Source organism: Streptomyces sp. NPDC048353 (assembly GCF_055587165.1).
This window is the reverse complement of the sequence record NZ_JBVJGU010000001.1, coordinates 168,344-398,292: the sequence shown is the minus strand read 5'-3', so window position 1 is coordinate 398,292 and position 229,949 is coordinate 168,344. Positions and strand designations below refer to the sequence as shown.

Genomic DNA, 229,949 nt, shown 5'->3' with positions numbered 1-229,949 from the left:
AGGGGAACCTGTCCATGAGCTACAACCAGCCGGGCCCGTACGGCGGCCAGCCGCAGCAGCCCGGGCCCTACGGCGGCCAGCAGCCCGGCCCCTACGGCCAGCAGCCGCAGGCGCCCCAGCCCGGTTACGGCTACCCGCAGCAGGCCCCGCAGGGCGTCCCGCCGCAGCAGCCGCCGTACGGATACCCGCAGGGCGGCCAGCAGCCGGGTCCCTACGGACAGCCTCCCCAGCAGCCGCCGTACGGCCAGGCCCCCGGCGCCTACCCGCCGCCCCCGCCCGGCGCGCCGAAGAAGAAGACCGGCCTGATCATCGGCGCCGCGGTCGTGGCCCTCGCCCTGGTGGCCGGCGGTGCCTGGTACTTCACCGCGGGCGGCGGCGCCGGCAACAGTGCTGTGGGGGACGACACCAAGGGCTACAAGATCACCCCGGCCGCCACGGTCGGCGAGTACAAGAAGGAAGGCGCCGAGAAGTCCGGCAACCTGACCGACAAGCAGAAGGCCAGCGCCAGCGCGATGGGGATCAGCGATCCCCACGCGGTACAGGTCTCCTACAAGGCGGGCGACTCCACAGACCCGCTCAAGGGCAAGAGCATGAGCCTCAACGGGATGTGGGGCGAGATCGCCGACCCCGCGAAGGCGCTCGACACCGCGTTCTCGAACTACGAGAAGGACCAGACCAGCGAGGCCGACGACGTCAAGGTGACGCAGGTCGGCAGCCCGGAGAGCAAGACCCCGGCGGGCTTCGAGGGGGCGCTGATGAAGTGCCAGTACCTGAAGCTCGAGAGCACCGGCGCCGAGACCACGCCGGGGCCGAAGTCGTTCCAGGTGCCCACGTGCATCTGGTCCGACTACAGCACGCTGGGTGTCGTCAATATCATCGACCTGTCGACCATGATGACCGGTGGCCAGGGTCTCTCGCTGGACCAGGTCGCCGAGGTGACCGCCCAGCACTACAAGGCCTCCCGCACCAAGTCCTAGCGGGCGGCACAGGGGTGCGGACAGAAGTCCGTCTCCCGGTGTGGACGTCGCCTCGACAGGGCCGAGATCAGCCATAGGACATCGGCGACTGGCCTCAGGCCTCAGGCCTCAGGCCTCAACGAGGAGCCTGCACGGAGAGATTGTCTGCCGCCTGGATCGACAGAACCAGAACGTTTGGCCTGTCGATCCAGACCGGCAAGGAACTTTTGCTCTTCCGCCTCACCGGCCATGCCGAAATCCCATGGTCGGCTCATCTTCGCGAAAGCTCGTTCAGTGAGCGCGTTTGCAGGCCTCGGCTGCAACCCCCAGCTCTACCCTGATATTGACGAGGTCGCGCAGACACGTCGGGTTGTACGTCCATCCGATCCCGATGTTCCACGCCTCGTGCGCACAGGCGGCGTAGACCTTCGGTCCCACGACGTAGCCGTGACTCTTGACGTAGTTCAAGCATCCCGTATACATGGAAGCCGAGGCCGACGCCGGCGTGGCCAGGGCGATCGGCGCGAGGGTTGCAGCCGCCGCGACGCCCAGTGTCGCCATGACCCGGCTAATCTTCGTAGATCTCATCGAGAGCCTTTCGCGTCTTGTCTGGATATTCATCACGCAAAAGGCAACCACAAGTTGATCAACGTGCGAAGCCGTGTAACAGGCTTTGGCTTGAACCGCTCGCCCGCTTAACGGAAAGGGGCGCCCCCAGCCGGGGGCGCCCCTTCTCGTACCGCTGTCTACGCGTTACGCGCTCTTCTCGTGCCGCCCGTCGTTCTTCACGATCCTCGGCACCAGCGTCGGGTTCACGTTGTTGCGCACCACGTCCGCCGTGATGACCACGCGCGCCACGTCCTTGCGGGACGGGACCTCGTACATCACCGACATCAGGACCTCTTCCATGATGGCCCGCAGGCCACGCGCGCCCGTGCCGCGCAGGATCGCCTGGTCGGCGATGGCCTCCAGGGCCGGGCGGTCGAAGTCCAGCTCGACGCCGTCGAGTTCGAAGAGGCGCTGGTACTGCTTCACCAGCGCGTTGCGCGGCTCGACGAGGATCTTGAGCAGGGCCTCGCGGTCGAGGTTGTGGACCGAGGTGATGACCGGGAGGCGGCCGATGAACTCCGGGATCATCCCGAACTTCACCAGGTCCTCGGGCATGACCTCCTGGAACTGGTCGCTCGCCTCGATCTCGCGCTTGGAGCGGATCGTCGCCCCGAAGCCGATGCCCTTGGCGCCCGCCCGCGACTCGATGATCTTCTCCAGGCCGGCGAAGGCGCCGCCCACGATGAAGAGCACGTTCGTCGTGTCGATCTGGATGAACTCCTGGTGCGGGTGCTTCCGGCCGCCCTGGGGCGGCACGGAGGCGGTGGTGCCCTCCAGGATCTTGAGCAGCGCCTGCTGCACGCCCTCGCCCGAGACATCGCGCGTGATCGACGGGTTTTCGCTCTTCCGGGCGACCTTGTCGATCTCGTCGATGTAGATGATCCCGGTCTCGGCCTTCTTGACGTCGTAGTCGGCCGCCTGGATCAGCTTCAGGAGGATGTTCTCGACGTCCTCGCCGACATAGCCGGCCTCCGTCAGCGCCGTCGCGTCGGCGATGGCGAACGGAACGTTCAGCATCCGGGCCAGCGTCTGCGCAAGGAGCGTCTTGCCGGAGCCCGTGGGCCCCAGCAGCAGGATGTTGGACTTCGCCAGCTCGATGGCGTCGTCACGGCCCGCCCCGCCGCCGTTCTCGCCGGCCTGGACGCGCTTGTAGTGGTTGTACACCGCGACCGAGAGGGCCTTCTTCGCGGGCTCCTGCCCGACGACGTACCCCTCGAGGAACTCGTAGATCTCGCGGGGCTTGGGGAGTTCCTCCCACCGCACCTCGCTCGTCTCCGCGAGTTCTTCCTCGATGATCTCGTTGCAGAGGTCGATGCACTCATCGCAGATGTACACACCGGGTCCTGCGATGAGCTTCTTCACCTGCTTCTGGCTCTTTCCGCAGAACGAGCACTTGAGCAGGTCGCCGCCATCACCGATGCGTGCCACGAGGTGCTTCCCCTTCGCCTGGGAGCGCCTGGTTCAGCGACTCCTGGTGCCTCATATTCGACGGTACCTTGCCGGGCCCCCCGTTCGGGCCCCCCTTGGCACGGTTCACATGGACGGGAATGCGCCATGATCACCGCCATGCTCCCCGTGCCGCGGGAAGGTCGAGCGTCAGGCTGCCGCGGCGGCCGTGCTCTTGCGGGTCGAGACGATCTGGTCGACGAGGCCGTACGCCAGGGCGTCCTCGGCGGTCAGGATCTTGTCGCGCTCGATGTCGTCGCGGATCTTCTCGATCGGCGTCGACGAGTGCTTGGCCAGCATGTCCTCCAGCTGCGTACGCATCCGGAGGATCTCCCTGGCCGCGATCTCCAGGTCGGAGAGCTGCTCACGGCCGGTGCCGCCGGACGGCTGGTGGATCAGCACGCGGGCGTTCGGCAGCGCCATCCGCTTGCCGGGGGTACCGGCGGCGAGCAGCACGGCCGCTGCGGAGGCCGCCTGGCCCATGCAGACCGTCTGGATGTCCGGCTTCACGAACTGCATGGTGTCGTAGATCGCGGTCAGCGCGGTGAAGGAGCCACCGGGGCTGTTGATGTAGATCGAGATGTCACGGTCGGGGTCCATCGACTCCAGGCACAGCAGCTGCGCCATGACGTCGTTGGCCGACGCGTCGTCGATCTGCACGCCGAGGAAGATCACGCGCTCCTCGAAGAGCTTCGCGTACGGGTCGTACTCGCGCACGCCCTGCGAGGTGCGCTCGACGAAGCGCGGGACGACGTACCGGTTGTCCACCTGGGGGCCGGAGTAGAGGCCGCTCGCGGAGAAGTTCGGGGTCATTGGGGTGTTCACCATCCTGGTGGCGTTCAGCGGGCTGGGATCGGTGCGGAAGGGCCGCGGGCTCAGGCGCCCGTGCCGCCGCCGCCCGGAACGCCCGAGGCGGCAGAGATGATCTCGTCGATGAGGCCGTAGTCCTTGGCCTCCTCCGCGGTGAACCAGCGGTCGCGGTCGCCGTCGCGGATGATCGCCTCGACGGTCTGGCCGGAATGCAGCGCGGTGATCTCGGCCATGCGCTTCTTCGTACGAAGGAGGTACTCGGCCTGGATCTTGATGTCCGAGGCGGTGCCGCCGATGCCGGCGGAGCCCTGGTGCATCAGGATGTCGGTGTTCGGCAGCGCGAAGCGCTTGCCGGTGGCGCCGCCGGTGAGCAGGAACTGGCCCATCGAGGCCGCCATGCCCATACCGATGGTCACGACGTCGTTGGGGATGTACTGCATGGTGTCGTAGATGGCCATGCCGGCCGTCACCGAGCCACCGGGGCTGTTGATGTAGAGGTAGATGTCCTTGTCCGGGTCGGCGGCAAGGAGCAGCATCTGCGCGGTGATCTTGTTGGCGATCTCGTCGTCGACCTGCTGGCCGAGGAAGATGATGCGCTCGCCGAGCAGCCGGTTGTAGACATGGTCGCCGAGGCCGCCACCGATGGACGGCTCACCCGCGGCGTAAGGCATCAGATTCGTCACGTATCCACCTGCTCGTCTCTGACGGCTCCGGCCGTCTCAGCGTCTCTCGTACTGGGGACGGGGTACGACCCTGCCCTCGTATTCATGGACCCTAACGCGCAGGTCGGACAACGCCATCCCGCTTCCCGAACTGTTCGCTGGGAGCGCAAGGTAGTTGGGGCGTCCGCGCGTTCGGACCGCATACGGTCACGGGCCCGGGCGCACCGCAGTGCGTCCGGGCCCGTGGACCGGTCCAGCGCGAGGCTCGGGCCTCGTTACTTCTCGTCGACCTCGGTGTCGCCGGTGGCGGCCTCGGCCGCGTCGGTGGCGGCCTCGGTCTCGTCCTCGTCGTCCTCGAGGTCGACGGTCTCACCGTTGGTGTCGACGACCTTGGCGGCCTCGACGACGACCGCGAGGGCCTTGCCGCGGGCGACCTCGCCGACGAGCATCGGCACCTGGCCGCCCTCGACGACGGCCTGGGCGAACTGGTCGGGGCTCATGCCGGAGGAGGCGGCGCGGCGCATGAGGTGCTCGGTGAGCTCCTCCTGGCTGACGTTCAGCTTCTCCTTGTTGACGAGCTCATCGAGGATGAACTGCGTCTTGATGCCCTTCTCGGCCTGCTCCTTGGTCTCGGCCAGGAACTCCTCCTCGGTCTTGCCCTGGATCTCCAGGTACTTCGCGAGGTCGAGGCCCATCTGGCCGAGCTGGTGGTGCTCCAGGTTGTGCTTGCGGGTGTTGATCTCGTCCTCGAGGAGCTTCTCGGGGATCGGGACCTCCGCCAGCTTCAGCAGCTCGTCGAGGACGCGCTCCTGGGCCTGGGTGGCCTGGTCGAACTGCTTCATGTTCTCGAGGCGCTTGCGGCTGTCGGCCTTCAGCTCGTCGAGGGTGTCGAACTCCGACGCCATCTGCGCGAAGTCGTCGTCCAGCTCGGGGAGCTCGCGGGCGGCGACGGCGGTGACCTTGACGGAGACCTCGGCGTCCTTGCCCTCGGCGGAGCCGCCCTTCAGCTGCGAGCTGAAGGTGGCCTCGCCGCCGGCCTCCAGGCCGGTGACGGCCTCGTCGATGCCGTCGAGGAGCTCGCCGGAACCGATGGTGTACGAGACGCCCTCGGCGACACCGTCGGGCAGGACCTCGCCGTCGACCTTGGCCTCGAGGTCGATGGTGACGACGTCACCGTCGGCGGCGGCGCGCTCGACCGGGTTGGTGGAGGCGAAGCGCTCGCGCAGCTGCTGCACGGACTTCTCGACGTCCTCGTCGGTGACCTCGACCGCGTCGACGGTGATCTCGATGCCGGAGTAGTCCGGGATCTCGATCGCCGGACGGATGTCGACCTCGGCGGTGAAGGCCAGCAGCTCGCCGTCCTTCAGCTCGGTGATGTCGACCTCGGGCTGACCCAGCGGGTTGACCTCGGCTTCGTTGACGGCCTCGGTGTAGAACTTCGGGAGGGCGTCGTTGACGGCCTCCTCCAGCACAGCACCACGGCCGAACCGCTGGTCGATCACGCGCGCCGGGATCTTGCCCTTACGGAAGCCCTTGACCGTGACCTGCTGGTTGATCTTCTTGTACGCCGCGTCGAGGCTGTCCTTGAGCTCCTCGAAGGGCACCTCGACAGTGAGCCGAACCCGGGTCGGGTTCAGGGTCTCCACGGCGCTCTTCACGGTTCGGTCTCCTTGGTGGCTGATTCTTGGATTCTGCCGGTGCCGCGCGGGGGCGGTTCCGGCCGATCGGCCCGGTCAGAGAGACACACGGGCACGCAGCTTGCATAGTAACCGCAAGCGGGAGGCGGCCCACAACGCGATCTTGTGTTCCGTGATCTTGGTGGTCGGGGTGGCGGGATTTGAACCCACGGCCTTCCGCTCCCAAAGCGGACGCGCTACCAAGCTGCGCCACACCCCGTCGGTGCGACACGTAGGGTACATGGACGGGGACAGCGCGACGCCCCCTGTGGAAGGAGCGTGCGGGGACCGCCCGGGACCCGCTACGATGCTGTCCGTGCCGCGGCCCTCGTGACCTGCGGCGCGCTCTGTGCGGGCGTAGCTCAATGGTAGAGCCCTAGTCTTCCAAACTAGCTACGCGGGTTCGATTCCCGTCGCCCGCTCCATACGCCGCCGGCCCGGCCCCTTCTGAGGGGCCGGGCCGGCGGCGTTCTCGCGTCACCCCGGAGCCTGTCGGCCCGGAGCGTGTCGCCTGGGAGCGTGTCGGCTCAGAACTTGATGGAGGCGACTGTCTGCGTTATCGAGTCGAGGAAGCGCTGGATGTCGTCGGCCATGCCCGTGGAGGCAAGGAAGAAGCCGAAGAGCACCGCGACGACGGCCGGGCCGGCCTTCAGGCTTCCGCCGCGGATCAGCACCACCATGATGATCGCCAACAGCAGCACCACGGACAGTGAAATGGCCACAACTGATCACACCCTCGGTCGGTCCCGCCTTGCCGCCCGGGAGCGTGCGTCACAGAACACCCCCGCAGCACCCATGGTGCCACCAACTTCCTGCCCCGGAACGCCCGGTGGGCAATCGTCCGCGTTCGAATCGAGCCAACCGTCGGGATTTCGTCTTGATCGTTACGGGGTGGGCAGGCCGAGGAGTTCCCGCACGTGGGCGTATTTGGCGGTCAGGCGGGTCCGGGTCGGGGTGTCGAGGACGGCGAGACGGGCGGGGTCGGCGTTGTGGGCGAGGTCGGACTCCTTGACCAGGAGGGCACCGGGGGTGGCCAGAATCCGCCGGGTGTAGCTCTCGGGTTCCTCGCCGGGGCGGCGGGTGAGGGCGAGGACCATGTCCTTCACCGCGCGCGGGAGTTCGGCGTCCTCCAGCCAGGCGGCGGAGAGGGCGTCGTCCTCCACCGCGTCGTGGAGCCAGGCCGCGGCGATCTGGTCGTCGGTGCCGCCGCGGGCGCGGACGCCGTCGGCGACCGCCCGCAGGTGTTCGGCGTACGGGCGTCCCGCCTTGTCGGTCTGGTCGTCGTGGGCCGCGACGGCGAGGGCTTCGACCTGGGCGAGGGTGAGGTGCGCCATGCGGTGACTCTACGGGTCGGGCGCCCCGCGCCCGTAGCCCCCGGGCGCCGCGGGCTCAGGTCCGGCGGCTGATGAGGAGGAGCGCGCGGTCGTCGTTGACGTCCTTGGCGCAGGCCTCGATCAGGTGCCAGGCGGCTCCCTCGAAACCGGTGGCGACATAGCGGTCGGCCTCGCCGGTGAGCCGGTCGATGCCCTCGGCGATGTCGCGGTCGGCGGCCTCGACGAGACCGTCGGTGAAGAGCATCAGGACGTCGCCGGGCCGCAGCGAGCCCTTGACCGGGTGGAACTCGGCGCCGTCGTACACGCCGAGGAGCGGGCCCTCGCCGGTCTTCTCCTCCCAGCGGCCGGTTCCCGCGTGGAGCTGGAGAGCGGGGAGGTGCCCGGCGGAGAGGAGTTCGTAGTCCCCGGACTCCAGGTCCAGGACGAGGTGGATGGAGGTGGCGAAGCCCTCGTCCCAGTCCTGACGGAGCAGATAGCCGTTGGCGGCGGGCAGGAAGCCGTGCGGGGGGAGGGAGCCGAGGAGGCCGCCGAAGGCGCCGGAGAGCAGCAGGGCGCGGGAGCCCGCGTCCATGCCCTTGCCGGAGACGTCGGTGAGCAGCACTTCGAGGGTGCGGCCGCCGTTGGTGCGGGCGGCGACGACGAAGTCGCCGGAGAAGGACTGGCCGCCGGCCGGGCGGAGCGCCATCTCGCGGTGCCAGCCCTGGGGGAGGCGGGGCAGGGCGCTCTGGATCCGGATGCGTTCGCGGAGGTCGAAGAGCATGGTGCCGCCGCGCCGCCAGGGCACGCCGACGCGGGCCCGGAACTGGGCGATGAGCAGTCCGAAGAGGCCGCAGGCCGCGACGACGAGGACCGTGCCCGGGGTGACGCGGGCGGGGCCCTCGGTGTACGGGCCGAGGACGACGGACTCGACGATCAGGGCGCCCGCGGCGGCCGCGTACAGGCCGAGCAGGCTGGCGGGGCGCAGCAGCAGGCCGCCCGCCACGATCGGCAGGACGAGGGCGGCGGGCGCGCACCACACCGGGTTGGCGAGGGTGCCGAGGGTGATCGCCGGGATGGTGAGCAGCAGTCCCGCCAGGGCGACCCAGTCGGAGCCGTCGCCGCGGAAGTAGTCGACGCCGGATTTGCGCAGGGCGACGCGGAGCCGGTGGGCGCTCTTGCGCAGCCGGGCTCCGTACGCGTCCACTCCGCTGCGTCGTCCCATTGGCCTGGACCCTATCCATCCGTCCGGGCCGCGTGCAGGGGGACCCCGAAGACGTCGCGCGCGAAATCGGGTCGCCCCGGGCTCGTGGGCGCTGGTATCGATGGCCTATGACGACGGAACTGCGGGTGCTTGACCCGGCCGAGTGGGACGACTGGTTCGGGACGCTGGAACTGGCGTTCGGTGGTGTCGCCGAGGCGCCGGAGGAGCGTGTGCTCTGGCGGGAGCTGACCGAGTGCGACCGCTCGATCGGGGTCTGGGACGGCGGGCGGTGCGTGGGGACGGCGGGGGCGTTCAGCTTCCGGTTGTCCGTTCCGGGCGGGGCGGTCGTGCCGGCGGCGGGCGTGACGATGGTGGGCGTGGACGCGACGCACCGGCGGCGGGGGATCCTGACGGCGATGATGCGGCGTCAGCTTGACGACGTACGGGCGGGCGGCGAGCCGCTGGCCGTGCTGACGGCCTCGGAGCCGGAGATCTACGGCCGGTTCGGCTACGGCATCGCCGCGTTCACGACGCGGGCGATCGTCGACACGGGCCGGGTGCGGCTCTCGGTGCCGGAGGGTGTGGACGCGGTGCGCCTGCGGCGGGCCGACCCGGCGACGGCGGCCCCGGCGTGCGAGGCGGTGTACGCCCGGCGGGTGCCGGCGCGGCCGGGGATGCTGGCCCGGCAGCCGGGCTGGGAGCGGCTGCCGCTGCTGGATCCGCCGGGTGAGCGGGGCGGGGCGTCGCCGCGGCAGTGCGTGCTGGCGGAGCGGGACGGGGAGGTCGTGGGGTACGCGCTGTACGCGGTCAAGCCGGAGTGGACGTACGCCGGGTCCGAGGGCGAGGTCGTGCTGAAGGACCTGGAGGCGCTGGACCCGGTGGCGGAGGCGGCGCTGTGGCGGTTCCTGTGGTCGATCGACCTGACCTCGTCGCTGCGGATCAACAGCCGGCCGGTGGACAGCGCGTGGGAGCACCTGGTGAGCGATGTCCGGCGCTGCGCGCCGACGCGCCGGGACGGCTTGCACCTGCGCCTGGTGGAGGTGGGGGCGGCGCTGGAGGCGCGGACGTATCAGGCGCCGGTGGATGTGGTGTTCGAGGTGGCGGACGCGTTCTGTCCGTGGAACGAGGGGCGCTGGCGGCTGACCGGGGACGCCAAGGGGGCGGTGTGCGTGCGTACCGCCGAGCCCGCGGATCTCGCCTTGTCCGTACGGGAGTTGGGGTCGGCGTATCTGGGCGGGACGTCGCTGGTGTCGCTGGCGGCGGCCGGCCGGGTGCGGGAGCTGCGCGGGGGCGCGCTGGTGGAGGCGTCGGTGGCGTTCGGGTCGCCCGTGGCGCCGTGGCTGCCGCACGGGTTCTGACGGAGGCGGCCGGCGGGGGGTGTCAGGTCTGCTGGCAGGTGGGGCACCAGAAGAGGTTGCGGGCCGCGAGGCCGGCGGTGCGGATGTCGGTGGCGCAGATGTGGCAGGGCATGAGGGCGCGGCGGTAGACGTAGACCTCGCCGCCGTGGTCGTCGATGCGCGGGGGGCGGCCCATCGCCTCGGGGGTGTGCTCGGGGCGGACGGTGTCGATGCGGTTGTGCCGGACGCCTTCGCGCATGAGCGCCACGAGGTCCGTCCACATCGCGTCCCACTCGCGGCGCTCGATGTCCTTGCCCGCGCGGTAGGGGTCGATGCCGTGGCGGAAGAGGACCTCGGCGCGGTAGACGTTGCCGACGCCCGCGATGACCTTCTGGTCCATGAGCAGGGCGGCGATCGTGGTGCGGGACCGTGAGATCCGGCGCCAGGCCTTGTCGGGGTCGTCGCCGGTCCGGAGCGGGTCGGGGCCGAGGCGGTCGTGTATCGCGTGCTTCTCGCCGTCGGTGATCAGCGCGCAGGTGGTGGGGCCGCGCAGGTCGACGTACGAAGCGGTGTTCGCGAGCCGCAGCCGCACGGTGTCCGTGGGCGGCGGTGCCGGGGTGTCTCCGAAGGTCACCTTGCCGAAGAGGCCGAGGTGGATGTGGATCCACTCCTCGCCGGGGAAGCCCAGGAAGAGGTGCTTGCCGTGCGCCTCGGTGGATTCGAGGACCGCTCCGTCGAGCAGGGCGGCGGAGTCGGCGAACTTGCCCTGCGGGCTGGAGACGCGCACGGACCGGCCGCCGAACCGTTCCCGGTGGTCGGCGGCCAGTCGGTGGATCGTGTGCCCCTCGGGCATCAGGCGGTGGGCTCCTGCGGGTGGTGGGCCGGGATCGGGGGGAGCTCGCCGGTGGTCTCGTACGCCGTGAGCATCTCGATGCGGCGGGTGTGACGCTCCTCACCCGAGTACGGCGTGTTCAGGAAGATCTCGACGAACTTCGTCGCCTCTTCCCGGGTGTGCATCCGGCCGCCGATGGAGACGACGTTGGCGTTGTTGTGCTCGCGGCCGAGGGCGGCGGTCTGCTCGCTCCAGGCGAGGGCGGCGCGGACCCCCTTCACCTTGTTCGCGGCGATCTGCTCGCCGTTGCCGGAGCCGCCGATGACGATGCCCAGGCCGTCCGGGTCCGCGGCCGTCCGCTCGGCGGCACGCAGGCAGAACGGCGGGTAGTCGTCGATGGCGTCGTAGATGTGGGGACCGCAGTCGACGGGCTCGTGGCCATGGGCCTTCAGCCACTCGACGAGGTGGTTCTTGAGTTCAAAGCCGGCATGGTCGGAACCGAGGTACACGCGCATGGGTCCGAGTGTGGCACGGCGCGAGCGGGGTAGCGGTCAGCGGGGTCGGGACCTCGTCCCGTGCCGGTACGGACCTTCGACCCTCGCGCAACGATCCGGAATCGGCTCTTCCGATCACCCGGGTCCACGGGTTTCAATGCTCGTTGCTCGCGACCCGAGCGCACCCCAGACGTAAGGAAGCGTTCATGACCACGCAGCCGACCCTTGCGAAGGAAGGCCACAGCACCGGTAACCCCGGTGATTCCCAGCCCTCCGACGGACTCAAGGCCGGTCTCAAGAACCGTCACCTCTCGATGATCGCCATCGGTGGCGTCATCGGCGCCGGACTGTTCGTCGGCTCCGGCTCCGGCATCGCCGCGGCCGGTCCCGCCATCCTTCTGTCGTACGCCCTCGTCGGCACCATGGTCGTCTTCGTGATGCGGATGCTCGGCGAGATGGCGGCGGCGCGGCCGACGTCCGGCTCCTTCTCGACCTACGCCGACCAGGCGCTGGGCCGCTGGGCCGGATTCACCATCGGCTGGCTCTACTGGTTCTTCTGGGTCGTCGTCCTCGCCGTCGAGGCGACCGCGGGCGCGGTGATCCTGGAGTCCTGGATACCGGCCGTGCCGCAGTGGGCCTGGGCGCTCATCGTGATGGTGGTCCTGACCGCGACCAACCTCGCCTCCGTCTCCTCGTACGGAGAGTTCGAGTTCTGGTTCGCCGGCATCAAGGTCGTCGCGATCGCCGCCTTCGTGGTGGTCGGTCTCCTCGCGGTCTTCGGCGTGCTGCCGGGCTCGGACAACCCGGGCGCGGGCTTCGCGCACCTCAGCGACGCCGGGGGCTTCCTCCCGATGGGCGCGGGCGCGATCCTCACCGGTGTGCTGATGGTCGTCTTCTCCTTCATGGGCAGCGAGATCGTCACCCTGGCCGCCGGCGAGTCCGAGGACCCGCAGCGGGCCGTCACCAAGGCCACCAACAGCGTGATCTGGCGGATCGGCGTCTTCTACCTGGGCTCGATCTTCGTCGTCCTGACGCTGCTGCCGTGGAACGACAAGTCGATCGTCGAGAAGGGCTCGTACGTCGCCGCCCTGGACTCCATCGGCATCCCGCACGCCGGCCAGGTCATGAACGTGATCGTGCTGACGGCCGTGCTGTCCTGCCTGAACTCGGGCCTCTACACCGCCTCCCGCATGGCCTTCTCGCTCGGCCGGCGCGGGGACGCGCCGAAGTCCTTCGCCAAGGTCAACAAGCGGGGCGTGCCGACGGCCGCCATCCTCTCGTCCGTGGTCTTCGGCTTCGTCGCGGTCTTCTTCAACTACCAGTGGCCCGACACCGTCTTCGCGTTCCTGCTGAACTCCTCCGGTGCGGTCGCGCTCTTCGTCTGGCTGGTCATCTGCGTGACCCAGCTGCGGATGCGCGGGATCATCCTGCGCGAGACGCCCGAGAAGCTGATCGTGCGGATGTGGCTCTTCCCGTACCTGACCTGGGCGACCATCGCGATGATCGTCTTCGTCCTCGGCTACATGCTCTACGACGGCGGCAGCGCCCGGGAGCAGGTCGTGCTCTCGCTGCTTGTGGCGGCCCTGGTGCTGGTGATCGGTCTGGTCAAGGAGCGGTTCGCGAAGGCCACGCGGGACGAGATCAGCCACTGATCCACTCCGGTCCCGGGGCTCGCCCCGGCCCGGCGCATCACCGGTCCCCGCCCGACGTACCGCGTCGGGCGGGGACGGAAAAGCTCTCCGTACGCCGATCACCTCGGCGGCGGAGAGCTTTTCCATGTCGGGACGGAGGAGGGGGCTCAGCCCTTGCGGCCGGCGAGCTTCCACGCGGTCGGCAGCAGACCCATCGCGAGGACGGCCTTGAGGGCGTCGCCGATGAGGAACGGGGTCAGGCCGGCGGCGACCGCCTGCGACAGCGTCATGCCGGTGGCGAGGGCGAGGTAGGGCACGCCGACGGCGTAGATGATCAGGGAGCCGAGCGCCATCGCGCCCGCCGTACGGAGCACGGAGCGGTCGGCGCCGCGGCGGGCGAGGCCGCCGACGACGGTGGCGGCGAGCACCATGCCGAGGAGGTAGCCGAAGGACGGCATGCCGTATCCGGAGGTGGCCTGGGCGAACCAGGGCACGCCCGCCATGCCGGCGAGGGTGTACACCGCGAGGGCGAGGAAGCCGCGACGGGCGCCGAGCGCGGTGCCGACGAGCAGGGCGGCGAAGGTCTGGCCGGAGACCGGGACCGGGGAGCCGGGCACCGGGACGGCGATTTGGGCAGCTATGCCGGTGAGGACGGCGCCGCCGGCGACCAGCGCGAGGTCGCGCACGCGGCTGGGGGCGCCTCCCCGCTCGAAGAGCCGGGGGGAGGGCAGCAGGTCGGCCAGCACCGTCCCGGCGCGCAGGGGACGGAGAGGGGCGGCGGCGGTGCTCATCGGTGCTCCGGGGGGTGAGAGGGGTCCCCCGGGCCCGCGGGGCGGGGGGAGGACGAGGACGGACGGATCGACCGTAGTGGAGGAGTGAACGCTCGATCACCATCAGCCATGGACAAAGCGGAGGTTGAGGGTTTCGTGGAGTTCACACAAAGGTCCGGGATCTCTCCGTGCGCTACGTGACGCTTGTCACGGGGAAGGCTCTCCAAGAGGTCCCTTTTGCGCCGAGGGCGGCTCACCAGGGAGACTGTGCGGTCTCCATAAAACGTTCCGAGAGCACGAGCACCCATGCGCGACGCACCACCCGCCTCCCCGGCGTCCCTCGCACCCGAACCGGAGCCGTTGTCCCACGGGCTGAAGCAGCGTCATCTGACGATGCTCGGCCTGGGCGGGGTGATCGGCGCCGGGCTCTTCGTCGGCTCGGGCGCGGGCATCGCCGTCGCCGGACCCGGCATCGTGCTCTCGTATCTGATCGCCGGCGTCCTCGCCCTGCTGGTCATGCGGATGCTCGGGGAGATGTCGGCGGCGATGCCGGCCTCCGGCGCCTTCTCCGTCCACGCCGAGCGGGCGCTCGGCCGCTGGGCGGGCTTCTCCGTGGGGTGGCTGTACTGGTTCCTGCTGGTGGTGGTGCTCGCCGTGGAGGCGACGGGCGCGGCCCGGATCGCCAACGGCTGGGTGCCGGGGATCCCCCAGTGGGGCTGGGTGCTGCTGTTCATGGTCGTGTTCACCCTCGCCAACCTCGCGGCGGTGAAGAACTTCGGCGAGTTCGAGTTCTGGTTCGCCGCGCTCAAGGTCGGCGCGATCGTCCTCTTCCTCGCCCTGGGCGCCCTCGCCGTCGTCGGGTGGCTCCCGGACACGGACCCGGTGGGGATGGCCAATCTGACGGGGCAGGGCGGTTTCCTGCCGGCCGGCTGGGAGGGTGTGGTCTCCGGCGTCCTCGCCGTCGTCTTCGCCTTCGGCGGCCTGGAGGTCGTCACGATCGCCGCCGCCGAGTCGGACGACCCGGCCCGCAACGTGGCGCGCGCGGTGCGCAGCGCGGTCTGGCGGATCCTCTTCTTCTACGTCGGCTCGATGCTGGTGATCGTGACCCTGCTGCCGTGGACCGCGATCGTGCCGGGGCAGTCGCCGTACGTCGCCGTCCTGGACGCGGTCGGCGTCCCGGGGGCGGGTCAGATCATGAACATCGTGGTGTTCGTGGCGCTGCTCTCGGCGCTGAACGCGAACCTCTACGGCTCCTCGCGGATGGTCTTCTCCCTCGCCGAGCGGGGCGAGGCTCCGCAGGGGCTGCTGAAGGTCTCCGGCGGCGGGGTGCCACGGCGCGCCGTGCTCGCCTCGGTCGCCTTCGGCTTCGTCTCCGTGCTGCTCAATCTGAAATGGCCGGATTCCGTCTTCCTGTACATGCTCAACGCGGTCGGCGCCGTCCTCCTCTTCGTCTGGGGCCTGATCGCCGTCTCGCAGCTGAGGCTGCGGCCCCGGCTGGAGCGGGAGGCCCCGGAGCGGCTGACCCTGCGGATGTGGGGGTTCCCGTGGCTGACGTGGACGGCGCTGGCCGCCATGGTGGCCGTGTTGGTGCTGATGCTGGCGGACGACGGATCGCGGCCGCAGGTGCTGTGGTCGGCGGCGGCCACCGGGGCGGTGCTGCTCGTGGCGTGGGTGCGGGAACTGCGTACGAAGCGGAGGTGAATCTTCACCTTGTGTGAAGCTGGTGCCCGTATAGCGGACATACGTTCCCTGTAAGCGGTGTGCCCACTCAGACTTGGCGCGTTCCCCCGCTTCCGGCCAATGAACAGGGCGATCCATGTCCCGGACCAGCGCGCCCGCGCCCGTCGACCGCAAGGACGACGGCGCGACCCCCTCCTCCGGCCTCACCCACGGCCTCAAGCAGCGCCATCTGTCGATGATCGCCCTCGGCGGCGTCATCGGCGCGGGCCTCTTCGTCGGCTCCGGCGCGGGTATCGCCGCCGCCGGCCCCTCGATCGTCATCGCGTACGCGATCTCCGGGCTGCTCGTCATGCTCGTGATGAGGATGCTCGGCGAGATGTCGGCCGCCAACCCGGCGTCGGGCTCCTTCTCCGTCCACGCCGAGCGGGCCATCGGACCGTGGGCCGGCTTCACCGCCGGGTGGGCCTTCTGGTTCCTCCTCTGCGTGGCCGTCGGCCTGGAGGGCATCGGTGCCGCCAAGATCATGACCGGCTGGTTCCCCGGGACACCGGAGTGGGCCTGGGTGGCCCTCTTCATGCTGGTGTTCTGCGGCACCAACCTGGCGGCGGTGAAGAACTTCGGCGAGTTCGAGTTCTGGTTCGCCGCGCTCAAGGTCGGCGCGATCGTCCTCTTCCTCGGCATCGGCGTGCTCGCCATCGTCGGGGTGCTGCCCGGCGCGGAGGCCCCCGGCGCGGCGAACCTCACCGGGGACGGCGGATTCTTCCCCCACGGCTCCGAGGGGCTGATCGTCGGCCTGCTCGCCTCCGTCTTCGCGTACGGCGGTCTGGAGACCGTCACCATCGCCGCGGCCGAGTCCGAGCACCCCGTCCAGGGCGTCGCCAAGGCGGTCCGTACGGCGATGTGGCGCATCGCGCTCTTCTACATCGGCTCGATGGCGGTCATCGTCACCCTCGTCCCCTGGGACGACAAGGCGGTCGTCGAGAAGGGCCCGTACGTCGCCACGCTCGACCACCTGGGCATCCCGGCGGCCGGCCAGATCATGAACGTGGTCGTCCTGATCGCCCTGCTGTCCGCGATGAACGCCAACATCTACGGCGCGTCCCGCATGGCCACCTCGCTGGTCGCCCGCGGCCAGGGCCCGAAGGCGCTGGGCCGTACCTTCGGCGGCGTGCCGCGCCCCGCCGTGCTGGTCTCCTCGGTCTTCGGCTTCGCCTGTGTGCTGCTCTCCTACTGGCGGCCGAACGACATCTTCATCTGGCTCCTGAACACCATCGGCGCGATCATCCTCGTCGTCTGGTTCTTCATCGCCGTGTCGCAGCTGCTGCTGCGCCGCAGGACCGAGCGCGAGGCGCCGGAGAAGCTGGTCGTGAAGATGTGGGCGTACCCGGTGCTGACCTGGGTGGCGCTGGGCGGCATGGCGGCGATCTTCTTCCTGATGGCGCGGGACGAGGGCACCCGCGTGCAGCTGTACTGGACGGGCGCCCTGACCCTGCTGCTCGCCGTCATCGGCTTCGCCCTGCAGAAGGCGCGCGGACGGGCCGCTCAGGACGCCTGACCCTCCCCGCCCGTACGGCTGAGAGCCCCCGGATCCGTCGATCCGGGGGCTCTCTCCTTTTCCGGGCGTTTCGGACACGGCCTAGGTCGAAGGGCTGATCAAACTCGGGGACCAACTGCTGTTAGCCTGCACTTGCATATAGGTTGCAATAAGCACCAGCAGCGAGAGGCTCGGCACATGGCGATCTACACCCTTCCCGAACTGCCGTACGACTACGCGGCGCTGGAGCCGGTGATCAACCCGCAGATCATCGAGCTGCACCACGACAAGCACCACGCCGCCTACGTCAAGGGGGCGAACGACACCCTCGAACAGCTGGCAGAGGCGCGCGAGAAGGACCAGTGGGGCGCGATCAACGGCCTGGAGAAGAACCTCGCGTTCCACCTCTCCGGCCACATCCTGCACTCCATCTACTGGAACAACATGAACAGCCCGAAGGAGGGCGGCGGCGGCGAGCCGCTCGCCGCCGACGGCGTCGGTGAGCTCGCGGACGCGATCACCGAGTCCTTCGGCTCCTTCGCGAAGTTCAAGGCCCAGCTGACCAAGGCCTCCGCGACCACCCAGGGCTCCGGCTGGGGCGTCCTCGCCTACGAGCCGATCAGCGGCCGGCTCATCGTCGAGCAGGTCTACGACCACCAGGGCAACGTCGGCCAGGGCTCCGTCCCGGTCCTCGTCTTCGACGCCTGGGAGCACGCCTTCTACCTGCAGTACAAGAACCAGAAGGTGGACTTCATCGAGGCCATGTGGCAGGTCGTCAACTGGCAGGACGTGAACAAGCGCTACCAGGCGGCCCGGAACTCCGTGCCGCTGATCTCCTTCTGATCCCTCCGGATCGGAACCCTCCGCGTCCTGCTCGTGATCGTCTTCTCAACCTTCGCGTGCGGACGGATGAAAGAAGAACCCCCGTGATGACGTGAATCACGGGGGTTCTTCCCTGTCCGGGCCCGGGCACCGGCGCCGGGGCGGGGGCCGCCGAGGGGCGGCTACTCGAAGCTCGGGGCCGCCGTCCGCGTGCGCTTGATCTCGTAGAAGCCGGGCGTCGCCGCCACCAGCAGCGTGCCGTCCCACAGCCGGGCCGCCGCCTCGCCGCGCGGCGTGGGCGTGACGACCGGCCCGAAGAAGGCGACCTCGTCGCCGTCCGCGCCCGGGACGGAGATGACCGGCGTGCCGACGTCCTGGCCGACCTTCTCGATGCCCTCCTTGTGGGAGGCGCGCAGCTCGCTGTCGTAGGTGTCCTTGTCGGCGTACTCGACCAGGTCGGCCGGCAGGCCCACGTCGGCGAGGGCGGCGGCGATGGCCTCGCGGGTGGGGCCCTCGCCGTCGTTGTGGAAGCGGGTGCCGAGCGCGGTGTAGAGCTTGCCGACGACCTCGTCGCCGTGCAGCTGCTGGGCCGCGATCACCACGCGGACCGGGCCCCAGGCCTTAGTCTCCAGCATGTCGCGGTACTCCGCGGGCAGCTCGTCCAGCCGGTTCTCGTTGAGGACGGCCAGGCTCATGACCTTCCACCGCACGTCGACCGGGCGCACCTTCTCCACCTCCAGCATCCAGCGGGAGGTCATCCAGGCCCAGGGGCACAGCGGGTCGAACCAGAAGTCGGCGGTGGTCCTGCTCTCGGACATGTCACTCCTCGTGAATCGCTCGCGCAAGGCTGTCTGACGGATATCGGTACGCCGAAGGGAGCAACACCACCGCGTGGCGGACGCATTCCCCGAGTGCCCGGCGTCAGTGGCACATGGGAGGATCGGTGCTGTTTCGAACGTGCCACGAAGGAGTGACCGTGCCCGGAGAGAATCTGTCCCGCGACGAGGCCCGCGAGCGGGCCGAGCTGCTGACCGTCGACGGGTACGAGGTCGCCCTCGACCTGCGCTCGGCGGTCGGCGAGTCCGGGGACGGGGTCGCCCCCGCCGAAGGCAGGGGGAGGGCGCGGACCTTCCGCTCGGTGACGACCATCCGCTTCCGCCGTACGGGCACGGGCTCGGCGACGTTCGTCGACCTGATCGCCCCGGCCGTGACGTCGGTGGAGCTGAACGGCCGGGCCCTGGACCCCGCCGTCGTCTTCGACGGCGCGCGGATCGCGCTGGACGGTCTCGCCGACGAGAACGTCCTGGTGGTGGACGCCCAGTGCGCCTACAGCCGCACCGGAGAGGGCATGCACCGCTTCGTCGACCCGGAGGACGGCGAGGTCTACCTCTACACGCAGTACGAACCGGCCGACGCCCGCCGGGTGTACGCCAACTTCGAGCAGCCCGACCTGAAGGCGCCGTACCGCTTCGAGGTGACCGCGCCCGACGACTGGACGGTCTGGTCCAACGGCGCGGGCGAGAAGGGCGCGGACGGCGTGTGGCGCTTCGCGGAGACCGCGCCGATCTCGACGTACATCACCTGCGTCGTCGCGGGGCCGTACCACTACGTCACCGACACCTACCGCCGCGGGGACGTCGAGATCCCGCTCGGCGCGATGTGCCGCAAGGGGCTCGCGAAGCACTTCGACGCGGACGACGTCTTCCTGGTCACCAAGCAGGGCTTCGACTTCTTCCACGACAACTTCGACTTCCCCTACCCCTTCGGGAAGTACGACCAGGCCTTCGTCCCCGAGTACAACCTCGGCGCGATGGAGAACCCCGGCATGGTGACCTTCCGCGAGGAGTACATCTACCGCGGCAAGGTGACGCAGGCGGCGTACGAGCGCCGGGCGAACGTCATCCTGCACGAGATGGCGCACATGTGGTTCGGCGACCTGGTCACCATGGTGTGGTGGGACGACCTGTGGCTGAAGGAGTCCTTCGCCGACTTCATGGGCTCGTTCTCGCTGGCGGAGGCGACCCGTTTCACCAACAGCTGGGTGACCTTCGCCAACAACCGCAAGGCGTGGGCGTACCGCGCCGACCAGCTGCCGTCCACCCACCCGATCACGGCCGACATCCGTGACCTGGAGGACGCCAAGCTCAACTTCGACGGGATCACGTACGCCAAGGGCGCCTCGGTCCTCAAGCAGCTGGTGGCGTACGCCGGGCGGGACGCGTTCCTGGAGGGCGCGCGGCGCTACTTCAAGCGCCACGCCTACGGGAACACGCGTCTGACGGACCTGCTGTCGGTGCTGGAGGAGACCTCCGGCCGCGACATGAAGGCGTGGTCGCGGTCCTGGCTCCAGACCTCCGGGGTCAACACGCTGACGCCGGTGGTGACGTACGACGCCGAGGGCCGGATCACCGAGCTGGCCGTCTTCCAGGACGGCGAGGAACTCCGCCCGCACCGGGTGAAGGTGGGGCTGTACCACCTGTCGCCGGAGGGCGCTCTCGTCCGGTACGCCCAGGCCGAGGCGGACGTCACCGGGGCGCGGACGGTCGTGCCCGGTCTGGCCGGATCGGCCCGGGCCGAGCTGGTGCTCGTCAACGACGACGACCTCACGTACTGCAAGGTCCGCTTCGACGAGCGTTCGCTCGCCACGCTGCGGGCCCACCTCGGCGACATCACCGATCCGCTGGCCCGCGCGCTGTGCTGGTCGGCGCTGTGGAACCTGACGCGGGACGGTCTGATGCCGGCCAGGGACTTCCTGGCGATCGTGCTGGAGTTCGCGGGCCGCGAGACGGACATCGGCGTGCTGCAGATGGTGCACGCCTGGGCCCAGTCGGCCGTCACCCACTATGCCGCGCCCGCCTGGCGGGCGGAGGGCGGCCGGCTGCTCGCCGAGGGCGGCCTGCGCGAGCTGCGGCTGGCCGAGCCGGGCAGTGAACACCAGCTGACCTGGGCGCGGTTCTTCGCGGCGGCCTCCTCGTCCGACGCGGACTTCCAGCTCCTCGAAGGGCTGCTCGACGGCTCCGCGAAGATCGACGGCCTGGACGTCGACCAGGAGCTGCGCTGGTCGTTCCTCACCCCGCTCGCCGCCCACGGCCGGGCCGACGAGGCGCGGATCGACGCGGAGCTGACCCGGGACGACACGGCGACCGGCAAGCGGCACCAGGTCCGATGTCTGGCGGCCCGGCCGTCGGCCGCGGTCAAGGCGCAGGCGTGGGCGCAGGTCGTCGAGTCCGACGCGCTGTCGAACGCGCTCGTCGAGGCGACGATCGCCGGGTTCGTCCAGCCCTCCCAGCGCGAGCTGATCGCGCCGTACGCGGAGAAGTACTTCGCGGCGATCGAGCGGCTGTGGGCGGACCGTTCGATCCAGATCGGGATGGACGTGGTGCGGGGTCTCTTCCCCGGTCTGCGGGACAGCGAGGAGACCCTGGCGGCGACGGACGCGTGGCTCGACGCCCACGCCTCGGCCGCCCCGGCGCTGCGCCGGCTGGTCCTGGAGTCCCGGGACGACCTGGCGCGGGCGCTGCGCGCGCAGGCCTGCGACGGCCTGGCGGGCTAGCCGCGGATCAGGGGGCGGCGGCCCCGGTGGCGAGCGGTGCTCGCGGCCGGGGCCGTCCGCTGTTCCGGCCCCGGCGGGGGCGGGGTCTGATCGGCAGTCGAACGCGCGTACTTTAGGGCGAGCTTGTCCCTAAATGTCGACGGCCTTGTAACAGCGGTTAGCGGACGGCCGGGCGGCGGAAGACCCCCGGCATGAACCACAACGCCCCCATCACCCCCCGCCCCGCCTCCCTCCCCCTCACCGGCGACGACCGACTGCGGGAGGCGCTCGGCTACGCCCGGCACCGCGGCGGCTGCCTGCCGGCCCAGACGCCCGAGGCGATGATCACCGGTCTCGCCGCGCTGGCCCTGCACCGCTTCGAGGCCGCTCCCCCGCCGCTCGCCCTCGACCGGATCGACGTCCTGGTGCCCCGCACCCGCCGGCTGCGCTCCACCGCCTCGGTGCGGGTCGTGCGCGCCCAGGAGCCGCCGGTGCCGGTGGAGATCGCCGGGGTGCCGGTCGCGCCGGTCGCCCGGGCGCTCGCCGACGCGGTCGCCGTCGTGGCCGACCCGGCGGTGGTGCGCCGGCTGCTCACCGAGGCGGTGCGCGGTGGGCACTGCGAACCGAGCACGGTGGTACGGGAGTTGAACCGGGCCCGGCTGCTGAGCCGGCCCCATGTGGTGGACGCGGTGGACGCGCTGCTCGCGGAGGGCCGCTCCCTGGCGGAGGAGCGGCTCTACGAGATGGTGCGGGCGTTCGCCCTGCCGGACCCGCTGTGGAACGTGGATCTGCGGCTGCCCGGCGGCCCCCACCTGGGCGGCCTCGACGCCTACTGGCCGGACCAGGCGGTGGCGGTGGAGCTGGACACCCGGGCGCCGCGGCAGGACGACGACGCGCTGTGGTCGGAGTACACCCGCAAGCGCGAGCACCTGGAGCGACTCGGCATCACGGTGGTCCACCTCACCCCCCGCAAGCTGCGGGAGGCGATGGACCAGCAGGCCACCATCGTCCGCACGGCCCTGATGGCCGCGTCGGACCGGCAGCCCGCCGCCTATGTCGTCGTCCTGCCGCGGTAGCGGCCCCCCGGCGGCGCGGTGCCCGCCCCGCCCGGGCGGACGGTCCGGCCGCCGGAGGTCACTTCTTCGGCGCCGTGCCGCAGAACTCGGCCTCGACGACCGCGCTGGTGTCCCCGGTCCAGTCGGCGTTGAGGTTCAGGGCGAGCGAGTGCCCGCCGTTCCGGGTGACGTGGGCCTCGGACGTGGAACCGTGGATGCCGCCGCCGTGGCCCCAGACCTCCTTGCCGCAGCTCAGCTTCGTCCGCATCAGCCCGAGGCCGTAGCGCAGCTGCGGGAAGTCCGGATGGGTGGCCACGGTGTCGGTCAGCTCCCGCTGCTCGGCCTTGGGCAGCAGCCCGCCCTTGAGCAGGGCGCGGTAGAAGGTCTGCAGATCACCGGAGTTGGAGATCATCTCCCCCGCCGCGTAGGCCAGGCTCGGGTTCAGTTCGGTGACGTCGTGGATCCGTGCCTCCGCCGGGTCCTGGCCGAGCGTGGAGTAGGCGCGTGAGCTGGGCCGGGGCATCGTCGCCTTCGTCCCGGGGACCGAGGTGCCCCGCAGCTTCAGCGGCTTGATGATGCGGCGCTCGACCTCCTTGCCGTACGGGCGGCCGGTCACCTTCTCGATCACCATGCCGGCCAGGACGTAGTTGGTGTTGGAGTAGTTCCAGCCGGTGCCGGGGGCGAAGTCGGGGCGGTGGGTCATCGCGAGGGCGACGAGCTCGCGCGGGGTCCAGGTGTCGTAGCGGTGCTCCAGGAAGTCGGGGCCGAAGACCTTCTTCTGGAATTCCGGGTCCTCGGTCACGCTGTAGACGCCGCTGGTGTGGTTGAGGAGCTGCCGGACCGTCATCGCGCGGCCGTCGTGGCCGTTGCCGCGGACCACGCCGGGCAGCCACTCCTCGACGTGGTCGTCGAGGTCGAGGCGGCCTTCGGCCTGGAGCTGGAGGAGGACGGTGGCGACGAAGGTCTTGGTGATGGAGCCGACCCGGTAGTGGTCCCGGCCCCCGCGCTCGCCGGCCGTGCCCGTCCAGGCGGTGCCTCCGACGCGGGCCTGGGCGACGGCTCCGGGAACGCCCGCCTCGACCGCCGCGTCGAGGGCCTGCCGGGTGGCGGCGTGCCGGTCCCGGTCCTGGGAGGCGGGCCCCGTCGCCGCTGCCGCGGGCGCCGCGAGCGCGGTGGCGGTGAGCGCGGCGACGGCGGTGGCCGCGAGGACGGTGCGGGCGGTGGTGCGTACGGCGGACATGTGCGGCTCCCCTGTGTCGGTACTGCGGTCGGGGGAGGTGACCTTGGGGAGGCGCGGGGGGTTGAGCGGGTCCGGGGGGTTGAGCGTGTTTCAGCCGTTCGCGGGGTCGGTGAGCCGGGAGCGTCCGACCGGGGGGCGTTCGCGCCACAGGTCGAGCCCGATGTCGACCAGTCCGACGCGGGCGAGTCCGGGGACGTCGGCGAGGGGGTGCCAGGCGGCGAGGTCGGTGGAGCCGCCGGTCTCGGGGCGCAGGGAGCCGCCGGTGAGGCGGACTTCGTAGAGGATCCGCAGCCCCTGGAAGTCGCCGGGCGCGTAGAGCCGGCGCAGCCAGGAGCGGCGGATCGAGTCGATGCCGAGGAGGGCGGTGGGCTCGGTGAGGTATCCGGTCTCCTCCTCGACCTCCCGGACGACGGTGTGGGCCGGGTCCTCTCCGTGGTCCATGCCGCCGCCGGGCAGGGTCCATCTCCTGGTGCCGTCGGCGGCCACCCAGCGGGCGAGCAGGATCTCCTCGTCACGGACGCACACGGCGTAGGCCGCCACCCTCAACTCCTTCTTCATGAGCCGAGGTTAGGGGGTGCTCCGGTTCGACCCGGGCGGGATCGGCAGGGCGCCCCCTCCGGGCCGGTGTCAGAACCAGTACGTGGGATACGCGCGTCCGGTGGCGCGGGCTCCGGCGAGGCCGACCGCGACGAGGAGGAGGGCGGCGAGGGCGAGCAGGGCGAGGAAGAGGAGGAACGGCGGGCTCTGCAGGGCGACGATCACGGCGGTCGCGGCGGCGGGCGAGTGCGGGGTGCGGGCCAGCATCATGACGCCGAGTGCGAGGCCTCCGGCGACGGCGGCGCTCCACATTCCGGGTCCGGCGACGGCGAGGACCGCGAAGCCGGTGAGGGCGGAGAGGAGCTGTCCGCCGACGACCGAGCGGGGCTGGGAGAGCGGCAGGTCGGGCGCGCCGGCCACCAGGGCCATGCTCGCAGCGAGCGGCGGGATGAGCAGGGGCTCGTGGAGCACGGCGCCGGCGGCGACGACCACGAGGAGCGCGGTGACGCTGACGGCGGTGGCCAGGGCGACCACCCGGACCCGGGGCCTGGCCGGCGGCCGGGGGCGGGTGGGGGCGGGCGCGGGGGCCGGGGCGGGAGCCGGGGCGGCGCCGGGAGTCGGGGCCGGACCGGAGGGCGGGGCAGTCGTCATGAAGGGTCCTGGGTCAGGGGCGGAGGGGCCGGGGAGGGGTCGGGGGCGGACCATCGCAACGGGGTAGAAGCCGCGGGTCAGGCCGGTCTGAGGCGGGGGTCGGAGTCGGGGCCGGGCCTGGGGTCGGGGACGAGGCCCGTGCGGTGCCACGGTCGGGGCCGTGCCGGTCGGCGTGTCGGGGCGGGCCGGGTGTCGGGGCGGGCCGGGGGCGGGTTACCCGCGACGCCGGGGGTAACCTCTCACGGCGACTTTAAGGGTTAGCCATGGAGAGCGTCAACCGGTCACGTACCCTTGAGGGGTTAGCTCGACGAGGAGGGCGCCCGCCATGACCGATTCGGATCCCCGGCCGCTCGTCGGCGAGCCGGTCTCCCTCGACCTGCTCAACACCCGGTGGAACGAGGACGGCGTCCGCCAGGATCTGCTCACGGGCACCGACGGCCTCGCGGTCTGGCTCGCCGCCAACGGGCTCGACGACCGCTTCACCGCGGACGCGGCCACCCTGCGGCACACCCTCGCCGCCCGGGACGCCCTCGCCGGCCTCGTGGACCGGCCCGGAGACCCGGTCGCGACCGCCCGCGTCGACGCCGTGCTCGGGCACGGCCGGATCCGCGCCACCCTCACCCCGGAGGGCCCCGGCGAGGAGGCGGAGTTCGCGGACGCGGCCTGGGGCCCCGGCTGGACGGCCGCCCGCGACTACCTCGACCTGCTGCGCGCGGCACCCGACCGCATCCGGGCCTGCGCCCACGACGCGTGCATCCTGCACTTCTACGACACCTCGCGGAACGGCACCCGGCGCTGGTGTTCGATGGCGATCTGCGGAAACCGGGCCAAGGCCTCGCGCCACTATGCTCGTACAAAAGACAACTAGGGCCTTTCGTTTGGATCAGGCCGGGCTCGCGGGCCCTGGCACCGCACCTCGCCGCGTTGTCGTCAGTCGCCAACGCTCCGCGTTGACTCCCTCCTCCGCCTTGCGATGCACGGCACCAGACCCCGCTCCCTGATCCGGCCTGATCCAAACGAAAGGCCCTGGTCCCCCTGACCGGAACCTGCAACTCACCCCGGTTCAGGGCGATTCATCCTTCGTGGCGCATGTCCCGCAGTGGCGGATGTGCGCCACGAGCACATCCCGCCGCCGGTTAACTCTCCCCAAACCCCTGTGTCGTACGAAAGGCTGAGCGGTCATCCGGTACCGAAATCCGGACCCTCTTCTTTCACACCAGGGATGTAAATGACCACCCCCGAAACTCAGAGCTCCATACCCGGGCGCTCGACCTCCGGGCACAGACGTGCGGCACGCATCGCCGCCGCCGCCGGACTGGTGACCGCTCTCATCGCGGCCGGTGCTGCTCCGGTCCTGGCCGCCGAGGACCCGGCGACCACTCCCCCGGTCAAGGCGTCCGACGCCGCCGACAAGCTCGGCGCGACCGACGCCCAGCGGCTCTCCGAGGCCGAGGCCACCGGCGAGAAGAACGTCACCGTTCTCGTCGCCACCGCCCCCGGCTCCACCGAGCAGGTCGCGGGCCAGCTCGACGCCGTCCCGGGCGCCTCGGTCGGCAAGCGGGAGGACAAGCTCGGCTACGTCCGCGCCACCCTGCCGACCGCCAAGGCCGCCGCCGCCATCCAGGCGGCCACGAAGCTCTCCTCCGTCCAGTCGATCGACCTCCAGGCCGAGATCAAGCTGGACGACCCGACCCCGGACGCGGGCACCACCGGCGCCGTCGAGGGCACGACCGTCTCCCGGACGTACCCGGCCCCCGGCAAGAACACGCCGGCGAAGAACCCGTACAACCCGTCCCACGAGACGGGCGCGGTCGACTTCGTCAAGAAGAACCCCAAGGCCGACGGCCGCGGGGTGACCATCGGCATCCTCGACTCCGGTGTCGACCTCGGCCACCCGGCCCTGCAGAAGACCACCACCGGCGAGCGCAAGATCGTCGACTGGGTCACCGCCACCGACCCGCTGACCGAGGGCGACGCCACCTGGCGCGCGCAGAACGCCCCCGTCGCGGGCCCGGTCTTCACCGCCTCCGCGCAGTCCTGGAAGGCGCCCGAGGGCTCCTACCAGTTCAGCCGCTTCCAGGAGTCGATCACCGCGGGCGGCGACCCGGCCGGTGACATCAACCGCGACGGCGACACGACCGACTTCTTCGGCATGCTGTACGACCCGGCCGCCGGAACCGTCCGCGTGGACTCCGACCAGAACAACGACTTCACGGACAACGCTCCGATGAAGCCGTACAAGGCCGATCAGCAGGTCGGCTACTTCGGCACCGACGACCCGGCCACCCCGGTCGTCGAGAAGACCCCGTTCGTCGTCGAGATCCGCAAGGACGTCGCGATGGACCCGCTCGGCGGCACCTGGGTCGGCAAGAAGCTCGACTTCGTCAACATCGGCGTCGTCGAGTCCTCGCACGGCACGCACGTCGCCGGCATCACCGCCGCGCACAGCCTCTTCGGCGGCAAGATGAACGGCGCCGCCCCCGGCGCGAAGATCGTCTCCTCGCGCGCCTGCACGTGGACCGGCGGCTGCACCAACACCGCGCTGACCGAGGGCATGACCGACCTCGTCGTCAACCGCGGCGTCGACATCGTCAACATGTCGATCGGCGGCCTGCCCGCGCAGAACGACGGCGACAACGTCCGCGCCCGCCTCTACACCCGTCTGATCGACGAGTACGGCGTCCAGCTGGTCATCTCGGCCGGCAACTCCGGCCCGGGCATCAACACGATCGGCGACCCCGGCCTGGCCGACAAGGTCGTCTCGGTCGGCGCGGCCATCTCCAAGGAGACCTGGGCCGCCAACTACGGCTCGGCCGTCTCCAAGCCGTACGCGATGTTCCCCTTCTCCTCGCGCGGCCCGCGTGAGGACGGCGGCTTCACCCCGACCATCACCGGTCCCGGCTCGGCCGTGAACACCATCCCGACCTGGCAGGACGGGGCGGGCGTTCCCGAGTCCGGCTACGCGCTGCCCGCCGGTTACGGCATGCTCAACGGCACGTCGATGTCCTCCCCGCAGGTCGCCGGCGCGAGCGCGCTGCTGATCTCCGCGGCGAAGCAGCAGCGCGTCGAGCTCGACCCGCTCACCCTGCGCACGGCGCTCACCTCGACCGCCGAGCGCATCCCCGGTGTCGCCGCGCACGAGCAGGGCTCGGGCCGCATCGACATCGCGGACGCCTGGGACTCGATCCAGGACGGCGCCACGGCCCACGACTACAAGGTCGAGGCCCCGGTCGACACCGCGATCTTCCCGGCCCCGCACACCGGCACCGGTGTGTACGACCGTGAGGGCGGCCTCAAGGCCGGCCAGAAGAAGACGTACAACGTCACCGTCACCCGCACCTCGGGTCCGGCGTACGGCGTGCGCCACGACCTGAACTGGAAGTACAACGACGGCACCTTCCGCGCCGCCACCGCCTACGACTACATCACGCTGCCGCTGAACAAGCCGGTGACCGTGAAGGTCGAGGCGCTGCCGCGCACGGCCGGCGTCCACAGCGCCATCCTGGAGCTGGACGACGAGCGCACCGAGGGCGTGGACAAGCAGATCCTGTCCACCGTCGTCGTCGCGAGCAAGCTGGCCGCGCCCGGCTTCGGCCTCTCCGCCACCGGGTCGGTCCAGCGCAACAGCCACCGCTCGTACTTCGTGAACGTGCCGGAGGGCGCCAAGACCCTGGAGGTCGCGCTCGGCGGTCTCAAGGAGAAGAGCCAGACCCGGTTCATCGCGATCCACCCGTACGGCGTGGCCATCGAGTCCACCGCCTCCAACGTGTGCTACCCGCACTACAACCCGGGCAACGGCTGCCGCGCCGACCTCCGGTCGTACACCGACCCGACGCCGGGCGTCTGGGAGATCGAGGTCGAGTCGCGCCGTACGTCGCCCGACCTGGACAACCCGTACAAGCTGGACGTCGCGGTGCTGGGCGCCGACTTCGACCCGGCCGTGCAGACCGTCCCCGAGGCGAAGGTCGGCACCCCGGCCGCCGTCGAGTGGAAGGTGACCAACAAGTTCGCCGCGATCGACGGCAAGCTCAAGGGCGGCTCGCTCGGCTCGGCCAAGGTCGAGACGCCGACGATCAAGCACCACGAGCAGCAGACCAAGACCGTCACCGTCGGTGAGGGTGTGGACCGGCTGGACGTGGCCATCGGCAACACCTCCGACAAGGCCGCCGACCTCGACCTGACCGTCCTCCTGAACGGCCAGCAGGTCGGCCAGGCGGCGGACGGCGACTCGGAGGAGGCCGTCTCGCTGGTCAAGCCGGCGCCGGGCACCTACACGATCGTGATCGACGGGTACTCGGTCCAGGCGGAGGGTGGCACGACCTTCGACTACAAGGACGTCTACTACTCCGCCGCGCTCGGCAGCGTCCAGGTCGACGCGGCCCAGCAGGTGAAGCTGGCGAACGGCGCGAGCGCCCAGGTCGGCGCCTCGGTGCTGGTCGCCGGCGCCGCGCCCGAGGGCCGGCAGTTCTTCGGTGAGGTCCAGCTGGTGAACGCGCGCGGCACGGTCGCGGGCTCCGGCAGCGTCGTGATCGGCAAGGTCACGCCGTAACCACCGGTGAATCCCCGCTGAGCGGGTAGGAGGGCGGGCGCCGGAACCGGCGCCCGCCCTTCGCATGTCCCGACCCTTGGACAATGGATTGGACAAGGCGCCGGGTGCCATACGCATCATGGACCGGCAGCACCCCTGCACAAACGTACGGAGGAACCCCCGTGAAGGTCGGAATCGTCGGAGCCACCGGTCAGGTCGGCACAGTCATGCGCAGGATCCTGGCCGAGCGCGACTTCCCGCTCGACGAGCTGCGGCTCTTCGCCTCCGCCCGTTCCGCCGGCACGGTCCTCGACGGGGTCACGGTCGAGGACGCCTCCACCGCCGACTACACCGGCCTGGACATCGTGCTCTTCTCCGCCGGTGGCGCCACCTCCAAGGCCCTCGCCGAGAAGGTCGCCTCCCAGGGCGCCGTGGTGATCGACAACTCCTCCGCCTGGCGCCGTGACCCCGAGGTCCCGCTGGTGGTCTCCGAGGTCAACCCGCACGCGATCAAGGACCGCCCCAAGGGAATCATCGCCAACCCGAACTGCACCACGATGGCCGCGATGCCGGTCCTCAAGCCCCTCCACCAGGAGGCCGGCCTGACCGCGCTGGTCGCCACGACCTACCAGGCCGTCTCCGGCTCGGGCGTCGCGGGCGTCGCGGAGCTGGACGGCCAGGTCAAGGCCGTCGCCGACCGCGCCACCGAGCTGACCCACGACGGCGACGCCGTCGCGTACCCCGAGCCCGGCGTCTACAAGCGCCCCATCGCCTTCAACGTCCTCCCGCTCGCCGGCAACCTCGTCGACGACGGCTCGCACGAGACGGACGAGGAGCAGAAGCTCCGCAACGAGTCCCGCAAGATCCTGGAGATCCCGGAGCTCAAGGTCTCCGGCACCTGCGTGCGCGTCCCGGTCTTCTCCGGCCACTCCCTCCAGGTGAACGCCCGCTTCGACCGCCCGATCAGTGTCGAGCGCGCCTACGAGCTGCTGAAGGACGCCGAGGGCGTCGAGCTCTCCGAGATCCCGACCCCGCTGCAGGCGGCGGGCAAGGACGCGTCCTACGTCGGCCGGATCCGGGCGGACGAGACCGTGGAGAACGGCCTCGCGCTCTTCGTCTCCAACGACAACCTGCGCAAGGGTGCCGCGCTGAACGCGGTGCAGATCGCGGAGCTGGTCGCGGCGGAGCTGAAGGGCTGACGCCGCTCCCGTACGGGACGAAGGGGCGGCCGCCCGGGTGGGACGGCCGCCCCTTCGGCGTGCCCGTCGTCGTCCCGTGGTCATGGTCCCGACGGAATTCGGACAACGCGTTCGAACCCCGGGCGGCCGGTGACAGGATCCGAGCATGACCCAGATACCGAAGGGCGGCGCCGTTCCGGTCCCCGGCCGGGCCCTCCAGGTCGCGGTGGCCTGGCGGACCGGTCTCGGCGTGCCCGACGTGGACGTGTCGGCGCTGCTGATCGGCGCCGGCGGGCGGGTGCGCGACGACGCCGATCTGGTCTTCTACAACCACGGCGAGCACCCCTCGCGGGCGGTGCGGCATCTGGGCAGGTCGGCGCCGGGCGAGCCGGGTTCCCCGGCGGCGGACTGGCTGTGGCTGGACCTCGCGCGCGTGGAGCCGGCCGTGGAGCGCGTGGTGATCGCCGCCTCGGCGGACGGCGGCGCCTTCGGACAGGTGCCGTCCCTGGACATCCGGGTCACGGACACGACGGGCGCCCCGGCGGCGTACTTCGCGATCGGGGACGCGTCGACGGAGACGGCGTTCGTGTGCGGCGAGTTCCGGCGGAGCGGCGGGGGCTGGAGCTTCCGGGCGGTCGGCCAGGGGTACGTCTCGGGTCTGGCCGGCCTGGCGACGGACTTCGGCATCGTGGTGGAGGCCCCGCCGGCCCCCATCCCGGGCCCCGGCTATGTCCCGCCCCCCGCGCCGGGCCGGGGGCGCCTGGTGTCGTCCTGGTACGCCTCGTCCGACTCGTACGCTCCGAACGCCTCGCACGCACTCTCCGACTCGTACGCCCCGTCGGACTCGTACACCTCCTACGCCTCCGACACCTCCACGCTCTCCCTCGTCTCCCCCGCCCCCGCCGACCTGTTCGCCGCCGACCCGTTCGCCGCCGACTTCCGGCCCTCCGTCCACCAGGGCCGCGGCAAGGAGACCGTCGTCTGCGACCCCGCGCTGCCGCCCGGCTGGGCGCTCCTGGAGATCGAGTCGTACCACTCGATCTCCACCACCATCGAGTCCTGCGACGCCCACGGCCGCACCGAGGACTTCCTGCTCGCGGCCTACGAGGACGACGTCCGGGCCCGGACCGTCGCCCTCGTCCCGCCGGACCGGCCCCTGACCCTGCGGGTCGAGGCGGACGCCCCCTGGACCCTGCGCGTCCTCCCCCTCGCCCACGCCCGCCGCTTCGACAGCCACATCGAAGGGCACGCCCACGACCTCGTCGTCTACGAGGGGCCGCCCGGCGTCCTCGACTTCGTCCACCACGGCGAGTCCCCGGTCACCGTCCACCGGCACACCCCGCCGCGGGAGCCCCAGTACGACGCGGAGGACCAGGAGCTGCTGGTCGACGAGCGCGGCGGGGTCCTGGCCAGCGTGCCCCTGGCCGGGCCCGGCCTGCTGCGCATCAGCGGCGACGGGCCGTGGAAATGCTCGGTGCGCCGCTGAGGTACGCCGTGGAAGGATGAGCCAAACGTCACGAAACCGAGGAGTTGACCGGGTGCCTGGCACAAACCTGACCCGTGAAGAGGCGCAGCAGCGGGCGAAGCTGCTGACCGTGGACGCGTACGAGGTCGACCTCGACCTCTCCGGTGCGCAGGAGGGCGGCACCTACCGGTCCGTCACCACCGTCCGCTTCGATTCCGCCGAGGCGCACGCCTCGACCTTCATCGACCTCGTCGCCCCCGCCGTGCACGAGGTCGTCCTGAACGGTCACGCGCTCGACGTCGCCGCCGTCTTCCGGGACTCGCGCATCGCGCTGGCCCATCTGCACCAGGGCCCCAACGAGCTGAAGGTCGTCGCGGACTGCGCGTACACCAACACCGGTGAGGGCCTGCACCGGTTCGTCGACCCGGTCGACGACCAGGCGTACCTGTACACGCAGTTCGAGGTGCCGGACGCCCGCCGCGTCTTCGCCTCCTTCGAGCAGCCGGACCTGAAGGCGACTTTCCAGTTCACCGTGAAGGCGCCGAGCGGCTGGACGGTGATCTCGAACTCGCCGACGCCGGAGCCCAAGGACGACGTGTGGGTCTTCGAGCCGACCCCGCGGATCTCGACGTACATCACCGCCCTGATCGTCGGCCCGTACCACTCGGTGCACTCCTCCTACGAGAAGGACGGGCAGACGGTCCCGCTGGGCATCTACTGCCGTCCGTCGCTGGCCGAGTACCTCGACGCGGAGCACATCTTCGACGTCACCCGGCAGGGCTTCGGCTGGTTCCAGGAGAAGTTCGCGTACGACTACCCCTTCGCGAAGTACGACCAGCTCTTCGTGCCGGAGTTCAACGCGGGCGCGATGGAGAACGCGGGCGCGGTCACCATCCGCGACCAGTACGTCTTCCGCTCGAAGGTGACGGACGCGGCGTACGAGCGCCGGGCCGAGACGATCCTGCACGAGCTGGCCCACATGTGGTTCGGCGACCTGGTCACCATGGAGTGGTGGAACGACCTGTGGCTGAACGAGTCGTTCGCCACCTTCACCTCGGTCGCCTGCCAGGCCTCCGTGGAGGGCACCCGCTGGCCGCACGCCTGGACCACCTTCGCCAACGCGGAGAAGACCTGGGCGTACCGCCAGGACCAGCTGCCGTCCACGCACCCGATCATGGCCGAGATCAACGATCTCGAGGACGTGCTGGTCAACTTCGACGGCATCACCTACGCCAAGGGCGCCAGCGTGCTGAAGCAGCTGGTCGCGTACGTCGGCGAGGAGGAGTTCTTCAAGGGCGTGCAGGCGTACTTCAAGGCGCACGCCTTCGGCAACACGCGCCTGTCGGACCTGCTCGGCGCCCTGGAGGAGACCTCCGGCCGTGACCTCAAGGCGTGGTCGAAGGCGTGGCTGGAGACGGCCGGCATCAACATCCTCCGCCCGGTGATCGAGACCGGCGAGGACGGCGCGATCACCTCGTTCGCCGTCCGGCAGGAGGCCCCGGCGCTGCCCGCGGGCGCCAAGGGCGAGTCGATCCTGCGCCCGCACCGGATCGCGATCGGCTTCTACGACCTGGACGAGGCCGGCAAGCTGGTGCGGACCGAGCGGGTCGAGCTGGACGTCACGGCCACCGAGCTGACGGCCGTGCCGCAGCTGGCGGGCAAGGCCCGCCCGGCGGTCGTGCTGCTCAACGACGACGACCTGTCGTACGCCAAGATCCGGCTCGACGAGGTGTCGCTGAAGAACGTCACGGAGCACCTCGGGGACTTCACCGAGTCGCTGCCGCGGGCGCTGTGCTGGTCCTCCGCCTGGGACATGACCCGGGACGGCGAGCTGGCCACGCGCGACTACCTGGAGCTGGTGCTCTCCGGCATCGGCAAGGAGTCCGACATCGGCGTCGTCCAGTCGCTGCAGGGCCAGGCGAAGGCGGCCCTGGAGCTGTACGCGGCTCCGGAGTGGCGCGAGACGGGCCTGAACCGTTGGACCGAGGCGACGCTGGCGCACCTGCGGGCGGCCGAGCCGGGCAGCGACCACCAGCTGGCCTGGGCGCGGGCGTTCGCCGCGACCGCGCGCACGCCGCAGCAGCTCGATCTGCTCGCCGCGCTCCTGGAGGGCAACGAGTCGATCGAGGGCCTGGCCGTCGACACCGAGCTGCGCTGGGCGTTCGTGCAGCGGCTCGCGGCGACCGGGGTCTACGACGAGCCGGAGATCGCCGGCGAGCTGGACCGAGACCGGACGGCGGCCGGTGAGCGGCACGCGGCCACCGCGCGCGCGGCCCGCCCGTCGGAGGCGGCGAAGGCGGAGGCGTGGGCGTCGGTCGTGGAGTCCGACAAGCTGGCCAACGCCGTGCAGGAGGCGGTGATCGGCGGTTTCGTCCAGACCGACCAGCGCGAGCTGCTCGCCCCGTACACGGAGAAGTACTTCGCCTCCATCAAGGGCGTGTCGGAGACCCGTAGCCACGAGATGATCCAGCAGATCGTGGTGGGGCTCTACCCGACGCTCCAGGTCTCGCAGGAGACGCTGGACGCCACCGACGCGTGGATCGCGGCGAACGACCCGGCTCCGGCGCTGCGCCGTCTGGTGACGGAGTCCCGCGCGGGTGTGGAGCGTGCGCTGAAGGCGCAGGCGGCGGACGCGGCCGCCGCGCGCTGACGCCTCGACAGGGAAGGGCCCCCGGACGGATACCGTCCGGGGGCCCTTCGGCGTGTCTCGCCGGTCTTGCCGGCTGGTCAGCCCAGGGACCTCATCCACTGCCAGCCGCCGGTGCCGATGGTGGCCGGCGTCCCGAGGCCGGTGGTCGCGGGACCCGTGCCGGTCGTTCCGGTCGTTCCGGTCGTTCCGGGCAGGAACTCCAGGTTCTCGGCCGTGCCGGAGGTGCGGGTCGTCCACAGGTCGGGCGTGCCGTCGCCGTTCACGTCGCCCGCCGAGACCGCGAGCCGCCGGTCCGCGACCGTCCACGGGCCGCCGTCGAGGGCCCGGGCCGTGGCGAGGGGCTGCGCGCCCCGGCCCGCGAAGTGCGCGATCGTTCCCGTGGCGCGGTCACGGCCCCAGACGTCGGCGCGGCCGTCGTGGTCGGCGTCGCCGGGCAGGAGCACGTCGTACCCGGCCCACTCCGGCTCGCCGATCCGCACGGCGGCGCGGGCCGCGAAGCCCGGCGTGCCGTCGACGGCGGGCGCGCCGCGGTGCAGCCACAGGCCGGTGGTGCTGCGGGCGAGGACGTCGGGGTGTCCGTCGCCGTCGATGTCCCCGGCGCTGACCGGGGTGGCGTGGGACCAGCCGGTAGGCCGGCCGCCCATGGGCAGACGGGCGCCGAGCTCGCCGCTTCCGGTGTTGGGGTAGACCCAGAGGGCGTCGCCGATGCGGGCGACCACGTCCTCGCGGCCGTCGCCGGTCCAGTCGCCGCGGTGGCTGACGACGGCGTCGGTCCAGCCGCCGGTGCCGATCTGGCGCGCGGTGCCGAGGCGGCCGCCGCCGGTGCCGGGGTAGAGGCGCAGGTCGCCCTCGTCCTGGACCGCCAGGACGTCGGGGCGGCGGTCGCCGGTCAGGTCTCCCGGCACGCCGGAGCCCGCCCGGGGTTCGGGATGGGCGGCCGCCCGCAGCAGCAGGTGGTCGGAGAGCGGGGCCGTGCCGGCGGGCTGGGGCTCGAAGGCGTCGGCCCGTACGGTGTGGAAGTCGCCGGCGGAGAAGAAGACGTGGTCGAACTTCGGGCCGGCGGGGACCGTCGCCTCGCCCGACTCGCACTCGCCGGCCCCGGCGTCGAGGCACTCCCGGGTGAAGTGGTCGCGGTCGTTCTCGTCCGCCTCGGCGAACCGGCCGGTGCCGGGCAGCCCGGCGCGCACCGGGTCGAGGGCGGCGTAGGCCGGTCCGGCGTTGAAGTCGCCGCCGAGGATCACGGGGACGCCGGCGGCCCAGGTGTCGATGTGGGCCAGAGCCTCGGCGGAGCCGTTGTCCGGCTGGATGTACTGCGCGAGGTGGGTGGTGCAGGCCAGGGTGGTGCGTCCGTCGACGGGGCCGCGCGCGCAGAGCACGGCGCGGGGCTCCTTGCCCGCCGGGACGGTCAGTGCGGCGGTGTACCGCTCGACCGCGGGCGCCTTGACGAAGACGCCGAGGCCGAAGCGCTCGTCGCCGGTGGCGGACCACTTGGCGCAGCCGTTCGAGGTGGTGGTGCTCGTCCACACGGCGGTGTAGTCGGGCTTCAGGGCGTCGCGGAGCGAGGCCCACTGGCCGATGCACAGCTCCTGGAGCATGACGGCGTCGGCGTCCCAGGAGGTGGTCTGCTCCCGGAGTTCGGCCGTCCAGGTCGGCAGGTCGAGCGCGCTCTGGCAGGTGTGTCCGCCGCAGACGTTGTACGTGAGGGTGCGGACCGGCGGCGCGGTGGCCGGGTCGACGGTGTCGGCCGCCGCCCCGGTCACCGTGCCGGTGAGCAGTACCAGGACGGCGGTGAGCCCGACTGTCCAGCGCCGCAGCGTTCTTCGTGGGTCGTTCATGTGTCGTGTCCCCCCAGGGATCGCAGGTCCGGCCAGCCTAATGATCAGCGGACCGGGCCCCGCGGGCCGGGGCACGGGACCCGGGCCCCCTGCGCCGCGCGGGTTCAGCCGCCGAGTTCCCGGTGGCGGCGGCGCAGGGCGGCGGCGCCGACCTCCGTGAGCGTGCCGTGCAGGCGCATCCGGGCCACGCCGCCGTCCGGGAAGGCGTCGAGGCGGACGTGGGTGACGACCGCGGGGGCGGGGAGCGCGAAGCGGTGCGGGGTGTCGGGCTGCAGCCGGGTGCGGGGGATGATCTCGAACCATTCGCCGGTCTCGCCGTCGCGGCCCTGGAGGGCGATCCAGCCCGCCGAGTTGCCCTTGAGGTAGGCGGTGTCGATCTCCACGGCCCGTACGACGCCCTGGGCGGCGAGCCGGAAGCGGACCCAGTCGTTCGTGCCGCGGACTCGGCGGCGCCGGTTCTCCCAGCCGTCGTCCATCTTGCGGGAGGTGCCGGGCAGGATGATCTGCGTGGGCGAGGAGTAGAACCTGTCCGACGCGTCCTCGTACACGCCTCCGTGGAGTACGGAGAGGAGGTCGAGGGTGCCGAGCAGTTCCAGCCACTCGGGGTCGGGCACGACCTCGCCGTGGACGCGGAGGCGGGCGATGCCGCCGTCGGGGTGCTGGCAGAGCCGGACGTGGGTGAAGCGGCGCTCGAGGTCGATCGCGAAGCCGTTGGCGGCGTGGCCGCGGACGGGGGTGGGCGGGACGATCTCCTCCCACTTCACGTCGTCGGCGAGGAGCTGTTCCGGGCTCGGCGAGCCGTCGACGGCGGCGGCCTGGACGGAGACCCGCTGGGGGTAGTTGCCCCGGAAGTGGGCGGTGTCGACGATGATCCCGCGGATGACGCCGGGGGCGCCGAGGCGGACGATCGCCCAGTCGTGGTCCTCCGGGGCGGGGAAGACGTTCTCGGCGTCGGCGCCCCGGCGGCGGCGGGTCTCCCAGCCGTCCATGATCTTGCCCTTGTGGCCGAAGTGCTCGGGGTCGAAGACGGCGCGCTCGCGGACGAGGAGGTTCTCGCGTTCGGCGAAGAACTCGTCGTTGGCGGCGACGACGCCGGCGCCGAGGCGGCGGTCGGCCAGATCGACCAGCTCGGTGAAGGGGAAGTCACCGGTGCGGTAGTCGGCGTACGGGTCGCCGCCGCCGTAGGGCGCTGCGTCGTTGGCGTGCGGGTCCTGGTCCGGGTGCGTCTCGAAGGTCATGCGTCGACTGTGCCGCGACTCGAGCATCCCGGTCCATCGAATGTTTTCGACGGGCCTTTTCAGTTCTACTGAACGGTTTCGCGGGCGGCGGCGGCCTGCCGCAGCGCGGCGAGGACCCGTGCGACCGCCGGTCCCTCCTCCGCGCCGCGCCGTACGGCCGCGACGACGTGGCGGCGCGGCTGGTCGGCGGAGAGGACCCGCATGACGACGCCGGAGCGGCGTTCGGCGGAGGCCATCCGGGGCACCAGGGCGACCCCCATGCCCGCCTCGACCATGGCGAGGATCGCGGTCCAGCCCGAGGCGCTGTGGGCCTGTTCGGGGACGAAGCCGGCGGCCTCGCAGGCGGCGGTGGTGATCTCCGACCAGGGACCGGACCCGCCGAAGATCCAGGGTTCGGCGGAGAGGTCGGCGAGCCGCAGCCCGGGGGCCCCGGCGAGCGGGTGCCCGCTGGGCAGGGCGACGTCGAGGGGGTCGGCGAGGAGCGTGACGCGGCTGAACTTGGGGTCGCGTACGGACGGCGCGTGGGCGGCGAGGGAGAGCGCCAGGCCGACCTCGCCGGCGGTGAGGAGTTCGTACGCCTCCCCGGCCTCGGCCTCCCGGACACGGACGGCGAGACCGGGGTGGGCGGCCCGCAGGTGCTGCACGGCGGGGACGACCAGCGCGGGGACGGCCGTGGAGAAGGCGGCCACCCTGACCTCTCCGGCGTCGCCCCGCAGATAGCCGGCCAGTTCGGCGTCGGCGCGCTCCAGTTGGGCGAAGACGGCCTCCGCGTGGCGCAGGACCAGGTGCGCGGCGTCGGTGAGCCTGACCCGCCGCCCGTGCGCCTCCAGGAGGGTGACGCCGAGCTGGCGGGCGAGGTTGGTGAGCTGCTGGGAGACGGCCGAGGGGGTCATGAGCAGCGCCTCCGCGGTCGCGGTGACGGTGCCGCGGTCGCGGAGGGTGCGGAGGATCTGGAGCTTCTTGATGTCCCACTCGGTCATGGGGCGCAACCTACCGGGCGGCCCGCCCGCCCCCGGCCGAGGCCAGACACACGCCGCCCAGGATGAGGGCCGTGCAGAGGGCCCCGAGCAGGCCGAGCTCCTCGCCGAGGAGGACGGCGGAGAGGAGGGCCACGCAGACGGGCTGGAGGTAGTAGACGACCCCGGCGCGGGCGGCGCCGATCAGCGCGATCGCCTTGTTCCAGGCGAAGAAGGCGAGGGCGGAGGAGAGGACGCCGACGTAGACCAGCGGCCCGACGGTGGCGACGGAGGGGTCGAAGCCGCCCTGGACGGCGAGGCTGATGCCGTACGCGGGCAGGAGCATCAGCGCGCCGAGGGCGAAGGTGGCGAAGAGGAAGGCCGGTCCGCCGAGTTCGGCGGGCCGGCGCTTGAGCAGGGCGCTGTACGAGGCGAAGCTGACGGCGGCCGCGAGCATCCACAGCTCGCCGGCGGCGAGCGTCGTGGGCAGCGAGCCCCCGCCGATGAGGAGCAGGACACCGGCGCAGGCGATCAGCATGCCGGTGACGCGCCGGGCGCCGAGGCGGGCGCCGCCGAACCTCTCGTACAGCGCCATGAGGACCGGCGAGGCGGCCATGATCATGCCCATGTTGCCGGCGGAGGTGGTGAGTCCGGCCTGGTTGACCAGGGTGTTGTAGACGCTCACGCCGAGCAAGGCGGCGAGGGTGACGAAGCCGAGGTGGCGGCGGATCAGCCGGCGGCGGCGCCAGGCCTCGCGGGCCGCGAAGGGGGCGACGGCGAGGAGGGCGACGATCCAGCGCCAGAACGCGGCCTGGACCGGCGGGACGGAGTCGTGCAGGGCGCGGGAGGCGACGAAGCTGCCGGACCAGACGACCGTGGCGGTGAGCGCCAGGAGAACGCCGAGGCCGGCTCCGCGCGCGAGGTTCTTCGCGGGGGCCGGCTCGTCGGTCGTGCTCGGTGCGGTGCGGACGCGGTCCAGGATTGCCACGGGGTTCCTTTCGGTGGGATGCCACCTACCGTCGCACCACCGAACCCTCCAGGTCCATCGAAAGTTCCTGACTACTCCTTTCAGTTGAACTGAAAGGTCCGGCCGTGAGCGAAGAGGCGGATGCAGGGGCGGCGGAGGCGCGGGCAGCGGGGGTACGTCCGCCCAGCTGGCCGGCCAGGGTGGCGGCGAAGGCGATCGCCATGCCGAGGAGCTGCACCGGCCCGAGCGCCTGGCCGAGCGCGGCCCAGCCGATGACGGCGGCGGTGGGCGGTGACAGCGGGCCGAGGAGGGTGACCGAGCAGGCGCTCATCCGCTCGACGCCGCGGAACCAGAGGAAGTAGGAGACGGCGGTGTTGCCGAGGGCGAGGTAGGCGTAGCCGAGCAGGTTGCGGGAGTCGAGGGCCGGCGGGGCGCCTTCGAGCAGGAACGCCACCGGCAGGATGATCAGGCCGCCCGCGGTGAGCTGCCAGCCGGTCAGGGCGAGCGCGCCCACCCCCTCGGGCCGCCCCCAGCGCTTGGTGAGGACCGTCCCTGCGGACATGGACAGGGCGGAGAGGAGGCCGGCGAGGACGCCGATCAGGTCCAGCGCCGCCCCCGCCTTGAGGACGACCAGGCTGACGCCGAAGGCGGCCGCGACGGCGGTCAGCAGGGAGCGCACCGTGGGCCGGTCGCCCAGGAAGAGCGCGGCCAGGCCGACGACGAAGAGCGGGCCGACCGAGGCGACGACGGCGGCGACGCCTCCGGGCAGCCGGTAGGCGGCGAGGAAGAGCAGCGGGAAGAAGGCGCCGATGTTGAGGCCGCCGAGGACCGCGGACTTCCCCCACCAGGCGCCCCGCGGGAGCTTCCGGGTCAGCGCGAGGAGCATCAGCCCGGCGGGCAGGGCCCGCATCAGGCCGGTGAAGAGCGGCCGGTCGGGGGGCAGGAACTCGGTGGTGACGAGGTAGGTGGAGCCCCAGGAGATCGGGGCGAGCGCGGTCAGGGCGACGACGGCGGCCTTGCGGGACATGACGGGTCCCCCCGGTTCGGAACGGTGCGGCCGGATTGGCTTGGCGATAAGTAGCTTACCGCTAAGCTACTTACTTGCAAGTGACTTTCTTGCCATCGAGTCCTCGGGGAAGGGACACTGCGGACATGGAGACCTCCGGCCCCGGCGCCCACGACGCCGTCGACGCCATCACCGATCAGTGGGCGGCCGTCCGCCCCGACCTCGACACGCTCCCCATGGCCGTGTTCGGGCGGATCTACCGCCTCGCCGCCGCCATGCGGGGCCGGGTGGACAAGGCGTACGCGCCCTACGGCATGGCGCTCGGGGAGTTCGACGTGCTGGCGACGCTGCGCCGCTCGGGGGCGCCCTACACGCTCTCGCCCCGCGAGCTCACCGCGACGCTGATGATCACCACGGGCGGGATGACGGGGCGGCTCGACAAGTTGGAGAAGGCGGGGCTGCTCAGCCGCAGCCCGGACCCGAACGACCGGCGCGGGCTGCGCGTGACGCTCAGCGAGCGCGGGCGCGAGCTGGTGGACGAGGCCGTCGCGGCCGGACTCGCGCAGCAGAGCGAGGCGCTGGAAGGGGCGCTCGACCCCGAGGAGCGCGAGCAGTTGGCCGGTCTGCTGCGCAAGCTGCTGACGACCACGGTCTGAGGCCGGGGCGCCCCGGGAGCGGACGCGCGCGAGGGCGCCGTACGGCACGCGTCACCCGCGTGCCGTACGGCGCCCTCGGAAAGCTGGGGGCTTGAGGCCGGTGGTCAGGCCTTCTTGGACTTGTCGAGCACCATGACCAGGCCGGCGATCACCAGGAACAGCACGATCGGCGCGGCCACGAACAGGCCGAGGGTCTCCACGACACTCAGCTTGGGGGCCGGGTCGTCACCGTCGTCGCGGGTGAGCGCGAGCGCGGGGGACGACATGAGCAGCATCATCAGCGTCGTACCGGCCGCTACAGCACCGGCGCGCAGGGCGTTCTTCTTGTCCACGGTGCAAACGTAGCGAACCCCTAAACGGGGCGCGCGTCCGGGGGTGCCGTACGGGCGCCGAACACGCCGAGGAGGCGGTGCAGCCGCAGCGAGGCGGCCAGGTCCTCCAGGGTCAGCGGCTGCCCGTCCGGTCCGGCCACCGGCAGCCGCCAGTTGGGGTACTGGTCCCACGTCCCCGGCAGGTTCTGCGGGCGTCGGTCGCCCACCGCGTCCGGCAGCCACACCCCGACCATCCGGGCGGGCGTCCGCAGCAGGAACCGGTGCACCGCCCTGACTTCGGCCTCCTCGTCGCCCGGGCCCTCCGGGAGCAGCCCCAGCCGCTGGAGCAGGGCCAGCCACTCCCGGGTGTCGGCCGCGTCCTGGTTCCGCTCCCGCTCCAGGTCGCCGGTGAGCAGCCCGAGGCGGTGGCGCAGGGCCACGTGGTCGCCGCTGAGGCGGGCGGCCGTGGAGGGCAGGTCGTGCGTGGTGGCCGTCGCGACGCAGTCGGCGCGCCACCGCTCGGGCGCCAGCGGGCGGCCCGTGCCGGTCCAGTCCCGCTCGAACCAGAGCACGGAGGTGCCGAGCACCCCGCGCCGGGAGAGCCGTTCGCGCACGCCCGGCTCGACGGTGCCGAGGTCCTCGCCGATGACGAGGGCGCCGGCCCGGTGGGCCTCCAGGGCGAGGACGGCGAGCATCGCCTCCGCGTCGTAGCGGACGTACGTGCCCTCGGTGGGCGGCCGGCCCTCGGGGACCCACCAGAGCCGGAAGAGACCCATCACGTGGTCGATGCGCAGGGCGCCCGCGTGGCGCAGCAGCTCCGCCAGGAGGCCGCGGTAGGGGGCGTATCCGGAGGCGGCGAGCGCGTCGGGGCGCCAGGGCGGCAGGCCCCAGTCCTGGCCGAGGGCGTTGAAGGCGTCGGGCGGGGCGCCGACCGACATGCCGGCGGCGAAGGCGTCCTGCTGGGCCCAGGCGTCGGAGCCCTCGGGGTGGACGCCGACCGCGAGGTCGTGGACGACGCCGACGGCCATCCCGGCCTCCCGGGCGGCCGCCCCCGCGGCGGCGAGCTGCCGGTCCGTCAGCCAGGCGAGCCAGCAGTGGAAGTCGATCCGGTCGAGCAGCCCGGCGCCGGGCCCGGTCTCCGCGCGGACGGCCGCCTCGGCCGAGCGCGGGTCGCGCAGCTCCGCCGGCCACGACCGCCAGTGGTGGCCGTGCCGCTCGGCGAGGGCGCTGTAGGTGGCGTGGTCCTCCAGGGCCCGGCCGCGCTCGGCCAGGAAGTCGAGGTAGTCGGCGCGTGCGCCGGGGCCCGGCTCCACGGTCCGCAGGAGCTCCAGGGCGCGCCGCTTGACCTCCCACACCGCGTCCCGGTCGATCAGCGCGCCCTTGCGCAGCACCTTCTCCCGCTGTTCGGCGGCGTCGGTGAGGACGGAGTCCAGCTCGGCGCGGTACTCCGGGGCCACATGGGCGTATGCGGGGACGTCCTCGATCCGCAGATGGACGGGGTCGGGGAAACGGCGCGAGGAGGGGCGGTACGGAGAGGGGTCGGTCGGCGCGCCGGGCACGGCCGCGTGCAGGGGGTTGACCTGGACGAACCCGGCGCCGTGCGTCCGGCCGGCCCAGGTGACCAGCTCCCGCAGGTCGCCGAGGTCGCCCATGCCCCAGGAGCGGGTGGAGAGGAGCGAGTACAGCTGGACGAGCAGGCCGAACGAGCGCCGCTCGGGCCGGGGCACGCGCGCGGGGGCGACGATCAGGGTGCTCCGTCCGCCCCGGCCGTCGGGGGCCAGGGCGTCGAGCGTGTGGACGCCGAGCGGCAGCAGGTCCCAGTCCGGGTCCTCCGCCTCCTCGCCCGCCTCGGTCGTCACGCGGAGCCGGGTCCCGGGCGGCAGACCCAGGAAGGCCTCGTCCGCGCGCGGCGGCTCGGCGCCCGCGGAGGTGGCCGCCGGCCCGGCCTCGGCGCGCGGCGGGCCACCGGACCCGGGCTCCGCGCCGGGCGCCGCCGCCGCGTCCCCGTCCGCCGGGTCCGGCGCGCGCCATCGCACCACCGTGGCCGGTAGCAGCCGCTCGCGATCGGCCCGCAGGGCCGCTTCGAGCGAGCGTTCGACCGCCTCCGGTGAGGACGCGTCCACCTCCAGCGCGCCGAGCACCGCCACGACCGTGGCGTCGGGCACGCGCACGGTGACGCCCTCGGAGGGCGCGTACTCGGTGGCGACGCCATGAAGGGCGGCGAGGCGGGCCAGGGTCACTTCACACTCCGAGGGGCTCCGGGGCCGGGGAAGGGACGGCCCGAGGGGGAGTCAGACTCCCGGGGACTCCGTGCCGCCCGCGGTGCCGTGGGCGGTGGGCTCGCTGGTCAGGGGGGCCGCGTCGGTCAGGGGCGGCTCGCTGGTGAGGGGTGCGGCGTCGGCGAGGGGCGGCTCGCTGGTGAGCGGGCCCGGGATCTCACCGGTCTGCGGGCCCGGGATGAAGACCGGTATCCGTTTGGAGCGGGGGGTCGTCACGTCGGAGTGGGGGGTGGTCACGGACATGGGGGCTCCCGTTTCGTGTCTCGTCAGGTGGGACAACGACAGAGCCCTACCCAGCCCACCCCGTTTTACCGGCCGAACTTGGCGAAGGGGTGCCACCTCGCCGGGCAAAGGCGACACATCGACCACGCGCATTGACACCTCAGCCGGACGGGTGGTGGGGTCGTAACCCACTCGTGACAAAAGGAGTCCCTCGTGCACCTCGGGCGCAGGCAGCGGACCGCGTCGGCCGTGGCCGCCGCGGTGATCGGCGGTCTCCTCGGCGGCGGTGTGTCCGGTCCGGCCCAGGCCGTACCGGTCTCCCCCGTCACCGTCCCGGACGCCCAGCGCACGGCCCCCTCGGTGTGGCCGCGGCCCCAGTCCCTCAGGGAGACGGGGTCCGCCGTTCCGCTCGGCGCCGAGGTGACGCTCCTCACGGACGCCGACGCGGACCCGTACGCCGTCGCGGCGCTGCGCGCGACGCTGCGGGCGGCGGGGGTGCGGACGGTCCACTCGACCCTGCCGGGCTTCGGGCCCGTGATCCGCGCGGGCTCGGTGTCCGGCGGCGAGGCCCTGCGGGCCCTGCGCGTGCCCGAGCGGGCGGACCTGCCGGCCGGCGGCTACCGCCTGGCGACCGGGAAGTTCCAGGGCCGTGACACGGTCGCGCTGGACGGTGTGGGCGCGGACGGCCTCTTCCACGCCGTCCAGACCCTGCGTCAGCTGACGGGCACCCGCGGCGAGGTACCGGGCGTGGTGGTCCGCGACTGGCCCGGCACGGCGGTCCGCGGCCTCACCGAGGGGTTCTACGGCCGCCCCTGGAGCCAGGAGCAGCGCCTGGCCCATCTCGACTTCATGGGCCGCACCAAGCAGAATCGCTACCTCTACGCCCCCGGTGACGACCCGTACCGCCAGACGCAGTGGCGGGACCCCTACCCGGCCGACCAGCGCGCGGCCTTCCGCGCGCTCGCCGAGCGGGCGCGCGCCAACCACGTGACCCTCGCCTGGGCCGTGGCGCCCGCCCAGTCCATGTGCCTGGCGTCCGACGGCGACGTGAAGGCGCTGCTGCGCAAGATCGACGCGATGTGGGCGCTGGGGGTGCGCTCCTTCCAGCTGCAGTTCCAGGACGTCAGCTACAGCGAGTGGCACTGCGGGAAGGACGCGGACGCCTTCGGGCGCGGGCCCGAGGCGGCCGCGGCCGCCCACGCGCGCGTGGCGAGCTCGGTGGACCGGCATCTGGCCGGGCGGTACCCGGACGCCGAGCCGCTGACCGTGATGCCGACGGAGTACTACCAGGAGGGCGCGACCGACTACCGCACGGCGCTCGCCGCCGCGCTCGACGACCGGGTGCGGGTGGCCTGGACGGGCGTCGGGGTCGTCCCGCGCACGATCACCGGCCGCGAGCTGGCCGGGGCGCGGGACGTGTTCCGCCACCCGCTGGTGACGATGGACAACTACCCGGTCAACGACTACGCCCAGGACCGGCTCTTCCTGGGCCCCTACCGGGGCCGGGAGCCGGCCGTGGCGGCCGGTTCGGCCGCGGTCCTCGCCAACGCCATGGAGCAGGCGGCTGTCTCCCGCATCCCGCTCTTCACCGCCGCGGACTACGCCTGGAACCCGAAGGGGTACCGGCCCGAGGAGTCGTGGCGGGCCGCCGTCGAGGAGCTGGCCGGCCCCGACCCGGCGGCCCGTGCGGCGCTGGGGGCGCTGGCCGGCAACGACGCCTCCTCGATCCTCGACCCGACGGGCGAGTCGGCGTACCTCAAGCCGCTGATGACGGCGTTCTGGAAGAGCCGGACGGCGGCCGACCCGGCGGCGCGGGAGCGGGCGGCGCGCGAGCTGCGGGCGGCGTTCACCGTGATGCGGGAGGCGCCCGGCCGGCTGACGGCGACGGCCGGCGGCACGCTGGACGATGAGACGCGGCCGTGGCTGGAACAGCTGTCGCGGTACGGCCTGGCGGGCGAGACGGCGGTCGACATGCTGCTCGCCCAGACCCGGGGCGACGGCGCGGCGGCCTGGCGCGCGCAGCTGCGGCTGGAACCGCTGGCCGACTCCCTGCGGGCGGGCGAGGTGACGGTCGGCGACGGCGTCCTCGAACCCTTCCTCACGCGCGCGGTGGCGGAGTCGGCGGCCTGGACGGGCGCCGCCCGCGACCGGCGGACGGCGCGTACGGCGGACCGCGCGCCGGACTCGTACACCCTCCGGCTCGACCGGTCCCGCCCGCTGGAGACGGTGACCGTGATGACCGAGCCGGCCGCGGCGGGCCGGGACGCGCGCGTGGAGGCGTACGTCCCCGGCGAGGGCTGGCGGAGCCTCGGCCCGCTGGACGCGTCGGGCTGGACGCAGACGGAGCTGAAGGGGCTGCGCGCGGACGCGGTGCGGATCGCGTGGAGCGGGTCGGCCCCCGAGATCCGCTCCCTGGTGCCGTGGTTCGCCGACGAGCCGCGCGCCGAGCTGGAGCTGTCCCGCGCCGAGACGGACGCCGAGATCGGCGGGCCCGCGCAGCGGGTGGACGTCCGGCTGGCGGGCCGGCGCGCCGGCGAGGTGCGCGGGGAGCTGTCGGCGAAGGCGCCCCGGGGGATCACGGTCCGGCTGCCGAAGGAGGCGCGGGTGCCGCGCGGCACGAACACGGCGGTCCCGCTGCTGGTCTCGGTGGCGGCGGACGTGCCGGCGGGGTCGTACCGCGTGCCGGTGTCCTTCGCGGGCGAGGAGCGGGTCCTGACGGTCCGCGCCTTCCCGCGCACCGGCGGCCCCGATCTGGCCCGCACAGCGACGGCCTCCTCCTCGGGCGACGAGACCCCCGACTTCCCGGCGGCCTCGGCCCTGGACGGCGACCCGGAGACCCGCTGGTCCTCGGAGCCGGAGACGGGCGCGTGGTGGCAGCTGGAGCTGGCGAAGCCCGCGCGGATAGGGCGGGTGGTGCTGCACTGGCAGGACGCGTACGCCTCCCGCTACCGCATCCAGGTGTCGGCCGACGGCCGGAACTGGCGTACGGCGGCCACGGTCGCCGACGGGCGCGGGGGCCGCGAGTCGGTCCGCATGGACGCGACGGACACCCGCTTCCTGCGGGTCCAGGGCGACGCCCGGGCGACGGAGTTCGGCTACTCCCTCTGGTCGGTGGAGACGTACGCGGTCACCGCGCCGACGGCTCCGGAACCGCCCGCGAAGCCGGCCGTGCCGGCCCCGGGGACCGGGACCCCGGCGGACCCGGACGGGCCCGCCGGGGAGCAGCCGGACGTCCCGGAGCGGCCGGAGTAGCCGCCCCGGTAAGGGGAGCGGGCACGCGGACGACGAAGGCCCGGCTCAACCCGTTCTCACGGCCCCCGTGGGGGCGTGCGAGACGGCGTCGATCCGGGCCATCACATCGTCGGCGCCGTACGGCTGGAGGTAGGGCAGCCAGCGCGGGTCCCGGTGGCCGGTCCCGATGATCCGCCACGCCAGGCCGGTGGGCGGCGCCGGTGGGTGGCGCAGGCGCCAGCCCAGCTCGCGCAGGTGCCGATCGGCTTTGGTGTGGTTGCAGCGGCGGCAGGCCGCCACGACGTTGTCCCAGGCGTGTGTACCCCCGCGGCTGCGCGGAACGACGTGGTCGACGCTGGTTGCGACGCCACCGCAGTACATGCAGCGTCCGCCGTCGCGGGCGAAGAGCGCTCTGCGGGTCAGAGGAACGGGCCCCCGGTAGGGGACCCGCACGAACCGCTTGAGCCGGACCACACTGGGTGCCGGAACCACGCGGGTCTCGCTGTGCAGGAAGGCGCCGGACTCCTCGAGGCAGAGTGCCTTGTTCTCGAGGACGAGGACGAGCGCGCGGCGGAGCGGTACGACGCCGAGGGGCTCGTACGACGCGTTGAGGACCAGGACATGCGGCACGGATGCCTCCTATAACGCCGGCGGCGCGTGGCTCGCGCCGGGACGATCTGCTCTCAGTCTCTCCTCATGCCTGGTCGGAGCGCCACCATGTACCGGTAACGGCCTTGGGGTGTTCTCGACCACATCGGCATCCTGCCCCCGTCCTTCCCGGGTGAGGTCCGTCTCTCCCTCGAACAGGACAACGGGAGCACAGTGAATGCCCCGTTAGTGTGGATGTTCTGCGTACGCGATGCCTGGAGGTTTCTGCCGTGTCCTGGTCCGCCCTGGCGACCGCCGCCTCTCCGCAGCCCGTTCCGGTGACCCTGGACGAGGCTGCCGAGAAGGCGACGAACGCCGCAGGCTGGGTGGAGGAGAACTGGTCCACCTGGCTGAACACCGGCCTGCGCATCCTCCTCATCCTGGTCGTCGCCCTGCTGCTGCGGATGGCGATCCGCCGCGCCCTGACGAAACTGATCGAGCGGATGAACCGCTCCGCGCAGGCGGTGGAGGGCACCGCGCTGGGCGGCCTGCTCGTCAACGCCGAGCGGCGCCGGCAGCGCTCCGAGGCGATCGGTTCGGTGCTGCGTTCGGTGGCGTCCTTCGTCATCCTCGGCACGGCCGGTCTGATGATCCTCGGCGCCTTCAAGATCGATCTGGCTCCGCTGCTGGCCTCGGCCGGTGTCGCGGGTGTGGCGATCGGCTTCGGCGCCAGGAACCTGGTGACCGACTTCCTCTCCGGCGTCTTCATGATCCTGGAGGACCAGTACGGCGTCGGCGACTCGGTCGACGCGGGCGTGGCGTCCGGCGAGGTCATCGAGGTCGGCCTGCGGGTGACGAAGCTGCGCGGCGACAACGGCGAGATCTGGTACGTGCGCAACGGCGAGATCAAGCGGATCGGCAACCTCAGCCAGGGCTGGGCGACGGCGGCGGTCGCCGTCACGGTCCGCCCGACCGAGGACCTGGACCGGGTCCGCGCGGTGATCATCGAGGCGACCGAGGCGATGGCCAAGGAAGAGCCGTGGAACGAGCGCCTGTGGGGCCCGGTCGAGGTGCTGGGGCTCGACGAGGTGCTGCTGGAGTCCATGTCGATCCGGGTCTCGGCGAAGACGATGCCGGGCAAGGCGCTGGCGGTCGAGCGCGAGCTGCGCTGGCGGATCAAGCGGGCGCTGGACGCGGCGGGCATCCGCATCGTCGGCGGCGTCCCGGCCGTCGCCGAGGAGACCGCGGCCGACCCGACGGCGGGCATGGCGGCCCCCTCGGCCTTCGCCTCGGCGACCTCCCCGCAGTCGGCGGCGGCGACGCCCCTCCCGCCCTCCTCGCCCAACCTCTCGAAGTAGCCCCGGGGCGTTCGCCCTCCCCCGGCCCCCGTTCTGTACGGGCCCTTCCGCACCGCCCCCGCGGGTAACGCTTCGGTTGCCCTCGGGGGCTTCGTGCGTCGCCGGGTCTTGACGCCCCGGTGACGGCCGTCCTACCGTCCTCCCACCGAATAGGAAACTTTCCTAACAGTGCAGTTGGGGGAGCGGGCACCGGGGCAGCAGAATGACCCCGACCAGAGCCGAAGGGCAGGTGCATCCGTCATGGCCGGTACGACCCCGGGGACCCCCGGCACTCCGCGCGTCCTGCGTGCCATGAACGACCGTGCCGCGCTCGATCTGCTGCTGGAGCACGGGACCCTGTCCCGGACCCGGATCGGCAAGCTCACCGGGCTCTCCAAGCCGACCGCCTCCCAGCTGCTGGCGCGCCTGGAGGCCGCCGGACTCGTCGTCGCCACCGGCACCACCGCCGGGCGGCCGGGACCCAGCGCCCAGCTGTACGCGGTCAACGCCCGGGCCGCCCACGCCGCCGGACTCGACGTGACCCCGCACCGGATCCGCGCCGCCGTCGCCGACATCACCGGCGAGGTCGTCGGCGAGTACGAGCTGAAGACCACCGGCCGCCCCGCCGAGGGCGTCGTCCGGCAGGTCAGCACCGCCCTGGACGGCGCCGTCAAGGACGCCGGCATCACCCGTGCCGAGGTGCACCGGCTCGTCATCGGCACCCCCGGCGCCTTCGACCCGGCCACCGGCCGACTGCGCTACGCCTCCCACCTCCCCGGCTGGCACTCCCCCACGCTCCTGGCCGAACTGGCGGCCGTCCTCCCGATGCCGTTCGAGTACGAGAACGACGTCAACCTCGCCGCCGTCGCCGAGCAGCGCCTGGGCGCCGCCCGCGGCCACGAGGACTTCGTCCTGCTGTGGAACGAGGAGGGGCTCGGCGCCGCCCTCGTCCTCGGCGGCCGGCTCCACCGGGGCTTCACCGGCGGCGCCGGCGAGGTCGGCTTCCTGCCGGTGCCCGGCACCCCGCTCGTACGCCAGGTCACCAAGGCCAACTCCGGCGGCTACCAGGAGCTGGCCGGCGTCCAGGCGATCCCCCGTATCGCCCGGGCCCTCGGGATCGAGACCGCCGAGCAGCCCTACGTCCCCACCGCGTCCCGGCTCCTCGCCCACGCCGCCGCCCACCACACCGACGACCCGCGGTACGCCGCCCTCCTCGACCGGTACGCCGAGCGCCTGGCCACCGGTCTCGCCTCGCTCGTCGCCGTACTCGACCCCGAACTCCTCGTCCTCGCCGGGGACGTGAACGCCGCCGGCGGGGAGCCCCTGCGCGAGCGCGTCCAGTCCGAGCTGACCGAACTCGCCGCCTCCCGGCCCCGGCTCGTCCTCGGAGCCGTCCAGCGGCAGCCCGTGCTGCGCGGCGCGCTCGAACGTGCCCTCGCCGCCACCCGCGACGAGGTCTTCGACACCGCGCGCTAGCCCCCCCGGGCGGACGCCCGCCGCACCCCCGTCGCCCCACCCCCTTCACCCGCCCCTTCGCCACAGGGAGACTTCGCCATGCCCGTGCGCCCCCGCAGGACCGCGCTCACGCTCGCCGCCACCGCCTCCATGGCGCTCCTCGCCACCGCCTGTACGGGCTCCGCCGGGAACACCGCGGCCGACGACCCGAAGGCCCGGACCACGATCACCTTCTGGCACGGCTGGTCGGCCCCCGCCGAGGTCAAGGCGATCCAGGAGAACGTCGACCGCTTCGAGAAGGCCCACCCGAACATCACGGTGAAGGTCGTCGGCAACATCAACGACGACAAGCTCAACCAGGCGCTGCGCGCGGGCGGTTCGAACGGGCCGGACGTGGCCGCCTCCTTCACCACCTCGAACGTCGGCAAGTTCTGCGCCTCCGGGGCGCTCGCGGACCTGAAGCCCTTCCTGGAGAAGGACAAGGTGGACCTGGACGCGACCTTCTCCAAGGTCCTCCAGGACTACACCCAGTTCGAGGGCAGGCGCTGCTCGCTGCCGCTGCTCTCCGACGCGTACGGGCTCTACTACAACAAGGACGCCTTCGAGGCGGCCGGCATCACCGCCCCGCCGAAGACCTGGTCGGAGTTCAGGAAGGTCGCCGAGAAGCTGACCAAGGAGAAAGGCGATAGCTACGAGCAGCTCGGCTTCATGCCGAACTACCTCGGCTACGAGACCGTCCCGAGCCACTACATGTCGCAGTGGGACCACACGTACTTCGGCGCGGACGGCACCTCGAACCTCGCCAAGGACCCGGCCTTCGCCGAGATGCTGACCTACCAGAAGTCGCTGGTCGACACCCTGGGCGGGTTCGCGAAGCTGGACAGGTACCGCACGACCTTCGGTGACGAGTGGGGCGCCAAGCACCCCTTCCACACCGGGCAGGTCGCCATGCAACTCGACGGCGAGTGGCGGCTGAACTTCATCCAGGACGCCAAGGTCGACTTCGAGGTCGGCGTCGCGCCGCTGCCGGTCGCCGACGACGAGGTGGCCGAGTACGGGAAGGGCTACCTCTCCGGCACGATCATCGGCATCGCCCCGCAGAGCAGGAAGCAGAACGCGGCCTGGGAGCTGGTGAAGTACATGACCATGGACACCGAGGCCGTGGTGGAGTTCGCCAACGGCATCGGCAACGTCCCCTCCACCCTGGCGGCGCTGAAGTCCCCGAACCTCAAGGTCGACGAGCGCTTCAAGGTCTTCCTGGAGATCGCCCGGCACCCCGAGTCCTCCACCTCCGACGGCGCGGTGAACGGCTCCACGTACCAGGACACCTTCCAGGACTTCGCCCAGAAGTACGAGAAGGGGCAGGTCAAGGACTTGAAGAAGGGCCTGGAGGAGACGGCGGCCCAGATCGACCGCGACATCGCCCAGGCGAAGTGACGGGCCGGAGCGCCCCCGTCATGAGCACCGGCACCCTGCCCACGAAACGGCCGGCCGGACCGGCCGCCGCCTCCCCGGACGGACGTCCCACGCTGCGGTCGAAGCGCAGGCGCAACGCACTGCGCACCCTGGCGTTCATGTCGCCCTGGCTGGTCGGATTCGGCGTCTTCTTCGCCTACCCCCTCGTCTCGACCCTGTACTTCTCGTTCATGAGGTACGACGGGCTCAACCCGCCGACCTGGCGGGGCCTGGACAACTGGACGTACGTCTTCGCCGACCTGCCGAAGTTCTGGCCGGCGATGCAGAACACCCTCTGGCTGGCCGTCGTCATGGTCGCCTGCCGGGTGGTCTTCGGCCTCGGCGTCGGCCTGCTGATCACCAGGATCAAGACGGGTACGGGAGTCTTCCGCACCCTCTTCTACCTGCCGTACCTCGCACCGCCGGTCGCCGCGACCCTGGCCTTCGTCTTCCTGCTCAACCCCGGCACCGGCCCCGTCAACTCCCTCCTGGAGGCGGTCGGCGTCCCCGCCCCCTCCTGGTTCAACGACGCCGACTGGGCCAAGCCCGCCCTCACCGTCCTCGCGGTCTGGGGGGTCGGCGACCTCATGGTCATCTTCATGGCCGCGCTGCTCGACGTACCGAAGGAGCAGTACGAGGCCGCCGAGCTGGACGGCGCCTCCGCCGTCCAGCGGTTCCGGTACGTGACCCTGCCGAACATCTCGCCGATCATCCTCTTCGCGGTCGTCACCGGGATCATCGGCGCGATGCAGTACTACACCCAGCCGATCGTGGCGGCGAAGGTCGCCTCGGGGGTGATGGGCGGCTCCGGGCAGACCTTCGAGCCGGGCTATCCGGACGACTCCACGCTGACCCTGCCGCAGCTGGTCTACAACCTCGGCTTCGGCCGCTTCGACTACGGCGCCGCGTGCGTCGTGGCGCTCGTCCTGTTCGCCCTCTCCATGGCCTGCACCGCGCTGCTGATGCGCAGGCGCGGCGGCCTGATCGGCTCGGGTGACTGATCCGTGACCACCGCATCCGCCTTCGACCGCCGCCCGGTGGGCCCCGCCGAGAAGCGGGCCCGCCGCAGGGCCGCCCTGCACTGGATCGCCGTGCACTCCCTCGGGATCGCGGCCGCCCTCTTCTTCGTGCTGCCCTTCTTCTTCGTCTTCCTCACGTCCCTGATGAGCGACCAGCAGGCGCTCACCCGGGACCTCACCCCGAACTCCTGGCACTGGGACAACTACGTCCGCGTCCTGGAGACCCCCGGCTTCCTCACCTGGTGGCGGAACTCCCTGCTCTACGCGGGGCTCGGCACCGTGCTCGTCGTGGTGTCCTCGGTCCCGGTGGCATACGCGCTGGCCAAGTTCCGCTTCCGCGGCCGGCACCTGTCCCTGCTGCTCGTCATCTCGATGATGATGCTGCCGCCCCAAGTGATCATCATCCCGATGTACCTGTTCTGGGCCAAGCAGATGGACCTCTCCGGCACGCTGTGGCCGCTGATCGTCCCGATGGCCTTCGGCGACGCGTTCGCGATCTTCCTGCTGCGCCAGTTCCTGCTGACGATCCCCGACGAGTACATCGAGGCCGCCCGGATCGACGGGTGCGGGGAGTTCCGCACCCTCCTCAGGATCGTGCTCCCGATGGCCAGGCCCGGCATCGCCGCCGTCGCGCTGTTCCAGTTCTTCTTCTGCTGGAACGACTACTTCGGGCCGCAGATCTACGCCTCGGAGAACCCCGGCGCCTGGACCCTGAGCTACGGCCTGGAGTCCTTCAAGGGCGCGCACCACACCGACTGGAACCTGACCATGGCCGCGACCGTGCTGGTCATGGCCCCTGTGATCCTCGTGTTCTTCTTCGCCCAGAAGGCGTTCGTCGAGGGAGTCACACTGACCGGAGTGAAGGGCTAGACACATGAAGCTCGCTGTCGTGGGGGGCGGCTCCACCTACACCCCCGAACTGATCGACGGATTCGCGCGGTTGCGCGACACCCTGCCCCTCGCCGAACTCGTCCTCGTCGACCCGGCCGCCGACCGGCTGGAGCTGGTCGGCGGACTCGCCCGCCGGATCTTCGCCAAGCAGGACCACCCCGGCAGGATCGTCACCACCTCCGACCTCGACGCGGGCGTCGAGGGCGCCGACGCCGTCCTGCTCCAGCTGCGGGTCGGCGGGCAGGCGGCGCGCGCACAGGACGAGACATGGCCCCTGGAGTGCGGCTGCGTGGGGCAGGAGACCACCGGCGCCGGCGGCCTCGCCAAGGCGCTGCGGACCGTCCCGGTCGTCCTGGACATCGCCGAGCGCGTCCGGCGCGCCAACCCGGACGCCTGGATCATCGACTTCACCAACCCGGTCGGCATCGTCACCCGGGCGCTGCTCCAGGCCGGCCACAGGGCCGTCGGCCTGTGCAACGTCGCCATCGGCTTCCAGCGGAAGTTCGCCGCGCTGCTCGGCGTCTCCCCGGCCGAGGTCCACCTCGACCACGTCGGGCTCAACCACCTCACCTGGGAGACGGCCGTCCGCCTGGGCGGCCCGGACGGCGAGAACGTCCTGCCCCGGCTGCTCGCCGAGCACGGCGACGCCATCGCCGACGACCTGCGGATGGACCGCGCGATCGTCGACCGGCTCGGCGTCGTCCCCTCGTACTACCTGCGGTACTTCTACGCCCACGACGAGGTGGTGCGGGAGCTGGGCACCAAGCCCTCGCGGGCCGCCGAGGTCGCCGCGATGGAGAAGGAACTCCTGGGCCTGTACGGCGATCCGGCGCTCGACGAGAAGCCGGCACTGCTCGCCAAGCGCGGCGGGGCCTTCTACTCGGAGGCCGCGGTGGACCTGGCCGCCGCCCTGCTGGGCGGCGGCGGCTCCCCGTTCCAGGTGGTGAACACGTACAACAACGGCACCCTGCCCTTCCTCGCGGACGACGCCGTCATCGAGGTGCAGGCCGCGGTCGGGGCGCGGGGCGCCGTGCCGCTCCCGGTCCCCGAGCCGGACCCGCTCTACGCCGGGCTGATCGCGAGCGTCACGGCCTACGAGGACCTGGCCCTGGAGGCGGCGCTGCGCGGCGGCCGGGACCGGGTGTTCAAGGCGCTCCTCGCCCACCCGCTGGTCGGGCAGTACGCGTACGCCGACGGGCTCACCGACCGGCTGATCGCCCACAACCGGGAGCACCTCGCGTGGGCCTGAACGGAGTCCTGCTGGCCGTCGACGCCGGAAACAGCAAGACGGACGCGGCCGTCGTCGCGTGCGACGGGACGGTCCTCGGCGCGGCGCGCGGCGGGGGTTTCCAGCCGCCCGTGGTGGGGGTGGAGACGGCCGTGGACGCGCTCGCGGAGATCGTCGGGCGGGCCTGGCGAGCCGCGGGAGGCGCGGGCCTCCCGCCCCGCTTCGCGCACGTCTCCGCCTGCCTCGCCAACGCCGATCTGGCGGTGGAGGAGCGGGAGTTGGAACGCGCTCTGTACGAGCGGCACTGGAGCCGCTCCGTCCGCGTCCGGAACGACACCTTCGCCATTCTGCGCGCCGGCGTCGACGAGCCCCGGGGCGTCGCGGTGGTGTGCGGGGCCGGGATCAACTGCGTCGGGATGACCCCGGACGGGCGGACCGCCCGCTTCCCCGCGATCGGGAAGATCTCCGGGGACTGGGGCGGCGGCAGCGGCCTCGCCGAGGAGGCCCTCTGGTTCGCGGCCCGCGCCGAGGACGGACGGGGCGAACCGACGGCACTGGCCCGGGCGTTGCCCGCGCACTTCGGCCTTGACACCATGCACGCGCTGATCGAGGCGCTCCACCTGGGCCGGATCCCCTTCGAGCGGCGGCACGAGCTGACGCCCGTGCTGTTCCGTACGAGCGCCGGGGGCGATCCCGTCTCCCGTGCGCTGGTGGACCGGCTGGCCGAGGAGGTCGTCGCCCTGTCGACGGTCGCCCTCGGGCGGCTCGGGCTCCTCGACGAGCGGGCCCCGGTGCTGCTGGGCGGCAGCGTGCTCGCCGCGCGCCACCCGGATTTGGACGACCGGATCGCGCGGCTGCTCGCCGCGAAGGCGCCGAAGGCCGAGATCGGGGTCGTCACCGCTCCCCCGGTCCTCGGCGCGGCGCTCTTCGCCCTCGACGAGCAGGGCACGGACCCCGAGGCCGCCGGGCGGCTGCGCGCGCACTACGCCTGACACGGCTCCCCCCGGGGGCGCTCGCCGCGCGGCGAGCGCCCCGTTCACCCGTTCGGGGTGGAACCAATCCCCCTCGACCGACGTATTCAAGAAAGGGGTTCGCCCGCGGGGGCGGCGAAGGCATGGGGCACGATAGGAACAAGATCGAGTCGTTTCCGCTGTGCGGGTGGGGCCCCTGAGGCCATACTGCTGGCCGGGCAGCCGTCGTCGACCATGGGGGAGGTCACGTGACATACCCGCCGAACGCGCCCGCCGCCCCGGCTCCGGGCCTCGCGCCCGCGCGGCCGGATCCCGGCGTGCCCGCGCAGCCGTCGATGGCGCCCGCCGCCCCGCCGCCCGCCTGCCCGAGCCCCTGGGACGAGGCCACGGCACGGCTGCGCAAGGCCGCGACCACCGAGCCCGGCCGGCTGCGGATCCTCGGCGCCGTCCTCGCCCTGCTGGTCGTCGCCTTCGGCACCGTCACCGCCTTCGAGGTCGCCGACCGGGCCTCCTCCGCCGACGACGTCGTCAGCCGCAGCCAGCCCCTGAGCGCCGACGCCGCCGACATCTACCGCTCGCTCGCCGACGCCGACACCGCCGCCGCGAGCGCCTTCCTCGCCGGGGCCCAGGAGCCCCCCGAGGACCTGAAGCGGTACGCCGACGACATCACCACCGCCTCCCGGCTCCTCGTCAAGGCGGCCGCGAGCACCGACGGTTCCACCGAATCGGGCCGCGCGATCGCCACGCTCAACGCCCACCTGCCCCGCTACACCGGCCTGATCGAGCGCGCCCGGGCCGCCAACCGGCAGGGCCTCCCCCTCGGCGGCGCCTATCTGCGCTACGCCAACCAGCACATGACCACCGAACTCCTCCCGGCGGCCGAGCGGCTGTACGAGCTGGAGACCGCCCGGCTCCACCGGGACGAGACCGACGCCCGCGACCGGCCGCTGCTCTCCCTCGCGCTCGGCCTCCTCGCCCTCGCCGCCCTCCTCTGGGCGCAGCGCCGCCACTACACCCGTACGAACCGGGTCCTCAACCACGGGCTGCTCGTCGCGACCGCCGCCTCCCTGACCGTGCTGCTCTGGCTCGCCGCCGGTCACACGGTCGCCCGGTCCGGCCTCGACGAGGCCAGGAACCACGGCCAGGACTCGCTCCAGGTCCTCAACACCGCACGGATCAACTCCCTGAAGGCGCGGGCCAACGAGATCCTCACCCTGGTCGCCCGCGGCGCCGTCCTCACCGAGGACGGCAAGAACGACAAGTACGAGACGGACTACGCCACCAGCATGGCGGGGCTGACCACGGCGCTCGCCGAGGCGCGGGAGCTCGCCGACGACGACGCCGGACGGGACCCGCTGGCCGAGGCCGCCGACCGCACGGCCGCCTGGCAGGGGCACCACAAGGACGCCCGCGCCAAGGACGACGCGGGCGACTTCGAGGGCGCCCGGCTGCGGGTGGTGAACCCGCGGGAGTCCACCGGACACTCCTTCGACCAGGTCGACGCGGCCCTGCGCCGGGCCCTGGCCCACGAACAGGCCGAGTTCACCCGCGCCGCCGAAGGCGCCCGGGGCGCGCTCGGCGCGCTGCCGCTCGGCGCGGCCGGGCTCGGCGTGCTGGGCGCGGCGGGCGCCGTGCTGGGGATCAACCGCAGGCTGTCGGAGTACCGGTGAGAGGGGGCGGGATGCACAACGGCGTCGACGGCACGAGGACGCGCGGCCCGGCCGGCCCCGGCCGGCGCCCGCTGGCCCGCTTCCGCGGCTGGGGCGGGGTCGCGGCGATGGCCGTGGCCTGCGGCCTGACCGCCTCGCTGACCCTGCTGCCGCTGGCGCGCGGCGGCGACCAGGCCGGCGCCTCCACCGCCACCAGCCCCGGGGTCGGCGTCGGGGTGCCCGTCCGGGCGGACACCTGCGAGAACCCGGAGGCCTCGCTCACCCCCTCCCGCGCCGACGGACCGTCGATCGCCGCGATCAAGGCGCGCGGGAAGCTCGTCGTGGGCGTCGACCAGAACAGCTACCGCTGGGGCTACCGCAACCCCGACAAGCGGACCCTCGAAGGCTTCGACATCGACCTGGCCAAGGCGATCGCCAAGGACATCCTCGGCGACGAGAACGGCATCGTCTTCCGGGCCATACCCACCAACCAGCGGATCGCCGCCCTGGAGAGCGGCAAGGTCGACCTCGTCGTCCGCACGATGACGATCAACTGCAAGCGGATCCAGCAGGTCGCCTTCTCCACCGCCTACTTCCAGGCCGGCCAGCAGGTCCTCGCCCCCAAGGGCCCCGGCATCACCGGCTACGACTCCTCGCTGAGCGGCAAGCGGGTCTGCACCGCCGAGGGCTCCACGGCCTACGAAGCCCTGGAGCGGAACTCGTTCGGCGCCGTCTTCAAGGACGACGGGGACGGCACCGAGGCCGACAAGGACCTGCTGACCGTGCCCAACCAGCTGGACTGCCTGGCCCGGCTCCAGCTCGGCGAGGTCGACGCCGTCGTCACCGACAACGCCCTGGCGGCCGGTCAGGCCGCCCAGGACCCGGCGGTCGAGCTCAAGGGCCGGCCGTTCACCACCGAGTACTACGGAGTCGCCGCCAGACTCGGCAACGACGACCTGGTCCGCCGGGTCAACCAGGTCCTCGTGCAGTACCGCCAGAGCGGCGCCTGGACGGCGGCGTACGACAAGTGGCTGAAGGCGGACCTGCCCGGGATAACCGGGCCGCCCGCACCGAAGTACAAGTAGAGCGAGAGGTGATCGATGGGCGTCACGGGACCCCCCGGGCCGGTGATGGACCGGGACGAGGTGGACCGTGCGCTGGCGCGGCTCGGCGCGGAGCACAAGGCGATCGAGGACTCCCTCCTCGCGCTCCAGGACCACGCGGGCCGCAGGCTGCTCGAAGGGGCCGAGCTGACCGGCGCGACCCGGGAGCGCTGGCAGACCACCGAGGAGACGATCACCCGGCTCTGGACGTACTTCGACGCGTACACCGCCGCCGTGCACGGCGCCCGTGAAGTGCGCTCCCGCCGCCGCTGGCCAGGACGGGAGGAGCTGGCCGAGCTGACCGACCGGCTGCGCGGCGAGAGCGTGCACCTCTCCGACGGGCAGCAGCGGCTCCCCGACTCGGTCTCCGGCCCGGCCCGGCTCTCCGAGAGCTTCACCCTGGAGCGCCTGGTCGACCGGATGAACGAGCTGTACGCCGCCTCGCTCGACGTGATCGTGACGGCCGACGCCGTCTGGTCCGCGCTGCCCGCCCGGATAGACCTGCTCGCCGCCGAACTGGGCCGCACCCGCTCGCTCGCGCACTCCGTCGGCGTCCGGCCCGGGGAGCATCCGGCCGGTGACGAGCTGGAGTCGATCACGGCCGAGCTGACCGCGCTGCGCTCCCAGGTCGTCACCGACCCGCTGTCCTTCTGGCGGCCCGCCGCGGGCAGTTCGGCGCCGGGCGGCGGCCGGCCCGACACCGTGCGGTACGACCGGGCGGCGCTCGCCCTGGAGGACGTCCGGCGGGAGATCGAGGCGGTCCTCGCGGTCCGGCAGGACTCCGAGGAGCGGTTGCTGCGGCTGCGGGACGTCCTCTCGCGCGCCGACCGGACGCTGGCCGAGGCGCGGTCGGCGCGCGGCGAGGTCCTGGCCAAGATCGCCGCCTCGGAGGTGCCCGCCGTCAGCGGTCCCCCGACGGCGCTCCAGGAACGGCTCGCGACCGCCGCCGAGTACCGCAGGCACGCCCGGTGGCACCGGCTGTCCCCGCTCCTGGAGTCCCTGGAGCGGGAGGCCGAGGACGAGCTGATGCGGGCCCGCGAGTCCCTGACCGCCGTCACCGCGCCGCTCGCCGTCCGGGCCGAACTGCGCGGCCGGCTCGACGCGTACAAGGCGAAGGTGGCCCGGCTGGGCGCGGCGGAGGACCCGCTGCTGATCGAGCGGTACGACGCGGCCCGCCGGATGCTGTGGAGCGCGCCGTGCGACCTGCGCGTCGCCGAGCAGGCCGTGCTGCGCTACCAGCAGGCCGTGGCCGAGGTCCTGTCCGGTCCCGGAGAAGCCAGGGGGAGTCAGTGGTGAGCACCTGTCAGCGTCCCTCGTGCGACGGTTCGTACGAGGACATGGGCGGCGGCGAGCTGTACTGCGGCACCTGCGGGCTCGCCCCGGTGGTCGCGCCCGGCGGACTGCTCCAGGCCACGCCGACCGGCATGGCCGTGGCGGGCCGCGGCGCGGACTCCGGATCCTCCCGGAGCGGTTCGCGCGCCTCCTCGCGCGCCTCCTCCCGCTCGTCACGCTCCTCGACGTCCCGGCGGTCGGTATCCGGCCGCCTCTCGCAGGGTCTCTCGGGGGCGGGCACCGCCCGCTCGGTCTCGGTGCGCAGCTCCGGCTCGTCGACCGGCCAGTCCGGGCGGAACCGCCTTGGCGCGGGCCTGGTGTCGATCCCCGAGGTGCCGCGCCCCGATCCGCGCGGCGCGGTGATGGAGAACCCCGAGGTCCCCGAGCGGAAGCGATTCTGCTCGCGCTCGGACTGCGGCGCCCCGGTGGGCCGTGCGCGCGGCGACCGGCCGGGCCGGACGGAGGGCTTCTGCACCAAGTGCGGTCACCCGTACTCCTTCGTACCGAAGCTGCGCGGCGGGGACGTCGTGCACGGGCAGTACGAAGTCGCCGGCTGTCTCGCGCACGGCGGCCTCGGCTGGATCTATCTGGCCGTCGACCGGGCGGTCTCGGACCGCTGGGTCGTCCTCAAGGGCCTGCTCGACACCGGCGACCAGGACGCGATGGCCGCAGCGATCTCGGAGCGCCGCTTCCTCGCCGAGATCGAGCACGCCAACATCGTCCGGATCTACAACTTCGTCGAGCACCTCGACCAGCGCACCGGCTCCCTGGACGGCTACATCGTCATGGAGTACGTCGGCGGCAAGTCGCTCAAGGACATCGCCAACGACCGGCGCACCCCGGACGGCCGGCGCGACCCGCTGCCGGTGGAGCAGGCCTGCGCGTACGGGATCGAGGCGCTGGAGGCGCTCGGCCACCTGCACAGCCGGAACCTCCTCTACTGCGACTTCAAGGTCGACAACGCGATCCAGACCGAGGACCAGCTCAAGCTGATCGACATGGGCGCCGTCCGGCGCATGGACGACGACGAGTCCGCGATCTACGGCACGGTGGGCTACCAGGCGCCGGAGGTCGCGGCGGTCGGCCCGTCGGTGGCGAGCGACCTGTACACGGTGGCGCGCACCCTGGCCGTGCTGACCTTCGACTTCCAGGGGTACACCAACGTCTTCGTCGACTCGCTGCCGGAGCCGGACCACATCGAGGTCTTCCGGACGTACGAGTCCTTCTACCGGCTCCTGGTCCGGGCGACGGATCCCGACCCGGCCCGCCGGTTCGCCTCCGCGCAGGAGATGGCCGAGCAGCTGACGGGCGTCCTGCGCGAGGTCGTGGCCCTGCAGTCGGGCCGGCCCCGACCTGCGCTGTCGACGCTCTTCGGCACGGAGGTCCGGGTCACGGACACCGAGCTGTTCGCCGAACTCGCGGAGGATGTCTCGGCGCTGGGCGCCCGGGACACCCGGGGGAAGCGGCGCGGAGGACGGGCGGGCGTGACGGCCGGCGCGGCGGTGTCCGGCGGCGCGGGTGGTGCCGGTGGCGCGACGGTGTCCGGTGGGGCGGTTGGTGCCGGTGGTGTGGCTGTGTCCGGTGGCGCGGCTGTGTCCCGTGGCGCGGTTGGTGCGGGTGGTGCTCCGGCCGTCGGTCCGGGGCCGCGGGCCGGGGGCGCCGTCGTCGCGGCGCCCGGCGGTCCGGAGCTTGCTTCCGGCGGCGTACGCCCCGGGGAGGGACCGTTCCTGCGGCCGCTCGACGGGCGGTCCGCGGCGCTCGCGCTCCCCGTGCCGCGAGTCGACCCGGGGGACCCGAACGCCGGTTTTCTGGCCGGTCTGATGGCCTCCGCGCCCGCCGAGCTGCTCGGCGCCCTGCACACCGCGCCCGCGCCCTCCCTCGAACTGCGGCTGCGGGAGCTGCGGGCACGGCTTGAGATGGGCGACCTGGGCTCCGCGGGGCTCGCCCTCGCCACCCTGGAGGAGCAGTACCCGGACGACTGGCGGGTGGTGTGGTACCGGGGCGTCGCCTCCCTGGTGACCGGCGACCACCGGAACGCCGCACTGTCCTTCGACGCCGTCTACGACGCCTTCCCCGGGGAGCCCGCGCCCAAGCTGGCCCTCGGCATCTGCGCCGAGGTGCTCGGCCAGTTGGACAACGCCGCGGAGTACTACCGCCTGGTGTGGGCGACCGACCCCGGCTTCGTCAGCTCCGCGTTCGGGCTCGCCCGCGTCCGGCTGGCGGCCGGCGACCGGGCCGGGGCCGTCCACACCCTGGAGTCCGTACCGGAGGCGTCCATCCACTACACCGCGGCCCGGGTGGCGGCCGTGCGGGCGCGGCTGCGGCGGCGCCCGGCGCACGAGCCGCTCGGGCAGGACCTCACGGCCGCCGCGGCGCAGGTCTCCGCGCTCCGGAGCTTCGGTCTCGACGCGGTGCGCCGGGAGCGGTTGTCGACGGAAGTGCTCGGCACCGCCCTGGACTGGGTACTCTCCGGTAGTCCCGGAGCGGCGCCGGGCGGCACGCGGCTGCTCGGCAGTGAACTGGACGAGCGCGGACTGCGCTTCGGCCTGGAGCGTTCGTACCGGGTGCTCGCCCGGCTCGCTCAGCAGGGCGAGGAGAGGATCGAACTGGTGGAGCGGGCCAACCGTTTCCGTCCCCGGACGTGGGTGTGAGTATGTCCCAGAAACCCCAGCAGCAACTCTCCGCCTGCCCCGGCTGCGCGGAACCCCTGGAATCGGGCGACCGGTTCTGCGGAGCGTGTGGCTACGACCTGACGTTCGTGCCGGCCTCGCAGCCGGGGGCCGACCGTCCGACGGTGGCGATCGGCACGCCCGTCGCCTGGCCGGACCCCCCGCCCCGGGACCCGTACGCGCTCTCCACCTCGACCCAGCACCCCGGCGACCTGCCGGGCCGGGACTCGGGCGGTCACGACCTGACGGAGGAGACGCCTCCGCACGGGACCCCGGACCGCGGCGCGCCGGTCGCGGCGGCGGAGGCGGCGGCCTCGCCGGCTTCCGCCCCGGCTTCCGCTTCCCCTGCCAGGGACCTGCCGACGATCCCGGTCCGCACGGACGGGCCGCACGCGGCGGCCACCTCGGGCGACGGTCTGGCCGCCCTCGCCGGCGCGGCGCCCGCGCCCCACGCCCCGGCGTCGGCCTCGCCCGCCGCGACTTCCGCTTCGCCCTCCGCTTCCGCTTCCGCCGACGGGGACTTCCCGCTGGCGGCGCCGGACCCGCGGACCGCGGCGCAGCCGCCCGTGCCGCCGATGCCCGCCGCCCCGCCCCTCCCCGCGCAGGCACCCGCGGAGGCGGCCGCGCCGGCTCCGCGGCCGGCCGCCGCGGGCGGGGGCAGGGTGTGCGTGGCGTGCCGGGCCGGGCACGTGGATCCCGACGGGTACTGCGAGAACTGCGGGCACGCCCAGCCGCGCGAGCGCGACCACATGGAGCAGGAGCTGTCGACGGTCGCCGCCGTCAGCGACCGCGGGCTGCGCCACCACCGCAACGAGGACGCCTTCGCCCTCGCCGTCGCCGCCCTGCCCGACGGCTCCCCCGCCACCCTGGCGGTCGTCTGCGACGGCGTCTCCTCGGCGACCCGCCCCGACGAGGCCTCCGCCGCCGCGGCGGAGGCGGCCGGCCGGTCGCTGCTCGCCGCCCTGCCCCGGGGCACCCACCCGCAGCAGGCCATGCACGACGCGATCGTCGCCGCCGCCGAGGCGGTCGACGCGCTGGCCGAGGAGCAGGGCCGGGACGCCATGGAGCACGATCCGCACCGCCACCAGAACGCCCCGGCGTGCACGATCGTCAGCGCGGTCGTCGCCGACGGGCTGCTGATCGTCGGCTGGGTCGGCGACAGCCGGGCCTACTGGGTGCCGGACGACCGCTCCGCCCCGCCGGCCCGGCTCACCCAGGACGACTCCTGGGCCGCGCAGATGGTCGCCGCCGGTCTGATGAACGAGGCCGAGGCGTACGCCGACGAGCGCGCCCACGCCATCACCGGCTGGCTGGGCGCCGACGCGTACGAACTGGAGCCGCACACGGCCGCGTTCAAACCGGACCGCCCCGGGGTGGTCGTGGTCTGCACCGACGGGCTCTGGAACTACGCCGAGGGCGCCGAGGAGATGGCCCGGATCGTGCCGCCGGACGCGGCCGGGCGGCTGCTGCACGGGGCTCAGGTGCTGGTCGGGCACGCGCTCGACGGCGGGGGCCACGACAACGTAACAGTGGCGCTCCTCCCGTTCGACGTCCCGCCGCAAGGGGCAGGATCGGCCTGAGCGGTCCGCCGTTCCCCGACCTCGCGCCCCCGACAGCCTCGTCCCCGTCCACCCGGACCACCCGTCCCGCCGCCCGCCCGCCGTGACCCGACACGACCCGCGCCCCCGCCCGTCGTGGCGACGTCCCGCGCTTCCACGCTGTTGTTCCCGCTGTTGTCGAGGAGCCGAATCAGATGGCGAACTTCTCCAAGTCGACCGTGCCGCAGTTCTCGGTGGACGTGTACCAGAACGAGTTCCTGCCGGAGGGCGGCCGCGAGGTCAGCGCCATCGTCACGGTCACCTCGACCGGTGGCGGCACCAGCGGGAGCGCGCTCATGGACGCCCGCCCCGGCGGCCCCGGGCAGGGGGGCGCGGCCGCCGTGGTGATCATGGTCGACTGTTCGGGCTCGATGGACTATCCCCCGGCCAAGATGCGGGGCGCCCGGGAGGCGACCGCCGCCGCCGTCGACGCCCTGCGCGACGGCACCTCCTTCGCCGTCGTCGCCGGTACGCACGTGGCGAGCGAGGTCTACCCCGGCAACGGCGGGCTCGCCGTCGCCGACGCCGCCACCCGCGCCCAGGCCAAGGAGGCGCTGCGCAGGCTGACCGCCGGCGGGGGCACGGCGATCGGCACCTGGCTGCGGCTCGCGGACCGGCTGCTGGCCTCCGCCGACGTGTCGATCCGGCACGGCATCCTGCTCACCGACGGCCGCAACGAGCACGAGTCGCCGGAGGACCTGCGGGCCGCGCTGGAGGCCTGCGCGGGACGCTTCACCTGCGACGCGCGCGGTGTGGGCACGGACTGGGAGGTCAAGGAGGTCACCGGCATCGCCTCGGCGCTGCTCGGCACGGCCGACATCGTCGCCGACCCCACGGGCCTGGCCGCCGACTTCACCACGATGATGGAGCGGGCCATGGGCAAGGAGGTGGCGGATGTCGCGCTGCGCCTGTGGACGCCGGTCGGGGTCGAGATCACGTACGTGAAGCAGGTGGCGCCGACGGTGGAGGACCTGACCGGCCGGCGCACCGAGGCCGGCCCGCGCGCCGGGGACTATCCCACCGGTTCGTGGGGCGACGAGTCCCGCGACTACCACGTCTGCGTCCGGGTCCCCCAGGCCCAGATCGGGCAGGAGGTGCTCGCCGCCCGCGTCTCGCTGATCGTCCCGGACGAGACGGGCGAGGCCCCGCGCACGCTCTCCCAGGGGCTCGTACGCGCGGTCTGGACGGACGACATGGCCATGTCGACGTCCATCAATCCACAGGTGGCCCACTACACCGGCCAGGCCGAGTTGGCACGGGTCATCCAGCAGGGGCTGGACGCCCGCAAGTCCGGCGACCACGACGGCGCGACCGCGAAGCTGGGCCGGGCCGTGCAGTTGGCGGCGGCGTCCGGCAACGCGGACACTGCGAAACTCCTTTCGAAGGTGGTGGACGTCGTGGACGCGGCGACAGGTACTGTGCGTTTGAAGGCGAAGGTCGCGGAAGCGGACGAGATGACTCTCGAGACGCGCTCCACCAAGACCGTTCGCGTGAAGAAGTAGCCCGCCGGCCAGGGAGCCGGACGACGAGAGGGGGAAGCACCGACATGCCGACCTGCCCGAACGGACACCAGTCGGTCTCCGACGACTGGTGCGAGGTCTGCGGCCATCGCATGGCCGGGGCGGGTGCGCCGGCGGGTGCCGTACCGCCGCCTCCCCCGCCGCCGCCCGCCTACGGCTATCCCGGCCCCTCGGCGCCCGGTGGCCACGGTGGGCCGCCGCCCGCCTCCGGCGGCTTCGGATCCGGGGGCGATCCGAACGCGACCGCCCAGGCAGAGCTCTGCCCGCAGTGCCGTACTCCGCGTGAGCACATGGCGCCGTTCTGCGAGGAGTGCCGCTGGAACTTCCTCACGAACTCGGCGACCTCCTACACGCCGATGGCTCCGCCTTCGCAGCAGCAGAGCCCGCCGCCCGGGATCAGCCTGCCGCAGGGGTTCCAGCAGGGCCCGCCGAGCCGGCAGCCGGATCCGTACGAGTACCAGGGTTCGCGGCCCTCGCAGATGAACCGGCCCGCGGAACCGCTGTCGGCCGACCCGACGCATCACCAGGCGCCTCCGCAGCACCAGCAACAGCCCCCGCACCACCAGCAGCAGCCTCAGCAGCAGGCCCCGCAGGGGTTCCAGCAGGGGCCGCCGCCGTCGTTCCAGCAGGCCCCGCCGCAGGCTCCGCCGGCGCAGGCGCCCGGCCGGGCGGACGACGACTGGATGCTGCCGCCGCCTTCACACGCCCAGGGGCACCAGCAGCCGCCGCAGCAGCACCAGCAGGCCCCGCAACAGCAGTACCAGCAGCAGCCGCCGCAGCAGCAGTACCAGCAACATCAGCAGCCACAGCAACAACAGCAGCCGATGGGTTGGTCGGCGTATGTCGGGCCGGACCGTGAGTACTTCATGGCGATGATGCATCGCAGCGGCCCGGAGGCCTCGGGCCTGAACCTGCCCGCGTACTCGCCCGAGCAGCATCTGCCCCTTCAGGGCAACCAGATCAGCATCGGCCGGCGCCGGCAGTCCACCGGCGAGTCCCCCGACATCGACCTGTCGGTGCCGCCGGAGGACCCGGGCGTCTCGCACCAGCACGCGGTGCTGGTGCAGCAGCCGGACGGCTCGTGGGCGGTGGTGGACCAGAACTCCACCAACGGCACCACGATCAACGGCGCCGAGGAACCGATCCAGCCCTACGTGCCCGTCCCGCTGCAGGACGGCGACCGGGTGCACGTCGGCGCCTGGACGACGATCACCATCCGGCGCGGCTAGGTCGTCGTCCGGAGGTCATCGAGGCTCGCCGGGCAGTGGCCAGGCGTACGGCCCTGCGGGGTCGTCCAGCCAGGCCCACTGCCGGCCCTCGCTGACTGTCACCCCGAAGCGCTCCCGCTCAGGCCGCCCCTCGCGCTGCCAGAGCGAGAGCGCTTCGCGCGTGTCCAGGCTCTCCTCGGCCAGCGTGAACAGGAAGCGGAACCGGTCGTCCTCGTACGCCTGGCGCGGCAGCCCCGTCGGCCGTGCGGGCGGGAAGCGGGCGTTGCCGCCGCGCAGGGCGACGAAGTACGCGGGGGTGGCGAGGAACCGTCCTTCGGCGTGGGCGCCGTCCCGCACCCGCAGCAGCGCCAGGCCCGTGGACAGCGGTGTCAGGACGAGGGCTCCGGGGCGGCACTGGGTGAGCCAGGCGTACGGGACCGAGGGCAGGGTGCAGGTGGCGACGACCCGGTCGAAGGGGGCGCGCTCGGGGCAGCCGCGCGCGCCGTCGCCGGTGATCACGGCCGGTCCGTACCCGGCGGCGGCGAGATGGGTGCGGGCGGACTCGGTGATCTCCTCGTCCAGGTCGACGGTGGTGACGTGCCCGTCGCCGAGGCGGTGGCAGAGCAGGGCGGCGTTGTAGCCGGTGCCCGCGCCGATCTCCAGGACGTCGTGCCCGTCCCGTACCTCCAGCGCCTCCAGCATCTGCGCCATGAGGGAGGGCTGGCTGGAGGAGGAGACCAGCTCCCCGTCGCGTACGCGGGTGGCCAGCGGCTCGTCCCGGTACGCGCCGCGCAGCCAGCGGTCGCGGCGCCCGGGGTCGGGGTGGCCGGACCAGAGGCGGTCGTAGCCGGCGGCTCCTGCGACGTAGTAGAAGGGGACGAAGAGATGGCGCGGCACGGCGGAGAAGGCGGCGCGCCAGGCAGGGTCGCGGAGCACGCCGTACGCCTCGATCTCCCGCACGAGGGCCCGGCGCGCCCTCGCGCCGTCCTCGGCGAAGACATCCCGCTGCGCTCCCATGCCTCCACTCTCCTGCGCGGCGCGCGTGCGCGCAGGCTTCGCGAGCCCGGGGTGATTCGAACGGAAGGACCTAGACCTCCGGTCCTCGGCCGGGGCATCTGAGACGATGGAACGGTGAACGAGATTCCGCGCGGCACGCTTCAGGAGCAGACCTTCTACGAGCAGGTGGGTGGCGAGGAGACCTTCCGGCGCCTCGTCCGCCGCTTCTACGAGGGCGTCGCGGGGGACCCGCTGCTGCGCCCGATGTACCCCGAGGAGGATCTCGGCCCGGCGGAGGAGCGGCTCGTCCTCTTCCTGATCCAGTACTGGGGCGGCCCCCGCACCTACAGCGACAACCGCGGCCACCCCCGGCTGCGGATGCGCCACGCTCCGTTCACGGTCGACAGGGCGGCCCACGACGCCTGGCTGACGCACATGCGCGCGGCGGTGGACGAGCTGTCCCTGGCTCCCGAGCACGAGCACCAGCTGTGGAACTACCTCACCTACGCGGCCGCGTCGATGGTGAACACCGCCGAGTGAGCGCGGGGGCGCGGGGTCGGGGTCGTGCATTCCGGAGCGCGCGCTCCGGATAACGGTCACGATCCAGTCAAGGTCCCGGTGCAAGCGGTTTCCAGCCCCCGTGCACTCTGAAAGCATCCGAAGGCATTCGACGAACGTTCGATGCGTGCGGGGCTTCAGGGGGATGGGTGACGGGGTTCGTACTTCTGCGCGTCAGAGCGCACCGGCTGCTGCTCGCCGCCGCCCTCCTCGCCGTCCTGCTGACGACGTCCGTCCTCGCCTCGCTCGCCGCCTTCTCCGGCTCCGTCGGCGACGCCGCCCTCCAGGGCACCCTGCGGGGCCGCTCCGCCCCCGCCGCCGCTCTGGTCGTCACGGCCCAGGTCCCGCCCGCCCAGCGGGCGAGCGCGGACGCGGCGGCCCGGGACGCGGCCCGGCGGACCTTCGACGACCTGCCGGTGAGCGTACGGAAGCTGGAACGGTCCGGGCCGTACGCCCTGCCCCGGAGCCTCCAGGACCCCGCGCGGCGCCTCGGCGAACCGGACCTCACCCATGTCGCCGCGCTGGACCGCTCGCGCCTCGCCCTCGTCGAGGGCGCCTGGCCGACCGCCGGCCCCGGAGCGGCGGGCGAGGGCGGCCGCGGGGCGGCCGGCGCCGTCACGATCGAGGTCGCGCTGCCCGAGGAGGCGGCCCGGCGGCTGCGGACCGGCCCCGGGACGGTCCTCGACCTCGCCGACCGGCTCGGCGGGAAGCCGGTGCGGGCCCGTGTCACCGGGATCTACCGCCCCCGCGACCTCACCGACCTGTACTGGCAGCTCGACCCGGCCGGCGGCCGCGGGGTCAGGACCGTCGTCTTCACCACGTACGGTCCGCTGCTCGCCGACCCCGCCGTCCTCGGCTCCGGCCGGCTCACTTCGGGCGAGACCCGCTGGCTGGCCACCGCCGACTTCACCGGGATCACCACCGGCCGGATGGACGCGCTGAGCGCCTCGGCCACCGCCGTGCCCCCGGCGGTCGCCGCCGACACCGCCCGGTTCGGCGGGACCGTCAGCGCGCGCACCTCGCTGCCGACCGTCCTCGCGCAGACCGACCGGGCGCTGGTCGTCTCCCGTTCCACGCTGCTGATCGTCGCCGTGCAGCTGGTCCTGCTGGCCGCCTACACCCTGCTGCTCGTGGCCCGGCTGCTCAGCTCCGAGCGCTCCGGTGAGACGGAGCTGCTGCGGGCGCGGGGCGGTTCCCGCCGCCGGATCGCCGGTCTCGCCGCCGTCGAGGCGCTGCTGCTCGCCCTGCCCGCGGCCGTGATCGCACCGCTGCTCGCCGGTCCGCTGACCCGGCTGCTCGCCGAGCGGTCCGCGCTCGGTTCGCTCGGGGTCCGGCTGGACAACGCGCCGGCCGGGCAGGTGTGGCTGGTCGCCGCGCTCGTCGCCGTGTGCTGCGCGGCCGCCGTCGTGGCGCCCGCGCTGGCCGCGCGGGACGGCGGGGTCGTCTCCCTGCGGAGGGGGCGCGCGGCGGCCCTGCCCGCGCCCGTGCGGGCCGGGGCCGACATCGGGCTCCTCGTCGTCGCGGCCGTCGCGTACTGGCAGCTCGACCGGCAGACCGGCGCGGGCGGTCCGAACGGGGCGGCCGGGTCCACGGCCGACGCGGGGTGGGCGGACCCCATGCTCGTCGCCGCGCCCGCCCTCGCCCTGCTCGCCGGCACCGTCCTGACGCTGCGGCTGCTGCCGCCCGCCGCCCGGCTCGCGGAGCGCCGCGCGGCGGGCGGGCGCGGACTGCCGGCGGCCCTGGCGGGCTGGCAGTTCAGCCGCCGTCCGCTGCGGGGCGCGGGCCCGGTGCTGCTCCTCGTCCTGGCGGTCGCCATGGGCATGCTCGCGATCGGGCAGAGCGCCTCCTGGGACCGCTCGCAGCAGGACCAGGCCGACTTCCGTACGGGGACGTCCGTGCGGGTCCTCACGCACGGCTCCGCCGACCCGGCCGGGGCGCGCCGCTACACCTCGCTGCCCGGCGTCCGCTCGGCGGCGCCCGCCCACCGCGCGACGACGGACTTCGCCGACAACCGCACCGCGACCGTCCTCGCCCTGGACACCCGGAGCGCCGCCGGGGGCGCCCTCTTCCGCTCCGACCTCGCCGACCGCCCGGCCTCGTCCCTGCTGACCTCCCTGGCCCCGAGGGCCGGTGCCCGGCCGGGGCTGCCCGGCACGCTGCCCGGGGTGGCGACCGACGCGTTCCTCGCGGCGGCCGGGGCGAAGAAGGGCGACCGCGTCGAGGTCTCCGTCGGCGGCGCGACGCTGAAGGTCACCCTCGTCGACACCGTCCGGCAGCTGCCGACCACCGGCGTGGGCGCCCAGGCGGTCTCCGCGACCGAGCCCGCCGCCACCCCCGACGACGGCGGGGCGCTGCTCGTCGATCTGCACGCGGCCCAGCAGTACCTCGCCGCCGCCGACCCCGCCGCGGCGGCGGCCCTCGCGCCCACCGAGTGGTGGCTGACCACCGCGCCGGGCCGCACCAGCGACGTCACCGAGGCGCTGCGCGCCCGGCCCGACGCCGACCCGGCCCAGGTCCTCGTACGGGACGAGGCGGTGGCCGAGCTGCTCGGCGACCCTCTCGGCGCGGGGCCCAACTCCGCGCTGATGGCGGTGGCGGGCGCGGCGGCCGCGCTCGCCGCGGTCGGCTTCGCGGTCAGCGCGGCCGGCTCGACGCGCGAACGGTCGGCGGAGTTCGCGGTGTTGCGGGCGCTCGGCGCCCCGCGCCGCCAACTGGCCCGGCTGATCGCCGCCGAACAGGGCCTGCTCGTCGGCATCGGCCTGCTGGTGGGCGTGGCCCTCGGCACGGTCCTGACCCGGGCCGTGGTCCCCCTGGTCGTCCTGACCGGCCAGGCGACGCAGCCCGTCCCCCGGGTCCTGGTCCAGCTTCCGCCCGGGCATGTGGCCCTGCTCCTCGCCGGGGTCGCCCTGCTCCCGCTGCTGATCGTCACCGCGATCGCCCTGCGCCGCACCGACCCGGCGGTCAGCCTGCGCCACCAGGGAGACCACTGATGCCCCGCCCCACCCCCCTCAGGAAGGCGACCGCCCCCATGTCCCGCAAGCCCGTCGCCGCCGTGGCGCCCTGGGTGCGGACCCGGCTGCGGACCGCGCCCGGGGCGGCCTGCGCCTTCGCCCTGCTCGTCCTGGTCACCGCCTTCCTCGCGGCCGCGCTGCCCCGGGCCGTCGAGCGGTACGAGACGGAAGGACTGCGCCACGACATCGGCGCCGCCGCCCCCCGCGACACCGTCCTCGACATCACCAGTGCCCCGCCGTCCTCCGATCTGACGCCCGAGGCCCGCGCCGCCGAGGTGGGCCCCGCCGTCATGGCGCGGAAACGGGCCGCGCTGGAGCGGCTGCTGCCGCCGCCGCTGCGGCTCGACCCGGCCGAGTCGGTGCATGGGGTGCGGACCACCAAGAGGCTCACCGGGCTCGACCCCTGGCTGCCGCGGCCGTCCGGCCTGCCGCCCGAGTTCGTTCTGGCCACCCCGTCGGGGCTCGCCGACCGGGTGACCGTACGGGAGGGGCGGCTGCCGTCGGCGGCGGATCCGGCCACCGGCAGCGAGGCCGCCGTGACCGCGGCGACGGCGAAGTCGCTGCGCCTGAAGGTCGGTTCGGTGATCCACGTACCGGCCCTCTTCTCCGACACGCCGCTCGCCCTGACCGTCACCGGCATCGTGGAACCGCTGCGTCCCGAGGGCGGCTACTGGTCCGTCGAGCCCCTCCTGCGCACCCCCGCCCACGCCGTGAAGCCCGGCGGGGTGGAGGCCAAGTTCTACTGGCAGGCCGCGCTGCTGCTGCCGCCCGCCGCCGGGCCCGTCCTCCTGGCGAGCCCCGGCGACCCGGAGCCGTACTGGCGGCTGGCCCCCTCCGCCGGGCACCTCCACGCGCGGGACGAGCCCCGGCTGAGCGAGGCGCTCGCCTCGCTCTCCAGCGGCCCGGACCTGGTGCGGGTGCGTGAGGAGGCGATCGGCCCGACCGGCGCGGTCGCGACCGGACTCGACGACCTCGTCGGCTCCTACCGTGGGATGCGTGAGGCCATCGCGCCCGTCGTCGCCGTCGCCGCCTTCGGCATCGGCGCCGTCGCGGCCGTCGTCATCGCCCTGACCGGCGGGCTGTTCGCGGCCCGGCGCACCACCGAACTGGGCCTGCTGCGTTCCCGCGGCGCCTCGCTGACCGGCATCGGGGGCCGGCTGCTCGGCGAGACGAGCGTCCTCGCGCTGCCCGCCGCCGGGCTCGGCCTGCTGTCGGCGACACTCGTCCTCCCCGGGGCCCGGCCGCTGCCCTCCCTCGCCGCCGCGGGCGCCGTCGCGCTGCTCGCCTGCCTGGCCCTGCCGCTGCGCGCGGTGTTCGCGCACCGCAGGCCGCTCACGCACGGCGGGCGCGAGGACCTGGTCGACGCCCGGCCCTCCCGGGGCCGTACGGTCGCCGAGCTCACCCTCCTCGTCCTCGCCGTCGCCGCCGTCGCCGCGCTGCGCCGGCGCGGCACGGACGACGCCGGCGACCATCTGGTGAGCGCGGCCCCGGTCCTCGTGGCCCTGATCGCCGCCCTGGTCCTGGTCCGGCTCCACCCCCTGCCGCTGCGGTGGGCGGCCCGCCCCGCGCGCAGGCTGCGCGGCGCCGTCGGCTTCCTGTCGCTCGCCCGGGCCGGGCGTTCCTCGGCGACCGGCGCGCTGCCGCTCCTCGCGCTGCTGGTGGCGCTGACGACGGCGGCGTTCGGCGGCTCGGTACTCGCCGGGGTCGCGGACGCCCGCGACCGGGCGGCGCTCCTGGAGACGGGCGCCGACGCGCGGGTGGCGGGCCCGGTGGAGGCGGCGCCGGTACCGGCCGGGCTCGCGCGGAAGGTGCGCGGAGTGCCGGGGGTGCGGGACGTGGCCCCGGTCCAGGTCGAGTACGGGGTGGCGCTGCCGGCCGGGACGGGGCGCTCGCCGCAGACGCTCAGCACGCCGATGGTCGGGGTCGAGCCGGGTTCGTACACCCGGCTGGCCCGTCAGACCGGCTTCGGCCCCTTCCCCGCCGACCTGCTGAGGTCTACCGGCACGGGCGGCCGGGTCGACCACGAGCGGGTGCTGCCGGCGGTCGCCTCCCCCGCGGTGGCGGAGCGGCTCGGCACGCAGCCCCGGGACCTGGTGACGGCGGCGGGCGAGTTCAAGGTGCGGGTCGTGGCCGTACGGGCCACCACGCCGGCCCTGACCGGCGCCGACTTCCTGCTGGTGAACGCCGCCGACCTGACCCGCCGGGCGGACACGGCGCTGCTGGTCACGGGCGCGTCGGTGGACGGCGCGGCGCTGCGCGCGACGGTCGCCGCCGAGCCGGGCGGGCTCGACCTGCGGCTGCGGGCGGAGCGCCGCGGCGCGTACGTGGACTCGCCGATGCAGTCGGGCGCGGAGCGGATCTATCTCGCCGCGATCGGCGCGGGCGCCGGCTACGCCGTCCTCGCCGTCCTCCTGTCGCTGCTCCAGTCCTCGCCGGAACGGGCCGCGCTGCTCGCCCGGCTGCGGACGATGGGTCTGACCCGGCGGCAGGGCCGCCGGCTCCTCGGGCTCGAAGCGCTGCCGCAGGCGCTGCTCGCGGCGGTCGGCGGCATCCTCGTCGGCTGGGCGACGATCCTGCTGCTCGCGCCGGGCGTGGATCTCGTACGGCTGGCCCTGGCGGCGACTCCCGGGCTCGTCACGCTCGACAGCGCCCCGCTGCGGGCCGATCCGTGGTCGCTGGCCCTGCCGGCGGCGGGTGTGGTGCTGCTGGCGGGGGCGGCGGCGACGGTGCAGGCCTGGTGGTCCGCGCGGCGCGGCTCGATCAAGGAACTCAGGGCAGGAGACGCACGATGACGACGACCACCCACACCGGCGGCGCCGCGACCGGCACCACGCTCGCGGAGCTGGAGCGGCGGGCCGCCGCGCGGCGCGACCGGCCTTCGTACGGCCATGACGCGCTGATCGCGTGCGACCGGCTGGTACGGATCTTCACCACCGACGGGGTGGAGGTGCAGGCGCTGCAGGGTCTCGATCTGCTGGTGCGGGAGGGCGAGTTGATGGCCCTGGTCGGGGCGTCGGGTTCCGGCAAGTCGACACTGATGAACATCCTCGCGGGGCTGGACGTACCGACGGCGGGCGCGGCGAAGGTCGCGGGCCGCGATCTGCTGGCGATGGACGCGAAGGCGCGGCTCCGCTACCGCCGCGACGTGGTCGGCTTCGTCTGGCAGCAGACGGCCCGGAACCTCCTCCCGTATCTGACGGCCGCACAGAACGTGGCGCTGCCGATGCAGTTGCGGGGCGGCGGGGGCCGGGCCCGGCGGAAGGGCGAGCGGGCGGAGGAGCTGCTCGCGATGCTGGACGTCGCGGACTGCCGCGACCGGCAGCCGCACCGGATGTCCGGCGGTCAGCAGCAGCGGGTGGCGATCGCGGTGGCGCTGGCCAACTCCCCGGCGGTACTGCTCGCGGACGAGCCGACGGGCGAGCTGGACTCGGCGACGGGCGAACAGGTCTTCGCGGCCTTCCGCCGCGCCAACGAGGAGCTGGGCACGACGATCGTGATCGTCACCCACGACCAGGCGGTCGCCTCGGAGGTCCGCCGCACGGTCGCCATCCGCGACGGCCGCACCTCCTCGGAGGTCCTGCGCCGTACGGAGGTCGACGCGGAGGGGCAGGAGTCGGTGGTGGCGCGGGAGTACGCGATGCTCGACCGGGCGGGGCGGCTGCAGCTCCCGGCGGAGTACACGGAGACGCTGGGCATGGAACACCGCGTGATGCTGGAGCTGGAACAGGACCACATCGGAGTCTGGCCGGACGACGCGGACCGCTGAGAAGGGGGCGGGGGGCCGGTGGGGGGCTCTGGGACCCCCGCGACCCCCGGGCCCCCTGGGCCCCTTGCCGCCCCTGGGACTCTTCCGGCGGAGGTCAGTGCCGGGACGCGCGGTGGGATGGCGAGCCGTGGCGGGACGTGGGCACGGCGGGGGCGACCGGTAGGGAGGAGGGGGCGGTGCGGAGGGCGATCGAGCCGTACGGCGTGCGCAGCCGCAGCCACGGGCCCGCGGCCAGCAGCGCCACCGGCACCTCGTGAGGGGGCAGGAACCCGAGAGACTGGGCCGCGTGCACGGCCCGTAGGGGAAGCCCCGTGTCGGCGACCGTCCGCGACCAGATCTCGCGGCCGATACGGTCCCGCTCGGACCGTGTCCGGCGCTCCTCGGGCAACTCCTCGTCCCGCGCCCGGAATTCGGCGACCGCCGCCGCCACCGCGCCGCGCAGGTCGGCGACTCCCGGCACTCCGACGACCGGCTCCCAGCCGCCGCGCGGCGGCAGCACCCCTGCCCAGGGCGGCCCGGTGACGGTGTCGGGGACGACGGCCTTGCCCGCCGCCTCCTCGATGCCTTCGAGGAGTTCACCGGCGGAGACGGTGACGTCGAGATCCACCGCGTCGACCAGCCGCGCCGTCCGGATGGCGAGCACCTCGAACGACGGCGGCCGCCCGAACACCGCGAGCGCCCCGCCGCCGGCCTGGAGGCGGACGGCGGCGGCACGGTCGTAGTGGATCAGCCGGGCCAGGAAGGCGGCGAGGTCCGCCGCCTCCCGGGCGTCGGCGAAGTGCAGCGGCGCGATCATGCGGCGGCCGTCATCCCGTCGTCGACGTACTCCTGGAGGAAGGACCGCTCCTCGGCGGAGATGCGGCGCGGACGCTGCGCCTCCAGGTCGAACGGCACGACGACGGTCGAGGCCCGTACGTACACGACGTCCGGGTCCTTGATCTCGTACGCGATCGTCAGCGACGCCGCGCCGATCTTCGTGACCCAGGACTCGATGGTGACCGGCTTGTGCCGGTGCACCAGCGGCCGGACGTAGTCGATCTCGTGCCGGGCCACGACGGACCCGCCGGAGAACGACGGCGAGCCGTCCCCCGGCGCCAGACGGAACATGAAGTCGATCCGCGCCTCCTCCAGATAACGGAGGAAGACGACGTTGTTGACGTGCCCGAAGGCGTCCATGTCCGACCAACGCAGGGGACAGCTGTAGATATGGCGCACGGTCAGCCTCGGGTCAGCTTCTTGTACGTGGCGCGGTGCGGACGGGCCGCGTCGGCGCCCAGGCGCTCGATCTTGTTCTTCTCGTAGGACTCGAAGTTGCCCTCGAACCAGTACCACTTCGACTCGCCCTCGTACGCGAGGATGTGCGTCGCGACCCGGTCCAGGAACCAGCGGTCGTGGGAGACGACCACAGCCGCGCCCGGGAACTCAAGCAGCGCGTTCTCCAGCGAGGAGAGGGTCTCGACGTCGAGGTCGTTGGTGGGCTCGTCGAGGAGCAGCAGGTTGCCGCCCTGCTTGAGGGTGAGCGCGAGGTTGAGGCGGTTGCGCTCACCGCCGGACAGGACACCGGCCGGCTTCTGCTGGTCCGGGCCCTTGAAGCCGAACGCGGAGACGTAGGCGCGGGACGGCATCTCGACCTGGCCGACGTTGATGTAGTCCAGCTCGTCGGAGACGACGGCCCACAGCGTCTTCTTGGGGTCGATGTTGGCGCGGCTCTGGTCGACGTACGAGATCTTGACGGTCTCGCCGACCTTGATGTCGCCGGAGTCCGGGGCCTCCAGGCCCTGGATCATCTTGAACAGCGTGGTCTTGCCGGCGCCGTTCGGGCCGATGATGCCGACGATGCCGTTACGGGGCAGCGTGAAGGAGAGGTCGTCGATGAGGACCTTGTCGCCGAAGGCCTTCGAGAGGTTGTTGACCTCGACGACGATGGAGCCCAGGCGCGGGCCCGGCGGGATCTGGATCTCCTCGAAGTCCAGCTTCCGCATCTTGTCGGCCTCGGCGGCCATCTCCTCGTAGCGAGCGAGACGGGCCTTGGACTTGGCCTGACGCCCCTTGGCGTTCGACCGCACCCACTCGAGCTCTTCCTTGAGGCGCTTGGCGCGCTTGGCGTCCTTCTGGCCCTCGACCTTGAGGCGGGTCGCCTTGTTCTCCAGGTAGGTGGAGTAGTTGCCCTCGTAGGGGTGGGCGCGACCGCGGTCGAGCTCGAGGATCCACTCGGCGACGTTGTCGAGGAAGTACCGGTCGTGGGTGACGGCGACGACGGTGCCGGGGTACTTCGCGAGGTGCTGCTCCAGCCACTGCACGGACTCGGCGTCCAGGTGGTTGGTGGGCTCGTCGAGGAGCAGCAGGTCGGGGGCCTCGAGCAGCAGCTTGCAGAGCGCGACGCGGCGCTTCTCGCCACCGGAGAGGTTGGTGACCGCCCAGTCGCCGGGCGGGCAGCCCAGCGCGTCCATGGCCTGCTCCAGCTGCGCGTCGAGGTCCCAGGCGTTGGCGTGGTCCAGGTCCTCCTGGAGCTTGCCCATCTCCTCCATCAGCGCGTCGGAGTAGTCGGTCGCCATGAGCTCGGCGACCTCGTTGAAGCGGTGAAGCTTCCCCATGATCTCCGCGGCGCCGTCCTGGACGTTCTGGAGAACGGTCTTGGACTCGTCGAGCGGGGGCTCCTGGAGGAGCATGCCGACGGTGTAGCCGGGCGACAGGAAGGCGTCACCGTTGGACGGCTGCTCAAGACCGGCCATGATCTTGAGGACGGTGGACTTACCGGCACCGTTCGGGCCGACCACACCGATCTTCGCACCGGGCAGGAAGCTCAGCGTCACGTCATCGAGGATGACCTTGTCGCCGTGCGCCTTGCGCGTCTTGCGCATCGTGTAGATGTACTCAGCCAAGAGAAACCGTCCGGCAAAGAGTGAGTGGGCAGATACACCCCATCTTGCCTGACCGCCACCCCCGAATGAAAACGAGTAGGTCTCCGGGGGCCGGGCGGGGGCCGGGGCGCGGGCGGGCGCGGGGACCGGGGGCGGGCCGCGGGGCGGGGGAACGGGGACGGCCCCGGTGCGCGCGGGGCGCGTCCGGGGCCGTCGGTGACGAAGGGTCGACCCTCGTCACTCACCGTTCATGGTGACCGTTCATCGTGGGACCGTTGCCTACTGGCCGACCGTCTTCTTCTTGCGGAGGAAGAAGACCGCGCCGCCGCCGAGGACCACGAGGAGCGCGGCGATGCCGGCGATCATCGGGGTGGCGTTGGAGCTGCCGGTCTCGGCGAGGTCACCCGAGCCGCCGGTGGAACCGCCGGTGGTGCCCGCCGGGGTGCTCGGCGAGGGCTCGGTCGACGGGGTCTCCGACGGGGCCGGGCCCGGGGTGGCCGTCTTGCAGTCGAAGACGCCCTTGAAGTTCTTCTCGAAGCCGTTCGGGCCGGTGATCGTGAAGTCGTACGCCTGGTCCTCGGCGAGCGGGATCGTCACGGTCTCGGACTTGCCGCCGGGGATCGTGACCTTCTTGCCCTTGAGCTCGAAGGTGAAGTCCTCGTCGCCCTCGTTGGAGGCCGTGACCTCGAGGCCGCCCTTGGCGCAGTTCTTCACCGCGGAGACGGCCGGGATCGCGCCCTTCTTGGCCCAGGTCGCGGTCGCCTTGGCGCTGACCGTGGAGGTGCTGGTGCCGGCCAGGATCAGGGTCTGGCTCTTGACCTTCGTGGAGACGAAGGCGCGGCCGATCGGGATGTTCGTGTCGGCCTGGACGGTCAGCTCGGCGGCGCCGTCGGCGGTGCCGGCCGGGACGTCGAAGAAGACCTGGCCGCCGTTGGCGACGCTGGTGACGACCTTGCCGTCCTTGTCGACCAGCTTGACGCCCGCGGGGGCGCCCGGCACGAGCGAGACGGCGGCCGAGGCGGCGTTGGTGCTCACCGTGATCGGGCCGAGGCGCTCGCCGGTCTTGCCGGCGACGGAGGACGGGGAGAGGCTGAGGGAGGCCTTCGGCTCCTCGAGGTCCTGCGCGTTCTTCTCGAGGTACTCGGTGAGGGCCTTGGCACTCGCGTCGTTCGGCACCGCGTCGATGTTGTCGGAGAACTGCCAGATCGCGGCCTGGGTGGCGGCGGCGGCGGTCTTCTCGGTGAGGCTCGGGACGCCGGCCTTCTTGGCCAGCTCGGCGAGGTCGTTCTTCTGCGGGTAGGAGTTCTGCAGGATCCAGCGGATCTTGCCCGCGTTCTTGTTGTCGTGGAGCGAGGACTGGTCCCAGCCGACCTCCTTGTACTCCTTGCCCTTGAGGGCGTTGGTGTGGAAGTCGATGCAGTACGTCTGCAGCGCCCCACCGGGCGTGACGTCCATCTCGAACAGACCGGCGGAGACCTCACCCTTGCCCGGGACGGTCACCGTGTCGAAGACGGCCAAGCTGCCGAGCGTCGCGGTCGCGCCGCCCGTGCTCTGCGGACCCTCTTCGGCCATCGCCGGACCCGCGACGGCTATAGCACCCGCGGCGACGAGGCCCGAGACCACGGTCGCGGCGGCAAGGCGGGCGGCGCCGCGCCTCAGAACAGAAGACATGTTTTCCCCTCCGGGCGAGCTGCTCCGGCACCGTGTGTCACGACGCGTGGGGGGAGCGCTTCGCCAGCAGATGCACAGACCCAAGTGACTCAAGGCCGGACTCGCGTGCAGACTCAAGTCCCGTATGAGTACCCGCGCATCCTAGGGACGGGGAAGAGCTGGGTGCCCGTTCGTACGGTCTGATAACCATTCCGACTCGGAATCGTTATCACCGAGGTCCGATTCGCGTGGATGCGCAGGTCACAGTGTCGACATATCCCCCACAACTCCTGTTCAGGGCACGGGTTCCAGCACGTGTGTGACCAGTGGGGCGGCTTTCGCGGCGACCGCCGGGGCGACCGGCGAGGGCGCCGGGCCCTCCGTCGGAGGCGTGGGCCGCGCGTCCCACGGGTCACGCGAATCGCCCGGGACACCGTTCTCCTGGCGTTCCGTCAGGCGTGGCTCCCCCTTCACCACGCGCCGGAACGCCGCCGTCCCCCGTGACAGATCGTGACCGACCGCAACCGCGTCGATGTCGACGAACGTCTTGCGCTGACCGTCGCGTTCCTCCTCGCGCACCTTCAAACGGCCGTGCACGACGAGCGGTTCCCCCACCGAGACCGAGGCGGCGAGATTGACGCCCAGCGCCCGCCAGGCGAAGACTGTGTAGAAGCTGGTGTGCCCGTCGGCCCAGGCGCCCCGCTCCCGGTCCCACCGCCGCGCGGTCACCGCGAAGCGGAACCGCGCCACCCCGCCCGTCGCCGTGTCCCGGTACTCCACGCCCGTCGCCACGTTCCCGACCAGCGTCACCGTCGTGTCGTTCATGACTCCGTCCCCCTCCGTACCCTTTCGACCGTGCCCGCCCGGTGCGCGCTCGGCCTGTCACCAGGGTGGTGGGGTGACGGAGAACCCGCCGCGGGCTGTGGACAGAGGGGTGCCTGGGGAGAACGGGCTCACCCGTGCGGGTGAGCCCGTTCTCCTCACGCGGCCTTTCCTACATACGCCGACCCGCACCGCGCTCGCGTGGGCTCAGCGCACCCGGGCGCCGGGCCGGGTCCCTCCCCATCGGGCGCCGCCGAGCCGGGTGACCCGCGTGCCCGAGCGGGTTCCCGACACCGTCACGTACTGCTCGCGCACCTCGCGGTAGCGCATCAGCTCCGCCGAGATCGGGTCGAGTACCCGGGCGCGCCCGCAGGCGGCCGCCGCCTCGCGCAACTTCCGCTCGGCCTCCTGCCCGTACCGCCGCGCCGGCCCCTTCACGGCGGCCGCGCACGCCCACTCCACCAGCGGTCCGCCGACGATGCCGGCGATCATGATCAGGACGGGCGGCAGCAGACCCGGCTCCACCACACCGATGATCTGGCCGACCAGCCACAAGGCACCCGCGAACTGGAGGAGCGTCATCAGGACCTGCGCCAGCACGGCGGCGGGCCACCAGGCGGGCCGGGGCGGGCGTGCCGCCGGGTCGCCGACGCCCGCCGCGAGCTCGTCGAGGGCCTCGGGCAGCCCCTCCGCCCCGCGTGCCGCGGCCTCGCGCACCGCCTGCGCCCAGGGGGCGGGCAGCCCCCGTGAGGCGTCGGCCGCGACGATCCGTACCGCCTGCTCCACCCGCTGGCGGGCCGTCAGCTCGTCCTCGGCCGGGGGCTGGAGGCGCGGGTCGGTGGAGCCGTGGTCGCGGATCCGCTCGTACCAGCGGTAGAGCCGCAGCCAGGGCGTGCCGCAGGCGCGGATGGCGCTGCGGCGCCAGACCCGTTCGGCGGCCTCGCCGGCCGCGACGGCACCGACGGCGACGGCGAGGCGGGCCGAGAAGTCGTCCCGGGCGCGTTCGCCGAGACCGGTGGGCCCGTCGGAGACGTACACCGGCCGCAGCCGGCCCGCCGCGGCGTCGATGTCGGCGGCGAGCCGCCGCGCGGGCGCGGTCCGGTCCTGGACGAACCGGCCGAGCATCTCGCGCAGTTCGCCGACGCCCTCCCCCGTGAGGGCGGAGAGGGCGAGGACGGTGGCGCCGGGTTCGCCGTGTTCCCCGAGGGCCACGCCGTCCTCGTCGAGCAGCCGTCGCAGGTCATCCAGGACGAGGTCGGCGGCGTCGGTGCTCAGCCGGTCGATCTGGTTGAGGACGACGAAGGTGACCTCGGCGTGGCCGGCGAGCGGCCGGAGGTAGCGCTCGTGGAGGGAGGCGTCGGCGTACTTCTCGGGGTCCACGACCCAGATGACGGCGTCGACCAGGCCGAGGACGCGGTCGACCTGGTCGCGGTGGGTGGTGACGGCCGAGTCGTGGTCGGGCAGGTCGATCAGGACGAGCCCCTGGAGTTCCTCGTCGGCGGCTCCGCCCGCGAGGGGGCGGCGGCGCAGCCGGCCGGGGACGGCGAGCCGGTCCAGGAGCCCCGCGGAGCCCTCGGACCAGCTGAGGGCGATCGGCGCGGCGGTGGTGGGACGGCGCAGTCCGGTCTCGGAGACGGGGACGCCGGCGAGGGCGTTGAAGAGGGTGGACTTGCCGCTTCCGGTGGAACCCGCGATGGCGACGACGGTGTGGCGGGCGGAGAGCCGCTGGCGGGCGGCTGCTTCGTCGAGTACGCGTCCGGCCTCGGTGAGCGTGTCGTTCTCAAGGCGCGTACGGGAGAGGCCGACCAGTTCGTGCAGGGCGTCGAGGCGGCGGCGCAGGGAGCCGCCGTACTGCCCGCCCAGGAGGGGGAGTCCGTCCTCGTCTCCGGGGTGTTCTCCGCGTTCTCCGCGTGTGCCTCCGGGGTGCGCTCCGGGGTACTCCCCGGGAAGGACTCCGGGATGCGCTCCGGGGTGCTCTCCGGGGCGCCCCTCGTGCGGGAGCGGGCCGCCGTGCGCCCGTGCGGCCGCCCGTTCGGCGGCTCTGCGGGCGATCAGGCCGTCGTCCCAGCGGTCGTCCCAGCGGTCGTCCACCGTGCTGCTGCTGCTCACCGGTCCTCACTTCTCCTTCTGCAGTACGGAGAGCGCGGCGATCAGCTCCGCCTGCGGCTCGGGGGTCACGTCGAGGGCGTCCAGGGGGGCGAGGAGCCGGTCGCGTTCGGCGTGCAGGGCGCGGTCGAGGTACGTGGTGAGGAGGTCGCCGCCCTTGTCGCGCAGGCGCAGGGCCGCCTGGGCTCCGAGGAGTTCGGCGAGGCGTTCGCCGGCGGCGCGGGCGCGTCGGGCGCCGAGGAGGGCGGTGGCGAGGAGGGCGGCGACGGTGTCGGGGTCGACGCCGACGGTGCGGGAGGGGACGGAGCGGGAGCCCGCGGTGCGTTCGCCGCCCCGTACCTCGTCGTCGGCGAGCTCTTCGAGTTCGCGCCGCCAGCGCCGTACCACCACGCCGATCCGCTCTCCGGCCTCCGGGTCGGTGCCGGTGGCGCCGGCCGCGCCGAGCGCCGCGGCGGCGGGCTCGCGCCGCCAGGCGTCCCGTACCCGCTCGTCGGCGGCGGCGACGGCGCAATGGACGAGGGCGGCGAGGGATTCGGCGAGGGCGTCGAGGAGTTCCTCGGCGGAGCTGTCGCGGGGGTAGGCACGCCAGCGGGTGCGGGCGTCCCCGGCGAGGACGGCGCCGCGCTGGAGCCGGCGGCGGACGCGTTCGCCCTGTTCGGCGTAGGCGGCCTCGACGGCGCCGCCGAGGCGGACGGCGGCGGCGTACTGCGCGGCGACCGCCGCCGCCAGCTCGGGGATCCGGCTGTCGAGGGAGTCGACGACGCCGGAGACGGTGCGGCTGACGGCCTGCTGGCGGGCGGCGGGGTCCTGAGCGCGGTGGGCGAGCCAGGCGCGCAGCGGGGCGACGGCGGTGTCGGGCAGCAGCCCGCTGCCGTCGCCGGTGGACTCGGGCAGCTCGGGGATGGTGAACCGGGGCACGTCGGCGAGCCCGGCCTTGTCGAGCAGGGCCTCGTACTGCCGGGAGACCTCGCCGATGACCTGGTGGGGGACGCGGTCGAGCACGGTGAGGAGGGTGACGTCGTACTCCTTCGCGGTACGGAGGAGGTGCCAGGGGACGGCGTCGGCGTACCGGGAGGCCGTCGTGACCATCACCCAGATGTCGGCGGCGCACATCAACTCGGCGGCGAGAAGACGGTTCTCGACGACGAGGGAGTCGATGTCGGGGGCATCGAGCAGGGCGATGCCGGGGGTGAGGGCGGAGGAGGTCTCGACCCGCAGGGCGTTGTCCTGCGGCGGCTCCTCGGCGGGGTGGTCGTCGTCCTGCTGGGGCAGCCAGACGCGGGTGAGCTGGGGGAGGACGCGCATGCCGGCGAACCAGTGGTGGTCGTCGGGGTGGCAGACGAGGACGGGCGTACGGGTGGTCGGCCGGAGCACACCGGCCTCGCTGACCCTCCGTCCGACAAGGGAGTTGACGAGGGTGGACTTCCCGGCTCCGGTGGAGCCGCCCACGACGGCGAGGAGCGGGGCGTCGGGGTCTTTGAGCCGGGGGACCAGGTAGTCGTCGAGCTGGGCGAGCAGCTCGGTACGGGTCTGCCGGGCGCGCGGGGCGCCTGGGAGGGGGAGGGGTAGACGCACGGCGGCGACACAGTCGCGCAGGGCGGAGAGTGCGTCGATCAGCTGAGGCCGTTCGTCCAAGGTCACCACATGCGAAGAATGCCCAATTTTGGAGCCTTTTTGAAGCGTATAACGGTCCTACGCGCCGACCGAACAACTGACGACACGAGCCTCAGGCATAACGAGTGCACAACACCCGGGCCGAGTGGCGCGAAAAGCGCTGCGGGAATCGCACCTGCCTGCGATTATCATTCCGCTTCACCGAACCTCCACATCGTGCCACGCAGGTGAAGCAACCGGGCCAAGGCGATCGGAGCCCTATCCTTGACCCGGCAGGCCACGCCCCACCCACGAGGGGCTCCCGGCCACCGGTCCACCACCCGGCCCCCGTAGCTCAGTGGATAGAGCAGGTGCCTTCTAAGCACTTGGCCGCAGGTTCGAGTCCTGCCGGGGGCGCTCCAGGCGAGACCCTCCTTCGGGAGGGTCTTTTTGCTGTTCAGAGCCGTTCTCGATCGGCGACGGAGACGCCGGGGAGGCGGCCTCGGATGACTCGTTCCGTCCGCATGAAACCGGCCATAAGTGACCTTCGGCGGCCGTCCGGCCCGAAACGGCCCGAAGTCCCGGGACGAACTTTCCGCAGGTTCGGGGGGACAAATCGGCATTCGGGTTGAAGCCGCGATCACGCCCGGATCATCCTTACCGTCATGTCTCTCGCCGCCGCGCTCGACGTGTCACAGCTGCCCGCCTACGCGTACGACTGGGCTCTGGTCGACGTCGAGACCTCCGGTCTGATCGCCCGGCGTGACCGGATCCTCTCGATCGCAGTGCTGACCTTCGGGCCGGACGGCGCCCAGACCGGCGAGTACTCCACCCTGCTGAACCCACGTTGCGACCCCGGTCCCGTGCACATCCACGGCCTGACCGCGGAACGGCTGAGCGGCGCCCCGACCTTCGAGCACGTAGCCGGACGGATCGGGGCGCTCCTGCAGGACCGCGTCATGGTGGCCCACAACGCACAGTTCGACTATGACTTTCTGGCCCATGAGTTCGCCCGGGCCCGGCTCTGTCTCCCGGTCACCCAGCGCCTGTGCACCCTGGCCCTGAACCGGCGCGTGGAACCGCCCGCCGCCGACCTCAGCCTGGCATCACTGGCCGCCCACTACGGCGTGCCGCAGACCAGTGCTCACGACGCACTGGACGACACGCGCGTCCTCGCAGGGATCTTCCGGTCGTCCCTCTCCGAAGCCGCACGGCTGGACGTCCCGCTGCCACTGGTGCCCTGCCCTCCCCGGCAGGATCCGCAGTTCGCGCCGCACCCACCGAAGGCCCCGTGCGCCTACCGGAACCCGGGCCGCCTGACACCCGGCGGCCCGCTCGTCCAGGGCATGAAGGTCGCCATCACGGGCGAGACGGCGACCTCCCGGGCCGAGCTGGTGGCCCGGTCCGTCGCCGCCGGCCTGAACATCATGTCGTCGGTGAGTCGGCACACCAGCGCTCTCGTCACCCATGACGCGGCTTCGGGCTCGGCGAAGGCACGGCGCGCGATCGCCGAGGGCGTCACGGTCATCGACGAGCACACGTTCCTCAAGCTGCTGGGAGAGGTGCGTTCCGGAACACCGCACGAGCATCAGACTCCGAAGAAGACCCCGGAAGCAGCGGCCCCGGCCACACCGCCCACCACGCCGACGCCGTCCCCCGCTGCGACCGCGGCTGTCGCGGATGTGCCGGCGCCCAGGCAACCCGAGCCCAAGCATTCCGCCAAGCCGTTCGGCCGTCGGCGCGTCCTGATTCTGGGCGGCACCCACGAGGAGGCGTCCGCCGCCCGGGCCAGGGTCGTCGAGCTGGGTGGGGCCGCCGCGATCAACCTCTCGGCGAGCGTCACCGACGTCGTCCTCTTCCCCGGGGGCGGACTCGACCGCCGCATGCCCCGCATCACCGCGCTGGAGCTTCCGATCCACGCGCACGGATGGCTCGGAACCCCCGCCCCCGAGCACGCCGACGTCCCCGCACAGGACGGTGCGGTGACCGATGTCCTGCCGCGCGGCGGAGTCATCGATCTCCCCACGCTTCCCACCGCCGGCCACTGGCACGTGAGTGCCTCCTGGGCGCAACAGATGGACTGTGAGATCGACGTCGTCGCCTTCGTCCTCGACGAGGACGAGCAGGTCTCCTGCGAGGGTGACTTCGTCTTCTACAGTGCGCCGGAAAGCCCCGACGGAGCCATCCGGCTCCTCTGTGACGGCCCGACGGAGCAGACCCTCGTCATCGACCTCGCGGCACTGCCCCCCGCCGCGCACAGGATCGCGATCGTCGCCGCCATCGACGGCGCCGCCACCTTCGGGGACATCGGAGCGGTCCAGATGACCCTCGCTCCGGGTGTGGATGCCCCGGCCACGGCCCAGGCCACTCTGGACGCCGCCACCAGCGAACGCACCCTGCTCCTCACCGAGATCTACCGCCGGGGCCCGAGGTGGCGCTTCCGCGCTGTCGGCCAGGGCTACGACCATGGTCTGGAGACCCTCGTACGGGGATACGGCGTCGACGTGGAGTAACCCTCGTCGCCTGCCAGTGGTCCTCATCCTCGAACTCGGAGGCCATGGCGCGGGCCGACGGCCAGCCAGGCTTTGTCCTGGTCGCCTTGCGAACCGATCTTGACGGTGGCGGCCATGCCGGCAAGCGCGTCAAGTGGCACATGGAGGTTGTGCACGAGTCTGCGCTGTACGTCGTGGCCACGGTGGGCAGCCACACGCGGGTACCGGCCTCGTCACCAGCCTCCAGCGGGTACGGGCCCGTCAGATGAGTGGTGGGGTTCGTTCTCGGCCGCGTACTGGTCCCCGATGACGAAAGTGCTCGCGCATGCGGGGCATTCGGCGCGGCCGAACAGCCAGGTGATCCCCTCTGCCAATTGGGCAAAGACCAGGTCACGGGCTGTTTCGTGCATCCATGCGGCCACGCCGTCGAGGTCGCTCGGGTCGGCTTGCCGGAGAGGGCGGCGGCGGATGGCTCCCTGGTCCGAGGCGCGATGGGTCGAGTAGCGGCCATAGATACCGATTGCGATGGTGACGCTGAGGTGACAGTGAGGGCAGTCGACCCCGTAGAAGCCGTCTTCGAAGTCGTACTCGGCCAGACTCCACACGCTCGCCCCGGCGAATGCGAGATGAGCGCGGAAGAGGGCCATCGCGGTCGCCGTTGACAGGTCATTGTCGTCGAGGCGCCGGGAGACCATCTGTTTCAGTTCGACGATCACCGGAGCCAAGGTCCTGATGAGGTCGTCAGCGCCGTGGTCTTGGTGGATCCCCGCCATGATCGCTCCGGCCAGGTCCAACGCCCGGTCCACGGCAGTCGTCTCACCGGCGCCGGCGATATCCCGCAGATACGGGAGCGCAGCAAAGCTCGCTGCCGATACGGTAAGCCCCTCGGTGGCCAGCAGGTGCCAGAGTTCCTGCCATGCCTCCTCTTCGCTGGACGGCGATCGCAGAACCCGCTCAAGAACAGGCGGAACCTCGTCATACGGTCCGCGCCCGTACCTCGGCAATCGCCACTCGATCATCCGCCGATTCAAGCACGGGCCCCGGCAGCGGGGATGCATAGCGAACCTGTGGGCGTTCAGCAGCTCTCGTCGAACTTCACTGCGGTCAAGGTGACAGGCTGGCCGTCGAGCTTGGTGCCGGCAGTCGGCTCCTGGGTGCAGACCTGCCAGTTGGACTCCATGAGGACCATTCGGCCCGCGGGGGATGCATCGGTGACCGTGAGACTCGTGGCCGCGTCGAGGGCCTGGCGGGCGACCTTGACGGACTTCCCGGTGAAGTCAGGCATGGTAGCTACGGTCTCCGGCCGGCTCGCGCCCTGGTCCTTGCCGGGGCAGTCCTCCTCGAGCTTGACCGACGCGAAGTCGATCTTGACATCGGCAGGATGCTCACCCGCAGCCGGAGTCTGCCCGCACACCTTCCAGTTCCGGTCGACGGCCTGCATGCGACCGCGACCGAGGGCGTCGTGGGAGTGCAGGTTGTAGAAGCCGGCGGCCTGCGCCTGGTCCTGTGCGGACTGGAGGCCCTTGCCGGTCATGTCCGGCAAGGCCCCCACTTCGGCGTCAGGCTCAGGTGCCTTGGTGGTGGCGCCCGCGGTCGGCTCGGTGGACCGAGCGGCACTCGGCTTGTCCGAGCCGGCCTTGTCACCCCCTTCGCAGGCGGTGAGCGTGAGCACGAGGGCAGCGCCCGCGATGAGCGTGGTGGTCTTGTTGCGCATTGGGCCAGCCTGCCGGTTTCCGTACAACTTGTGCGGCACCTTCATCAGGTCGTGATGATCCGGCTATCACCTGGTCGTGAGCAGTCGGTCAGGCACAGAGCGGCCCCTTCAGGATGCGGGTGGCAGCCTAGGAAATCCTCAGGGTCGGGAGAAGGACCGGGCGGGCGAGGGACGGGGGGCGGTTCACAGCTTCACTGGCTCCCTTGGCGGCGGGGGGGGTGTCGGCGGCCGACATCGCCGCCCGTCGCGAGGCTCGCCGGCCCTGGCCCGATTCATCTAGGACGTCAGACATCCCGCATGAGTTGTCTCGAACAACTCCTTTGTCACGAGGGTGAGTTGACGGAACCGCGTGCAAGCGGCAATGACCCAGGATGGCTGGAAACCCATACCTCGATAGGCCTTGACGCTCCCCCTTCCCCCTGACACCTTCTGATGAAAGTTGCTCACAACTCGTGGAGTGAGAGCAACTACAAGCACAACCCGTGCTCTGCCGTGCGCCCGAGGCGCTAGCAGCGGGTGCGCGCTTCGGTCCTCGTGCGTCCCGGGCCGACCTTGTCGAACTCATGCACCCCCGCTGCCGTCGCCGGCACGCAGCACGCTCTCCCGACCGCCCACCCGGTGTGCGGTCCCGTGCCTTCCCGATTCAAGGAGTCCCGTCATGCGCTGGTCGCGCCGCCGAGGCCGACGCCTCGCCGTTCTCGCCCCCGTCGTCCTCGGCCTGCCCCTGGCCTGGGTGTCCCAGGCGACGACCTCTCCGCCCACCCCCTCCCCCGCCCCCTACGCACTGGTGCCGCAACCGGTCTCCCAGCAGGCGGTGGACGGCAAGGGCTTCACCCTCACCCCCGGCACCAAGATCATGGTGCTGTCGAAGAAGCCGGACGCGGTCGGCGTCGGCACCTATCTGTCGAAGCTGCTCGCCCCCGCGACGGGCTACGACCTGCCGGTCGTCAAGGACGGTCGGGCGAAGCACCACACGGTCGTCCTCGACCCCAACGGGCCCAAGAAGCTGGGGGCCGAGGGGTACACCCTGACCTCCGGCAAGAACGGTGTCGTGGTGAAGGCGCATGGGGCCGCGGGCCTGTTCCGCGGTGTGCAGACGCTGCGTCAGCTGCTCCCCGCCGAGGTGGAGTCGCGCACCAAGCGCTCCCGGACGTGGACCGTCTCACCCGTCGAGATCTCCGACGCGCCGCGGTACGCGTACCGCGGCGTGATGCTGGACGTCGCCCGCCGTTTCTTCACCGTCGAGCAGGTCAAGCGCTACATCGACCAGGCCGCGGCCTACAAGATCAACACGCTGCATCTGCACCTGACGGACGACCAGGGCTGGCGCATCGCCATCGACGAGATCCCCGAGCTGACGAAGATCGGGGCCAGCACGCAGAGCGGCCACACCGGCGGCAAGGACTGGTACTACTCGGCGAAGGACTACAAGGAGATCGTCTCCTACGCCACGTCCCGCTTCATGACCGTGGTCCCCGAGATCGACGGCCCCGGCCACACCGAGGCCGCGCTGGCCTCGGTGCCCGGACTGAACTGCGACGACAAGGCGAGGCCGCCCTACTCCGGCTTCGAGGTCGAGATCAGTGTCTTCTGTCTCGGCGACGCGAAGCACATGGCCAACACGACCCGCTTCCTGCAGACCGTCATCAAGACGGTGGCCAGGCTGACCCCCGGCCCCTACATCCACCTCGGCGGTGACGAGGCGCCCAAGGCCACGCCGGAGCAGTTCGCCGCCTACGTCAAAATGGCCGCGCAGGCGACCACCGCGCGGAAGAAGACCGTGATGGGCTGGCACCAGCTCGGAAAGGGCCCGATCCCCGCCGGCAGCCTCATGCAGTACTGGGGCGGGGAGAAGGACCGTAAGAGCATCGGTACCCCCGAGGAGAGGGAGACCGTCCACCTCGTACGCAAGGCGGTCTCGCGCGGCGCGAAGTTCGTGATGTCGCCGGCCGACCACGCCTACCTGGACATGAAGTACGACGTCACCACCCCCTACGGGCTGGACTGGTGGGGCCATCTGCCCGTGCGGCGGTCCTACGAGTGGGACCCGGCGACGGCCACCGCCAAGATGGACGGCACCGGTTCGATCGTCCCGGCCAGGCAGATCGCCGGTGTCGAGGCCGTGCTGTGGGCCGACCGCGCCTACGAGGGGAGCAGCGCGCTGCCGACGCCGAGCACCCGCTGGCCCGCCGCCCACGAGTACGCCGAGTACATGAGCTTCCCCCGCCTCCCCGCCCTCGCCGAGGTCGGCTGGACGCCACAGTCCGCCCGCGACTGGAACGGCTTCCGCCAGCGCCTGGCGGCGCACGGACCCCGCTGGACCGCGGCCGGCATCGGCTTCCACCAGGCCCCGGGCGTCCCCTGGCCCGGCACCGAGACGAAGCCCCTCGAAGGCGCGCACAGCGTCGAGACCGGAGGCAAGGCCCTGGACAACCCCGGCGGCTCCACCTCCGACGGCGGCGGGCTGGTCCTGTGGGGGGCCAACCGCGGCGCCAACCAGACGTGGACGTTCGCCAAGCAGTCCGACGGCACCTACACCATGACCAACAAGACGTCCGGGAAGTGTGCGGAGGTCTCCGGCGGCGCCGGTGCCGCCGTCGTCCAGCGGGCCTGCACCGGTCAAGCCGTCCAGCGCTGGAGGGTCGCCGAGCTCGATGACGGCGAGCACACCCTCACCTCCGCGGCCAGCGGTCTCCTGCTCACCGCCGCGTCCGTCACCGACGGCGCCGCGGTGACCCAGCAGGAAGACGACGACTCGGCCCTGCAGCACTGGTCGATCGACTGATGGTCACCTGCCGGTGATCGCTTCCGGCCGCCGACTCCGGCGTCGGACCGGCGTCCCCGCTCCGGGCAGGCCTGCGCCTGGCCGGAGCGGGGACGGCCCGTGGGTCAGGCAGTGGGAGCGGGGCCGAAGCGGGTGCGGAAGGTGGTGAGGTCGTCGTCCGTGATCTTGGCGAAGAGGACCGGAGGGACCGTGAAGGGGGTGCCCGCCGGGACCGTGTCCAGGGCGGCGGCCTCGGCGGGGGTCGCCCAGGTCGCGGTGTCGTCCGGGAGGGCGAACGCGGCCCGCATGGCGGCGGACGTGGTCGGGATGAAGGGCTCCGAGACGACCGCGTACAGGTGGATCAGGTTCATCGCGGTGCGCAGCGTCAGCGCGGCGCCGTCCGCGTCGGTCTTGATCTCCAGCCAGGGGGCCTTCTCCTCCAGGTAGGAGTTGCCCGCGGACCACAGGGCGCGCAGGGCGGCGGCCGCCTTGCGGAACTGGAGCGCCTCCATCTGGTCCTCGTACTCGCCCAGCAGGCGCGCGATCTCCTCACCCAGCTTCGCCTCCGCCTCGCCGGCCGTGCGCCCCGCCGGGACCTCGTCGCCGAACCGCTTGCGGGAGAAGGACAGGACGCGGTTGACGAAGTTGCCCAGGGTGTCGGCGAGGTCCTTGTTCACCGTGGCGGTGAAGTGCTCCCAGGTGAAGGAGGAGTCGTCCGACTCGGGGGCGTTGGCGATCAGAAAGTACCGCCAGTAGTCGCTGGGCAGGACCTCCAGGGCCGCGTCCGTGAAGACGCCGCGCTTCTGGGAGGTGGAGAACTTGCCGCCGTAGAAGGTCAGCCAGTTGAAGCCCTTGACGACGTCGACCTTCTTCCACGGCTCGCGCACGCCGAGTTCGGTGGCCGGGAACATCACCGTGTGGAAGGGGACGTTGTCCTTGGCCATGAACTGGGTGTAGCGGACGGTGTCGTCGGCGTCGAACCACCACGACTTCCAGTCGCGGCTCTCGCCGTCGGCGGCCGCATCCGCCCACTCCTTCGTGGCGCCGATGTACTCGATCGGGGCGTCGAACCAGACGTAGAAGACCTTGCCCTCGGCGGCCAGCTCCGGCCAGGTGTCGGCGGGGACCGGGACGCCCCACTCCAGGTCGCGGGTGATGGCGCGGTCGTTGAGGCCCTCGGTCAGCCACTTGCGCGCGATGGACGTCGACAGGTGCGGCCACTGGTCGCTCACGGAGGCGATCCACTCCTCCACCTCGTGCTGCAGCTTGGACTGCAGCAGGAAGAGGTGCGTGGTCTCGCGGACCTCGAGGTCCGTGGAGCCGCTGATCGCCGAGCGCGGCTCGATCAGGTCGGTCGGGTCGAGGACGCGGGTGCAGTTCTCGCACTGGTCGCCGCGGGCCTTGTCGTAGCCGCAGTGGGGGCAGGTGCCCTCGACGTACCGGTCCGGCAGGAAGCGGCCGTCGACCGGCGAGTACACCTGCCGGATCGCCCGCTCCTCGATGAAGCCGTTCTCGTGCAGCCTGCGCGCGAAGTGCTGGGTGATCTCGACGTTCTGCGGCGAGGAGCTGCGGCCGAAGTAGTCGAAGGCCAGCGCGAACCCGTCGTACACGGCCTTCTGCGCGTCGTGCGCCTGCGCGCAGAACTCGGCGACGGAGAGCCCGGCCTCCTTGGCGGCCAGCTCGGCCGGCGTGCCGTGCTCGTCGGTGGCGCAGATGTAGAGGACGTCGTGACCACGGCGGCGGAGGTACCGGGAGTACACGTCCGCCGGAAGCATCGACCCGACCATGTTGCCCAGGTGCTTGATCCCGTTGATGTAGGGAAGCGCGCTGGTTACCAGGTGTCGAGCCATCCTTGGATGCTCCATTTCGTGCGTACGGCGCCGGTGGCGCTGCCACGGCGGGCCCAGGTCGGGAGGCGGCAGCCGGCGCGATCACTCCGATCGCTCGTCGGCATCACGGCGGGTGACGGAACGGGGCTGCGAGCCGCCGTCATCGTAGCGAACCGGGGTACGGCCGGCTCGCGGGTTTACCGCCCGTGCCCGGCGCCCGCACGGGCCCGCGCTCCCCCGCGCGCGCCTCTCGTCACTCCCTCGCGCCCGGGCCCGAGTGTGACCTGCGCCACATCGCGTCACAGCCGTCACGCATGCGGTGTCTTGAGGCCGAACCCATGAAGACGCGTGAAGACGGAGGAGACACCATGAGCGAGAACACCCAGGTCGTCGTGGTCGGCGGAGGTTACGCGGGCGTCATGGCCGCCAATCGTCTGACCCTGCGCGAGGACGTGACGGTCACCCTGGTCAATCCGCGGTCGGTGTTCGTCCCGCGGCTGCGGCTGCACCAGCTGGTGGGCGGGACCCATGACGCGGTCGTCGACTACCGCGAGGTGCTGGCGGAGGGCGTCCGGCTGGTCGTCGGCAGCGTGGCGCGGATCGACGCGGCGGGGCGCCGGGTCGAGCTGGTGGGCGGGGACTCGGTGGGCTACGACCACCTCGTCTACGCGGCGGGCAGCGGCAGCGCCCCGTCTCCCGTGCCCGGGGCGGCGGAGTTCGGCTACCCGGTCGCCACGCTGGAGGCGGCTCAGCGGCTGCGGTCGGTCCTCGACGCCGCCGACGCGGCGGCCGCGGTGACGGTTGTGGGCGGCGGTCCGACCGGGATCGAGACCGCGGCCGAGCTGGCGGAGCGGGGCCGCCGGGTGACCCTGGTCTGCGGAGGGGCGCTCGGCCCGTACCTCCACGCCCGGGGCCGGCGGGCGGTCGCCCGGCGGCTCGCGCGGCTCGGAGTGAGCGTGCACGACGGCCCCGGCTCCCGGGTCACGGAGGTGACGCGGCACCTCGTGCGCCTCGCCGACGGCCGTGAGCTGCCGAGCGAGGTCACCGTCTGGACCGTCGGCTTCGGCGTGCCGGACCTGGCCGCGCGCAGCGGGCTGAGCACCGACGCCGCCGGCCGCCTGCTGACCGACGAGACGCTGACCAGCGTGGACGACGAGCGCATCGTCGCCGCGGGGGACTCGGCGGCGCCCTCGGACCTGCCGTACCGCATGAGCGCCTACGTGGCGGGGTGCACGGGCGCCCACGCCGCCGATACGATTCTCCGCCGCCTCGCGGGCGAGCGGCCCGAGCCGGTCGGCATCGCGCTCAACGCGATGTGCGTGAGCGTGGGGCGCGGCTCCGCCGTATTCCAGCTCGCGCACAAGAACGACGTCTCGATGCCGCTCCACATCGGCGGCCGCGCGGGAGCCAAGCTGAAGGAGTTCGCCTGCCAGATCAGCGTCAAGCACTTGACGAACGAGGCGCGCAAGCCCGGCTCGCACAGCTGGCTCAAGAGCGACCACCGCGAGAAGCAGCTCCGGGAGCGGCCCGCCACCCGGCCGGGCACGGCGCCGACCGTCCCCGAACAGGTCGCCTAGGGGGTGTCTTGTCGATCAGGCCGGATCAGGGAGCGGTGTCCGGTGCCGTGGATCGCAAGGCGGAGGAGGGAGTCGATGCGGAGCATCGACGACCGACGACAACGCGGCGAGGCACGGTGCCGGGCGCCGCGACCCCGGCAAGATCGGCAAGACACCCCCTAGACCTGCTTCCTCAGGGCCTGTCAGGAAAAGGAGCCGGTCCGGTCGGGGCGGGTGGGGCGATGATCATGGCGTCCCGGCCGGAGTGTACGTATGACGTACGCACGGAGGAGGGCCGGCGCCATCGGGCCGGCCCGCGAAGGAAGGCACCCGAGAGATGAGCGACCAGGACACGGACCGGGCCGGCACCGACCCCGCCCCCAACCCCGACACCGACCCCGCCGGCGGTCCCGCGACCGACCCCGCGACCGATACGTTCGTCGCGCACCGCAACCTGCTCTTCACCGTCGCCTACGAGATGCTCGGCTCGGCCGCCGACGCCGAGGACGTCCTCCAGGAGACCTGGCTGCGCTGGGTCAAGGTCGACCTGGCGCAGGTGAACGACGAGCGTGCCTTTCTGGTGCGGATCACGACCCGGCAGGCGCTCAACCGGCTGCGCACCGTGAAGCGCCGCAGAGAGTCGTACGTCGGGCAGTGGCTGCCCGAGCCGTTGCTGACCGCGCCGGACGTGGCCGAGGACGTCGAGCTGGCCGAGAGCATGTCGATGGCGATGATGCTGGTCCTGGAGAGCCTCGCGCCGACCGAGCGGGCGGTGTTCGTGCTCCGCGAGGTCTTCGACGTCGGTTACGACGAGATCGCGGCGGCCGTCGACAAGAGTCCCGCCGCCGTGCGGCAGATCGCCTCCCGGGCCCGTCGGCACGTCGACGCGCGCCGCCCCCGCCGGTCGGCCTCGGCGCGGGAGACGCGGGCCGCCGTGGAGTCGTTCCGGCGCGCGATCGCGACCGGGGACCCGCAGGCCCTGCTCGACGTGCTCGCCCCCGAGGTCGTCCTGCTGAGCGACGGCGGCGGCGTCAAGCGGGCCGCGCTCCGGCCGGTCATCGGCGCCGGGAAGGTGACCCGCTTCTACTTCGGCGGCTCGGCCAGGGTCGGCGCCGTGATCACCACCGAGCCCACCGTGCTCAACGGCAGCCCCGCGCTGGCCGTGTACCTCGACGGCGAGCTCGACGGTGTCATGGCCCTGCACGTCGAGGACGCCCTCATCACCGGTCTCTACTACGTCCGCAACCCGCAGAAGCTCACGCGCATGACGGAGGAGACCTCGCTCACCCTGCGGTGAGTCGGGCCGGACCCCGCCCCCCGGCCCCGGCTCCCGAGGCAGCGACGCGTCCTGTCCCCGTCGCCGCCTCGGGCCGCCGTCACGCGCGCGCTTCCGCCAGGTCCGCGCGGGTCAGCGTCGCCGGGCCGGCGTGGCCCGAGAGGGCCAGGGTGAGGTCGAGTTCGGCGAGGAGGCAGCGCAGGACGTGGTCGACGCCCGCCTGGCCGTCGAGTGCCAGGCCGTAGGCGTAGGGGCGGCCGACGAGGACCCCCGAGGCGCCCAGGGCGAGGGCCTTGGCGATGTCGGCGCCGGTGCGGACGCCGCTGTCGAAGAGGACGGTGAGGCGGTCGGCGACGGCGTCGCTCACCGCCGGGAGGGCGTCGGCGGCGGCGATCGCGCCGGCGACCTGGCGGCCTCCGTGGTTGGAGACGACGACCCCGTCCATGCCGGCGTCGGCCGCGGCCCGGGCGTCGTCGGGGTGGAGGACGCCCTTGAGGACGATCGGGCCGTCCCAGTGTTCGCGGAGGAACGCCAGGTCGGGCCAGGTCTTGCCCGGGTCGGCGAACATGCCCACGAAGTGCATCACGGCCGCGTTCGGGTCCTCCTCCACCGGCTTGGCCAGCCCCGCCCGGAACGCCGGGTCGGTGAAGTAGTTGGCGGTGCCGACACCGTGCAGGAACGGCAGGTACGCCTGGTCCAGGTCGCGGGGGCGCCAGGAGAGGAGCGGGGTGTCGAGGGTGACGACGAGCGCGGTGTAACCGGCGGCCTTGGCCCGGCCCAGGAAGGAGCGGGCGACCTCGACGTCCCTGGGCCAGTACAGCTGGAACCACCGCTCCCCGTCCCCCATCGCCCGCGCTACCTCCTCCATCGGGGTGCTGGAGGCGGAGGACAGGATGTACGGGATGCCGCGCGCCGCGGCCGCGCGGGCGGCGGCCGGTTCCGCGTCGGGGTGGAGGATCGACAGGACGCCGACCGGCGCGAGGGCGACGGGGGCGGGCAGCGGGCGCCCCAGCAGCTCGGTGGACAGGTCCCGTTCGCGGACGTCCCGCAGCATCCGGGGGACGATCCGGTGGCGGTCGAGGGCGGCCCGGTTGGCGCGAGCGGTGGAGCCGTCGCCCGCGCTGCCGGCGACGTAGCCGACGGGTCCCGGGCCGAGCCGGGCGGCGGCCAGTTCCTCCAGCCGGGTGAGGTCGGTGGGGAGCCGGGGGACGGCTCCGGACAGCCCGTTCAGATAGATCTCGTACTGGAAGTCCGACCAGTTCACGCGCGATCCGCCGCCTCTCCGCAACCGATTCGATGTCCGTGCCGTGCCGTGCCGTGCCGTCCCGGGCGCCGGGACGCCGTCCGGCCTCAGCCTGCCATCGGATCCCACCATTGCCACCGGCCCGGATCGCACCTATCTTCGAGCTCACACCTACGGACCGGGATGCTCGTCAGTCCCGGGGCGGCCCGTCGCACGGGCCGGACGGCGGGGGGTGCTCCGGCGGCGCACGCGACGCGGGGCATTGGACGCCGGGCGTACGGGATCTTCGTATCCGCGTACCCGCAGGAGTTTCGCCACATGAGCAAGCACGTCCTCGCACAGAACCAGTACGGCAAGGCCGAGAACCGGATCGTGACGGTGACCCGCAAGGGTTCCGACGGTTCCTGGCACGAGATCCGCGACCTGAACGTGTCGGTCGCGCTCCGCGGTGAGTACCGCGACGTCCATCTGACCGGCGACAACGGCAACTGTCTGCCGACCGACACCACCAAGAACACCGTCTACGCCTTCGCCAAGGAGCACGGCGTCGACTCCCCCGAGGCCTTCGGCATCCACCTCGCCCGCCACTTCGTGGAGTCGCAGGCGGTGATCCACGAGGCGCAGATCCGGGTGGAGGAGTACGCCTGGGAGCGGGTGTCGGTGCCCAGCCGCAAGGAGCAGCACTCCTTCGTCCGCAGCGGGCAGGAGGTGCGGACGGCGCAGATCACGTACGGAGAGAACACCGGTCGGCCGCAGGTCGTATCGGGTCTGAAGGACCTGACGGTGATGAAGTCGACGAACTCCGAGTTCCACGGCTACATCAAGGACAAGTACACGACGCTGAAGGAGGCGTACGACCGCATCCTCGCCACCAAGGTGACGGCCCGCTGGGCCCATTCGGCCGCCGCCGCCGGCGACCCGGGGCACGACTGGGACACGTCGTACAAGAAGGTGCGCCGCCACATGCTGGAGGCGTTCGCGGAGACGTACAGCTACTCGCTGCAGCAGACGCTGCACGCGATGGCGGACCGGGTCCTGGACAACGTCACCACGGTCAACGAGGTCCGTCTCAACCTGCCCAACAAGCACCACTTCCTCGTCGATCTGGAGCCGTTCGGGCTGAAGAACGACAACGAGGTCTACTTCGCGGCGGACCGGATGTACGGCCTGATCGAGGGCACCGTCCACCGCGACGGCGTGCAGCCGGTGATCGCCACCAGCGACTGGATCACCGCCTGAGGGGCCGTCACAGGAGCGTGGCCGCCCCGACTCCCAGCCATACGGCTCCGAGTCCGGCGGCCGCGCTCCCGGCCACGTTGGCCACGGCGAACCCCCGCGCCCCGCTCTCGTACAGCCGCAGCGTCTCGTACGAGAAGGTGGAGTACGTGGTCAGCGCCCCGCACAGGCCCGTGCCGAGGAGCAGCTGGGCCCGGGCCGAGGTGACGCCGGTGAGCAGGCCCAGGACGAGGGAGCCGGCGACGTTCACGAGGAAGGTGCCCCACGGGAAGAGGGAGTCGTGGCGCGCCTGGACGGCCCGGTCGGTGAGGTAGCGCAGGGGCGCGCCGACCGCCCCGCCGGCGAGGACGAGGAGCCAGTTCACCGGCGCTCCCGGCCGGTGTAGCGGATGACCTCGCAGTCGTCGAGGATGACCAGGCCCTCGCCCACCACCGCGTCGAGCTGGGGCAGGAACGCGCGGATCCGCTCCTCCGTGTCCACGAGCACGATCGCGACCGGCAGGTCCTCGCCTAGCGAGAGCAGGCGCGAGGTGTGGACGAGGGAGGAGGCGCCGTACCCCTCCATGCCGCGGAAGACGGAGGCCCCGGCGAGGCCGCTCTCGTGCGCCCGGTGGACGATCTCGGAGTACAGCGGCCGGTGGTGCCAGACGTCGCCCTCCCCGACCAGGACCGTCACCCGCAGGGCCCTGCCCGCCAGTCTCGTCATCGCGGTCTCCTCACCAGCACGCCACGGGCCGCCGTGGTCCCGGCCCAGACGGCGGTCAGTGCCACGATCGCCGTCGCTCCCAGATAGAGGATGCCCCGGGCCGCGTCCCCGGCGCTCAACAGGCGCTGCGTGTCGAGCGCGTACGTGGAGAAGGTGGTGAATCCTCCGAGGACTCCGGTGCCGAGGAAGGGGCGCAGGAGGGGGTGGAGCGGGGGCCCGGTCTCGGTGAGCAGGACCATGAGGACGCCGAGGGCCGCGCAGCCGGACGCGTTCACGGCGAGGACGGTCCACGGGAAGGCGCCGGGCGGGGTGGGCCAGGCCAGCACGGCGGCGTAGCGGGCGGCAGCGCCGAGGGCGCCGCCGGCCGCCACGGCTCCGACGGCCGGCAGCCGCCCGCGCAGTTCCATGGCGGCAGGTTAGCGGCGCCGGGGCCGGCCGGCCCCGCACCCCGCGCTCTCCCGGGCCTCCGCACTCCGCTCCCCCGCTCCCCGGCCGTCGGGCGGCGGCTACGCGGTCAGGGAGTCCAGCAGCGTGGTCGCCCAGCCGGCGTCGTAGTGGTCGAGGCGCGGGAAACCGCCGTCGTAGAGGTCTCCGGTGAAGACGTAGGTGGCGCCCGGGTTGTGCTCGGCGTAGCCGCCCGGGGCGAAGAAGTGCGGGCTCCCCTGGATCCGGGGGCCGCGCGCCTCGTGCCACTGTGCGTACACCTCGCGCCGGCCCGCGCCCTCGGAGAGGGCCTTCTCCAGGGCGGTGGCGTCCACGTCGGGGCACTCCTCGGCGATGTCGAGGATGACGGAGTGCAGGGATATGCAGCGGTGCTCGGTGTAGAAGGCGCGCCGCAGACCTGCGTCGAGCTGGTCGGAACCGCGCAGTCCGCCGGCCTCGGGCGCCTTGGCGGCCTGCACGGCCTCGAGGGCGGGCAGGATGCTCGACGGGTACTCCCAGGCGGGCGCGTTCCAGAGCCGCCAGCCCAGTTCGGGGCGGTGGGCGCCGAGCATGACGACCTCGGCGTCGACGATGTGCTTCGGCGTGGGCTGGCGGTTGAACAGCTCCAGGGGGAAGGCGCGGTGGTCGATGAGGAGGTCCTGGCCGCGGTCGGCGGCGGCGGTGCGCAGGATGTTCAGGGCGAGCGAGGCCCAGGGGCAGCCGATGTCCGACCAGACGGTGACGACGGACGCGGTGGCTTCTCGTACGGGTGTCATGGCCGTGAGCGTGAGCATGCGGCGGCGGGGCGTCCAGCCCGCGCGGAAGACTTCGTCACCATGGCCGGTCGTGCGGTGGAGAGCGGCCGGAAGGCTACCCGGATAAGTTTCCGTTTCTGCCGGAGGTCGTGCACTATGGGGAGGACGGACTTTCCTGGGGCGGCTTGGAGTGTTGTGTCATGCAGTTCGGAATCTTCACCGTCGGGGACAGGACCACCGATCCCACCGACGGCACCACGCCGGGTGAATACGAGCGCATCAAGGCGATGGTCGCCATCGCCCGCAAGGCGGAGGAGGTGGGTCTCGACGTCTTCGCGACCGGCGAGCACCACAATCCGCCGTTCGTGCCGTCCTCCCCGACCACGCTCCTCGGGCACATCGCGGCCCGTACGGAGCGGCTGATCCTTTCGACGTCGACGACGCTGATCACCACCAACGACCCGGTGAAGATCGCCGAGGACTTCGCGATGCTCCAGCACCTGGCGGACGGGCGCGTCGACCTGATGATGGGGCGCGGCAACACCGGCCCGGTGTATCCGTGGTTCGGCCAGGACATCCGGCAGGGCATCCCGCTGGCCGTGGAGAACTACGCGCTGCTGCACCGGTTGTGGCGGGAGGACGTGGTGAACTGGGAGGGCCGCTTCCGCACGGCGCTCCAGGGCTTCACCTCGACTCCGCGCCCGTTGGACGGTGTCCCGCCGTTCGTGTGGCACGGCTCGATCCGCTCCCCCGAGATCGCCGAGCAGGCCGCGTACTACGGCGACGGGTTCTTCGCCAACCACATCTTCTGGCCGAAGGAGCACACGGCGAAGATGGTCGGTCTCTACCGGCGGCGGTACGCGCATTACGGCCACGGCACGCCGGAGCAGGCGATCGTGGGCCTGGGCGGCCATGTGTTCCTGCGCAAGAACTCGCAGGACGCGGTACGGGAGTTCCGGCCGTACTTCGACAACGCGCCGGTCTACGGCCACGGTCCGTCCCTGGAGGAGTACACGCGGGAGACCCCGCTGACGGTCGGCTCCCCGCAGGAGGTGATCGACCGGACGCTGTCCTTCCGGGAGTATGTGGGCGACTACCAGCGGCAGTTGTTCCTGATCGACAGCGGCGGTCTGCCGCTGAAGACGGTCCTGGAACAGCTGGACCTGCTCGGCGAGGAAGTGATCCCGGTGCTGCGCAAGGAGATGGAGAGCCTGCGGCCGGCCGGCGTGCCGGAGGGGCCGACGCACGCGGCCCGGGTGGCGCGGCGCGACGCCGAGGCGGCGGCGGGGGCGAGCCGGGGGTGACCGGGCGGTGAGCCGGGCGGCCGGGTGGTGAGCCGGCGCGGGCCCCGGGGCCGGGGCGCGGGGGCCTGTGCGTGAGGCTTGTGCGTGAGGCTTGGGCCGCGAGCGGGCCGTGAGTTGAGCGAGACGGACAGGCGCGGCCTCTGGCCTGGGGCATTAACCAGGGGCCGGCCCGTTCCGTCTCGTCCTGCGATGGTCGGGCCGCGCCCCACCGCGGTCAAAGCAGGGCCGCCGAGTCTGTCAGATCACCGGCGCGCCGGTTTGAAACCGGGTGACGCGAATGTGGCCGGACCACACCCCCTGGTGGTCCGGCCACACCTCTCTCCCCTCCCGGACGGTGTCCGGCCCCCCACGCGTCACCCGGGAAGCCACCACCGGTGGTCCGGTCACCATCCGGCGGCCAAGACGGGTGCCGGGTACACCTCGCCGCAGGTACGCACCAGGCGAGACGGTGTGAGGGCAGCTGGAGGGAGCTGCGAAACCGTCGGGCAGGAGTGTCGTGAGTACATCCGTCGCAACCAAGCGCAGGACCGTTCTCGATTCACTGGGGATCCAGCACCGCACCGGACTCGGGCCGCACTCGGCGCCGTACCGGAACGCGGTGGCCGACGATGTCTACGACGAGCTGTGTGCCACGCTCTTCTCGGGGTTTCCCCGGCGCGATCAGCGTCTGAAGGCAGAGCAGTACCTTCGGGGGCTGCTGACCGCACAGGGCCGGAAGTCGATCCGTAACATCGCCGCACAGATCGGTGGCGCCGCCGCCGAGCAGAGTCTGCACCATTTCATTTCGAGCTCCACCTGGGACTGGCGGCCGATGCGGGCCGCACTCGCCGGGTTCCTGGAGCAGAACAGCTGCCCGCAGGCGTGGGTGGTCCGTTCGATGCCGATTCCGAAGGCCGGCGAGCACTCGGTCGGCGTGGACCGTCGCTTCGACCCGGAGCGGGGGCAGGTGTTCCGCGGGCAGCAGGCCTTCGGGGTCTGGTTCGCCGCCGAGGAGCTGAGCGTGCCGGTCAACTGGCGGCTCTTCCTGCCCGACCCCTGGGTCAAGGACCGGACGCGGCGCGACCGTGCCGAGGTCCCCGAGGGGGCGGGCGAGGAGACCCTGGAGGAGTGCGCGGTCGCCGCGGCGCTCGACACCGCGCGCTGGCAGGACGTGACCCGCAAGCCGCTGCTCCTCGACATCCGGGGCGGGGCGGGGCGGGCGGCGCTGAACCGGCTGGCCGGGGCGGGGGTGCCCGTGGTCGCCAGGATCGGCGCGACGTGCCGGCTCTCGGTCGCGGACCGGGCGCTGCCCGGCTTCGGCGCCGGGCCGCTGCCGGCCCAGCAGATCCTCGAATCGCTCAAGGGTCTGCGCCGGCCGGTCGGCTGGCTGGACACCGCCTCGGGTACGCGGACCTCGCGGACCTCGCTGGCGACGGTGGTCCGGGTCGCGCTGCCGGCGCCCGCCGGGGAGCGGATGCGTCCGTTGCTGCTGCTGGGTGAGTGGGACGATCCGCGGCGGCCTCCGAGCCGGCTGTGGATCACCGATCTGACCGGGGCGACCGTCGGGACGCTGCTGCGTCTGACGAAGCTGTCCCGGCGGGTGGAGCGGGACTTCACCCAGGTCGGGGAGGGCGCGGGCCTGCGGGACTTCGTGGGCCGCTCGTTCCGCGGCTGGCACCGCCACATCACGCTGGCCTCCGCCGCCCACGCGGCGACGGTCCTCGCGACGGACTGGGACACCGCGTTCGAACCGGGCCGCACGGCGAGCTGACCGCGGCGGCCCGGCGAGCCGCCGACTCGCCCCCGGACAGGGGGGCGGGTCGGCGGCTCGTCGGCGCGGCGGCCTCTGCGCCGCCGGAGCACGCCCGGCCGGACGCGGGTCCGGCCGAGACCGTCGGCGGGACCCGCGGACGCCGGGTCGGCGCACCACCGCCGCCGGAGCCCCGCCCGGGGGGTCGGCCCCGCCGGGGGGCCTGGCCGGCCCCCGGGCGCCTCGGTCGCCCCGCGCGTTCCGGCCTCCGCCGGCCCCCGGGCGCTTCGGTCGCCTTGTCCGCCCCTCGCGTTTCCGCCTCCGCCGGCCCCCGGGCGCCTCGTCCACCCCGCGCGTTCCCGCCCGCGCCTACCCCGCCGGACGGTCGCGGTCGCGGTCCTGGGCGGAGGGGCGGGTCGGGTCCGTGCCGCGTTGGCGGGAGAGGACGTCGCGGGTGCGCTGGAGGCGCAGGGCCAGCTGGACCTCCAGGACCTGGCCGGGCTTCTGCCACTCCGCGCCGAGGAGTTCGCCGATCCGTTCCAGCCGGCGCGAGACCGTGTTGGGGTGGACGTGCAGTTCCTCCGCCGCGTTCGTCGGGCTCGCGCCCGAGGCGAAGTACGCCTCCAGCGTGCGCGTCAGGTCCGTGAACCGCTCGGCGTCGTAGTCCAGTACGGGCCCGATCGCGGACTCGATGAACCCGTCCACGTCGTGGTCGTCGGAGAGCAGCAGCCCGAGGAACCCGAGGTCCTGCACGGACGCGGCCGAACCCGAGCCGCCCAGCGCGCTCATCGCGTCCAGGCAGCGCATCGCCTCCAGGTACATCCGCGCCGCGCTGTCCGGGCTCCAGCCGGGGCCGGCCGCGCCGACCGAGACGGGGTGCCCGAGCAGCGGCGACAGCTCCCCCGAGACCGCCTGGGCGGCCGCGGAGGCGTCGACCCCGGGCAGCAGCAGGACGATGCAGCCGCCCTGCACGGTCTTCAGGCCCGCCATGCGGTACGCGTACGAGGACGCCCAGACCACCGCCCGGCCCTGCTCGCCGCCCTCCGGGCGGGCCACCACCAGGACGTGCGGTTTGCGCAGGTCGATGCCGAGGCGGCGGGCGCGCTGCACGATCTGCTGCGGGGCGTGCTGCGGGTCGGCGAGCAGGTCGTCGAGGAGTTCGTCGCGCACGGGGCCTTCGGCGACGGCCGTGGAGCGCTGCATCAGGAGCAGGAAGGCGACGGACTGGGCGGCGAGTTCCAGCAGCCGCTCGTCCTCGCCGGTGAGCCCGGTGGCGGTACGGATCACCAGCACGCCCAGGTCCTCGGAGCCGGCGATGACCGGTGCCACCCACGTGTTGTCGCCGGTGACCACGGGCCGCCGCCCCGCGTGCGCGTCCAGCGAGGCCTTCGCCACCGACTCCTCGTCGAGGCCCGGTATGTCCCCGCCGGAGGCCAGGCTGCGGCCGCCCGGGTCGCGGATCATCACGGTGCCGTCCAGGGCGTCCCCGGCCGCCTTCGCGACGTTGCACAGGTCCCCGCCCGACAGGACGAGGTTCATGATCCTGCTGTGGGCCTCGCTGACGTGCCGCATCCGGGTGAGGCTGGTGCGCGCCCGTGAGCTGTCCAGCTCCAGTTCGGTGACCTCGGCCCGGGTCTGGTCGAGCAGTCCGGCCTTCTCGATGGCAACGGCGGCCAGGTCGGCCAGCGAGGACATCAGCCCGATCTCGTCCGGGGTGTAGTGGCGCACCCGGCGGTCGGCCCCGTACAGCGCGCCGACGGTCGTGTCCCCGCTGCGCAGCGGCACGGCCATGACGGCGTGCAGCCCCTCGGCGCGGACGACCTCGTCGATCGCCTCCGCGTGCGGAAAGCGGTCGTCCTCCAGATAGTCGGCGCTCCAGGCCGGTTCGCCATGGGCGTGCGCCTCGCCGCCGAGTCCGTGGCCGTCGAGGACCCGCAGTCCGGTGGTCAGGCCGGTGAGGGAGCCCTCGGTGGTGTGGATGTAGGAGGAGCCGCCGGCGGTGCGCAGGCTCACGTACGCCATGTCGAAGTCGAGGAGTCGCCGGGCCCGGCGGGTGATGACCCGCAGGAGGCTGTCCAGGTCGTACGGGAAGGTCAGGTCCCGTGCGGTGTCGACCAGGGCGGCGAGTCCGGCCTCGCGCTGTTCGCGGCGGCTGAAGGAGGTGCTGATGCCGGTGGCGAGCTGAACGGCTCGTTCCAGCCTTGCCAGTTCGCCGTCGGGAAGGCCCGCCCGGCGGGCGTCCCCGAGGAGTGCCTCGAAGCGGCCTGGTGGTGCGTGTTGAGCCAACAGCTCAAGGACCGCGAGCGCGTCGGTGCCCCCGCCCCCGTCCGCGCCGTGCATGGACATCGTCCCAACCCCCGTTGTTGGAAGAAAACCGGGGACTCCGGAGAGTACCCGTACCGCTGGCCGAAACTAATTCGGTCCGGGGGTACGGTCAACGGTGACCTCGGCCACTTCATTCCCGGCCAGTGCAAGGGGGGTTGGGGCCGGACGGGTACGGGGCGGGGCGACGTCGCCTCAGTCGACCACCGTGCCCGACGTCGTGCGGAGCACGATGCGGCTGCCGTGCGGGCCGTGCGTCTCGATGCGGCGGTGGACCGCGGCCGCCTCGCTCAGCGGGCGGACCTCGATTTCACGCGGACGCAACGAACCGGCCGCGAGGAGCCGGTTGATGGTCTCGGCGGCTTCGGCCAGTTCGGCACTGGTGGCGTGCGAGATGACGAAACCGGCGATCGATCCGTCCTTCATGTACAGCCGCCCGGCGGGGAGTACGGGCTCGGTGCGGGCGCCCGCGAGGAGCACGATCCGGCCGCGACGGGCGAGCAGGTCCACGCTGTGGCCGAGGTCGTTGGTGCCGGAGGCGTCGAGATAGGCGTCGACGCCGTCCGGGGCCGCCTTGGCGATCAGCGCGTACACATCGGGGTCGGTGTAGTCGAAGACCTCGTCGGCGCCCAGCGAGGAGACGTACCCCGCGTCCCGCCGGCGGGCCGTGGCGATGACCCGGGCGCCCGCCTGGGCGGCGAGGACGACCATCGCGCTGCCCACGTTGCCCGCCGCGCCCGCGACGACGACCGTCTCCCCGGCCCTGACCCGGCCGTGGGTGAACAGGCCGAGGTAGGCGGTGGCCGCCGGGTGGACCACGGCGACCGCGCTCTCCGGGTCGACGCCGTCCGGGAGGCGGTAGAGCCGGTCGGCGGCGACGACGGCCCGTTCGGCGGCCGCGCCCTGCCGGCCCTCGTGGCCCAGGCTGTTGCACCACACCAGATCGCCGGTGGTGAAGCCGGTGGCGCCGGCTCCGGTGGCGGCGACCCGGCCGACGAGGTCGCGGCCGATCACGAACGGAAAGGGCAGCGGCGTGCGGAAGAGTCCGGAGCGGACGAACGTGTCGACGGGATTGACGGTCGTGGCCAGGACGTCGACGAGAACATCCGTCGGTCCGGGACGGGGGTCGGCCACTTCTCCGTAATGAATCGCGTCCGGCGGTCCGAGCTCTTCGATGTAGGCAGCGCGCATGCGACGGATACTCGCAGAACCCCGGCCCGCTTTTCCGAAGACGGCCCATGATGTGTCAACTCGGCTCGAAGGTCGGCGCATTCGCGCCCTAGGGTGCCGTTCATGGAATTGTCATTGACCGATCTCACCCCGGCCGATCCCGCCCTGGTCACCGACGTCGGCCCCTTGATACGGGCCCTGCGGCCCGGCCTCGACGCGGCCGCCTTTCTGGAGTTCGCGGTCGCCGCCCACGGCCAGGGGCTGGTCTTCACCGCCGCCCACGGCCCCGACGGGCGGTGCCTGGGAGTGGCCACCCACCGGGTTCTCGCCACCAGCCGGGGCAGGCTGCTCTTCGTCGACGACCTCGTCACCGCACCCGAGTCCCGCTCGGCCGGCGTGGGCGCCCGCCTCCTCGGCGCGCTGCGGGAACGGGCGAGCCGCGCCGGCTGCGTACGGATCGAGCTGGACACCGGCACCGCCAACCACCGGGCACAACGCTTCTACCACGCACAACGGATGAACATCGTGGCCCTGCACTATGCGCTGGACACCGCACCCGGGGACCGGACTTGACGGACCCTGATTCGTTCCGTTGACCCCACCCCCGGGCGCTCAGCAGTATCCCGTCCCGAGAACGGCGAAAAATACGCCCATTCTCCGTCCGCTCCGTCCGCCATTTTCCGACTGCCATTGCCCACCCGCGCGTTGTGGCGGGAGCGGCCCGCGCGTTCTCGCGGGAGCGGTCCGAATTCGCCTTGCCGATCAGAGTCGATCTCGGCATTTCTACCGACGAAAGCCTGGGGACATGCTGCTGCAGCGTATTGGAAACCGTGGTATCCGCCTGGGCACGCTGTTCGAGCGAGCGGCGTCCCGGCACCCCGCGAACGTCGTGATCCTCGATCACGACCTCGACATCGCCCCCGGCCTCGGGCGGCGCATGACCGTCGCGGAGATCGCCGACCTCATCGACGACTACGCGTCCCGCCTGTGGGCGGCGAAGGTCCGGCCCGGCGAGCGGGTCGTCGTCTACAAGTCGGACGGCTTCGACATCACGCTGCTGTCCTGCGCCATCGCCCGCGTCGGGGCCGTACCGGTCCTCCTGTCCCCCAAGCTGGACGGCGCGACCGCCACCGAGCTCGTACGGCGCACGGACCGGCCGTTCCTGCTGACGGACGCGGCCAAGCTGGAGAAGGAGCTGCCCGCCGAGGTCTTCGACCTGGCCGGGAAGGTGCTGCTCGCCTCCGGGAGCCACGAGGGCGCCACCGAGCTGGCCGCCCTCGAGGGCGTGGCGCGGGTCCCCGCGGTGACCATGCCGCCCGAGTACCCGACGCTGATCACGCACACCTCGGGCACCACGGGCACGCCGAAGCTGGCCGTGCACACCGGCCGTACGCTGCAGGCCCGCTACCGCCCGCAGATATCGGCGATCAGCGCGCTGATCCGGGACCGCGAGACGATCGCGATGCACGTGTCGTTCGTGCACTCGCGGCTCTTCACCGCCCTCGCGATCTCCCTCTTCCGCGGGTTCCCGATCCTCGTGCTCGCCGATCCCGACCCGCGGCAGGCCGCCGACCTCTTCGCCCGGCTCAAGCCCGGCATCCTGGAGGCGCACCCCAACTCCTTCATGGAGTGGGAGGAGCTGGCCAAGGACCCGCGGGGGCCGCTCTCCAACGTCAAGCTGTTCTCCTCGACGTTCGACGCCATCCACCCGCGGACCGTGCACACCCTGCTGCGCGCCACCAGGCGGCGGGCGCCGCTCTTCGGCCAGCTGTACGGCCAGAGCGAGGTCGGCCCGGCCGTGGTCCGCGCCTTCACCCGGCGCCGCTCGCTCGACGACGACGGCCGCTGCGTCGGCCGTCCCTTCCCCGGCATGACGGACGTGCGGGTGGTGAGCCGCGACGGCAAGGAGCCCTCGCAGGACAACCCCGGCTACATCGAGGTGCGCAGCGACGGCCGGATCGTCACCTACCTCGGCGAGCAGGAGCGGTACGACCAGCAGGTGTCGGCGGACGGCTGGTGGCGGATGGGCGACGTCGGCTACCGCACCAAGTGGGGCTGTGTGCACCTCCTCGACCGCGAGGTCGACCTGATCGAGGGCTTCGGCTCGACGCTGGCGGCGGAGGACACCCTCTTCGGCAAGCTGGAGGAGCTGGCGGAGGTCATCATTATCCCCGGCGAGGACGGCAGGGCCGTCCCGGTGGTCTGCACGAAGGACGACCGGCCGCTGGACCCGGCGGCCTGGAAGGCGGCCGCGGCGTCGCTGCCGCCGATGGCGGAGCCGGTGCAGTGGCGGCTCGGCGAGCTGCCGCAGACCGCGACCACCAAGATCAAGCGGTTGGAGCTGGCGCGTCTGCTGGCGGCCGGGTCGAAGGGCCCCGCCGGGTCGGACGGCGCGCCGGCGACGACGGGCGCGGCCACGGCCGCCGGTGCCCCGGCCGGTGCCTCCGGTACGGCCACGGCCGCCGGGGAGCAGGCATGAGCGGGGACCGGGGCGCCCAGGGCGGGCGCCACGGTACGGGCGTGGGCGACAGTCACGCGGAGTACTGCGTCGTCGGCGCCGGGCCCCGCGGCCTGTCCGTGCTGGAGCGGCTCTGCGCCAACGAGCGGCTCGCGCCCTCCCACCGGACCGTGACCGTCCACGTCGTCGACCCGGCCGCGCCGGGCGCGGGTGCGGTGTGGCGCACGGAGCAGTCCAGGCACCTGCTGATGAACACCGTGGCCTCGCAGGTCACCGTCTACACCGACGACAGCGCGCGGATCGAGGGCCCGATCGAGCCCGGTCCGAGTCTTTACGAGTGGGCCAGGGAGCTCGCCGTCCTCACGGACGCGGGCGCGTCCGTCGACGGCTACGACACCGCGACGCTGGAGGAGGCGCGCCGGCTCGGCCCGGACGACTACCCGTCGCGGGCCTTCTACGGCCGCTATCTGCACGACTGCTTCCAGCGGGTGGTGGCCCGCGCCCCCGCGCACATCACGGTCCGCGTGCACCGCTCGCGGGCGGTCGCCATGGCCGACACCCACGGCGTGCCCGGCGGGCCGCAGGGCGTGCGCCTGGAGGACGGCACCCGGCTCAACCACCTCGACGGCGTGGTCCTCGCCCAGGGGCACGTGCCGGCCCGGCTGACGGCCCGCGAGGCGCGTACGGCGAGCCTGGCCCGCATCCACAACCTGCGGTACGTCACGCCCGCCAACCCGGCCGACCTGGACCTGAGCGGTGTCGAGCCGGGGCAGCACGTGCTGCTGCGCGGGCTCGGGCTCAACTTCTTCGACCACATGGCGCTGTTCACGGCCGGTCGGGGCGGGGTCTTCGAGCGGCGGGACGGCCGGCTGGTGTACCTCGCCTCGGGGCGGGAGCCGAAGCTGTTCGCGTCCTCCCGGCGCGGGGTGCCGTACCACGCGCGGGGCGAGAACCAGAAGGGCGCGTACGGGCGTCACCTGCCGCGGCTGCTGACGCCGGAGTTCATCGAGCGGCTGCGCGCCCGCAACGCCGACGGCGAGCGGGTGAACTTCGCGCAGGACCTGTGGCCGCTGATCTCGCGGGAGGTGGAGAGCGTCTACTACGGCACCCTCCTGGACTCGCTGGGGCGCGGCGCCGAGCGCGAGGCGTTCACCGGCCGGTACCTGGCGACGGCCGGTGAGGCGGAGCGGACGGCGCTGGCGGCGGAGTACGGCATTCCGGAGCCGGACCGGTGGGACTGGGAGGCGCTGTCCCGGCCGTACGGGGAGCGGGAGTTCACCGGCCGGGACGACTTCCGGGCCTGGCTGCTGCGCCACCTGGAACGGGACGTGGCCGACGCGCGGGCCGGCAATGTGCACGGCCCGCTGAAGGCGGCCCTGGACGTGCTGCGGGACCTGCGCAACGAGGTCCGGCTGGCCGTCGACCACGGCGGCCTGGAGGGCAACTCGCACCGGGACGACCTGGAGGGCTGGTACACCCCGCTCAACGGCTTCCTGTCGATCGGCCCGCCGGCCTCCCGTATCGAGGAGATGATCGCGCTGATCGAGGCGGGCGTCCTGGAGGTCATGGGGCCCGGCACGCAGATCCGGCTGGACGCGGCGGCGCCGTCGTTCGTGGCCGCGTCGGACACGGTGCCCGGGCCGCCGGTACGGGCGTCGGTGCTGGTCGAGGCGCGGCTGCCGGAGCCGGACGTGCGGCGCACCCAGGACCCGCTGCTGCAGCACCTGCTCGGCACGGACCAGGCGACGCCGTACCGGATCGCCGGTTCCTGCGGCACGAGTTACGAGACGGGCGGCCTGGCGGTCACCGAGCGGCCGTACCGGGTGGTGGACGGCCGGGGCCGTCCGCATCCGCGCCGGTTCGCGTACGGCGTGCCGACCGAGTCGGTCCACTGGGTGACGGCGGCCGGCATCCGGCCTGGCGTCGACTCGGTGACGCTCGGGGACTCCGACGCGATCGCCCGGGCGCTGTGCGCGCTGCCGCCGGCGGCGCAGGTGCCGGCCGGGGTCCGTCCGGTGCCGGAGGGCTCCTCGGCGGAGCTGAGCGGGGTGATCGTGTGACCCGCGCGTGGGACGACGCGGGTCTGCTGTCGCCGGTGCGGGCGGGGACGCCGGTGGAGGCGGCGGTCGGCGATGTCGCCTGGCTCCAGGCGATGCTGGACGCGGAGGCCGCGCTGGTCCGGGCCCAGGCCCGGCTCGGCACGGTCCCGGAGTCCGCGGCGCGGGCCGTGTCCCACGCGGCGCGCGCCGAGCGCCTCGACGTCCGCGCCCTGGCCCTCGCGGCCCGGGAGACGGCCAACCCGGTCGTCGGGCTGGTCCAGGCGCTGACCCGGGTGGTCGCCGAGGACGACGGGGACGCGTCGGAGTACGTCCACCGGGGCTCGACCAGCCAGGACATCTTCGACACGGGTGCGATGCTCGTCGCGGACCGGGCGCTGCGGCTGATCCGCGCGGACCTGTCCCGTACGGCGACGGCGCTCGCCGCCCTCGCCGAACGCCACCGCGACACCCTCGTCGCCGGCCGCACCCTGGGTCTCCACGCGGTCCCGACGACGTTCGGCGTGAAGGCGGCGGGCTGGTACACCCTGGTCATCGCCGCCGACGAACGCCTCTGCCGGGTCCAGGACGCGCTGCCGGTCTCCCTGGGCGGGGCGGCGGGGACTCTGGCGGGGTACCTGGAGTACGCCGTTCCGGCGGTGGGCGCCGGGGAGACGGCGGGGACGCGGGACGGGGACGGGGGCGTGGAGTCCTTCGACGTCGGCGCGTACCACGACCGGCTCCTGGAGGCGTTCGCCGAGGAGACCGGCCTGCGGACGGCCACGGTCCCGTGGCACGCGCTGCGCTCGCCCGTCGCCGATCTGGCGGCCGCGCTGGCGTTCGCGTCCGGGGCGCTCGGGAAGATCGCCGTCGACGTGCAGTCGCTGGCCCGGACCGAGGTCGGGGAGGTCGCCGAGCCGGCCGGGCGCGCCGGGCGCGGGGCGTCGTCCGCGATGCCGCACAAGCGGAATCCGGTGCTCGCCACGCTCATCCGTTCCGCATCGCTCCAGGTGCCCGCGCTGGCGGGCGCGTTGACGCAGTGCCTGGTCACCGAGGACGAGCGGTCCGGTGGCGTGTGGCACGCCGAGTGGCAGCTGCTGCGGGAGTGCCTGCGGCTGACCGGCGGCGCCGCCCACACGGCCGTCGAGCTCGCCGAGGGCCTGGAGGTGCGGGCCGGCCGGATGCGGGACAACCTGGCGCTCACCGGCAGCCGGATCGTCTCGGAACGGATCGCCGCGGTGCTGGCCCCCCGGCTCGGGAAGGCCGCCGCGAAGGAGTTGCTGACCTGGGCGTCGGTCACGGCGGACCGGGAGGGCCGGCCGCTCCCCGACGTCCTGGCCCAGGCTCCGGAACTGGCCGGGGTCATGGACGCCGCCGAGGTGGCCTCGCTCTGCGACCCGGCCGCTTACACGGGAGCGGCGGGCCCGCTGGTCGACCGCGCGCTGAAGGGATCGCCGTGACCACCCCGGGGACACCGGGCCGTCCGGGAGCACCGGGCACCCCCGCCCCCCGTCCCCCGCGCCGCGCACGAGGGCGGCGGATCGAGGACTGGGATCCGGAGGACGTCCGCTTCTGGGAGGCCCGAGGGAAGCGGATCGCCCGGCGCAACCTCGCGCTCTCCGTCGCCTCCGAGCACATCGGCTTCTCCGTCTGGTCGATGTGGTCGGTCCTCGTCCTCTTCATGTCGCCGCGCATCGGGCTGCCCTTCACGCCCGGCGAGAAGTTCCTCCTCGTCGTCACCCCGACGCTCGTCGGCGCGGTGCTGAGGATCCCGTACAGCCACGCCGTCACCCGCTTCGGCGGCCGCGACTGGACCGTCTTCGCGACCGCCGTCCTCCTCGTGCCCGCCTGCGGCGCCGCCTACTTCGTCCAGCGGCCCGGCACGCCCCTGTGGGTCTTCCTCCTCATCGGCGCCCTGGGCGGCGCCGGCGGCGGCAACTTCGCCTCCTCGATGACGAACATCACCGCCTTCTTCCCGCAGCGCCACCAGGGCTGGGCCCTCGGCCTGAACGCGGGCGGCGGCAACCTCGGCGTGGCCGTCGTCCAGCTCCTCGGGCTGCTCGTCATCGCCACCGCGGGCGACACGCACCCGGCCTACGTCGCCGCCTTCTACCTCCCCCTGATCGTGACGGTCGCCCTGCTGGCCGCCTTCCGGATGGACAACCTGGCGCCGCCCGCCCGCAAGGAGAAGGGCGCCTGGACCGAAGCCGTGCGGTGCGCGCACACCTGGTGGATCTCGCTGCTCTACATCGGCACGTTCGGCTCGTTCATCGGGTACGGCTTCGCCTTCGGCCTGGTGCTACAGACCCAGTTCGGCTCCACCGCCCTCGAAGCCGCCTCGTACACGTTCCTCGGCCCACTCCTCGGCTCGCTCGCCCGGCCCTTCGGCGGGCGGCTGGCCGACCGGTGGGGCGGGGCGCGGGTGACCGCCTGGACGTTCGTGGCGATGGCGGCCGGCACCGGAGGGCTGCTGCTGGCCTCCGCGCGCGGCTCGTTCGCCCTGTTCGTGGGCGGTTTCACCGTCCTCTTCGTGCTCACCGGGCTCGGCAACGGCTCCACGTACAAGATGATCCCGGCCGTCTTCGCCGAGCGGGCCGGCCGCGAGGTCACCGACGGCCGGGACGCGCGGGACGCCTTCGCCCGGGCCCGGCGCCTGTCGGGCGCGGTCATCGGGATCGCGGGCGCGGTCGGCGCGCTGGGCGGGGTGGCCGTCAACCTCGCTTTCCGGGCGGCGTACGGCTCCGAGGGCGGCAGCGGCGCCCCCGCCTTCGTCGCCTTCCTCTGCTTCTACGCCCTGTGCGTCGCGGTCACCTGGACGGTGTACCTGCGCCCGGCACGCGGCTCCGGGCACGGCGACCGGGCCGACAACGGGGCCGGAAACGGCAGCGGCAACCGGGGCGCCGCCGGCGCCCGGCCCGCCCGACGCTCCGGAGCCGGCCGTGTCTGAACCCACCACCCACCCCACGCCCCCCACCCGTCGCACGGTGCACACCCACTGCCCGTACTGCGCGCTGCAGTGCGGTACGCGGCTCGGCAACGGCCTCGGCGAGGTGACCGTCACCCCCTCCGACTTCCCCGTCAACCAGGGCGGCCTGTGCCAGAAGGGCTGGACCGCGCCGGACGTGCTCGCCGTCCCGGACCGGCTGCGCACCCCGCTGGTGCGGGGCGCGGACGGCCGGCTCTCCCCCGCCGACTGGGACACCGCCCTGGACCTGGTCGCGGGGCGGCTGCGGGAGATCCGGCGGGAGTCCGGCCCGGACGCCGTCGGCGTCTTCGGCGGCGGCGGGCTCACCAACGAGAAGGCGTACATCCTGGGGAAGTTCGCCCGGCTGGCGCTGCGGACCAGCCGGATCGACTACAACGGCCGCTTCTGCATGTCGTCGGCGGCCGCCGCCTCCAACGCCGCCTTCGGTGTCGACCGGGGCCTGCCCTTCCCGGTCACGGACCTGGGCCGGGCGGATGTGGTGCTGCTCGCCGGCGCGAACCCGGCCGAGACGATGCCGCCGCTCATGCGCCACCTGGACCGGGCGGCCCTGATCGTGCTCGATCCGCGCCGCACCCCGACCGCCGAACGGGCCGCGCTGCACCTGCGGCCCGCGCCCGGCACGGACCTGGCCTTGGCGCTCGGCCTGCTGCAGCTGACCGTGCTCGACGGGCGGCTCGACCACGCTTTCGTCCGGGAGCGGACCAACGGCTTCGAGGAGGCCTGGCAGCGGGCGCTGCCCTGGACGCCTGAGCGGACCGAGCGGGTGACCGGGGTGCCGGTCGACGCGCAGCGGAAGGCGGTCCGGCTGCTCGCCGACGCCCGGCGGGCGTACGTCCTGACCGGGCGGGGCGCCGAGCAGCACAGCAAGGGCACGGACACGGTGTCGGCGTTCGTCAACCTGGCGCTCGCGCTGGGGCTCCCGGGACGGGAGGGCAGCGGTTACGGCTGTCTCACCGGGCAGGGCAACGGCCAGGGCGGCCGCGAACTGGGCCAGAAGGCCGACCAGTTGCCCGGCTACCGGATGATCACCGACTCGGCCGCGCGGGAGCATACGGCCCGGGTGTGGGGCGTACCGGCGGCGAGCCTTCCGGGCCCGGGGCCGAGCGCGTACGAACTGCTCGACTCGCTCGGCACGGACCACGGCCCGCGCGCCCTGCTCGTCCTCGGCTCCAACCCGGTCGTCTCCGCCCCGCACGCCGGGCACGTCGCCGAGCGGCTCGGCGCGCTGGACCTGCTGGTGGTGGCCGACTTCGTGCCCTCGGAGACCGCGCGCCTGGCCGACGTGGTCCTGCCGGTGACCCAGTGGGCGGAGGAGGAGGGGACGATGACCAACCTGGAGGGGCGGGTGCTGCGCCGCAGGGCGCTGCTCGACCCGCCGGCGGGGGTGCGCAGCGACCTGACCGTGCTGCGCGATCTCGCCGTACGGCTCGGGGAGCCGGCCGAGCGGTATCCGGACCGGCCGCAGGAGGTCTTCGAGGAGCTGCGCCGGGCGACGGCGGGCGGGCGGGCCGACTACTCCGGCGTGAGCTACGAACGGCTCGACGCGGGCGAGGCCCTCTACTGGCCCTGCCCGGCGGTGCCGTCGGGGCCCGCGCACCCGGGCACGCCCCGGCTCTTCCTCGACGGGTTCGCGCACCCGGACGGGCGCGCGCGTTTCGTGCCGGTCGAGCACCGCGACCCGGCGGAGATGCCGGACGCGGCCTTCCCGCTGTACGCGACGACCGGGCGGGCGCTCGCCCACTACCAGTCGGGGGCGCAGACCCGCCGGGTGCGGCGGCTGACGGCCGCCGAGCCGGAGCCGTACGTCGAGATCCATCCCGACGCGGCCGCCCGCGCGGGCGTCGAGGCGGGCGGGCTCGCCCGGGTGGTGTCGGCGCGCGGAACGGTGGTGGCGCGGGTGCGCGTGGTGGAGGGCCTGCGGCCGGACACGGTCTTCGTGCCGTTCCACTTCGCGGGCGACGGCCGGGCGAACCTGCTCACCGGCCCGGCGCTGGACCCGCGCAGCGGGATGCCGGAGTTCAAGGTGAGCGCGGTGCGGGTGGAGCCGGTGCGCCCGGACGGCGACGACGAGCGGACCGCGGCGGGTGGCGTACGCGCCGAGGCCGTGCGCGACCGGGCCGTCCGCGACGAGCCGGTGGGGGCGTGATGCGGATCGTCGTCGTCGGCAACGGACTCGCCGCGCACCGGCTGACCGCCCGTCTCGCGGCCCTCGGCCATGACGGCCCGGTGACGGTCCTGGGCGCCGAACCGGGCCCGGCCTACCAGCGCACCCTCCTCGGCTCGGTGCTCGACGGCGGGCTGCCGCCCGGCGCCCTGACGCTGCCGCCACCCCCGGAGGGGGTGCGGGTCCTGACGGGCGTCCGGGTCGTCGCGATCGACCGCGGGCGACGGTTCGTGCGCTGCGCGGACGGGACGCGGCACGACTACGACACGCTGGTCCTGGCCACCGGAGCCCGGTCGGGCGGCGATGTGCACACCCTGGCGGACTGTTCCCGTCCGGTCCGGGGCCGGGTGGCCGTGATCGGCGGGGGCGTCCTCGGCGTGGAGACCGCGACGGCGCTGCGGCGGCTCGGCCACCGGGTGGTCCTGGCGCACGCCGGGCCGTATCCGATGCACCGCCAGCTGGACGAGGTGGCAGGGCAGTTGGTCGCGGCCCGGCTGGAGGGGTGGGGCATCGAGCTGCGGCTCGGCGCGCACGTCCCGCCCTCCGGCACGCTGGACGCCGACACGGTCCTGCGCTGCACCGGGACCGCGCCGGAAACCGCCCTGGCCCGCGGGGCCGGCCTGGCGGTCCGGCGTGGCATCGTCGTCGACGGGCACCTGCGGACGAGCGACCCGGCGATCCACGCGATCGGCGCCTGTACGGGCGCGTCCGCGTCCGACCTGACGGGCGCCATGGCCCAGGCGGAGACCCTGGCCGTCCTGCTGACCGGCGGCGACGCGCGGTACGTCCCGGCACCCCGGATCCTGCGCCCCCGGGTGCCGGGCCTGGACGTGGCCTGCGTGACCGCCCCCCCGTCCGCCCGGCCACCGACGACCACGGCCCCGGCGACCTGGCCGGGCTCTGTCAGGCCGGCCGCGCCGGCGGAGGGCCCGGCACCGGCCGACGGCGCCGCGGGGCCGACCGGTTCCGGGCACACCGGTCCGGACGAGGTGGTCACCTTCTCCGATCCCGCCCGGGGGCGGTACGCCCGGATCGAGATCCGGGGCGACCGCGTCTCGCGGGCCGTGCTCGTGGGCCTGCCCGACGGCATCGCCGCCGTCGGCCAGTTGTGCGCCGAGGGCCGGCCCGTGCCCGGCGACCGGCTGGCCCTCCTGCTGGGCGGCGTCCGGGACGGGGCCGACGACGATCCGGCGGCGATGGCCGACGACGCCGTGCTCTGCCACTGCAACAACGTCAGCAAGGGAGCCGTCGTGCACGCCTGGCAGAACGGGGCTCGGGACGTCGGGGCGGTCGCCGCCGCGACCCGCGCCACCACCGGCTGCGGCGGCTGCGCGGACACCGTCCGCGCGGTGTGCGCGGCGCTGCGCGTCCCGGAGGGGGTCGGATGAGCCGCCGGACGCTGGTGGTCGTCGGGTACGGGCCCGTCGCGCACCGGCTGGTCACGGAGGTGCGGGCGCTGGACCGGACCGACGGGTGGCGGATCGTCGTGCTCGGCGAGGAGCCGCGCGGCGCCTACGACCGGGTCGCCCTGTCCTCGCTCGTCTCCGGTCTGACGCCGGCCGATCTGGCGCTGCCCGCCCCCGACTTCCTCGTGGACGTGCGCCTCTCGACGACCGTGACGGCGGTCGACCGGGAGCGGCGGATCGTACGGTGCTCCGACGGGACGCGGCACACGTACGACGCGTTGGTCCTGGCCACCGGCTCCCGCCCGTTCGTGCCGCCCGTGCCGGGCCACGACCTGCCGCACTGCTTCACGTACCGCACGGTCGAGGACATCGACGCCATCCGGGCGGCGGCGCGGTCCGGCCGGCCGGGGCGGCCCGGGGTCGTCATCGGCGGCGGGCTCCTCGGCCTGGAGGCGGCCGACGCGCTGCGGCACCTCGGGCTGCGCCCCCACGTGGTGGAGGCGGCCCCCCGGCTGATGCCGCTGCAGGTGGACACGGGCGGCGGGCGGCTGCTCGCCTCGCTCGTCCGGGACCTCGGCGTCGACGTGCGCTGCGAGGCGGCCACCGTCTCCGTGGAGGAGGACGGCGTCCGGCTCGCGGACGGTACGGAGATCGAGGCCGGTCTCGTCGTCTTCTCCGCCGGGATACGGCCCCGGGACGAGCTGGCCGCGGCCGCGGGCCTGGCGACCGGGGAACGGGGCGGGTTCCTCGTGGACGACCGGCTGCGCACGGACGACGAGCGGGTCTGGGCGGTCGGCGAGTGCGCCGCCGTCGAGGGCCGCTGTCACGGGCTGCTCGCCCCGGGCCACCGGATGGCCGCGTCCGTGGCCCGGCAACTCCTCGGCCTCGCCCACCCGCCGTTCACGGACACCGGCCAGCCGACGCGGCTGAAGCTGCTCGGTATCGGGGTCTCCGGCTTCGGCGACATCCACGCCCGCACCGAAGGGGCGATCGAGTTCAGCGAGGACGACCGCGCGGGCGGCCGCTACCGCAAACTGGTCCTGTCCCCGGACGGCCGCACCCTCCTGGGCCGCGTCGAGGTGGCCACGGCCTCCTCCCCCTGACCCGTCCGGGGCCGGCGGCCGTGCTCAGGCGCGGGCGTCGCCACGGAAGGCGTCGACGTTCTCCGCGGCCCACTGCCGGAAGGTGCGGCCCGGTGCTCCGGTGACCCGCGCGACCGTGTCGCGTACCTTCAGCAGCTCGCCGTTCACGTCTCCGCCCGTGACGTCGAGCACCGCGTCCGCGGCCTCCTCGCCGAAGACGGCGGCCATCTGCGCGTGGGCCTCCTCACGGCTGATCTCCGCGAAGGGGACCTCCCGGCCGAGGGCCGCCGCGATGGCCTCGACCTGCTGTCGGGCGGTCACCGGCTCGGGACCGGTCAGGGCGTGGACGCGTCCCCGGTGGGCGGGATCGGTCAGGGCCACCCGTGCCACCGACGCGATGTCCGCGGGGTGGACGGTCGGCAGCGCGGTGTCGGCGTACGGCGCGCGGACCGTCGCGTGGTCACGGATGGCAGCCGCCCACATCAGGGAGTTGGACGCGAACTGTGTCGGGCGCAGGATCGTCCAGGCCATGCCGCTCTCCTTGAGCAGCTGCTCCACCGCCAGGTTCTCGGCGGCGGGGCCGAGGTGCGGGTGGGTCAGGACGGTGATGGACGACACCAGCACGACGTGCTCCACCCCGGCCTGCCGGGCGGCTTCGAGGACGTCGGCGTCCGGGCCGAGACGCGACACGAGGAACAGCGAACGCACGCCTTCCAGCGCGGGCTTCAGCGACGCCGGGACGGCGAAGTCGCCCTCCACGGCCTCGACCCCTTCGGGGAGGACGGCCCGCCCGGCATCGCGGGTGAGCCCTCTCAGCGGCCCGGCACCGTGGGCGCGCAGCTCCTTCAGCAGAGCGCTGCCTATGTTTCCGGTGGCTCCGGTCACGAGGATCACGGGCATGTTTCCCATCGTCAGATGATCAAGTGAGGTCACCCTAGGCGGTGTCCTGCCGATCGTGCCGGGGCGTGGTGGGCGGGCGGCGGCGGGAAGCCGAAATGGCCTGTTCAGGGCGGGAGTCGGGACCGTAAGGTCGGGGCCATGCCTCCAGAGACATCCCCCGCGGCCTCGCCCCCCGCGCCCTTCCGGACGGTGCCGCCGTCCCGCTGCCGCTGTCGCGTCGAGGGCCCGCTCCAGCGGGCCGCGCGGGGGGCGGGGGCGTGATCGACTCCACCGCCCATGTCCGGGTGGCGCGGCCCTCGCGGAGCCTCGCCGCGGCCGAGCGCTTCTATGTGGACGGCCTGGGCCTGCGCGTCCTGTGGCGCACCACCGAGCGCGTCCCGGGCGAGCACGACCTGCTCATGGTCGGCCCGCCCGACGGGGCCTGGCACTTCGAGCTGACGCACGACCCCGAGCGTCCGCTGGAACCCACCCCGACGGTGGACGACCTGTTCGTGGTCTATCTGGGCGAGCCGGTGGACGAGGAGTCGGTCGACCGGCTGGTCGCCGTCGGCGGCACCCGCGTCCCGGCCCACAACCCGTACTGGGACGAGCACGGGGTGACCATCGCCGACCCGGACGGGTACCGCCTGGTGCTGTGCTCGCGCACCTGGAGCTGAGCCTCCTGCCCACCGCTCGACCGCACGCCACCACTCCCACGATCGAGAGCACACCTTGGACCTCACCGACCGCCGCGTGGTCATCACCGGCGCGGGCCGCGACTTCGGCCGCGCGCTCGCCCACCACTTCGCCGGCCTCGGCGCCGAACTCTTCCTCGCCGCCCGCGGCCTGGAGGCGGCCGAACGCACCCGCGCCGAGATCCGCGACCGCGGCCACGACCGCGTGCACGCCTTCGCCTGCGATCTCGCGGACCCCGCCTCGATCCGCGCGTTCGCCGCGGAGGTCGGCCGCCTGACCGACCGCGTCGACGTTCTCGTGAACAACGGCGCCCGTTGGCTGGAGGGCCCTGACCTCCTGTCGGTCTCCGACGAGGACGTGGCCGACACGATCGCCTCGGGCAGCACCGGCACCATCCTGGTGACGAAGAACCTGCTGCCGCTGCTCCTGGCCTCCGACCGCCCCGACGTGGTCACGATGGTGTCCGTCTGCGGTGTTCCCGGCGCCCGGCATCCCGTGGCGCACGAGGCCTATCACGCGGCCAAGCACGGCCAGAGCGGCTTCACCGAAGCGCTCTCGCGCCGGCTGCGGCCCCAGGGCGTCCGGGTGATCTCCCTCTTCCCGCCGGACTTCGACAGCAGCCGCGACCCGCTGTCCCCGGAATGGGACACCACTCCGCGCGGAGCCCAGGATCCGCTCGCGGCGCAGTCGGTGATCGACTGCATCACCTTCGCGATCCGGCAGCCCCGCGACTGCTACATCAGCGCCTTCCACTTCGAGTCCCCGCAGCCTCCGGTCACGGCCGGCGGAACATCGCCGCTCTGAGCGGCGGCGGCGCCCCGGGCCGTGCCGCACCGGTGCCGGCCGGCCGGCGGAGGGTCCGGGGCCGACAGGTCCGGGCCCCCGCCGGAGCGTGACCGGCACGGTCATCGCCCGGCGCCGGCCCGGGGCCGCAGCAGCTCGAACACGCTGGAGAAGCTGTCCTGCCCGTGGCCGTCGGCCGACCGCCTGTCGAGCAGTGCCTTCAGCGGTTCGTGGATGTCGGTGGCCAGGCCATGGGCCCTGCTGAGCCGGAGGAGGCCGTCGACCGCGGCCCGGTTCAGGTCGACCGTGGAAACCCCTGCCGCGTACGCCCCGGACCCCGCCTCGCGGGCCAGTTCGGGCAGGAACCCCGCCAGGCCGTTCAGCCAGCGGGCCGCCAGCGGGGCGAACGCCTCCGGGGTCGTCCCCGCCGCGTCGAGCAGGGCCGCCGCGTGCAGGAAGCCGGTGAGCGCGGCGTAGCCGGTGCCCAGCAGCGCCAGGTCGTGGACCTCCGCGGCGCCGGGGTCCGTGCCGACGTAGTGGGCCGGCGCCATCACGTCCAGCTCGTGGCGGTACGTGGTGAAGGCGTGCCGGGATCCGCTGTAGAGGAAGAACCCGTCGGGCGTGGCAACGGTCTCGGGCAGGGCCATCATGGCGCCGTCGAGATAGTCGGCGCCCTGCCCGGCGGCCCAGGCGGCCAGCTCACGGGCCTGGTCCGGGGTGCTGTTGGCGAGGTTGACCACGGTCCGGCCGCGCAGGGCGGAGGCGGCGGGTCCGAGGGCCTGGTCCACCGCGTCGCGATCGAGGAGCGGGGCGATCACCAGGGAGCCGGCCCGGACCGCCTCGGTGACGGTGGTCGCGCGGACGGCGCCCCGACCGACGAGCGCGTCGGCTTTGGCGGCGGTGCGGTTCCACACGGTGGTTCGGTAGCCGGCGTCGAGGAACGCGGAGGCGATCGGGGCGCCCATCCGGCCGAGGCCGAGGACCGTGACGTGGGGCTTCGTACGCTCAGACATTCCGCTCGCCCTTCGTGATCGTCTCGATGACGCTGGCGATGCCGCTGGCGCCGTGTCCGCCGCCCGCCGCCCGCTCCAGCAGGTTCCCGATCAGTTCCGGCACGTCGGTACCGATCCCCCGGGCCCTGCTGGTGTCCAGGAGGTGCTCCATCGCCGCCGCGTGCACCTCCACGGTGCCGTCGTCGTCCGGGAACCGGCCGTTCCGGATCTGCGAGGCGTGCTCGGCCATCAGGGAGGCGACGAACGGCATGTGCCCGGTCGCCACCGCCGCGAAGGCGGCCGGGTCGACGCCCGCCGCCCCCACCAGGGCCACCGCGTGGTAGAAGCCCGCCAGCGCCCCCCAGGCCAGACCGAACAGCGCCGTGTCGTACACCGGGGCCAGCGCCGGATCCGCGCCGAGGTGGACGGAGTTGCCCAGGCTCGCCAGGACCGTCTCCTGGGCGGTGAAGGCCTCCGGGGAACCGCTGAAGACGAACAGCGCCTCCGGTCGCCCGACGAGCCGGGTACCGCTCATGGCGGCGCCGTCGAGATAGTCCGCGCCGTTCGCTGACGCCCAGTCGGCCGTGGTGACGGCTTCCTCCGGAGTCCCGGAGGTCAGGTTCACCAACACCCGGCCGCGCAGATGTCCGGCGACGGGGCCGAGCACGGCGCTCACGGTCGCGTAGTCGGGCAGGCAGACCACGACCAGCCGGCTCGCCGAGACCGCCGCCTCCACGGTCGCCGCGCGGACCGCGCCCTGGGTGACGAGCGCGTCGGCCTTCGCCGCGGAGCGGTTCCATACGGTCGTGGAATGGCCGGCGGCGAGGAACGCCTGGGCGAGACGGGTGCCCATCTGCCCCAGGCCGATCACCGACACCGCGGTCCGCTCGTGGTTCTCGTTCACGTTCTCGTTCTCCGACATGGGGTGACTCCTGGTTCGTCGTCCTCGGGCCGGCCGCGCCGGCCGGTGCGTTCGCTGTGCCCTCACCGTGCCGAGCGGCACTGGCGGGACCCTGTCGGTCCGCTGTCGGTCCGCGAACTGCCGCTGTCGGCACGCCGGATACCGTGCGGACATGTACTTCTCCGTACTCGGCCCGCTCACCGCCCGGACGACCACCGGACACGCGGTCGACGTGCCCGAAGCGAAGGTGCGCGCGCTGCTGGCCGCCCTGCTCGTCCACGCGGGACAGGCCGTGTCGGCCGACCGGCTCGTGGACCATCTGTGGGGCGAGCGGCTGCCCGGAAATCCGGCCGGTGCCCTGCAGACGAAGGTCTCGCGGCTGCGCCGCGCCCTGGCGGGGGCCGAACCCGGGGCCGAGACGCTGGTGCAGTCGAGGCCCCCCGGGTATCTGCTGCGCGTCCGCCCTCAGGACGTGGACTCCCACCGCTTCACCGACCTGACCTCCACCGCGTACGGCACCGTGGACGCCCGCGCCCGCGCCGGCCTGCTGACCGAAGCGCTGGAGCTGTGGAGCGGGGAGGCCTTCGCCGACCTGGCCGACCTGGAGCTCCTGCGCACCGCGGCCGGGCGCCTCGAGGACCAGCGCCTGACCGCCGTGGAGACGCTCGCCGAGACCCGCCTCGAACTGGGCGAACACCACGCCCTCGTCGGCGAGATGAGCGAGCTGGCGGCCCGGCACCCCTTGCGGGAGCGTCTGCGGGCCGTTCAGCTGCGGGCGCTCTACCGGGCCGGCCGCCCCTCCGAAGCACTGGCCGTCTACGACGACCTGCGGAAGCTGCTGGCCGACGAACTGGGCGCGGACCCCGGGCCCGAGCTGACCGCCCTGCACCGGTCGATCCTCACCCACGACGCGGCCCTCGGACCGGCCGCCGCCCCCGCCCCTCGCGGGGCGCGCCATGGCGACCTGGCGGCTCCGCTCACCGGTCTGGTCGGCCGGCGGGACGCGGTGTCCGCGATCACGGCACTGCTCGCCGGCCACCGGCTGGTGACGCTGACCGGCCCCGGCGGGGTGGGCAAGACCCGCCTCGCGGAGGAGGCCGGCCGGCAGGTGGCCGGCGACTATCCCGACGGCGTACGGATGGTCGGCCTCGCCGGCTCCAGCGAGGTCGCCGAGCAGCTCGGCGCCGTCCTGGGCGTACGGGAGGAAGGGGCGGTGGGTCTAGCGGAAGCGCTGGGCCCGAGGCGCCTCCTGCTGCTCCTGGACAACTGCGAGCACGTCGTCGACGCGGCGGCCGATGTCGTACGCCGGGTCCTGGCCGCCGCGCCCGGGCTGAGCGTCCTGGCCACCAGCAGGGAACCCCTCGGCCTGGCCGGAGAGGTGGTGTGGACGGTGCCGCCGCTGCCGCAGGCCGACGCCGAGAAGCTGTTCGCCGTGCGGGCGGCGGCCGCCGCGCCCGGATTCGTGGTCACCGCGGACAACGCGGAGGCGGTCGCGACGATCTGCCGCCGCCTCGACCGCATCCCGCTGGCCCTGGAGCTGGCGGCCACCCGGGTCCGTGCGCTGGGGGTGCACGAGCTGTCCGGCCGCCTCGACGACCGGTTCGGCCTCCTCGCCGGCGGGCGGCGCGGCGTGCCGGCCCGCCAGCGCACCCTGCGGGCGATGATCGACTGGTCCTGGGAGCTGCTCGCCGACGACGAGAGGACCCTCCTGCGCCGTCTGGCCGTCTTCGCCGACGGCTGCACCCTCAAGGCGGCCGAGGCGGTGTGCGGTGCCGACCAGGGCGCGGTCGAGCCGCTGATCCGCCTGGTGGACCGCTCACTCGTCACCGTGACCGACGACCATCGCTACCGGCTGCCGGAATCGATCGCGGCCTACGCCCTCGAACGCCTCGCGGAAGCCGGAGAGCTCGACAGCCTCGACGTACGCCACCAGGCCCACTGCACCGAGCTCGCCGAACGGGCCGCGGCCCGGCTCCACGGCCCGGAACAGCAGGACCAGTTGGCGCGCCTCGACGAGGAGAGCGCCAACCTGCGCCTGGCCCTGGAGCGTGCCGTACGGCGGCGGGACGCCTCCGGGGCCCTGCGCCTCGTTCTCGCCTCGACCTGGTACTGGTTCCTCCGCGGTCGGCTGACCGAGGCCCGGCGGTCCCTGCACGAGGCCCTGCGCATCGCAGGCGACGCCCCCGCGGTCCTCCGTTCCCGGGCGGCCCTCTGGCACGCCGGATTCACCCTGCTGGCAGGGGAGGGACGGAAGGGCGCGGTCCCGCTGCCGGAGGTGGCGGGCGGCGGCGCCGAGGACGCGCGTGCCGTGTGGTTCCTCGGCCATGCCTCGCTCAGCGCGGGTGAGGACCTGTCCCGCAGCGAGACCCTGGTGGACCGTGCCCTGACCGACTTCCGTGCGGCCGGGGACCGTTGGGGCATCGCCGCGGCCCAGAGCACCCGGGCCACCCAGGCCCTGCTGCGGGGCGACCTCGCCGCACTGCGCCGGAGCGCCGAGGACGGGCACGCGCTCTTCGGAGAACTCGGCGACCGCTGGGGGCAGCTGCAGACGGCCTATCCGTCGGCGGCGCTGGCCGCGATCACCGGTGACTATCCGCGCGCCGAGCGCCTGCACCAGGAGGGTCTCCGGCTGGCCGAGGAGCTGGGCCTGTGGACCGACGCCGCCGACAGGCTCACCGGGCTCGGCAGGGTGGCCCTCCTGACCGGAGACTTCCCCCGGGCCGCGCGGCTCCACCGCGAGGCGATGGCCCTGGCCGCCGCACACGGCTACGCGGCGGGCGAGGTCCACGCCGAGATCGGCCTCGCCCTCGGGGCACGCCGCGAGGGCGACCTCGATCTCGCCGAGCAGCACCTGCGCCGCGCCCTCGCCTGGCACCGCGACGTGGAGTTCGGCCCCGGCCCCGCGCTCCTGCTGGCCGAACTCGGCTTCCTCGCCGAACTGCGCGGGGACGCGGACACGGCCCTCTCCCTCCACCACCAGGGCCTTTCGGTCGCGCGGGACAGCGGCGACCCCCGCGCCGTGGCCCTCGCCCGCGAGGGCCACGCCGGGGCCTCCGCCCTCGCGGGCCGGCCCGTGCAGGCCGCGCGGCTCCTGGGCGCGGCCGCCCGGGCCCGGGAAGCCTCCGGCGCGCCTCTTCCGGCGGGCGAGCGCGGCGATGTCGAGCGCATCACGGCCAGGGTCCTCGGGGCGCTGGGCGCGGAGCGGTTCGCCGCCGAGTTCGCCGCCGGCATCGACGACGAGTGACCGCCGGCCCGCCCTTCCCGAAGGGGCCGGAGGGGGTCAGCGGGGGGCGAGGGCGTCGAGGTAGGAGCGGACGTTGCGGCGGGTCTCCGGGACGCTGTCGCCGCCGAACTTCTCGACGACCGCGTCGGCCAGGACGAGCGCGACCATCGCCTCGGCCACGATCCCGGCGGCCGGGACCGCACACACGTCGGAACGCTGGTGATGGGCCTGGGTCGCCTCGCCGGTGACGATGTCGACGGTCGCCAGAGCGCGCGGGACGGTGGCGATCGGCTTCATCGCCGCCCGCACCCGCAGCAGCTCACCGGTGGTCAGACCACCCTCCGTACCGCCCGAGCGGCCCGACGTGCGCCGCAGACCCTCGTCGGTCCTCACGATCTCGTCATGCGCCTGCGAACCGGGCACCCGGGCCAGCTCGAAGCCGTCCCCGACCTCCACACCCTTGATCGCCTGGATACCCATCAGCGCCCCCGCCAGCCGGGCATCCAGCCGCCGGTCCCAGTGCACATGCGAGCCCAGACCCACCGGCACCCCATACGCCAGGACCTCCACCACCCCGCCGAGGGTGTCACCGTCCTTGTGCGCCTGATCGATCTCCGCGACCATCGCCTTCGACGCATCCGCGTCCAGACACCGCACCGGATCCGCGTCCAGCCGCTCGACATCTCCCGGCTTGGGGTAGACGCCGTACGGCGCCTTCGCCGCCGCGAGTTCGACCACGTGCGACACGATCTCGATCCCGGCGGCCTCCTTCAGGAAGGAACGGGCCACCGCACCCAGCGCCACACGCGCCGCCGTCTCCCGTGCGCTGGCGCGCTCCAGGATCGGCCGGGCCTCCTCGAAGCCGTACTTCTGCATACCCGCCAGATCCGCGTGACCCGGCCGCGGCCGGGTCAGCGGCGCGTTACGGCCCGTCTCCCTCAGCTCCGCCGGATCGACCGGATCGGCCGACATCACCTTCTCCCACTTCGGCCACTCGGTGTTCCCCACCATCACCGCGACCGGAGAGCCCAGAGAAAGCCCGTGACGCACACCGCCGAGGAAAGTGATCTCGTCCCGCTCGAACTTCATCCGCGCACCACGCCCATAGCCGAGACGCCGCCGCGCAAGGTGGTCCGCCACCAGCTCCGTGGTGACAGGGACGCCGGCGGGAAGACCCTCCAACGTCGCGACCAGCGCGGGTCCGTGGGACTCCCCAGCGGTCAGCCAACGCAACCTGCTCAACGACGTTCCTCCTGTGCGTACGTAGGGAAGAGCCGGGCCATCTCCGCGTGGAAGCCCGGGAAGGTCTTGGCCACGCACGCCGGGTCGTCCAGCGTGATCGTCCCCGGGACCGCGAGGCCGAGCACCGAGAAGGCCATGGCGATCCGGTGGTCCCTGCGGCAGGCGATCCGCGCGGGGCGCGGGACGCCGGGGTGCACGGTAATCCGGTCGGGGCCCTCCTCGACGCGGATGCCGCACGCCCGGAGGTTCTCCGCGACGGCCGCGATACGGTCGGACTCCTTCAGCCGGGCGTGGGCGATCCCGGTGACGGTGATCGGCGCGTCCGCCAGCGGGGCGGTCGCCGCGAGGGTCATGAAGGTGTCGGAGATCGCCCCCATGTCGATGGTGAACCCGCCCCGCAGCCGGGCCGCGCCTCCCCCGCCCGCGCCCTCCGCGACCGGCGCCGCTCCCGTGACCGTCGTCGCGTTCCCGCGGGTCTCGACGTGCGCGCCGGCCCGCCGCAGGGCGTCGACGAACCGCAGGTCGCCCTGGAGGCTGTCGCCGCCGAGTCCGGGCACGGTGACGGCCGTTCCGGTGACGGCCGCGGCGGCGAAGACGTACGAGGCGGTGGAGGCGTCGGGTTCGACGGCCAGGTCGGTGGCGCGGTAGCGGCCGGGGGACACGGCGATGGCCCCGTCCCGTTCGGTCACCTCGGCGCCGAAGTGGCGCATCAGGGCGAGGGTCATGTCGATGTAGGGGCGGCTGACGAGGTCGAGCGCCTCGACCGTGAGGCCGTCGTCCATGAGGGGCGCCGCCATCAGCAGGCCGGTGAGGTACTGGCTGCTCAGCGAGGAGTCCAGGGTGATCCGGCCTCCGGGGAGCCCGTCGGACTCCACCGTGAGCGGCAGCCCGCCCGTACGCCCGCCGGCATCGTCCGCGCCCGCGCCGCCGGCCCGGGCGCCGAGGCGTGTCAGCGCGTCGGTCAGCGGGGCGAGGGGGCGGGCGCGCAGTTGCGCCGAGCCGTCGAAGGTGAACGCGCCCCGCCCGGTGGCCGCGAACGGCGGCAGGAAGCGGGCCGCCGTCCCCGCGTCGGCGCACCAGACGCGGACGGTGCCGCGCGGGCCGCGACCGCTGCCGGTGACCTCCCAGTGGCTGTCGTCCGGGGTGGCGCGGACGGGGGTGCCGAGGTCGGTGAGGGCGGTGCGGAAGGCGAGGGTGTCGTCGCTGACGAGCGGCGCGAGGAGGCGGGTCGTGCCCTGGGCGGCCGCGGCGAGCAGCAGGGCGCGGTTGGTGATGCTCTTGGACCCGGGGATCCGGGCCGCGACGGCGGCACGGGCCGGGACGGCGGCGGGGCCGGTAGGGGCGGCGGGTGCGGTACGGGCGGTGGTCAAGGGGACACCTCGCGGTACGCGGTGGCGAGCAGGTCGGGGGCGGGGCCTTCGAGGACGCCGGGCCTGCCGGGCCCGGGTCCGTCGAGGACGATGAAGCGCAGCAGGTCGCCGCGGGTCTTCTTGTCGACCCGCATGGCCCGCAGCAACTCCGGCCAGGCGTCGGCGCGGTAGGTCAGCGGGAGTCCGAGCGAGCCGAGGACCGCGCGGTGCCGGTCGGCGGTGGCGTCGTCGAGCCGTCCGGCGAGCCGGCCCAGTTCGGCGGCGAAGACCATGCCGACGGAGACGGCGGCGCCGTGCCGCCATTTGTAGCGCTCGTTCTTCTCGATCGCGTGGGCGAGCGTGTGGCCGTAGTTGAGGATCTCGCGCCGACCGGACTCCTTGAGGTCACCGGAGACGACCTCCGCCTTGACGCGGATCGAACGGACGATCAGCTCGGCGGTGTTTGGTCCGGCGGGCGTACGGGCCGCCTGCGGGTCCGCCTCGATCAGGTCGAGGATCACCGGGTCGGCGATGAACCCCGCCTTGACGACCTCCGCGAGACCGCCGGCGTACTCGTCGACCGGCAGCGAGTCCAGCGCGGCCAGGTCGCAGAGGACGCCGGCGGGCGGGTGGAACGCGCCGACCAGGTTCTTGCCCTCGGCGGTGTTGATGCCGGTCTTGCCGCCGACGGCCGCGTCGACCATGCCGAGGACGGTGGTCGGCACCGCGATCCAGCGCACGCCCCGCAGCCAGCTCGCGGCGACGAAACCGGCCAGGTCCGTGGTGGCGCCGCCGCCGACGCCGACGATGACGTCGGTGCGGGTGAAGCCGTGCCGGCCGAGCGTCTCCCAGCAGGCGGCCGCGACTCGGGCGGTCTTGGCCTCCTCGGCGTCCGGCACGGGGACCGGGACCACGGTCAGGCCGGGGGCGGCCAGGGCGTCCACGACCCGGCCGGCGAGCGGGGCGAGCGCCGGCGGATGGAGAACGGCGACGCGGACGGCTCGGTCGCCGACGAGGGCGGGCAGCTCGCCGTACAGGTCCGTTCCGACCAGCACGTCGTACGGCTCGGTGCCGGCCGAGCCGCCCACCCGGACGGTCGTCGCGCGGGCCCGAGGGGGTGTGGGCGTGGATGTCATGAGCGGATCGGCTCCAAGGCGTGCAGGACGGCGTCGGCGACCTCGTCGGGGGTGCGGCCCGAGGTGTCCACGACCGCGCGGGCGACCTCCGCGTACAGCGGTCGCCGCGCCTCCATGAGCACCCGCCACCGTGCCGCGGCCTCGGCGCCGGAGGCGGCCGGGGGCCCGGAAGCGGCAGCGGGCCCGGCGGCGGTCCCGCCCGCCGAGGGGGCGCCCCGTCCGGCTCCGCCGAGGAGGGGCCGGCCCGCGCCGCCGCCCACCCGGTGGACGGCCTCCTCGGCGTCGAGGGCGAGATGGACGACGGGCCGCCCGACGAGCAGGGCACGGGTGCCGGGGTCGGTGACGGCGCCGCCGCCGAGGGAGAGCACCCCCTCGTGCGCGGCGACGGCCGCCCGTACCGCCCGGCGTTCCAGGGCACGGAAGTGCGCCTCGCCGTCGGCCGCGAAGATCTCGGGGATCCCGCGGCCTTCGGCGGCGGCGATGTCGTCGTCGGTGTCGCGGTGGGTGGTGCCGAGGCGTTCGGCGAGGAGCGCGCCCACGGTGGACTTGCCGGAGCCCATGGGTCCGACGAGGACGACGAGGGGCCCGGTCATGCGACCGGCACGCCTTCGGCCACGGCACCGGCGACCGTGGCGTTCCGCACCAGTCCGCCCAGGAGGGAGGCGACGATCCGCGGGCCGCTCTGGGTGAGCACCGACTCGGCGTGGAACTGCATGGACGCGAAGTGCGGCCCGCGCAGGGCGTGCACCTCGCCGCTCTCCGGGTCGCGGCTGACCTCGACCTCCCCGATGCCCGCGCAGTGCAGGCGGTCGGTGTCGCTGCGGGCGGCGAAGGTGTTGTAGAAGCCGACGCGTTCGCGGCTGCCGAAGAGGTCGATCTCCTTCTGGACACCCTGGTTGGGCACGTCGCGGCGGGCGAGGTCCAGGCCGAGGCGCAGGCTCAGGACCTGGTGGCTGAGGCAGACCGCGAGGAACGGCCGGCGTTCGCGCAGCAGGGCGGAGACCGCCTCGCGCAGATGGGCGATCTTGGGGTGTCCGGCCTCGCGCGGGTCGCCGGGACCGGGGCCCATGATGACGAGGTCGTAGCCGTCGAAGGCGTACTCCTCGTCGAAGCGGCGGACCGTCACCTCCGGTCCCATGGCGCGGACCTGCTGGCCGATCATCGAGGTGAAGGTGTCCTCGGCGTCGACGATCAGGACGCGCTGTCCGGCGAGCAGCGGGTCGGGACGGCCGCGTGCCGCGTCCCCGGCCAGCCAGAAGTCGGCGATGGTCGCGTTGCGCTGCTCCAGGGCCTCGCGGACCCGCGGGTGGGCGCGGAAGCGGGTGGAGCCGTCCTCCTGGAGGGCGGAGAGCAGGCCGGCGGCCTTGGCACGGGTCTCGGCGACCTCCGACTCGGGGTCGGAGTGCCGCACCAGGGTCGCGCCGACGCCGATGGAGACCCGTCCGCCGGCGTCGATGTCGGCGGTGCGGATGAGGATGGCGGAGTCCATGGCCCGGCCGCCGAGGGCGTCCCGGCCGATGAGGGCGACGACCCCGCTGTAGTAACCCCGGCCGTGCGGCTCGTACTTGGCGATGACGCGGGCCGCGCTCTCCAGCGGCGAGCCGGTCACCGTCGGCGCGAACATCGTCTCGCGCAGGATCTCGCGCGGGTCGCGGTCGGTCCGGCCCTCGATGAAGTACTCGGTGTGGGCGAGCCGGGCCATCTCCTTGAGGTAGGGGCCGACGACCCGGCCGCCCTCCTCGCAGATCCGGGCCATCATCTTCAGTTCCTCGTCGACGACCATGTACAGCTCGTCGGCCTCCTTGCGGTCGGCGAGGAAGTCGAGCACGCCGGGCAGGGTGGGCCCCGACGCCGGATAGCGGTACGTGCCGCTGATGGGGTTCATCACGGCGGTGCCGTCGGCGAGGCTGACGTGCCGCTCGGGGGAGGCTCCGACGAAGGTGCGGTCCCCGGTGTGGATGACGAACGTCCAGTACGCGCCCGTCTCCCGCTGGAGCAGGCGGCGGAAGAAGGTGAGGGCGCTGCCGGGGCCGTAGTCGGTGATCTCGGCGGTGAAGGAGCGGCGGATGACGAAGTTGGCGCCCTCGCCGGTGCCGATCTCGTCGGCGACGATCCGGCGGACGATCTCGGCGTAGGCGGCGTCGTCGACGTCGAAGCCGCCGTCGGCGAGGGTGATCGGGACGTCGGGCAGCCCGGCCAGGACGGTGGCGAGCGGGAGGGTGGCCTGCTCGGTGACGGTCATGGCGATGAGCGGGGCGTCGTCGTCGGCGTGGTCGTAGCCGCGCTCGCCGATCTGCCGGTACGGGACGACGGCGAGGACGTCGTGGTGTCCGGCGCCGGTGTCCTGGCGTACGGGGATGTCCGCGAGGGTCGCGGGCAGCGAGACCTCGCCCGTGAGCAGGTCGAGGGCGCCGGGGCCGGTGGTCTCCGGCCGGTACAGGAGGGCGAAGGCGGGCGGGTTGGGGCCGAGGACGCGGCCCAGCAGCTCCTCGTGGCCGGACGCGGTCATCCCAGTACCTCCTTCGTGGTGGTGACGACGGCGCAGCGCTTGGCCGCGTACGTGAGGGCGGACCAGTGCTCGGCCTCGGTGAAGTCGCCGAGCGCGTCGGCGACCAGGAAGGTCTCGATGTCGTTGGTGAAGGCCTCGACGGCGCTGGCGAGGACGCCGACGTGGGCGTACACCCCGCAGATGATCAGCTGGTCGCGGCCGGCGGCCCGCATCCGCTCCAGCAGGTCGGTCTTGAAGAAGGCGCTGTAGCGCCACTTGGTGAGCAGCCAGTCGTCGGACGCGGGCGCGAGGGGTTCGACGACCTCGCGGTCGACGGGGTCGACGCGCATGCCGGGGCCCCAGAAGTCGGCGAGCAGGCCGCGCTGTTCGGGGGTCATGCCGCCGGGCTGGGCGGTGTAGGCGACCGGGACGCCGTGCGCGGCGCAGCGGTCGCGGAGCAGCGCGGCGTTGGCGATGATCTCCTCGCGCAGCGGCGAGGGGAACGGCGCCAGGAAGTAGCGCTGCATGTCGTGGACGAGCAGGACCGCGCGGTCCGGGTCCACGGTCCAGTGCGGGGTGGCGGGCGGCAGCGAGCCGGCCGCCGGCAACGGATAGGCCTCGATGGGCGGTATCCCGGCCATGACCGTCCTCTCGGGTACGTAAGGGATGAGGGGTGTACGGCACGCGGCCGCGCTGCCGTCCGGCCGCGCGGCGCGGGTTCACGGGCGCGGCACGCCACGGCCCGGACGCCCGGGGCGCGGGCGCTCGGGTGCGCTCAGGCGCCGAGGGACGCGCCGCCGTCGACCGTCAGGTCGTGGAGGGTGATGTGCCCCGCCTGGTCGGACAGCAGGAAGACCACCGCGTTCGCGATGTCGTCGGGCAGGGCCAGCTTCTTCAGCGGTATGCCGATCCGGAACGCCTCCGGGCGGCCTTCGATGGTGCCCTTCGGCCCGGACTCGTCGTGCCACATCGAGGAGAGCATCGGGGTGTCGGTGGAGCCGGGCGCGACCAGGTTGCAGCGGATGCCGTAGGGCGCGACCTCCAGGCCGAGCGACTTGGTGAAGAGGGCCGCGGCGGCCTTGGAGGCTGCGTAGGCGGCCATCTCGGCGCGCGGGGTGTTGGCGGCGTTGGAGGCCACGGTCACGAGCGCTCCGGAGCCGCGCGGGATCATCCGGTCGACGACGGCGCGGGAGAGGTGGAAGACGCCGGTGGCGTTGACGGCGAAGGTGGCGGCCCAGTCCTCGTCGCTGAAGGTGCGCACGGGCCCCAGGCGCAGGACGCCGGCCGAGTTCACGAGGTAGTCGATCGGGCCCAGCCGCCGCTCGACCTCGTCCACGAGGGCGTTGACCTGCGCGCTGTCCGTGACGTCCGCGGGGAACGCCTCGACCGCCAGCCTGTCGGCGGCGTACGCGGCGACCCGCTGCTTCAGCGCGGTCTCGTCGCGGTCGACGGCGGCGACGGTGACGCCCCGCCGGCCCAGCATGTGGACCACCGCGGCGCCGATGCCCCCCGCGGCGCCGGTGACAAGGGCGATCTTGTCCTGCATGACGGTTCCTCCGTGGTCGTGGGCGAGAGAGGTGTACGGATCGGGCGGGCGCGGACGGGACGGCTCGTACGGACCGGCGCGTACGGGCGCCTCCGGACGGGCGCGCCGCGGGCCGGCGCGTACGGTCAGCCGCGCCAGGCGGACAGCACCGTGACGGCCTGGCCGGGGTTGAGCCGGGGGTCGCAGAAGCTGGTGTAGTGGTCGCCGCAGCGGCCCGCCCACTGCTCGCCGAGCACGCACTCGGTGACGTCGTCGGGGGTGGTCTCCAGGTGCACGCCTCCCGCGATGCCCCCGGAGGAGCGCACGGCGAGCTGGAACTCGGAGATCTCGTGCTCGATGGTCGTGGTGTAGCGGGTCTTCAGGCCGCCGGGGGCGTTGACCGTGTTGCCGTGCATCGGGTCGGTCAGCCAGATGACCGGGTGGCCGGCGGCGCGGACGGCCTCGACGAGCGGCGGCAGCTTCTTGGCCACGTTGTCGGCGCCCATGCGGGCGATGAGGGTGAGCCGGCCGGGCTCGCGGGCCGGGTCGAGGATCTCGCAGAGGGTGAGCAGCTCGTCGGGGCTCATGCTGGGGCCGACCTTGCAGGCGACCGGGTTGACGACCTCGGCGAGCAGGGCGACGTGGGCGCCGTCGGTGCGACGGGTGCGTTCGCCGATCCACGGGAAGTGGGTGGAGGCGAGCAGCAGCCTGCCCTCGTCGTCGCGGCGGAGCATCGGCACCTCGTAGTCGAGGAGCAGGGCCTCGTGGCTGGTCCACACGGGCGGGTCGATGACCGGGCGGCCGACGGGCTTGCGCCAGCCGAGGTGGCCCATGATGTCGTTGGCGGCCATGTAGCCGGTCAGCAGGCGCAGCGGGTCGGGGCGGCGGGACTCCGGGTCGGGCTCCGGGCCGTTCACCATGTGGCCTCGGTAGACGGGGAGTTCGAGCTCGCCGATCTTCTCGGTGTTGTTGGACCGCGGCTTGCCGAACTGGCCCGCCATGCGCCCGACGCGGATCACCGGCTTGTGGGTGATCATCTTCATGGCACCGGCGAGCAGGTCGAGCACGGCGGCCTTGCGGGCGACGTGCTGGGCGGTGGACTCGTCGGGGTCCTCGGAGCAGTCCCCGGACTGGACGATGACGGCCTCGCCCGCGGCCACGCGGGCGAGCAGGGTGCGCAGGGTGTGCACGTCCTGGGGGCTGACCAGCGCGGGCCGTACGCTCAGTTCCTCCCGTACGCGTTCCACCTGCGACTCGTCTTCCCAGACGGGCTGTTGCAGGGCCGGCCTTTGCCGGATGTCGAGCAGAGTGTTGTCCACAGGGGGTCTCTCCTAAGACGACAGGGCGACGGTGCGGCGGCGTTCTCGGTGGCGGGGATCCGCTCGGCGGGAAGAGCGCGGTGGCCGGGCGCGAGCGGAGGACGCGTGAGCGGGCGGAAGGGCCGGCCGGCCGGCGGACCGCCGAAACCGGTGTCCGCAGCAGGGGCGGCCGGCCCTGAATTCGTTCGAATCATGTGCCGGGTGCGGGCCCGCGGCCAATGCCGCGGGCCGCACTCCGTCAAGTGGGCCGAGAATCCATCAGGTCGGACGGAGTCCCGGTTCGCGTGCGTTTGCGCTGTCGTACGCGGCGTGTCGGGCGGGTTTCACCCGTCACTTCGCCCGCGCATTCCCTCGGCTTCACGCGCCGGCGCGTACTCCGGTTCTCGCCGCGTTCACACGATTTCCATCTGGGCCATCATTCCCATGGCCGCGTGGTCGAGCATGTGGCAGTGGTACAGGTACTTTCCGCGATAGCTGTCGAAGGTTGCCTGGAACTTCACCGTCTCGCCGGGCATGACCCGGATCGTGTCCTTGAGTCCCGCCTCGGCCGGGCCGGGCGGATTTCCGTTCCGTTCCAATACGCGGAACTGAACGAGGTGAATATGGAAGTTGTGCGGAATGGCCTGGTTGCTGTTGGTCACCGTCCAGATCTCCGAACCTCCCCAGGGCACGGTGTTGTCGACGCGGTTGTGGTCGTAGATCTTTCCGTCCATGTAGCCCTGCGGGTGGGGGCGCCCGTCCTCGTCCATGCTCATGACGACGGTCCGGTGGCCGGTGACGGCCGGCAGCGGGGGCAGCGTGCGCAGCGTGGCGGGCACGGAGCTGGAGTCGGTCGTCGTCTTCACCACGTCGAAGCGGAGCACCTTGCCGGTCAGCTCGGCGGGCCCGGGGCCCTCGGTGTTCTCCAGGACGAGCTTCGTGCCGGCGGGATAGCGGGAGAAGTCGATGACGACCTCGGCGCGCTCGCCGGGCGAGAGGGCGACGGTGTCGGTGGAGAAAGGTCTCTCCAGGAGGCCGCCGTCGGAGCCGATCTGGATGAACGGCGACCCGTCCGCGAGTCGGAGGGTGAAGAACCGCAGGTTGGTGGAGTTGAGCAGCCGGAAGCGGTACTTCCGGGCGGTGACCTGGAAATACGGCCACGCCTTGCCGTTGGCGATGATGGTGGACCGACTACGGAAGTCGTCCATGGTGTAGACGAGCCGGCCCTTGTCGTCGAAGTGCCCCTCGCGGAGCATGATCGGCACGTCGTAGGGACCGGTGGGCAGCGGGAGCGCCTTCTCCTGGGCGTCGCTGAGCAGGTAGAACGCGGAGAGTCCGCGGTAGACGTGCTCGCTCTCCATGTGGTGGGCGTGGTCGTGGAGCCAGAGCGGGGCGTGCGCCTGCTGGTTGGGGTAGTGGTACGTCCGGACGCCGCCGGGCTCGATGGTGGCCATCGGGTCGCCGTCGTGTTCCGGGGCCACGTGGCCGCCGTGCAGGTGGATCGAGGCCGGCATGGTGAGCTTGTTGTACTGGTTGATGACGACCGGGCGGCCGGACGTGGCCCGGATGAGCCCGGGGAAGCCGCCGTTGAAGGTGAAGACCTCGGTCCACTTGCCGGGCAGGATCTCCTTGCTGGTCCGCTTGATCGAGATGTTGTAGGTGTCCACGCCGTTGGCGGTGGAGCTGGGCGCGATGACCTGTGGCAGGGGCATCGGCTGGGTGAACAACGCGACGGCGGTCGCGTCGGCGGCGGAGGCCGACGCCGATCCGAGCAGCGGGGTCAGGGCTGCGCCGGTGGCCAGAGTGCCGCCTGTCGCCAGGGAGGCACCGATGAACCGTCGTCTGGAAAGCATGGGGATTCCCCTCGTCAAGGACGCGCGTGGTTCGCGCGCCCGTATCTCCGTGCTGTGGGCGTGGGGGGACGTGGGGGGGGAGCGTGGGGGTGTGGGGGTCCCCGGCCCCGCCGACAAGGGCGGACCCGGGTGTTTCACGGCCCGCGCGTGCACGCGGACCGAGCTTGTGGGGCCGGAAGCCGCGGGGGACGGACCGGCCGGCGGGGCGGGAGCCACGGGGGACGACTCCGCGGGCCAGGGGCCGGAGGTTGTAGGGCGGACCCGCTGGCGGGGCAGGAGCCACGGGGGAGGCGGCTCCGCAGGTCAGGGGCCGGAAGCCGCGGGGACGGCCCGGCAGGTCCGGGCCGGAGGCTCGGCGGGGTTCGTGACGGTTTACGTACGAGGGGGCCGGGACTCAGGCGGCCCGGCACGTGAGCGGCCCCGAACGGGCCGGGCGGGCCCGCCCGGGTCGTACAGCGTCCGGCTGCGCCCGGCCGGCGGTCGCTCGGTCGGCCTTCTCGGCCGCGGGTCGGGCGGGCCGGTGGCGTCCGGCACGACGGTCGCGGCGGGTCGGGCCCGACCACCGGCGGCCCGCACGGGACCGGCCGGGGTCGGCTCACGGTCACACCGGCCCGGATTGCCTCGGCCGCTGGTCAGACGGGCCCGAGGCGTGCGCGGTACGCGGTCCTGGCGGCGCCGAGGCGCGCCTCGAACGGCCTCGGCCGCCGGGCGGAGCGCCGAGCTCCCGGCACAGTCGCGCGGAGGCCCGGACGTCGGCGCGCACCCCCGCCCGCGGGGCCGGAAGCTTCTGCTGAAGCCAGGTGGTGGTGGTCGTACGGGTGCGGGGACATCGGCCCAGGTCATCGGAGGCCCGGCCGACGCGGGCCCTCGGCCGCACGGAATCGGGGCCGCCAGCCCCTCCGCCCTGCGCCGGCCCCGTCCCAGCACCCCTCAGGCGGACGGGCCCAGGGGCCTGCAAGGGCCGGGGCCGGCCGGGCAGGCAAGGAGGTTCCGGGAATTCGGGGTGCGGACACCGGCACAATGCGGACGCCGGCACAGTGCGGGCGGCCGCCGGCCAGGCGACCGACCCCGAAATCCGTTTCCCGGAACGCGGTCGCGCGCGTCAGTCCTTTTCGACGACGACCTTGATCTTGCCCAGCGTCTCGGTGACGTCCCGCGTCATCTTCTCGGTCCAGTCCGCGATGAACTTCCGCTTCCCGTCCTCGTCCATGTCCTTGGTGATCTCATGGATTCCGGGCGAGGCGTATCCCATGCGGAAGGTCTGCGAGAGCGTGGCCCCGTCCTCCGCGGGCTCGATGAGGAACGACCAGGTGAGTTCCTGCGGAGCACCCGTCTTCGAGTGGATCTTCCAGCGGAACGCGCGGCCCGGAGTCGTCTCCAGCACTTCCGACTTCGTGTGCCAGATTCCGCGGATGAGCGGAGCCCACGACACGATGTCGTCGCTGCGGAAGTTCTCTCCCTCGAAGATCGAGCCGACCTGGCCCGGCTCTCCGGACAGCCACTTTCCGTCTTGGAGTTCCGAGCTCCACTCGGAATGCCGCTTCATGTCACTGACGATCGAGTAGATCTTGTCGGCGGAGGCCGCGATGTGAATCTCGGCACCCAGATCGAAAAGGGGGCGGGAGTCCAGAATCGACGTTGTCATGCCTGGATCCTGCCGATCCCCCCGAGTGTGCTCAAAGGTTCACGAGTGAATCCGTCAGGTCACCGTGACATGGCCCGACACCCCCGCGGCGACTGACCTGACTGAGTACGCCGAAGCGCATTGGCCGGGCCAGGGGCGTACGGCACCCTCGCAGCGTCGTCACTCTTCGACGTGCCGTCTTTCGGCATTCGCATACCCGGGGAGTTTTGTTTATGGACCGGTCGGGAGTTGGACATGAGCCGCCTTACAGTCCGCGGAGACGTACGGTCGTCGCGGCCGCCGCAGCAGTGGCGACCGCGGTGACCGTGCCGGGCGCGGCCGCCGCCGGCACCGCGTCCACCGCGGAGGCCACGGGTGTCGTCACCCGGGTCGGCGGCGGTCTCATCAGGGGCGAGCGGGCCGGCGGTCTGTCCGTCTTCCGCGGGGTCCCCTATGCCGCTCCCCCGGTCGGCGCGCTGCGCTACCGCTCGCCGCGTCCGGTGACCCCCTGGAGCGGGGTGCGGGACGCGACCGCGTTCGGTCCCGTCTCGTACCAGTCGTATCTGCCGGGCTCCAGCGAGGACAGCCTCTACGCCAACGTCTGGACCCCCGACACGCGGGGCTCCCGGCCGGTCGTGATCTACATCCACGGCGGTGGCTGGTTCCTCGGCGCGGGCAGCGAGCCGGACTTCGACGGCGCCCGGCCCTCCGCCCACGGCGACATGGTCGTCGTGACGTTCAACTACCGTCTGGGCGCCCTGGGCTGGGGCCTGCACCGGGATCTGGTGGACGGGCAGACCGGCGGATACTCCAACTGGGGCCTCCAGGACCAGGTGGCGCTGGTGCGGTGGGTGCGGCGCAACGCCGCGGCCTTCGGCGGCGACCCGGACAACATCACGCTCGTCGGCACCTCCGCGGGCGGCTCCTCGACCTGGCAGCTCGGCCTCCTTCCGGAGCTGCGCGGCATCATCAAGCGGATCGTCCCGATCAGCGTCAAGCACGTCTGGGAACCGGCCAGTTCGATGAGCCCGGAGGACTCCCACCGGGTCTTCGAGCTGGTCGCCCGCAAGCTCGGCACCACCGTGCGGGGCCTGCGCGCGGTGCCGGCCGACCGACTGAAGGACACCTGGGAGAAGATCTTCTCCGGCAGCCCCACGGACCGCGAGATATCCACCTGGCGCGAGTACCAGGGCCCGGTCGTCGACGGCCGGTGGATGCTCGGCCACGACTACGAACTGCCCACCCCGGACCTGCCGACGCTGTCGATCTACGGCCGCACCGAGGGCACCTTCTTCACCACCGGACCCGGCTATCCCTTCCCCGGCCCGCACCCCACCGACGACGAGAGCCTGCGGACGGCGGTCCGGGCCGTGCTCCACAAGGGCGCGGTCCACGTCGCCGACACGGAGGTCGACGCGGCCATCTCGGCGTACCGCCGGGCCGCCTCCATCGACGGGCTGCCCCAGGACCCGGTCTCGATCTGGGGGGCGATCTGGGGCGACAGCCTCTTCCGCTTCCAGATCACCCGGCTCGCCGAGCGCCAGGCCAGGGAACGGCCCACCGTCCCCAGCTATCTGATGGAGTTCGCCCACCCGGTGGCGCCGCCGCTGACCGGCACCCCGCACGAGGCCACCTCCAAGTTCCTGTTCGGCACGTACGGTTCCGCGGTCAACGCCCCGCAGTACGGCGACGGGCCGCTGGAGCGCCTGGTCTCCGACACCTTCATCGACCTGATCTCCTCCTTCGCCCGCGGCGGGGCACCGAGCAGCCCGAACGCGCCGACCGTCCCGGTGTTCTCGCCGGACCGGCCCAGCACGCTGCTCCTGGGCGGCGCGCGGGTGGCCGAGATCGGCGAGCGCTCCGCGCCGCGCCAGCTCGCCCACTGGGACACCGCGGGCTGGGTCCCGGTCCCCGCGCCGGCCCGCCCCGCCCGCACCTGACTCCGTACACCCCGCTCACCGTTTTTCGAGGAAAGGACCTGAGGCGCCATGTGCGGACTCACCGGCTGGGTCGCCTACGACCGCGATCTGACGCTCGGCGGCGACACCACCGAGGCCATGACCCGGACCCTGGAGTGCCGGGGCCCGGACGACGGCGGCATCTGGCTCTCGCGCCACGCCGCCCTGGGGCACCGCCGTCTCTCCATCATCGACCTGGAGAACGGCCGGCAGCCCATGCACGCCGTCCCCGGCGACGACAGCCGGCCCGTCCTCATCTACACCGGTGAGGTCTACAACTTCCGCGAGCTGAAGGACGAACTGGCCGGGCTCGGGCACGAGTTCCGCACCTCGTCGGACACCGAGGTCGTGCTGCGCGCCTATCTGGAGTGGGGCGAGGAGTTCGCCGAGCGCCTCAACGGCATGTACGCGCTGGCCATCTGGGACCCGCGTGCGGAGGAACTCCTCCTGGTCCGCGACCGGATGGGCGTCAAGCCGCTCTACTACTACCCGACCGCCGACGGCGTCCTCTTCGGCTCCGAGCCGAAGGCGATCCTCGCCCACCCCGACGCCGAGGCCGTGGTCGACGCCGAGGGCCTGGCGGAGATCTTCGCCATCATCAACACCCCCGGCCACGCCGTCTTCAAGGGCATGCACGAGGTCGTCCCGGGCACCGTCGTCCGCTTCTCCCGGACGGGCACGACCACCCGCACCTACTGGACGCTCCAGGCCCGTCCGCACACCGACGACCTGGACGCCACCATCGCGAAGGTCCGCGAGCTGCTCGAGGACATCATCGAGCGCCAGCTGATCGCCGATGTGAAGGTCGGCACGCTGCTCTCCGGCGGCCTGGACTCCAGCGCGGTGACGGCGATCGCCGCGAAGGTGCTGCGCGACCAGGGCTCCGACGAGAAGATCACCGCCTTCTCGATCGACTTCAAGGACCACGGCAAGACCTTCCGCGACAACGGCATCTGGATGGACCCGGACACTCCGTACGCCGTCGACGTGGCCGAGCAGTCCGGCGCCGAGCACGTCATCGTCGAGCTGGAGAACCGCGACATCCTCGACGAGGGCGTCCGGTCCGCGGTGCTGCGCGCGCAGGACCTGCCGGTCTCCACCGGCGACATGGAGCACTCCCTCTACCACCTGTGCAAGGCGCTCAAGGAGCGCGTCACGGTGGCGCTCTCGGGTGAGGCGGCCGACGAGATCTTCGGCGGCTACAACTGGTTCTTCGACGAGGAGGCCGTCAACGGCGACACCTTCCCGTGGTACGACGCCTGGCGGCGGCTCGGCGGCCTGGACACGATCAAGGAGATCGGTCTCTGGGACCGGCTCTCCCTGGAGGAGTACGTCAAGCGGCGGTACACCGAGTCCCTGGAGGCGGTGCCGCGGCTCGCCGGCGACTCCCGGCACGAGGAGCGGATGAAGGAGCTGACCTGGCTCAACATCACGCACTGGGAGAAGTTCCTGCTGGACCGCAAGGACCGGATCTCGATGTCCACCAGCCTGGAGGTCCGCGTCCCGTTCACCGACCACCGGCTCGTCGAGTACGTCTACAACGTGCCGTGGGAGATGAAGAACTTCGACGGCCGGGAGAAGAGCCTGCTGCGCGCGGCCGCCGCGCACGTGCTGCCCCAGTCGGTTCTGGAGCGCAAGAAGAGCCCGTACCCGTCCACGCAGGACGTCGAGTACGTCACCGCGCTGCGCGCCAAGGTCGAGGCGCTGCTCGCCGACGGCTCGCCGGTGCTCCGGCTCGTCCCGCGCGAGGGGATCCAGAAGCTCCTGGACAAGCCGCTGGAGGAGTACGCGGCGCTCGGCGGGCTCTGGGGCACCCGGGCGGTGATGGAGCGGCTGGTCGAGTTCAACGCCTGGGCGCTCGCCTATGAGGTCCGCATCCAGCTCTGACCCGCGCTCTCGCCCTGCTGCGGCGTCGTGTTCGGCCTCCCGGCCGGATGCGGCGCCGCGGACGCATGTGTACGCCTCGCACCACCGGCGCCACCCGTTCCAACCGCATCACAGCTGGGAGCTGGTCACCATGACCAACACTAGTCGTCACCGTGCCGCCCGCCGGTCGACCCTCTCGCCGCGCGCCCGCACCGTCGTCCTGGAGTTCCTGATCACGGCCGGGATCCTGTTCCTGATCGTCACCACGGCCCGGTGGATCTTCGCCCCGGACGCGCCGCTCGGCTCCGTACTGCGGGGACGTGCGGCCTTCGTCGCGCTCGGAATCTTCTTCGGCGTCGTCAACACGGCGATCATCCACTACTCGATGAGCCGCAAGACGGCCGGGCACATGAACCCGTCGGTGAGCATCGGGCTCTGGCTGCTGCGCGTCTTCCCGGGCCGGGACGTGCTGCCGTTCTGCGTCGCGCAGATGACCGGCGCGGTGGCCGGGGTGGGGCTCGCCCGTCTGGTGTGGGGGGCCGACGTCGGGCTGCCGCAGGTCGGCTGGGCGGCCGTCGCGCCGCAGCCCGACTGGGGGTTCTGGGGCGTCCTGACCGCCGAGACGGTGGGGCAGCTGATCTGCATGACCCTGGTCGCCGCGCTGCTGATACGGCCCCGGTGGGAGTGGCTGATACCCGGGGTCGTCGGGCTGTGCATCACCGGCTTCATCATGATCCTCGGACCCATGTCGGGTGGTTCGGTCAATCCGGCGCGGCAGTTCGGGCCGGCGCTGTGGGCCGGGAACTACGGCTTTCTGACCGCCTATCTGATCGGTCCGGTGCTGGGCGCGGCGCTCGCGGCCGGGCTCGCGGCGGCGCTCAGGCCGCCCCTCGCCCCGCCGACCGTCGCCGATGTCCTCCCCGTGGACATCGGCATTCCCGCCGCCCCCGTGCCGCCGCCTCCCTTCCCGCCGCCGGTGGCCGCCCCGGCCGCCGCCGCCGAGGGGACGGTGTGTCCCGACACGATCCCGCCGGAGTTCCTGTGGGACGACCCGCACCGCATCTGACCGAGACCCGAGAGCCCGACCGATCCAGGAAGACGGAGAGAACCATGTGGGGAACGTACGGACTGCCCGTGGCGGTGGAGACCGACCCGGAGTGGCAGACCGACCTGCTCGACCTCGACGCGTATCTCGCGCGGATCGGCTTCACCGGGCCGCGCACGCCCACCGCCGACACGCTGCACCGGGTGCTGCGCGGGCACATGTCCGCGATCGCGTTCGAGAACCTCGACATCGCGCTCGGCCGCCCGGTCTCCCTGGACCTCGGCCGGATCCAGGACAAGCTGGTCCGGGCGGGACGCGGCGGCTACTGCTACGAGAACAACCTCCTGCTCGCCGCGGCGCTCGACCGGCTCGGCTTCCCGGTGACCCGGCTCCTCGCCCGCATCCGGCAGGGGGAGACCCGGCGCCGGTTCCGTACGCACACGGTGCTGCTGGTCCGGGCCGACGACCGGGTCTGGCTGGCCGACGCCGGATACGGCTACAGCGGGCTGATGGAGGCGCTGCCGCTGGAGGACGGGGCGACCTCGACGGTCGCCGACTGGACGTGGCGGCTGGTGGCGGAGGGTCCGGACTGGGTGGTCCGCATCCCGGAGGGCGACGGCTGGTTCGACATGTACAGCTTCCGGCAGGAACCGCAGTTCCGGATCGACTTCGAGGCCGCTCACTACCTCTCCTCCACCCGGCCCGGCTCGCCGTTCGTGGGTCAGCTCGTCGCCCAGAAGGAGACCGAGAAGGAGCGCCGGCTGCTGCGGGACAAGACGCTGGAGCTCCGGTACGCCGACGGGCGGGTGGAGCAGCGCGAGCTGAGCGCGGCCGAGACGGTGTGCGCGCTGGACGAATTGTTCGGGATCGAACTGACCGACGAGGACGAGCGGCTTCTGCTGCGGTTCTTCGCCGGAAAGTGACATCCAGGGGTGGGACTTGACGGACTTTCCCCGGGCCCGTGGATCGCCGCCGTAACGTTCGGAGAAGGTCGCGAACGGGCCCTTCCGTTCAGCCGGTGCCCGTCATTCCGAAGTCAAGGAGCAGGTCTGTCATGACCAACGTCGCAGTCATCTACTACTCGTCCACCGGCAACGTCCACGCGCTGGCCACCGCCGCCGCGAACGCCGCGGAGAAGGCCGGTGCGGAGGTGCGGCTGCGCAAGGTGGCGGAGTTGGCCCCGCAGTCGGTGATCGAGACGAAGCAGGAGTGGGCCGACCACGTCGAGGCCACCCGCGACATCGAGGTCGCCTCGCCGGAGGACCTGGAGTGGGCCGACGTCGTGCTGATCGGCACGCCGACCCGCTTCGGTCTGCCCGCCGCCCAGGTCAAGCAGTTCATCGACACCACCGGTGGCCTGTGGGCGCAGGGCAAGCTGGTCAACAAGGTCGCCTCGGCGTTCACCTCGACGTCGACCGCGCACGGCGGCCAGGAGTCGACGCTGCTGGCGCTGAACAACACCTTCTACCACTGGGGTGCGGTCATCGTGGCGCCCGGCTACGCCGACCCGGTGCAGTTCGCCCCCGCCAACGGCAACCCGTACGGCACGAGCAGCGTCTCGGCGAACGAGGCGAACAACGTGGCGGGCGAGAACCTGGCCGCGATCGAGTTCCAGACCCGTCGCGCCGTCGAGATCGCCACCGCCCTGAAGAAGGGCTTCGCCGCCGTCTGACGGCCGCGGACACACGTGAAGGGGCGGGACGCTTCGGGCGTCCCGCCCCTTCGGCGACTTCGCGAGTCGCCGTGATGGCACGTCATGTCGGCCGGATCCTTCGGCCTTGGAGTGCCCCGGCCACGGAGCTCCCCGGCCCGGACGGCGTCCGGTCTCAGCCGAACGCTCCGGCGGTCACCAGTCGGGGCCGGGCGGAGGTCTGGCGGCCGAAGGCCGGCCGGGCCACGTCACGGACGGTCAGGATCGAGCGCTGGAGCCTGCGCAGCCGCGCGGACGGCTCCATGCCGGTCTCCTTCTTCAATCCGTTGCGGAGCCGCTGGTAGACCTCCAGCGCCTCGTCCTGGCGGCCGCAGCGCAGCAGGGCGACCATGAACTGCCCGTGCAGCGGCTCGTTGGTGCGGTACTGCGCGACGAGTTCGGACAGGTCGGAGATCATCTCGAAGTGGCGGCCGAGCCGGAGCTGCGCCTCGACCCACTGGTCGAGGGCGCTCAGCCGGGAGGCCTCCAGGCGCTCGATCTCGGTGCGCAGATGGGGTCCGGCCGCGACTCCCGCGTACGGTTCGCCGCGCCACAGGGCGAGCGCGTCGCCGAGGCGGCGCGCCGCGCGCTGGAGGTCACCGGCCTCCATGGCGCGGTAGCCGGCGCCGGCCGCCCGTTCGAACTGCCAGGCGTCGTTGGAGCCGCCGCCCGTGTCGAGGCGGTAGCCGCCGGGCAGCGAGACGAGGACCGACTCGGCGGTCCGCCGTTCCAGCCAGGCGGTGCCGGTGGCCGGCGGCTCGGCGCTGGGCAGCGCGGTCGTGATCAGAGCCCGCAGATCGATGATGTGGGACTGGAGTTCGACACGTGCGCCGCGCGGCGCCCCGGACGGCCAGAGCTCCTCCATCAGGACGGTCACGGGTACGACCTGGTCGGCCTTGGCCGCCAGCAGTGCGAGCAGCTGCCTCGGTGCGGCAGCCGTCGGAGTGATCGACACCCCGTTCTCGCGTACTGACAGTCCCCCCAGGATCCGGACGTCCACTTTGCCCCCTCAGTGTCTGTGCGCGGCTAAGGCCCTGGACGATTAGAAAAGAGACCGGGAGGCATGTCAATAAGAAACCGCGGGGTACGGAAACTCGGACTCGACGTTCCGCCAGGTTTGCCCCGGTTCACAGGGGTCTGACGACATCAAGAATCCGTGAACGAGAGAAGAAAACGTACCCGCGCGTCCAAGATCTGGACTCACGGGTACGCTTTCCGTCATTGATTCGTGACGACCAGGAGATGGCGGGTTCGTGTCATCCTCAGAAAACCAGCGCAGGGGTATGGTTTCAAACCATACAAATGTCATGCCGGGTTCACGGAGCGTGACCCCCGGGCGCCGGGTCTAGGGCGTGTTTCGAAAGTAGCGTCGTCCGCCCGCAGGGCGGGACCGGAGGCGTCTGGTGCGTGCGATCGCAGGCGGAGGGTGGGGGCACCTCCCGCGCCGCCAGGCGCAGGGGGAGAGAGCGCAGCGGGCTGCGCCGACGACCGACAACGCAGCGTGGGGGCACCTCCCGTGCCCGAGGGGCTACGGGGGAGTACGTGCCAGGCGTTCCCGGCCAGACGGGACTTTCGAAACACGCCCTAGCCCGCCGCCGCCTCCGCGGCGCGCAGCGCGCGGGCGCCCCGGCCGGGCTCCATGTCGAGCATCGCGAGGACGGCGGGCACGGCGATGCTGGGCAGCACGTGGCGGTAGAGCGCCGAGGCCCAGCGGTCCATCTCGGACCGGTTGCTGCCCAGGGCCTGGGTCATCAGGTTCAGTCCGGCGTAGGAGCCCACGACGAGCGGGGCCACCTCCTCCGGGTCGGCGTGCGGCAGCAGTTCACCGCGCCGCTTGGCCTCGTCGAGAACCTTGAGGTTGAGGTCGGTCCACTCGCGGTAGGGCCCGCTGCGGTTGAGCTCGTGCCCGCCCTGGTCGAGGGTGAGGCGCACGCTCCCGCGCAGCAGGCCGTCGTGGGTCAGCCGGTGGGCGAACACCATGCCGATGTCGACGAACTCCTGCAGCTTGGACACTTGCGGCATGGGCATCGGCGCCGTCGACACCTGGGCGTCGATGACGGCGTGCGCGAGGTCTTCCTTGGAGTCGAAGTGGAAGTACAGCGCACCCTTGGTGACCTGGGCGAGCTGCAGGATGTCGGAGAGTTTCGCGGCTTCGTAACCACGCTCGTCGAAGACGGTGGCGGCCGCTTCCAAGATCGCCTGGCGCGTCCGAATCGCGCGATCCTGCTTCGCCATCGGGGTTCACGTCCCTCTCATAGCCCGAAGCCCCTCGGGGCGCTCGCGCTCGCTCCGTGCCTGCTCGCACTTCACAGTTGAAAACAGCAAGTATGGACGGATACGTGCAGGGGGCACAAGCCGTCCCGCACGTGCCGTCCGGCCGCTCGCGGAGCCCGTCAGAGCACGGGTCGTCATGGCGGTCACACCATCGTGAAGCCGCCGTCCACCGGCACGGTGACGCCGGTGACGAACGACGCTCGGCCGCTGCAGAGCCAGGCCGCCGCCTCGGCGATCTCCTCGGGCTCGGCGGTACGGGGCTGGGGCGTGGCGGCGTGCAGGGCGGCCTCGACCCCGGGGACCGCGTCGAACCAGGCGCTGACCACTTCGGTACGGGTCGTCCCGGGGGCCACCGCGTTGACGCGGATGCCCTGGGCGGCGTACTCGGCGGCGGCCGCCTTGGTCAGTCCGATGACGGCGTGCTTGGCGGCGACGTAGGGGGCGGCGACCGGGGTGGCGAGCAGACCGCCGACGCTGCTGTTGTTGACGATCGCGCCGCCTCCGGTGGGCAGCATGGCCGCTATCTCGTCCCGCAGGCAGTTCCAGGTGCCGCGGACGTTGACGTCCATGATGCTGTCGTAGAGGTCGTCGTCCATCTCGTGCAGGGGCTCGCGCGGGGTGCCCCAACCGGCGTTGTTGAAGGCGAGGTCGAGCCGGCCGAAGGTCCGGACGGCGTGTGCCACGGCGGCCCGGGTGTCCTCGCGTCGGGTGATGTCGGTGACCACGTACTCGGCCTCGAAGCCCTGTTCGCGCAGGTCGGCGACCACGGTCTTGAGCTTGTCCTCGCGGCGGGCGGCGAGGACGACCCGGGCGCCCTCCCGGGCGAAGACCCGGGCGGCGGCCGCTCCGATTCCGCTGCTCGCTCCGGTGATCAGGGCGACCTTGTCGGTCAGCAGGCGATGGTCGGTGGTCATGGGACTGTCGTCTCCCTCGGCAGGTGGACGGCCGGCGGCCGGCGGCGGGACGTCGGACCCGCCGTCGGCTTCATGCCGGCCCTCCAGGTGGCTTCGTGTACATACGCCACGGAGGCCTCAGCGGTTCCGTGGGCGACCGGTGGCGGCCTCGTCGTCGAGGGTCCGCAGCAGGGGCTCGTCGATCTCGTCGAGCGAGCGCACCAGGTGCCGGACGCCCGCGGCGCGCATCAGTTCGCCCTGGAAACCGTACGCGAAGTCGCCGGGGTGGCCGATGAAGGGGATACCCAGCTCCTGGGCGGCCTCGGCGACGCGCGCGACGTCGTCGATGAACAGGGCCTGGTCGTGGCGGAGACCGAAGATCTCCGTGGTGATCTCGTGCAGGCCGGGGCGGAAGTCGTTGGTGCAGACGTAGCCGGGGCCGTCGAACAGGTGCGCCCACTCCCCCAGATGGCGGTCGAAGTGGCTCTTGTCCAGTCCGCCGTAACAGACCGTCCGCAGGCCCAGGCCGCGCAGCCGCAGCAGCAGCTCGACCGCGCCGTCGAGCAACCGCAGCGGATCCTCGGCCAGATGGCGGGCGCGTTCCTCGAAGTAGGCGGTCAGGACCGCCTCGGGGCTCGCGTCGAGCCCGGCGGCGGCGCCGAGGGCCTTGGCCGCGACGAGCTGGGGCTGGGAGAAGACCTCCCGCTCGACCGTCGCGTCGTAGCGCCCGCCGCGGCTGGTGACGAAGTGGTGGATGACCGGGCTGAACGTGTCGTTGAGCAGGACGCCGTCGATGTTGACGGCCGCGAGGCGTATCTGACGCAGAGGTTCCACGGTGGTCTCCCAGGGACAGCCGATCGGCGAGCCGGTCTTACCGGGGCGAATCGCTCGGATCGTGACGCACCCACTCGAACCGGCGTCTCGGGGTTCCGAGAAACAAACCTAGCGGTACAGATTTCCGGCAGCCTGGAAGATACCCGAAGCAACCTCCTTCGTGAACCCTGGGGTCTCACGAACCGGACATCCGCCGTGCTGACAGGCGCCGTTGAGCCCGTGACCGCCTCACGGGGCCCTGCGCGACCCGCGGCCGTTTTTCGTACCGGTCGCGCACCGACCTGACAGAACTGTACTCGGACGCTTGTCAAACAGACCCATGAGTTCGTACTTTCCGCCTGCTGATTGTCCGAATCTTCTTAGTAGGCCCCTAGTTGAGGGATCTCATGCTGCAGACGCCCGCTCCGAGCGACATCGTGGACACCGAACACCTCTCCCGGCTCACCACGACGGCTCCCCGCGAGTACGTCCACCGGGCCGCGCTCGCCGAGGTCTTCCTGACCGCCGAATGGTCCCGTACGGACGAGGCACACTTCACCCTGAGCGCCCAATGGCCACGCACCCACGCCTTCTTCGCCCCGCTCGGGCGTACGCACTACGACCCGATGATGGCCGCCGAAACGATCCGGCAGGTCGGCGCGCTGCTCGCCCACGCCGGGTTCGGCGTCCCCCTCGGCCACCAGTTCCTCATGTGGGAGCTCAACTACCGCGTCGTGCCCGGCGCGTTGAGTGTGGGTGAGGCACCCGCCGACCTGCGCCTCGACGTGTACTGCTCCGACATACGCCGGCGCGCCGGACGCCTGACCGGGCTCGCCTACGAGGTCGTCATCAGCGAGAACGGCCGCACGCTGGCCACCGGCGACGCCCGCTACACCTGCACCAGCCCCGAGGTCTACCGCCGGCTGCGCGCCGACCGGCTCGACGCGCCGCCCACCGCCTCCGCGCCGCCGACCGCGCCCGTGGAACCGCGCACGGTCGGCCGCGTCGACGACTTCGACGTGGTGCTCACCCCGGCCGGCCGGCCCGACCGCTGGCGGCTGCGGGTCGACACCCGCCACCCCGTCCTCTTCGATCACCCCGGCGACCACATCCCCGGCATGGTCCTCCTGGAGGCGGCCCGCCAGGCGGTGCACTCGCTCGCCCCCGAGGGGCAGGTGGTGATGCCGACCGCGATGGACTCCACCTTCCACCGGTACGCGGAGTTCGGCAGCCCCTGCGTGATCGGGACCGAGCCGGCCGTGAACTACCCGGGCAGCAGCGAGCGTCTGGTCCGGGTCATCGGGCGGCAGGACGGCGAACTCCTCTTCACCGCGATCACCGCGGTCACCGCCCTGCCCACCCGGAACTGAGCCCTCCGGGCACCGACGGGTGCGGGCCCGGCGGCCCGGGTCAGGCGACCGCCGCGGCGGTCAGCAGCCCGAACGCCGCGGTGATCAGCACCGTACGGATCAGATGGAAGCCGTTCCACCGCTTCTCGAAGGCCGCCCGGACGGTCGTCGGCGACTCGCCGGTGCTCTCCGAGGCGGCCAGCGCGGTGTTGAGCGGGATGTTGCCGCCGATCGTGACCAGGTGGTTGAGGACGGCGCAGACGAGCCCGGCCAGGACCAGCCACGTCCCCGTCCGCGTCCGCCCGTCCTCGGGGACGAGGAAGGCGGCGACCGGGAAGGCCACGACCCCGAGGAACACCACCAGGAACACCGGCTTGGGAACGTACTCGTTGATCCGGCGCATCGCGTCGACGAACGCGGCGTCGTCCAGCCGGGCCAGGGCCGGCATGATCCCGGTGCGGAAGATCAGCATGAAACCGGCGTAGAGCCCGGTCGAGGCGACGGCGAGAGCGAGCAGCAGGGTGGCCATGGGCCCCATCATGGGGGCACGCACGGCCCGCCCGCAGCACCTGTGGATCAACCGCTGTACGGATCCCCGGATTCCGCTCCCGCCCCCGGATCCGCGTCCGTACGGACGCGGGCCGCCCCGAGGCGGTCCGCCCGCCGGATCGACTCCGCCAGCTCACGGACCACCTTCGAGTCCCCCCGCTCGGCGATCCCGCCCGCGTGCTCCGCGAGCCGGGAAAGCGGCGGCGCGCCCGGCAGGTCGCCGCCGCGCAGCGCATCGGCGAAGTACGCGGCCACGGCCGTCAGCTGCAGGCTGTCGTGCCCCCGCGCCCAGACGGACGGGACGAGCGCGCCCGTCGCCATCGCGCCGGACCGCTCCCGCGGGGCACGGGTCGCCGGATCGAGCCACCGGACCGTCGCCGTCGCCAGCCGACCGGACCGGCCGGGCCGCGTCTTGACCGCGTACAGCGCCGTGACGGTGTGCCCCGCGCCCACCTCGCCGCCGTCCACCCGGTCGTTCCTGAAGTCCTCGTCGGCGACCTCCCGGTTCTCGTACCCGATCAGCCGGAACCGCTCCACGGTCGCCGGATCGAAGGCGACCTGCGCCTTGGCGTCCCGCGCGCGCAGCTCGACGTGGCCGGGGAGCTGCTCCACGAAGACCTTGCGGGCCTGCTCGCGGGTGGAGACGTACGTGGTGTGGCCGTCGCCCTTGTCGGCGAGCCGCTCCATGAACGCGTCGCCGTAGTCGCTGCCGACCCCGACCCCGAAGAGGGTGATCCCGTGGCTGCGGCGCTCGGCGTCGATCCGGCTCAGGATCGACTCCGCCTCCGTGTCACCGGTGTTGGCGAGGGCGTCCGAGAGCAGCACCACCCGGTTGGTGGCGCCCGCGCGGCGGCCCTCGACGGCGACGTCGTATCCCGTGCGCACCCCGGCCTCGACGTTGGTGGAGGAGGAGGTCGCCAGCTCGGCCACCGCGCTGCGGATCCGCTCCCGGGCGCCGCCCACCCGGGTCATCCGCAGCCGGGTCTCGGCCCGGTCGCTGAAGGTGACCAGGGCGACCGCGTCGTCGTCGCGCAGCTCATCGGTGAGGAGCCCCAGCGACTCCTTGACCAGGTCGAGCCGGCCGGGCTCGGCCATGGAGCCGGAGACGTCGACGACGAAGGTGAGGGCGGCGGGCGGGCGTTCGCCCCGGCGGTCGGCGGCCCGGGTCGCGAGGCCGACCCGGACGAGCGACCACCCCTCGGCGCCGGTCCGCCCGCCGTCGACGGTCACGCTGAACCCGTCGTCCTTCGGCCGGGGGTAGTCGGGCCGGAAGCTGTTGACGAACTCCTCCGGCCGTACGGTCGCCGGGTCGGGCAGCCTCCCCTCGGACAGGGTGCGGCGGGCGTATCCGTACGAGGCGGTGTCCACGTCCAGCGCGAAGGTGGAGAGCCAGTCGGCGGCGGGCGGCCGCGACCGCTGCTCCCCTTCGGCCGCCCCTTCCCCGGGGGGCGCGGGGGCATCGGGCGCGGCCGGTGAGCGCCGCCCGTCCGGGGCGACCGGCGCCCGTTCACCCCCGCTCCGGTCGGCCGTGGCCTCGCCGCCCGATCCACCCGCGCACCCGGTCACCCACAGTCCGGCGGCCAGGATCCCGGCCGCGAGCCGCACCCGTCGTCGTCGCTGCATGTCATCTCCCCCTCATGACTCGGCACTTGTGTATGGGACGTCCGCGGAGCACGAAAGGAGCAGACGGGAGGGTTGCGGAAGGATCTCGATGCGGCAACGGCGAGCGGTGTGGACGGCCATGGCATGGAGTCGCCATCCTTTTCAACAGGGGTTGTCACCGTGTGCAGTCACATGCGTACATGGAGTGGCACACCGATCGGGCGGGGGTGGTGAGCGGTGTCAGAGACTGCGGGCTCCGTGATGCTCGCCCGGTCGGCCATGGACCGGGCCGCGCCCGAGGCGCAGCGGCCGCCGGGACGCCCGGTGCGCGGGACGCGCCGGATCAGCGCCGCCCTGGCCGGCCTCACGGCCTCGGTGCGGCACGAGCTGCTCACCTTCGACGACCCGGCCGCCTCCGCGGGCCGAGCGATCCCCGAGGCGTTCCTGGAGTTGGCGGCAGCGTGCATGCGGACCGCGGCGGAGCAGGCCCGCGAGGTCAGACGGATCGTGCCCCGGCACGCCCTGGCACTGGTCGCGGGAATGGTCGATACGCCCGGCCAGGCGCGGATGACGGACACGATCCCCTTCAAGATGATCGTCGTCGACCGCACGGTCGCGGCCGTCCCCCTGGATCTGGAGCTGCTCCACAACGGCCTGCTCCTGATCCGGGACCCGGTCGTCGTCCAGGCCCTGGTCCGCGCCCATCACGTCAGTTGGGACCTGGGCGAGGAGCTGGTCGGGGCGACGTCCCCCTCGCGCGAGCTGACCCCCCAGCTCCGTCCGGTCCTGGAGGCCCTCCTCTCCGGGCTGACGGACGAGGCCGCCGCCGCCCGCCTCGGCATGTCCCCGCGCACGTACAGCCGCCGGGTGGGCGAGCTGATGCACGCCCTCGGCACGACGAGCCGCTTCCGCGCGGGCGCGGAAGCGGCTCGAAGAGGCTGGCTGTGAGCAACCGCCGGACAGGGCCCGGCACATGGCCCGGGGCACTCCCTAGGACACGATGTCCTTGCGGGAGAAGCCCCGGAAGGCCAGGGCGAAGAGGATCAGCGCGTAGGTCACCGAGATCGACGCTCCCTTCGCCATGCCGGCCCACTCCAGCTGGGGCTGGAGGGCGTCCGCCCAGGCGAACTGCCAGTGCGCCGGCAGGAAGTCGCGCCAGGAGCCGAGCGCCGTCACCGCGTCCAGGACGTTGCCGACGATCGTCAGGCCCACCGCGCCGCCGACCGCGCCCAGCGGGGCGTCGGTGCGGGTGGAGAGCCAGAACGCCAGACCGGCCGTCACGAGCTGGGAGACGAAGATGAACGCCACGGCGAGCGCGAGCCGGGGCAGGGTCTCGGCGGCCGGCAGGGTCCCGCCCGTGGGCAGCCGCAGCGGGCCCCAGCCGTAGGCGACCGTCCCCGCGACCAGGGCGACCAGCGGCAGCAGGACCATCGCGGCCGCGCTGAAGCCCAGGGCCACCGCCAGCTTGGACCACAGCAGCCGGGCCCGGGGCACGGGCGCGGCCAGGAGGTAGCGCAGCGAGGACCAGCCGGCCTCGGAGGCCACGGTGTCCCCGCAGAACAGCGCCACGGGAATGACGAGGAGGAAGCCCGCCGAGACGAAGAGGCAGGTCGCCGCGAAGTTCGCGGCGGACGCCGTCGCCGTGTCCATCAGCGTGATGCGGCCGTTGCCGTTGCCGTCCGGGGTGCCGCCGATGGCGAAGGCGACGATCAGCACGAACGGCAGGGCGGCGAGCACCGCGCCCATGACCAGGGTGCGGCGCCGCTTCAGCTGCCGTACGGCCTCGACGCGCAGGGGCAGGGTGTGCGAGGCCCGGTAGCCGGGAGCGGTCTCCACCGGTTCCGCGATCGCGCTCATGCGGATCCTCCTCCGATCAGGGTCAGGAACGCGTCCTCGAGGCGCCGGTGCGGTCCCACACCGGTCACGGGCACGTCGTGCCGCACGAGTTCGCCGATCAGCTCGGTGGCGGTGGCGCCGTCGAGCGCGACGAGCAGTCCGTCGTCCGCCCGTACCACCGACGCGATCCCCGACAGGGCGGCGATCTTGTCGACGAGGGGCGCGTCGACGGGCCCGCCGAGGGTCACCAGCAGGGTGTCCCCGGCGCCGGTGATCTCGGCGACCGGCCCGGCCTGGACCAGTCGGCCGCGGTCCATGACCACGAGGTGGGTGCAGGACTGTTCGACCTCCGACAGGAGGTGGCTGGAGACGATGACGGTCCGGCCTCCGGCGGCGTACCGGATCATCACGTCCCGCATCTCGCGGATCTGCGGCGGGTCGAGGCCGTTGGTCGGCTCGTCCAGGATCAGCAGGTCCGGCAGCCCGAGCATGGCCTGGGCGATGGCGAGCCGCTGCCGCATGCCCTGCGAGTAGGTCCGGACGGCGCGGGAGAGCGCGTCGCCGAGGCCGGCGATCCGCAGCGCCTCCTCCGTGTGCGCGTCCTCGGCGGGGCGGCCGGTGGCCTTCCAGTAGAGGTCGAGGTTGTCCCGGCCGGAGAGGTGGGGCAGGAAGCCGGCGCCCTCCACGAAGGCGCCGACCCGTGAGAGGACGGGGGCGCCGGGCCTGATGGCCTGCCCGAAGACGCGGATCTCGCCGTCGTCGGGAGTGATCAGGCCCATCAGCATGCGCAGGGTGGTGGTCTTCCCTGCGCCGTTGGGTCCGAGGAGCCCGAGGACCTGGCCCTGTTCGACCCGGAAGGAGAGGTCCTGCACGGCATAGCGGTCGGAGGACTTGGCGTACTTCTTCGTCAGTCCGGTGATCTGCAGCGGTACGGCGGCCAGGGCCGGGTCCGGGGCGGGCGCGGCGGTCCGGCGGCGGGCGGTGAGCAGCAGGGCCGCGGCGACCGCGAGTCCGAGGAGCGGCAGCCCCCAGACCCACCAGGGCAACCCGGCCGCCTGGGTGGCGACGGCGGGCGCGGTCGGCACGGTCAGTCCGCTCGCGACCGCGACCGTGTAGGTGGCGGGGGCGGCCGGGGAGGCGTAGCCGAGGTCGGTGGCCGCGACCACGAGCCGCAGCCGGTGCCCGGCCTCCACCTCGTGGTCGATCGCGGGCAGCGTCAGCGCCACGCTCCTGCCCTGGCGGGCGTCCTCCACGCGGACGGGGGCGACGAGCTGGGCGGGCAGCACCTGCTGCCGTCCGTCGGGCCCGACGTCGTACACCTTGCCGAAGAGGACGGCGGAGCCGTCGGCGCTGTCCGACGTCACCGTGACGCGGACGGTCGGCGAGCCGGTGATCCGCAGGGGCGCCGACCGCGGCTTCGTGTCGAAGGCGGCGAACTGGCCGGGGAAGTCGAGGGAGAGGCCGACACCGAGGGAGGAGAGCTGGGACAGCCCGCCGCCGATGCCGGGGACGGCGGAGATGGCGGGCGGGTTGGCGCCGGCCGGGTTGTGGAAGGGCCGAGGGCGGCCGCCGTCCAGCGGCAGGGAGGTGGCGCCGGACGAGAGCCCCGGGTAGGCGGCGGCGGTCGCTCCGCGCAGCAGCGCCTGCCCGTCGGTGGAGTCGACCCCTCCGGTGCGGCTGACCCGGAAGGCGGGGCCGGTGTCGGCGCCCTCGTCGTCCTTCAGGTGGCGGTCGAACCAGGTGGCGATCCGGGCCTCGACGCGGCCGGCCTCGCGGTTGCCGCCGTCGTGTCCGCCCGCGATCCAGTCGACGGCCACGGGGGCGCCGTTGGCCGTGATCGTCCTCGCCATCGCGTCGGCGTGGGAGAGCGGGAAGAGCGAGTCGGTCTGGCCCTGCACGATGAGGGCGGGCACCTTGATGCGGGCGCCGACGGCGGAGGGGCTGCGCGCCTCGAGGAGAGCGCGGGCTGCGGCGTCGGGCTTCCCGGCGACGGCGACGCGTTCGTAGAGGGCGCACAGCTCGGCGGTGAACCGGCCGCAGGCGGGGGGTGCGGCGGCGCGCGTGGCGGCGGCCGGGGCGGCGGGCTGCGCGCCTGCCGGCCGCTCGCCCTGCCGCTCACTCGGCTCGCCCTGCTCCTCGCCCTGCGGCCGGCCCTGCTGGAGGCCGCCCGGCTGGTTGCCCGACGAGAAGAAGATCCCGGCCCAGAGCTTCTTGAAGACCCCTTCGGGGAAGAGCGCGTCGGCGAGGTTCCAGTACGTGATCTGCGGTGCGATCGCGTCGACCCGCGGGTCGTGTCCGGCGGCGAGCAGGGCGATCGCGCCGCCGTAGGAGGCGCCGGTGACCCCGACGCGCGGGTCGCCGTCCTTGTCGAGCCGTACCTCCGGCCGCTTCGCGAGCCAGTCGACGAGTCGTCGGACGTCCTTGACCTCGTGGTCGGGGTCGTTGAGCCCGATCTGCCCGGTGGAGGCGCCGAATCCGCGCGCGGACCAGGTGAGGACGGCGTATCCGTCACGGGCCAGGGTCTCGGCCTGGGCACGGACGTCGTCCTTGGAGCCGCCGAACCCGTGGCCGAGGAGGACGGCCGGCCGCCGCTCCGAGGGGGATCCGGCGGTGAAGTAGGAGGTGTCGATGCGTGCCCCGGGCACGTCGAGCACCTGGTCCGCGCGGTTCACGGGGGGTGGTTCGTCGCCGGCGACGGCGGTCACGGTGCCGGCCCCCGCGAGCAGGGCGAGGGCCGCGGTGACCGCGGCCCACCGGGGAAGTCGGAGCTTCATGTCTGTGAGCCTAGGCGGACCGGCCGGGGGGCACGGGCGTCCCCAGGCGGAATTCGTCGGCCTCCCCTGGTCGTACGCAGTACGGTCGCCGTACAGCAGGCGCGGTACGCGCGCCTCGGATCCGAGGGGCGGGCGTGGAGATCCGGCGGGCGACGACGGTGGCGGAGCTGATGGCGGCGGAGCACCTCTACGACGGTCCGCCGCGGCCGGAGTGGGCGGAGCGCTTCCTGGCCGCCCCGGGCCATCTGATGCTGATCGCGTACGCGGAGGACGGGTTCCCGGCGGGCCTGGTCTCCGGGATCGAGATGCTCCACCCGGACAAGGGCTCGGAGATGTGTCTGTACGAGCTGTCGGTGGACGAGGGGCACCGGCGGCGCGGCATCGGCCGGGCGCTGACCGAGGCGCTGGCGGCGGTGGCGCGGGAGCGGGGTTGTTACGACATGTGGGTGGGGGTCGACACGGACAACGTCCCGGCCCTCGCGACGTACCGCTCGGCGGGCGCGGCGGACGACGGCGCGTTCGCCATGCTGACGTGGGAGTTCGAGGCGAAGGGCCGGTGAGAGGGGCCGCGCCGGCCCAGGCCCTCCGCGCCGGTGGTGCTCTGAGCCGAAGGGGCCGTCGGGGGAACACGGCCGAGCGCGCGCAGCTCCCGAGGAACGAGGGAGCGAGCACGTACGGCCGTGTGAGTCCGACCCATAGGCCCCGGAGGCGAACCGAGCCCTAGGAAAAACGCTCCGCGACGAGCTGTCCGAGAAGCTCGGGGCCCATCGGGTAGGGACGCTCCTCGGGCAGCCTCGTCCTGGCGTCGTCGGTCCGGCCGTCCCGTACGAGCGCGTGGATCTCGTGCGCGAGCGGGGTGACGTCCCGTATGCCCACCGTCCACCGGTCCGCGTAGAGCCGCGCCGCCTCTCCGGTGAGCCCCAGCTGGAGCGAGCGGTACGGCAGCGCCTGCAGGTGCGGGTCCCGTTCGGGGTCCCACTGGACCCGCGCCGGAGAACGCCGCAGCTCCTTCTTCCAGGCCGCGTGGTCGGCGTGGATCTTCCGGACGTAGTGCGACAGGCAGGCGTGGCGCAGCGCCCACTCGAAGCCCTCGCGGGTGATCTCGATGGCGAGGACCGTCTGCTGTCCCTCCTTCAGGCCCCAGCCGCAGCGGTACATCATCCACAGGAACGAGGGCTTGATCCAGGTCATTCTGTCCCGCTTCCACGCGGGCGGGAATCGGCCGTCGCGGGCCGCCGGGAGGCCGATGGACGGACCGTAGGCCTGGTAGACGGTCACCGTCGTCGCGGTGTGCAGGGCGCGGATCTGGTACTTCGGCGGAACGACGGACATGGCCCCCAGGGTGCGCCGTCACGCGCCCCGGGGGCCACCGGTTTTCCGGGTCCGGCCGTGTCAGTGGTTGCGCGGGAAGCCCAGGTCGACGCCCGCGGGCGCGTCGGAGGGGTCCGGCCAGCGGGTGGTGACGACCTTGCCGCGGGTGTAGAAGTGGACGCCGTCGTTGCCGTAGACGTGGTGGTCGCCGAAGAGCGAGTCCTTCCAGCCGCCGAAGGAGTGGTAGCCCACCGGCACCGGGATCGGGACGTTCACGCCGACCATGCCCGCCTGGATCTCCAGCTGGAAGCGGCGGGCCGCGCCGCCGTCGCGGGTGAAGATCGCGGTGCCGTTGCCGAACGGCGAGGCGTTGATGAGGGCGACACCCTCCTCGTACGTCTCGGCGCGCAGCACGCACAGCACCGGGCCGAAGATCTCGTCCTGGTACGCCTTCGCCGTGGTGGGGACCTTGTCCAGGAGCGAGAGGCCGATCCAGTGGCCGTTCTCGTGCCCGTCGACGGTGTGGCCGGTGCCGTCGAGGACGACCTCGCAGCCCTCGGCGGCGGCGCCCGTCACGTAGGAGGCGACCTTGTCGCGGTGGACGGCCGTGATGAGCGGGCCCATCTCGGAGGTCGGGTCGTTGCCGGGGCCGATCTTGATCTTCTCGGCGCGCTCGCGGATCTTCTGGACCAGCTCGTCGCCGATCGCGCCCACCGCGACGACCGCGGAGATCGCCATGCAGCGCTCGCCCGCGGAGCCGTAGGCGGCGGAGACGGCCGCGTCGGCCGCTGCGTCCAGGTCGGCGTCGGGCAGCACCAGCATGTGGTTCTTCGCGCCGCCGAGCGCCTGGACGCGCTTGCCGTTGGCGGAGGCGGTGGTGTGGATGTGGCGGGCGATCGGCGTCGAGCCGACGAAGGAGACCGCCGACACGTCGGGGTGCTCCAGGAGCCGGTCCACCGCGATCTTGTCGCCGTGGAGGACGTTGAAGACGCCCTCCGGCAGGCCCGCCTCGGCGAGCAGCTCGGCGATCTTCAGGGACGGGGAGGGGTCCTTCTCGCTCGGCTTGAGGATGAAGGTGTTGCCGCACGCGATGGCGATCGGGAACATCCACATCGGCACCATGGCCGGGAAGTTGAAGGGCGTGATGCCGGCGACGACACCGACCGGCTGGCGGATCGAGGCCACGTCGACCCGGTTCGACACCTGGGTGGACAGCTCACCCTTGAGCTGGGTGGTGATGCCGCAGGCCAGGTCGACGATCTCCAGACCGCGGGCGACCTCGCCCAGCGCGTCGGAGTGGACCTTGCCGTGCTCGGCGACGATCAGCTCGGCGATCGCGTCGCGGTTGGCGTCGAGGAGCGCCCGGAACTTGAAGAGGATCGTGGTGCGCTGCGCCAGGGACGCCGTGCCCCACGTCTCGAACGCGGTCTTCGCGGCGGCGACGGCCGCGTCGACCTCCTCGACGGAGGCCAGGGCCACCTGCGTGGTCACGGCTCCGGTGGCCGGGTCGGTGACCGGGCCCCAGTTGCCCGACGTGCCCTCGACGGTCTTGCCACCGATCCAGTGGTTGACGGTCTTCGTCATGACGGAATGCTCCTTCTGGCTGTTACAGGTGGCGGCGTCGGGCGGTGACGTGCCGGTCGTACTCCTCCCGTGCCTTGACCGCCGACGAGCGGGTCGCGGTCTCGGCCACGGGAACATCCCACCACGCCTGGGCGGAGGGCGGGCCCGACACTGTGTCTGCCGTTTCGGTCTCGGTGTAGACACATGTGGGAACGGTCGACGCGCGGGCGTCGGCCAGGGCTTCTCGCAGGTCACGTACGGTGCGGGCGCGCAGCACCCGCATGCCGAGGGAGGCGGCGTTGGCCGCCAGGTCGACGGGGAGCGGGGCGCCGGTGAAGGTGCCGTCGGGGGCCCGGTGGCGGTAGGCGGTGCCGTACCCCTCGCCGCCGACGGCCGCCGAGAGCCCGCCGATGGAGGCGTAGCCGTGGTTCTGCAGGACGACCAGCGTGAGGGGCAGTCCTTCCTGTACGGCGGTGACGATTTCGGTGGGGTTCATCAGATACGTCCCGTCCCCGACCAGGGCCCAGACGGGCCGCTCGGGTGCGGCGAGCGCGACGCCGATCGCGGCCGGGATCTCGTAGCCCATGCAGGAGTAGCCGTACTCCAGGTGGTACTGGTCCGAGGAGCGGGCCCGCCACAGCTTGTGGAGATCGCCGGGGAGCGAGCCGGCGGCGTTGATCAGGATGTCGTCCTCGGTGACGAGGGTGTCGAGCACGCCGAGGACCTGGGCCTGCGTGGGCCGGGCGTCCTCGTCCGGCACGGCGTAGGCGGCGTCGACGCGTCGCTCCCACTCCGCCTTGGCCGGGGCCCAGGCCGGCGGGTGCCCGTCGAGGCGGTGGCCTTCGAGGGCTTCGGTGAGGGCGGTGAGGCCCTCGCGGGCGTCGGCGACGAGCGGCAGCCCGCCGAGTTTGTGGGCGTCGAACCCGGCGATGTTGAGGTTCATGAACCGTACGTCCGGCCGGGCGAAGAGGGTGGAGGAGGCGGTGGTGAAGTCGGTGTAGCGGGTGCCTACGCCGATGACGAGGTCGCTCTCCGCGGCGAGCGCGTCGGCGGTGGCGGTGCCCGTGTGGCCGATGCCCCCGACGTCGCAGACGTGGTCGTACGGCAGCGCGCCCTTGCCGGCCTGGGTGGAGGCGACCGGGATACCGGCCCGTTCCGCGAAGGTGCGCAGCGCGCCCTCGGCGCGGCTGTGCTTCACCCCGCCGCCGGCGACGATCAGCGGCTTGGCGGCGCCCCTGATCGCCCATACCGCCGCGTCGAGCTCGCCCTCGTCGGGCCGCGGCCGGCGCACCCGCCAGATCCGCTCGGCGAAGAACTCCTCCGGCCAGTCGTACGCCTCCGCCTGCACGTCCTGGGGCAGCGCGAGCGTCACGGCCCCGGTCTCGACGGGGTCGGCGAGGACTCGGGCGGCGGCGAGCGCGGCCGGGATCAGCGCCTCGGGGCGGGTGATCCGGTCGAAGTACTTCGAGACCGGGCGCAGGCAGTCGTTGACGGACACGTCCCCGGCGTAGGGGACTTCGAGCTGCTGGAGGACGGGGTCGGCGGGGCGTCCGGCGAAGACGTCGCCGGGCAGCAGCAGGACCGGCAGGTGGTTGACGGTGGCGAGGGCGGCGCCGGTGACGAGGTTGGTGGCGCCGGGGCCGATGGAGGTGGTCACGGCGTGCGCGGAGAGCCGGTTCGACTGCCGGGCGTAGCCGACGGCCGCGTGCACCATCGCCTGTTCGTTGCGCCCCTGGTGGTACGGCATGACGTCGGCGTACTCCAGCAGCGCCTGGCCGACCCCCGCGACGTTGCCGTGTCCGAAGATGCCCCAGGTCGCGGAGACCAACCGGCGCCGCACGCCGTCGCGTTCGGTGTACTGGGCGGCGAGGAAGCGCACCAGTGCCTGGGCGACGGTGAGCGTGCTCACGTGTATCCCTCCGTGTGGTCGGGATGGAAGCAGATCTTCCATTCGCGCTCGGGACCCGGCCCCGCCATGACGTTGAGGTAGTACATGTCGTGGCCGGGCTGGGCGATCGACGGGCCGTGCCAGCCGTCCGGTACCAGGACGGCGTCACCGCTGCCGACCTCGGCGAGGAGGTCGGCGCCGCCGGGGCGGGAGGGGGAGATCCGCTGGTAGCCGAGGCCGGCGCGCCGGATCTCGTAGTAGTAGATCTCCTCCAGCTCGGACTCCGCACCGGGGCGGTGCTCGTCGTGCTTGTGGGGCGGGTAGGAGGACCAGTTGCCGCCGGGGGTGATCACCTCGACGGCGATCAGCCGGTCGCAGGGGAAGACGCCGGCGGCGGCGAAGTTCCGCACCTGGCGGGCCTGGGAGCCGCTGCCGCGGGCCTCGACGGGAACCTCCGGCGCGGGGCCGTAGCGAGCGGGGAGTCGTCGCTCGCACTTCGCTCCTGCCAAAGCGAAGCGGCCTCCCGCACCGGAGGCGATCTGGGCCCGGGTGTCGCGGGGCACGTAGGCGAAGTCGGAGACTCCGTCGAACACGCTCTCGCGGCCGTGCACCTCGAAGGTCTCGTCGTCGAGCCGCACCGTGCAGCCGCCGGAGAGCGGGAGCACGATCCATTCGCCGTCCCCAGTGTCCAGCAGATGGCTCTCGCCGGGGCGGAGTTCGAGAACGCGCAGGGCGGAATACCGCCACCCGGCCCGCGCCGGACCGACATCGAGGGCGTAGGGCCCGCCCGAGGCGGTCCCGGCGGGCAGATGCAGGGAGTTCATGCTCCTGTGCCTACCCCTTCCGCGAGGAGACTCGCCGCCGTGCCGGTGGCTTCGGCCGCCTTTCCGTCCGGCGGGTGGAGGAGGAAGCGTCCGCCGACGAGGCCACGGACGGCCGGCAGGCGCGGCACGGCAGCGGGTGCGGCCGGTCCGCCGGCCGGGGGGTCGTGGGGTGCGGCGGGTCCGGTGGCCCGGGGGGCATGAGGTGCGGCCGGTCCGTCGGCCGGGGTGTCGTGGGGTGCGGCGGGTGTCACGGGGTGCGCTTCGGGATCGAGCCGGTGCCGGCGGCGAGGGCCAGGGCGATCTCGTCGTCGTACGGCATCGCGGGCGAGCAGGCGAGCCGGCCGGCGACGATCGCGCCGGCGGCGTTGGCGTAGCGGATCACGCGGTCGAGGTCCCAGCCGGCCAGGAGGCCGTGGGCGAGGGCCCCGCCGAACGCGTCGCCGGCGCCGAGGCCGTTGACCACCTCGACCGGCAGCGGCTCCGCCTCCGCGCTCTCGCCGTCGGCGGTCAGGGCGAGGACGCCCTTGGGCCCCTGTTTGACGACGGCGACCCGGACCCCGGAGTCCAGGAGGGCGCGGGCGGCGGCGTGGGGTTCGCGCTCACCGGTGGCGATCTCGCACTCGTCGAGGTTGCCGACGGCGACCGTCGCGCTGCCGAGGGCGGCGCGGTAGAGGGCGGGCGCCTCGCCGGGGTCGTCCCAGAGCGCGGGACGCCAGTCCAGGTCGAGCACGGTCGGTCCCTCCGGCGCCTCCCCCGGGCCCTGCCCGGCGGCGCGTGCCCGCAGGGCCGCGAGCGTCGACTCCCGGCTCGGCTCGGCGCTCAGGCCCGTGCCCGTCACCCAGAACGCCCGCGCGGAGCGGATCGCCGCGAGGTCCAGCTCGGACGGGTGGATCTCCAGGTCCGGCGCCTTGGGCTGACGGTAGAAGTGGATCGGGAAGTCGTCGGGCGGGAAGATCTCGCAGAAGGTGAGAGGCGTCGGATAGGCCTCGACGGCCGTCACCCACCGGTCGTCGACCCCGAACGCCCGCAGCTCCTGGTGCAGATACTCCCCGAAGGGATCGGCGCCCGTCCGGGTGATGAGGGCCGTGCGCCGGCCGAGCCGCGCCGCCGCGACCGCCACGTTCGAGGGCGAGCCGCCCAGGAACTTGCCGAAGCTCTCGACCCGGGCGAGTGGCACCCCGACCTGCAGGGGGTAGAGGTCCACGCCGATGCGCCCCATCGTGATCAGGTCGTACGGCTCCGCCCGCATACGTCACCTCTCGCCTCGGCCCCGCACCCAGGTCTAGCCGCCTGCCGGGAGCCATGTCAACGCTATGTCCTTACATTCGGACGTCCGTCTTGACGCGTCTCCGAGAACCCGGCCAAGGTGACGTTCATGACGAATCCGTCGCCACTGTCCCGTATTCGCATCGGCTCCGCCCCCGATTCCTGGGGCGTCTGGTTCCCCGACGATCCCCGTCAGGTCCCCTGGCAGCGCTTCCTGGACGAGGTCGCCGGGGCCGGCTACTCCTGGATCGAGCTGGGTCCGTACGGCTATCTGCCCACCGACCCCGCGATCCTCGCCGACGAGACCGGCCGCCGGGGGCTGAAGGTCTCCGCCGGGACGGTCTTCACCGGGCTCCACCACGGCCCGGCCGTCTGGGAGAAGACCTGGGCGCACGTGGCCGACAACGCCGCCCTCGCCCAGGCGATGGGGGCGGAGCACCTGGTCGTCATTCCTTCCTTCTGGCGAGACGACAAGACAGGGGAGGTCCTGGAGGACCGCACGCTCACCGCCGACCAGTGGCGGCAGCTGACCGGTCTCACCGAGCGCCTCGGGCACGAGGTCCGGGAGCGCTACGGCCTGCGGATCGTCGTCCACCCGCACGCCGACACCCACGTCGACAGCGAGGAGAACGTGGCCCGCTTCCTGGACGCCACCGACCCCGACCTGGTCTCGCTCTGTCTGGACACCGGCCACTACGCCTACTGCGGCGGCGACAGCGTCGCACTGATCGAGACCTACGGCGAGCGGATCGGCTACCTCCACCTGAAGCAGGTCGACCCGGAGATCCTGGCGGGGGTCGTCGCGGACGGGGTCCCCTTCGGACCGGCGGTGGCGCGCGGCGTGATGTGCGAGCCGCCCTCGGGCGTGCCCGCCCTGGAACCGGTCCTGACGGCGGCCCAGGCCCTCGACGTGGACCTCTTCGCCATCGTGGAGCAGGACATGTACCCCTGCGACCCCGACAAGCCCTACCCGATCGCCGTCCGCACCCGACGCTTCCTCCGCTCCTGCGGCGCGTAGGGCGCAGAGCTCAGGGCGAAGGGCGTAGAGCCGGGCCCGGAACCGAAGTCCCCCACGGGTGCGGGGAGAAGGCCCGTCGCCACGCCGATCCGCTTGTGCGCCACTTACGTCACATCCGTCCCCCCGTTGTCACACATATCTCCATTACGCGGGCTTTCCGTCACAGCCGGTCGACAGCCGCTCTCCTCCCGTCCGAGGGTGTCGTTCAACGGGCACAGGCTCAGTGATCGCCAGCGCTGGCCTCGCAGCTCCCCCGAACGGCACCCCCGCCGCAGCTGTGAGGCGCGCAGGGAGGTGCCACGCATGACGGACAGAAGGCTCTGGTCGTACAAGGACATCGCCGCGCACATCAAGGTGCAGCCGGACACCGTCCGTTCCTACCGGAAACACGGTTTGCTGCCGCCCCCCGACCATGTGGAGTCGGGCAAGCCCTACTGGTACGCGGACACCATCCGCGCCTGGGTCGCCAACCGCCCCGGCAACCGGAGCCGCCGGGACTGACCCCCGCCCCGCCCTTCCTCCCGACCCACGACGGCCCCGCCCCCCGATCTGGCGCGGGGCCGTCCGCGTGCCCGGACGTGGCCGCTAGCCCCCCACGGGTTCCTTGGCACGGTCGGCACGGTCGGCCGGCTCCGGCGCGGCCGTTCGGGCCGGCGGGGCCGGCACGGGTATGCCGCCCTCGGTGATGCCGAACCGGTCGTGGAAGCGGCGCAGGGGTCCGGGCGCCCACCAGGTGAGGCGGCCGGTCAGCTTCATGACGGCCGGGACCAGCAGGCTGCGCACCACCATCGCGTCCATGAGCACGGCGAGCGCGACGCCGAGGCCCAGCATCTTGGTGTTGGTCACCCGGGAGGTGCCGATGGCGACCATCACGACGGCCAGGATCACGGCGGCGGCGGTGATCAGGCCGCCGGTGTGCCGCAGGCCGAAGCGGACGGAGTGCTCGTGGTCGCCGGTGGCGTCGTACTCCTCCTTGATCCGGGAGAGCAGGAAGACGCCGTAGTCCATGGAGAGGCCGAAGGCGACGCAGAACATCAGCACCGGCAGGGTCGTCTCGATGTCACCGGTGGCGGTGAAGCCGAGCAGCCCGGACAGATGGCCCTCCTGGAAGACCCAGACCACGGCTCCGAACATCGCCGTGAGGCTGAGGGCGTTGAGGACGACGGCCTGGAGGGGGATGAGCACGCTTCCGGTGAGGAGGAAGACCAGCAGCAGCGTGACCACCACGATGATCCCGAGCGCCCAGGACAGCCGGTCGGCTATGGCGTCCTTGGAGTCGACGAGGACGGCGGCCGCGCCGGTCACGGAGGTGTCGAAGGGCGCCTCCCGCTCCCGGATCTCACCGACCACCCGCTGGGCGTCCTCGCCGACGGTCTCGCCTTCGGGCAGCACGGTGAAGGTGGCGTAGGCGTGTGCGCCGGGCCCGGGGGTCATCGGGCCCTCCACCCGCGCGACGCCGTCGACGGCCGCGATCCGCTCGCGGTACTCGGCGTACTGGGCGGGGGTGGCCCGGCCCTCGGCGAGCACCGTGAGACCACCACCGGGGTCTCCGGGGAAGCCGTCACGCAGCCGGTCCTGGACGACCCGGGATTCGGCGGTGGCGGGCAGCTGACGGTCGTCGGCCGTGCCGAACCGGACGCCCAGGAAGGGCAGTCCGAGGAGGAGGAGTCCGACGGTGGTGACCACGGCGAAGACGGGGGCGCGGCGCATCACCAGCGCGGCCGTCCTGGCCCACCCGGCCCCGGGCCGCCGCCCGGCACCGCCCGCACCCGGGCCCGTACCCGAGCCACGTCGGAACAGGCGTCGCAGAGCGAGGGCGTTGACCCGTTCGCCGAGCAGGACGAGGGCGGCGGGGAGCAGGATCAGCGCGGCTCCGGCGGCGAGCAGTACCACCGCGATGCCGGCGTAGGCGAAGGAGCGCAGGAAGTACTGCGGGAAGACGAGCATGGCCGCGAGCGAGACGGCGACGGTCAGCGCGGAGAAGAGCACGGTCCGTCCCGCCGTGCGCAGCGTGGTGCCGACGGCGGTGCGCGGGTCGGCTCCGGTGGCCAGCTCTTCGCGGAAGCGGCGGACCACGAACAGGGCGTAGTCGATGGCGAGTCCGAGGCCGAGCGCGGTGGTGAGGTTCTGCGCGAAGACGGACACGTCGGTGAGCTCGGTGAGGCCGCGCAGCACGGCGTTGGTGCCGAGGATCGCCACGATTCCGATGCCGAGCGGCAGCAGGGCGGCGACGGCGCTGCCGAAGACCATCACCAGCAGGACGAGCGTCACGGGCAGCGCGATCAGCTCGGCGCGCAGCAGGTCCTCCTGGATGGTGGCCTGCATCTCGTGGCGCACGGCGAGCGGCCCTCCCACGGATACCTCGACCGGACCCCGCTCGCCCCGGTACGCGGGGGCGATGCGCTGGAGGATCTCCCCGGCCGCCTTCTCGTCGCCGTCGATCCGGGCGACGATCACCGCCTGCCGGCCGTCCTCGGAGCGGAGGGACGGGGAGCCGGTCCGCCAGTAGGAACCGACGCCGCTCACCCCCTCCTCGGCGGCGAGCCGGGCGTCGAGCCGGCGGGCCTCGGCGGCGACGGCGGGGGCGTCGACCCCGGCCGGTCCCGCGTCGAGGAGGAGGAGCAGATTGGGCTGGGAGGCGGGGAACTCCCGCTCCAGGACCCGGGTGGCGTACGTCGACTCCGCGTCCGGGTCCTCCCAGCCGCCGCTGCCCATCCGGTCGGCGACGCCGCTGCCCGCGAAGACCGCGAGGGCGGTGATCACCAAGGCGGCGAGGAGGGAGAGACGAGGCCGGGCCGTGACGAACCGTGTCCACCCCCCTCCCCGGGCGGGCGCTGGATTCTTGACTTCGGCCATGACGCGGTGTCCCCTTCACCGTGACCCATGCGCTCGCTTCCCGGCAGGCCGCATGGGTCGTCCGTTGCCATAGACTGGCAAACACGAGTCATCGCTCGCGTTTCTCAAGAATGCGAGCGACCACTCGCGTTTGTCAAACAGTCCACGAAAGCTGGGGACAGCCATGTCCGAGAATCCACCGGCAGGCGAGGCGCCCGAGGAGTCCGGCGAACCCAGGCCGCGCCGGCGCCAGGCCCGCGGCGAGCGCCGCATCACGCAGCTGCTCCAGGCGGCCGCGAACGTCTTCTGCGCGAACGGATACACGGCGACCAGCACCAACGCGATCGCCCGCGAGGCGAGCGTCTCCCCCGGCACGCTCTACCAGTACTTCCCCAACAAAGAGGCCATCGCCATCGAGCTCGGCGACCGCCTGCTGCACCAGATGCGGGAAGCGCACGGCCAGGCCTTCACGCCGGAGAACTTCGAACTGCCGCTGCCCGAGCTGCTCGACGCCGTCGTCGACCCGCTGATCGAGTTCAACTGCCAGAACCCCGTCTTCCTCGCCCTGATGCAGGGCTCGGAGATCCCGGGCCGGATCACGGAGGAGCACGACGCCCTGCACGCCTCGCTGCTCGCCCGGGTCAGGGACCTGCTCCACCACTACCTCCCGGACCTTCCGGTCGAGGAGGCGACCCGGATCGCCGACATGACCTTCGCCGTCTTCAAGGGCGGCCTCGCGCTCGTCCTCGCCGCCCCCGAAGGGCCGGAGCGGAACGCCGTGACCGCCGAGCTGAAGCAGGTCCTGCTGCGCTACCTCGACCCGGTCATCGGCGACGCGCACCTCGCCGGGCCGCCCACCCCGGCCCCGGTACCGGCCCGCTGACCGGCTCCTGACCGGCTCTCTCGGGACGCTTCTCCCCGACACCGGCACCTCCGGTGGAATCGATACCCCCTAGGGGTATAAAGTGTGCGAGTGTACGACCCGGAACCGCCACGCTCGAAGAGGAGAACGTCATGACCGCCGAGACGAAGACCGACCTTCCGCAGGCCGCCGGCGGCTGCTGCTCGCCGACCGGCTCGTGTCACGACGGCGCGGCCGATCCCGCGGGCGGCGTCACCACCGTCTACCAGGTCAAGGGCATGACCTGCGGTCACTGTGAGGGCGCGGTCTCGAGCGAGATCTCCGAGATCGCCGGCGTCTCCTCCGTCACGGCCGCCGCCGCGACCGGTGAGGTCACCGTGGTCTCCGAGGCCCCGCTCGACGAGGCCGCCGTACGCGCCGCCGTCGACGAGGCCGGCTACGAACTGCTCGGCCGGGGCTGACCCCCGGCCCGCCGAGGCCGGCCCGCCGTCCGCGGGCGGGACCCGGCGGCCGGCCCCGGCATGTCCGAGCGGGGCCGTACTGTGAAGACGGTACGGCCCCGCTCCCTTTTGGAACGCACATGCCTCCCAGCACCGCCACCCCGTCCGCTGCCCCCCGCACCACCGAGCTGACCATCGGCGGGATGACCTGCGCCTCCTGCGCGGCCCGCGTCGAGAAGAAGCTCAACCGCATGGACGGGGTCACCGCGACCGTCAACTACGCGACGGAGAAGGCGCGGATCGACCACGCGGCCGAGGTGGCGGTCGCCGATCTGATCGCGACGGTCGTGAAGACCGGCTACACCGCCGAGGAACCCCCGCCGCCGCGCCCCACGCTCGAGCCGGCGGCGCACGCGCGAGAGGAAGCGGACGCGGAACCCGCAGCGGAACCGTCCGCCCGGCGCGGCGAGCCCGACCCGGAGCTGGACGCGTCCCGCACCCGCCTGACCGTCTCGGCGCTCCTCGCCGCGCCCGTGGTGCTCCTCGCGATGGTCCCGGCCCTCCAGTTCGACCACTGGCAGTGGCTCTCGCTCACACTCGCCGCACCCGTCGTCGTCTGGGGCGGGCTCCCCTTCCACCGGGCCGCCTGGACCAACCTCCGCCACGGCGCCGCCACCATGGACACCCTCGTCTCGATCGGCACGCTCGCCGCCTTCGGCTGGTCGCTCTGGGCGCTGTTCCTGGGCACCGCCGGCATGCCCGGCATGCGCCACGGATTCGACCTCACCGTCGGCCGCACCGACGGCGCCGCCACGATCTATCTGGAGGTCGCCGCCGGGGTCGTGACCTTCATCCTGCTCGGCCGCCACCTGGAGGCCCGCGCCAAGCGAAAGGCCGGTTCCGCGCTGCGCGCGCTGATGGAGCTGGGCGCCAAGGACGTGGCCCTCCTCCGGGACGGCGTGGAGGTACGGGTTCCGGTGACCGCCCTGCACGTCGGCGACCGTTTCGTCGTCCGGCCCGGGGAGAAGATCGCCACCGACGGCACCGTCGCGGCGGGGCTCTCCGCCGTCGACGCCTCCCTGCTCACCGGCGAGTCCCTCCCGGCCGACGTGGCGGCCGGGGATCCGGTGACGGGCGGCTGCGTCAACACCTCCGGACGGCTGGTCGTCGAGGCCACCCGGGTCGGCGCGGACACCCAGCTGGCCCGGATGGCGAAGCTGGTGGAGGACGCGCAGAACGGCAAGGCCGCCGCCCAGCGCCTGGCCGACCGGATCTCCGCCGTCTTCGTGCCCGTCGTGCTGCTGATCGCGCTCGGCACCCTGGCGGGCTGGCTGGGGGCGACCGGCGACACGACGGCGGCCTTCACGGCCGCGGTCGCCGTCCTGATCATCGCCTGCCCCTGCGCCCTCGGCCTGGCCACCCCGACCGCCCTCATGGTCGGCACCGGCCGCGGCGCCCAGCTCGGCATCCTCATCAAGGGCCCGGAAGTCCTCGAATCCACCCGCCGCGTCGACACCGTCGTCCTCGACAAGACCGGCACCGTCACCACCGGCCGGATGACGCTGCGGAAGACGTACGCGTACGAAGGGGAGGACGAGGCCGAGCTGCTGCGCCTCGCGGGCGCCCTGGAGCACGCCTCCGAGCACCCGGTCGCCCGCGCCGTCGCGGCCGGCGCCGCCGAGCGCCTGGGCCTGACGACGGCCGGGCTGCCCGCGCCCGAGTCGTTCGAGAACGTCCCCGGCCTCGGTGTGCGCGGCACCGTCGACGGCCACCGGGTCCTCGCGGGCCGCGCCGCCCTGCTGGAGGCCGAAGGGGTCGAGGTGCCCGGTCCGCCCGCCCCCGGGGCCGTCCACATCGCCTGGGACGGCCGCGCCCGCGGGTTCCTCACCGTCGCCGACGAGGTCAAGGAGACCAGCGCCGAGGCGGTGGCCCGGCTGCGCGCCCTCGGCCTGACACCCGTCCTGCTGACCGGGGACAGTCTCACCGTGGCCGAGACGGTGGCGGCCGAGGTGGGCATCCCGGCCGACCGGGTCTTCGCCGAGGTGCTGCCGCAGGACAAGGTCGACGCGGTACGACGTCTTCAGGCCGAAGGCCGGACGGTCGCGATGGTCGGCGACGGCGTGAACGACGCCGCCGCGCTCGCCGTGGCCGACCTGGGTCTCGCCCTGGGCACGGGCACGGACGCGGCCATCGAGGCAGCCGATCTGACGCTGGTCCGCGGCGACCTGCGGGTCGCGTCCGACGCCATCCGCCTCGCCCGGCGCACCCTGGCCACCATCAAGGCCAACCTGGCCTGGGCTTTCGGCTACAACCTCGCCGCCCTCCCACTGGCGGCCGCCGGCCTGCTGAACCCTATGATCGCCGGACTGGCGATGGCCTTTTCGTCCGTTTTCGTGGTGACCAACAGCCTCCGTCTCCGAAGGTTCACGTGAATTCACCTACACGTGACCGCACAGGACCTTCACAAAGAGACCTAGATCACAGATATTTGGGGGTAACCATTCAGGCCGTTCGCGAGTCTAAGTGGGCGATGCCGAGAACGTCTTGGGGGACGTTCATGGGATGTCTTGGGGGACGTCTCAGGCAAGCGTTGGCCGGGGCACGTGCACCGGGGAGCTTTGAGCGGCCCTCCCGTACGTACCCCGGCAGACCGCGCAGACCCGCGTAGCTTCTGTCGACCGACAGGCGCCCGGCCCGGATCCCGTGGGGGGAATCCGCACCGGGGATATGGGAAGCGCCCCGCTCGCCGACCCGTGGGGGGATCGGTGGCGGGGCGCTTTTCGTTCAGCGGCCCGAAGGCCGGGGCCGGGGGCCGAGACAGGCCCTCGGCCCCATCAAGGCTGCCCATGGCCCCGTCAAGGCTGCCGTCCCTGGGGTCAGCGGCCCTCGACCGGCACGAAGTCGCGCAGGACCTCGCCCGTGTAGATCTGGCGCGGGCGGCCGATGCGGGAACCCGGCTCCTTGATCATCTCGTGCCACTGGGCGATCCAGCCCGGGAGACGGCCGAGCGCGAAGAGCACGGTGAACATCTCGGTCGGGAAGCCCATCGCGCGGTAGATCAGACCCGTGTAGAAGTCCACGTTCGGGTAGAGGTTGCGCGAGACGAAGTAGTCGTCGGAGAGCGCGTGCTCCTCCAGCTTGAGCGCGATGTCCAGCAGCTCGTCGGACTTGCCGAGGGCCGAGAGGACATCGTGCGCCGCCGCCTTGATGATCTTGGCGCGGGGGTCGAAGGACTTGTACACCCGGTGGCCGAAGCCCATCAGGCGGACGCCGTCCTCCTTGTTCTTCACCTTGTTGATGAAGGAGTCGACATCGCCGCCGTTGGCCTGGATGCCCTCGAGCATCTCCAGGACCGACTGGTTGGCGCCACCGTGCAGGGGACCCCACAGGGCGGAGATGCCGGCGGAGATCGACGCGAACATGTTCGCCTGGCTCGAACCCACCAGACGGACGGTGGACGTCGAACAGTTCTGCTCGTGGTCCGCGTGCAGGATCAGCAGCTTGTCGAGCGCGGAGACCACGACCGGGTCGAGCTCGTACTCCTGGGCCGGGACCGAGAAGGTCATGCGCAGGAAGTTCTCGACGTACCCGAGGTCGTTGCGCGGGTAGACGAAGGGGTGGCCGATCGACTTCTTGTACGCGTACGCCGCGATCGTCGGCAGCTTGGCGAGCAGCCGGATCGTGGAGAGGTGGCGCTGCTTCTCGTCGAACGGGTTGTGGCTGTCCTGGTAGAACGTGGACAGCGCCGAGACCACCGAGGACAGCATGGCCATCGGGTGCGCGTCGCGCGGGAAGCCGTCGAAGAAGCGCTTGACGTCCTCGTGCAGCAGCGTGTGCTGGGTGATCTCGTTCTTGAAGGTCGCCAGCTCGTCGACCTTGGGAAGCTCACCGTTGATCAGCAGGTACGCCACCTCGAGGAAGGTGGAGCGCTCGGCCAGCTGCTCGATGGGGTAGCCGCGGTACCGCAGGATCCCCTGCTCACCGTCGAGGTAGGTGATCGCGGATTTATAGGCGGCCGTGTTGCCGTAGCCGCTGTCCAGGGTCACCAGACCGGTCTGCGCCCGGAGCTTCCCGATGTCGAAGCCCTTGTCGCCGACGGTGCTCTCGACCACCGGGTAGGTGTATTCACCGTCCGCGTACCGCAGTACTACAGAGTTGTCGCTCACGTCATCCCTCACCGACGTAGTGCCTCTTCTTCGAGGTGCCCTGACTGTCTCTACCATCCCCCATTTGGCTCAGGAGAGTGCACTCGGGGTCGACCATTGGGCCATTTGGCGGCACTCAGTGCCGCCAACCTGCTCATCTTGCCCCCTTCGCCCCGCTTCCGGAAGTCGGGGGTCGTCTTTCACACGACCGGATGCCCGCCGCCGCGCCCCCGGCGTCACACCCGCGCGGCGGACGCCCCGGCCAGCCGATGGGCGAGGCCGGTGCAGCGCCTGCCTGCGGAAACGGTGCGAACGGCCTGGCCGATCGCCTTGCGCGAGCCCACCAGGACCACCAGCTTCCGGGCCCTCGTGACGGCGGTGTAGAGCAGATTCCGCTGGAGCATCATCCAGGCGCTGGTGGTGACAGGGATCACCACCGCCGGATACTCGCTGCCCTGCGAACGGTGGATCGTCACGGCGTACGCGTGGGCCAGCTCGTCCAGCTCGTCGAAGTCGTACGGCACCTCCTCGTCCTCGTCCGTCCGCACGGTCAGCCGCTGCTCCACGGTGTCGAGCGAGGTCACGACGCCGACCGTGCCGTTGAAGACGCCGTTCGCCCCCTTGTCGTAGTTGTTGCGGATCTGCGTGACCTTGTCACCGACGCGGAAGACGCGGCCCCCGAAACGCTTCTCGGGCAGATCGGGCCGGGCCGGGGTGACGGCCTGCTGCAAGAGCCCGTTCAGCGCGCCCGCACCGGCGGGACCGCGGTGCATCGGCGCCAGAACCTGCACGTCACGGCGCGGATCGAGACCGAACTTGGCGGGAATCCGACGAGATGCGACCTCAACAGCGACCCGCGCCGCGTCCTCCGTCTCGTCCTCCACGAAGAGGAAGAAGTCCGGCAGCCCCGTCGTCACGGGCACGAGCCCCGCGTTGATCCGGTGCGCGTTGGTCACCACACCCGACTGCTGCGCCTGCCGGAAGATCCGGGTCAGCCGCACCGCCGGCACCGGACTGTCCGGGGCCAGCAGATCGCCCAGGACCTCCCCCGCGCCCACCGAAGGCAACTGGTCCACATCCCCCACGAGCAGCAGGTGCGCACCGGGCGCCACGGCCTTCACCAGCTTGTTGGCCAGCAGCAGATCGAGCATCGACGCCTCGTCCACGACCACCAGATCGGCGTCCAGGGGGCGGTCCCGGTCGAACGCCGCGTCGCCGCCCGGCTTGAGCTCAAGGAGCCGGTGGACGGTCGACGCCTCCGCCCCGGTCAGCTCGGCCAGCCGCTTCGCCGCCCGGCCCGTGGGCGCGGCCAGCACCACCTTGGCCCGCTTCGCACGGGCCAGCTCCACGATCGACCGGACCGTGAACGACTTCCCGCACCCCGGCCCGCCGGTCAGCACCGCGACCTTACGGGTCAACGCGAGCCGCACCGCCTCCTCCTGCTCGGGCGCGAGCGACGCCCCCGTACGGTCGGCCAGCCAGGCCAGCGCCTTGTCCCACACCACGTCCCGGAAGGCCGGCATCCGGTCCTCCTCCGCCCGCAGAAGCCGGCCGATCTGGGCCGCGAGCGAGATCTCCGCCCGGTGGAACGGCACCAGATAGACGGCGGTGACCGGCTGCCCGTCGGGCCCCGGCACCGGCTCCCGCACGACCCCCTCCGGGTCGTCGGCCAGCGCGGCGAGGCACTCGATGACCAGCCCGGTGTCCACCTGCAGCAGCTTCACCGCGTCGGAGATCAACCGCTCCTCGGGCAGGAAGCAGTGCCCCTGGTCCGTGGACTGCGACAGCGCGTACTGCAGACCCGCCTTGACCCGGTCGGGGCTGTCGTGCGGGATGCCGACGGCCTGGGCGATCTTGTCGGCGGTCAGGAACCCGATGCCCCAGACGTCGGCGGCCAGGCGGTAGGGCTGGTTGCGCACGACGGAGATCGAGGCGTCCTCGTACTTCTTGTAGATCCGCACGGCGATGGAGGTGGAGACCCCGACGCCCTGGAGGAAGACCATCACCTCCTTGATCGCCTTCTGCTCCTCCCAGGCCGCCCCGATCAGCCGCGTCCGCTTGGGCCCGAGCCCGGGCACCTCGACGAGCCTCTTCGGCTCCCGCTCGATGACGTCGAGGGTGTCGGTGCCGAAGTGCTCGACGATCCGCTCGGCGATCCGCGGGCCGATGCCCTTGATGAGACCGGAGCCGAGGTACCGGCGTATGCCCTGGATCGTGGCGGGCAGCACGGTCGTGTAGTTCTCCACCGTGAACTGCTTGCCGTACTGCGGATGCGAGCCCCAACGCCCCTCCATCCGCAGCGACTCACCCGGCTGCGCCCCGAGGAGCGAGCCGACGACGGTGAGAAGATCCCCGGCGCCCCGACCGGTGTCGACACGGGCGACGGTGTACCCGCTCTCCTCGTTGGCGTAGGTGATCCGCTCGAGAACCCCTTCGACCACTGCCTGGCCCTGACCCTGGTTGGACATGGTCCGAAGGTAGCGAAGGGGTCGGACAAGGGGCGTCCCGGGCCGAGAGGCACCCTTCACCGGGTGGGCTGCGCGAAGACACATGGCGATGCAAGCGGAACGGACAGAACAGTGACTGCGGATCAGCAGCAAGGTGCCATCTGGGCGCTGCCCGATGTGTCCCTCGTCGTCAGGGGACCCGAGCTCGACCCCGAGGAGGTGAGCAGGAAGCTCGCCCTCCAGCCGACGGGAACCCGGGAGCCCCGGCCCAGTCGGTGGGGGCCGCCGGGAGATGTCGACGGTGAATGGCGGCTTCAGGTCGACGAGCGCTCCACGAGGGTCTTCTCGGAGCAGCTCGACACCGTCCTGACGGCAGTCGAACCGCACGCCGGCGCGGTGGGCGAACTCATGGCGGACGGGCTCTCCGTGACCCTCACCATCAGGGGATACGTGGACAACGACGCACAGCTCGCCTTCACACCCGAGCAGATGCGCCGAGTGGCCCTCCTCGGCGTTCCGCTGACCCTCGCCCCCAGCACGAGCGAACGGTGACCGCCATGTGGACCTCGATCACCTCCTCCCTGGCCCTCACCGGAAGCGGCCTGGACCCCTCGGCCGTCGACCGTGCCCTCGGGCTGTCCCGGCTCGCGGAGCAGCTGACCGGCGCGTCGGTCCATCACGGGCCGGGCTGGTGGGCCTACACCCTCGACGAGCACTTCTCCGCCGACCTGGGCGAGCAGGTCGCGGCGCTGACCGCCCAGGTCGCGCCGCTCCTCGACGCCATCAGGGCGCTGTCGGCCGCCGGCTGCTTCGCCCAGGTGTCGATCGCGGGCACGGTACGGGCGGACGAGCGGCTGACACTCTCGCCCGAATCCGCCGACCGGCTCGCCGCACTCGGGTTGCCGGTCTCCTTCACGACGCTCCTGGAGGGCAACGCCCCCGCGGAGGACCCGCTGGACTGGCTCGACTGAGGCTCTCGCCGGCCGGGGGCCGCGCCGCGCGGGACGGGGGCGGTGCGGCCGAGCAGGCCGGGGCCCTCCGCCGGATCAGACCGCCAGGAACCTCCTCGTCGTCTCCTCCAGCACCTCCACGCCGTCCCGCGCCCACAGCTCGTCGTTGAAGAGCTCCACCTCGATCGGGCCCGTGTATCCGGCCGCCTCGACGAGGGCGCGCCAGGCGCGGAGGTCGATCGTGCCGTCGCCCAACTGGGCGCGGCCGTTGAGGACTCCGGCCGGGAGAGGGGTGGTCCAGTCGGCGAGCTGGAAGGTGTGGATGCGGTGCGCCGCGCCCGCGCGGGCGACCGCCGCCGGGGCGCGGTCGTCCCACCAAATGTGGTACGTGTCCACGGCCACGCCCACCTGCGAGGACGGGAAGCGCTCGGCGATGTCCAGCGCCTGGTCCAGGGTGGAGACCGCGCACCGGTCCGCCGCGTACATCGGGTGCAGCGGCTCGATCGCCAGGCGGACGCCCCGCTCCCCCGCGTACGGGGCGAGTTCGGCGATCGCGTCGCCGATCCGGGCCCGGGCGGCCGCCAGGTCGCGGCTGCCCGGGGCGAGGCCGCCCGAGACCAGGACCAGGGTGTCGCTGCCGAGGGCGGCCGCCTCGTCGATCGCCGCGCGGTTGTCGTCCAGCGAGTCGGCGGTGGTGAAGAAACCGCCCCGGCACAGGGTGGTGACGGCCAGTCCGGCGTCCCGTACGAGCTCGGCCGTGGCCGCCAGGCCGTACGCGTGCACGGGCTCGCGCCACAGGCCGATGCCCGGGATGCCGAGACGCACGCACTGCTTCACGAGCTCCGGCAGCGACAGCTGCTTCACCGTCATCTGGTTGATACTGAAGCGCGAGAGGGGGTTCGACGGGTTCACCGCGGGACTCCGTACACCGTGAGCAGGGACCGCATCCGGGACTCGGCGAGCTCCGGATCGGGGAACAGGCTGAGCTCGTCGGCCAGTTCGTACGCCCGCGCCAGGTGCGGCAGCGAGCGGGCCGACTGCAGGCCGCCGACCATCGTGAAGTGGTCCTGGTGGCCCGCGAGCCAGGCCAGGAAGACGACCCCCGTCTTGTAGAAGCGGGTCGGCGCGCGGAAGAGGTGCCGGGACAGTTCGACCGTCGGGTCGAGGAGCGCGCGGAACCCCGCGACGTCGCCGGTGTCCAGGACCCGTACCGCCTGGGCCGCCAGCGGGCCCAGCGGGTCGAAGATGCCGAGCAGGGCGTGGCTGAACCCGTGCTCGTCGCCGGCGATCAGCTCGGGGTAGTGGAAGTCGTCGCCCGTGTAGCAGCGGACGCCCTCGGGGAGGCGGCGGCGCAGGTCGACCTCGCGCCGGGCGTCGAGGAGGGAGACCTTGATGCCGTCGACCTTGTCCGGGTGGGCGGCGATGACCTCCAGGAAGGTGTCCGTCGCGGTATCCAGGTCGGCCGAGCCCCAGTAGCCGTCGAGCGCGGGGTCGAACATCGGCCCGAGCCAGTGCAGGATCACCGGCTCGGAGGCCTGGCGCAGGAGGTGGGTGTACGTCTCCACGTAGTCGTCCGGGGACGCGGCGGCGGCCGCGAGGGCCCGGGAGGCCATGAGGACGGCGCGGGAGCCGGTCTCCTCGACGAGGGCGAGCTGCTCCTCGTACGCCCGGCGGACGGTCGTCACGTCCGCGGGCCCGGTCAGCTGGTCCGTGCCGACACCGCAGGCGATGCCGCCTCCGACGGCCTTGGCCTCGGCGGCCGAGCGGCGGATCAGCTCGGCGGCGCCGGCCCAGTCCAGGCCCATCCCGCGCTGCGCGGTGTCCATCGCCTCGGCGACGCCCAGGCCGTGGGACCAGAGGTGGCGGCGGAAGGCGAGCGTGGCGTCCCAGTCGACGGCGGCGGGCGCGTCGGGGGTGGTGTCGGCGTACGGGTCGGCGACGACATGGGCGGCGGAGAAGACGGTACGGGAGGCCAGGGCGCCGCTACGGGCATCCGGGGCACCGGTACCCGCGACCGGCGCGCCCGTCCCCGCGCTCACGCCGGTCGAGCGGCGCGGCGTGTACTCCCGTACGCCGCCGTCCCCTCGGGGCAGGCGGATCACAGCGTGATCTCCGGGACGGCCAGGCGGCGGCCCTCGGCCGCCGACCGCAGGCCCAGCTCGGCGAGCTGCACACCGCGCGCGCCGGCGAGCAGGTCCCAGTGGTACGGCTCCCCGAGCACCACGTGCCGCAGGAACAGCTCCCACTGCGCCTTGAAGCCGTTGCCGAAGTCGTCGTTGTCCGGGACCTCCTGCCACTGGTCGCGGAAGGGTTCGGTGGCGGGGAGGTCCGGGTTCCAGACCGGCTTCGGGGTGGCCGAGCGGTGCTGGACGCGGCAGTCGCGCAGGCCGGCGACGGCCGAGCCGTGCGTGCCGTCGACCTGGAACTCGACCAGCTCGTCGCGGTGGACGCGGACCGTCCAGGAGGAGTTGATCTGGGCGACCGCCCCGCCCTCCAGCTCGAAGATGCCGTACGCCGCGTCGTCGGCGGTCGCCTCGTACGGCTTGCCCCGCTCGTCCCAGCGCCGCGGGACATGGGTCGCGACGTGCGCGGTGACGCTGGTGACCCGGCCGAACAGCTCGTGCAGGACGTACTCCCAGTGCGGGAACATGTCGACGACGATGCCGCCGCCGTCCTGCGCGCGGTAGTTCCAGCTGGGGCGCTGGGCCTCCTGCCAGTCGCCCTCGAAGACCCAGTAGCCGAACTCGCCGCGCACGGACAGGATCTCGCCGAAGAAGCCGCCGTCGATCAGCCGCTTCAGCTTCAGCAGGCCGGGGAGGAAGAGCTTGTCCTGGACGACGCCGTGCCGGACGCCGGCGGCCCGGGCGAGGGCGGCGAGCCGCAGGGCGCCGTCGAGGTCGGTGGCCGTGGGCTTCTCGGTGTAGACGTGCTTGCCGGCGGCGATGGCCTTCTCGAGGGCCTCGGCGCGGGCCGAGGTGACCTGGGCGTCGAAGTAGAGGTCGATCGAGTCGTCGGCGAGGACGGCGTCGAGGTCGGTGGACCATTCGGTGAGGCCGTGGCGCTCGGCGAGGGCGCGCAGGGCGTGCTCCCGGCGCCCGACGAGGACGGGCTCGGGCCAGAGGATCTCGCCGTCGCCGAGGTCGAGGCCGCCCTGCTCGCGCAGGGCGAGGATCGAGCGGACGAGGTGCTGGCGGTGGCCCATCCGGCCGGTGACGCCGTTCATGGCGATCCGGATCGTCCTGCGTGTCACGACGGTTCCCCTCCACGTGCATGGATCGGCGCGGGCGTGACGCGGCGCGCGCCGGACGGCGCACAGCGGCGATCACGCGATAGAAAGCGCTTACTATCAGAGATGACGCTAGCCTGCCGACAACACGCCGGACAAGGGGTCGGCCCCCGTCACCTCGGAGGTACGCGATGACCGTCACGCTCGCGGATGTGGCCGCGCGGGCCCAGGTGTCCCCCGCGACCGTCTCCCGCGTCCTGAACGGCAACTACCCGGTCGCCGCCTCGACCCGGGAGCGGGTGCTGCGGGCGGTGGACGATCTGGACTACGTCCTGAACGGGCCGGCGAGTTCGCTCGCCGCCGCCACCTCCGACCTGGTCGGCATCCTCGTCAACGACATCGCCGACCCCTTCTTCGGGATCATGGCGGGGGCGGCGCAGAGCGCGATCGGGGAGGGTGCGTCGGGGCGGGCCGGCGGCGAGAAGCTGGCCGTCGTCTGCAACACCGGCGGCTCCCCGGAGCGCGAGCTGACCTATCTGACGCTGCTGCAGCGGCAGCGCGCGGCCGCCGTGATCCTGACCGGTGGCTCGCTCGAGATGCCGGAGCACATGGCGGCGGTGGCGGTGAAGCTGACGAAGCTGGCGGACGCGGGGACCCGGGTCGTGCTGTGCGGGCGGCCGCCGGTGGCGGGCGACGCGAGCGTGGCGGCGCTCACCTTCGACAACCGGGCGGGGGCGCGGCGGCTCACCGACCACCTGCTGGCGCTCGGGCACCGGCGGATCGGGTACGTGGCGGGGCCCGCGAACCGGACGACGACCCGGGACCGGCTGGAGGGGCACCGGGAGGCGCTGGCCGCGGCCGGGGTGACGGAGGGGCCGACGGTCCACGGCTCGTACGACCGGCGCTCCGGTTACGACGCGACGCTGGAACTGCTGCGCCGGGAGCCGGAGCTGACGGCGGTGGTGGCGGCGAACGACACGGTGGCGCTCGGCGCGTGCGCGGCGCTGCGGGACCGGGGGCTGAGCATTCCGGGAGACGTGTCGGTGGCGGGCTTCGACGACCTGCCCTTCTCGCTCGACGCGGTGCCCGCGCTGACGACCGTACGGCTGCCGCTGCAGGAGGCGGGGGCGCGGGCGGGGCGTCTGGCGATGGGCACGGAGGCGACACCGCCGGGCGGCATCGCCAGGATCGCGGCGGAACTGATGGTCCGCGACTCCACGGCCCCGCCCCGGAGGTGACCGAGGGGACGGGCGGCCACCGGAGGCGTCACCCGTCGGTCCCCGCGCTCAGCCGCTCGCGTACGCGGCACCGCACGTACGGCACGGGCGGCCACCGGAGGCGTCACCCGTCGGCCCCGGCGCCCAGCCGCTCGCGTACGCGGGACCGCACGTACCGCAACGTTTCGGCCAGCTCTCGCACCTGAGCGTGCGGGTTCCCCTCGCCGTGGACGCGGGCGGTGAGGGAGTGGAGGCCGATGTCGAGGCCGAGTGCCCGGGCGAACAGGCGCATCCAGCCGCGGAGTTCGGAGTGGTCGACCGGGAACTCGTAGGCCGGGGTCGAGACCAGCACACGTGCGAGCAGGTCGACGCGGATCCCTATCGCGGTGAGGGGGTCGACAGGCTCGGTCGGGGGCGCGCCGTCGAAGAGGTCGACGCGGACGGACCGGGAGCCCCTCAGGTCCTCGACGAGATCGCGGGCGGCGCCGCCGAGGCCGAGGACGCGGGTGAGTCCGCCGTCGATCGCGCGGAGGTGCGCGAGGGCGCGGCGAGCGGCCCAGGCGCGGGTGGGGATGAAGGCGACGGGACCGGTGCGCTCGCGCTGGGCACGCGCGAGCCCGCGGTCGACGGCGAGGAGGCGGCGAGCGATCTCGGCGAGAAGAGCGTCCATGTGACGGAGACTCGCCGTGTGGTCGGAAGAAGCGGCGGGCACGCGTGACCTCCTTGCTGCGACGGTGTCATCGTCGCAGCAGCCCGCCGACAGCCCAACCCCCGACCGGACGAGGATCGTTCAACGAGCCACGCACGGGGCGAGGGCGGGGTGGCGGTCGATCGGCGCGTGGTCCCGGGGCGCGCGGGCTCGCGGGTCGGCGGGGTCGCGGGCGGCGCCGGCCTCAGACCGGGGTGACGCAGGCACCCGGCTTCCCGGGGGAGTCGACCACGTACTCCGCGTGCAGCAGATAGTCGCCGGGGCCGCAGGACGCCTCGTCGAGCACCCGGTATTCCGCCAGGGGCGACCCGCAGCCGACCTTCTCCAGACGCTGTTCCGGCCAGTCGGCCTCGTTGCGTACGCAATCGCCCGCCGACAGCGCGACCGGTTCCCCGCCGCTCGACAGCAGGCCCACGACGAGCAGGGTCGGAACCGCCAGGGCGAGCAGGGCGATCGGGGTGAGGATCAGCATCGCGGGGGCGCGGCGCAGGACCCTCCTGCCCGGGTCGAGCGGCGGCCGGGCGGCACCGTACGGCTCGGGCAGCCGGCGCAGGGCGGCGCGGGCGCCGAAGACGTTCCCCAGGACCACGAAGGGCGTGACGAAGAGGGAGAACAGGCCCCACCAGCCCGTCACCAGCGTGTCGGAGGTCATCTGCCGGTAGACGGAGAGCCCGCAGGTGCGGCAGAAGGAGCCCCGCCGCGTGACCGTGCGCATGATGACGACCATGCCCTGGTGGGCGCGGACGGTCACGGCGGCCGCGGGCTGCGCCCCGCAGACCTCGCAGCCTGCCGCCTGCGGTCCTGACGGCCCCGGCTGTCCGAGGTATCCGTAGGGGCCGGGCTGCTGCTGCCCTTGCTGCCCGTAGGAACCCGCCTGCCCCTGCCCGTAGGGGCTCGGCGGCGGCTGCCCGTACGGCGGGTACGGGTGTGGCTGCTGCGGGTGCTGCGGCGGGTGTGGTTGCGCATGCGGATGCGGAAACGTCATGGCTCCGGTCCCCCTCGGTCGTCGAAACCAGCACCCTAGCGGCAGCCTCGTCATGCACACGCCCGAGGTCGCCCCGGGCCGCCCCCGGGCACCCCCACCCCGCCTCCGCCCCCGACGCGGATCCTGCGCAGGTGCTTGACCTGGCAGTTACTTTCGGGCTATCCGTGACTCCTTGGAAGTTTCCTTCAATCTGCACGGCCGGAAGGAGCATCAGTGCACCACCGCGCCACCTCCCGACGCACCCTCCTCACCGTCACCGCCGCGGCCGCGGCCGCCGCCGTCACCGGAGTGACGGGACCGCTCGCCCACGCCGCCCCGCCCGAGGACCACGGCACCGACCACGACCGGGGCCGCGACCACGACCGCGCTCTGCGGCGGCTCATCTCCCGCATGTCGCTGGAGGAGAAGGTCGGCCAGCTCTTCGTCATGCGGGTGTACGGCCACTCCGCCACCGCCCCCGACCAGGCCGACATCGACGGCAACCTCCAGGAGATCGGCGTGCGCACCGCCGCCGAGCTGGTCGAGAAGTACCACGTCGGCGGGATCATCTACTTCACCTGGACCCACAACACCCGCGACCCGCACCAGATCGCCGACCTCTCCAACGGCATCCAGAAGGCCGGTCTCGCCCAGCCCACCCCGCTCCCCCTGCTCATCTCCACCGACCAGGAGCACGGCATCGTCTGCCGGGTCGGCAGGCCCGCCACCCTGCTCCCCGGGGCGATGGCCCTCGGCGCCGGAGGCTCCCGTTCCGACGCCCGCGAGGCCGCCCGGATCGCGGGCGCCGAGCTGGCCGCCGTCGGGATCCGGCAGAACTACGCGCCGGTGGCCGACGTCAACGTCAACCCGGCCAACCCCGTCATCGGCGTGCGCTCCTTCGGCTCCGACCCGCAGGCCGTCTCGAGCCTGGTCGCCGCACAGGTGAAGGGGTATCAGGGGGCGGGGGTGGCGGCGACCTCCAAGCACTTCCCCGGCCACGGCGACACCGCCGTCGACAGCCACTACGGCCTGCCGACCATCAGCCACACCCGCGCGCAGTGGGCCGAGCTGGACGCCCCGCCGTTCCGCGCCGCGATCTCCGCCGGGATCGACTCGATCATGACCGCGCACATCGTGGTGCCCGCGCTCGACCCGAGCGAGGACCCGGCGACGCTGTCCCGTCCCATCCTGACCGGCATCCTGCGCGAGGAGCTCGGTTACGACGGGGTGGTGGTGACGGACTCGCTCGGCATGGAGGGGGTCCGCACCAAGTACGGCGACGCGCGCGTGCCCGTCCTCGCGCTGCGGGCCGGCGTGGACCAGCTGCTCAACCCGCCGAAGCTGGACGTCGCGTGGAACGCCGTCCTCCAGGCCGTCAAGGACGGTGAACTGACCGAGGCCCGGCTCGACGAATCGATCCTGCGGATCCTTCGCCTCAAGGCGAAGCTCGGCCTGTTCCGGCAGCCGTACGTGAGCCACGCCGGCGTCGACCGTACGGTCGGCACCCGCGCCCACCTGGCCCGAGCGGACCGGCTCGCCGAGGAGACCACCACCCTCCTCCGCAACGAAGGGGGCTTCCTGCCCCTCAGCCGGCGCGTCCACGGTGACGTCCTGGTCGTCGGCGCCGATCCCGCCTCCCCGTCCGGGACGACCGGGCCCCCGACCGCCACCCTCGCCGGGGCGTTCACCGCGCTGGGCTTCTCGGCCACGGCGCTGTCCACCGGGATCACTCCCACCGCCGCGAAGATCGAGGAGGCGGTGGCCGCGGCGGCGGGCAAGGACGTGGTCGTCGTCGGCACGTACAACGTGACGGCGACCAGCACGCAACGCACGCTCGTCTCCCGGCTGGTGGCGACCGGTGTGCCCGTCGTGACGGTCGCGATCCGCAACCCGTACGACATCGCCCATCTGACCGGCCAGCGGGCGACCGTCGCCGCCTACTCCTGGACCGACGTGGAACTGCGGGCCGCGGTCCGGGTCATCGCGGGCGCGGCGCGGCCGCGGGGCCGGCTGCCCGTCCCCGTCCAGCGGGCGGACGATCCGACGCGCGTGCTGTACCCGGTCGGCCACGGCCTGTCGTACGGATAGCCGCGGACGGGCACGGAAGGGGTAACGGCCGACGGGCCGCGCCCGGGGTCCTGGACCCCGGGCGCGGCCCGTCGCCGCGTCATGACCGTGCCGCCGGGCGGCTCAGGCCCGCACCGGCACCACGGCCGTACGGTCCACCGCCTGCCGTCGCGTCACGGGCGCAGGCCGTGCTCCCGGCTCAGCTCCTCGTCGACCGGCTTGTCGAGGCGGGCGTCGAAGCGCGCCAGCGGGCGGGCCGCCTGGGCCGCCGGGGCGTCGACTCCGGCCCAGGCGAGGATGCGGGCCGTGGCCTTGGCCCGCTCGGCCTCCACCAGTCCGTCGACGGTCGCGCCGTGGTTGGCGCCGGGGGCTGTGAGGACGTAGCTGTCCCGCGCGCCCTTGCCGAGGCGGAACGGCTCCGAGCCCCAGGGGTCGTTGCCGCCGTACACGAACATCATCCGGTGGGCGTTCTTGCGGACCCAGTCGTCGACGTCCCGCATGGCCTGCGGCTTGAACGTCATCGGGATCTCGCGCGGCACGAAGTTCCGGGCGGGCTGGTAGCCGTAGCGGGACAGGCCCTTCAGGTGCGGCTGCCGGATGCTGGGCGAGCCGAGTTCGGTGGCCGCCTGGTAGTAGTACGGGGTGTACCCCTCCAGGCTCTGGTCGGTGTAGAAGGACCAGCCGGCGTAGGCGTCGATGGTCTCGTAGATCTCGTCGTCGCTCGCCGTCGCGGCGACCGGGACGGTGTCGCAGACGTCCTCGCCGTAGTACTGCCAGAAGCCCCAGACGAAGTCGAGGACGACGGCTTCGTACGCCCGGTCGAGCGAGCCGACGGTGGTGAAGGTGGCTCCTTCGGACTCGGCCCACGCCTGGTACTTCGCCTGGAGCGGGGCGCGGCGGACGAGGGCCTCGCGCTGGAGGGCGTTGAGCCGGTCGCGGCACTCCTTCGTGCCGACGGTCGCGAAGAACCGGTCGTACGCCGAGTCCTCCTTCTCGACCACGTCGTTGGGGGCCACGTAGGCGACGACGCCGTCCATGTCGCGCGGGTAGAAGCGCTCGTAGTACGTCGCCGTCATCCCGCCCTTGGAGGCGCCGGTCGAGAGCCACTTCCGGTCGTAGATCCGCTTCAGGGCGGTGAAGATGCGATGCTGGTCGCTCGCGGCCTGCCAGATGTCCAGCTTGGACCAGTCGGCGGGCTGGGGGCGGGACGGCGTGAAGTAGCGGTACTCCATGGAGACCTGGTTGCCGTCGATGATGCGGGTGGGCTCGCGCCGGCTCGGGGTGGTGCTCAGTCCGTAGCCGCTGGTGTGGAAGACGGTGGGGCGGCTCGTGTCCTTGTGCAGGAGGGAGAGGCGCTGCTTGAAGGTGCCCGCCCAGGGGCGCCGGTGGTCGACCGGCTGGGTGTACTCGAGGACGAAGTAGCGGTAGCCGGCGTACGGCTTCTCCTCGATCAGGCTCATCCCGGGGATGGCCAGGACGCGGTCCTTGATGTCCGCGCCGACCGGACTGTTCGCTTGGTGCGCACGGTCCGCGGTGGCGGACGTGTGTTCGGCGGCGGTTCCGCCGAAGGTGCCGATGGCCGGCTCCGCGGCGGTAGCCGCGCCGGTCGCACCGACGGTGCCTATGAGCACCGTGAGCGACAGCAGCCATCCGAGCGACTTACGCATTCACCCTCCCCTTGGTTCACAACGGTGTCGCGAACCTAGCGGGGGCAACAGACGTACCGCCAGACCCTCTTGGCCCTTACCTCCGTATCAGCACAGGATCCAGCCGGTCGTTCCACTCCGGCCGTCGACGGTGCCGGAGGCGCGGACGCAGCGGTTGAGGGCGTGGACGGTGACGGGCCCGGCCTGGCGGGTGAAGCGGCCGCTGCTGACGGCCGCGCGGCCGCCCCGGGGCTGGAGCGAGACCGACATCGCGCGGCGCGGTCCCGGGGTCTTGGCGACGGCGAGGGCGCACACGTACTGACGGTTCTTGTAGAGGCGCAGCTCGCCGGTGGCGAAGGGGACGGTCTTCGTGGGGCGGCCGCCGCAGAGGGAGGCGGCGGACGCGGTGCCGGGGGCGGCGAGGGCGAGGGCGCCGGCGGTGAGCAGCAGCGCCATGAGGTGCGCGAGCAGCCGGCCCCGACGGTCCCGGTCCCTCGCCGCCCCGAACGGGCGGCGAGCGTTGGGCGCCGCCGCCCCGGACGTGCGACGGGTGCGGGGCGCCGCCGCCCCGGTCGTCCCGTCGAACACGCGCTGTGCTCTGTCTGTCGCCCCACGGAACATGCGCTGCCCTCCCGCCTCGGTGCCGTACATGCGTACGACGCAGCGGGCGCCCGTGCGGTTGCCTCGGCGGCCGGGCGGGGCTCAGACCCGCTCGGGCTCCTCCTCGCCGATGAAGGTCCGCCACAGCGCCGCGTACCGCCCGTCGCGCGCCAGCAGCTCGTCGTGGGTGCCGTCCTCCGCGACGCGGCCGCGGTCCATGACGATCACGCGGTCCGCGCGGGCGGCCGTGGTGAGCCGGTGGGCGACGACGAGGGTGGTGCGGCGGCCCGCGAGCCGTTCGGTGGCCTGGTTGACCTGGGCCTCGGTCGCCAGGTCGAGGGCGGCCGTCGCCTCGTCGAGAAGCAGGATGTCGGGGTCGACGAGTTCCGCGCGGGCGAGGGCGATCAGCTGGCGCTGGCCGGCGGAGAGGTTGCGGCCGCGCTCGGCGACCTCGTGGAGATAGCCGCCGTCCAGGGTCGCGATCATGTCGTGAGCGCCGACCGCGCGGGCGGCCGCCTCCACCTCGGCGTCGGTCGCGGCGGGGCGGCCGTAGGCGATGGCGTCGCGGACCGTCCCGGGGAAGAGGTACGCCTCCTGGGGCACCACCCCGAGCCGGTGGCGGTACGCGGTGAGATCGAGGTCCCGCAGGTCGGTGCCGTCGGCGGTGACCCGGCCGCCCGTCGGGTCGTAGAACCGCGCCACCAGCTTGACCAGGGTCGACTTGCCCGCGCCGGTCTCACCGACGAAGGCGACCGTCTGCCCGGCCGGGATCCGCAGGTCGATGCCGGCGAGGGCGGTCTCGTCGTCGCCGTACGCGAAGGAGACGTCCTCGAAGGCGATCTCGCCGCGCAGCGCGCGGACGTCCCGGGGCTTCTCGGCTGCGGCCGTCGACGTCGGCTCCTGGAGGAGCTCCCGCATCCGCTTCAGCGAGACGGCGGCCTGCTGGTAGCCGTCGAAGACCTGCGAGAGCTGCTGGACGGGGGCGAAGAAGAGGTCGATGTAGAGGAGGTAGGCGACCAGCGCGCCGGTGGTGAGGGAGCCGGCCTCGATCCGGTTCGCGCCGACGATCATGACGGCGGCGGCGGCCACGGTGGAGAGCATCGTGACGAACGGGAAGTAGATCGAGATCAGCCACTGGCCGCGGACGCGGGCCTGGCGGTAGGAGTCGCTGCGGGCGGCGAAGCGGGCCGCTCCCGCGCGCTCGCGCCGGAACGCCTGGACGATCCGCAGCCCGGCGACGGACTCCTGGAGGTCGGCGTTGACGATGCTGATGCGGTCCCGGGCCAGTTCGTAGGCCTTCACGCTGGAGCGGCGGAAGAAGTACGTGCCGACGGCGAGGACCGGCAGGGTGGCGAAGACGACGAGGGCGAGCTGGAGGTCGAGGAAGAGCAGCGCGACCATGATGCCGAAGAAGGTCACCACGGAGACGAAGGCGGTGACGAGCCCGGTCTGCAGGAACGTGGACAGGGCGTCCACGTCGGTCGTCATCCGGGTCATGATCCGGCCGGTCAGCTCGCGCTCGTAGTAGTCGAGGCCGAGCCGCTGGAGCTGGGCGAAGAGCTTCAGGCGCAGGGCGTAGAGGACCCGTTCGCCGGTGCGGCCGGTCATCCGGATCTCGGCGGTCTGCGCGACCCACTGCACGAGGACGGTGAGCAGGGCGAGCGCGGAGGCGGCCCAGACGGCGCCGAGGGCGAGCCGGTTGACGCCGTCGTCGATGCCGTGGCGGATCAGGACGGGCAGCAGCAGGCCCATGCCGGCGTCGACGGCGACCAGGCCGAGGCTGATGAGCAGCGGGGCGCGGAAGCCGCGGAGCAGGCGGCGCAGCCCGTAGGTGGCCTCGGGGGTGACGGCCGCGGCCTCGTCGATGTCGGGGATGTCGGTGGCGGGTGGCAGCGCTTCGACGGAGGCGAGGAGTTCGGGGGTGGCCCCGGGGGCCTGGGACTCCTCGGCGGGCGTCTCCTCGCGGACCCAGAGGGTGGGGGTGATGCCGCGCTCGGCGTCGAACTCGGCGTCGAGTTCGGCGCGCAGGGTGCGGTCCTCGGGCAGCTCGACCGGCGGGGTGTGGCCGGGCGAGACGCCGCCCAGCTCGTCGGGGTCGGTGAGCAGCCTGCGGTAGAGCGCGGAGCGCCGTTCCAGCTCCTCGTGGGTGCCGAGGTCGGAGAGCCGGCCGTCGTCGAGGACGGCGATCCGGTCGGCGAGGCCGAGGGTGGAGCGGCGGTGGGCGATGAGGAGGGTGGTGCGGCCGGCCATCACGGAGGCGAGGGCTTCGTGGATCTCGTGCTCCACGCGCGCGTCGACGGCGGAGGTGGCGTCGTCCAGGAGGAGGAGCCGGGGGTCGGTGAGGATCGCGCGGGCGAGGGCGATCCGCTGGCGCTGGCCGCCGGAGAGGGTGAGGCCGTGCTCGCCGACGGTGGTGTCGTAGCCGTCCGGCAGCTCGGCGATGAAGCGGTCCGCCTGGGCGGCCCGCGCGGCGGTCTCGATCTGCTCCTGGGTGGCGTCCGGGTGCCCGTAGGCGATGTTGGCGCGGACGGTGTCGGAGAACAGGAAGCTGTCCTCGGGGACGAGTCCGATGGCGGCGCGCAGCGAGTCCAGCGTCAGCTCGCGGACGTCGTGGCCGCCGACGAGGACGGCGCCGTGGCTCACGTCGTAGAAGCGGGGCAGCAGGAGCGAGACGGTGGACTTGCCGCTGCCGGAGGCGCCGACGACGGCGACGGTCTCGCCGGCGCGGATCTCCAGGGAGAAGCCGTCGAGGACCGGGCGCCCGTCCTCGTAGGCGAAACGCACGTCGTCGAACTCGACCGTGGCGTCGGCGTCGGCCGGGAGCTCCTTCGTGCCGTCCTGGATGACCGGCTCGGTGTCGATCAGCTCCAGGACGCGGTCGACGCCCGCGCGGGCCTGCTGGCCGACGGTGAGGACCATGGCGAGCATGCGGACGGGGCCGACGAGGGAGGCGAGGTAGGCGGAGAAGGCGACGAAGGTGCCGAGGCTGATCTGGCCGCGGGTGGCGAGCCAGCCGCCGAGGGCGAGGACGGCGACCTGGCCGAGGGCGGGGACGGCCTGGAGGGCGGGGGTGTAGCGGGAGTTGAGCCGGATGGTGCGCATGCGGCCCGCGAAGAGCTTGCGGCCGGCGGCCCGGATCTTGCCGGTCTCCTGGTCCTCCTGGCCGAATCCCTTGACGACGCGGACGCCGGTGACGGCGCCGTCGACGACTCCCGCGACGGCGGCGGCCTGCGACTGGGCGTACCAGGTGGCGGGGTGGAGGCGGGTGCGGCTGCGCTTGGCGATGTACCAGAGGGCGGGGGCGACGGCGAGGGCGACGAGGGTGAGCGGGATCGACAGCCAGGCCATGACGACCAGGGAGATCAGGAAGAGCAGGATGTTCCCGATGGTCATCGGGAGCATGAAGAGCAGGCCCTGGATGAGCTGGAGATCGCTGGTGGCGCGGCCGACGACCTGGCCGGTGGACAGTTCGTCCTGCCGGCGCCCGTCGAGCCGGGTGATGGTGCCGTACATCTCGGTACGGAGGTCGTGCTGGACGTCGAGGGCGAGCCGTCCGCCGTAGTAGCGGCGGATGTACGTGAGGACGTAGATGACGACGGCGGCGGCGATGAGGAGGCCGGTCCAGACGGTGAGGGACCGGGTCTTCGCCCCGATGACGTCGTCGATGATCACCTTGGTGACGAGGGGGACGAGGGCGAGGACGCCCATGCCGGCGAGCGAGGACCCGAGGGCGAGCACCACGTTGGCCTTGTACCGCCAGGCATACCCGGTGAGCCTGCGCGCCCACCCCTGCTCTTCTCGCCCCGCCGCGGCCACGTGGTGCCTCCCGTTCGTCCTGCTCTACCGGATGGCTCCAACGCGGCTGAGGTGCGATTTCATCCCGCTGTCACAAAAGTACGGTCTCCGGTCCTAGGACCGGGGACCGCGCGGGTCACAGGTGGGTGGGCTCGAACATGCGGAGGAGGGCGGGGAGGACCACGACGGAGGGGCCCGGGGTGGCGAGGGCCTTGGCCAGGTCGGCCGTCAGGGTCTCCGGGGTGGTGCGGACCGCCGGGACGCCGAAGGACTCGGCGAGGGCGACGAAGTCGGGGCGGGCCAGTTCGGTGGCGGTGGCCTCGCCGAAGGTGTCGGTCATGTACTCGCGGAGGATGCCGTAGCCGCCGTCGTCGACGATCAGCCAGGTGACGTCGGAGCCGTACTGCTTCGCCGTCGCCAGTTCGGCGATCGAGTACATGGCGCCGCCGTCGCCGGAGACGGCGAGGACCGGCCGGGTGGGGTCCGCCGCGGCCGCGCCGAGGGCGGCGGGGAAGCCGTAGCCGAGGCCGCCGGCGCCCTGGGCGGAGTGCATGGTGTTGGGGTGGCGGGCGTCGAAGGCGGACCAGGCCCAGTAGGCGAGGATCGTCATGTCCCAGAAGCTCGGGGACCTGTCGGGCAGGGCCTCGCGGACGGAGGCCACGATCCGCTGCTCCAGGCCGAGGTCCTGGGCGGCGATCCGGTCCCGCACCTTGGCCAGGACGGCCTCGACCCGCTCGGGGGCGGTCGGGTCCCGGCGCACCTCCGTCGTCTCCAGGAGGGCCTGGAGGGCGAGGCGGGCGTCGGCGTGGATACCGAGCGCCGGGTGGTTGGACTCCAGCTTCCCGGCGTCGGCCTCGATCTGGATCACCCGGCCGCGCGGGGCGAAGGTGTGGTAGTTCGAGGACAGCTCGCCGAGGCCGGAGCCGACGACCAGGAGGACGTCGGCGTCCTCCAGGAAGTCGGTGGTGTGCCGGTCCTCCAGCCAGGACTGGAGGGAGAGCGGGTGGTGCCAGGGGAAGGCGCCCTTGCCGCCGAAGGTGGTGACGACGGGGGCGTCGAGCCGTTCGGCGAGCGCGCGGAGCTTGCCGGAGGCGTCGGAGCGTACGACTCCGCCGCCGGCGATGATCGCCGGCCGGGCCGCCCTGGACAGCAGGTCCGCCGCCACGGCCGTCAGCTCGGGGCGCGGGACGACGTCCTCGGGGGTGGCGTCCATCGCGGTGACGACGGGGATCGCGGTCTCGGCCAGGAGGACGTCCTGCGGGATCTCCACCCAGACCGGCCCGTGCGGGGCGGTGAGCGCCGACTCCCAGGCCGCCGCGATCGCCGAGGGGATCTGGGACTGCGTACGGACGGTGTGGACGGACTTCACGATGTCCCGGAAGGACGCCTGCTGGTCGCGCAGCTCGTGCAGATAGCCGTGCCGCCCGCCGCCGAGGCCGGCGGTGGGCACCTGGCTCCCGATGGCGAGGACGGGCGCCGAGGCGGCGGCGGCCTCCTGGAGCGCGGCGAGCGACATGAGCGCGCCGGGGCCGGTGGAGAGCAGCAGCGGGGCCGCCTCGCCGGTCATCCGGCCGTAGGCGTCGGCGGCGAAGCCCGCGTTGTTCTCGACCCGCAGCCCGACGTAGGTGAGGGAGGAGCGGCGCAGGGCGTCGAACATGCCGAGCGCGTGCTGCCCCGGCAGCCCGAAGACGGTGGTCGCGCCCAGCCCGGAGAGGCTCTCGACGACGAGGTCGCCGCCGTTGCGCCCCGCGGGGGGGTTGAGCGCGGCCTCGCTCTGCGCGGCCGTCGGCCGGAGCACCAGGTCGTGGTCGTGGGTCATGACGTCCCCTCGGGTGTGGCTCGTTCTGCGTGTCGGATACGGGCGCGGGCAGGCGGCCGGCCCGGGTGCGGCGCTCGCGGCGCGGGCCCGGCCGGTGCGGCTCGGTGGAGCTCCGCCGGACCGCCCCACGGTACGGCCCGGCCCGGACGGGGTCGTACCGAGGCACCCGCCCGCCCCTCCGGGGGCGGGACGGCCGACGACCGGTGGGTTACTTCGTGCCCGTGGCGCGGCTCGCCGCGATCTGGCGGGACATGATCGTGGTCAGCTCGTACGCCGTGTGCGAGGCGGCGACCGCCGTGATCTCCGCGTGGTCGTAGGCCGGGGCGACCTCCACGACGTCGGCGGAGACGAGGTTGCAGGAGGACAGGCCGCGCAGGATCTCCAGGAGCTCGCGGGAGGTCATGCCGCCCGCCTCCGGGGTGCCGGTGCCCGGCGCGTGGGCCGGGTCGAGGCAGTCGATGTCGATGGAGATGTAGAGCGGGCGGTCCCCGATGCGCTGGCGGAGCTGGTCGGCGACCTCGTCCGCGCCCCGGCGGTAGATGTCCGCCGACGTGACGATGCCGAAGCCCATCTTCTCGTCGTCGGTCAGGTCCTGCTTGCCGTACAGCGGGCCGCGGGTGCCGACGTGGGAGAGCGCCTCGGTGTCGAGGATGCCCTCCTCGACGGCGCGGCGGAACGGCGTGCCGTGGGTGTACTCGGCGCCGAAGTACGTGTCCCAGGTGTCGAGGTGCGCGTCGAAGTGGAGCAGGGCGACGGGGCCGTGCTTCTTGGCGACGGAGCGCAGCAGCGGCAGCGCGACCGTGTGGTCGCCGCCCAGCGTCATCATGCGGGCGCCGGTGGCGAGCAGGTCGTCGGCGGCGGCCTCGATGGTCTCGACGGCCTCGTTGATGTTGAACGGGTTGGCCGCGATGTCACCGGCGTCGGCGACCTGGGCGAGGGCGAACGGCGAGGCGTCCTGCGCCGGGTTGTACGGGCGGAGGAGGCGGGACGCCTCGCGGATCGCGTTGCCGCCGAAGCGGGCGCCGGGGCGGTAGGAGACGCCGCTGTCGAAGGGGATGCCGACCACGGCGACGTCGGCGGTGCCGACCTCGTCGAGCCGCGGCAGCCGGGCGAACGTCGCGGGGCCGGCGTACCGCGGGATGCGGGACGAGTCGGTCGGGCCGCGGAACGCGTTCTGGTCGCTGCTGCTCATGGTCGGGTCCTCCTGGGTGTGTCGGGGTCTTCCGGACGGGTCGCGTCCGGTGGCGCGGGGTCAGCCGGTGGTGGTGGCCGGTACGGTCGCGGGCTCCCGGCCCTCGGCCGCGTCGGTGTCCCGGCCCGCCAGCCGGGCGCGCCAGGCGGCCAGGACGGCGGGGTCGGTCGGGCGGGTCGCCAGGGAAACGATCACATAAGCGGCGAGCGATGCCAACAAACCATAGTAAACAGGCTCATTCGCAAGGATTCCGTAAGTCCACATCAGGCCGATCACCGAGAGGCCGCCGACGGCGACCGCCGCCAGGGCGCCCTGCACCGTGCCGCGGCGCCACAGCAGCCCGCCGAGGATCGGGACGAGCAGCCCGCCGACCAGGAGGTTGTAGGCGACGGTGAGCGCCTGGACGACGTCGTTGAGGGCGATGGCGATGCAGATGACGGCGATGCCCATGATCAGGATGAAGAGCCGGTTGCCCTTCACCTCGTCGTGATCGCTCCCGCTCCCGTCGTTCCGCGCGGTGAGTCCGCGCAGACGCGACCAGATGTCGTTGTTGGCGACGGTGGCGCAGGCGATGAGCGCGCCGGAGGAGGTGGACATGACGGCGGCGAGCGCGGCGGCGAGGACGAGGCCGCGCACGCCCATGGGCAGCTCGTCCTTGACGATGGTGGCGAAGGCGTCGTCGGCGCTGGGCAGCTTCGGGTAGAGGACCTTGGCCGCCGTGCCGATGACGGCGCCGGCGAGGGCGTAGACGAGACAGTACGTACCGGCGACGGTGCCGCCCCACTTCGCGACCTTGTCGCTCCTGGCGGTGAAGACGCGCTGCCAGATGTCCTGCCCGATGAGCATGCCGAAGGTGTAGATCAGCACGTACGTGAAGATCGTCTCGCCGCCGATGCCGAGCGGGGCGAAGTACTCGGTGGGCAGCTGGGCCTTCATCTCCGCGAACCCGCCGGCCTTGATCACGGCGATCGGCAGCAGCAGGATCAGCACGCCGATGGTCTTCACCACGAACTGCACCATGTCGGTGAGGGTGATGGACCACATGCCGCCGAGCGTCGAGTACGCGACGACGATGGCGCCGCCGAGGACGATCGCGACCGTGCGGGGCAGGTCGAAGAGGACGTCGAAGATGGTCGCGTACGCGATGGTCGAGGTGACGGCCAGCATCAGCGTGTACGCCCACATGACCACACCGGAGATCACGCCCGCCCGGCCGCCGTAGCGCAGGTCGAGCATCTCGGAGACGGTGTAGACCTTCAGCCGGGCGATCCGCGCGGAGAAGAAGACGGAGAGGGCCAGCAGGCCGAGTCCGATGGTGAAGACCATCCAGGCGCCGGAGAGACCGTACTTGTAACCGAGGCCGACGCCGCCGATGGTGGAGGCACCGCCGAGGACGATGGCGGCCATGGTGCCGGAGTACATCCACGGGCCGAGCCGGCGGCCCGCCACCAGGAACTCGCTCTTGGACTTGGCGCGGCGCATGCCCCACCAGCCCATCGCGAGCATGCCGGCCAGGTACACGACGATCACTGCGTAGTCGACGGCCATGGGGCCCTCCTTCTCACCTCGGTGGCGTGTCGTGCGGGGGAAGCCCCGAAAGGCTGACCAGGGGCGGATCGCGGGGACATCCGCCCGTACCCGCGGCCCCTGGATGGCACGACAGTAGGTGGCCGGAAAGCGACGCTGAAGTGTACGTTTCATCCATTGTTCACGCTCCGGATGTACGAAGGATCCATGGCGATGCCCGCGCAGGAACCGACCTTCACGCCCCCGGCCCAGCCGGTCCCGCTGGCCGCGCTGCTCGGCCGCCCGGACCTCGGGCTGCGGCTGCTCGCCGGAGCGGCCACCGGCCCCGAGGACGTCCACGTCCACTGGGTCCACACCTCGGAGATGGCCGACCCGTACCCCTATCTCCTCGGCGGCGAGCTGCTGATGACGGCGGGGGTGCAGCTCACCGACCCGGAGCGGTACGTCGAGCGGGTGGTGGAGGCGGGCGCGGCGGCGCTCGGGTTCGGCGTCACGCCGGTGTACGACACGGTCCCGGCGGCCCTGGTGGCGGCGTGCGACCGGGCCGGTCTGCCGCTGGTCGAGGTGCCGCCGGACACGCCGTTCACGGCGGTGGCGCGGGCGGTGTGGCGGCTGATGGCGGAGGCCAGGCACCGGGAGCTGCGCCGGGTGACGGAGGCGCAGCAGTCGCTGGCGACGGCGGCGGCCCGGCCCGCGCCGGTCCCGGCGGTGCTCGGCGCGCTGGCGTCCCGGCTGGGCGGGCGGGCGGTGCTGTTCGCGGCGGACGGCACGGAGTACGCGACGGCGGGGCGGCCGGTCCCGCCGGAGGCGGCGGGGGCGCTGCGGGAGCTGGCGGGGGTGGTCGGCCCGCGCCCGGGCGGCCCGGCGTCGGCGAGCGGCGACGGGGGCGGGCTGCGGCTCGCCGCGTACGCGCTGGGCGGCGGGGAGGGGCTGACGCTGGGGGTGGCGGCCGAGCGGAGGGAGACGGCCGACCACACGATCGCCGGGGTGGCGGTGGTCCTGCTGTCCCTGCTGACCGCCCCGCACCGGGGCGCCGACGCCTCCGTCCGCGACGCGGCCCTGGTCCGCCTGCTGCTCGGCGCGCCCCCGGCGGAGGTGGCGGCGGCGCTGGGCCCCGGGCCGTGGTCGGTGGTGCACGCCCGCGGCGGCGACGGCACGCCGTTCGCGGCGGGAGCCTTGGCGGCGGCCCTGGGGACGGCGCTGGTGGCGGGGGACGAGAGCCCCGCCGACGAGCGCGCGGAGCCGGGTGAGGCCCGGGGGCCGGGGCCCGCGGGCTCCCGGCCCCGGGGGGTCGTGCGGTTGCTGGTGCCGGCCTCGGCCGGTGCCCGGGCGCAGGACGGGTGGGTGCTCGGGGTCAGCGCCCCCGTCGCGGCGGAGGAGCTGGCCGTCGGGGACGCGCAGGCCGCGCGGGCGCTGGCCAGGGCGGAGGCCCTGCGGGTGGGGCTCGTGCGGCACCGGGTGGCCGGGATCGGGGGGCTGGTGGACGGGGACGAGGCGGACGCGTACGCCCGGTCCCTCCTCGCCCCCCTCACCCCGCCGCTCGTCGGGACCCTGCGGGCCTGGCTCTCCCTGCACGGCAACTGGGACCGGACGGCGGTGGCGCTGGACATCCACCGCAACACCGTCCGCCAGCGCGTCGCCCGCTGCGCCGCGCTCCTGGGCCGGGACCTGGACGACGCCGACGTGCGCATGGAACTGTGGTTCGCGCTGGGCCGCCTCCCGGACTGACTCCGGTCCCCGCCCCCGGATCAGTAGAGCTTGTTGACGGCGGTCTTCGTCGTCGTGCGGAAGGCGGTCAGCGGGGCGTCCTCGAGGTCGCCCATCTGACCCCAGCGGACGAGGGTGACGGTGCGGCCGTCGCGGCCGACGGAGAAGAGGTGGATGTCGGTGCTGCCGATCTGCGGGTCGGCGGTGTCCAGGCTGTAGACCCAGGCGCCCTCCTCGACGGCGAGCTTGCCGTGGTACGCGCTGACGGCGTCCAGGCCCGGGTTCTGCCGCTCCAGCAGGGGCCCGCAGCCGGCGAGGGCCTTGCGGAGGGTGTCCACCAGCTTCACGGCGTCGGCCTCGGTGCGGGCGACGGTGGTGACCTGGACGCCGTTGGTGTCGAGCTCGGTGCTGAACTCGCGGTAGCGGGTGTTCTGCGCCGGGATCTTGTACGGGGCGCAGAGGACGCCGCCGTTCTCCGGGACGCCGGTGAAGACCTGGGTGGCGGTCCACGGCGTCGACGACGGCGGCATCTGGGAGGCGGCGAGGAAGGCGGGCTGGGCAGCGGCCTGCGCCGGGGCCGTGGCGAGGGCCGCGAGGCCCAGGGCGGCAGCGGCGGCGGTGGCGAGTGCGGTGCGGAGCTTGTTCATGCTGGTGGATCCCCCGTCGGGTCGTTCGGTCAGTGCTCCACCAGCGTCGGGCCGGCGCCGGCCGTCTGCAACGGTGACGCGCCCTCCACCCGTCCCGGAACCATCCCACCCCCGCTGACGTGCAAGGACATGAAGCATGGGACGCAGGGTCGAGGGGGATGGAATGCCGAAGGACGCCGCCGTCGAGGAGTTCGCGCGGTTCGTGCGCGCGCTGAAGGCGCGGGACGGGCGCAGTTACGAGGCGCTGGGCCGGCGCCTGAGCGTCAGCGGGTCCACCCTCCACCGCTACTGCTCGGGCGCGACCGTCCCGGAGGAGTTCGCCGTGGTCGACCGCCTCGCCCTGCTGTGCGGGGCGGACGAGGAGGAGCGGCGGGCCCTGGAGGCGGCCTGGAGCCGCGCGGACCGCACCCGCCGCCCTCCGGCGCCGGAGCCCGCGGCAGAACCCCAGCCCGGCCCGGAACCGAAGCCTGCGCCCGCACCCGGCCCGGAAACGAAGACGCCCGAGCCCGAGCCGGCCCCGGAGCCTGCGTCCGAGCCCGAGCTGGAACTCGTGCACGCGCGCGTGCCGGGCCTCCCGTCCGAGCGGCGGAGGCGCCGGTGGGGGTGGCTGGGCCTGGTCGGCGGGACGCTGGCGGTCGTGGGGACGGTGACGCTCGGAGCCGTACTCCTGCCCGGGAAGGCCCGGGAGCGGGCCGCCGAACCACCGGCGCCGCTGACGTGGACGGTCGCCTCGCACCTGTGGAAGAACGGGTGCGGGCACACCTACCTCGTGGAGCGGACGCCCCCTCCCCCGCCGCAGGCGGCCGACGCGCGGAGCTGGGCGGCGGCGCAGGGGGCCGTGGACGGCGGCCAGACGCTGGTGCGGGTGTCGGTGCAGGGGAAGAGCACCGCGGCGGTGGTGCTCCAGGCGCTGCACGTGCGGGTGGTGGAGCGGGGCGCGCCGCTGCCGTGGGCGGCGTACCGGACGGACGACGGGTGCGGCGGGGCGGTGACGCCGCGCCGTTTCGAGGTGGATCTGGACCGGCCGCGGCCGGTGGCGCGGGCGCTGGACGGGTACGACGCCTCCGGGGAGGAGGGCCGGACGCTCCCGGCGGTCTCCTTCCCGTACGCGGTCAGCGCCGCCGAGCCGGAGGAGCTGCTGGTCTCGGCGGGGACGTCGGGGTGTGACTGCCGCTGGTACCTGGAGCTGGAGTGGAGCTCGGAGGGGCGCCGGGGCACGGTCCGGATCGGGGACGAGGACGGCGGGCCCTTCCGGACGAGCGGGGCGAAGGGGCGGCCCGTGCACGGATACGACTCCGTCGGTCTGCGCTGGGTCCCCGGCGAGGCGTCCGGGGCGTGAGCGGACGTGATCTGGGCAACCCTGGGCGCCTCAGATCTGGACAGCGGCGCGAACCCACCGGTAACTTGACTGAGCAAGCGCTTAGGCATACTGCGTCTGGCACCCAGGCACCCAGGACTCCGAAGGAGGCGGCTCGTGCGCCGTACCGTATTCAACGAGGACCACGAGGCGTTCCGGGACACCATCCGCGCCTTCATCGAGGCCGAGGTCGTCCCCGTCTACGACGAGTGGTTCGCCGCGGGCCAGGCGCCGCGCGACTTCTACTACAAGCTCGGCGAGCTGGGCGTCTTCGGCATCAACGTCCCCGAGGAGTTCGGCGGCGCGGGCCTGGACACGCACAAGTTCGAGGCCGTCCTCTACGAGGAGACCTCCCGCGCGGGCGTGAACTTCGGCGGCTCCGGCGTGCACGTGCTGCTCGCCCTGCCGTACATCAAGATGCTCGCCACCGACGAGCAGAAGAAGCGTTACCTCCCGAAGTTCGTCTCCGGCGAGGAGATGTGGGCCCTGGCGATGACCGAGCCGGGCACCGGCTCCGACGTCGCGGGCATGAAGACCACCGCCAAGCTCTCCGAGGACGGCACGCACTACGTCCTCAACGGCGCCAAGACCTTCATCACCGGCGGCGTGCACGCCGACCGCGTCATCGTCTGTGCCCGTACCGCCGCGCCCACCGCCGAGGACCGCCGCTCCGGCATCTCCCTCTTCGCGGTGGACACGAAGTCCGCGGGCTACTCCATCGGCCGCAAGCTGGACAAGCTCGGCCTGCGCACCTCCGACACCGCCGAGCTGGCGTTCGTCGACGTGAAGGTGCCCGTCGAGGACCTGCTCGGCGAGGAGAACAAGGGCTTCTACTACCTCGGCCACAACCTCGCCTCGGAGCGCTGGGGCATCGCCTTCGGCGCCTACGCGCAGGCCAGGGCCGCCGTCCGCTTCGCGCAGCAGTACGTGCAGGAGCGCACCGTCTTCGGCAAGCCGGTCGCCCACTTCCAGAACACCAAGTTCGAGCTGGCCGCCTGCCAGGCCGAGGTCGACGCCGCCGAGGCCGTCGCCGACCGCGCCCTGGAGGCCCTGGACGCGGGCGAGCTGACCCCGGCCGAGGCCGCGAGCGCCAAGCTGTTCTGCACCGAGGTCGCCCACCGCGTCATCGACCGCTGCCTCCAGCTGCACGGCGGCTACGGCTACATGAACGAGTACCCGATCGCCCGCCTGTACGCCGACAACCGCGTGAACCGCATCTACGGCGGCACCAGCGAGATCATGAAGACGATCATCGCCAAGTCGATGGGCCTGTAAGTGCCCGAAGCGCTCGACTCCCTGCTCGATCTGCTCGACCTGGAGCAGATCGAGCAGAACTTCTTCCGGGGGCAGTCCCGTTCGGCCGTCGTCCCCCGCGTCTTCGGCGGCCAGGTGGCCGCCCAGGCACTGGTGGCGGCCGGCCGGACCGTCCCCGAGGACCGGCTCGCCCACTCCCTGCACGCGTACTTCCTGCGCGCCGGGGACCCGGGCGCGCCGATCGTCTACACCGTCGACCGGATCCGCGACGGCCGCTCCTTCACCACCCGCCGGGTCGTCGCCGTGCAGCACGGGCAGCCGATCTTCCACCTCTCCGCGTCCTTCCAGACGTACGAGGAGGGGCTGGAGCACCAGTACGACATGCCGGCCGCGCCGGACCCGGAGTCGCTGCCGACGGCGGCCGAGATGCTGCCCCGGCACCTTCCGGCGGACGTGGCCGCGCGCCTGGTCGAGGCGCGGGCGGCGGTGGACCTGCGCTACGCCGACACCCCGCCGTGGGGTTCCGTCGGGGAGCCCCGCGAGCCGCGTTCCCAGGTGTGGTTCCGTACGAACGGCAAGCTGGCCGACGATCCGCTGCTGCACGTCTGCCTGGCGACGTACGTCTCCGACATGACGCTGCTGGACTCGGTGCTGCTCGCCCACGGGCGCGGCGGCTGGGCCGTCGGGGACGTCGTCGGGGCGTCGCTGGACCACGCGATGTGGTTCCACCGGCCGTTCCGGGCCGACGAGTGGCTGCTCTACGACCAGGAGTCGCCGTCCGCCTCGGGCGGCCGGGGCCTGGGCCAGGCGCGGATCTACACGCGGGACGGGCGGCTGGCGATCTCCGTCATCCAGGAGGGTGTCGTTCGCGTTCCGCGCTGATGATCGGACATACCGTCCGGAGCATGGCGCAGAACGGCGAGAGCACGTCCACGGTGATCGTGGCGGCGGCGGCGAACCTCGGGATCGCCGCCGCCAAGGCCGTCGCGGGCCTGATCAGCGGATCGAGCGCGATGCTCTCCGAGGCGGCCCACTCGGTCGCCGACACGGTCACCGAGGTCATGCTGCTCACCGCGCTCAAGCGGAGCGCGAAACCGGCCGACGAGGACCATCCGCTCGGATACGCGAACGAGCGCTACGTCTGGGCGCTGCTCGCCGCCGTCGCCACCTTCGTCGGCGGCGCGGTCTTCTCCGTCTACGACGGCATCCACACCCTGACCCACGGCGAGGAGCCGGGCGACCCGCTCGTCTCGTACGTCGTACTCGCGGTCGCCTTCGTCCTGGAGGGCTTCTCGCTGCGGACGGGCCTCCGGCAGGTCAGGGGCGAGGCCGAGCGGGTGAAGGCGCCGTTCGGGCGCTATCTGCGGCTGACCCCCGACACCACCGTCAAGGCGGTCGTCCTGGAGGACTCGGCCGCCCTGGCGGGCCTGATGCTGGCGGCCGGCGGCCTGCTGGGCGGTCAGATCACCGGCTCGGGGATGTGGGACGGTGTCGCCTCGATCCTGATCGGCGCGCTGCTGGTGTACGTGGCGTGGGTGCTGGGCCGCTCCAACGCGGAGCTGCTGATCGGCCGGCCGGTGCCGCGCGCGATGCGGGCGCTGGTCGTGGAGGAGCTGCTCTCCGTGCCGCACATCGTCGGCGTCCTGGAGCTGACGACGCTCATCCAGGGCCCGGAGGAGGTCATGATCGCGGCGAAGATCGACTTTCGGGACGTGTCCTCGGCGGCCCAGGTCGAATGGGCCTGCGAGGAGGCCGAACAGCAGCTGCGCGAACGCTTCCCCTCGATCCGCCGGGTCTATCTGGACCCGACCCCCGGAGCCGGCCGCCGTCCGGCCGAAGGGCCGGCCGGCCCGACGGGGACGTGAACGTGCCGGGGCGGGGGCGGGTCCGCCGCGGCCGGGACGCGGGCCCGTCCGCGGGCGGGCCCCTCAGACCGTCAGGCCCGCCGCGTCCAGGAGGTAGGCCGTCAGGGGCTCGTAGGAGCGGGGGTCGATGACGTGGTCGTCGAGCGGGATGGTGACCTGCATCGTGCCCTCGGCCTCGCCGATGAAGAGGGCGGGGTCGTTGCAGTCCGCGTAGCCGACGGAGTCGATGCCCCGCTGGCCGGCGCGGCCGGCCCAGCCGTGGTCGGCGACCACGAGGTCGGGCCGCGGCTCGCCCTCGCGCTCCAGGCCGTCGAGGATCGCGTTCATCGGCTCGGGCGAGTGGGTGTGCCAGAGGGTCGCGCCCCGCTCGAAGACGGCGACGTCGGCGAACTGCACGACGTACCCCTCGTCGGCGGTGAGCCCGCCGGGGATCCGCACGATGTCGCAGCCCGCCGCCCGCAGCGCGGCGGCGACCCGGCTGTGGGCGTCGATCAGCGCGCCGGGGTGGCCGGTCGCGAACAGCACCCGCTGCTTGCCGGCGGCGGCCTTGCGCAGCCGGGCGGCCATCCGGTCGAGTCCGTCGACGGTCAGCTCGGGGTCGATGGTGTCCTGCCCGCTCCGGTGCGCGGGGTCGTCGTTCACGCCGCACCGCTCGGCCATCACGGCGAGCACGTCCTGCTCGTCCGTCCACCGGTCGCCCAGCTCCAGGCCCAGCCAGTAGTGGCGGTCGCCGTTGGCGAGCTTGCGGTAGTGGGAGAGGTTGTTGTCACGCGGGGTGGCGACGTCCCCCGCGATCCGGGTCCGGACGAGGTGCTCGACGAGGGCGGGGCGGCTGAGTATCGGCATGGTGCCCATTCTGCCGTCCGCCACGGCCCGTGGCCGCCCCGTTTCGTCCCGTGGACCTCAGCGCCGGGTCCGATCGCCGCCGTGGGGGCGTCCGGCGAGGGTCACCGCGCGCAGCAGCCACTCCACCGGGCCGAGCCGGAAGCGGCGCATCAGCCACCCGCTGAGGAGCAGCTGTCCCGCGTAGAGCGCCAGGGCTCCGGCGAGGACGGCGACGGCGTCGACGCGGCCGTACAGCGCGAGTCCGTAGCCGGTGAAGACGAGCGCCATCACCAGGGACTGTGTCAGGTAGCCGGTGAGCGCCATCCGGCCGGCGGGGGCCAGCAGCCGGCGGGTGGCGGCGCCGCGCGGCGTCCGCATCCACAGCAGCAGGGCGCTGCCGTACGCGGCGGTGAGCGCCGGGGCGGTGACCATGCCGGCGACGAAGGCGAGGGTCCCCCAGCGGGCCGGGAGGACGCCGGTGGCGCCCGCCGCCATGAGGAGGGAGCCGGGCAGGCCGCAGAGCAGTCCGTACGTACGGATCCGCCGCAGCCGGTCCGTGCCGAGGGCGTCACCGGCCAGCAGCCGCCGCTTGCCGGCCGCCGCGCCCGCCAGGAAGGCGGCGGTGACCAGGCCGCCGGCGAAGAGGAGGGCGCCGACGACGTCGGGCCAGGCGGCGAGGTGGGTGGCGATGATGTCGGCCGGGCCGCCGCGGTAGCCGGCCGTCAGCCGGGCGGTCTCCTCGGCCTGGTCGGTGTCGGTGCCGCCGTCCGGGACGAGCGTCACCAGGGCGGCGAAGGCGAGCAGCAGCGCGGAGGTCACCGTCTGGACCCAGCGGGCGGCCGTCCACAGCCGGCCGGGGGACGCGCCCCGGGCCGCGAGGAGGATCAGGCCGAGGAGGGCGTACATGGTCAGGATGTCGCCGGTGTAGAGCAGCGCGATGTGCAGCAGGCCGAGGACGAAGAGGCCGAGGAGGCGGCGCAGCATGCGCGGGACGAAGCGCGCGCCGGCGCGCTCGGCCGACTCCTGCTGGAGGACGAAGCTGTAGCCGAAGAGGAACGAGAAGAGCAGATAGAACTTGGTCTCCACGAACGCGGTGACCAAGCCTTTGGCCACGAGGCCGGGCGTGTCGTCGGGGAGGGCGGGGACGCCCGCCATGACGAGGGCGTTGACCAGGAGGATCCCGCCGAGCGCGAAGCCGCGCAGGGCGTCCACCTCCTGGATGCGCCGCCCGCTGTCCGCCGGGCGGACGCCGGCCTCCGTCGCGTCCTGTGCCATGGCCGTGCCCCCGTGCTCGGTCGTCTGCCGGACGGCGCCCGAGGGCCCGTCGTCTCCGGGAAGTCTGCCGGACGGCCCGCGGGTCCGACGGACCGCGGGGCGCCGACGCGGCTAGCGGGCGGCGGCCAGGGCGCCGAAGGCGCCGTGGGCCAGGCGCCGCAGCAGCTCCTCCATCGCCGTGCGCCCCAGTGCGGCGAGGTAGGGCGTGGAGTTCAGGAGGCCGAAGACCGCGTGCACGGCCGCGCGCGCCTCGCTCTCGGTGGCGGTCGGGTACAGCTCCCGTACGACCGCCACCCACAGCTCCACGTACTGCCGCTGGAGCTGGCGCACCCGCTTGCGGTCCTCGTCCTTGAGCCGGTCGAGCTCGCGGTCGTGGAGGGTGATCAGGGGCCGGTCGTCGAGGGCGAAGTCGATGTGTCCGTCGATGAGCGAGCCGAGGAGCGCCCGCGGGTCGCCGGCCGCCTCGCCGACCCGGAGCCGGCCGCCGTCGAGGAGCCGCTCGCTGATGCCGACGAGCAGCTCGGCCAGCATGGCGTCCTTGCCGGGGAAGTGGCGGTAGAGCCCGGGGCCGCTGATGCCGACGGCCGCTCCTATCTCGTCCACGCCCACGCCGTGGAAGCCGCGCTCGGCGAAGAGGCGGGCGGCCTCCTTGAGGATCTGCTCGCGTCGCGTCGGGGCGTCGGTCCTGGCGGTCGTGGTCATGGGACCGATTCTAGACAACGCGGTTAGCGGTCGTTAACCTGAAGGACATACGTTAACGCTCATTAACCGAGCAAGGGAGCTCAGTCGATGCAGCAGGCACCTGTGCTGACGAGCGCGGCGGACCCCGCCTCGCCGGCCTGGCAGGCCAACGAGGCAGCCCACCACGAGCTGGCCGCGACCCTGCGCGCCAAGCTCGCGGCGGCCGCGCTCGGCGGCGGCGAGAAGGCCCGAGCCCGGCACACCGCGCGCGGCAAGCTGCTGCCGCGGGACCGGGTGGACACGCTTCTGGACCCGGGCTCGCCCTTCCTGGAGCTGGCCCCGCTGGCCGCGACCGGCATGTACGGCGACCAGGCACCGGCCGCCGGAGTCATCGCCGGCATCGGCCGGGTCTCCGGCCGCGAGGTCGTGATCGTCGCCAACGACGCCACCGTCAAGGGCGGCACGTACTACCCGATGACGGTGAAGAAGCACCTGCGGGCCCAGGAGGTGGCGCTGGAGAATCGTCTCCCCTGCCTCTACCTCGTGGACTCGGGCGGCGCCTTCCTGCCGCTCCAGGACGAGGTCTTCCCCGACCGGGAGCACTTCGGCCGGATCTTCTACAACCAGGCCCGGATGTCCGGCGCCGGCATCCCGCAGATCGCGGCGGTCCTCGGCTCCTGCACGGCCGGCGGCGCGTACGTCCCCGCGATGAGCGACGAGGCCGTGATCGTCCGCAACCAGGGCACGATCTTCCTCGGCGGGCCGCCGCTGGTGAAGGCCGCGACCGGCGAGGTCGTCACGGCCGAGGAGCTGGGCGGCGGCGAGGTCCACTCCCGTACGTCCGGGGTCACCGACCACCTCGCCGAGGACGACGCCCACGCCCTGCGGATCGTCCGCAACATCGTGGCGACGCTCCCCGAGCGCGGCCCGCTGCCCTGGTCGGTCGAGCCGGTCGTCGAGCCGAAGGTCGACCCGGCCGGGCTGTACGGCGCGGTGCCGGTGGACTCCCGTACGCCCTACGACGCCCGCGAGATCATCGCCCGGATCGTCGACGGCTCGCGCTTCCAGGAGTTCAAGTCGGAGTACGGCCAGACGCTCGTCACCGGCTTCGCCCGGATCCACGGCCACCCGGTGGGCATCGTCGCCAACAACGGCATCCTGTTCTCCGAATCCGCCCAGAAGGGCGCCCACTTCATCGAGCTGTGCGACCAGCGCGGCATCCCGCTGCTCTTCCTGCAGAACATCTCCGGCTTCATGGTCGGCCGGGACTACGAAGCGGGCGGCATCGCCAAGCACGGCGCCAAGATGGTCACGGCCGTCGCGTGCACCCGGGTGCCGAAGCTGACCGTCGTCGTCGGCGGCTCGTACGGCGCGGGCAACTACTCCATGTGCGGACGGGCCTACTCCCCCCGCTTCCTCTGGATGTGGCCCAACGCCAAGATCTCGGTCATGGGCGGCGAGCAGGCCGCGTCCGTCCTCGCGACGGTCAAGCGGGACCAGCTCGGCGACGGATGGAGCGCCGAGGAGGAGGACGCCTTCAAGGCGCCGATCCGCGAGCAGTACGAGACGCAGGGCAACGCCTACTACGCCACCGCCCGGCTCTGGGACGACGGGGTCATCGACCCGATGGAGACCCGGCAGGCCGTCGGCCTCGCGCTCACCGCCTGCGCCAACGCCCCCCTGACCGAACCCGCCTTCGGCGTCTTCCGGATGTGAGTGACAGATGACCATGTTCGACACAGTCCTCGTCGCCAACCGCGGCGAGATCGCCGTCCGCGTCATCCGTACCCTGCGGGCGATGGGGGTCCGCTCGGTCGCCGTCTACAGCGACGCGGACGCCGACGCCCGGCACGTACGGGAGGCCGACACGGCGGTTCGGCTCGGCCCCGCCCCCGCCGCCGAGTCCTACCTCTCCGCCGAGCGGCTGATCGAGGCCGCCCGCCGCACCGGCGCGCAGGCGGTCCACCCGGGGTACGGATTCCTCGCCGAGAACGCCGGGTTCGCGCAGGCCTGCGCGGAGGCCGGACTCGTCTTCATCGGCCCGCCGGCCACGGCGATCTCGCTCATGGGCGACAAGATCCGGGCCAAGGAGACCGTGAAGGCGGCCGGCGTCCCCGTCGTACCGGGCGCCGCCGACCCCGAACTGGAGGCCGCCGCCCGCGAACTGGGCGCCCCGGTCCTGCTGAAGCCCTCGGCGGGCGGCGGCGGCAAGGGCATGCGCCTGGTGCGGGACCTGTCGGTGCTCACCGACGAGATCGCCGCCGCCCGGCGCGAGGCCCGGTCCTCCTTCGGCGACGACACCCTGCTGGTGGAGCGGTGGATCGACCGCCCGCGGCACATCGAGATCCAGGTCCTGGCCGACGCGCACGGCAACGTCGTCCACCTCGGGGAGCGCGAGTGCTCCCTCCAGCGCCGCCACCAGAAGATCATCGAAGAGGCGCCGAGCGTCCTGCTGACCCCGGAGATCCGCGCGGAGATGGGCGCGGCGGCGGTCGAGGCGGCCCGGTCCTGCGGCTACGTCGGCGCGGGCACGGTCGAGTTCATCGTCCCGGGCGTGGACCCCTCCTCGTATTACTTCATGGAGATGAACACCCGGCTCCAGGTCGAGCACCCGGTGACCGAGCTGATCACCGGGATCGACCTGGTGGAGTGGCAGCTGCGGGTCGCGGCCGGCGAGAAGCTGGGCTTCGGCCAGGAGGACGTCCGCCTCGACGGCTGGGCGATCGAGGCCCGGATCTGCGCGGAGGACCCGTCCCGCGGCTTCCTCCCGTCCGGCGGAACGGTTCTCTCCCTGCACGAGCCGCAGGGCGGAGGGGTCCGCACCGACTCCGGGCTCAGCGAGGGCACGGAGGTCGGCAGCCTCTACGACCCGATGCTCTCCAAGGTCATCGTCCACGCCCCCGACCGCGCCACCGCCCTGCGCCGCCTGCGCGCGGCCCTCGCCGACACCGTCACCCTCGGCGTCCCCACCAACGCGGGCTTCCTGCGCCGGCTGCTGGCCCACCCCTCGGTGGTGAGCGGCGACCTGGACACCGGGCTCGTCGAGCGGGACGCGGAGAGCCTGGTCGACAAGGGCGTACCCGACGAGGTCTACGCCGCGGCCGCCGCCGTACGGCTCACCGCGCTCACCCCCGCCCCCGCGGCCGGCTGGACCGACCCGTTCTCCGTGCCGAACGGCTGGCGCATCGGCGGCCGGCCGGCCCCCCTGGACTTCCCGTTCCGCGTGTCGGGCCTCGAACCCGTCACGGCGCAGGCGCCCGCAGGGGCCAAGGTCACCGCCGACTCGGTCACCGTCCACCTCGACGGCCTCACCCACCACTTCCGCCTCGCCTCCTCCCCGGAGGGGGTCTGGCTGGGCCGCGACGGGGACTCCTGGCACGTCCTCGATCACGATCCCGTCGCCGCCGCGCTCTCCGGAGCCCGCCACGGAGGCGCCGACACCCTCGCCGCCCCCATGCCGGGAACCGTGACCGTCGTGAAGGTGACCGTCGGGGAGGAGGTCGAGGCCGGGCAGAGCCTCCTCGTCGTCGAGGCGATGAAGATGGAGCACGTCATCTCCGCCCCGCACGCCGGCACCGTCACCGAACTGGACGTCACACCCGGCACCACCGTCGCCATGGACCAGATCCTCGCCGTGGTGACCCCGAGGGAGGAATCATGACCACGGGCCTGCCCATGACGGTGCCCGCCGCCGGGCTCCCCGCCCGCGTCCGCATCCACGAGGTCGGGGCCCGCGACGGGCTGCAGAACGAGAAGACCGTCGTCCCGACCGCCGTCAAGGCCGAGTTCGTGCGCCGTCTCGCCGGGGCCGGGCTCTCCACGGTCGAGGCCACCAGCTTCGTCCACCCCCGGTGGGTGCCCCAGCTGGCCGACGCCGAGGAGCTGTTCCCGCTGCTGCGGGGCCTGCCGGCGCGCCTGCCCGTGCTCGTCCCCAACGAGCGCGGTCTCGACCGCGCCCTCGCCCTCGGCGCGCGGGAGATCGCGGTCTTCGCCTCCGCCACCGAGTCCTTCGCCAAGGCCAACCTCAACCGGACCGTCGACGAGGCGCTGGCCATGTTCGCGCCGACCGTCACGCGGGCCATAGAGCAGGGCCTGAAGGTGCGCGGCTATCTCTCCATGTGCTTCGGCGACCCGTGGGAGGGCCCGGTCCCGGTCGAGCAGGTCGTCCGGGTCACCAAGGCGCTGGCCGAGATGGGCTGCGACGAGCTGAGCCTCGGCGACACCATCGGCGTCGCCACCCCGGGGCACGTCCAGGCGCTGCTGACGGCGCTGAACGAAGCCGGCGTCCCCACCTCCCGGATCGCCGTGCACTTCCACGACACCTACGGCCAGGCGCTGTCCAACACGCTCGCCGCGCTCCGCCACGGTGTCACCACCGTCGACGCCTCCGCCGGCGGCCTCGGCGGCTGCCCGTACGCCAAGAGCGCCACCGGCAACCTCGCCACCGAGGACCTCGTGTGGATGCTCGACGGCCTCGGCATCGAGACCGGGGTCGACCTCGCCGCCCTCACCGCCACGAGCGTGTGGATGGCCGAACAACTGGGCCGACCGAGCCCTTCCCGTACCGTCCGCGCCCTCTCCCACAAGGAGTGACGAAACCCATGTCCCTCGACCACCGGCTCTCCGAAGAGCACGAGGAACTCCGCCGCACCGTCGAGGAGTTCGCCCACGACGTCATCGCCCCCAAGATCGGGGACTACTACGAGCGGCACGAGTTCCCGTACGAGATCGTCCGCGAGATGGGCCGCATGGGCCTGTTCGGCCTGCCCTTCCCCGAGGAGTACGGCGGCATGGGCGGCGACTACCTCGCCCTCGGCATCGCCCTCGAGGAGCTGGCCCGGGTCGACTCCTCCGTCGCCATCACCCTGGAGGCGGGCGTCTCGCTGGGCGCGATGCCCGTCTACCGCTTCGGCACCGAGGAGCAGAAGCGGGAGTGGCTGCCCCGCATGTGCTCGGGCGAGATCCTGGGCGCCTTCGGGCTGACCGAGCCCGGCGCGGGCTCGGACGCCGGCGGCACCCGCACGACGGCCGTCCGTGACGGCGACGAGTGGGTGATCAACGGCTCGAAGTGCTTCATCACCAACTCCGGTACGGACATCACGGGCCTGGTCACCGTCACCGCCGTGACCGGCCGCAAGGCGGACGGCCGGCCGCTGATCTCCTCGATCATCGTGCCGTCGGGCACCCCCGGCTTCACCGTCGCCGCCCCGTACTCCAAGGTCGGCTGGAACGCCTCGGACACCCGTGAGCTGTCCTTCGACGACGTCCGCGTGCCCGTCGCGAACCTGCTCGGCGAGGAGGGCCGGGGGTACGCGCAGTTCCTCCGCATCCTCGACGAGGGCCGGATCGCGATCTCGGCCCTCGCGACCGGCCTCGCCCAGGGCTGCGTCGACGAGTCGGTGAAGTACGCCAAGGAGCGCCACGCGTTCGGGCGGGCGATCGGCGACAACCAGGCGGTCCAGTTCAAGATCGCGGACATGGAGATGCGGGCGCACATGGCCCGGGTCGGCTGGCGCGACGCGGCCTCCCGGCTGGTGCTCGGCGAGCCGTTCAAGAAGGAGGCGGCGCTGGCGAAGCTGTACTCCTCGACGGTGGCGGTGGACAACGCCCGCGAGGCGACCCAGATCCACGGCGGCTACGGCTTCATGAACGAGTACCCGGTGGCCCGCATGTGGCGCGACTCCAAGATCCTGGAGATCGGCGAGGGCACGAGCGAGGTCCAGCGGATGCTGATCGCCCGGGAGCTGGGCTTCACGGCCTGAACCGAGGGGTGTCGACGTCGCGGGCCGGGACCTGGTGGTCCCGGCCCGCCGCTCGTCGCCGGTGGGTGGTGGGCCGGGTCATCCGGTCGAGCAGCCAGGAGCGGACGCCGCCGAGCGCCGACGCGGCCAGGGCCGTCGGGTGGAGGGTGAAACCGTGCGCGGCGGAATCCCTGCACCCCCCGACACCGCGCACAGAAGGTTAGGCTAACCTTCCCTCGATCGACGCCGGTCGGCCCCCGGCCGGCCCCGCCCGCACGCACCGAAAGCGACTCCGCCATGCCCAGCAACGCCCGAGCCTCCCATCCGACCCGTCGCGGCCTCCTCGCCGCGGGCGGCGCCCTCGGGCTCGGCGCCGCGCTCGCCGCCTGCGGCGGCGAGAAGGCCGGAAGCGGTGCTGCCGCGGGCACCTCGGACAAGACCGGCCCCTGGAAGTTCACCGACGACCGGGGCACGGCCGTCCAGGCGAAGTCCACGCCGAAGAACATCGTCGCCTTCACCGGCATGGCCGCCGCCCTGAAGGACTTCGGCATCGAGGTCAAGGGCGTGTTCGGCCCGACCTACGTCGAGGACCCGAAGACCAAGGCCCGGAAGCCGGACGTCCAGGCCGGTGACCTCGACATCGCCAAGGTGAAGGTGATCGGCAACGTCTGGGGCGAGTTCAGGATCGAGGAGTACCTCAAGCTCGCCCCGGACCTCCTCATCACGGACATGTGGGAGAAGAACGACCTCTGGTACGTCCCGGCCGAGCAGAAGGACAAGATCCTCAAGATCGCCCCGAGCGTCGCCCTCTGGGCCGCCGACAGGTCGATGCCGGCCGTCCTCCAGCGCCACGCCGACCTCGCCGCCTCGCTGGGCGCCGATGTGAAGACCCGGCAGATCCTCGCGGACAAGGCCCGCTTCGAGGCCGCCGCCGAGCGGGTCCGCCGGGCCGCCAAGGGCAAGAGGGACATCAAGGTCCTCATCGGCTCCGGCTCCCCGGACCTCTTCTACGTCTCCACCCCGGTCCGGCCGACCGACACGCTCTACTTCAAGGAGCTGGGCGTCAACCTGGTCACCCCCGACAAGCTCGACCAGGGCGGCTGGTTCGAGGGTCTGAGCTGGGAGAACGTCGGGAAGTACCAGGCCGACGTCATCATGCTCGACAACCGGACCTCGGCCCTCCAGCCCGAGGCCCTGAAGTCCAAGCCGACCTGGGCCGCGCTGCCCGCCGTCAAGGCCGGGCAGGTCGTCCCGCGCGTCACCGAGCCGGTCTACTCCTACGCCAAGTGCGCCCCGCTCCTGGAGGACCTGGCCAAGGTCCTGGAGAACGCGAAGAAGGTGTCCTGACCCGATGACGAGCGCCGCGGCCGCCCCGTTCCGGTTCTTCTCCCTCCGGGTCGACCGGACGAGACGGCTGGGCCCGTCGCTGGTCCGGATCACCTTCGCCGGCCCGGAGCCGGCCGCCTTCGCCTCCGGCGGACGCGACCAGTCGCTCTCGCTCTTCCTCCCGCACCCCGGCCAGGACGCGCCGGTCCTGCCCCCGCTGGACGACCCGGACATCTACGCGGTCCTGGGCGCCTGGCGGGCGATGCCGCACGACGAGCGGGCGGTGATGCGCTCGTACACCGTGCGGGAGCAGCGGACCGGCCCCGACGAGGTCGACATCGACTTCGCGCTGCACGAGGACGGCGGCCCGGCCTGCCGCTGGGCCGGGCGGGCGAAGCCCGGGGACCGGGTGGTCGTGCTCGGTCCGGCGGTCGCCGAGAACACCGCCGTCCGCTTCCAGCCGCCCACCGACACCGACTCCGTGGTGATCTGGGCGGACGAGACGGCCCTGCCGGCCGCCTCCGCGATCCTGGAGTGGCTGCCGGCCGGGACCAGGGCGCGGGTCTTCCTCTCGGTGCCGTACTCCGGCGACCGTGCGGAGCTCGTGACGGAGGCCGACGCCACCGTCACCTGGCTGGTGCGCGAGGAGGGCGCCCCGTCCGCCGTGGACGCGGTGCGCGGCGCCGAGCTGCCGGGGGCGGCTCCGTACGTCTGGCTCGCGGGCGAGTCGGGCTCGGTGAAGGAGTTGCGCCGGCATTTCGTACGGGACCGGGGGCTGGACCGCGGGCACGTGACGTTCGTCGGCTACTGGCGCCGGGGGCTGTCCGAGGACGCCCTGCGGGAGGCCCCGGCCGACGAGGCGTAGGACGGGCTGCGGCCGGCGCGCCCGGCACCCTTCCGCCCGAAGGACCGGCCGGCGTCCGGGGGTTTACGGTCCCCCCGGGCGCCGGCTCCTTTCGTGGGCTCGCGCCTCCGCCCCTAGGGCGCGTCCCAGGGCACCTGGGGCGAGCGGTAGTAGTCGATCCCGAGGGCCTCGAAGCGCGGTCCCTGGGCCGCCAGGCGCACCTTGTAGGTCTCCCAGTCGTGCGTCGCCGCCGGGGACCAGCCCAGTTCGGCCACGCCCGGCAGGCGCGGGAAGGCCATCTGGTCGATGTGGGCGCTCTCGGAGAGGGTCTCCGTCCACAGGGGCGCCTCGACGCCCTGCACCGCGGTCGCCGGCGCGCCGGGGAGGTAGGCGGCGGGGTCCCAGTCGTAGGAGCGGCGCACCTCGACGTAGCCGGCCCAGGCCAGGCCGAGCTTGGTGTCCTTGGTGTACTTCATGTCGAGGTAGGCCCGGTCGGCGGGCGACAGGATCAGTCCCGTGCCGTTCCGCGCGGCCGCGGCGACCTGCGCCTTCTCGGCGTCCGAGGTCCGGTCGAGGCCCCAGTACTGCGCGAGGGCGCCCTTCGCGGGGGTGGCACCGGTCAGTTGGTGCCAGCCGACGACGGTCTTGCCGTACTTCGCGACGATCGGCTGGACCTTGTCCATGAAGGCGACGTAGTCCTCGTGCGGGGTGGAGTGCGCCTCGTCGCCGCCGATGTGGAGGTACTTCCCGGGGGTCAGGGCGGCCAGCTCCCGGATGACGTCGTCGACGAAGTCGTACGTGACGGGCTTCGGGACGCAGAGCGAGCTGAAGCCGACCTCGGTGCCGGTGTAGAGCGGCGGGGCGACGCCGTCGCAGTTCAGCTCGGCGTAGGAGGCGAGGGCGGCGTTGGTGTGTCCGGGCAGGTCGATCTCGGGGACGACCTCCTGGTAGCGGGAGGCGGCGTAGCGGACGATCTCCTTGTAGTCGTCCTTGGTGTAGTGGCCGCCGGGGCCGCCGCCGACCTCGGTGGAGCCGCCGTACGTGGCGAGCCGGGGCCAGGAGTCGATGGCGATGCGCCAGCCCTGGTCGTCGGAGAGGTGCAGGTGCAGCTTGTTGACCTTGTAGAGGGCGAGCTGGTCGATGTAGCGCTTGACCTCGTCGACGGTGAAGAAGTGACGGGAGACGTCGAGCATCGCGCCGCGGTAGGCGTAGCGCGGGGTGTCGGTGATGGTGCCGCCGGCGACCTTCCAGGGGCCGGGCTGGACGGTCCTGCGTTCGACGGCGGCGGGGAGCTGCTGCCGGAGGGTCTGGACCCCGCGGAAGAGGCCGGCGGGGCGTCGGGCGGTGAGCGTGATGCCGTCGCGGCCGGAGCGCAGGCGGTAGCCCTCGTCGCCGAGCGCCCGGTCGCCGGGGCTGAGGCGCAGCAGGATGCCGCCGCGCGCCCGGTGTTCGTCGACGACGGGCAGGGGGAGGCCGGTGGAGGGGCGGAGCACTCCGGCGAGGAAGTCGCCGACCGCGCGCGTGGCACGGGAGTCGCCGGCGTGGCCGTCGACCCGGATGCGGGTGGCGGCGGTGAGGGCGTACGGGTGTCCGCCGGGGGTGACGGAGGCGGGGGCGGGCACGATCTGACCCAGCGGGCGGGGATCGGCCCCGGCGGGCCCGGCCGGGGCGGGGGCGGCCGCGACGCAGGAGAGGCCGGCGGCGGCGGCGATCAGCAGGGCACCGAGCACACGGGGGAACGTTCTGCGCTGTCTCACAGGGAGGGTCCCTTTCGACGGGCTTCACGACGGTGGAATGCGTATCCGATCGGTCACCATGCGTACCGTCCACCTCAGGCGCGGTCAAGGTGTAGACCAATTTCACCGCCGAAAGCGTCGATCATGAGCCCTCCTGCCCGATTCCGGGCAGGTTTCTTGCAAACCGAGGCCCGGACCCTTCAGTATTCACGGGTGCTCGATCGCCGCCCGTCACACGACGACCTCATCGACCACCTGGTGCGCAGCACCGCGCTCCAGCGCGGCGAGGCGGCCCGGGTGATCCTCGACGTGCTGGCGTACTTCGACGAGTCGACCGAGGACTTCGTCCGCCGCCGCCACCGCGAACTCCAGTCCGGCGGCGCGGTGAACGCGGAGATCTTCGAGCGCATCGCGGCCGAACTGCCGCACCGCGCCGTGGCGCCCCCGGAGCTCTCGCTCCGGCAACTGCGCCGCATCGTCTACGGCTGAGCACACCCACTGACTCGGAGGGCTGAAACCTTTATGTGCGGAATCGTCGGTTACATCGGAAAGCGTGACGTGGCCCCGCTGCTCCTCGAAGGACTGCAGCGGCTGGAGTACCGGGGGTACGACTCCGCCGGCATCGTCATCAGCAGCCCGAAGGCCAGCGGCCTGAAGATGGTCAAGGCCAAGGGGCGGGTCCGGGACCTGGAGGCCCGCGTCCCCAAGCGCTTCACCGGCACCACCGGCATCGCCCACACCCGCTGGGCCACCCACGGCGCGCCCAGCGACATCAACTCGCACCCGCACCTGGACCCCGAGAACAAGGTCGCCGTCGTCCACAACGGCATCGTCGACAACGCCTCCGAGCTGCGCGCCAAGCTGGTCGCCGACGGCGTCGTCTTCGCCTCCGAGACCGACACCGAGGTCATCACCCACCTCATCGCCCGCTCCCAGGCCACCACCCTGGAGGAGAAGGTCCGCGAGGCCCTCAAGGTCATCGAGGGCACGTACGGCATCGCCGTCATGCACGCCGACTTCGGCGACCGCATCGTGGTGGCCCGCAACGGCTCCCCCGTCGTCCTCGGCATCGGCGAGAAGGAGATGTTCGTCGCCTCCGACGTCGCCGCCCTCATCGCCCACACCCGCCAGGTCGTCACCCTCGACGACGGCGAGATGGCCACCCTCAAGGCCGACGACTTCCGCACGTACACCACCTCCGGCGCGACCACCACCGCCACCCCGGAGACCGTGGAGTGGGAGGCCGCCTCCTACGACATGGGCGGCCACGACACGTACATGCACAAGGAGATCTCCGAGCAGCCCGACGCGGTCGACCGCGTGCTGCGCGGCCGGATCGACGACCGCTTCTCCACCGTCCACCTCGGCGGGCTCAACCTCGACGCCCGCGAGGCCCGCACCATCCGCCGCATCAAGATCCTCGGCTGCGGCACCTCGTACCACGCCGGCCTCATCGGCGCCGGGCTCATCGAGTCCATGGCCCGCATCCCCGCCGACGCCGAGCCGGCCTCGGAGTTCCGCTACCGCAACCCGGTCGTGGACCCCGACACCCTCTACATCGCCGTCTCCCAGTCCGGTGAGACCTACGACGTCCTCGCGGCCGTCCAGGAGCTCAAGCGGAAGGGCGCCCGCGTCCTCGGCGTCGTCAACGTCGTCGGCTCGGCCATCGCCCGCGAGGCGGACGGCGGCGTGTACGTCCACGCCGGCCCCGAGGTCTGCGTCGTCTCCACCAAGTGCTTCACCAACACCGTCGTCGCCTTCGCGCTGCTCGCCCTGCACCTGGGCCGCATCCGCGACCTGTCGGTGACCGACGGCAAGAGGATCATCGAGGGCCTGCGCAAGCTCCCCGAGCAGATCAGCGAGATCCTCACCTCCGAGGACGAGATCAAGAAGCTGGCCGAGGAGTACGCCGGCGCCCAGTCGATGATGTTCATCGGCCGCGTCCGGGGCTACCCCGTCGCCCTCGAGGCCTCCCTGAAGCTCAAGGAGATCTCCTACATCCACGCCGAGGCGTACCCGGCCTCCGAGCTGAAGCACGGCCCGCTCGCGCTCATCGAGCCGGCCCTGCCGACGGTCGCGATCGTCCCCGACGACGACCTGCTGGAGAAGAACCGCGCCGCCCTGGAGGAGATCAAGGCGCGCAGCGGCCGCATCCTCGCCGTCGCGCACCAGCCGCAGGAGAAGGCCGACCACACCATCGTCGTACCGAAGAACGAGGACGAGCTGGACCCGATCCTCATGGGCATCCCGCTCCAGCTCTTCGCGTACCACACCGCCCTCGCCATGGGCCGCGACATCGACAAGCCGCGCAACCTGGCCAAGTCCGTCACGGTCGAGTAGCCCCCTCCGGGCCTGTCCCCCGGAGACTCGACCACGGCCGGGAAAGCCCGTCCGCCCCCTTCCGGCCTGTCCCCGGAAGGGCGGACGCCCGGCCGGACACAGAAGCGGTCCCCGTGCCCGGCACGGGGACCGCTTCGTTCCGCCTCCCGGATCGGTTCGCCGCCGGGGCGCCGTACGCGGCGGTCGACAGCCGCGCGCCCCTTCGGCTCACCGTCCGCGCGCACGCCGTCCGCGTCAGCTCGCGGCCGGGGCCTCCCGGCGGGAGGCGCGGCCGAGGGAGGTCGGCCAGTGGGCGACCGCCGCCGTCGCGCCGTACCAGGCCGCGAGGCCCGCCACCGCGGCGACCCAGCCGCCCGCCTTCCCCAGACCGCCGTTGCCGGCCAGGGCGCCGATGCCGAGCAGCAGCAGCGCCACGCACAGCAGCCCGTACACCCCCTGCCCGAGCAGACCCGTGCCCGAGGCCGCCATCGTCAGCGTGAGCGCGAGCAGCGCCCACAGCAGCAGGAACAGCCCGGTCGCCTCGGCCGAGGCGCTGCCGCCCGCCGCGGTGCCCCAGGTGAACCAGAAGGCGCCGAGCGCCGAGAAGGCCGTGCCGTCACGGCCGTCGCCCGCCCGCAGGGCGAGCAGGCCGGCGAGGAACAGTGCCACCCCGCCGACCCAGGTGGCGAGCGCGGCGGCGTCGGACGCGGCGACGTTGTCGATCACACCGGTGCCGCCTATGCCGAAGGCCAGCAGGGTGAGTCCGAGTGCGAGTCGGCCGAGTGTGGAGGCGGTGTTTCCCGCGGCGACTTCATTGTCCACGGCGGGCTCCCTTCAGATGCGCAGTTGTGCTGCTTGGGCCACTTTGTTCCGGTGACCTTTATCTACCCTTCACAAGCGCACAATTCACCTGAGGATGGCCGAATTTCTCTGCTCATCACGGGAGTTGGGAAGAGGGCGGGGAAGCGCCGGAGGCGGGGGCGGCTACGGGATGACGATGACGGGCCGCTGCGCGCGCCGCGCGAGCCGGCCGGCGACGGAGCCGAAGATCCGTCCGACGATGCCGTGGGTGGAGCCGACCACGATCGCGTCGGCCGCGTACTCCCGGCCGACCTCCTCCAGCTCGTGGCAGATGTCGCCGCCGCGCTCGACGAGGATCCAGGGGACCTCGGCGAGATACTCCGCGCAGGCCAGCTCTAGGCCGAGCACCTCGGTGCGGTGGTCCGGCACGTCGACGAAGACCGGGGGCTCGCAACCGGCCCAGACCGTGGTCGGCAGCCGGTTGGCCACGTGCACGATGATCAGGCCGGAGCCGGAACGGCAGGCCATGCCGATGGCGTACGCCAAGGCTCGCTCGCTGGAGGTCGAGCCGTCGAAACCGACGACCACTCCGTGCCGGAAAGCCGGATCACAGGAGTGACGTGGTTGTTCCACCGCCAGGGGGTCGACCGTGGAATCGGCGACGCGCTTGCGGTCCGCGGGTTCGGGGATTTCGTGACCGGCCATCGGTGTCTCGACGAAGAAGATCCTTCTGGGAAGGGACAGAACGGCTGCTGGCGGCGGAGCTGTGTCCGGGAATCATCTTCCCTGGCCCATACCCCCAAGGGTACGGCGACACTCCTCTCCTGCCCAGAGCCCGCCGAGCGGCGTGCGGCGAACGCACGGCGTCCCAGGGAGCATGCCCGAGCCTGCCCCTCTCTGGCAATGCCCGTTGTGTCCTACAGGTGTCCCCGCGGGGGGCCGGTGGGCGTACGGGGGCCAAACGGACGCGCCGCGCAGTGACCGGAACGTTGTACTCCTCGTTGCCACTGGTCCAGCCCACCGTCGCAGGGAGACCGCCCGTGCCCGCACCATCGGCCGCCGCCGCCCAGACCTCCGCCCCCGTCCCGCCGCGCGGCCGCCGCCGCGCCGGGAGCCGGCCGTCGGCACCGACCCCCACGGCGACGGTGACGGTGACGGCTCCCGGCGGAAGCGTGAGCGGTACGGAGGGGGCGGCCGGACGGGCGGGCGGTGCCGGGGAGGGCGTCGGGGCGGGCGGCGGGCCCGGGGAATCGGCGGGCGACGTCGTCCGCTGGGCCGCCTTCTGCTGTGTGCTCGTCCCGGTCGTCCTCGTCGTCTACGGCACCTCCCTCGGCGGGGCCGCCGGAGCCGCCCTCGGCCTCGTCGCGGTGACGGCGGTCTGCCGGGTCCTGCTGCGCCGCTCCGAGCACGGACTGCGGACCGAGGCCGCCGGGAACCACGCCTGGTGCCCGCCCGGGGGCCGCCACCACCGTCAGGACTGACCCGACCTGACATACCCCCCGTAGAGCTGACAGGTTCGCACACCCACACCCGTATGATTTCAGCCAACTTCCCGATGTCGGCGAGTCCTTGCCCGAAGGGCCCCTCAACCCCGGTTCCACCAGGGCTGAAAGCCTCGCGACGAGCCCTCGCACCCTACGGGGACGGGCCATGCACGGACGGCGCACTTCCCTGCGCGGCCCGCGAGTGGAACGCTTCCTGATCGAATGCTTCGCGCCAAGTTGCCTTGTCGACAATGTGCCGGATGGAGAACTTGTCACGCCGGCGGCACGGAACGCAGTAGATTCGATCATGGGTATCGAAGACTGGGGTCTCGTGCAAAACCGAGGGGAAACGTGCAGGAGCGACAGGACCAGGGAGACGCGAACACCGAGGGGGGCTTAGCGTCATGAGCCAGGACTCCGCCGCACCGGAGGCCGCACGGAAGCTTTCCGGGCGCCGCCGTCGCGAAGTCGTCGCGGTGCTGCTGTTCAGCGGTGGCCCCATCTTCGAGAGCTCCATCCCGCTCTCCGTGTTCGGGATCGACCGGCAGGACGCCGGGGTGCCCCGCTACCGGCTGCTCGTCTGCGCCGGCGAAGAGGGCCCGCTGCGGACCACGGGCGGCCTCGAACTGACCGCGCCGTACGGCCTGGACGCGATCAGCCGGGCCGGCACCGTCGTCGTACCGGCTTGGCGGTCGATCACCTCGCCGCCACCGCCGGAAGCGCTCGAAGCGCTGCGCCGGGCACACGAGGAAGGCGCCAGGATCGTCGGGCTGTGCACGGGGGCGTTCGTCCTCGCCGCCGCCGGCCTCCTCGACGGCCGGCCCGCGACCACACACTGGATGTACGCGCCGACGCTCGCCAAGCGCTACCCCTCGGTCCACGTGGACCCGCGGGAGCTCTTCGTCGACGACGGGGACGTACTCACCTCGGCGGGCACCGCCGCCGGGATCGACCTCTGTCTGCACATCGTGCGGACCGACCACGGCGCGGAAGCCGCCGGCGCCCTGGCGCGCCGGCTGGTCGTCCCGCCGCGGCGCAGCGGCGGTCAGGAGCGCTATCTCGACAGGTCTTTACCCGAGGAGATCGGCGCCGACCCGCTCGCGGAGGTCGTCGCCTGGGCGCTGGAGCACCTCCACGAACAGTTCGACGTGGAGACGCTCGCCGCCCGCGCGTACATGTCGCGGCGCACCTTCGACCGCCGGTTCCGCTCGCTGACGGGCTCCGCGCCGCTGCAGTGGCTGATCACCCAGCGGGTACTGCAGGCGCAGCGGCTCCTGGAGACCTCCGACTACTCCGTCGACGAGGTCGCCGGCAGGTGCGGCTTCCGGTCCCCGGTGGCGCTGCGCGGCCACTTCCGGCGCCAGCTCGGCTCCTCGCCGGCCGCCTACCGCGCCGCCTACCGGGCCCGCCGCCCGCAGGGCGAGACGACGACGGCCGTCATGGACCCGGTCGTGCCCCCACAGGTCGCCTCCGCGATGCGGCGCCCCGGGAGCCCGCTGGACCAGGGCAAACCGCACCTCGACGCGTACGCCTCCGGCCGGGCGGCGCTGCCGGGCCAGCGGAGCGCCCCGTAGACCGCGCGCCACAAGCCGCGCACCGCAAGACGACGGGCGCCCGGGGACACCCCCCTGGGCGCCCGTCGGCGTCCCCGGAGCCCACGAGCCGGGTCCGATCACCGGCCGAAGCCATAAGGTAGGACGCATGAACGATCGCATGGTGTGGATCGACTGCGAGATGACCGGGCTCTCGCTGACGGACGACGCACTCATCGAGGTGGCCGCGCTGGTCACCGACTCGGAACTGAACGTACTCGGCGAAGGGGTGGACATCGTGATCCGCCCGCCGGAGGCGGCGCTGGAGACCATGCCCGACATCGTGCGGCGGATGCACACCGCCTCCGGTCTCCTCGACGCCCTCCCCGACGGCACCACCCTCGCCGACGCCGAGGCGCAGGTCCTCGCCTACGTCCGCGAACACGTCAAGGAGCCGCTCAAGGCCCCCCTCTGCGGAAACTCGGTCTCCACCGACCGCGGCTTCCTCTCGCGGGACATGCCCGCCCTGGAGAGCCACCTCCACTACCGGATCGTCGACGTGTCCTCGATCAAGGAACTGGCCCGCCGCTGGTACCCGAGGGCGTACTTCAACAGTCCGGAGAAGAGCGGCAACCACCGCGCCCTCGCCGACATCCGCGAATCCATCGCCGAGCTGCGCTACTACCGCGAAGCGGTCTTCGTCCCCCAGCCCGGCCCCGACTCGGACACGGCCAAGCAGATCGCCGCACGCCACGTCCTCCCCGCGGAATGAGCCCCCGCTCGCGCCCGCCGGCAATGCGGGCGCGAGCACTCGCCCGGACCCTGTAGACTTCTTCTCGGCCGGTCGGGGAAACCTTCGGGAAAACCGCCGGTCATGGTGGGTATAGCTCAGCTGGTAGAGCACCTGGTTGTGGTCCAGGATGTCGCGGGTTCGAGTCCCGTTACTCACCCTGATGGACGAAGGGCTGACCTGTGAAGACAGGTCAGCCCTTCGTCATGTCTCGCCTTGTCTCGCCATGGGCGGATTCTCGGGAACCCAACGACACCCGGGCGGGAGCCCCCGGGAGGCGTCTTGTGGCGGGAGGTTACCGGCGTGCGCCCGGCAGCCGCCCCGCCCGCGCCGGGCCGCGTCCCGGTGGCGGCAAGACACTTTCGGGTTCATATCCAGCGGATCCCCCACCACGCCTCAGCCGTGCGCGGTACGTTCACGCCTCCTCCACACCAGAACCACCAGCGAGGGGACACCTTGAGCCAGCAATACCCTGGGCCACAGCAGCAGCCGCACCCGCCTCACCAGCCCGGCCAGGCCCCCTCATGGGGCCAGTCGCAGCAGCCCGGACCGTACGGCCCTCCGCCGCCGAAGAAGGGCCTGTCGACCGGCGCGATCATCGGCCTCAGCATCGGCGGCGTGTTCGTCTTCCTGATCGCACTCGGCGCGCTCGCAGGAGGCGGCGACGACACCACCGACAGCAAGGCCGCCGCCCCGGCGAAGAGCAGCGCGCCGGCGGCCCCGCCTGCGGCGAAGGAGAGCAAGGCACCCGCGGCCGAGGAGCCGGCCGATAAGGCGCCGGTCACGGTGACGGCGAAGAAGACCGCGTTCAAGCCGAGCGTGCTGCACGGCGGCGGGTCGTACACCAGCGTCGAGGTGACGATCACGAACGACAGCGACAAGAAGATCGACGTCAATCCGCTGTACTTCACGATCACCGACGCCGACGGCTCCAAGCACCAGGCCGAACTCGGCATGGACGAGGACCAGATCGCCACGATGGACCTGGAGCCCGGCGAGAAGGTCACCGGCACCGTGACCGGTGAAGGCAAGTTCGCGGCGAAGTACGTGACGTACACCGACGGCCTGTTCGGCAAGGGCGTGCGCGGCAACGTGTCGTGACCCGCGGAAGGTCCGTCGCGCCCCCTCCGCGACGGACCTGAGCACGCGGCTCGCGCGGGCCCCGGGGCGCAGGGCTGACGAAGGGCGCGCGCCCCGGGCGGCGGAGGGGTGGGTGGGGGCCGGCCGGGGCGCGCGCGTGTGGGGGGTTACCGGTAGGCGGCGAACGCCTTGGTGAAGGCCAGCGGCTGCTGGAGGATCGACGAGCAGGTCGCGTCGGCGTGGTTCACGGCGCCGGCCGCGCACTGCTTGTCGCGGGTCGAGGACCACATCGACAGCCAGCCGAGGCCCTTGGACCGGGCGAAGTCGACCAGCTGGGTGGCGTCATCGACCCGGAAGACCTCGGTGGTGACGTCGTTGACGCCGATCATCGGGGTGACCGCGACGGCCTTCCAGGCGGCCGCGTCCGACAGACCGAGAACGCCCTTGACCTGGGCCTGGGTGGCGGTCGCGGCCTGGATGGCGTAGTCGCCCATGTCGCCGCTGTAGGCCGGGCCGTAGTCCATCGCCATGATGTTGACGGCGTCGACGCGGACCCCGTTCCTCTTCGCGTCGGCGAGCAGGTCCACGCCCGGCTGGGTCAGGCCCTCGGGCATGACGGGGAGGGTGAAGGAGACGTTCAGGCCGGGGTGGAACTTCTGGAGCTGCGCGACGGCTTGGGCGCGGCGGGTGTTGGCGGCGGTGTCCGGCAGGGCCGCGCCCTCGATGTCGAAGTCGACCTTGGTGAGCGCGTACTGGTCGACGACCTTGCCGTACGCGGCGGCGAGGGCGGCGGAGGTCGGGCAGTTCAGGGCCAGTTCGTGGCCGGCGGCGCCGCCGAAGGAGACCCGGACGTCGCCGCCCTTGGCGCGCAGGGCGCCGATCTGGGAGGCGACCCTGTCGTCGGCGAGGCCGGTCACCCCGCCCCACAGCGGCGCGCAGGACCCGCCGGAGGTGATGAAGGCGAGGTTGAACTCCTTCACCCCGGTGGCGTCGGCGGTCGCCAGGAGGTCGTACGCGGGGTAGAGGGAGGTGTCGACGTACGGGGCGTACCGGGCGGCCGCGGACGGGGCCCCGGGGCCGGTCGGCGCGGTGGCGGTGGCCGTGGGCTTCGGGGACGCCGTCGCGGTGGGCGGCACGCTCGGGGTCGCCGGGGTGCTCGGGGTCGCGGAGGCCGTCGGGGCGGCGGTGGCCGTGGGCTGCCCGGTGGGGCGGCCGCTGGGCGTCGGGGTGACGCCGCCGACCGAGCAGGTCGCCTGGTCGATCAGGCAGTTCGCGGGGTCCCCCGCCTCGCCGGAGGCCGAGGTGACGAAGCCGACGGTGACGGACTGGCCGGGGGCGAGCCGCTGGTTCCAGCTCGCGGGCTTCACGGTGACGTGGCGGCCCGTGACGGTGTGTTCGCCGTTCCACAGAGACCCGATGGTGGTCCCCGCGGGCAGGTCGAACTCCAGCGTCCAGCCCCCCGACCGGACGCTGGAGGTCTCGTTGGTGATGACGTACTGGCCGGTGTAGCCGCCGTTCCAGGAGCTCGTCCTGGTGTAGGCGGCGCCGACGGCCGCGGCCTGCGCGGTGCCGGTGAACGCGAAGGCCGCGCCGCCGATCACCGCCGCCGTGACGACCGCGCCGACCGCCTTGGTCCTGCCGGTCGTCCTGCGCCGGTGCGTGCTGGTGCCCATCGCGTGCCTGCCTCTGTGTGCCGGGGGTGGAGGTGGGTGCGGGCAGCACGCTAGCGAGGGGGAAACGGACAAATGCGTACGGGACGAGGCTGGTTGAGGATCCTTAGGCTCCGCTTAAGGAAGCCATCGGGAGGAGGAAAGGTTCGGGCCTTCGGCGGGCGGGGCCCGGGACCCCAGTGCCCCCGGGGCCCCCGACCGCCGGGCCCCTGGGGCGGGAGCCCCCGGCCGGAGGCCAGGTCCCGGCCCGGCGCGGGCGCTCCTCCCGTGCGGTCAGGCTCCCGGCGCCCGGCGGGGGGAGCCGGCGGGCCGTTTGCGGCGCCCCACGCGGTGGCCGCGCCGGCCTCCCGTACCGCCCGAGCGGCGGCCGTCGAGGCCGATCCAGACGCGGACCTCGGTGCCGCCGAGGACCGAGTGCCCGATGCGAACGTCCCCGCCCGTGGACTCGGCCATCCGCCGCACGATGTCCAGACCGAGGCCGGTGGAGCCGTCGCGCCGGCCGCTGTTGCCCCGGGCCAGCGCCGCGGCCGGGTCGGCGATGCCCGGCCCGGCGTCGGAGACCAGGACGATCACGGCGTCGTCGCCGTTGTGGAGGTCGACGGAGAAGGCCGTGCCCTCGCGGGTGTGCCGGAAGACGTTCCCGAGCAACGCGTCGAGCGCGGCGACCAGTTCGGGCCGGGCCACCGGAATCCGTACCGGCCGGTCGATGCCCGCGACCCGCACCTTGCGGTCCTCGTCCTCGGCGAGCGCGGACCAGAACTCCATCCGCTCCCGGACGACCTCGGACGCGTCACAGCCCGCGCCGGGCCCGGTGGCCTGCGTCTGCGGCTTGGCGTCGCGCGCCGTGCGGATGATGGTGTCGACCTCGCGCTCCAGCTGCGCCACGGCCGCCCGGGTCTGGTCGGCGGCCGGACCGGAGCCCAGCGAGGCCGCGTTGAGCCGCAGCACGGTCAGCGGGGTGCGCAGCCGGTGGGACAGGTCGGCGGCCAGTTCCCGCTCGTTGGCGAGGAGCCGGACGACCTGGTCGGCCATGGAGTTGAAGGCGATCGCCGCCGACTTCAGCTCCGGCGGCCCCTCCTCGGGGACGCGTGCGCCGAGCCTGCCCTCGCCCAGGTCGTGGGCGGCGCCCGCGAGACGCTGCGCGGGCCGGACCATCCGTACGCCGAGCCGGTCGGCGACGGCGACCGAGCCGACGATCAGGGCGATGCCGACCCCGGCCAGGACGAGCCAGGCGGTGGCGACGCCGTTGCTGGCCTCGCCTTCGGGGACGAAGAGTTCGACGACCGCGACCTGGCCGGAGCCGAGGGCGGTGGGCTGGAGCAGCACGGAGCCGCCGTCGACCTCGGCGATGGTGGCCCGGCCCAGCTCGCGGGTGGTCCGCAGGTCGTCCTCGCCGGCGCGGCGGGTGCCGATCTCCAGGGCCTTGCCGCCCGGCTCGTCCGCGGCCGGGACGTGCACGGCCATGCGCCCCGCCGCTCCGTCCTCGGTGGTGGCGACGGCGCGGTCGAGCTGCTCGCGGTCGGTGGTGATGGCGAGGACGGGCGCGAGGCCGGCGGCGCGCCGCTCGGCGTTGGAGAAGGCGCGGTCGCTGGCCATCTCCTTGACGACCAGGCCGAGCGGTACGGCGAAGGCGACGACGACCATGGCGGTGACGGCCAGCGACACCTTGACGAGGGCCCATCTCACGGCCGGGTCTCCCGGGGCGGCTCCAGCTTCACGCCCACCCCGCGCAGGGTGTGCAGATAGCGGGGACGGGCGGCCGTCTCGCCCAACTTCCGGCGCAGCCATGACAAATGTACGTCGATGGTCTGATCGTCCCCGTAGGACTGCTGCCACACCTCGGCGAGCAGCTCCTTGCGGGCGACGACGACTCCGGGCCGCCCGGCGAGGAAGGCGAGCAGGTCGAACTCGCGCCGGGTCAGGTCGAGCGGAGCCCCGTCGAGTTCCGCCTGGCGGCGCAGCGGGTCGATCGAGAGGCCGCCGACCTGGATCACCCGGGGCGGCGGCGCCTCGCCGGCCGCGGCCCGCGAGCGGCGCAGCACGGCGGCCATGCGGGCGGAGAGGTGTTCCACGGAGAAGGGCTTGGTGAGGTAGTCGTCCGCCCCGTCGTTGAGGAGGCGGACGATCTCCGCCTCGTCGTCCCGGGCCGTCGCGATGATGACGGGGACGTCGGTGATGCCGCGCAGCATCTTCAGCGCCTCGGACCCGTCCAGATCGGGCAGTCCGAGGTCGAGGATGACGACGTCGAAACGGAGATGGGCGACCTCGCGCAGCGCCTCCAGGGCCGTGCCGACGCTCCGTACGGTGTGGGAGGCGTCGGTCAGGTGCCGGATGAGGGCGGAGCGCACGAACTGGTCGTCCTCGACCACGAGCACACTTGCCATGGGCGGCACCGTACGCCATGTGGGGGAACGTGGACCAAGCTCCACCCTGCGGGACGCAGGTGCGGGTGGTGGTGCAGTATGGCCCGGATGCGTAGAGGACTCGTACACGCCCTGGCGTGGTCGCTCGCCACCGGCGCGGCGGTCACCCTCTCCTGGTGGGGGGTGCACACGGTGCTGGCCGGGACGGTCTACGACCCGCCGCGCGCGCTGCCCATCCCGGCCGGCGCCACCGGGGCCGCGGCGTCCGGGACCGCCTCCCCTTCGGCCTCCCCGAGCGAGCGGCCGAGCCCGTCGGCCACGCCCTCCGCGACGCCGTCGGCGCCGCGGAAGACGGGCGGCTCCCCCTCGGCATCCTCGGCGTCCGGCCCGTCGGACCGGCCCACGGCCTCGCCGCCGCCGGACGGCGGGGGGCGGGTGAAGGGCTACACCGTGGACGGCGGCCGGGTCGTGTTCGAGCTCGGCGCGACGTCGGCGGAGCTGGTCTCGGCGACACCGTCGTCGGGGTGGCAGATGCAGGTGTGGAAGCAGCCGACGTGGATCCGGGTCACCTTCACCCGGGACGGCCGCGAGCTGTCGGTGTTCTGCGTCTGGCACGACACGGCGCCGCGGGTGGAGATCGACGACCGGTAGGGGCGGCGTCCGGTCGGGGCACGGCGGTGTCCGGCGGGCTCAGCGGAAGGCGGCGGCCGGGGGTACGGGTGAGGGTTTGGCGCCGGCGTCGGTGACCGGGGTCGCTCCGCCGGTGAAGTCGGCGAGGGCCCTGCCGTGTTCGACCCTGCCGGGGTGCGGGTCGGTCGCCACCCGGCGGGTCAGCTCGGCCACCGGCAGCTCCCGGTCGGAGGCGAGGAGGACGGCGTTGCCGAAGCGGCGGCCGCGCAGCACGGTCGGGTCGGCGGCGAGCGCCAGCTCGGGGAAGACGGTGGCGGCGGTGGCGATCTGGCCGCGCAGATGGGTCAGCGGCGGGCCGTCGGCGAGGTTGGCGGCGTAGAAGCCGCCGGGCTTGAGGGCCCTGCGGACCTCGGCGAGGAACTCAATGCTGGTGAGGTGCGCGGGGGTACGGGCGCCGCTGAAGACGTCGGCGATGATCAGGTCGGCCCAGCCGTCCTGGACCTTGGCGAGTCCGGCGCGGGCGTCGGTGGAGCGGACCCGGATGCGGGCGCCGGTGTCGAGGGGCAGTTCACGGCGGACCAGTTGGACGAGGGGGCCGTCGAGTTCCACGATCTGCTGGGTGGAGCGGGGCCGGGTGGCGGCGATGTAGCGGGCGAGCGTGAAGGCGCCGCCGCCGAGGTGCACGGCCTGGACGGGCCGGTTCGGCGGGGCGGCGAGGTCGGCGATGTGGCCGAGGCGCCGCTGGTACTCGAAGGAGAGGTGGGCCGGGTCGTCGAGGTCGACGTGCGACTGGGGGGCGCCGTCGATGAGCAGGGTCCACCCACGGGGTCGTTCCCGGTCGGGTATGAGTTCGGCGAGGCCGCCGTCGACGGTCTCGACGACGGCGGCGGCGGTCGCCGCCCGTTCGCGCTGCTTGTTCCTGGCCACGGAACCCATTATCCCGGTAGCGGTCGGGGAGGCTCGATGGCCGCCCGGCGGGCCGTACGGGGTGGGTCGGCGGGGCGACCGCGAAGGCTCGGCGGTGTCGGGGAGGTTCAGTGGCAGCCGTCGGCGGCGGCGATCAGGCGGGCCGCCTGGCCGAGCGCCTCGCGGAGCACCGCCGGGTCGGTGACCTGGCCGCCGTCGTCGGGCGGCAGCAGCCAGTCGGCGGGGCGGGCCGCGCCGCCGTCGGCCGGATCGGGCAGCTCCGGCAGCTCGGGGATGCGCAGGCCGCGGCCGGAGGTCTGCGTACAGGCGCTGCCCGGCATGTCCCAGCCTTCGGCCGTGCCGGGCGGGACCAGGAAGCCGAGGGTGTGGCAGGCGCCGTCGTGCAGGACCGGGCCGACGACGGGGGCGCCGCCGCGGCGCAGGATGTCGACGGCCTCCAGGCCTTGCCGGACGGGCACGGTCACCAGGTCGCAGGGCTCGCCGTGCGGGGCGCCGGCGTCCGGGGCGGGCAGCTGCCGCGCGGTCGACTGCGATCCGATCTCCACCATGGGGACCCCTCCTCGCTCTGAGAAGACACGTTCCGTCTCTCCGCATGGTTCAACGCTCGCGCGCGTCAACGGCTACGGCGGCACGCCGCCGCAAAGGATGGCAGTTCATGGCAGATCGCGAACGAGATATCCGATTTGTGGCCAAACTCTGTGTGCCCGGCTGGTCACAGCAGGTACGTTCATGCCCGCCGGAACACCGGTAGCACCAGGAGAGGGCTCGGCCATGGCGATGTCACGGGCAGTTCCCAATCT

The 229,949-nt window shown here is 72.9% G+C and carries 182 protein-coding genes and 4 tRNA genes (1 of these 186 cut by a window edge); 90 read left to right on the top strand and 96 right to left on the bottom strand.

Translation table 11 applies throughout. The features are described from left to right. Positions 1-14 precede the first annotated feature (14 nt). Complete coding sequence (locus tag ACZ6RC_RS01700) at positions 15-977, top strand: hypothetical protein (RefSeq protein ID WP_469578642.1); 963 nt, start codon at positions 15-17, stop codon at positions 975-977. 270 nt (positions 978-1,247) lie between these two features. Here the strand turns inward: ACZ6RC_RS01700 and ACZ6RC_RS01695 are convergent, their stop codons facing one another. The 6 genes from ACZ6RC_RS01695 to ACZ6RC_RS01670 all read right to left on the bottom strand — a co-directional run bounded on the left by ACZ6RC_RS01695 (position 1,248) and on the right by ACZ6RC_RS01670 (position 6,379). Further along, the gene (locus ACZ6RC_RS01695; protein ID WP_469578640.1) at positions 1,248-1,517 is read right to left on the bottom strand and encodes a hypothetical protein; all 270 of its coding nucleotides are present in this window, start codon (positions 1,515-1,517) and stop codon (positions 1,248-1,250) included. A 192-nt stretch (positions 1,518-1,709) separates the two neighbouring features. Further along, the gene (clpX, locus tag ACZ6RC_RS01690) at positions 1,710-2,993 is read right to left on the bottom strand and encodes an ATP-dependent Clp protease ATP-binding subunit ClpX (protein WP_158987286.1); all 1,284 of its coding nucleotides are present in this window, start codon (positions 2,991-2,993) and stop codon (positions 1,710-1,712) included. A gap of 168 nt (positions 2,994-3,161) precedes the next feature. Further along, a complete protein-coding gene (locus ACZ6RC_RS01685; RefSeq protein WP_391142674.1) occupies positions 3,162-3,839 on the bottom strand; it encodes an ATP-dependent Clp protease proteolytic subunit in 678 nt (225 codons plus the stop codon). 47 nt (positions 3,840-3,886) lie between these two features. After that, positions 3,887-4,492, bottom strand: coding sequence for an ATP-dependent Clp protease proteolytic subunit (locus ACZ6RC_RS01680; protein ID WP_391143333.1), 606 nt, complete (start codon positions 4,490-4,492; stop codon positions 3,887-3,889). A gap of 266 nt (positions 4,493-4,758) precedes the next feature. After that, positions 4,759-6,141: a trigger factor gene (tig, locus tag ACZ6RC_RS01675; RefSeq protein ID WP_391142676.1), complete on the bottom strand. Its 1,383-nt coding sequence runs from the start codon at positions 6,139-6,141 to the stop codon at positions 4,759-4,761. A 161-nt stretch (positions 6,142-6,302) separates the two neighbouring features. Further along, positions 6,303-6,379 (bottom strand) — tRNA-Pro (locus tag ACZ6RC_RS01670). A 131-nt stretch (positions 6,380-6,510) separates the two neighbouring features. Between ACZ6RC_RS01670 and ACZ6RC_RS01665 the strand changes: the two genes are divergently transcribed. Next, a tRNA-Gly gene (locus ACZ6RC_RS01665) sits at positions 6,511-6,584 on the top strand. Between the two features lie 102 nt (positions 6,585-6,686). Here the strand turns inward: ACZ6RC_RS01665 and ACZ6RC_RS01660 are convergent. The 3 genes from ACZ6RC_RS01660 to ACZ6RC_RS01650 form a co-directional block, all read right to left on the bottom strand. Next, on the bottom strand, positions 6,687-6,881 hold the full coding sequence (locus ACZ6RC_RS01660) for a hypothetical protein (RefSeq protein WP_030210679.1): 195 nt from the start codon (positions 6,879-6,881) through the stop codon (positions 6,687-6,689). 162 nt (positions 6,882-7,043) lie between these two features. Beyond that, positions 7,044-7,493 carry an HD domain-containing protein gene (locus ACZ6RC_RS01655; RefSeq protein ID WP_469578637.1) on the bottom strand — a complete coding sequence of 150 codons (450 nt, stop codon included), beginning with the start codon at positions 7,491-7,493 and terminating at the stop codon, positions 7,044-7,046. A 55-nt stretch (positions 7,494-7,548) separates the two neighbouring features. Beyond that, positions 7,549-8,694 (bottom strand): PP2C family protein-serine/threonine phosphatase, encoded by a 1,146-nt coding sequence (locus ACZ6RC_RS01650; RefSeq protein ID WP_391142681.1) that lies wholly within the window; start codon positions 8,692-8,694, stop codon positions 7,549-7,551. Between the two features lie 107 nt (positions 8,695-8,801). On the opposite strand from ACZ6RC_RS01650, the gene ACZ6RC_RS01645 reads away from it, so the two are divergent. After that, the gene (locus ACZ6RC_RS01645) at positions 8,802-10,031 is read left to right on the top strand and encodes a GNAT family N-acetyltransferase (protein WP_469578635.1); all 1,230 of its coding nucleotides are present in this window, start codon (positions 8,802-8,804) and stop codon (positions 10,029-10,031) included. A 22-nt stretch (positions 10,032-10,053) separates the two neighbouring features. Here ACZ6RC_RS01645 and ACZ6RC_RS01640 read toward each other — a convergent pair whose 3' ends face one another. Together ACZ6RC_RS01640 and ACZ6RC_RS01635 are read right to left on the bottom strand one after the other, a co-directional pair. Beyond that, positions 10,054-10,863 (bottom strand): Fpg/Nei family DNA glycosylase, encoded by an 810-nt coding sequence (locus tag ACZ6RC_RS01640; protein WP_469578633.1) that lies wholly within the window; start codon positions 10,861-10,863, stop codon positions 10,054-10,056. After that, the gene (locus ACZ6RC_RS01635; protein WP_391142687.1) at positions 10,863-11,357 is read right to left on the bottom strand and encodes a ribose-5-phosphate isomerase; all 495 of its coding nucleotides are present in this window, start codon (positions 11,355-11,357) and stop codon (positions 10,863-10,865) included. The genes ACZ6RC_RS01640 and ACZ6RC_RS01635 overlap by 1 nt, the downstream gene beginning before the upstream one ends. A 185-nt stretch (positions 11,358-11,542) precedes the next feature. Between ACZ6RC_RS01635 and ACZ6RC_RS01630 the strand changes: the two genes are divergently transcribed. Continuing rightward, positions 11,543-12,988 carry an amino acid permease gene (locus ACZ6RC_RS01630; RefSeq protein ID WP_391142688.1) on the top strand — a complete coding sequence of 482 codons (1,446 nt, stop codon included), beginning with the start codon at positions 11,543-11,545 and terminating at the stop codon, positions 12,986-12,988. Between the two features lie 146 nt (positions 12,989-13,134). On the opposite strand, the gene ACZ6RC_RS01625 is transcribed toward ACZ6RC_RS01630, so the two are convergent. Continuing rightward, entirely contained in the window at positions 13,135-13,758 is a 624-nt protein-coding gene (locus ACZ6RC_RS01625; protein ID WP_469578631.1) for a biotin transporter BioY, read from the bottom strand. Between the two features lie 285 nt (positions 13,759-14,043). On the opposite strand from ACZ6RC_RS01625, the gene ACZ6RC_RS01620 reads away from it, so the two are divergent. The 3 genes from ACZ6RC_RS01620 to ACZ6RC_RS01610 all read left to right on the top strand — a co-directional run bounded on the left by ACZ6RC_RS01620 (position 14,044) and on the right by ACZ6RC_RS01610 (position 17,794). Further along, on the top strand, positions 14,044-15,438 hold the full coding sequence (locus tag ACZ6RC_RS01620) for an amino acid permease (RefSeq protein ID WP_469578629.1): 1,395 nt from the start codon (positions 14,044-14,046) through the stop codon (positions 15,436-15,438). 115 nt (positions 15,439-15,553) lie between these two features. Next, a complete protein-coding gene (locus ACZ6RC_RS01615; protein ID WP_391142696.1) occupies positions 15,554-16,972 on the top strand; it encodes an amino acid permease in 1,419 nt (472 codons plus the stop codon). Between the two features lie 177 nt (positions 16,973-17,149). Next, positions 17,150-17,794 carry a superoxide dismutase gene (locus tag ACZ6RC_RS01610; protein WP_391142699.1) on the top strand — a complete coding sequence of 215 codons (645 nt, stop codon included), beginning with the start codon at positions 17,150-17,152 and terminating at the stop codon, positions 17,792-17,794. A 161-nt stretch (positions 17,795-17,955) separates the two neighbouring features. On the opposite strand, the gene ACZ6RC_RS01605 is transcribed toward ACZ6RC_RS01610, so the two are convergent. After that, positions 17,956-18,591: a mycothiol-dependent nitroreductase Rv2466c family protein gene (locus ACZ6RC_RS01605; RefSeq protein ID WP_391142700.1), complete on the bottom strand. Its 636-nt coding sequence runs from the start codon at positions 18,589-18,591 to the stop codon at positions 17,956-17,958. Between the two features lie 158 nt (positions 18,592-18,749). Here ACZ6RC_RS01605 and pepN (ACZ6RC_RS01600) point away from each other — a divergent pair, with 158 nt between their 5' ends. Together pepN (ACZ6RC_RS01600) and ACZ6RC_RS01595 are read left to right on the top strand one after the other, a co-directional pair. Beyond that, on the top strand, positions 18,750-21,326 hold the full coding sequence (gene pepN, locus ACZ6RC_RS01600) for an aminopeptidase N (protein WP_469578626.1): 2,577 nt from the start codon (positions 18,750-18,752) through the stop codon (positions 21,324-21,326). A gap of 191 nt (positions 21,327-21,517) precedes the next feature. Further along, on the top strand, positions 21,518-22,381 hold the full coding sequence (locus ACZ6RC_RS01595) for a hypothetical protein (RefSeq protein WP_469578624.1): 864 nt from the start codon (positions 21,518-21,520) through the stop codon (positions 22,379-22,381). Between the two features lie 58 nt (positions 22,382-22,439). Here the strand turns inward: ACZ6RC_RS01595 and ACZ6RC_RS01590 are convergent, their stop codons facing one another. The 3 genes from ACZ6RC_RS01590 to ACZ6RC_RS01580 all read right to left on the bottom strand — a co-directional run bounded on the left by ACZ6RC_RS01590 (position 22,440) and on the right by ACZ6RC_RS01580 (position 24,788). Beyond that, complete coding sequence (locus ACZ6RC_RS01590) at positions 22,440-23,600, bottom strand: serine hydrolase domain-containing protein (protein WP_469578622.1); 1,161 nt, start codon at positions 23,598-23,600, stop codon at positions 22,440-22,442. A gap of 90 nt (positions 23,601-23,690) precedes the next feature. Next, positions 23,691-24,158, bottom strand: a complete 468-nt coding sequence (locus tag ACZ6RC_RS01585; RefSeq protein ID WP_469578621.1) for an NUDIX hydrolase — start codon at positions 24,156-24,158, stop codon at positions 23,691-23,693. A 69-nt stretch (positions 24,159-24,227) separates the two neighbouring features. Further along, complete coding sequence (locus tag ACZ6RC_RS01580; protein ID WP_469578619.1) at positions 24,228-24,788, bottom strand: HPP family protein; 561 nt, start codon at positions 24,786-24,788, stop codon at positions 24,228-24,230. Positions 24,789-25,113: 325 nt separating this feature from the next. On the opposite strand from ACZ6RC_RS01580, the gene ACZ6RC_RS01575 reads away from it, so the two are divergent. The 5 genes from ACZ6RC_RS01575 (at position 25,114) to pepN (ACZ6RC_RS01555) (ending at position 34,609) form a co-directional block, all read left to right on the top strand. Beyond that, a complete protein-coding gene (locus ACZ6RC_RS01575; RefSeq protein WP_391142712.1) occupies positions 25,114-25,656 on the top strand; it encodes a CGNR zinc finger domain-containing protein in 543 nt (180 codons plus the stop codon). 360 nt (positions 25,657-26,016) lie between these two features. Then, positions 26,017-29,337 (top strand): S8 family serine peptidase, encoded by a 3,321-nt coding sequence (locus ACZ6RC_RS01570; RefSeq protein ID WP_453614498.1) that lies wholly within the window; start codon positions 26,017-26,019, stop codon positions 29,335-29,337. 161 nt (positions 29,338-29,498) lie between these two features. Continuing rightward, the gene (locus ACZ6RC_RS01565; protein ID WP_469578617.1) at positions 29,499-30,515 is read left to right on the top strand and encodes an aspartate-semialdehyde dehydrogenase; all 1,017 of its coding nucleotides are present in this window, start codon (positions 29,499-29,501) and stop codon (positions 30,513-30,515) included. A 145-nt stretch (positions 30,516-30,660) separates the two neighbouring features. Then, the gene (locus tag ACZ6RC_RS01560) at positions 30,661-31,980 is read left to right on the top strand and encodes a TerD family protein (protein WP_469578615.1); all 1,320 of its coding nucleotides are present in this window, start codon (positions 30,661-30,663) and stop codon (positions 31,978-31,980) included. Positions 31,981-32,032: 52 nt separating this feature from the next. Next, positions 32,033-34,609, top strand: a complete 2,577-nt coding sequence (pepN, locus tag ACZ6RC_RS01555) for an aminopeptidase N (RefSeq protein WP_391142721.1) — start codon at positions 32,033-32,035, stop codon at positions 34,607-34,609. 77 nt (positions 34,610-34,686) lie between these two features. Here pepN (ACZ6RC_RS01555) and ACZ6RC_RS01550 read toward each other — a convergent pair whose 3' ends face one another. The 5 genes from ACZ6RC_RS01550 to ACZ6RC_RS01530 form a co-directional block, all read right to left on the bottom strand. After that, positions 34,687-36,444, bottom strand: a complete 1,758-nt coding sequence (locus ACZ6RC_RS01550) for an FG-GAP-like repeat-containing protein (RefSeq protein ID WP_469578612.1) — start codon at positions 36,442-36,444, stop codon at positions 34,687-34,689. 104 nt (positions 36,445-36,548) lie between these two features. Next, positions 36,549-37,682 carry an allantoicase gene (gene alc, locus ACZ6RC_RS01545; RefSeq protein WP_469578610.1) on the bottom strand — a complete coding sequence of 378 codons (1,134 nt, stop codon included), beginning with the start codon at positions 37,680-37,682 and terminating at the stop codon, positions 36,549-36,551. Positions 37,683-37,747: 65 nt separating this feature from the next. Beyond that, on the bottom strand, positions 37,748-38,662 hold the full coding sequence (locus tag ACZ6RC_RS01540; protein WP_391142730.1) for a LysR family transcriptional regulator: 915 nt from the start codon (positions 38,660-38,662) through the stop codon (positions 37,748-37,750). Between the two features lie 10 nt (positions 38,663-38,672). Then, complete coding sequence (locus ACZ6RC_RS01535; RefSeq protein WP_469578608.1) at positions 38,673-39,626, bottom strand: DMT family transporter; 954 nt, start codon at positions 39,624-39,626, stop codon at positions 38,673-38,675. Positions 39,627-39,651: 25 nt separating this feature from the next. After that, positions 39,652-40,632 carry an EamA family transporter gene (locus ACZ6RC_RS01530; protein WP_469578606.1) on the bottom strand — a complete coding sequence of 327 codons (981 nt, stop codon included), beginning with the start codon at positions 40,630-40,632 and terminating at the stop codon, positions 39,652-39,654. A gap of 125 nt (positions 40,633-40,757) precedes the next feature. Here ACZ6RC_RS01530 and ACZ6RC_RS01525 point away from each other — a divergent pair, with 125 nt between their 5' ends. Continuing rightward, the gene (locus ACZ6RC_RS01525; RefSeq protein WP_469578604.1) at positions 40,758-41,267 is read left to right on the top strand and encodes a MarR family winged helix-turn-helix transcriptional regulator; all 510 of its coding nucleotides are present in this window, start codon (positions 40,758-40,760) and stop codon (positions 41,265-41,267) included. Between the two features lie 104 nt (positions 41,268-41,371). On the opposite strand, the gene ACZ6RC_RS01520 is transcribed toward ACZ6RC_RS01525, so the two are convergent. The 3 genes from ACZ6RC_RS01520 to ACZ6RC_RS01510 are packed head-to-tail and all read right to left on the bottom strand — an operon-like array spanning position 41,372 to position 44,100. Beyond that, complete coding sequence (locus ACZ6RC_RS01520) at positions 41,372-41,599, bottom strand: hypothetical protein (protein ID WP_361966042.1); 228 nt, start codon at positions 41,597-41,599, stop codon at positions 41,372-41,374. Positions 41,600-41,619: 20 nt separating this feature from the next. After that, the gene (gene malQ / locus ACZ6RC_RS01515; protein WP_469578602.1) at positions 41,620-43,818 is read right to left on the bottom strand and encodes a 4-alpha-glucanotransferase; all 2,199 of its coding nucleotides are present in this window, start codon (positions 43,816-43,818) and stop codon (positions 41,620-41,622) included. 51 nt (positions 43,819-43,869) lie between these two features. After that, on the bottom strand, positions 43,870-44,100 hold the full coding sequence (locus ACZ6RC_RS01510; RefSeq protein ID WP_391142743.1) for a hypothetical protein: 231 nt from the start codon (positions 44,098-44,100) through the stop codon (positions 43,870-43,872). A gap of 192 nt (positions 44,101-44,292) precedes the next feature. Here ACZ6RC_RS01510 and ACZ6RC_RS01505 point away from each other — a divergent pair, with 192 nt between their 5' ends. Beyond that, a complete protein-coding gene (locus ACZ6RC_RS01505; RefSeq protein WP_469578600.1) occupies positions 44,293-47,331 on the top strand; it encodes a beta-N-acetylglucosaminidase domain-containing protein in 3,039 nt (1,012 codons plus the stop codon). A 45-nt stretch (positions 47,332-47,376) separates the two neighbouring features. Here the strand turns inward: ACZ6RC_RS01505 and ACZ6RC_RS01500 are convergent, their stop codons facing one another. After that, positions 47,377-47,940: an HNH endonuclease gene (locus tag ACZ6RC_RS01500; protein WP_391142748.1), complete on the bottom strand. Its 564-nt coding sequence runs from the start codon at positions 47,938-47,940 to the stop codon at positions 47,377-47,379. A gap of 248 nt (positions 47,941-48,188) precedes the next feature. Between ACZ6RC_RS01500 and ACZ6RC_RS01495 the strand changes: the two genes are divergently transcribed. The 14 genes from ACZ6RC_RS01495 to ACZ6RC_RS01430 all read left to right on the top strand — a co-directional run bounded on the left by ACZ6RC_RS01495 (position 48,189) and on the right by ACZ6RC_RS01430 (position 67,354). Beyond that, complete coding sequence (locus tag ACZ6RC_RS01495) at positions 48,189-49,256, top strand: mechanosensitive ion channel family protein (protein WP_453614475.1); 1,068 nt, start codon at positions 48,189-48,191, stop codon at positions 49,254-49,256. Between the two features lie 240 nt (positions 49,257-49,496). Continuing rightward, on the top strand, positions 49,497-50,711 hold the full coding sequence (locus ACZ6RC_RS01490) for an ROK family transcriptional regulator (protein WP_469578597.1): 1,215 nt from the start codon (positions 49,497-49,499) through the stop codon (positions 50,709-50,711). A 78-nt stretch (positions 50,712-50,789) separates the two neighbouring features. Next, entirely contained in the window at positions 50,790-52,127 is a 1,338-nt protein-coding gene (locus tag ACZ6RC_RS01485; protein ID WP_469578595.1) for an ABC transporter substrate-binding protein, read from the top strand. A gap of 20 nt (positions 52,128-52,147) precedes the next feature. Next, complete coding sequence (locus ACZ6RC_RS01480) at positions 52,148-53,146, top strand: carbohydrate ABC transporter permease (protein ID WP_391142758.1); 999 nt, start codon at positions 52,148-52,150, stop codon at positions 53,144-53,146. 3 nt (positions 53,147-53,149) lie between these two features. Beyond that, on the top strand, positions 53,150-54,034 hold the full coding sequence (locus ACZ6RC_RS01475) for a carbohydrate ABC transporter permease (protein ID WP_391142759.1): 885 nt from the start codon (positions 53,150-53,152) through the stop codon (positions 54,032-54,034). Between the two features lie 4 nt (positions 54,035-54,038). Beyond that, on the top strand, positions 54,039-55,304 hold the full coding sequence (locus ACZ6RC_RS01470) for a 6-phospho-beta-glucosidase (RefSeq protein WP_391142762.1): 1,266 nt from the start codon (positions 54,039-54,041) through the stop codon (positions 55,302-55,304). Then, positions 55,295-56,275, top strand: coding sequence for an N-acetylglucosamine kinase (locus ACZ6RC_RS01465; RefSeq protein WP_469578593.1), 981 nt, complete (start codon positions 55,295-55,297; stop codon positions 56,273-56,275). The genes ACZ6RC_RS01470 and ACZ6RC_RS01465 overlap by 10 nt, the downstream gene beginning before the upstream one ends. Before the next feature lie 227 nt (positions 56,276-56,502). Beyond that, the gene (locus ACZ6RC_RS01460; RefSeq protein WP_469578591.1) at positions 56,503-57,924 is read left to right on the top strand and encodes a hypothetical protein; all 1,422 of its coding nucleotides are present in this window, start codon (positions 56,503-56,505) and stop codon (positions 57,922-57,924) included. An 11-nt stretch (positions 57,925-57,935) separates the two neighbouring features. Beyond that, positions 57,936-58,988: a glutamate ABC transporter substrate-binding protein gene (locus ACZ6RC_RS01455; protein ID WP_469578589.1), complete on the top strand. Its 1,053-nt coding sequence runs from the start codon at positions 57,936-57,938 to the stop codon at positions 58,986-58,988. Positions 58,989-59,003: 15 nt separating this feature from the next. Next, on the top strand, positions 59,004-60,302 hold the full coding sequence (locus ACZ6RC_RS01450) for a coiled-coil domain-containing protein (protein WP_469578587.1): 1,299 nt from the start codon (positions 59,004-59,006) through the stop codon (positions 60,300-60,302). After that, entirely contained in the window at positions 60,296-62,989 is a 2,694-nt protein-coding gene (locus ACZ6RC_RS01445; RefSeq protein ID WP_469578585.1) for a serine/threonine-protein kinase, read from the top strand. Before ACZ6RC_RS01450 ends, ACZ6RC_RS01445 begins: the two co-directional genes overlap by 7 nt. A 2-nt stretch (positions 62,990-62,991) precedes the next feature. Next, positions 62,992-64,587 (top strand): PP2C family serine/threonine-protein phosphatase, encoded by a 1,596-nt coding sequence (locus ACZ6RC_RS01440; protein WP_469578583.1) that lies wholly within the window; start codon positions 62,992-62,994, stop codon positions 64,585-64,587. A gap of 173 nt (positions 64,588-64,760) precedes the next feature. After that, a complete protein-coding gene (locus ACZ6RC_RS01435; RefSeq protein ID WP_469578581.1) occupies positions 64,761-66,107 on the top strand; it encodes a vWA domain-containing protein in 1,347 nt (448 codons plus the stop codon). Between the two features lie 44 nt (positions 66,108-66,151). Then, positions 66,152-67,354: an FHA domain-containing protein gene (locus ACZ6RC_RS01430; protein WP_469578579.1), complete on the top strand. Its 1,203-nt coding sequence runs from the start codon at positions 66,152-66,154 to the stop codon at positions 67,352-67,354. Positions 67,355-67,369: 15 nt separating this feature from the next. Here ACZ6RC_RS01430 and ACZ6RC_RS01425 read toward each other — a convergent pair whose 3' ends face one another. Next, positions 67,370-68,350 carry a methyltransferase domain-containing protein gene (locus tag ACZ6RC_RS01425; RefSeq protein ID WP_469578577.1) on the bottom strand — a complete coding sequence of 327 codons (981 nt, stop codon included), beginning with the start codon at positions 68,348-68,350 and terminating at the stop codon, positions 67,370-67,372. Positions 68,351-68,464: 114 nt separating this feature from the next. Here ACZ6RC_RS01425 and ACZ6RC_RS01420 point away from each other — a divergent pair, with 114 nt between their 5' ends. From ACZ6RC_RS01420 to ACZ6RC_RS01405, 4 genes are all read left to right on the top strand, one after another. Further along, the gene (locus ACZ6RC_RS01420) at positions 68,465-68,869 is read left to right on the top strand and encodes a globin (RefSeq protein WP_453614450.1); all 405 of its coding nucleotides are present in this window, start codon (positions 68,465-68,467) and stop codon (positions 68,867-68,869) included. A gap of 167 nt (positions 68,870-69,036) precedes the next feature. Beyond that, positions 69,037-71,877: an FtsX-like permease family protein gene (locus ACZ6RC_RS01415; RefSeq protein WP_469578575.1), complete on the top strand. Its 2,841-nt coding sequence runs from the start codon at positions 69,037-69,039 to the stop codon at positions 71,875-71,877. Positions 71,878-71,915: 38 nt separating this feature from the next. After that, complete coding sequence (locus ACZ6RC_RS01410) at positions 71,916-74,690, top strand: FtsX-like permease family protein (RefSeq protein ID WP_469578573.1); 2,775 nt, start codon at positions 71,916-71,918, stop codon at positions 74,688-74,690. Next, a complete protein-coding gene (locus ACZ6RC_RS01405; protein WP_391142789.1) occupies positions 74,687-75,664 on the top strand; it encodes an ABC transporter ATP-binding protein in 978 nt (325 codons plus the stop codon). The genes ACZ6RC_RS01410 and ACZ6RC_RS01405 overlap by 4 nt, the downstream gene beginning before the upstream one ends. Before the next feature lie 94 nt (positions 75,665-75,758). On the opposite strand, the gene ACZ6RC_RS01400 is transcribed toward ACZ6RC_RS01405, so the two are convergent. The 7 genes from ACZ6RC_RS01400 to ACZ6RC_RS01370 form a co-directional block, all read right to left on the bottom strand. Further along, complete coding sequence (locus tag ACZ6RC_RS01400; RefSeq protein WP_453614443.1) at positions 75,759-76,460, bottom strand: DUF8010 domain-containing protein; 702 nt, start codon at positions 76,458-76,460, stop codon at positions 75,759-75,761. Next, complete coding sequence (locus tag ACZ6RC_RS01395) at positions 76,457-76,879, bottom strand: acyl-CoA thioesterase (protein WP_391142796.1); 423 nt, start codon at positions 76,877-76,879, stop codon at positions 76,457-76,459. The genes ACZ6RC_RS01400 and ACZ6RC_RS01395 overlap by 4 nt, the downstream gene beginning before the upstream one ends. Positions 76,880-76,881: 2 nt before the next feature. Continuing rightward, positions 76,882-78,546, bottom strand: a complete 1,665-nt coding sequence (gene ettA / locus ACZ6RC_RS01390) for an energy-dependent translational throttle protein EttA (RefSeq protein ID WP_391142799.1) — start codon at positions 78,544-78,546, stop codon at positions 76,882-76,884. Positions 78,547-78,804: 258 nt separating this feature from the next. Further along, positions 78,805-80,196: a Cys-Gln thioester bond-forming surface protein gene (locus tag ACZ6RC_RS01385; protein WP_469578570.1), complete on the bottom strand. Its 1,392-nt coding sequence runs from the start codon at positions 80,194-80,196 to the stop codon at positions 78,805-78,807. Positions 80,197-80,469: 273 nt separating this feature from the next. Continuing rightward, the gene (locus ACZ6RC_RS01380; protein ID WP_469578568.1) at positions 80,470-81,000 is read right to left on the bottom strand and encodes a single-stranded DNA-binding protein; all 531 of its coding nucleotides are present in this window, start codon (positions 80,998-81,000) and stop codon (positions 80,470-80,472) included. Between the two features lie 204 nt (positions 81,001-81,204). Then, a complete protein-coding gene (locus ACZ6RC_RS01375; RefSeq protein WP_469578566.1) occupies positions 81,205-83,106 on the bottom strand; it encodes a GTPase in 1,902 nt (633 codons plus the stop codon). Between the two features lie 6 nt (positions 83,107-83,112). Further along, the gene (locus ACZ6RC_RS01370) at positions 83,113-84,747 is read right to left on the bottom strand and encodes a dynamin family protein (protein ID WP_469578564.1); all 1,635 of its coding nucleotides are present in this window, start codon (positions 84,745-84,747) and stop codon (positions 83,113-83,115) included. A 293-nt stretch (positions 84,748-85,040) separates the two neighbouring features. Here ACZ6RC_RS01370 and ACZ6RC_RS01365 point away from each other — a divergent pair. Next, positions 85,041-85,113 (top strand) — tRNA-Arg (locus ACZ6RC_RS01365). 248 nt (positions 85,114-85,361) lie between these two features. Further along, entirely contained in the window at positions 85,362-87,209 is a 1,848-nt protein-coding gene (locus ACZ6RC_RS01360; protein WP_469578562.1) for a TerD family protein, read from the top strand. A gap of 212 nt (positions 87,210-87,421) precedes the next feature. Here ACZ6RC_RS01360 and ACZ6RC_RS01355 read toward each other — a convergent pair whose 3' ends face one another. Both ACZ6RC_RS01355 and ACZ6RC_RS01350 read right to left on the bottom strand, forming a co-directional pair. Continuing rightward, positions 87,422-88,207 (bottom strand): hypothetical protein, encoded by a 786-nt coding sequence (locus ACZ6RC_RS01355; protein WP_469578559.1) that lies wholly within the window; start codon positions 88,205-88,207, stop codon positions 87,422-87,424. Positions 88,208-88,263: 56 nt separating this feature from the next. Further along, positions 88,264-88,902, bottom strand: a complete 639-nt coding sequence (locus tag ACZ6RC_RS01350) for a PASTA domain-containing protein (protein ID WP_469578557.1) — start codon at positions 88,900-88,902, stop codon at positions 88,264-88,266. 658 nt (positions 88,903-89,560) lie between these two features. Here ACZ6RC_RS01350 and ACZ6RC_RS01345 point away from each other — a divergent pair. Beyond that, complete coding sequence (locus ACZ6RC_RS01345) at positions 89,561-91,687, top strand: family 20 glycosylhydrolase (protein ID WP_469578555.1); 2,127 nt, start codon at positions 89,561-89,563, stop codon at positions 91,685-91,687. 104 nt (positions 91,688-91,791) lie between these two features. Here ACZ6RC_RS01345 and metG read toward each other — a convergent pair whose 3' ends face one another. Further along, entirely contained in the window at positions 91,792-93,516 is a 1,725-nt protein-coding gene (gene metG / locus ACZ6RC_RS01340) for a methionine--tRNA ligase (protein WP_469578553.1), read from the bottom strand. Positions 93,517-93,863: 347 nt separating this feature from the next. Between metG and ACZ6RC_RS01335 the strand changes: the two genes are divergently transcribed. Both ACZ6RC_RS01335 and ACZ6RC_RS01330 read left to right on the top strand, forming a co-directional pair. Then, complete coding sequence (locus ACZ6RC_RS01335) at positions 93,864-95,072, top strand: NAD(P)/FAD-dependent oxidoreductase (RefSeq protein ID WP_469578551.1); 1,209 nt, start codon at positions 93,864-93,866, stop codon at positions 95,070-95,072. A gap of 316 nt (positions 95,073-95,388) precedes the next feature. Beyond that, the gene (locus tag ACZ6RC_RS01330; protein WP_469578549.1) at positions 95,389-96,348 is read left to right on the top strand and encodes an RNA polymerase sigma-70 factor; all 960 of its coding nucleotides are present in this window, start codon (positions 95,389-95,391) and stop codon (positions 96,346-96,348) included. Between the two features lie 79 nt (positions 96,349-96,427). Here ACZ6RC_RS01330 and ACZ6RC_RS01325 read toward each other — a convergent pair whose 3' ends face one another. Next, positions 96,428-97,591: a lactate 2-monooxygenase gene (locus tag ACZ6RC_RS01325; protein WP_453614420.1), complete on the bottom strand. Its 1,164-nt coding sequence runs from the start codon at positions 97,589-97,591 to the stop codon at positions 96,428-96,430. Between the two features lie 297 nt (positions 97,592-97,888). Between ACZ6RC_RS01325 and pucL the strand changes: the two genes are divergently transcribed. Continuing rightward, positions 97,889-98,809: a factor-independent urate hydroxylase gene (pucL, locus tag ACZ6RC_RS01320; RefSeq protein WP_469578547.1), complete on the top strand. Its 921-nt coding sequence runs from the start codon at positions 97,889-97,891 to the stop codon at positions 98,807-98,809. A gap of 7 nt (positions 98,810-98,816) precedes the next feature. On the opposite strand, the gene crcB is transcribed toward pucL, so the two are convergent. The 4 genes from crcB to ACZ6RC_RS01300 form a co-directional block, all read right to left on the bottom strand. Next, a complete protein-coding gene (gene crcB / locus ACZ6RC_RS01315; RefSeq protein ID WP_469578545.1) occupies positions 98,817-99,170 on the bottom strand; it encodes a fluoride efflux transporter CrcB in 354 nt (117 codons plus the stop codon). Further along, complete coding sequence (locus ACZ6RC_RS01310) at positions 99,167-99,511, bottom strand: DUF190 domain-containing protein (protein ID WP_391142831.1); 345 nt, start codon at positions 99,509-99,511, stop codon at positions 99,167-99,169. Before ACZ6RC_RS01310 ends, crcB begins: the two co-directional genes overlap by 4 nt. Beyond that, positions 99,508-99,918 carry a fluoride efflux transporter FluC gene (locus ACZ6RC_RS01305; protein ID WP_391142835.1) on the bottom strand — a complete coding sequence of 137 codons (411 nt, stop codon included), beginning with the start codon at positions 99,916-99,918 and terminating at the stop codon, positions 99,508-99,510. Before ACZ6RC_RS01305 ends, ACZ6RC_RS01310 begins: the two co-directional genes overlap by 4 nt. 99 nt (positions 99,919-100,017) lie before the next feature. After that, positions 100,018-100,710 (bottom strand): DsbA family oxidoreductase, encoded by a 693-nt coding sequence (locus ACZ6RC_RS01300; protein WP_469578542.1) that lies wholly within the window; start codon positions 100,708-100,710, stop codon positions 100,018-100,020. Between the two features lie 179 nt (positions 100,711-100,889). Between ACZ6RC_RS01300 and ACZ6RC_RS01295 the strand changes: the two genes are divergently transcribed. Both ACZ6RC_RS01295 and ACZ6RC_RS01290 read left to right on the top strand, forming a co-directional pair. After that, positions 100,890-101,993, top strand: a complete 1,104-nt coding sequence (locus tag ACZ6RC_RS01295) for an LLM class flavin-dependent oxidoreductase (RefSeq protein WP_469578540.1) — start codon at positions 100,890-100,892, stop codon at positions 101,991-101,993. 541 nt (positions 101,994-102,534) lie between these two features. Then, complete coding sequence (locus ACZ6RC_RS01290; RefSeq protein WP_453614896.1) at positions 102,535-103,743, top strand: IS701 family transposase; 1,209 nt, start codon at positions 102,535-102,537, stop codon at positions 103,741-103,743. A 348-nt stretch (positions 103,744-104,091) separates the two neighbouring features. Here the strand turns inward: ACZ6RC_RS01290 and ACZ6RC_RS01285 are convergent, their stop codons facing one another. Continuing rightward, positions 104,092-106,068: a helix-turn-helix domain-containing protein gene (locus ACZ6RC_RS01285; protein ID WP_391142844.1), complete on the bottom strand. Its 1,977-nt coding sequence runs from the start codon at positions 106,066-106,068 to the stop codon at positions 104,092-104,094. A 171-nt stretch (positions 106,069-106,239) separates the two neighbouring features. After that, positions 106,240-107,235 carry an NADPH:quinone reductase gene (locus tag ACZ6RC_RS01280; protein WP_391142846.1) on the bottom strand — a complete coding sequence of 332 codons (996 nt, stop codon included), beginning with the start codon at positions 107,233-107,235 and terminating at the stop codon, positions 106,240-106,242. Between the two features lie 102 nt (positions 107,236-107,337). On the opposite strand from ACZ6RC_RS01280, the gene ACZ6RC_RS01275 reads away from it, so the two are divergent. The 8 genes from ACZ6RC_RS01275 (at position 107,338) to ACZ6RC_RS01240 (ending at position 119,367) form a co-directional block, all read left to right on the top strand. Continuing rightward, positions 107,338-107,787 carry a GNAT family N-acetyltransferase gene (locus ACZ6RC_RS01275; RefSeq protein ID WP_469578537.1) on the top strand — a complete coding sequence of 150 codons (450 nt, stop codon included), beginning with the start codon at positions 107,338-107,340 and terminating at the stop codon, positions 107,785-107,787. Positions 107,788-108,019: 232 nt separating this feature from the next. Continuing rightward, complete coding sequence (locus ACZ6RC_RS01270; protein WP_391142851.1) at positions 108,020-109,693, top strand: class I adenylate-forming enzyme family protein; 1,674 nt, start codon at positions 108,020-108,022, stop codon at positions 109,691-109,693. Then, positions 109,690-111,732, top strand: a complete 2,043-nt coding sequence (locus tag ACZ6RC_RS01265; protein ID WP_469578535.1) for an FAD/NAD(P)-binding protein — start codon at positions 109,690-109,692, stop codon at positions 111,730-111,732. Before ACZ6RC_RS01270 ends, ACZ6RC_RS01265 begins: the two co-directional genes overlap by 4 nt. Next, the gene (locus ACZ6RC_RS01260; protein ID WP_469578533.1) at positions 111,729-113,168 is read left to right on the top strand and encodes a nitrosuccinate lyase; all 1,440 of its coding nucleotides are present in this window, start codon (positions 111,729-111,731) and stop codon (positions 113,166-113,168) included. Before ACZ6RC_RS01265 ends, ACZ6RC_RS01260 begins: the two co-directional genes overlap by 4 nt. 80 nt (positions 113,169-113,248) lie before the next feature. Next, entirely contained in the window at positions 113,249-114,655 is a 1,407-nt protein-coding gene (locus ACZ6RC_RS01255; RefSeq protein WP_469579402.1) for an MFS transporter, read from the top strand. Then, positions 114,648-116,840 (top strand): molybdopterin oxidoreductase family protein, encoded by a 2,193-nt coding sequence (locus tag ACZ6RC_RS01250; RefSeq protein ID WP_469578531.1) that lies wholly within the window; start codon positions 114,648-114,650, stop codon positions 116,838-116,840. Before ACZ6RC_RS01255 ends, ACZ6RC_RS01250 begins: the two co-directional genes overlap by 8 nt. After that, positions 116,840-118,246 (top strand): FAD-dependent oxidoreductase, encoded by a 1,407-nt coding sequence (locus ACZ6RC_RS01245; RefSeq protein ID WP_469578529.1) that lies wholly within the window; start codon positions 116,840-116,842, stop codon positions 118,244-118,246. The genes ACZ6RC_RS01250 and ACZ6RC_RS01245 overlap by 1 nt, the downstream gene beginning before the upstream one ends. Beyond that, positions 118,243-119,367, top strand: a complete 1,125-nt coding sequence (locus ACZ6RC_RS01240; protein ID WP_453614386.1) for an NAD(P)/FAD-dependent oxidoreductase — start codon at positions 118,243-118,245, stop codon at positions 119,365-119,367. Before ACZ6RC_RS01245 ends, ACZ6RC_RS01240 begins: the two co-directional genes overlap by 4 nt. A gap of 24 nt (positions 119,368-119,391) precedes the next feature. On the opposite strand, the gene ACZ6RC_RS01235 is transcribed toward ACZ6RC_RS01240, so the two are convergent. Continuing rightward, positions 119,392-120,240 carry an NAD(P)H-binding protein gene (locus ACZ6RC_RS01235; RefSeq protein ID WP_469579400.1) on the bottom strand — a complete coding sequence of 283 codons (849 nt, stop codon included), beginning with the start codon at positions 120,238-120,240 and terminating at the stop codon, positions 119,392-119,394. A 263-nt stretch (positions 120,241-120,503) separates the two neighbouring features. On the opposite strand from ACZ6RC_RS01235, the gene ACZ6RC_RS01230 reads away from it, so the two are divergent. Together ACZ6RC_RS01230 and ACZ6RC_RS01225 are read left to right on the top strand one after the other, a co-directional pair. After that, the gene (locus ACZ6RC_RS01230; RefSeq protein ID WP_469578527.1) at positions 120,504-120,902 is read left to right on the top strand and encodes a VOC family protein; all 399 of its coding nucleotides are present in this window, start codon (positions 120,504-120,506) and stop codon (positions 120,900-120,902) included. A gap of 55 nt (positions 120,903-120,957) precedes the next feature. Continuing rightward, positions 120,958-121,725, top strand: a complete 768-nt coding sequence (locus ACZ6RC_RS01225; protein ID WP_453614380.1) for an SDR family oxidoreductase — start codon at positions 120,958-120,960, stop codon at positions 121,723-121,725. A gap of 101 nt (positions 121,726-121,826) precedes the next feature. On the opposite strand, the gene ACZ6RC_RS01220 is transcribed toward ACZ6RC_RS01225, so the two are convergent. Both ACZ6RC_RS01220 and ACZ6RC_RS01215 read right to left on the bottom strand, forming a co-directional pair. Then, positions 121,827-122,717, bottom strand: a complete 891-nt coding sequence (locus tag ACZ6RC_RS01220) for an NAD(P)-dependent oxidoreductase (RefSeq protein WP_469578525.1) — start codon at positions 122,715-122,717, stop codon at positions 121,827-121,829. Then, entirely contained in the window at positions 122,710-123,771 is a 1,062-nt protein-coding gene (locus ACZ6RC_RS01215) for an NAD(P)-dependent oxidoreductase (RefSeq protein WP_469578523.1), read from the bottom strand. The genes ACZ6RC_RS01220 and ACZ6RC_RS01215 overlap by 8 nt, the downstream gene beginning before the upstream one ends. On the opposite strand from ACZ6RC_RS01215, the gene ACZ6RC_RS01210 reads away from it, so the two are divergent. Continuing rightward, positions 123,770-126,841, top strand: a complete 3,072-nt coding sequence (locus ACZ6RC_RS01210) for an AfsR/SARP family transcriptional regulator (RefSeq protein WP_469578522.1) — start codon at positions 123,770-123,772, stop codon at positions 126,839-126,841. The genes ACZ6RC_RS01215 and ACZ6RC_RS01210 overlap by 2 nt on opposite strands. A gap of 36 nt (positions 126,842-126,877) precedes the next feature. Here the strand turns inward: ACZ6RC_RS01210 and aroC are convergent, their stop codons facing one another. The 10 genes from aroC to ACZ6RC_RS01160 form a co-directional block, all read right to left on the bottom strand. Further along, positions 126,878-128,062, bottom strand: coding sequence for a chorismate synthase (gene aroC / locus ACZ6RC_RS01205; protein WP_469578520.1), 1,185 nt, complete (start codon positions 128,060-128,062; stop codon positions 126,878-126,880). Then, positions 128,059-129,354, bottom strand: coding sequence for a 3-phosphoshikimate 1-carboxyvinyltransferase (aroA, locus tag ACZ6RC_RS01200; protein WP_469579398.1), 1,296 nt, complete (start codon positions 129,352-129,354; stop codon positions 128,059-128,061). Before aroA ends, aroC begins: the two co-directional genes overlap by 4 nt. Before the next feature lie 74 nt (positions 129,355-129,428). Further along, a complete protein-coding gene (aroB, locus tag ACZ6RC_RS01195; RefSeq protein ID WP_469578519.1) occupies positions 129,429-130,547 on the bottom strand; it encodes a 3-dehydroquinate synthase in 1,119 nt (372 codons plus the stop codon). Continuing rightward, positions 130,544-131,140, bottom strand: a complete 597-nt coding sequence (locus ACZ6RC_RS01190) for a shikimate kinase (protein ID WP_469578517.1) — start codon at positions 131,138-131,140, stop codon at positions 130,544-130,546. Before ACZ6RC_RS01190 ends, aroB begins: the two co-directional genes overlap by 4 nt. After that, complete coding sequence (locus tag ACZ6RC_RS01185; protein WP_469578515.1) at positions 131,137-133,056, bottom strand: anthranilate synthase family protein; 1,920 nt, start codon at positions 133,054-133,056, stop codon at positions 131,137-131,139. The genes ACZ6RC_RS01190 and ACZ6RC_RS01185 overlap by 4 nt, the downstream gene beginning before the upstream one ends. Beyond that, a complete protein-coding gene (locus tag ACZ6RC_RS01180) occupies positions 133,053-133,676 on the bottom strand; it encodes an isochorismatase family protein (RefSeq protein ID WP_391142880.1) in 624 nt (207 codons plus the stop codon). Before ACZ6RC_RS01180 ends, ACZ6RC_RS01185 begins: the two co-directional genes overlap by 4 nt. 134 nt (positions 133,677-133,810) lie before the next feature. Then, positions 133,811-134,581: a 2,3-dihydro-2,3-dihydroxybenzoate dehydrogenase gene (locus tag ACZ6RC_RS01175; protein ID WP_469578514.1), complete on the bottom strand. Its 771-nt coding sequence runs from the start codon at positions 134,579-134,581 to the stop codon at positions 133,811-133,813. A 125-nt stretch (positions 134,582-134,706) separates the two neighbouring features. Beyond that, positions 134,707-135,879: a 3-deoxy-7-phosphoheptulonate synthase gene (locus tag ACZ6RC_RS01170; protein WP_391142886.1), complete on the bottom strand. Its 1,173-nt coding sequence runs from the start codon at positions 135,877-135,879 to the stop codon at positions 134,707-134,709. A 392-nt stretch (positions 135,880-136,271) separates the two neighbouring features. After that, a complete protein-coding gene (locus tag ACZ6RC_RS01165; protein WP_469578512.1) occupies positions 136,272-137,711 on the bottom strand; it encodes a multicopper oxidase family protein in 1,440 nt (479 codons plus the stop codon). Positions 137,712-138,813: 1,102 nt separating this feature from the next. Beyond that, positions 138,814-139,356: an SRPBCC family protein gene (locus ACZ6RC_RS01160; protein ID WP_453614362.1), complete on the bottom strand. Its 543-nt coding sequence runs from the start codon at positions 139,354-139,356 to the stop codon at positions 138,814-138,816. 299 nt (positions 139,357-139,655) lie between these two features. On the opposite strand from ACZ6RC_RS01160, the gene ACZ6RC_RS01155 reads away from it, so the two are divergent. From ACZ6RC_RS01155 to wrbA, 5 genes are all read left to right on the top strand, one after another. After that, positions 139,656-141,275, top strand: coding sequence for a carboxylesterase family protein (locus ACZ6RC_RS01155; protein WP_391142893.1), 1,620 nt, complete (start codon positions 139,656-139,658; stop codon positions 141,273-141,275). A 48-nt stretch (positions 141,276-141,323) separates the two neighbouring features. Further along, positions 141,324-143,180, top strand: coding sequence for an asparagine synthase (glutamine-hydrolyzing) (asnB, locus tag ACZ6RC_RS01150; RefSeq protein ID WP_469578510.1), 1,857 nt, complete (start codon positions 141,324-141,326; stop codon positions 143,178-143,180). 130 nt (positions 143,181-143,310) lie between these two features. Next, positions 143,311-144,225 (top strand): MIP/aquaporin family protein, encoded by a 915-nt coding sequence (locus tag ACZ6RC_RS01145; protein ID WP_469578508.1) that lies wholly within the window; start codon positions 143,311-143,313, stop codon positions 144,223-144,225. 44 nt (positions 144,226-144,269) lie between these two features. Continuing rightward, positions 144,270-145,127: an arylamine N-acetyltransferase family protein gene (locus ACZ6RC_RS01140; RefSeq protein ID WP_469578507.1), complete on the top strand. Its 858-nt coding sequence runs from the start codon at positions 144,270-144,272 to the stop codon at positions 145,125-145,127. A gap of 131 nt (positions 145,128-145,258) precedes the next feature. Further along, positions 145,259-145,876, top strand: coding sequence for an NAD(P)H:quinone oxidoreductase (gene wrbA, locus ACZ6RC_RS01135; RefSeq protein ID WP_391142901.1), 618 nt, complete (start codon positions 145,259-145,261; stop codon positions 145,874-145,876). A 154-nt stretch (positions 145,877-146,030) separates the two neighbouring features. Here the strand turns inward: wrbA and ACZ6RC_RS01130 are convergent, their stop codons facing one another. The 4 genes from ACZ6RC_RS01130 to ACZ6RC_RS01115 form a co-directional block, all read right to left on the bottom strand. After that, complete coding sequence (locus ACZ6RC_RS01130) at positions 146,031-146,894, bottom strand: AfsR/SARP family transcriptional regulator (RefSeq protein ID WP_453614348.1); 864 nt, start codon at positions 146,892-146,894, stop codon at positions 146,031-146,033. A gap of 584 nt (positions 146,895-147,478) precedes the next feature. Further along, positions 147,479-148,129, bottom strand: a complete 651-nt coding sequence (locus ACZ6RC_RS01125; protein ID WP_391142905.1) for a ScbR family autoregulator-binding transcription factor — start codon at positions 148,127-148,129, stop codon at positions 147,479-147,481. Between the two features lie 182 nt (positions 148,130-148,311). Further along, entirely contained in the window at positions 148,312-149,082 is a 771-nt protein-coding gene (locus tag ACZ6RC_RS01120; protein ID WP_469578504.1) for a glucose 1-dehydrogenase, read from the bottom strand. Between the two features lie 117 nt (positions 149,083-149,199). Beyond that, positions 149,200-149,886 carry an HAD family phosphatase gene (locus ACZ6RC_RS01115; RefSeq protein WP_391143351.1) on the bottom strand — a complete coding sequence of 229 codons (687 nt, stop codon included), beginning with the start codon at positions 149,884-149,886 and terminating at the stop codon, positions 149,200-149,202. A 395-nt stretch (positions 149,887-150,281) separates the two neighbouring features. On the opposite strand from ACZ6RC_RS01115, the gene ACZ6RC_RS01110 reads away from it, so the two are divergent. Next, on the top strand, positions 150,282-151,244 hold the full coding sequence (locus ACZ6RC_RS01110; RefSeq protein ID WP_469578502.1) for a ScbA/BarX family gamma-butyrolactone biosynthesis protein: 963 nt from the start codon (positions 150,282-150,284) through the stop codon (positions 151,242-151,244). A 40-nt stretch (positions 151,245-151,284) separates the two neighbouring features. On the opposite strand, the gene ACZ6RC_RS01105 is transcribed toward ACZ6RC_RS01110, so the two are convergent. Then, positions 151,285-151,752, bottom strand: a complete 468-nt coding sequence (locus ACZ6RC_RS01105) for an anthrone oxygenase family protein (protein WP_469578500.1) — start codon at positions 151,750-151,752, stop codon at positions 151,285-151,287. Between the two features lie 47 nt (positions 151,753-151,799). Next, entirely contained in the window at positions 151,800-153,395 is a 1,596-nt protein-coding gene (locus ACZ6RC_RS01100) for a vWA domain-containing protein (protein WP_469578499.1), read from the bottom strand. A 216-nt stretch (positions 153,396-153,611) separates the two neighbouring features. Between ACZ6RC_RS01100 and ACZ6RC_RS01095 the strand changes: the two genes are divergently transcribed. Beyond that, positions 153,612-154,322, top strand: a complete 711-nt coding sequence (locus tag ACZ6RC_RS01095) for a helix-turn-helix transcriptional regulator (protein ID WP_469578497.1) — start codon at positions 153,612-153,614, stop codon at positions 154,320-154,322. 42 nt (positions 154,323-154,364) lie between these two features. On the opposite strand, the gene ACZ6RC_RS01090 is transcribed toward ACZ6RC_RS01095, so the two are convergent. Together ACZ6RC_RS01090 and ACZ6RC_RS01085 are read right to left on the bottom strand one after the other, a co-directional pair. Continuing rightward, positions 154,365-155,231, bottom strand: a complete 867-nt coding sequence (locus ACZ6RC_RS01090; protein WP_391142916.1) for an ABC transporter permease — start codon at positions 155,229-155,231, stop codon at positions 154,365-154,367. Next, complete coding sequence (locus tag ACZ6RC_RS01085) at positions 155,228-157,984, bottom strand: alpha/beta fold hydrolase (RefSeq protein ID WP_469578496.1); 2,757 nt, start codon at positions 157,982-157,984, stop codon at positions 155,228-155,230. The genes ACZ6RC_RS01090 and ACZ6RC_RS01085 overlap by 4 nt, the downstream gene beginning before the upstream one ends. Before the next feature lie 134 nt (positions 157,985-158,118). Here ACZ6RC_RS01085 and ACZ6RC_RS01080 point away from each other — a divergent pair, with 134 nt between their 5' ends. Continuing rightward, positions 158,119-158,544: a GNAT family N-acetyltransferase gene (locus ACZ6RC_RS01080; RefSeq protein ID WP_469578494.1), complete on the top strand. Its 426-nt coding sequence runs from the start codon at positions 158,119-158,121 to the stop codon at positions 158,542-158,544. A gap of 160 nt (positions 158,545-158,704) precedes the next feature. Here ACZ6RC_RS01080 and ACZ6RC_RS01075 read toward each other — a convergent pair whose 3' ends face one another. The 5 genes from ACZ6RC_RS01075 to iolC form a co-directional block, all read right to left on the bottom strand. Continuing rightward, positions 158,705-159,316: a DUF4291 domain-containing protein gene (locus ACZ6RC_RS01075; protein ID WP_469578493.1), complete on the bottom strand. Its 612-nt coding sequence runs from the start codon at positions 159,314-159,316 to the stop codon at positions 158,705-158,707. Positions 159,317-159,376: 60 nt separating this feature from the next. Further along, positions 159,377-160,879, bottom strand: coding sequence for a CoA-acylating methylmalonate-semialdehyde dehydrogenase (gene mmsA, locus ACZ6RC_RS01070; RefSeq protein WP_469578492.1), 1,503 nt, complete (start codon positions 160,877-160,879; stop codon positions 159,377-159,379). A gap of 22 nt (positions 160,880-160,901) precedes the next feature. Continuing rightward, positions 160,902-162,809 (bottom strand): 3D-(3,5/4)-trihydroxycyclohexane-1,2-dione acylhydrolase (decyclizing), encoded by a 1,908-nt coding sequence (gene iolD, locus ACZ6RC_RS01065; RefSeq protein WP_469578489.1) that lies wholly within the window; start codon positions 162,807-162,809, stop codon positions 160,902-160,904. After that, complete coding sequence (iolB, locus tag ACZ6RC_RS01060; protein ID WP_391142930.1) at positions 162,764-163,570, bottom strand: 5-deoxy-glucuronate isomerase; 807 nt, start codon at positions 163,568-163,570, stop codon at positions 162,764-162,766. The genes iolD and iolB overlap by 46 nt, the downstream gene beginning before the upstream one ends. A gap of 247 nt (positions 163,571-163,817) precedes the next feature. Further along, positions 163,818-164,819: a 5-dehydro-2-deoxygluconokinase gene (iolC, locus tag ACZ6RC_RS01055; protein ID WP_469578487.1), complete on the bottom strand. Its 1,002-nt coding sequence runs from the start codon at positions 164,817-164,819 to the stop codon at positions 163,818-163,820. Between the two features lie 126 nt (positions 164,820-164,945). On the opposite strand from iolC, the gene ACZ6RC_RS01050 reads away from it, so the two are divergent. Together ACZ6RC_RS01050 and ACZ6RC_RS01045 are read left to right on the top strand one after the other, a co-directional pair. Next, complete coding sequence (locus ACZ6RC_RS01050) at positions 164,946-165,854, top strand: sugar phosphate isomerase/epimerase family protein (RefSeq protein ID WP_391142936.1); 909 nt, start codon at positions 164,946-164,948, stop codon at positions 165,852-165,854. A 303-nt stretch (positions 165,855-166,157) separates the two neighbouring features. Continuing rightward, positions 166,158-166,355, top strand: a complete 198-nt coding sequence (locus ACZ6RC_RS01045; RefSeq protein ID WP_362477803.1) for a helix-turn-helix transcriptional regulator — start codon at positions 166,158-166,160, stop codon at positions 166,353-166,355. Positions 166,356-166,439: 84 nt separating this feature from the next. On the opposite strand, the gene ACZ6RC_RS01040 is transcribed toward ACZ6RC_RS01045, so the two are convergent. Beyond that, the gene (locus ACZ6RC_RS01040; protein ID WP_469578485.1) at positions 166,440-168,710 is read right to left on the bottom strand and encodes an MMPL family transporter; all 2,271 of its coding nucleotides are present in this window, start codon (positions 168,708-168,710) and stop codon (positions 166,440-166,442) included. A 163-nt stretch (positions 168,711-168,873) separates the two neighbouring features. Here ACZ6RC_RS01040 and ACZ6RC_RS01035 point away from each other — a divergent pair, with 163 nt between their 5' ends. The 3 genes from ACZ6RC_RS01035 (at position 168,874) to ACZ6RC_RS01025 (ending at position 172,423) form a co-directional block, all read left to right on the top strand. Further along, positions 168,874-169,572, top strand: a complete 699-nt coding sequence (locus tag ACZ6RC_RS01035; RefSeq protein WP_469578483.1) for a TetR/AcrR family transcriptional regulator — start codon at positions 168,874-168,876, stop codon at positions 169,570-169,572. Between the two features lie 131 nt (positions 169,573-169,703). Continuing rightward, on the top strand, positions 169,704-170,012 hold the full coding sequence (locus ACZ6RC_RS01030; RefSeq protein WP_469578482.1) for a heavy-metal-associated domain-containing protein: 309 nt from the start codon (positions 169,704-169,706) through the stop codon (positions 170,010-170,012). Positions 170,013-170,131: 119 nt separating this feature from the next. Next, a complete protein-coding gene (locus tag ACZ6RC_RS01025) occupies positions 170,132-172,423 on the top strand; it encodes a heavy metal translocating P-type ATPase (RefSeq protein ID WP_469578481.1) in 2,292 nt (763 codons plus the stop codon). A 444-nt stretch (positions 172,424-172,867) separates the two neighbouring features. Here the strand turns inward: ACZ6RC_RS01025 and ACZ6RC_RS01020 are convergent, their stop codons facing one another. After that, positions 172,868-174,157, bottom strand: coding sequence for a citrate synthase (locus ACZ6RC_RS01020; protein WP_352190558.1), 1,290 nt, complete (start codon positions 174,155-174,157; stop codon positions 172,868-172,870). Positions 174,158-174,372: 215 nt separating this feature from the next. Further along, entirely contained in the window at positions 174,373-176,604 is a 2,232-nt protein-coding gene (recD2, locus tag ACZ6RC_RS01015; protein WP_391142949.1) for an SF1B family DNA helicase RecD2, read from the bottom strand. Positions 176,605-176,715: 111 nt separating this feature from the next. On the opposite strand from recD2, the gene ACZ6RC_RS01010 reads away from it, so the two are divergent. Next, positions 176,716-177,135, top strand: coding sequence for a DUF4279 domain-containing protein (locus ACZ6RC_RS01010; RefSeq protein ID WP_469578478.1), 420 nt, complete (start codon positions 176,716-176,718; stop codon positions 177,133-177,135). A 5-nt stretch (positions 177,136-177,140) separates the two neighbouring features. Beyond that, a complete protein-coding gene (locus ACZ6RC_RS01005; protein WP_469578477.1) occupies positions 177,141-177,554 on the top strand; it encodes a hypothetical protein in 414 nt (137 codons plus the stop codon). Positions 177,555-177,629: 75 nt separating this feature from the next. On the opposite strand, the gene ACZ6RC_RS01000 is transcribed toward ACZ6RC_RS01005, so the two are convergent. From ACZ6RC_RS01000 to ACZ6RC_RS00990, 3 genes are read right to left on the bottom strand one after another with little or no spacing between them, the layout of a single operon-like run. Beyond that, complete coding sequence (locus ACZ6RC_RS01000; protein ID WP_453614308.1) at positions 177,630-178,403, bottom strand: sugar phosphate isomerase/epimerase family protein; 774 nt, start codon at positions 178,401-178,403, stop codon at positions 177,630-177,632. 38 nt (positions 178,404-178,441) lie between these two features. Beyond that, entirely contained in the window at positions 178,442-179,635 is a 1,194-nt protein-coding gene (locus ACZ6RC_RS00995) for a dihydrodipicolinate synthase family protein (protein WP_469578475.1), read from the bottom strand. Then, positions 179,632-180,783, bottom strand: a complete 1,152-nt coding sequence (locus ACZ6RC_RS00990; protein WP_469578474.1) for a Gfo/Idh/MocA family protein — start codon at positions 180,781-180,783, stop codon at positions 179,632-179,634. Before ACZ6RC_RS00990 ends, ACZ6RC_RS00995 begins: the two co-directional genes overlap by 4 nt. A 167-nt stretch (positions 180,784-180,950) precedes the next feature. On the opposite strand from ACZ6RC_RS00990, the gene ACZ6RC_RS00985 reads away from it, so the two are divergent. Further along, positions 180,951-181,997: a LacI family DNA-binding transcriptional regulator gene (locus ACZ6RC_RS00985; protein ID WP_469578472.1), complete on the top strand. Its 1,047-nt coding sequence runs from the start codon at positions 180,951-180,953 to the stop codon at positions 181,995-181,997. 103 nt (positions 181,998-182,100) lie between these two features. Here the strand turns inward: ACZ6RC_RS00985 and ACZ6RC_RS00980 are convergent, their stop codons facing one another. Together ACZ6RC_RS00980 and ACZ6RC_RS00975 are read right to left on the bottom strand one after the other, a co-directional pair. Further along, positions 182,101-182,646, bottom strand: a complete 546-nt coding sequence (locus ACZ6RC_RS00980; RefSeq protein ID WP_469578470.1) for a hypothetical protein — start codon at positions 182,644-182,646, stop codon at positions 182,101-182,103. Between the two features lie 223 nt (positions 182,647-182,869). Continuing rightward, a complete protein-coding gene (locus ACZ6RC_RS00975) occupies positions 182,870-183,670 on the bottom strand; it encodes an LppU/SCO3897 family protein (RefSeq protein WP_469578468.1) in 801 nt (266 codons plus the stop codon). Positions 183,671-183,883: 213 nt separating this feature from the next. Here ACZ6RC_RS00975 and ACZ6RC_RS00970 point away from each other — a divergent pair, with 213 nt between their 5' ends. Beyond that, positions 183,884-185,737 carry a glycoside hydrolase family 3 protein gene (locus ACZ6RC_RS00970; RefSeq protein ID WP_469578466.1) on the top strand — a complete coding sequence of 618 codons (1,854 nt, stop codon included), beginning with the start codon at positions 183,884-183,886 and terminating at the stop codon, positions 185,735-185,737. Positions 185,738-185,889: 152 nt separating this feature from the next. Here ACZ6RC_RS00970 and ACZ6RC_RS00965 read toward each other — a convergent pair whose 3' ends face one another. The 6 genes from ACZ6RC_RS00965 to ACZ6RC_RS00940 form a co-directional block, all read right to left on the bottom strand. Next, positions 185,890-187,383: an aminopeptidase gene (locus ACZ6RC_RS00965; protein WP_391142975.1), complete on the bottom strand. Its 1,494-nt coding sequence runs from the start codon at positions 187,381-187,383 to the stop codon at positions 185,890-185,892. An 87-nt stretch (positions 187,384-187,470) separates the two neighbouring features. Continuing rightward, positions 187,471-187,950 (bottom strand): hypothetical protein, encoded by a 480-nt coding sequence (locus tag ACZ6RC_RS00960; protein ID WP_469578464.1) that lies wholly within the window; start codon positions 187,948-187,950, stop codon positions 187,471-187,473. Between the two features lie 114 nt (positions 187,951-188,064). Beyond that, the gene (locus tag ACZ6RC_RS00955) at positions 188,065-191,778 is read right to left on the bottom strand and encodes an ABC transporter ATP-binding protein (protein WP_469578462.1); all 3,714 of its coding nucleotides are present in this window, start codon (positions 191,776-191,778) and stop codon (positions 188,065-188,067) included. Positions 191,779-191,893: 115 nt separating this feature from the next. Further along, complete coding sequence (locus tag ACZ6RC_RS00950; RefSeq protein WP_453614287.1) at positions 191,894-193,576, bottom strand: thiamine pyrophosphate-binding protein; 1,683 nt, start codon at positions 193,574-193,576, stop codon at positions 191,894-191,896. 208 nt (positions 193,577-193,784) lie between these two features. After that, positions 193,785-194,768, bottom strand: coding sequence for an agmatinase (gene speB / locus ACZ6RC_RS00945; RefSeq protein WP_391142985.1), 984 nt, complete (start codon positions 194,766-194,768; stop codon positions 193,785-193,787). A gap of 60 nt (positions 194,769-194,828) precedes the next feature. Then, on the bottom strand, positions 194,829-196,316 hold the full coding sequence (locus tag ACZ6RC_RS00940) for a sodium:solute symporter family protein (protein WP_391142988.1): 1,488 nt from the start codon (positions 196,314-196,316) through the stop codon (positions 194,829-194,831). Between the two features lie 192 nt (positions 196,317-196,508). Between ACZ6RC_RS00940 and ACZ6RC_RS00935 the strand changes: the two genes are divergently transcribed. Next, positions 196,509-198,023 (top strand): PucR family transcriptional regulator ligand-binding domain-containing protein, encoded by a 1,515-nt coding sequence (locus tag ACZ6RC_RS00935; RefSeq protein ID WP_469579396.1) that lies wholly within the window; start codon positions 196,509-196,511, stop codon positions 198,021-198,023. Positions 198,024-198,043: 20 nt separating this feature from the next. Here ACZ6RC_RS00935 and ACZ6RC_RS00930 read toward each other — a convergent pair whose 3' ends face one another. After that, positions 198,044-198,649 carry a hypothetical protein gene (locus tag ACZ6RC_RS00930; RefSeq protein WP_469578459.1) on the bottom strand — a complete coding sequence of 202 codons (606 nt, stop codon included), beginning with the start codon at positions 198,647-198,649 and terminating at the stop codon, positions 198,044-198,046. Positions 198,650-198,785: 136 nt separating this feature from the next. On the opposite strand from ACZ6RC_RS00930, the gene ACZ6RC_RS00925 reads away from it, so the two are divergent. From ACZ6RC_RS00925 to ACZ6RC_RS00910, 4 genes are all read left to right on the top strand, one after another. Then, the gene (locus ACZ6RC_RS00925) at positions 198,786-199,988 is read left to right on the top strand and encodes a helix-turn-helix domain-containing protein (RefSeq protein ID WP_469578457.1); all 1,203 of its coding nucleotides are present in this window, start codon (positions 198,786-198,788) and stop codon (positions 199,986-199,988) included. Positions 199,989-200,123: 135 nt separating this feature from the next. Next, positions 200,124-201,281, top strand: coding sequence for an acyl-CoA dehydrogenase family protein (locus ACZ6RC_RS00920; protein WP_453614278.1), 1,158 nt, complete (start codon positions 200,124-200,126; stop codon positions 201,279-201,281). Next, positions 201,282-202,142 carry an acyl-CoA thioesterase II gene (tesB, locus tag ACZ6RC_RS00915; protein WP_391142999.1) on the top strand — a complete coding sequence of 287 codons (861 nt, stop codon included), beginning with the start codon at positions 201,282-201,284 and terminating at the stop codon, positions 202,140-202,142. Positions 202,143-202,165: 23 nt separating this feature from the next. Then, on the top strand, positions 202,166-203,125 hold the full coding sequence (locus ACZ6RC_RS00910; RefSeq protein WP_453614276.1) for a cation diffusion facilitator family transporter: 960 nt from the start codon (positions 202,166-202,168) through the stop codon (positions 203,123-203,125). Between the two features lie 63 nt (positions 203,126-203,188). Here the strand turns inward: ACZ6RC_RS00910 and ACZ6RC_RS00905 are convergent, their stop codons facing one another. The 3 genes from ACZ6RC_RS00905 to ACZ6RC_RS00895 all read right to left on the bottom strand — a co-directional run bounded on the left by ACZ6RC_RS00905 (position 203,189) and on the right by ACZ6RC_RS00895 (position 205,927). After that, on the bottom strand, positions 203,189-203,971 hold the full coding sequence (locus ACZ6RC_RS00905) for a phosphatase (protein ID WP_453614274.1): 783 nt from the start codon (positions 203,969-203,971) through the stop codon (positions 203,189-203,191). A 57-nt stretch (positions 203,972-204,028) separates the two neighbouring features. Further along, the gene (locus tag ACZ6RC_RS00900) at positions 204,029-205,225 is read right to left on the bottom strand and encodes a DUF418 domain-containing protein (RefSeq protein ID WP_469578454.1); all 1,197 of its coding nucleotides are present in this window, start codon (positions 205,223-205,225) and stop codon (positions 204,029-204,031) included. Positions 205,226-205,336: 111 nt separating this feature from the next. Further along, positions 205,337-205,927 carry an SACE_7040 family transcriptional regulator gene (locus ACZ6RC_RS00895; protein ID WP_391143010.1) on the bottom strand — a complete coding sequence of 197 codons (591 nt, stop codon included), beginning with the start codon at positions 205,925-205,927 and terminating at the stop codon, positions 205,337-205,339. An 87-nt stretch (positions 205,928-206,014) separates the two neighbouring features. Here ACZ6RC_RS00895 and ACZ6RC_RS00890 point away from each other — a divergent pair, with 87 nt between their 5' ends. Genes ACZ6RC_RS00890 through ACZ6RC_RS00875 form a run of 4 tightly spaced genes read left to right on the top strand, consistent with a single transcriptional unit; the run spans position 206,015 to position 211,668 of the window. Then, positions 206,015-207,622, top strand: a complete 1,608-nt coding sequence (locus tag ACZ6RC_RS00890; RefSeq protein WP_391143013.1) for a carboxyl transferase domain-containing protein — start codon at positions 206,015-206,017, stop codon at positions 207,620-207,622. A gap of 7 nt (positions 207,623-207,629) precedes the next feature. Continuing rightward, positions 207,630-209,567 (top strand): acetyl/propionyl/methylcrotonyl-CoA carboxylase subunit alpha, encoded by a 1,938-nt coding sequence (locus ACZ6RC_RS00885; RefSeq protein ID WP_469578451.1) that lies wholly within the window; start codon positions 207,630-207,632, stop codon positions 209,565-209,567. Next, complete coding sequence (locus ACZ6RC_RS00880; protein WP_391143019.1) at positions 209,564-210,499, top strand: hydroxymethylglutaryl-CoA lyase; 936 nt, start codon at positions 209,564-209,566, stop codon at positions 210,497-210,499. Before ACZ6RC_RS00885 ends, ACZ6RC_RS00880 begins: the two co-directional genes overlap by 4 nt. 8 nt (positions 210,500-210,507) lie before the next feature. Further along, positions 210,508-211,668: an acyl-CoA dehydrogenase family protein gene (locus tag ACZ6RC_RS00875; protein WP_469578449.1), complete on the top strand. Its 1,161-nt coding sequence runs from the start codon at positions 210,508-210,510 to the stop codon at positions 211,666-211,668. Here ACZ6RC_RS00875 and ACZ6RC_RS00870 read toward each other — a convergent pair. Next, a complete protein-coding gene (locus ACZ6RC_RS00870) occupies positions 211,658-211,861 on the bottom strand; it encodes a hypothetical protein (protein ID WP_469578447.1) in 204 nt (67 codons plus the stop codon). The two genes, ACZ6RC_RS00875 and ACZ6RC_RS00870, sit on opposite strands and share 11 nt — an antisense overlap. An 83-nt stretch (positions 211,862-211,944) precedes the next feature. On the opposite strand from ACZ6RC_RS00870, the gene ACZ6RC_RS00865 reads away from it, so the two are divergent. Continuing rightward, complete coding sequence (locus ACZ6RC_RS00865) at positions 211,945-212,994, top strand: ABC transporter substrate-binding protein (protein WP_469578445.1); 1,050 nt, start codon at positions 211,945-211,947, stop codon at positions 212,992-212,994. 4 nt (positions 212,995-212,998) lie between these two features. Further along, entirely contained in the window at positions 212,999-213,838 is an 840-nt protein-coding gene (locus tag ACZ6RC_RS00860) for a siderophore-interacting protein (RefSeq protein WP_469578443.1), read from the top strand. Positions 213,839-213,951: 113 nt separating this feature from the next. Here ACZ6RC_RS00860 and ACZ6RC_RS00855 read toward each other — a convergent pair whose 3' ends face one another. Beyond that, complete coding sequence (locus tag ACZ6RC_RS00855) at positions 213,952-215,574, bottom strand: beta-N-acetylhexosaminidase (RefSeq protein WP_469578441.1); 1,623 nt, start codon at positions 215,572-215,574, stop codon at positions 213,952-213,954. Positions 215,575-215,766: 192 nt separating this feature from the next. Here ACZ6RC_RS00855 and ACZ6RC_RS00850 point away from each other — a divergent pair, with 192 nt between their 5' ends. Further along, positions 215,767-216,042 (top strand): hypothetical protein, encoded by a 276-nt coding sequence (locus ACZ6RC_RS00850; RefSeq protein WP_391143034.1) that lies wholly within the window; start codon positions 215,767-215,769, stop codon positions 216,040-216,042. Positions 216,043-216,075: 33 nt separating this feature from the next. After that, positions 216,076-217,893 carry a glutamine--fructose-6-phosphate transaminase (isomerizing) gene (gene glmS / locus ACZ6RC_RS00845; RefSeq protein ID WP_453614253.1) on the top strand — a complete coding sequence of 606 codons (1,818 nt, stop codon included), beginning with the start codon at positions 216,076-216,078 and terminating at the stop codon, positions 217,891-217,893. Between the two features lie 234 nt (positions 217,894-218,127). Here the strand turns inward: glmS and ACZ6RC_RS00840 are convergent, their stop codons facing one another. Beyond that, a complete protein-coding gene (locus ACZ6RC_RS00840; protein WP_391143038.1) occupies positions 218,128-218,694 on the bottom strand; it encodes a GPR1/FUN34/YaaH family transporter in 567 nt (188 codons plus the stop codon). 162 nt (positions 218,695-218,856) lie between these two features. Then, complete coding sequence (locus ACZ6RC_RS00835) at positions 218,857-219,378, bottom strand: universal stress protein (protein ID WP_391143041.1); 522 nt, start codon at positions 219,376-219,378, stop codon at positions 218,857-218,859. Between the two features lie 335 nt (positions 219,379-219,713). Between ACZ6RC_RS00835 and ACZ6RC_RS00830 the strand changes: the two genes are divergently transcribed. The 5 genes from ACZ6RC_RS00830 to ACZ6RC_RS00810 all read left to right on the top strand — a co-directional run bounded on the left by ACZ6RC_RS00830 (position 219,714) and on the right by ACZ6RC_RS00810 (position 223,580). Continuing rightward, positions 219,714-220,154, top strand: a complete 441-nt coding sequence (locus tag ACZ6RC_RS00830; protein ID WP_469578439.1) for a hypothetical protein — start codon at positions 219,714-219,716, stop codon at positions 220,152-220,154. A 407-nt stretch (positions 220,155-220,561) separates the two neighbouring features. Next, on the top strand, positions 220,562-221,731 hold the full coding sequence (locus ACZ6RC_RS00825; protein ID WP_469578437.1) for a helix-turn-helix domain-containing protein: 1,170 nt from the start codon (positions 220,562-220,564) through the stop codon (positions 221,729-221,731). Between the two features lie 127 nt (positions 221,732-221,858). Then, positions 221,859-222,461 (top strand): oligoribonuclease, encoded by a 603-nt coding sequence (gene orn / locus ACZ6RC_RS00820; protein ID WP_391143049.1) that lies wholly within the window; start codon positions 221,859-221,861, stop codon positions 222,459-222,461. A 105-nt stretch (positions 222,462-222,566) separates the two neighbouring features. Beyond that, positions 222,567-222,639, top strand: a tRNA-His gene (locus ACZ6RC_RS00815). A gap of 296 nt (positions 222,640-222,935) precedes the next feature. Further along, positions 222,936-223,580: a DUF4352 domain-containing protein gene (locus ACZ6RC_RS00810; RefSeq protein WP_469578435.1), complete on the top strand. Its 645-nt coding sequence runs from the start codon at positions 222,936-222,938 to the stop codon at positions 223,578-223,580. A 146-nt stretch (positions 223,581-223,726) separates the two neighbouring features. Here the strand turns inward: ACZ6RC_RS00810 and ACZ6RC_RS00805 are convergent, their stop codons facing one another. The 3 genes from ACZ6RC_RS00805 to ACZ6RC_RS00795 form a co-directional block, all read right to left on the bottom strand. Beyond that, positions 223,727-225,232: a glycoside hydrolase family 18 protein gene (locus tag ACZ6RC_RS00805; RefSeq protein WP_469578433.1), complete on the bottom strand. Its 1,506-nt coding sequence runs from the start codon at positions 225,230-225,232 to the stop codon at positions 223,727-223,729. Between the two features lie 270 nt (positions 225,233-225,502). Next, positions 225,503-226,915 carry a sensor histidine kinase gene (locus ACZ6RC_RS00800; RefSeq protein ID WP_391143057.1) on the bottom strand — a complete coding sequence of 471 codons (1,413 nt, stop codon included), beginning with the start codon at positions 226,913-226,915 and terminating at the stop codon, positions 225,503-225,505. After that, positions 226,912-227,613 (bottom strand): response regulator transcription factor, encoded by a 702-nt coding sequence (locus ACZ6RC_RS00795; protein ID WP_453614240.1) that lies wholly within the window; start codon positions 227,611-227,613, stop codon positions 226,912-226,914. Before ACZ6RC_RS00795 ends, ACZ6RC_RS00800 begins: the two co-directional genes overlap by 4 nt. A 78-nt stretch (positions 227,614-227,691) precedes the next feature. On the opposite strand from ACZ6RC_RS00795, the gene ACZ6RC_RS00790 reads away from it, so the two are divergent. Then, positions 227,692-228,243, top strand: coding sequence for a hypothetical protein (locus ACZ6RC_RS00790; protein ID WP_469578430.1), 552 nt, complete (start codon positions 227,692-227,694; stop codon positions 228,241-228,243). Between the two features lie 39 nt (positions 228,244-228,282). On the opposite strand, the gene ACZ6RC_RS00785 is transcribed toward ACZ6RC_RS00790, so the two are convergent. Together ACZ6RC_RS00785 and ACZ6RC_RS00780 are read right to left on the bottom strand one after the other, a co-directional pair. Next, positions 228,283-229,158, bottom strand: a complete 876-nt coding sequence (locus ACZ6RC_RS00785; RefSeq protein WP_469578428.1) for a spermidine synthase — start codon at positions 229,156-229,158, stop codon at positions 228,283-228,285. Positions 229,159-229,256: 98 nt separating this feature from the next. Continuing rightward, the gene (locus ACZ6RC_RS00780) at positions 229,257-229,697 is read right to left on the bottom strand and encodes a hypothetical protein (protein WP_391143068.1); all 441 of its coding nucleotides are present in this window, start codon (positions 229,695-229,697) and stop codon (positions 229,257-229,259) included. A 223-nt stretch (positions 229,698-229,920) separates the two neighbouring features. On the opposite strand from ACZ6RC_RS00780, the gene ACZ6RC_RS00775 reads away from it, so the two are divergent. After that, a protein-coding gene (locus ACZ6RC_RS00775; protein WP_469578426.1) for a tetratricopeptide repeat protein crosses the window boundary here: on the top strand, positions 229,921-229,949 show its beginning. It continues 1,261 nt past the right edge of the window; the window shows 29 of its 1,290 coding nt (coding positions 1-29); it begins with the start codon at positions 229,921-229,923; its stop codon lies beyond the right edge, outside the window.

Bases quoted from the DNA above. Each gene is read 5' to 3' on its own strand.
- ACZ6RC_RS01700 (WP_469578642.1), top strand. From the start codon at position 15: ATGAGCTACAACCAGCCGGGCCCGTACGGCGGCCAGCCGCAGCAGCCC.
- ACZ6RC_RS01695 (WP_469578640.1), bottom strand. From the start codon at position 1,517: ATGGCGACACTGGGCGTCGCGGCGGCTGCAACCCTCGCGCCGATCGCC.
- ACZ6RC_RS01685 (WP_391142674.1), bottom strand. From the start codon at position 3,839: ATGGTGAACACCCCAATGACCCCGAACTTCTCCGCGAGCGGCCTCTAC.
- ACZ6RC_RS01680 (WP_391143333.1), bottom strand. From the start codon at position 4,492: ATGCCTTACGCCGCGGGTGAGCCGTCCATCGGTGGCGGCCTCGGCGAC.
- ACZ6RC_RS01655 (WP_469578637.1), bottom strand. From the start codon at position 7,493: ATGGCGCACCTCACCCTCGCCCAGGTCGAAGCCCTCGCCGTCGCGGCC.
- ACZ6RC_RS01650 (WP_391142681.1), bottom strand. From the start codon at position 8,694: ATGGGACGACGCAGCGGAGTGGACGCGTACGGAGCCCGGCTGCGCAAG.
- ACZ6RC_RS01645 (WP_469578635.1), top strand. From the start codon at position 8,802: ATGACGACGGAACTGCGGGTGCTTGACCCGGCCGAGTGGGACGACTGG.
- ACZ6RC_RS01640 (WP_469578633.1), bottom strand. From the start codon at position 10,863: ATGCCCGAGGGGCACACGATCCACCGACTGGCCGCCGACCACCGGGAA.
- ACZ6RC_RS01635 (WP_391142687.1), bottom strand. From the start codon at position 11,357: ATGCGCGTGTACCTCGGTTCCGACCATGCCGGCTTTGAACTCAAGAAC.
- ACZ6RC_RS01630 (WP_391142688.1), top strand. From the start codon at position 11,543: ATGACCACGCAGCCGACCCTTGCGAAGGAAGGCCACAGCACCGGTAAC.
- ACZ6RC_RS01625 (WP_469578631.1), bottom strand. From the start codon at position 13,758: ATGAGCACCGCCGCCGCCCCTCTCCGTCCCCTGCGCGCCGGGACGGTG.
- ACZ6RC_RS01620 (WP_469578629.1), top strand. From the start codon at position 14,044: ATGCGCGACGCACCACCCGCCTCCCCGGCGTCCCTCGCACCCGAACCG.
- ACZ6RC_RS01615 (WP_391142696.1), top strand. From the start codon at position 15,554: ATGTCCCGGACCAGCGCGCCCGCGCCCGTCGACCGCAAGGACGACGGC.
- ACZ6RC_RS01610 (WP_391142699.1), top strand. From the start codon at position 17,150: ATGGCGATCTACACCCTTCCCGAACTGCCGTACGACTACGCGGCGCTG.
- ACZ6RC_RS01605 (WP_391142700.1), bottom strand. From the start codon at position 18,591: ATGTCCGAGAGCAGGACCACCGCCGACTTCTGGTTCGACCCGCTGTGC.
- ACZ6RC_RS01595 (WP_469578624.1), top strand. From the start codon at position 21,518: ATGAACCACAACGCCCCCATCACCCCCCGCCCCGCCTCCCTCCCCCTC.
- ACZ6RC_RS01590 (WP_469578622.1), bottom strand. From the start codon at position 23,600: ATGTCCGCCGTACGCACCACCGCCCGCACCGTCCTCGCGGCCACCGCC.
- ACZ6RC_RS01585 (WP_469578621.1), bottom strand. From the start codon at position 24,158: ATGAAGAAGGAGTTGAGGGTGGCGGCCTACGCCGTGTGCGTCCGTGAC.
- ACZ6RC_RS01580 (WP_469578619.1), bottom strand. From the start codon at position 24,788: ATGACGACTGCCCCGCCCTCCGGTCCGGCCCCGACTCCCGGCGCCGCC.
- ACZ6RC_RS01575 (WP_391142712.1), top strand. From the start codon at position 25,114: ATGACCGATTCGGATCCCCGGCCGCTCGTCGGCGAGCCGGTCTCCCTC.
- ACZ6RC_RS01570 (WP_453614498.1), top strand. From the start codon at position 26,017: ATGACCACCCCCGAAACTCAGAGCTCCATACCCGGGCGCTCGACCTCC.
- ACZ6RC_RS01560 (WP_469578615.1), top strand. From the start codon at position 30,661: ATGACCCAGATACCGAAGGGCGGCGCCGTTCCGGTCCCCGGCCGGGCC.
- ACZ6RC_RS01550 (WP_469578612.1), bottom strand. From the start codon at position 36,444: ATGAACGACCCACGAAGAACGCTGCGGCGCTGGACAGTCGGGCTCACC.
- alc (WP_469578610.1), bottom strand. From the start codon at position 37,682: ATGACCTTCGAGACGCACCCGGACCAGGACCCGCACGCCAACGACGCA.
- ACZ6RC_RS01540 (WP_391142730.1), bottom strand. From the start codon at position 38,662: ATGACCGAGTGGGACATCAAGAAGCTCCAGATCCTCCGCACCCTCCGC.
- ACZ6RC_RS01530 (WP_469578606.1), bottom strand. From the start codon at position 40,632: ATGTCCCGCAAGGCCGCCGTCGTCGCCCTGACCGCGCTCGCCCCGATC.
- ACZ6RC_RS01525 (WP_469578604.1), top strand. From the start codon at position 40,758: ATGGAGACCTCCGGCCCCGGCGCCCACGACGCCGTCGACGCCATCACC.
- ACZ6RC_RS01510 (WP_391142743.1), bottom strand. From the start codon at position 44,100: ATGTCCGTGACCACCCCCCACTCCGACGTGACGACCCCCCGCTCCAAA.
- ACZ6RC_RS01490 (WP_469578597.1), top strand. From the start codon at position 49,497: ATGGCCGGTACGACCCCGGGGACCCCCGGCACTCCGCGCGTCCTGCGT.
- ACZ6RC_RS01485 (WP_469578595.1), top strand. From the start codon at position 50,790: ATGCCCGTGCGCCCCCGCAGGACCGCGCTCACGCTCGCCGCCACCGCC.
- ACZ6RC_RS01480 (WP_391142758.1), top strand. From the start codon at position 52,148: ATGAGCACCGGCACCCTGCCCACGAAACGGCCGGCCGGACCGGCCGCC.
- ACZ6RC_RS01470 (WP_391142762.1), top strand. From the start codon at position 54,039: ATGAAGCTCGCTGTCGTGGGGGGCGGCTCCACCTACACCCCCGAACTG.
- ACZ6RC_RS01455 (WP_469578589.1), top strand. From the start codon at position 57,936: ATGCACAACGGCGTCGACGGCACGAGGACGCGCGGCCCGGCCGGCCCC.
- ACZ6RC_RS01450 (WP_469578587.1), top strand. From the start codon at position 59,004: ATGGGCGTCACGGGACCCCCCGGGCCGGTGATGGACCGGGACGAGGTG.
- ACZ6RC_RS01440 (WP_469578583.1), top strand. From the start codon at position 62,992: ATGTCCCAGAAACCCCAGCAGCAACTCTCCGCCTGCCCCGGCTGCGCG.
- ACZ6RC_RS01435 (WP_469578581.1), top strand. From the start codon at position 64,761: ATGGCGAACTTCTCCAAGTCGACCGTGCCGCAGTTCTCGGTGGACGTG.
- ACZ6RC_RS01430 (WP_469578579.1), top strand. From the start codon at position 66,152: ATGCCGACCTGCCCGAACGGACACCAGTCGGTCTCCGACGACTGGTGC.
- ACZ6RC_RS01425 (WP_469578577.1), bottom strand. From the start codon at position 68,350: ATGGGAGCGCAGCGGGATGTCTTCGCCGAGGACGGCGCGAGGGCGCGC.
- ACZ6RC_RS01410 (WP_469578573.1), top strand. From the start codon at position 71,916: ATGTCCCGCAAGCCCGTCGCCGCCGTGGCGCCCTGGGTGCGGACCCGG.
- ACZ6RC_RS01405 (WP_391142789.1), top strand. From the start codon at position 74,687: ATGACGACGACCACCCACACCGGCGGCGCCGCGACCGGCACCACGCTC.
- ACZ6RC_RS01400 (WP_453614443.1), bottom strand. From the start codon at position 76,460: ATGATCGCGCCGCTGCACTTCGCCGACGCCCGGGAGGCGGCGGACCTC.
- ACZ6RC_RS01385 (WP_469578570.1), bottom strand. From the start codon at position 80,196: ATGTCTTCTGTTCTGAGGCGCGGCGCCGCCCGCCTTGCCGCCGCGACC.
- ACZ6RC_RS01380 (WP_469578568.1), bottom strand. From the start codon at position 81,000: ATGAACGACACGACGGTGACGCTGGTCGGGAACGTGGCGACGGGCGTG.
- ACZ6RC_RS01360 (WP_469578562.1), top strand. From the start codon at position 85,362: ATGTCTCTCGCCGCCGCGCTCGACGTGTCACAGCTGCCCGCCTACGCG.
- ACZ6RC_RS01355 (WP_469578559.1), bottom strand. From the start codon at position 88,207: ATGATCGAGTGGCGATTGCCGAGGTACGGGCGCGGACCGTATGACGAG.
- ACZ6RC_RS01350 (WP_469578557.1), bottom strand. From the start codon at position 88,902: ATGCGCAACAAGACCACCACGCTCATCGCGGGCGCTGCCCTCGTGCTC.
- ACZ6RC_RS01345 (WP_469578555.1), top strand. From the start codon at position 89,561: ATGCGCTGGTCGCGCCGCCGAGGCCGACGCCTCGCCGTTCTCGCCCCC.
- metG (WP_469578553.1), bottom strand. From the start codon at position 93,516: ATGGCTCGACACCTGGTAACCAGCGCGCTTCCCTACATCAACGGGATC.
- ACZ6RC_RS01335 (WP_469578551.1), top strand. From the start codon at position 93,864: ATGAGCGAGAACACCCAGGTCGTCGTGGTCGGCGGAGGTTACGCGGGC.
- ACZ6RC_RS01330 (WP_469578549.1), top strand. From the start codon at position 95,389: ATGAGCGACCAGGACACGGACCGGGCCGGCACCGACCCCGCCCCCAAC.
- pucL (WP_469578547.1), top strand. From the start codon at position 97,889: ATGAGCAAGCACGTCCTCGCACAGAACCAGTACGGCAAGGCCGAGAAC.
- ACZ6RC_RS01310 (WP_391142831.1), bottom strand. From the start codon at position 99,511: ATGACGAGACTGGCGGGCAGGGCCCTGCGGGTGACGGTCCTGGTCGGG.
- ACZ6RC_RS01305 (WP_391142835.1), bottom strand. From the start codon at position 99,918: ATGGAACTGCGCGGGCGGCTGCCGGCCGTCGGAGCCGTGGCGGCCGGC.
- ACZ6RC_RS01300 (WP_469578542.1), bottom strand. From the start codon at position 100,710: ATGACACCCGTACGAGAAGCCACCGCGTCCGTCGTCACCGTCTGGTCG.
- ACZ6RC_RS01295 (WP_469578540.1), top strand. From the start codon at position 100,890: ATGCAGTTCGGAATCTTCACCGTCGGGGACAGGACCACCGATCCCACC.
- ACZ6RC_RS01285 (WP_391142844.1), bottom strand. From the start codon at position 106,068: ATGTCCATGCACGGCGCGGACGGGGGCGGGGGCACCGACGCGCTCGCG.
- ACZ6RC_RS01280 (WP_391142846.1), bottom strand. From the start codon at position 107,235: ATGCGCGCTGCCTACATCGAAGAGCTCGGACCGCCGGACGCGATTCAT.
- ACZ6RC_RS01275 (WP_469578537.1), top strand. From the start codon at position 107,338: ATGGAATTGTCATTGACCGATCTCACCCCGGCCGATCCCGCCCTGGTC.
- ACZ6RC_RS01270 (WP_391142851.1), top strand. From the start codon at position 108,020: ATGCTGCTGCAGCGTATTGGAAACCGTGGTATCCGCCTGGGCACGCTG.
- ACZ6RC_RS01265 (WP_469578535.1), top strand. From the start codon at position 109,690: ATGAGCGGGGACCGGGGCGCCCAGGGCGGGCGCCACGGTACGGGCGTG.
- ACZ6RC_RS01245 (WP_469578529.1), top strand. From the start codon at position 116,840: ATGCGGATCGTCGTCGTCGGCAACGGACTCGCCGCGCACCGGCTGACC.
- ACZ6RC_RS01240 (WP_453614386.1), top strand. From the start codon at position 118,243: ATGAGCCGCCGGACGCTGGTGGTCGTCGGGTACGGGCCCGTCGCGCAC.
- ACZ6RC_RS01220 (WP_469578525.1), bottom strand. From the start codon at position 122,717: ATGTCTGAGCGTACGAAGCCCCACGTCACGGTCCTCGGCCTCGGCCGG.
- ACZ6RC_RS01210 (WP_469578522.1), top strand. From the start codon at position 123,770: ATGTACTTCTCCGTACTCGGCCCGCTCACCGCCCGGACGACCACCGGA.
- ACZ6RC_RS01215 (WP_469578523.1), bottom strand. From the start codon at position 123,771: ATGTCCGCACGGTATCCGGCGTGCCGACAGCGGCAGTTCGCGGACCGA.
- aroB (WP_469578519.1), bottom strand. From the start codon at position 130,547: ATGACATCCACGCCCACACCCCCTCGGGCCCGCGCGACGACCGTCCGG.
- ACZ6RC_RS01190 (WP_469578517.1), bottom strand. From the start codon at position 131,140: ATGACCGGGCCCCTCGTCGTCCTCGTCGGACCCATGGGCTCCGGCAAG.
- ACZ6RC_RS01185 (WP_469578515.1), bottom strand. From the start codon at position 133,056: ATGACCGCGTCCGGCCACGAGGAGCTGCTGGGCCGCGTCCTCGGCCCC.
- ACZ6RC_RS01180 (WP_391142880.1), bottom strand. From the start codon at position 133,676: ATGGCCGGGATACCGCCCATCGAGGCCTATCCGTTGCCGGCGGCCGGC.
- ACZ6RC_RS01175 (WP_469578514.1), bottom strand. From the start codon at position 134,581: ATGCAGGACAAGATCGCCCTTGTCACCGGCGCCGCGGGGGGCATCGGC.
- ACZ6RC_RS01165 (WP_469578512.1), bottom strand. From the start codon at position 137,711: ATGCTTTCCAGACGACGGTTCATCGGTGCCTCCCTGGCGACAGGCGGC.
- ACZ6RC_RS01160 (WP_453614362.1), bottom strand. From the start codon at position 139,356: ATGACAACGTCGATTCTGGACTCCCGCCCCCTTTTCGATCTGGGTGCC.
- asnB (WP_469578510.1), top strand. From the start codon at position 141,324: ATGTGCGGACTCACCGGCTGGGTCGCCTACGACCGCGATCTGACGCTC.
- ACZ6RC_RS01145 (WP_469578508.1), top strand. From the start codon at position 143,311: ATGACCAACACTAGTCGTCACCGTGCCGCCCGCCGGTCGACCCTCTCG.
- ACZ6RC_RS01140 (WP_469578507.1), top strand. From the start codon at position 144,270: ATGTGGGGAACGTACGGACTGCCCGTGGCGGTGGAGACCGACCCGGAG.
- wrbA (WP_391142901.1), top strand. From the start codon at position 145,259: ATGACCAACGTCGCAGTCATCTACTACTCGTCCACCGGCAACGTCCAC.
- ACZ6RC_RS01125 (WP_391142905.1), bottom strand. From the start codon at position 148,129: ATGGCGAAGCAGGATCGCGCGATTCGGACGCGCCAGGCGATCTTGGAA.
- ACZ6RC_RS01120 (WP_469578504.1), bottom strand. From the start codon at position 149,082: ATGACCACCGACCATCGCCTGCTGACCGACAAGGTCGCCCTGATCACC.
- ACZ6RC_RS01110 (WP_469578502.1), top strand. From the start codon at position 150,282: ATGCTGCAGACGCCCGCTCCGAGCGACATCGTGGACACCGAACACCTC.
- ACZ6RC_RS01105 (WP_469578500.1), bottom strand. From the start codon at position 151,752: ATGGCCACCCTGCTGCTCGCTCTCGCCGTCGCCTCGACCGGGCTCTAC.
- ACZ6RC_RS01100 (WP_469578499.1), bottom strand. From the start codon at position 153,395: ATGCAGCGACGACGACGGGTGCGGCTCGCGGCCGGGATCCTGGCCGCC.
- ACZ6RC_RS01090 (WP_391142916.1), bottom strand. From the start codon at position 155,231: ATGAGCGCGATCGCGGAACCGGTGGAGACCGCTCCCGGCTACCGGGCC.
- ACZ6RC_RS01085 (WP_469578496.1), bottom strand. From the start codon at position 157,984: ATGAAGCTCCGACTTCCCCGGTGGGCCGCGGTCACCGCGGCCCTCGCC.
- ACZ6RC_RS01075 (WP_469578493.1), bottom strand. From the start codon at position 159,316: ATGTCCGTCGTTCCGCCGAAGTACCAGATCCGCGCCCTGCACACCGCG.
- mmsA (WP_469578492.1), bottom strand. From the start codon at position 160,879: ATGACGAAGACCGTCAACCACTGGATCGGTGGCAAGACCGTCGAGGGC.
- iolD (WP_469578489.1), bottom strand. From the start codon at position 162,809: ATGGAAGATCTGCTTCCATCCCGACCACACGGAGGGATACACGTGAGC.
- iolB (WP_391142930.1), bottom strand. From the start codon at position 163,570: ATGAACTCCCTGCATCTGCCCGCCGGGACCGCCTCGGGCGGGCCCTAC.
- iolC (WP_469578487.1), bottom strand. From the start codon at position 164,819: ATGCGGGCGGAGCCGTACGACCTGATCACGATGGGGCGCATCGGCGTG.
- ACZ6RC_RS01050 (WP_391142936.1), top strand. From the start codon at position 164,946: ATGACGAATCCGTCGCCACTGTCCCGTATTCGCATCGGCTCCGCCCCC.
- ACZ6RC_RS01045 (WP_362477803.1), top strand. From the start codon at position 166,158: ATGACGGACAGAAGGCTCTGGTCGTACAAGGACATCGCCGCGCACATC.
- ACZ6RC_RS01040 (WP_469578485.1), bottom strand. From the start codon at position 168,710: ATGGCCGAAGTCAAGAATCCAGCGCCCGCCCGGGGAGGGGGGTGGACA.
- ACZ6RC_RS01035 (WP_469578483.1), top strand. From the start codon at position 168,874: ATGTCCGAGAATCCACCGGCAGGCGAGGCGCCCGAGGAGTCCGGCGAA.
- ACZ6RC_RS01030 (WP_469578482.1), top strand. From the start codon at position 169,704: ATGACCGCCGAGACGAAGACCGACCTTCCGCAGGCCGCCGGCGGCTGC.
- ACZ6RC_RS01025 (WP_469578481.1), top strand. From the start codon at position 170,132: ATGCCTCCCAGCACCGCCACCCCGTCCGCTGCCCCCCGCACCACCGAG.
- recD2 (WP_391142949.1), bottom strand. From the start codon at position 176,604: ATGTCCAACCAGGGTCAGGGCCAGGCAGTGGTCGAAGGGGTTCTCGAG.
- ACZ6RC_RS01005 (WP_469578477.1), top strand. From the start codon at position 177,141: ATGTGGACCTCGATCACCTCCTCCCTGGCCCTCACCGGAAGCGGCCTG.
- ACZ6RC_RS01000 (WP_453614308.1), bottom strand. From the start codon at position 178,403: ATGACGGTGAAGCAGCTGTCGCTGCCGGAGCTCGTGAAGCAGTGCGTG.
- ACZ6RC_RS00985 (WP_469578472.1), top strand. From the start codon at position 180,951: ATGACCGTCACGCTCGCGGATGTGGCCGCGCGGGCCCAGGTGTCCCCC.
- ACZ6RC_RS00980 (WP_469578470.1), bottom strand. From the start codon at position 182,646: ATGGACGCTCTTCTCGCCGAGATCGCTCGCCGCCTCCTCGCCGTCGAC.
- ACZ6RC_RS00975 (WP_469578468.1), bottom strand. From the start codon at position 183,670: ATGACGTTTCCGCATCCGCATGCGCAACCACACCCGCCGCAGCACCCG.
- ACZ6RC_RS00965 (WP_391142975.1), bottom strand. From the start codon at position 187,383: ATGCGTAAGTCGCTCGGATGGCTGCTGTCGCTCACGGTGCTCATAGGC.
- ACZ6RC_RS00950 (WP_453614287.1), bottom strand. From the start codon at position 193,576: ATGACCCACGACCACGACCTGGTGCTCCGGCCGACGGCCGCGCAGAGC.
- speB (WP_391142985.1), bottom strand. From the start codon at position 194,768: ATGAGCAGCAGCGACCAGAACGCGTTCCGCGGCCCGACCGACTCGTCC.
- ACZ6RC_RS00940 (WP_391142988.1), bottom strand. From the start codon at position 196,316: ATGGCCGTCGACTACGCAGTGATCGTCGTGTACCTGGCCGGCATGCTC.
- ACZ6RC_RS00935 (WP_469579396.1), top strand. From the start codon at position 196,509: ATGCCCGCGCAGGAACCGACCTTCACGCCCCCGGCCCAGCCGGTCCCG.
- ACZ6RC_RS00930 (WP_469578459.1), bottom strand. From the start codon at position 198,649: ATGAACAAGCTCCGCACCGCACTCGCCACCGCCGCCGCTGCCGCCCTG.
- ACZ6RC_RS00925 (WP_469578457.1), top strand. From the start codon at position 198,786: ATGGGACGCAGGGTCGAGGGGGATGGAATGCCGAAGGACGCCGCCGTC.
- ACZ6RC_RS00910 (WP_453614276.1), top strand. From the start codon at position 202,166: ATGGCGCAGAACGGCGAGAGCACGTCCACGGTGATCGTGGCGGCGGCG.
- ACZ6RC_RS00905 (WP_453614274.1), bottom strand. From the start codon at position 203,971: ATGCCGATACTCAGCCGCCCCGCCCTCGTCGAGCACCTCGTCCGGACC.
- ACZ6RC_RS00900 (WP_469578454.1), bottom strand. From the start codon at position 205,225: ATGGCACAGGACGCGACGGAGGCCGGCGTCCGCCCGGCGGACAGCGGG.
- ACZ6RC_RS00895 (WP_391143010.1), bottom strand. From the start codon at position 205,927: ATGACCACGACCGCCAGGACCGACGCCCCGACGCGACGCGAGCAGATC.
- ACZ6RC_RS00890 (WP_391143013.1), top strand. From the start codon at position 206,015: ATGCAGCAGGCACCTGTGCTGACGAGCGCGGCGGACCCCGCCTCGCCG.
- ACZ6RC_RS00885 (WP_469578451.1), top strand. From the start codon at position 207,630: ATGACCATGTTCGACACAGTCCTCGTCGCCAACCGCGGCGAGATCGCC.
- ACZ6RC_RS00880 (WP_391143019.1), top strand. From the start codon at position 209,564: ATGACCACGGGCCTGCCCATGACGGTGCCCGCCGCCGGGCTCCCCGCC.
- ACZ6RC_RS00875 (WP_469578449.1), top strand. From the start codon at position 210,508: ATGTCCCTCGACCACCGGCTCTCCGAAGAGCACGAGGAACTCCGCCGC.
- ACZ6RC_RS00865 (WP_469578445.1), top strand. From the start codon at position 211,945: ATGCCCAGCAACGCCCGAGCCTCCCATCCGACCCGTCGCGGCCTCCTC.
- ACZ6RC_RS00860 (WP_469578443.1), top strand. From the start codon at position 212,999: ATGACGAGCGCCGCGGCCGCCCCGTTCCGGTTCTTCTCCCTCCGGGTC.
- glmS (WP_453614253.1), top strand. From the start codon at position 216,076: ATGTGCGGAATCGTCGGTTACATCGGAAAGCGTGACGTGGCCCCGCTG.
- ACZ6RC_RS00835 (WP_391143041.1), bottom strand. From the start codon at position 219,378: ATGGCCGGTCACGAAATCCCCGAACCCGCGGACCGCAAGCGCGTCGCC.
- ACZ6RC_RS00825 (WP_469578437.1), top strand. From the start codon at position 220,562: ATGAGCCAGGACTCCGCCGCACCGGAGGCCGCACGGAAGCTTTCCGGG.
- orn (WP_391143049.1), top strand. From the start codon at position 221,859: ATGAACGATCGCATGGTGTGGATCGACTGCGAGATGACCGGGCTCTCG.
- ACZ6RC_RS00805 (WP_469578433.1), bottom strand. From the start codon at position 225,232: ATGGGCACCAGCACGCACCGGCGCAGGACGACCGGCAGGACCAAGGCG.
- ACZ6RC_RS00795 (WP_453614240.1), bottom strand. From the start codon at position 227,613: ATGGCAAGTGTGCTCGTGGTCGAGGACGACCAGTTCGTGCGCTCCGCC.
- ACZ6RC_RS00790 (WP_469578430.1), top strand. From the start codon at position 227,692: ATGGCCCGGATGCGTAGAGGACTCGTACACGCCCTGGCGTGGTCGCTC.
- ACZ6RC_RS00785 (WP_469578428.1), bottom strand. From the start codon at position 229,158: ATGGGTTCCGTGGCCAGGAACAAGCAGCGCGAACGGGCGGCGACCGCC.
- ACZ6RC_RS00780 (WP_391143068.1), bottom strand. From the start codon at position 229,697: ATGGTGGAGATCGGATCGCAGTCGACCGCGCGGCAGCTGCCCGCCCCG.